Source organism: Betaproteobacteria bacterium (genome assembly GCA_016720065.1).
In the GTDB taxonomy this organism is placed as follows: Bacteria; Pseudomonadota; Gammaproteobacteria; order Burkholderiales; family Rhodocyclaceae; genus SSSZ01.
In genome coordinates, this window is sequence record JADJXY010000002.1 from 357,579 (window position 1) to 584,951 (window position 227,373).

Here is a 227,373-nt window from a genome sequence, read left to right on the forward strand (position 1 = left end):
CCGGGATTGCGGAAGACCGAAAGCTTGTCGGTCTTGACCTTGATCCATTCCTTGCCCGCATTGACCTGCCGCTTCTGGGCGGCGAACTGCTCGAAATTCTGGCTGTTGGCCTGGAAGCGGCGCGAGTAGTGGCGCAGGTAGCGCTCGGTGTCGCGGCTTTCCCAGTCGCTGCGCCAGGCGTCGATGCTGCGATTGAGTTCGGTGCGCTCCTTGTTCCAGTCATCCAGGGAGAGCCACTCGACGGAGTTGCTGATGATGACCGGCGTGAGGCCCACCTGGAGATTTTTGGCCACGGCGTTGAGGTCGGTGTTGGCCAGGACGACGCAGCCGTCCGAAGCCCTGGGGGGGCGCGAGAAGGTGTCGGAGGGTGTGCCGTGCAGCCAGATGCCGCTGCCGCTGCGCCCCTGACGCTTGTCCCACTCATTGGGGTAGCTGATGGGGTAGGCCCCGGTGCCGTAGAGGTCGGCCAGCTTCTGGCGCGACAGGTTGGCGGTGACGTGATAGACGCCGATGGGGGTGCGCTTGTCCCCCTCGGCAACCTTGTCGGCGCCCTGTTTGCCCTGGGTGACGTAGTAGTCGGCCACGAAGCGCGGCCGGCCCGCCGTGGCATCGTTTTCGTAGACATAAAGACGCGATTTCTGGGTGTCGACCACGATGGCGTAGCGCTGGTCGGGGGGCATCTCGAGGAGATAGCGCGGAACGAAATTGGCCGCCGGCTTTTCCTTGTAACCCTTCAGGCGGGCGATGGCTTCGGCGCGCAGGTCGGCGACCTTGTCGCCCGGGGCGCCGTTGAGGGCGCCGAAGCCGTTGAGGGGCTGCGCCCGGGCCAGCAGCAGGTCGCCCCGGATCAGGTGGCCGAGGCGGAAATTGGGGTATTGGCCCACCAGGATTTCGGAGAGGCGCAGGGCCTCGTCGAGGCGATTGCCCTCGATTTCGGCGAAGACGCGGGCCAGCAGGGGTTCCGGGCCGGAGTCGGAGACGGTGGCAGGACGTGTGAGGGCGGGAGCGGCCAGGAGCGCCGCGGGGGCAGCACGGTAGGCAGCCTGGCGCAGCGGCTTGACGCTCCTGGTCGTCTCGGCGCGAGCCTTGCCGGTCGAAGCCTTGCTGGCCTGAACCTTGGCGGAGACAGGCTGCTTGGCCGATTTGCGTGGCTTGGCTTCGGCAGGACCGCCGGCTGCCAGGGCCGCGATGACCAGCGCCAGGGCGGCGACGGATTTCAGCGCGAGCTTTCGTCCCGGATGAGCCATTTGCCACCGGCCCGAACGAATACGAGCACCTTGGAAGTCGAAGTTTTCAGGCCGGTGGCCTTGTAATGCTGGCGGAACTTGACCGTGGCCCGGTCTCCGTCGAGGGTGATGTCAGGGGTGTCGTAGCTGACGGAAATCTTGCCCGATTTGCCGGCGATGCGTTCTTCGCGCTCTTCCTCCCAAGCCTTGCGGGACATGCCCTTGGGCGGGACGAAGTCGGAGGAATAGTGGGCCAGATAGGCCGGGACGTCCTTCCTGGACCAGGCGGATGCCCAGCCGGCGAGGGCCTTGGCGACCTCGTCGGAGCGGTCTTCGCCGCGGGCGGCGGGCCGGGGTTCGGGGGCCTTGGCGGGGGCCGGGACGGGCGCCGGAGCGGCAGCAGGAGCGGGTGCGGGGGCAGCAGCGGCCGGTGTCGTGGCGACGACGGTGGCGGTCGGGGCCGGTGGGGCCGCGGGCTTGGCCGCGGGTGGCGGCGCCGTGCTGGCGGAAACGGCAGCGGGAACGGGGGCGGGGGCGGCTACGGGGGCCGGAGCCGGGGCGGGCTTCGCGGCCGGGGCTGCCGGCGCCGCTGGCGCTGCGGCGGCCTGGGGCTTCACGTTGGGCCGTGCCGAAGTGCTGATGAGGTCACGGATCAACGCCATTTTGTTCTGGGCCGTGGCATTGGCGGAATCGATCTGCAAGGCCTTGTCGTAGGCCTGGCTGGCCAGCTTGGCGTAGACGTCGCCCAGATTTTCGTAGGCGATGGCGTAGGAGGGATGAGTGCGAATCGCCATTTCCAGCGCCGTGCGGGCTTTGTCGTACTGCTTCTGCTGGGCGTAGAGCACTGCGAGGTTGTTGTAGGGCTCGGGCAGTTCGGGGTAATCCTCGGTCAGCTTGGTGAAGACGGCGATGGCATCCGCCGGCTTGTTCATTTCGGTGAGAATGAGCCCCTTGAGGAAGCGGCCTTGAGCGTCCCGGGGCTTGCCGGCGAGATAGGCGTCGACTTTTTCCAGGGCCTGGGGGTACTGGCCCTGCTTGATGAGTTTCTGCACATCGGGGAGGTTGTCCGCCGCTGCCGGAAGAGCGGCCCCCAGGGCGAGGCCGAGGACTGCGGCGCGAAGGAAGGCCCGGGCTTGGCAGCGGGTCTGGAGCAGGAAGGGCGCGATCATCGCTATGCTATACTCGGACGGGTTCGACAATCCGCTGATTCTACCAATAAGACCGGCCATTCCAAAGTCTTGGCCCGCGCCGGACCCTCTGCCCAGCCGCTCATGCTCAAGATCCACAATTCCCTGACCCGGGAAAAGCAGCCCTTTACCCCCATCGAACCCGGCAAGGTCCGCATGTATGTTTGCGGCATGACCGTCTACGATTTCTGCCACCTCGGCCACGCCCGGGTGATGGTGGTCTTCGACATGGTCTATCGCTGGCTGAAGGCCAGTGGCTACGACGTCACCTACGTGCGCAACATCACCGATATCGACGACAAGATCATCAAGCGCGCCAACGAGAACGGCGAGACCATTCTCAAACTGACCAAGCGCTTCATCGCCGCCATGCACGAGGATGCCGACGCCCTGGGCGTGCTGCGCCCCGACCACGAGCCCCGGGCGACGGACTTCGTGCCCCAGATGCTCGATCTCATCGGCAAGCTGGAAGGGCGCGGGCTGGCTTACCGGGCGAGCGACGGCGACGTGAATTACGCGGTGCGCAAGTTCGCAGGCTACGGCAAGCTTTCCGGCAAGTCGCTCGATGACCTGCGGGCCGGCGAGCGGGTCGAGGTCGATTCCGCCAAGCAGGATCCGCTGGATTTCGTGCTGTGGAAGCATGCCAAGCCGGGTGAACCGGCCTGGCAATCCCCCTGGGGCGAGGGCCGGCCAGGCTGGCACATCGAGTGCTCGGCCATGAGTTCCCATTTGCTGGGCAAGCATTTCGACATCCATGGTGGGGGGCAGGATCTGCAATTCCCCCACCACGAAAACGAAATCGCGCAATCCGAAGGCGCCCACGACTGCCGCTTCGTCAATTACTGGATGCACAACGGCTTCGTGCGGGTGGATAACGAGAAGATGTCCAAGTCCCTGGGCAATTTCTTCACCATCCGCGAAGTCTTGAAGGCCTACGATGCCGAAGTGGTGCGCTTCTTCATCCTGCGTGCCCACTACCGCAGCCCGCTGAATTACTCCGATGCCCATCTCGACGACGCCAAGCGCAGCCTGGACGGCCTCTACTTCACCCTGCGGGACGTGCCGCCGGTTGCCGCGGCCATTGACTGGTCCAATGCCTTCGCCGCCCGCTTCCACGAAGCCCTGGACGAGGACTTCGACTCCCACGGCGCCATTGCCGTCCTCTTCGACCTGGCTGGAGAAGTCAACCGCAGCCGAGATTCGTCCCTGGCCGGATTGCTCAAGGCCCTGGCCGGCATCATCGGCCTGCTGCAGCGCGACCCCGTGTCCTACCTGCGCGGCGGTGCGGCCGCCGGCGGTCTGGACGAGGCGGCCATCGAGCAATTGATCTCCGACCGGGTGGCCGCCAAGAAAGCCCGCAACTTCGCCGAGTCGGACCGTATCCGCGAAGCCTTGAGAACCGCCGGAGTGATCCTGGAAGACACCCCCCAAGGCACCACCTGGCGCCGGGCCTGACGCAAAACGGGGTCAAAAAAACGGGGTCAGGTCTTGCAATGCAATATCGGCGAGTCTCCGTTCTGCCTGCTGTTATCCACCGGCACCCAACGGCCTGATTGTCCGCACCTCACTCTCCGCCGCTTTCCCCGCGCTTCACGATGCGGCTGACTGTGGCGTAGTGGACGCCGAAACACCGGCCAATCTGCTGTTGCGTGTAGTCGCCACTGGCGAAGGCCGCCCGGATTCCGGTGTCGCGGTCAGGGGCATCGTCCCGGTAGCGCTCGAGGGGCTTTGCGGGTGCGCGCCGCTGGGCTCGCGGAATTTCAGGGCGATCAAGGGCGCCCGCGGTGGCGGCAAGGGCTTCGCGGATGAAATCATCGCTGCCGAGATAGATTTGGCCGCTGAGGGCTTGCCATGGGCCGGGGCGTCCAATGCCGGCATTGACGAAGTCAATGTAAGCCTGGCGTGCATGTTCCGGGGTGCCGGAGAATTGGTCGAGGAGCCAGTGGGTGTCGAGCCAGGCAGGGGCTGTATGGCTACCGACCATGGCGTGCCAGGAACTCCAGGGCCAGTCGCCGGGCGTAGCCGTCATGCCGGCCCTTACGGGATTGAGGACCACGTAGCGGGAGACTTCGAGGAGGTGTGCGTCGCGCTCGACGAGAATGGCCTTGTAGCGGCCTTGGAAGACGTGGCCGACGCGCTGGTGCTGGCGGTTTACGTATTGCGTGTAGACGCCGTTGATCTGACGCATCCCCTGCGCGAGGTTGGCTTCCGGGGTTTCGACGACCAGATGGTAGTGATTGGTCATTTGGCACCAGGCGTGGCAGCGCCAGTTGAATCGTCGGCAGACCGAGCCCAGGAGCGTGATCCAGTGGAGTCGGTCGGAATCGTCGAGGAAGATGTCCTCACTCCGGTCACCCCGGGCGGTGATGTGATAGAGGCCACCGGCGAGTTCGATGCGCAGGGGTCGGGCCATGATGGGCGCTTGGGAGAGCGGGGTGGGCAAGGGGATGGGGATGTTGCAATGCAAGACCTGACCCCGGTATTGCGGTATTGGGTTTTGGCCTCGACTTTCGTTATTTCATGACTTTGCCGCCAGAGCCGACGACGGTCAGTTCCACGTAGCGTGAACCCAGGCGGTCGTCGGTGCCGAAACTGATGCGATAGCCGCCCAGGTCTACCTGGTGCATGGCTTCCAGAGCGGCGATCAGGCGCTCCCGGGTGACGTCCCGCCCCAGGCGGCGCAGGGCGTCGGCCATCACTCGGGCGTTGATGTAGCCTTCCAGGCCGTAGTAGGAGTACTTGTCGGCCTGCTTGCCGATGGCCCGCTGGTAGTCGCGGACGACGGCGACAGTGTCGTTCCAGGGGTAGGGCATGACCTGGGAGATGCCGATGCCGCGGGCGTCGTTGCCCAGTTCCTGGGCCAGGACTTCGGCGCCCACCGGCGACAGGGTCATGAACATGGGGAACTGATTGGCCTTCTTCATGGCCTTGACGAAGGCAGCGGTGGGTTTGTAGAGGGTGACCATGATCACGGCCTGGGGGCTGACCTTGGCTATGGCCTCGACGGCCTTGCCGACGTCGAGGGAATTGCGTTCCACGGTGCCCACGGCCACCGGCGTGAGCTGGTGTTTCTTGAGGGCGGTGGTGACGCCTTCCAGGCCGCTCTTGCCGAATCCGTCGTTCTGGTAGAAGACGGCGATGTTCTTTAGGCCCAGGGAGGTGATCTGGTTGACGATGGCCTCCGCCTCGTCGGCATAGCTCGCCCGCAGGTTGAACATGTAGCGGTTGTTGGGGTTGGCCGAAGGCGCCTGGCGCAGGCTGCCGGCGCCGGAAATGGTTCCGATCAGGGGCACCTTTGCCGGGCCGAAGGCGTTGTTCATCGCTTCGGTGGTGGGGGATGAACCGTAGTAGCCGAGGAGGGCGAAGACCTGCTTCTCCTGGATGAGGGCCTTGGTGTTGGCCAGGGTGCGCTCGGTTTCGTAGCCGTCGTCTATGGCCACCAGTTCGATCTTGCGGCCGTTGATCCCGCCGGATTTGTTGATCTGGTCGAAGTAGGCGCTGATGGATTCGCGCATCGCCAGGCCATAGACGCCATTCGGCCCCGTGAAGGGAGAAGACATGCCGAGGATGATGCTGGTATCGGTCACACCGGGATCGGCCCGCACCAGACCGCAGGCCAGGGTGAGACAAAGAGAGGCAAGGGCAGCAAGCGTCCGTCTCATGGCGACTCCTCCGGAGTGTGGATTTTGTCGCTATTGGACAACAGGCCGATGCCGCCTGCAACCAGGTTTTCCGCCCGGGCCGGCACCCGTGGCCGGCTTTGCGTTAACTGCTGAAAAAGTCCTTCACCTTGTCCATCCAGGATTTGGCCCGGGGGTTGTGCTTGCCGGCGTGTTCGTTGCTGATGTCTTCAAGCTCCCGCAGCAGTTCCTTCTGGCGCTCGGTGAGGTTGACCGGGGTTTCGACCACGACGTGGCAGAGCAGATCGCCGTGGGTGTGGCTGCGCACCCCCTTGATACCCTTGCCGCGCAGGCGGAAAACCCGCCCGGACTGGGTTTCGGCGGGAATGCGGATGTTCGCGGCCCCATCCAGGGTGGGAATCTCGATTTCGCCGCCCAGGGCTGCCGTGGTGAAGGAAACGGGCATTTCGCAATGGAGGTCGTTGTGGTCCCGCTGGAAGACGGTGTGCTGCTTGAGGTGGATCTGGACGTAGAGGTCGCCCGGGGGGCCTCCGTTGACGCCGTGCTCCCCCTCGCCGGCGAGGCGGATGCGATCGCCCTCGTCGACTCCGGCGGGAATCTTGACCGCCAGGGTCTTGTGCTGCTTGATGCGCCCGGCGCCCCCGCAGGCCCCGCAGGGGTCCGGAATGTAGCGCCCGGTACCGTGGCATTTGGGGCAGGTCTGCTGGATGGAGAAAAACCCCTGCTGCAGGCGGACCTGGCCGCTGCCCTGGCAGGTGGGGCAGGTCTTGGGCTGGGTTCCCGGTTTGGCGCCACTGCCATGGCAGACCTCGCAGGCCTCCATGGTGGGAATACGAATCTTGGTTTCGGTGCCGTGGGCCGCCTGTTCGAGGGAGACCTCCAGGTTGTAGCGTAGGTCGGCGCCACGGTAGATGTTGCTGCGCCCATGCCCGCTGCCACCGCCGCGACCGCCGAAGATTTCGTCGAAGATGCCGCCGAAGGCGTCGGCAAAGCCGCCCATGCCGGCACCGCCGCCAAAACCCCCGCCCATGCCGGCCTGGGGGTCTACCCCGGCGTGGCCGAACTGGTCGTAGGCCGCCCGCTTCTGGCCATCGGAGAGAATTTCGTAGGCCTCCTTGGCCTCCTTGAACTTCTCCTCCGCCGCCGGATTGTCCGGATTGCGGTCGGGATGGTGCTTCATGGCCAACTTGCGGTAGGCCTTCTTGATTTCGTCGTCCGAGGCGTCGCGGTTGACGCCGAGGATTTCGTAAAAATCGCGCTTTGACATGTGCGTTGTCCGGCTGAGCTGGTGCGAAGGCCGGATCGAGCGGCGAGGGCTCGTCCGCTTGAATCCGGCCAGTTAGAACGGCGCGTCAGCGTCCGCTTTAACCCTTCTTGTCCTTGTTCACTTCCGTGAACTCGGCGTCGACCACGTCGCCCTCGACCGTCTTTTCGCCTTGCTGCTGGGCGCCGGCCCCCGCCGCACCGGCGGCGGCACCTTCGGCCTGCTGCTGGGCGTACATCTTTTCGCCCAGCTTCTGGGCGGCGGCGGAGAGGGCTTCGGTCTTGGCGGCGATGCTGTCCTTGTCGCCGGAGCGCAGCTCTTCCTCGACGTCCTTGATGGCCTTCTCGATCGCTTCCTTCTCGCCGGCATCCAGCTTGTCGCCGTACTCGGTGAGGGATTTCTTGACCATGTGCACCATGCCGTCGGCGGAATTGCGGGCGTCGGCCAGTTCGTGGGCCTTCTTGTCCTCTTCCGCGTGCAGCTCGGCGTCCTTCACCATGCGCTGGATTTCTTCTTCGGAGAGGCCGGAGTTGGCCTTGATGGTGATCTTGTTTTCCTTGCCGGTGGCCTTGTCCTTGGCGGTGACGTGCATGATGCCGTTGGCGTCGATGTCGAAGATGACCTCGATCTGCGGCATGCCGCGGGGGGCCGGGGGGATGCCTTCCAGGTTGAACTGGCCGAGGCTCTTGTTGCCGGCGGACATTTCGCGCTCACCCTGCAGGACATGGATGGTGACGGCGGACTGGTTGTCGTCGGCGGTGGAGAAGACCTGGCTGGCCTTGGTGGGGATGGTGGTGTTCTTCTGGATCAGCTTGGTCATGACGCCGCCCAGGGTTTCGATACCGAGAGAGAGCGGAGTGACGTCGAGCAGCAGCACGTCCTTGACCTCGCCCTGCAGCACGCCGCCCTGGATGGCAGCGCCGACGGCGACGGCCTCATCGGGGTTCACATCCTTGCGCGGCTCCTTGCCGAAGAATTCCTTCACCTTGTCCTGCACCTTGGGCATGCGCGTCTGGCCGCCGACCAGGATCACGTCGTCGATGTCGCCGACCTTGACGCCGGCATCCTTGAGCGCCGTGGCGCAGGGGGCGATGGTGCGCTCGACCAGCTCTTCCACCAGGGACTCGAACTTGGCGCGGGTGATCTTCAGGGCCAGGTGCTTGGGGCCCGTGGCGTCGGCGGTGATGTAGGGCAGGTTGATTTCGGTCTGCTGCAGGGAGGAGAGCTCGATCTTGGCCTTTTCTGCGGCTTCCTTGAGGCGTTGCAGGGCCAGCACGTCCTTCTTCAGGTCGACGCCGGATTCCTTCTGGAATTCGCCGATGATGTAGTCGATGAGGCGCTGGTCGAAGTCTTCGCCGCCGAGGAAGGTGTCACCGTTGGTGGCCAGCACTTCGAACTGCTTCTCGCCATCCACGTCGGCGATTTCGATGATGGAAATGTCGAAGGTGCCGCCGCCCAGGTCGAAGACGGCGATCTTGCGATCCTTGGTGGAAGACTTGTCCATGCCGAAGGCCAGGGCCGCGGCAGTGGGCTCGTTGATGATGCGCTTGACTTCCAGGCCCGCGATGCGGCCGGCGTCCTTGGTGGCCTGGCGCTGGCTGTCGTTGAAGTAGGCGGGCACGGTGATGACGGCCTCGGTGACTTCCTCGCCCAGATAGTCCTCGGCGGTCTTCTTCATCTTGCGCAGTACTTCGGCGGAAACCTGGGGCGGGGCGATTTTCTTGTCGCGCACTTCCACCCAGGCGTCGCCGTTGTCGGCCTTGGAAATCTTGTAGGGCATCAGGGCAATGTCCTTCTGCACTTCCTTCTCTTCGAAGCGGCGGCCGATGAGGCGCTTGACCGCGTACAGGGTGTTCTTGGGGTTGGTGACGGCCTGACGCTTGGCCGGGGCGCCGCACAGGATCTCGCCGTCTTCGGAGTAGCCGACGATGGAGGGCGTGGTGCGCGCGCCTTCGGAGTTCTCGATGACCTTGGGAGAGCCGCCTTCCATGATGGCGACGCAGGAGTTGGTGGTGCCGAGGTCGATGCCGATGATCTTGCCCATGTTGGTTCCTTTGATTGAATGCGATGTGATGTTCTGGAGTTGGGGCCGGCGCCCCGAAATTTCAAGACTTCGGCTTGGCCACCATGACCAGGGCCGGGCGGAGCGTCCGCTCGGCGATCAGGTAACCCTTTTGCAGCACGGTGACGACCGTGTTGGCTTCCTGTTCCGAATCCACCATGCCGATGGCCTGGTGTTTGTGGGGATCGAATTTTTCGCCCACCGGGTTGATTTCGACCAGGGCGTTCTTATCGAAGGCAGAGACCAGTTGCTTCAGAGTGATCTCGACGCCGGACCGGAAGTTCTCGACGGTTTGCTCGGGGACGGCGAGGGCGGCTTCCAGGCTGTCCTTTACCGCCAGCAGTTCGCCGGCGAATTTCTCCACGGCAAACTTGTGGGCCTTGGTGATGTCATCCTGGGCGCGGCGGCGGATGTTTTCGCCCTCAGCCTTGGCTCGCAGCCAGGCGTCGTGGTGTTCGGCCACCTTGAGTTCCAGCTGGCGCAGCTGTTCTTCGGGGCTGGGGAGGGTGTCCACGATCGCTTCGGCGGGCACGGACTCCGTGGCACCGGCCGGTGCCGGCGGTGCGGAGGGGGAGGGCTCGGCAGCGATGGGCTCCGGGCCGGGCAGGGGTTCCTGGGGGATTTCTGGGTTGGACATGGGCTTCTCCGGAAAAACTCTCCCCCATCTTGGGGCGGGGGTTATCATTTCAAGCCCTGTAAGCAACTTTTTCTCCGTGCTACGATGGACGGAGTCAAGCGGCGTCCTCCCCATGGAAAACATCGGCAAATACAAGGTCATCAAGGAACTGGGCAAGGGCGCAACGGCGGTTGTCTACCTTTGCGACGATCCGGACACCCAGAGACAAGTGGCGGTCAAGCTGGTGCGCTTCGGCAAGGACAACGCGGCCATGTCGCGCCGCCTGCGCAAGCTCTTCCAGACCGAGGGCATCACGGCAAGGCGCCTCGATCATCCCAATATCGTGCGCATCTTCGACGCAGTGGTCGAGGACGACTACGCCTATCTCGCCATGGAGTATGTCGCGGGCGATTCCCTGGAGAAGTATTGCCGCATCGACAAGATGCTCCCCATGCACCGGGTGGTGGGCATCATCTTCAAATGTTGCCTGGCGCTGGACCACGCCTATCGCCAGGGGGTGATCCATCGCGATATCAAGCCGGCCAACATCATGCTCACCAGCGACGACGAGCCCAAGATCGCTGATTTCGGTCTGGCCCTCAATCTTCAGAAGGACATGGACAGGGACTCGACCTTCATCATGGGGGTTGGCTCACCGGCCTACATGTCTCCGGAACAGATCAAGGGTTATGCCCTCAATCAGAAGACCGATCTCTACTCCCTGGGGGTGGTGCTCTTCCAGATGCTGACCGGGCGTCTGCCTTTCCGGGCCAATAACCAGGCGACCCTGGTCTACAAGATCATCAATACCGATTCGCCCGCAGTGACGGCCCTCAATCCGAGTCTGCCGGAAGCCCTCAATCCCATCATCAAGAAATCCCTGGAAAAGGATCTCTACACCCGCTACAAAAACGGTGCCGAAATGGCCAAGGATCTCTCCACGGTGCGCTTCCAGATATGGGAGGAGGATGATACCGAGCAGGATACCCGGCACTTCGAGGCGCTGCGCAAACTGGAATTCTTTACCGAGTTCGAGAACGTCGAATTGTGGGAAGTTCTGCGGGTTGCGGTTTGGAGGGAGTTGGCACCCGGCGTGACTATCGTGCGCGAGGGCGAGTCCAACGCTTTCTTCGGCATCATCGTTCAGGGTTTTGTCGAGGTTTCCGTCCAGGGGCGCGCTCTTTGCCGCCTGGGGGCCAGCGAACCCATCGGCGAGGTGGCTTATCTCCACCCGGTCAACAAGAAGCGCCACGCCACGGTGGTCACTCTTGAGCCTACCTTGTTCCTCGAGATCAGTGCCTCAGCGCTCGCGTTGTCGTCGGAGGAACTGCTGGAGCGTATGCGCAATGTCTTGATAGCCCGCATGATCGACCGCATGCGCAAAGTCACCGAGATTGCGGCGGCCCACGGAGCCCCTGCGGTAGATGCAGGGACCGGATCGCTTTCCGGAGGCACCCGTTCTCGCCCGGGTTCCGGGCTCGACATGGAACTTTCGCCGATGTGAATGGAGCCCCCGGCCCCGGGGGCTCAAACCTTGAAGCGGCCGACGAGGTTCTGCAAGCCGTCGGCAAGGCGCCGCAGGTCGTGGGCTGCCCCGGCGGTTTTCTCGACGGCTCCGCTGTTGTCCCGAGCCATGCCGGCGATGGAATCAATGCCGCTCACGACTTCACCGGAAACCCGCCGCTGGTGATCGGTGGCGCCGGCGATGGCGTCCAGCCCGCGTCCGACCTCGGTGACTGATCCGTTGGTGGCTTCCAGGACGTTGGCCACCGAATCGACTGCCGACTGGCTCGATTCCAGGTGTTCCAGCCCCTCTTCGATGGTACGGCGTACGGCCACCGACTGCTGGCCGATGGTGGCCGTGATGGCATCGATTTCCCCGGCCGCCCGGGACGACTTCTCGGCCAGCTTGCGGACTTCGTCGGCCACCACCGCGAAACCGCGCCCCTGTTCGCCCGCGCGGGCGGCCTCGATGGCGGCGTTGAGGGCCAGGAGATTGGTCTGCTCGGCGATGTCTTTCACTTCGCGCGTCATATGGGTGATCGCTTCGGTATTGCGCACGAATTCGCCGACTGAGTCGGCCATCTGCCGCACCGCCTTTTCGACCACGTCCATTTCGCCCAGGAGCACCTTGAGGTTGCGGCCGCCTTCCTGGGCCCGGGCCAGGCTTTCCTGGGACTGCTGCTGGACGTGCCCCGCGTTGCCGGCAATGGCCGAGATGCTCTCGACCAGTTGCTCCACCGCCGCAGCCGCCGCCCCCGATTTCTGATCCTGCAAGTGCGAGCTCTGGGCCACACGGTCTGCATTTTCCGACAGCGAGGCAACCCGGGCCGACACCTGCTGGGCGGCGTCGCGCACCTGGCGCACGAGACCGCTGAAATTTTCCATCATCTCGTTGAATACGGCGGCTGCCTGACCGACCTCATCCTGGCCCCGCACGGGCAGGCGGCGGGTGAGATCCCCCTCGCCGCGGGCGATGTCCTCCAGGCCACGCCGGAGGCTCTCCAGCGGTGTGGTCACGAAGTGCCGCGTGAGCAGAAAGATGATGACCAGAAGCACACCGATGACGATGAGGGCCGCGCCGGCAATCTTCAGTCGGAAGTCGCTTACCGCAGCTTCCACCGAGTCGAGGGAAACCTTCATGCTCACGATGCCGAGGACGGTCCCTTCGGTGACCTGGTGGCAGGCGACACAGTCCTTGCCCAGGTAGTTCTTGGAGGCCCGGGTGGGGTTGACGACCCGCAGGTAGGCATTGGCCCCCTCGCGCTGCAGCGAGACATGGGGCGTACCAGTGGCCATCACCTGGTTCTCGACGGCGTCGAGTTCCCGGCCGGCCTTGCTGTCCGGCCCGAAGGCCTTGATGACCGCCTCACCCCGGGCGACGTGCAATTCGCGAATGATCGAAAGCTGCTTGATCTGGTCGAGGAAGACCTCGCGTTGCCCCACCGTGCCGGTGATCATCATGCCGGTGAGTCCGGCCATGGTCATTTCGTGGATGGAGTGCGCAAAATCCTGGGCCTGCCTTATGGCCGTGTCGCGATTGACTTGGGTGGCCCAAAGAATGACCACGGTCCATACCACCACCAGGACAAACCAAATGGCGGCGGAGAGCCGCAGCCATATCTTCCAGTCCGCAATGCGCATTTCCCCCGCCCCTCGTAGAGTGCCGCCGGATTCTTTGTCAGGCGGTCAGATCAATGTGGCTGATTGTGCCAGCCTCGCCGGTTTCGCGCAAAGCGATTCCCGTGGCGCGCAGCGTTCCCAACTGGGCCGCGTCGCTTCCGTACAGATCGAAGGGGGTGGTGACCCTGCTGAGCGATAGCGCACCCACGCCAGCCTCGGCCAAGGACAGGCCCTGGCGCCCGGGGTCGGCGAGGGGGTTCCAGGTGCGCAGCGTGGCGAACTGGGCGTCGTTTTCGTCGATCCATCCGTTGCCATCTCCGTCGAGGGTGGCGAGTTCCGAGAATCCGTCGCCGCTCGCGGGGCCAAAGAGTTCGCTGCCATCGTCAACGATTCCGTTACCGTTGCGGTCGATGGCGAGGAACCCGCTGCCGGCCATGGGCGCGGCCAGGTTTTCCGCCGTGCCGTCCCCGTCGAGGTCGAAGGAAAAACGAGTCGACGCCAGTTGCGGGGCCTTGCCGGAAAAATTGATCACCAACGGGTCTTTTTGCCGTGCCGCTTCGCCGAGCCGCAGACTGAGGCGGGTTTCGGAAAGACTTTCCCGATGCAGGGCAAAGCTGAGCTGGAAGTCGAAGGAGCGGCCATCGGCCGTGGTGACCGACCCGGCAGCATGGAAGCTGACGTCTTCGCTCTGGTAGCGGGTTTCCCGCAGCTCGTATGTGAGTCCGAACCCGGGGCCCTGTCCGGTCCCGGACTGAGGGGGAGGCGCCGAGACGTTCGGGGCATCGCCCGGGGAAGCGAGCTGGCCCGCATCGAAAACCTGGACAGCGCGGCCGGTAAGGGCCTCGAGGATGAGGCGGATGATCTGGAAGCGGGGTTCGCAGTCCGAACAGGATTCCTCCGTCTGGGCGGTACGTCCGGCTGCGGAAATGTCGCTTGCGGGACGCTCCCGGGGTGGTGCTTCGGGTAGGGTGGGACGCCGGTTCCAGGCGTTGAGGCGTTCTTCGCGGGACTGGAACTCCAGCCGGGAATGGGCCGAGGCAAGCTCGATCGAGGCAGCGGCGATACGCATGGTGGTCTCCCGAGTGGCGAGGGATACCTCCTTCTACGGCCGGGCGGCGGGGGGCTTTAGCGCAACGGAAGCCTCAACCCGGCGCGCCCAGATCGCGCGCCCGCCGCGCTGAATCGGCGAGGGCGGCCGGGTCTGCGCTGCGCCGGGTCGGCCAGCCGGTGAGGTGGCGCTCGACGAGGTCCGCCAGGGCCGCGATCCAGGCCGGCTGTTCGTTGAGGGCGGGAATGTAATGGAAGGTCTTGCCGCCGCTTGCCAGGAAGGTGGCCCGGGCTTCCAGGGCGATTTCCTCCAGGGTTTCCAGGCAGTCGCCGACGAATCCGGGACAGATGACGTCGACCCGGTCGATTCCTGAGCGGGCCAGTTGCTCCAGGGTGGGCGCGGTATAGGGCTGGAGCCACTCCGCCCGGCCGAAGCGCGACTGGAAGGTCACCAGGGCCCGGTCTGGCGCAAGACCGAGGCGTTCGGCGAGGAGGCGCCCGGTCTTCCTGCACTCGCAGTGGTAGGGGTCGCCCAGGTCGAGGCTGCGGCGGGGCAGGCCGTGAAAACTCATGACCAGGCGGTAGCGTTCGTCCGGCAGGCCGCTGTCTTGCCAATGGCGGCGGACCGAGGCCTCCAGGGCGGCGAGGTAGCCCTCGTCGTCCGCAAAACTGCGCAGGGTACGGATTTCGGGCTGGTTGCGGGTGACGGCGAGCCAGCCGGCCAGCCGGTCGACCACGGTGCCGGTGGTGCTGGCGGCGTATTGGGGATAAAGGGGGACGCCCAGAATGCGGTCGGCCCCCTCGGCCTTGAGACGATCGAGAACCGCGGGCAGGGCCGGTTCGCCGTAACGCATTCCCCACGCGACGGTGACGTGGTGGCCCCGTGCGCCGAGAAGGCCGGCGAGGAGCTTGGCCTGGCGTTCGGTATGGACCCGAAGAGGGGAGCCCTCGGGGGTCCATACGGCGGCGTACTTGGCCGCCGACCGGGCGGGGCGGACGTTGAGGATCACGCCGTTGAGGATGGGCCACCAGAGGAGGCGGGGAATCTCGACCACGCGGGGGTCGGAGAGAAATTCCTTGAGGTAGCGGCGCAGTGCCTTGGCGGTGGGGGCTTCCGGCGTCCCCAGGTTGACCAGGACGACGGCGGGACGGGTCGGCGTGCCATGGCGGTACGCCGGTTCGGGACGGAAACGGGACATCAGGTGCCTTGCTGGGTGGTGAGGGCGCTGGACAGGAGTCGTGCGGTGATGTCCACGATGGGGATGACTCGCTCGTAGGCCATGCGGGTGGGGCCGATGACGCCCACGGAGCCGACGATGCGCCCACCGACTTCGTAGGGGGCCGTCACGACGCTGCATTCGTCCAGGGGGGCGATGCCCGATTCCCCGCCGATGAAGATCTGGACGCCCTCGGCCCGCTGGGAAATATCCAGGAGCCGCATCAGGCTGGAGCGTTGCTCGAAGAGATCGAACAGTTCCCGTAGGCGCCGCATGTTGGACGACAACTCCTCCACGTCCAGCAGATTGCGTTCGCCAGAGATCACGCAGGGCATGGCCGTTTCCGCCAGGGCGTCGCCGCCCGCCTCCAGGACGGCGGTCATCAGGGGCTTGATATCGCTGCGCAACTGCTCGATTTCGGCATTCAGGCGCAGGCGGATTTGCTCGAAATCCATGCCGGCGAACTGCTGGCTGAGAAAATTGGCCGCGCTGACGAGTTCGGCGGGGGAATAGGATTTTTCCGAGACGAGAACCCGATTCTGCACGTCACCGTCGGTGGTGACGATGATGAGCAGGATGCGCTTTTCCGACAACGCGAGAAATTCGATCTGGCGGATACGGGGCGGACTGCGGCGCGGTGCCACGACGATGCCCGCGAAATGGGTGAGGCCAGAAAGCAGTTGTGAGGCGCTGGCGATGAGCTGCTGAGGCTGGGCAATTTGCAGGGCACCTTCCATTTCCCCCACCCGGGCAGGGTCCAGGGGCTCGACCGTGAGCAGACTGTCGACAAAGAGGCGGTATCCACGCGGCGTCGGAATCCGGCCGGCCGAAGTGTGCGGGCTGGCGACGAATCCGGCCTCCTCCAGATCGGCCATCACGTTGCGGATGGTGGCGGGTGAAAGGTCGAGGCCCGAGAAACGCGACAGGGCGCGGGATCCCACGGGTTGGCCGTCGGCGATGTAGTGTTCTACGAGCGCCTTGAGGAGGGTTCTGGAGCGTTGGTCGAGCATGGGGCGATTCTGGCAAAAAAATTCCTCTTGCGGGAGAAGATCGTGGTTTGTCACGCAAGAAGCGGGACCGGAGGGGCCGGGATGCCAGTCGACTGAAGGGAATTGTGCCAAAATTCGCCCCATGAGTTCTCCCTTCGGCTCCTACCGCTCGCCTCGCACCATCGCCCTGGTGGGGAAGTATCACAGCCCGGAGATTGCGGAGTCCCTGCGTCGCCTGGCCGAGTACCTGCACGAGCGGGGCATCAGCGTCTTCATCGAAAGAGAGACTTCCGAGCGCATCGGCAAGCTGGTCGACCTGTCGCGCTGGGTCACCTGCGGCTTCAACGATATCGGCGCCCACGCGGACCTGGCCATCGTTCTGGGCGGCGATGGGACCATGCTCAATGCGGCGCGCCGGCTGGCACGCTACGGTGTGCCCCTCGTCGGGGTCAACCAGGGGCGCCTCGGCTTCATGACCGATATCGCGCGCAGCGACATGCTGTCCTGCATGGACGACCTTCTCGATGGGCGCTTCACGGCTGAGAAGCGGATGTTGCTGGACGCCGAAGTGCTGCGCGACGGTCGGGAGGTGGCGGCCAACCTGGCTCTGAATGACCTGGTGGTGGATAAGGGCGCCATCGGGCGCATGATCGAGCTGGAGCTTTTCATCGACGGCGAGTTCATCTACAACCTCCGCTCGGACGGGCTCATCGTGTCGACGCCGACCGGGTCCACCGCCTATGCCCTTTCCGCGGGGGGGCCGATTCTGCACCCGACCCTGACCGGCATCGCCCTGGTTCCCCTGTGTCCCCACGCCCTCACCAACCGGCCGGTGCTGGTCAATGACACGGCGGAAATCGAGCTTCGCATCACCTACGCCGACGATCCGCGAGTGCACTTCGACGGTCAGGTCACCCTCGACCTGCGGGCCCAGGATTGCGTCCGCCTGCGGCGCTCCGAGTATTCGATCTGTTTTCTCCATCCGCCGGGCTACCGCTATTTCGCCATGCTGCGTCAGAAGCTCCAATGGAGCGAACGCCCCCGGGGGCACTGATGCTGCGTCGCCTCGATTTACGCAATTACGTCATCGTTGACCGGCTGGAACTGGAGTTTGCGGGGGGCTTCGGTGCTTTGACCGGAGAGACGGGGGCAGGAAAATCCATTCTGGTCGACGCCCTGGCTCTGGCCCTCGGAGAACGCGCCGAAGGGGGAGTCGTTCGGGCGGGCTGCGACAAGGCGGAACTCGCTGCGGTGTTCGACGTCGCCGGCCGGCCAGCGGTGCGCGACTGGCTGGCTGCCAACGACTTCGACGCCGACGAGGAGTTGCTGCTGCGGCGGGTCATCGACAGCGGTGGGCGTTCCCGGGCCTATATCAACGGTGCTCCCGCCACGGCCCAGCAGTTGCGCGAGGTGGCGGAAGACCTGGTCGATATCCACGGCCAGCACGCCCATCAGTCCCTGCTGCGGGCCGACGCCCAGCGGACCCTGCTCGACGCCCATGCCGGACAGGCTGCCCTGGCCGCGGAAACCGCCGCCGCGTTCCGCGCCTGGCGCGAGGCCGAACTGGCCTTAGCAACCGCCGCGGCCAGCGGTGAAGGCCTGGCGCGGGAGCGGGAGCAACTGGAGTGGCAGGTCGCCGAACTCGATGGCCTGGGGCTGGGGCCGGACGAGTGGGAGGCGCTGGAAGCGGAACACCGGAGGCTGGCCCACGCCGCCAGTCTGCTCGAAGGCGCCCAGTTCGCCCTGGCCGCCCTGTGCGAAGGTGAGGGCGCCTGCGAAGGACAACTGGATGCGGTACACCGGCGCCTCGACGACCTCGCCACCTACGATGCCGGTCTGGGCGACATTGCCGGCCTGCTCCAGTCGGCCCAGGCCGAGTTGGTCGAAGCCGTTTCCCTCCTGCGGCGCTACGCCGATCGGGTTGACCTCGATCCCCGCCGCCTGGCGCAGGTCGAGGGACGCATCGAGGCGATCCACGGGGCGGCACGCAAGTTTCGTGTCCGTCCTGAAGAACTCGGAGAACTGCTCGTCCAGGCGCGGGGACGTCTCGGAGAAATCGGGGCCGCTTTCAATACCGAGGCCTTGCGCTCCCGCGTCGAGGCCTGCCGCGGCGCCTATCTCGCCCTGGCGCAGCGCCTTTCCGCCGGCCGTCGGCAGGCCGCGGACGATCTGGCCACGGCCGTGACGGCGCTCATGGCCGATCTGGCCCTCGCTTCAGGGCGCTTCGAGGTGGCGCTGCTTTCCGGCGAGCCCGCCGCCTACGGGCTCGAACAGGTGGAATTTCGCATCGCCGGGCTCGCCGGCAGCGACGCGCGGCCCCTCGCCCGGGTGGCGTCGGGGGGCGAATTGTCGCGCATCAGCCTAGCCATCCAGGTGGTCGCGTCCCGCTCCTCCCGTGTGCCGACCCTGATCTTCGACGAAGTGGACGTGGGGATCGGCGGCGGCGTCGCGGAAATCATCGGTCGTCTCCTGCGGCAACTGGGCGAGGAACGGCAGATTCTCTGTGTGACCCATTTGCCCCAGGTCGCCGCACGCGCCCAGTGGCAGTGGCAGGTCAGGAAGGATGTCCGGGAAGGCGTCGTGCGCAGCGCCATCGCGCCCCTGGACGGTGAAGGCCGGGTGGGCGAGATCGCTCGCATGCTGGGCGGGGTGAATATTACCGATATCACCCGGCGTCACGCCCGGGAGCTTCTGGGAATCTGATTCTCGGAGCCTGTGTGTCTCTCGGCTGACGAGCGCGGCTGGCCTGGGTTTCCGGCCAGTATTCAGATCAGCCGGCTTGCGGCGAAGAGCGCCAGCAGTAGAAAGAACACGCCGCTGACGCGGTGAATCCACACCAGGGGAAGTCGCTGAAGCAGCCGCCGACCGGCGATCACACCCAGGATGGAGGTCGCCGCCAGGGCGAGGGTGGCTCCCGACCACACCGCACTGGACGGGGCGGTGCTCCCCAGGCCGGCAACGGCAATCTGGGTCTTGTCGCCGAATTCGGCCAGAAAGATCAGGGCGAAGGTGGTGACCAGAACGCCCCGGCCGGTTTTTTCCTCCCGCACTTCGTCTTCCTCCTCCTCGCGGTAGCGCAGGGCCTGTATCCCGAAGGCGGCGAAGAGCAGCGCCACGGCGGCCGTGACCAAGCCCTCGGGCAGCCAGGCGGCGACGGCGGAGCCGAACAGGACGGCCAGGCCATTGAGGAGAGCAAAGGCGGCGATGGCGCCGGCCGCAACCGGTAGGCCCCGATGGCGGGCCGCCAGTGACATGCAGACCAACTGGCTCTTGTCGCCTACCTCGGCCAGAGCGATGAGGGCGAAGGCGGTGCCGGCAGAAGTGAGCCAGGTGCCCCAGGCACCGGTTTCGGCGATCACGGCCGCTTAATTCTTGATCTTGGGCGTTCCCGCAGCGCGACTGGGGCAGTCTGCCTTGCTGCAATGGGCGTAGAGGTAGAGCGCGTGCTCCTGGATGGAAAAGCCTCTTTCGGTCGCGATCTGGTGCTGGCGTTGCTCGATTTCCGCATCGTAGAACTCTTCGACCTTGCCACAATCGATGCAGACCAGGTGGTCGTGATGCGTGCCGGCGTTGATTTCAAAAACGGCCTTGCCGGATTCGAAAAAGTGGCGCTCCAGGAGACCCGCCTGCTCGAACTGCGTCAACACCCGGTAAACCGTGGCGAGGCCGATGTCCATGCCTTCCGCGAGGAGGGCCCGATAGACGTCTTCCGCCGTCATGTGGCGGACGCTGCTCTTTTCGAACAATTCCAGAATTTTCAGCCGGGGGAAGGTGGCCTTCAGTCCCATGTTCTTGAGGCTTTGCGGGTCGCTCATCGTCGTTCTACCAGTGGGGGCAAGGCCTGGGGCCGGGTGGATTTCGGGTATGATAGTACGCTTTGGTCCCGTTGAAGAACTCCCTCCGCACGCCGCCATGACCTTTCAGCGCATCCTGATCGCCGCCCTCCTCGTCGGGCTCGCAGCCTGCTCGAACGTTCCGCGGATCGTCACCGAGTACCGCATCGACGTGCAGCAGGGCAATGTGCTTACCCAGGAAATGGTGTCCCAGCTCAAGCCTGGCCAGACCCGGGATCAGGTGCGCTTCCTGCTCGGGACGCCTCTCCTGGCCGATATTTTCCATGCCGAGCGCTGGGACTACGTCTATCGCCTCGAGAACGGCCGGACGAACGCTGTCGAGATGCGCAAATTTTCTGTATTCTTCAATGCAGATGGCCGCCTGGAGAAGGTTTCGGGGGATGTCGAAGTCGCTCAGGTGGCCGATCTGACCGCGCCGGTAGCCAGTACCCAGGTGATCGACCTGGGGTCGCTGCCGACAGACGCCGAAGGCAAGCCCTTGCCGCCGGCTGACGAAAAAGGCTTTTTCGGGCGCCTGCTGGAAAAAGTCGGCTTATAACAAGAGGGGCAGAAGATGAAGGGTTTGCGGATCGGCATCGTCGGTGCCGGGGGGCGCATGGGCCGTACGCTGATCGAGGCGGTCCTCAAGGATGGCGAAGCGGTCCTCGCGGCAGCGATCGACATCCCGGGCAGCCCCCACCTGGGGCGCCCCGCCGGAGAACTTGCCGGTTTTCCGGGCGGTGTCCCGGTGACGGCGGATTTGGTTGCCGCGCTGGAAGGCTGTGATTGCCTCATCGATTTCACCCGTCCGGAAGGCACGTTGCACCACTTGGCGCTGTGTGCCGATCGGGGGGTGGCCATGGTCATCGGCACGACGGGTTTCGATGCGGCGGGCAAGGCAGCCATCGCGGCGGCGGCAGAGCGCGTCCCGGTTGTTTTCGCGCCCAATATGGCGGTGGGGGTCAATGTGGTGTTTCGCCTGCTCGATCTCGCTGCCCGCATCCTGAATACGGGTTACGACGTCGAAATTGTCGAGGCCCACCATCGCATGAAGGTTGATGCCCCCTCAGGAACCGCCCTGCGCATGGGGGAGGTCGTCGCCGCGGCACTGGGGCGCGATTTGAAGGATTGCGCGGTATATGGCCGCGAGGGCGTGACCGGCGAGCGGGATCCTTCCACCATCGGCTTTGCAACGGTGCGGGGGGGCGATATCGTCGGTGACCACACGGTGATGTTCTGCGGCATCGGCGAGCGCGTCGAGGTCAGCCACAAGGCCGGGGGGCGGATGCCCTATGCCCTGGGAAGCCTGCGCGCCGCAAGGTACATGCTGGGCAAGGAACGGGGCCTCTTCGACATGCAGGACGTCCTGGGGCTGCGCTGATTCGAAGCGAAGGGTGCCACGTGAAATGTGAAGGGTGAGGGCATGTCAGCAAGGATGGGTGTTCCGCATTTCACCTTTCGTTTTTCACTTCTGACCGGGTTCCGGCCGTGAAATCCCAATTCCTCAACCGTCAACTCCAGGAGATTTTCCCCGGGGGCGGTGAGGAGCGTCTGCGGGCCTTGCTGTCAGCCATCGAGGGGGGGCACGGCGAGCTTGTCCGGGGGCTGGCGCGCTTTCTGGAGGCGGCCGATAGCACCTACAGCATGTACGCCAATCTCCAGCATTGGCAGAACGAGCTTTCGGGGGACGCGCTGTCCGACTGGAATCTCCGCTCCGGCAATATCGAATCCGGCCGCAAATGGAAGACCCTGCTGGGCTACGATGGGGCGGACGGCGACGATAGCGTGGCTGGATGGCAAAGACTGGTCAATCCGGACGATCTGCGCACCCTGCAGGCGCGCATCGCTGCCCATGCCCAGGACAGGACCCCGCTGTTTACCGCCGATGTCCGCATGCGGACCAAGGCTGGCGATTGGCGGTGGTTCCAGGTACGCGGGCTGATCACCGCGAGGGATCCGGGTGGGGAGCCCCTGCGCATGTTGGTCCTGCATCGGGACGTGAGCGCAGATCGGGAGTCGGAAGCGCGTCTGGTGGCAGCCAAGGAAGCGGCGGAGACGGCGAACCGCGCGCGGGGTGCCTTCCTGGCCAATATGAGCCACGAGATCCGGACGCCCATGAACGGCATCATCGGCATGACCGAGCTTGCCCTCGATACGAATCTTGACGCCGAGCAGCGCCATTACCTCAAGACGGTCAAGTCTTCGGCCGAGGCTTTGCTGACCATCGTGAATGACATCCTAGATTTTTCCAAGATCGAGGCCGGCAAGATGCAGGTCGAGGCCATCAGCTTCAACCTTACCGATCTGGTCCTGGAAGCCGCCCGCGTCATGGCGGTGAGCGCCCACAAGAAGGGCCTGGAACTGCTGGTCACCCTGGCTGCCGAGGTGCCCGGCCGGGTGATCGGCGATCCGATCCGTATTCGCCAGCTGTTGACCAACCTGCTGGGCAACGCCATCAAATTTACCGAGAAGGGTGAGGTTCAGGTCGAGGTTGCCGTGGAACGCATGTCGCCCCACTCCCTCTGGCTGCGTTTCCAGGTCCGCGATTCCGGAATCGGCATCCCGCCGGACAAGCAGGGGGCGATATTCGACGCTTTTTCCCAGGCCGACATTTCGACGACCCGCCGTTTCGGCGGCACGGGGCTGGGGCTCGCCATCTGTTCCCGGCTGGTTCAACTCCTCGATGGCCGCATCTGGCTGGAAAGCGCCGAGGGCAAGGGGGCGACCTTTTACTTCACGGCGCGCTTTGGCATCGATCGCGACGCGGCCGATGTGGCTCCACGCAAGTTTACGGGCCGTCGCGCGCTGGTGATCGATGACAATCCGCAGACTGCCCGCCACCTGGTGGCTTTGCTCGAACGACTGGGGATTCAGGCTTCCGGCGCGACGGAAGCGGGCCCGGCACTGGAGGCGGTGGAACGGTCCCGGTCGGTGGATTTTCCCTACGACCTCATTCTCGCCGACGCGACCATGGACGCGCCCGGGGGATTTGCCCTCGCCGAGCATTGGAGCAGCGGGCGTCAGCGCGAAAAGCTGGTCATGTTGTTGAGCACCGAAAATCAGCGGCACGATCTGGCGCGTTTGCGCGAGCTTCGGGTTTCCGCCCATTTGGTCAAGCCGGTGGGCCTGGCCGACTTGGGAGACGCCCTGGCTCTCGCCCTGGGAGAATCCGGCGGGACGGCCGAGGGCGGCGCCCTGCTCGACGCCTTCGAGGTCGATGCCGCACTTGCCGCGGGTGACGAGCCGATTCTGGATATCCTCCTGGTGGAAGACAACCCGGTGAATCAGGAACTCGCGGTTCGGCTGCTCCAGCGCCGCTCGCACCGGGTGGTGGTGGCCAACAACGGAGCGGAAGCGCTGGAGTGGTTCGAGAAACAGCGTTTCGATGTGATTCTGATGGACATGCAGATGCCCGTCATGGGGGGCGTCGAGGCGGCCGAGGCCATCCGCGCGCGGGAAATGCGCCGCAGTTGGGTTGTTTCCGACGCGTTCAAGCCCGTCTGGATCGTGGCCATGACAGCCAACGTCATGGAGAGCGATCGGGAGCGATGTCTGCAGGCCGGCATGAACGACTATCTCGCCAAGCCCTTGCGCCCGGAACTGCTCTACGAGGCGCTGGACCGGGCTGTGGATGAGGATTCGGTGGGCAGCACCAGCCTGTGGGAAACGGGCGCCAATGCCGAACCCCTGCGTCTGGATATGGAGTCGGCCCTGAAGGAAATCGGCGATGCCGACCTGCTGGCCAATATGGCAGGCATGATGCTCGCGGAGTGGGACAGCCACGTGGAGCATCTGCGGCAGTCGCTGGCTGCCCGTAGCGCTTCCGAGCTGCGCATGCATGCCCATACGCTGAAAAGTCTCCTGGCCATGTTCCACGCCGATACCGCGCGGCAGCTTGCGCTGGACCTGGAGCAGGCAGCCATCGTCCCCGGGGGAATTTCCTGGGACGACTGTGGGCGCCGTTTTTCTCTCCTCGAAGAGGAAATGGCAGGACTCAAACCGGAACTCAAGCGCTTCGTGGACCATCGCGGCCGCGGCTGATTCACGCGGCAAGCTTGTCCGGAAAGGCGCATTTCGGCTATAATTTCAAGGTTTTGGACTTGCGAGCGGGGAGGCGTTTGCCTTCCCGCTCGGCACATCATAAGCAGAAATTAGGAGAGCCGGTCGTGCCGTTGCTGCCCACATCATCCCCCGCCATTCTCGCCCTCGCCGACGGAACGGTTTTCAAAGGGCAATCCATCGGCGCCGATGGCGTCACCAGTGGCGAAGTGGTTTTCAACACCGCCATGTCGGGCTACCAGGAAATCCTCACCGATCCCTCCTATTGCCGCCAGATCGTTACCCTGACCTATCCCCACATCGGCAACACCGGCTGCAATGCTGAGGATTTCGAGTCCGCCGCCAACTACGCCGCCGGCCTGGTCATCCGTGACCTGCCCCTGCGCGCATCCAGTTGGCGGTCGGAGGACGATCTCTCGTCCTACCTCAAGAAGCACGGTATCGTCGCCATCGCCGGCATCGACACCCGCAAGCTCACCCGCATCCTGCGCGAAAAGGGCGCCCAGTCCGGCTGCATCCTGGCCGGTGAGGTCGAAGAGTCCAAGGCCCTGGCCTTGGCCCGCGCTTTCCCCGGCCTGGCCGGCATGGACCTGGCCAAGGTGGTGTCGGTCAAGGAGGGCTACCCCTGGAGCGAGGGGGAATGGAACCTGCAGGGCTATCAGCCCGGCGCCGCCACGCGCTTCAAGGTCGTCGCCTATGATTTCGGTGTCAAGCGCAACATCCTGCGCATGCTCGCCGCCCGCGGCTGTGAACTGACCGTGGTGCCGGCCCAGACGCCGGCTGCCGAGGTGCTGGCCATGAAGCCGGACGGCGTTTTCCTCTCCAACGGCCCTGGCGACCCGGAGCCTTGCGATTACGCCATCGCCGCCATCCGCGAGTTTCTCGACCGCGGCGTGCCGACCTTCGGCATCTGCCTCGGCCACCAGTTGCTGGCCCTGGCGTCCGGCGCCAAGACCCTGAAGATGAAGTTCGGCCACCACGGCGCCAACCATCCGGTGAAGGACATGGATACCGGCCAGGTGCTTATCACCAGCCAGAACCATGGTTTCGCGGTGGATGGCGATACCCTGCCGGCCAACCTGCGGGCCACCCACGTTTCCCTATTCGACGGCTCCCTGCAGGGTATCGCCCGCACCGACGTGCCGGCCTTCTCCTTCCAGGGCCACCCGGAAGCGAGCCCCGGTCCCCATGATGTGGCCTACCTGTTCGACCGCTTCCTCGACCTCATGACCCGCGGCGTGGCCGCGCTGCAGCCGGCCCAGTAAGGCAAGGCAGGATTCACTATGCCCAAGCGTACAGACATTCAAAGCATCCTCATCATCGGCGCCGGCCCGATCATCATCGGCCAGGCCTGCGAATTCGACTACTCCGGCGCCCAGGCCTGCAAGGCCCTGCGCGAAGAGGGTTACAAGGTCATCCTGGTGAATTCCAACCCGGCCACCATCATGACCGACCCGGAGATGGCCGACATCACCTACATCGAGCCCATTACCTGGCAGGTGGTCGCCAAGATCATCGAGAAGGAGCGGCCTGACGCCCTGCTGCCTACCATGGGTGGCCAGACGGCTCTCAACTGCGCCCTCGACCTCGACCGCGAGGGCGTGCTGGCCAAGTTCGGCGTCGAACTGATCGGCGCTTCCAAGGAAGCCATCGACAAAGCCGAGGACCGCGAGAAATTCAAGGACGCCATGACCAAGATCGGTCTCGGCTCCGCCCGTTCCGCCGTGGCTCACAGCATGGAAGAGGCCTATCAGGTGCAGGCCATGGTCGGTTTTCCGACCATCATCCGCCCGTCCTTCACTCTCGGCGGTAGCGGTGGCGGCATCGCCTACAACACCGAGGAATTCGAAACCATCTGCAAGCGCGGTCTGGAAGCCTCGCCTACCCATGAGCTGCTGATCGAGGAGAGCCTCCTCGGCTGGAAGGAATACGAGATGGAAGTGGTCCGCGACAAGGCGGACAACTGCATCATCGTCTGCTCCATCGAAAACCTGGACCCCATGGGCGTGCATACCGGCGACTCAATCACCGTCGCCCCGGCCCAGACCCTGACCGACAAGGAATACCAGATCCTGCGCAACGCCTCCATCGCGGTGCTGCGCGAGATCGGCGTCGATACCGGCGGCTCCAATGTGCAGTTCTCGATCAATCCCAAGGACGGTCGCATGATCGTCATCGAGATGAACCCGCGGGTGTCGCGCTCGTCCGCTCTGGCCTCCAAGGCCACCGGTTTCCCCATCGCCAAGATCGCCGCCAAGCTGGCCGTCGGCTACACCCTGGACGAGCTGGCCAACGACATCACCGGCGGCAAGACCCCGGCCTCCTTCGAGCCTTCCATCGACTACGTGGTCACCAAGGTGCCCCGTTTCGCCTTCGAGAAATTCCCTCAGGCCGATTCCACCCTGACCACCCAGATGAAGTCCGTGGGCGAGGTGATGGCCATCGGCCGTACCTTCCAGGAGTCCCTGCAGAAGGCCCTGCGCGGCCTCGAAGTGGGCGTGGATGGCTTCAACCTGAAGTCCGTCGATCCGGAAGCCATCGACGAGCAGCTGGCGCGCCCGTCGCCGGACCGCCTGTGGTACGTGGCGGATGCCTTCGGCGTCGGCATGTCCGTCGAAAAGGTCTTCGACCTGACCAAGATCGACCCCTGGTTCCTGGTCCAGATCAAGGAGATCGTCGATCTGGAGCTGGCCATCGAGAAGCGCGCCCTGGATTCCATCACCGCCGAGGAGCTGCGTTACCTGAAGCGCAAGGGTTTCGCCGACCGCCGTCTGGCCTATCTCACCAAGACCAGCGAGTCCGTCGTCCGCGAACGCCGTCACGCCCTCGGCGTACGCCCGGTTTACAAGCGGGTCGATACCTGCGCCGCCGAATTCGCCACCGGCACCGCCTACCTGTACTCCACCTACGAGGACGAGTGCGAGGCCAAGCCCACCGACAAGAGGAAGATCATGGTGCTGGGCGGCGGCCCCAACCGCATCGGCCAGGGCATCGAGTTCGACTACTGCTGCGTCCATGCCGCCATGGCCATGCGCGAAGACGGTTACGAGACCATCATGGTCAACTGCAACCCGGAGACCGTATCCACCGACTACGACACCTCCGACCGCCTGTACTTCGAGCCCCTGACCCTGGAAGACGTGCTGGAGATCGTCGCCATCGAAAAGCCGGTGGGCGTCATCGTTCAGTATGGCGGCCAGACGCCCCTCAAGCTGGCCCTGGCCCTGGAAGCCAACGGCGTGCCCATCATCGGCACGACGCCTGAATCCATCGACATCGCCGAGGACCGCGAGCGCTTCCAGAAGCTCCTGCACGAATTGGGGCTGAAGCAGCCCCCCAACCGCACCGCCCGCACCGAGGAGGACGCCTTGCGCCTGGCGACCGAAATCGGTTATCCGCTGGTGGTCCGCCCCTCCTACGTGCTGGGCGGCCGGGCCATGGAAATCGTCCATGAGCAGAAGGACCTCGAGCGCTACATGCGGGAAGCGGTCAAGGTATCCAACGACTCGCCGGTGCTCCTCGACCGCTTCCTCAACGACGCCTGCGAAGTGGACGTGGACGCCCTCTCCGATGGCGGCGAAGTGATCATCGGCGGCGTCATGGAGCACATCGAACAGGCCGGCGTGCATTCCGGCGATTCGGCCTGCTCGCTGCCCCCGTATTCCCTCTCCAAGGCCCTCCAGGACGAGCTGCGCCGCCAGACCAAGCTGATGGCCAAGGCCCTGAACGTCTGCGGCCTGATGAACGTCCAGTTCGCCATCAAGGACGAGGACGTCTATGTGCTGGAGGTGAATCCGCGGGCTTCCCGCACCGTGCCCTTCGTCTCCAAGGCCACCGGCCTGCAACTGGCCAAGATTGCCGCCCGCTGCATGGCGGGCAAGAGCCTCAAGGCCCAGGGCGTCACCGCCGAGGTCATCCCGCCTTACTTCTCGGTCAAGGAAGCCGTCTTCCCCTTCGTCAAGTTCCCCGGTGTGGACACCATCCTCGGCCCCGAGATGAAGTCCACCGGCGAGGTCATGGGCGTCGGCACCAGCTTCGCCGAAGCCTTCGTCAAGTCGCAACTGGCAGCGGGCGTGCGCCTGCCCCACAGCGGCAAGGCCTTCCTCTCGGTCAAGGACAGCGACAAGGCCAAGGCCGTGGAAGTGGCCCGCCATCTGGCTGAAGCCGGTTTCCACCTGGTGGCCACCCGCGGCACGGCCCATGCCATCGAGGCCGCCGGCCTTCCGGTGCAGCCGGTGAACAAGGTGACCGAGGGTCGTCCCCACATCGTGGACATGATCAAGAATAACGAGATCGCCCTCATCATCAACACCGTCGAAGAAAAGCGCGGCGCCATCAACGATTCCCGTTCCATCCGCACCTCCGGTCTGCAGGCTCGGGTGACGATGTATACGACGATCTGGGGGGCCGAGGCGGCGGCGGAGGGCATACGCAACCGGAGCGATCTGGTGGTGTATCCTATCCAGACGCTGCACGCGCAGCTTCACTGAACAACCCACCGGACCGCCGGGGACGCCATTGAGGCGCCGGCGGTCTTGCTTTTGCTGGAAGAACCATGAGCAAGATTCCGCTGACTGTTAACGGCGCCGAGAAACTGCGTGCCGAATTGCATCGCCTCAAGACTGTGGACCGCCCCAACGTGGTGGCTGCGATTGCCGAAGCCCGCTCCCACGGCGACCTCTCGGAAAACGCCGAATACGATGCCGCCAAGGAGCGCCAGGGCTTTATCGAGGGGCGCATCCAGGAGGTGGAGGGCAAGCTCTCCAACGCCCAGATCATCGATCCCAAGCTGCTGGATGCCGACGGCCGTTGCGTCTTTGGCGCCACCGTGGAAATGGAAGATCAGGATTCCGGCGATGCGGTCACTTACCAGATCGTTGGTGAGGACGAGGCTGACATCAAGATCGGCAAGATTTCAGTCAATTCGCCGGTGGCCCGCGCCCTCATCGGCAAGTACGCCGGCGACATCGCCCAGGTGCAGGCGCCGGGTGGCATGCGCGAATACGAAATCATCGACGTCCGCTACGTGTAAGCGTTTCCCGATCTGATGCGCACCCTTTCCGAAGTCCTCTACCGCTGGGTGCTGGCGCTTTGGGTTGGCGGGCTGTGCGCCATCGGTTACCTGGCAGCGCCTACGCTGTTCTCCAGCGTAGGGGATCCGCAATTGGCCGGAATGGTCGCCGGGAAGCTCTTCGCCCTGGTGGGCTGGATAGGACTCGGTGGAGGTGCCTATCTTCTTGTATTTCTGATTGGCCGCTGGGGTGTTGCGGTGATCAAACGCTGCGTCTTCTGGCTGGTGATTCTGCTGCTTCTACTGACCGCCGCGGGCCTGTTTGGCATTCAACCTATCATGGCGCAGTTGAAGGCCGAGGCACTTCCCGGGTATGTCATGGATAGCGCCTTCCGGGACCGTTTTGCGGCCTGGCATGGCATTTCCAGTGTCGTCTATCTCGTGGAAACCTTGCTGGGTCTCTGGTTGGTGGCCTGGGGCGAACGGGGGCTGCGCTGAAGCGCCGTGGGAGTCCGTTTCACCCTTGCTCATCGTGCCCGGTTGCGCCCGCTTGGACTTGAAGATGTCCAGTTCGGTCGGAATTCAGAATGTGCCGCATGCCTTGCCGATCCCCCGAGCACGACGCTCGGCTGCACCGGCTAAGTCCATGGGTTTCCAGGGCTTAGTTCTGGTACGAGCGCTTGGTTCTGGAGGCGGGCTTGCGACCGCGCCGGACGGGCGTCGCATCGGCCGGTGTGGGGCGCCAGAGCACCAGGAGTTTGCCGATATGCTGTACCGGCGCGGCACCAAGGCGCTCGCAGAGGGTGGTCAGATACGCCTCCCGCACGCTGCGATCGTCGCCATAGACGCGCACTTTGATGAGCTCGTGCGCCTTGAGGCACACGTCGACCTCCTTGAGTACGGCATCGGAAAGGCCGTTTTCGGCAATGGAGACGACGGGATCGAGGCCGTGAGCCCGGGCGCGCAGACTGCGGCGTTCTTCGGCGGATAATTGCAGCATGAAAAACCTTTCAAAACCGGCATTTTAGCCAATGGCCAGAACCAGAACCAGCAAAGCGTGGATGCGTGAGCATGTTAACGACCCCTTCGTTCAGCGGGCCAGGAAGGAAGGTTGGCGTTCCCGCGCCGCGTTCAAGCTGATGGAAATCGACGATAAGGACAAATTGCTGAAACGAGGCGAAGTGGTCGTTGACCTGGGAGCCGCTCCGGGCGGCTGGTCCCAGGTGGCCGCCAAGCGTGTCGGCGACGAAGGCCGGGTGTTGGCCCTCGATCTCCTGGAAATGGATCCCATTCACGGCGTTTGCTTCCTGCAGGGCGATTTTCGGGACGATCCGGTCCTTGAACAACTTGAGGAAGCGCTGGCCGGTCGTCCGGTCGGGCTTGTAATGTCGGACATGGCCCCCAATATGTCCGGTGTAAGCCTGGTCGATCAGGCACGGGTGATGCATTTGGCGGAACTGGGCCTGGAATTCGCACGAGAGCACCTGAAACCGCAGGGAGCCTTCCTGGTCAAAGTGTTTCAGGGCAGTGACTACGATACCTTCCTGAAGGCCATGCGCGCGACTTTTGCAACGGTGGCGGTGAGGAAGCCCGAGGCCTCCCGGGATCGCAGTGCCGAGCTTTATCTTCTGGGGCGCACATTGCGCTGAGGGTTTTGTTTAGAATGACGTTTTTACTGCTCTGTGCAGCCTAAAGGAGTGCAAGCTTGAACAACATGTTCAAAAACCTGGCGATCTGGCTCATCATCGGCCTCGTGCTGATGACGGTGTTCAATCAGATGAGCAATCGTCAGGTGGCCCAGGCCTCGATGGAATATTCGCAATTCATCGAGGAGGTGAAGCAGGGGCGCATCGCGAAGGTGGTCATGGAGGGGCGTACTCTCAAGGCCACCACCACCGAGGGCAAGAAGGTGGTGTCATACTCGCCGGGCGATATCTGGCTCGTTTCCGACCTGCTCAAGTATGGGGTCAAGGTCGAGGCCAAGCCCGAAGAAGAGCAATCTTTCCTGATGACCATCTTTGTCAGCTGGTTCCCCATGCTTCTGCTCATCGGCGTGTGGGTCTTCTTCATGCGCCAGATGCAGGGGGGCGGAAAAGGCGGCGCCTTCTCCTTTGGCAAGTCAAGGGCGCGGATGACGGACGAAGCTCAGAACACCATTACCTTTGCCGACGTAGCGGGCTGTGACGAGGCCAAGGAGGAGGTACAGGAACTGGTAGACTTCCTGCGCGATCCCTCCAAGTTTCAGAAGCTGGGGGGGCGTATTCCCAAGGGCGTGTTGATGGTCGGCAATCCCGGCACCGGCAAGACTCTTCTGGCCAAGGCCATCGCCGGGGAGGCCAAGGTGCCCTTCTTCAGCATCTCCGGTTCCGACTTCGTCGAAATGTTCGTCGGTGTTGGTGCCGCCCGTGTTCGCGACATGTTCGAGAATGCCAAGAAACATGCGCCGTGCATCATCTTCATCGATGAAATCGACGCCGTCGGTCGTCACCGTGGTGCCGGCCTCGGCGGTGGCAACGACGAGCGTGAACAGACTTTGAATCAGTTGCTGGTGGAGATGGATGGCTTCGAGGGCCACGCAGGTATCATCGTCATAGCTGCCACCAACCGCCCTGACATTCTTGATCCCGCCCTGTTGCGTCCAGGCCGCTTCGACCGCCAGGTCGTAGTGCCCCTCCCGGACATTCGCGGTCGGGAAGAGATCCTCAAGGTGCATATGCGCAAGGTTCCCATTGCCGGCGACGTCAAGGCGGACATCATAGCCCGTGGCACCCCAGGCTTCTCCGGCGCCGATCTGGCCAATCTGGTCAACGAGGCGGCCCTGTTTGCCGCCCGAGGCAACAAGCGCTTGGTGGATATGGAAGATTTCGAGAAGGCCAAAGACAAGATCATGATGGGCGCCGAGCGTCGCAGCATGGTTATGAGCGAGGAAGAAAAGCTCAACACGGCCTACCATGAGTCGGGCCACGCGGTGGTCGCCAAGTTGGTGCCCAAGTCCGATCCGGTGCACAAGGTCACCATCATTCCGCGCGGACGGGCTCTTGGATTGACCATGCAACTCCCCGAGCAGGACCGCTATGCCTACGACCGGACCTACCTGATGAGCCGTATTGCCGTGCTGTTTGGTGGACGCATTGCCGAGGAGTTGTTCATGAACCAGATGACCACCGGTGCATCCAACGACTTCGAGCGGGCGACCGCCATGGCCCGCGATATGGTCACGCGTTACGGCATGTCGGACCTTGGGGTCATGGTTTACGGTGAGAATGAAGGCGAAGTTTTTCTCGGGCGCTCCGTCACACAGCACAAGAACGTTTCCGAGGCCACCATGCAGAAGGTGGATTCCGAGATACGCCGCATCATCGACGAGCAATACGCGCTTGCCAAGCAACTGCTGGAAGAGAATCGCGATAAGGTCGAAGCCATGACCAAGGCTCTTCTGGAGTGGGAAACCATAGACGCCGAGCAGATCGACGACATCATGGCCGGCCAAGCGCCACGACCGCCAAAGCCAAGCCAGGGAAGTCCCAGGCCTTCGTCTTCAGGCGGCAGCCCTGGTGCTGAACCCAGCGCCCCTGCGACGGCCTGACCCTACGGCCAAATGACTCGACCGGGAGCCCGCTCCCGGTTTTTGTTTGCCCGCCATGAAAAGCTTCCGCTGCGGATCCTATCGATTTTCCCTGGATCGCCCCCTGATCGTCGGCGTCGTCAATCTCACACCGGATTCTTTTTCGGGCGATGGCTTGGCGGGCAAGCATGCGGCGGCGGTGGCCCACGCTCGGCGGCAGTGGGAAGAGGGCGCCGACATCCTCGATCTGGGGGCGGAGTCCTCGAGACCCGGAGCCATGCCTGCGACGGTTGGCGAGGAACTGGATCGCTTGCTCCCTGTCCTTGAGACCGTCTGCTCGTGGGGGGTTCCGGTTTCGGTCGATACCTGCAAGCCCGAAGTCATGGCCAGAGCCCTCTCTGCCGGAGCTTCGCTCATCAACGACATCACGGCCCTGGGTCATCCCGATGCCCTTGGGATCGTTTCCGATTCGGATTGCGCAATTTGCCTCATGCACATGCAGGGCGAACCGCGTACGATGCAGGCCCATCCGTGCTACGGCGACGTGCTTTCAGAGGTGTCTAGCTTTCTCGGCCGGCGGGTCGAGGCTTGCGTTGCGGCTGGTGTAGACGAGGATCGCCTGCTTGTCGATCCTGGGTTCGGGTTCGGGAAGACTCTGCAACACAATCTCGCCCTGCTGCGTTCGCTGGGGCGCGTAGCCCCGCGGGGATTGCCCATTCTCGCCGGACTTTCGCGCAAGTCCATGCTGGGCGCGCTGACCGGCGGACGCCCGGTAGCTGAGCGGCAGGCGGCCAGTGTTGCTGCGGCCCTGCTGGCGGTACAACGAGGAGCCCATCTGCTGCGCGTGCACGATGTGGCGGCGACCAAGGATGCTTTGGCCGTGCTTGCGGCCTTGAACGAGGGAGAAACACAATGAGCAGAAAATATTTCGGCACCGACGGCGTGCGCGGGCGGGTCGGTCAGTCCCCCATCACCCCGGATTTCGTCATGCGGCTCGGCTACGCAGCCGGCAAGGTTCTCGTGGCCCGCGAGCACCGCCCCCACGGGACCCGCCCGGCCGTGCTCATCGGCAAGGACACCCGAATCTCCGGTTACATGCTGGAAGCGTCGCTGGAAGCGGGATTTTCGGCCGCCGGGGTCGATGTTTCCCTGGTCGGGCCGCTGCCGACACCGGCCATTGCTTATTTGACACGGGCACTGCGGCTCCAGGCGGGGATCGTCATATCCGCCTCCCACAATCCGTACTACGATAACGGAATCAAGTTTTTCTCGTCCCAGGGAACCAAGCTGCCGGACGACGTCGAACTGGCCGTCGAGAACGCCCTGGATTCCGCCATGGAATGTGTTCCGAGCGGCGACCTCGGACGGGTGCGTCGTCTGGAGGATGCCCGCGGGCGGTACATCGAATTCTGCAAGAGCACCTTTCCCAACGACCTCGATCTGCGTGGCCTGCGCGTCGTCGTCGACTGCGCCCATGGCGCCGCCTACCATGTGGCGCCGGACGTGTTTCACGAACTGGGGGCCGAGGTCATTCCCATCGGCGTCGCACCCAATGGATTCAACATCAACGATGCCGTGGGTGCGACGGCACCGCGCGCCCTGTGCGAGGCGGTCCTGACGCATCGTGCCGACCTGGGCATTGCCCTGGACGGTGATGGCGACCGGGTGCAGATGGCAGACGCCGAGGGCAATCTCTATGATGGCGACCAACTCCTCTACGCCATGGTAAGGGGCCGCGCCCGCCACGGAAAAGTCGCCGGGGTGGTCGGAACGCTGATGACCAACCTCGCCCTCGAACATGCGCTTGCCAAGATGGACATTCCCTTTGCCCGGGCGGCGGTGGGGGATCGTTACGTCGTGGAAATGCTCCTGGAAAAAGGCTGGCTCTACGGAGGCGAGAATTCGGGCCATCTGCTGGCCCTCGATCGTCACACGACCGGGGACGGCATCATTGCAGCACTGCAGGTCTTGGCGGCTCTGCGCGAAAGTGGCGGCGACCTGCGGCAACTGCTTTCCGGCCTTGCGCTCTACCCGCAAAAACTGATCAACGTCCAGACTACGCGTGGTTTTCCTTGGAAGGACGACCCCGGAATCCGGGCCGCCCAGAGCGCGGTTGAGGCCGAATTGGCCGGGCGCGGCCGGGTTCTCCTGCGGGCGTCGGGAACCGAGCCTCTGCTGCGCGTCATGGTCGAGGGCGAAGATTCCCTCCACGTTGCTCAGCTTGCCGAAAGGCTCGCCCAAGCGGTGCGGGACGCCGTCCAATAGGGGCTTTCTCCTTGACCGAGAGGGCCGTCCCGGGCTAGAATTCGAAAGTTTTGCAACCCCGGAATCCCTCAGTAATGCGCAAAAAATTCGTCGCCGGTAACTGGAAAATGCACGGCAATCTTCAGGCCAACGCCGAGTTGTTGGGCGGCGTTCTGGCAGGGTTGTCCGGGGTGACTGCCGAGGTGGCTGTCTGCGTTCCGTTCCCCTATCTTGCCCAGTGTGGCGGCCTTCTGCGCGGGACTTCCGTCGCTCTTGGTGGTCAGACGCTCAGCGAGTTCGACAAGGGGGCCTATACCGGCGAAGTCTCGGGATCAATGCTTCACGAACTGGGCTGTCGTGTCGTGATCGTCGGTCACTCCGAGCGGCGCACCCTTTATGGCGAGACCGACGCGGTCGTCGCGGCCAAGTTTGTTGCGGCTCAGGCAGCCGGCCTGGTGCCTATCCTTTGCGTCGGTGAGACGCTTGCCGAGCGCGAGGCCGGAGAGACGGGGGCGGTCGTGTTGCGCCAACTCGATGCCGTTCTCGCCGCGGCCGGTGTGGCAGCCTTTTCTCGCGCGGTCGTGGCATACGAACCTGTTTGGGCCATTGGCACCGGTCGCACGGCTACGGCAGCGCAGGCTCAAGAGGTCCACGCGATGATCCGCGGGCGTGTCGGCCAGGCCGACCCTGCGGTTGCGTCCGGTCTTCGGGTTCTTTATGGCGGGAGCGTCAAGCCCCAGAACGCGGTCGAGTTGTTCGGGCAGTCCGACATCGACGGTGGGCTGATTGGTGGCGCGGCCCTGGTGGCGGAAGATTTTCTGGCAATCTGCCGGGCGGCGGGTTGAGGTTGAGATGATGAATTGGGTATTTTCCATAGTTCTGACGGTGCATATTCTGGCGGCGCTGGCCATTATCGGTCTGGTGCTGATGCAGCACGGCAAGGGTGCGGACATGGGGGCTGCTTTCGGGAGCGGAGCCTCCGGCAGTCTTTTTGGTGCGTCGGGTTCGGCGAACTTCCTGAGTCGTTCCACGGGCATCCTGGCGGCAGTTTTTTTTGCCACCAGTCTGACCCTGGCCTACGTCGCTTCGAGCAAGCCAAAAACGACTGGCAGCCTCATGCAGGAGTCGGTACAATCGCAGCCTTCTCCGGCGCCTGCTGCGGCTTCGCCAGAGGCTCCAGCGGTGCCGGCCGATCAGGGTTCTAAGGCCAAGGAAATACCGAAGTAATGCAAGGGGGTCGTGACGCGCACAAGTCCTCGTGCGTCGCGGCTTAAAACATGTGCCGACGTGGTGAAATTGGTAGACACGCTATCTTGAGGGGGTAGTGGCGCAAGCTGTGCGAGTTCGAGTCTCGCCGTCGGCACCAAGAATACGGGAGTCCCTTTCCGGTTTTTCCGGTCGGGATATCGCGACAACAAACTGAATATAGACGGCGGATCATGGATGCCTATTTCCCAATCCTGATGTTCGTCCTGGTGGGGGTCGCCATTGGCGTTCTGCCCGTCGCCATGGGTTTCATTCTGGCTCCCCACAGGCCGGACCCGGAAAAGCTCTCTCCCTACGAGTGCGGCTTTGAGGCCTTCGAGGACGCGCGCATGAAGTTCGATGTGCGCTATTACCTGATCGCCATCCTTTTCATTCTCTTCGATCTGGAAATCGCCTTCCTCTTCCCCTGGGCGACGATTTTCAAGGACATCGTTGCGGCCGAGAGCATCAAACTCTTTGGTTTCATCGAAATGCTGGTCTTCGTCACCATCCTGGTCATTGGCTATGTGTATGCCTGGGCCAAGGGTGCGCTGGAATGGGAATAGGGCTGAACCATGAGCATTGAGGGTATCCTCCAGGAAGGTTTTGTCACCACCACGGCCGACAAGCTGATCAACTACATGCGCACCGGTTCGCTTTGGCCGATGACCTTCGGTCTGGCCTGTTGTGCGGTGGAGATGATTCATGCGGGCTGTTCCCGCTACGATCTGGACCGCTTCGGCGTCGTGTTCCGGCCGAGCCCGCGGCAGTCCGACGTGATGATCGTCGCTGGCACTCTGACCAACAAGATGGCGCCAGCGTTGCGCAAAGTGTATGACCAGATGGCCGAGCCCCGTTGGGTGATATCCATGGGGTCCTGTGCCAACGGTGGCGGTTACTACCACTATTCCTATTCGGTCGTGCGCGGCTGTGACCGCATCGTGCCGGTGGATATCTACGTCCCCGGGTGTCCGCCCACGGCGGAAGCCTTGCTCTACGGCATCATCCAGTTGCAGAACAAGATACGCCGTACCAATACCATCGCCCGTTAATTGCCGAGGCCGATCAATCATGTCAGCCAAGCTGGAAACGCTTAGCCAGAATTTGCAAAATGCCTTCGGCAACAAGCTGAAGTCCCTGAAAGTCGCCTTGGGCGAAGTGACCATCGAAGTTGCGGCCACAGACTACCTTGACGTCATGAGGGCGCTGCGCAGCGATGCCACGCTCAAGTTCGAGGAGCTTATCGACCTGTGCGGTGTCGATTACTCCACCTACGGCGACAGCGTCTGGCAAGGCAAGCGCTTTGCCGCCGTGACTCATCTCCTGTCCATCGCCAACAACTGGCGACTGCGGGTTCGTGTCTTTGCCGAGGATGACCAGTTCCCCGCCGTGGATTCCGTGACCGGTGTGTGGACTTCCGCCAACTGGTTCGAGCGCGAGGCCTTCGACCTCTACGGCATCGCCTTCATCGGCCATGACGACCTGCGCCGCATCCTCACCGACTACGGCTTCATCGGCCATCCCTTCCGCAAGGACTTCCCGATCTCCGGCAACGTGGAAATGCGTTACGACCCGGATCAGGCACGCGTCATCTATCAACCGGTCACCATCGAGCCGCGTGAAAACACTCCGCGCATCGTGCGCGAAGACACCTACGGGGATGCCGCCCATGGCTGATATCCGCAATTTCACCCTGAACTTCGGCCCGCAGCACCCGGCGGCCCACGGCGTCTTGCGTCTCGTGCTCGAACTGGACGGCGAAGTCGTTCAACGGGCCGACCCGCACATCGGCCTCCTGCACCGCGCCACCGAAAAACTGGCCGAGACCCGCACCTGGGTCCAGTCCGTGCCCTACATGGATCGTCTCGACTACGTTTCCATGATGTGCAATGAGCACGCCTACTGTCTGGCCAGCGAGAGGCTCCTCGGTATCGAAGTACCCGAGCGCGGCAAGTACATCCGCACTATGTTCGACGAGGTGACCCGTATCCTCAATCACCTCCTGTGGATCGGTTGTCACGCGCTGGACGTGGGGGCCATGACCATGGCCCTCTATACCTTCCGCGAACGCGAGGACCTCATGGACGCCTACGAGGCCGTCTCCGGAGCCCGCCTGCATGCCGCCTACTATCGGCCGGGGGGCGTCTATCGCGACCTGCCGGACCGCATGCCGCAATACGAGCCTTCCACCTGGACCAGCGCCAAGAAGGCCAGGGAACTCAACGAGAACCGTAGCGGATCGCTCCTGGATTTTCTCGAAGATTTCACCAACCGCTTCCCGACCTATCACGGCGAGTACCACACACTGCTGACCGACAACCGGATCTGGAAGCAGCGCCTGGTGAATGTCGGTGTGGTGACGCCGGAGCGGGCCATGCAGATGGGCTTCACCGGCGCCATGCTGCGCGGCTCGGGCATCGCCTGGGATCTGCGCAAGAAGCAACCCTACGCCGCCTACGACAAGGTCGATTTCGACGTCCCGGTCGGCGTCAATGGCGACTGCTACGACCGCTATCTGGTGCGCATGGAAGAAATGCTCCAGTCCAACCGCATCATCAAGCAGTGTATCGATTGGTTGCGCAAGAACCCGGGCCCCGTCATCACCGAGAACCACAAGGTCGCTCCGCCTTCCCGCGAGGCCATGAAGTCCAACATGGAAGAGCTGATCCACCACTTCAAGCTGTTTACCGAAGGGATTCACGTGCCGCCGGGCGAAGCCTACGCGGCCATTGAGCACCCGAAGGGCGAGTTCGGCATCTACTTCATTTCCGATGGGGCCAACAAGCCTTACCGGATGAAGATCCGTGCTCCGGGCTATGCCCACCTGGCCGGCATGGACGAAATGTCCCGCGGCCATATGATTGCCGACGTCGTTACGATCATCGGCTCCCAGGATATCGTTTTTGGCGAGATCGACCGCTGATGTTTTCCGCTGAAACCCTCCAGAAATTCGCTCGCGAGATCGCCAAGTATCCGGCCGACCAGAAACAGTCGGCCTCCATGGCCTGCCTCGCCCACGCCCAGGAAGAAAAAGGCTGGCTGGCCCCCGAGACCATCGAGGCCGTCGCCAACTATCTCGGTATGCCGCCCATCGCGGCCTACGAGGTGGCTTCCTTCTACAACATGTACGACCTGAAGCCGGTCGGCAAGTACAAGATCACCGTCTGCACCAACCTGCCTTGCGCGCTGTCCGGCGGCTATCACGCCGGGGAGTATCTGCAGCAGAAGCTTGGCATCGGTTACGGCGAGACGACACCCGACGGCAAGTTCACCCTGAAGGAGGGCGAGTGCATGGGCTCCTGCGGCTACGCCCCGGTGATGATCGTCAATAACCGCTCCATGTGTAACCACATGCTGCCCGAGCAGATCGACAAGCTGCTGGAGGAGTGCAAGTAATGGCCATGCTCGGTGCGATCAATCCGGTCCTCATGGCCGGTCTCGACGGCGACAACACCTGGCGCCTCAAGGACTACGTGGCCCGCGGTGGCTACGCCCAGCTCAAGCGTATCCTCGAGTCCAAGATGACCCAGGAAGACGTCATCAGCGAGGTCAAGAAGTCCGTCCTGCGCGGCCGCGGTGGCGCCGGCTTCCCGACCGGCCTCAAATGGTCCTTCATGCCCCGTTCCTTCCCCGGCGACAAATACGTCGTCTGTAACACGGACGAGGGCGAGCCCGGCACCTTCAAGGACCGGGACATCATGCGCTTCAATCCCCATTCGGTGATCGAAGGCATGGCCATCGCCGCCTACGCCATGGGGGCCAACCGCGGTTACAACTATGTCCACGGTGAGGTCTGGGAAATCTACAAGCGCTTCGAAGAGGCCCTCGACGAAGCCCGCGCCGCCGGTTTCATCGGCCAGAACATCCTGGGGTCCGGCTTCAATTTCGAGCTTTTCGCCCATCATGGCTACGGTGCGTATATCTGCGGCGAAGAAACTGCCTTGCTCGAATCCATCGAGGGCAAGAAGGGCCAGCCGCGCTTCAAGCCACCCTTCCCGGCGTCCTTCGGTCTCTATGGCCGGCCGACCACCATCAACAATACCGAGACCTTCGCTTCCATTCCCTTCATCCTGAAGATGGGCGGCGAAGAGTTCCTCAACCTGGGCAAGCCCAACAACGGCGGCACCAAGTTGTTCTCCGTATCGGGCCACGTCAATCGTCCCGGCAATTACGAAATCCCCCTGGGTACGCCGTTTTCAACCCTGCTTGAAATGTGCGGCGGCATGCGTGGCGGGCGCAAGATCAAGGCAGTCATTCCAGGCGGCTCTTCCGCCCCGGTCGTTCCCGGCGACGTGATGATGCAATCCACCATGGACTACGACTCCATCGCCAAGGCCGGTTCCATGCTGGGTTCCGGAGCCGTCATCGTCATGGACGAGACAGTGTGCATGGTCAAGGCTCTGGAGCGCCTGTCCTTCTTCTATTACGAAGAGTCCTGCGGCCAATGCACGCCCTGCCGCGAAGGCACGTCCTGGATGTACAAGGTGGTCCATCGCATCGAGCACGGCCAGGGTAAGCCGGAAGACCTCGACCTGCTCGACAGCGTTCTGGGCAACATCATGGGCCGCACCATCTGCGCCCTGGGCGATGCCGCCGCGCTTCCCGTGCAGAGCTTTTTGAAGCACTTCCGCAGCGAGTTCGAGTACCACATCGAAAACAAGACCTGTCTGGTTCCCAAGGATGTCCAGTGGGCCGGCAGCGGCTTCCACAAGATTCCGGCCTGACGGCCCACACAAGACTGGCTACAAGGTAGCGACATGCTAGAAATCGAGATCGACGGCAAAAAGGCGCAAGTGCCCGACGGCAGCACGGTGATGGATGCCGCGCAGCAGGTGGGGGTCTACATTCCGCACTTCTGCTACCACAAGAAACTTTCCATCGCCGCCAACTGCCGCATGTGTCTGGTGCAGGTGGAGAAGGCGCCCAAGCCCCTGCCGGCCTGTGCGACGCCGGTGACCAACGGGATGAAGGTCTTTACCCATTCCGAACTGGCGGTGAAGGCCCAGAAGGGCGTGATGGAGTTCCTCCTCATCAACCACCCCCTGGATTGCCCCATCTGTGACCAGGGCGGCGAATGCCAGCTACAGGACATGTCCGTCGGCTACGGCCCCATGAAGAGCCGCTACACCGAGGAAAAGCGCGTCGTCTTCCATAAGGAAGTCGGTCCCCTGGTGGGCATGGAGGAGATGAGCCGCTGCATCCACTGCACCCGCTGCGTACGCTTCGGCCAGGAAATCGCCGGCATCATGGAACTCGGCATGGCCAACCGCAACATGCACTCCGAGATCCAGACCTTCCTCGGCCGCACCGTCGATTCCGAACTGTCGGGCAACATGATCGACCTCTGCCCGGTCGGCGCCCTGACCTCCAAGCCCTTCCGCTACACCGCCCGTTCCTGGGAACTGCAGCGCCGCAAGTCGGTGAGCCCCCACGATTCCGTCGGCGCCAACCTGGTGGTCCAGGTCAAGCACGATGCCGTGATGCGCGTTCTGCCCCGGGAGAACGAGGCGGTCAACGAGTGCTGGATCTGCGATAAGGAACGCTTCGCCTACCAGGCGCTCAATTCCGATGACCGTCTGACCAAGCCCATGGTCAAGCAGGGCGGTCAATGGCGTGAGGTGGATTGGAACGTGGCGCTGGACTACGTCGCTCACGGTCTGAAGGACATCGCCCGCGAGCATGGCGGTGACGCGCTGGCGGCGCTGGCTTCGCCCGCTTCCACCGTGGAAGAGCTGTTCCTGCTGGGCAAGGTCATGAAGGGCCTGGGTTCCGGCAACATCGACTTCCGTCCCCGCCAGTCCGACTTCGGCAGCGACTTCAAGCGCGCCGGGACCCCCTGGCTGGGCCTCAAGCTGGCCGAGATCAAGGATCTAGACGCTGCTCTGGTGGTGGGGTCCTTCCTGCGCAAGGATCACCCGCTCATCGCCCAGCGCCTGCGCCAGGCTGCCAAGAAATACACCAAGGTCAGCCTGCTTTCCGTGGCGGGCGACGATCAACTGATCAAGCTCCACGCCCGCCTGACCGTGGCGCCGTCCGCGCTGGTCAATAATCTGGCCGCCGTGGTCAAGGCTGCCGCCGACATCAAGGGTGTCGCGGCTCCGGATGGCCTCGAGGCCATCGCCCCCTGCGACACCTGCAAGGCCATCGCCCAGAGCTTGGTCGATGGTGACAAGCGCGCCATCTTCCTCGGCAACGTCGCCACCCAGTGTGCCGATGCGACCCAACTGCATGCCCTGGCTCTGGAACTGGGCAAGCTGACCAATGCTAGCGTCGGTTTCCTCGGCGAAGCGGCCAACACCGTCGGCGGCCATGCCGGTTGGGCCTTGCCCAGCGGCGCCAACGCCCGCACCATGTTCGAGCAGCCGCGCAAGGGCTATGTGCTGATGGGCCTCGAGCCGGAATTCGACTGTGCCAATCCGCAGCGGGTTCTCGGTGCCCTCAAGCAGGCCAGCCTGGTGGTCTTCATGTCCGCCTTCAAGCACGCGCCGGCCCTGGAATACGCCGACGTGATGCTGCCCATCGCACCCTTCACCGAGACCTCCGGCACCTTCGTCAATACTGAAGGCCGCGTGCAGAGTTTCAATGGCGTGGTCAAGGGCAAGGGCGACGCCCGTCCGGCCTGGAAGGTGCTGCGCGTTCTGGGCAACGTCCTCAATCTGGGCGGTTTCGCCTACGAAACCAGCGAGGCGGTACGCGACGAGGCCCTGGGCAAGGGTGTCGAGTTCGTCGCCGGCCTCGACAACGGACTCAATGGCGTCTCCATCGGCCTCAACGGTGCAGCCGCCAGCGGCCTGCAACGTATTGCCGACGTGCCCATCAATTTCACCGACGTCATGGTTCGCCGGGCGCCGGCCCTGCAGCAGACCGCCGATGCCAAGGCACCGACGGCCCGCATGAACGATGCCACCCTGGCCCAGCTGGGCCTCGCCGGCGGCGCGACCGTCAAGGTCACGCAAGGGCAGGGGAGTGCGAACCTGGTGGCAGTCGCCGACAACGGCGTCCCCGCTGGTTGCGTGCGGGTCGCCACTGGCCACGCCTGCACGGCTGCCCTGGGCGACATGTTCGGCGCCATTACCGTGGAGCGTGCATAAATGGACGCACTGATGAATTTCGGAACGGGCATGTTCGGTGGCGCCTGGCCCGCCGTATGGACCCTGATCAAGATCGTCATCATCGTCGCCCCGCTGATGCTGGGCGTTGCCTACCTGACCTGGGCCGAGCGCAAGGTGATCGGCTACATGCAGGTGCGTATCGGCCCCAACCGGGTCGGTCCCTGGGGTCTGATCCAGCCCATCGCCGACGGTCTCAAGCTGCTCCTCAAGGAAATCATCATCCCCACGGGGGCCAACAAGGCGATCTTCCTCATCGCCCCCATGCTGGCCATCGCGCCAGCCCTGGCCGCCTGGGCCGTGGTGCCCTTCACCGACAGCCTGGTCCTGGCCAACATCGACGCCAGCCTGCTGTACATCATGGCCATCACCTCCATGGGGGTGTACGGCATCATCCTCTCCGGCTGGGCGTCCAACTCCAAGTACGCCTTCCTCGGTGCCATGCGCGCCTCCGCGCAGATGGTGTCCTACGAAATCTCCATGGGCTTCTCGCTCATCTGCGTGCTGATGGTTTCCAACAGCCTGAATCTGGTGGAGATCGTCAATGCCCAGGACAAGGGGATGTTCGCCAGTCAAGGCCTTTCCTTCCTCTCCTGGAATTGGCTGCCCCTGCTGCCCATGTTCCTGGTGTACCTGATTTCCGGCGTGGCCGAGACCAACCGGGCACCCTTCGACGTGGCCGAAGGTGAGTCGGAAATCGTCGCCGGCTTCCACGTCGATTATTCCGGCATGGCCTTCGCCGTCTTCTTCCTGGCCGAATACGCCAACATGATCCTGGTGTCGGCCCTAACCTCCATCATGTTCCTGGGGGGTTGGCTGTCGCCGGTGGGCTTCCTGCCCGACGGCATCCTCTGGCTGTTCGCCAAGATGTCCTTCGTGCTGCTGCTCTTCCTCTGGTTCCGTGCCACTTTCCCCCGCTACCGCTATGACCAGTTGATGCGCCTGGGTTGGAAGGTGTTCGTGCCGCTTTGTCTGGTTTGGCTTGTGGTGGTCGGCGTGTGGATGATGTCCCCGCTCACCATCTGGAAGTGAGGAGAGCTTCATGGGTTCGATGAAGGAAGTCTTCAACAGCCTGCTCCTCAAGGAGCTGTTGAAGGGCATGTCGGTGACGGGCAAGTATTTCTTCGCCCGCAAGATCACCGTGCAGTATCCCGAGGAAAAAACGCCGATGAGCCCGCGCTTCCGCGGCCTGCACGCCCTGCGCCGCTACCCCAACGGGGAGGAGCGCTGCATCGCCTGCAAGCTGTGCGAGGCCATCTGTCCGGCCATGGCCATCACCATCGAGGCCGAGCCGCGGGATGACGGCTCGCGCCGTACGACGCGCTACGACATCGACCTGACCAAGTGCATCTTCTGTGGTTTCTGCGAGGAAGCCTGTCCGGTGGATGCCGTCGTCGAAACCCGCATTTTCGAGTACCACGGCGAAAAGCGCGGCGACCTCTACTACACCAAGCCCATGCTCCTGGCCAACGGCGACCGCTACGAAGCGCAGATCGCCGCCGACCGCGAGCAGGACGCCCAATACCGCTAACAGGCATCGCGATGGACTTCCAAACCTTCGTCTTCTTCTTCCTGTCGGCGATCCTGATTTTCGCCAGCCTCAGGGTCATCACCGCCCGCAACCCGGTTCACGCCGCGCTGCACCTGATCCTCGCCTTCTTCACCTGCGGGGGAATCTGGGCGCTGCTGCAGGCCGAGTTTCTGGCCATCGCCATCATCCTTGTATACGTCGGCGCGGTGATGGTGCTCTTCCTCTTCGTGGTGATGATGCTGGACATCAACATCGACCGCATCCGGCAGGGCTTCTGGCAGTACCTGCCCCTGGGGGCCCTGCTGGGAATTCTGATGGTTCTCGAAATGGGGCTGGTGCTGGGCAGCAAGTACTTCCAGGTCCCTGCTGCCGAGGCGATGACCCCGGCGGGAATTTCCAATACCAAGAGCATCGGTGCCCTGATGTTCACCGACTACGTCTACCCCTTCGAGCTGGCGTCCATCGTTCTGCTCGTCGGCATGATCGCGGCCATCGTCCTCACCTACCGTGGCCCCAAGAAGACCAAGTACACCAACCCGAACCAGCAGGTATTCGTGAAGGCAAAGGATCGCGTTCGCGTGCTGCAAATGCCGGTCGAGAAAGACTGAACCCGGGAAGACCATGCTCACACTCACTCTGTCCCACTTTCTGATTCTGGGCGCGATTCTGTTCGCCATCAGCGTCGTCGGCATTTTCCTTAACCGGAAGAACCTGATCGTGCTCCTCATGGCTATCGAACTGATGCTGCTGGCGGTGAATATGAACTTCGTCGCCTTCTCGCATTACCTGCAGGATCTCTCCGGTCAGGTCTTCGTCTTCTTCATCCTGACCGTCGCGGCGGCCGAGTCCGCCATCGGCCTGGCCATCCTGATCGTCCTGTTCCGCAACCTGAAGAGCATCCATGTGGATGACCTGGACAGCCTGAAGGGTTAATCATGGAAATGCAGAAACTCTACCTGCTCGTCCCCCTGGCGCCCCTGGTCGGCGCCATGATCGCCGGCCTCTTCTGCCGCGTCATCCCCCGCTGGGTGGCGCACACCGCCACCATTGCCGGGGTGGCCATCGCCTTCATCGCCTCCGTGATCATCTTCAAGGACGTGCTGGCCGGCCACACCTACAACGGCCCGGTCTATACCTGGCTCACCAGCGGCAATTACAAATTCGAAGTCGGTTTCCTGATCGACACCCTGACCACCACCATGATGCTGGTGGTGACCTTCGTCTCCCTGATGGTGCATATCTACACCATCGGCTACATGCATGAAGATCCGGGTTACAACCGCTTCTTCAGCTACATCTCGTTGTTCACCTTCTCCATGCTGATGCTGGTGATGAGCAACAACTTCATGCAGCTCTTCTTCGGCTGGGAAGCCGTGGGCTTGGTCTCCTACCTGCTGATCGGCTTCTGGTATACCCGCCCGACGGCCATCTTCGCCAACATGAAGGCCTTCCTGGTGAACCGCGTCGGCGACTTCGGCTTCATCCTCGGTATCGGCCTGATCCTGACCTACACCGGCACCCTCGACTACGCCACGGTCTTCCAGAAGGCGCCCAGCCTGGCCGATACCACCATCAACATCTGGGGCACCGCCCAGTGGTCCCTGATGACGGTCACCTGCATCTGCCTGTTCATCGGCGCCATGGGCAAGTCGGCCCAGGTGCCGCTGCACGTCTGGTTGCCGGACTCGATGGAGGGCCCGACCCCGATCTCCGCCCTGATCCACGCGGCGACCATGGTCACCGCCGGCATCTTCATGGTGTCCCGCATGTCGCCCCTGTTCGAGCTGTCCACCACGGCGCTCTCCGTGGTCCTGGTGATCGGCGCCATCACCGCCCTGTTCATGGGCTTCCTGGGCATCATCCAGAACGACATCAAGCGCGTGGTCGCCTACTCGACCCTGTCCCAGCTCGGCTACATGACCGTCGCCCTGGGGGCCTCCGCCTACTCGGTGGCCATCTTCCACCTGATGACTCACGCCTTCTTCAAGGCCCTGCTGTTCCTCGGCGCCGGCTCGGTCATCATCGGCATGCACCACGACCAGGACATCCGCAACATGGGCGGCCTGCGCAAGTACATGCCCATCACCTGGATCACCTCCCTGGTCGGTTCCCTGGCCCTGATCGGCACGCCCTTCCTGTCCGGCTTCTACTCCAAGGATTCCATCATAGAAGCGGTGGCGCTCTCGCACATCCCCGGTGCCAGCTTTGCCTACTTCGCGGTTCTGGCCGGCGTCTTCGTGACGGCCTTCTACTCCTTCCGCATGTATTTCCTGGTCTTCCACGGCGAGGAGCGCTTCGGCAAGGCCGATGACGCCCATCACCACGAGCACCACGGCGACCATGACGACGAGGAGGCTACCCACGACCATCACCATGGCCTGGCTCCCGGCCAGAAGCCCCACGAGACCCCCTGGGTGGTGTGGCTGCCCCTGGTGTTGCTGGCCATTCCCTCGGTCGCCATCGGCTATATCGCCATCGAGCCCATGCTCTTCGGTGACTACTTCAAGGGTGTGATCCACATTGACCACGAAGCCCATAGCGCCATGGAACACCTCAAGGAGCACTTCCACGGCGCCGCGGCCATGGGCGTCCACGCGCTCACCACCCTGCCGTTCTTCCTGGCCCTGGGCGGTGTCGTGCTCTCCTGGTTCTTCTACATGAAGCGACCCGACATCCCGGCTGCCATCCAGAAGAAGCTCATGCCCCTCTACACGCTGCTCGAAAACAAGTACTACTTCGACAAGTTCAACGAAGCCTTCTTTGCCGCTGGCGCGCGTCTCCTGGGCAAGGGTCTGTGGAAGGGCGGCGACGTCGCGGTCATCGACGGCGTCGTGGTCAACGGCTCGGCCAAGCTCGTGGGCCTCGTCTCCGCGGTCACCCGCCTCTTCCAGACCGGTTACGTCTATCACTACGCCTTCACCATGATCATCGGCCTCTTCGTGCTGATGACCCTGTGGATCAACCGCGCCTAAGGTAGAAAAGCTAGGAAAAACATGTCCAACACCCCGCTGCTTTCCCTCTCGATCTGGATTCCCATCCTCGCCGGCTTCCTGGTGCTGGCCACGGGCTCCGACCGCAATGCCCCGCTGGCGCGCGGGCTGGCCCTGGTGGGCGCCCTGGTCGGATTTTTGGTCACCCTGCCGCTGTGGTCCGGGTTCGACATGTCCACCAGCGCCATGCAGTTCGTCGAACTCAGCCCCTGGATTCCCCGTTTCAACATTAATTACCACCTGGGTGTCGATGGCATTTCCATGCTCTTCGTCATCCTCAACGCCTTCGTCACCGTCATCGTGGTTCTGGCGGGCTGGCAGGTCATCGAGCAGAAGGTCGCCCAGTACAACGCCGCCTTCCTCATCATGTCCGGCCTGATGAATGGCATCTTCGCCTCCCTCGACGGCATCCTGTTCTACGTCTTCTTCGAAGCCTCCCTCATCCCGATGTACCTCATCATCGGCGTGTGGGGCGGTCCGAACCGGGTGTATGCGGCCTTCAAGTTCTTCCTCTATACCCTCCTGGGCTCGCTGCTCTTCCTGGTCGCCCTGATGTACCTGTTCGTCCAGTCCAACGGCAGTTTCGAAATCCTGGAGTGGCACAAGCTGCCCATTCCTCTGGGCGCCCAGGTCTGGCTCTTCCTGGCCTTCCTCATCGCCTTCGCCGTCAAGGTGCCGATGTGGCCGGTCCACACCTGGTTGCCGGACGCCCACGTCGAGGCGCCCACCGGCGGCTCCATCGTCCTGGCAGCCATCGCGCTGAAGCTCGGTGCCTACGGTTTCCTGCGCTTCTCGCTACCCATCGCTCCGGATGCGTGCCACGAACTGGGATGGCTGGTGATCGCCATGTCCTTGATCGCCATCGTCTATATTGGCTTCGTCGCCCTCGTCCAGGCCGACATGAAGAAGCTGGTGGCCTATTCGTCCATCGCCCACATGGGCTTCGTCACCCTGGGCTTCTTCATGTTCAGCGCCATGGGGGTCGAGGGCGCTCTGGTGCAGATGATTTCCCACGGCTTCATTTCCGGCGCCATGTTCTTCTGCATCGGCGTCATGTACGACCGGGTGCACAGCCGGCAGATCGCCGATTACGGCGGTGTGGTGAATACCATGCCCAAGTTTGCCGCCTTCTTCATGCTTTTCGCCATGGCCAACTCGGGCCTCCCGGCCACCTCGGGTTTCGTGGGTGAGTTCATGGTCATCCTGGGTGCCGTCGAGTTCAATTTCTGGGTCGCGTTCGCCGCTGCCTCTTCCATGATCATGGGCGCCGCCTACAACCTCTGGATGTACAAGCGGGTGGTCTTCGGCGACATCGGCAATCACCATGTCGCCGAACTGAGCGATATCAACAAGCGGGAATTCCTCATTCTCGCCCTGCTGGCCGCCGGCACCCTCTGGATGGGGGTCTATCCGCAACCCTTCACCGAAGTCATGCATGCATCGGTCAACGACCTGCTGCAGCACGTCGCCATCAGCAAGATCCAATAAACGGTAGCCGACATGTTCGACAATTTCGTTGTCCCCGATCTCCTGCCCGCCGCGCCGGAACTCTTCCTGGCCGCGATGGCCTCGATCCTTCTCCTGGTGGACCTCCTGGTCAAGGATCGCCGCCGCACCCTCACCTTTGCGCTCACCCAGTTGACCCTGGTCGGCTGCTTCGTCATCCAGTACGGCGTTGCCAGCCCGCAGGTCATGTACACCTTCAGCAACATGTTCGTTGCTGACCTGATGGGTACCCTGCTCAAGCTCTTCCTCTATGTGACGGTGATCGTCGTCCTCTTCTACTCCCGTGGCTACATCCTGGAGCGGGAGTCGATGAACAAGGGTGAGTACTACGTGCTGGCCCTCTTCGCCACCCTCGGCATGATGGTGATGATTTCGGCCAATCACTTCGTCACCATCTACCTGGGCCTGGAACTTCTCTCGCTCTCGCTCTACGCCATGGTGGCCATGAACCGCGACTCGGTGGTGTCCAGCGAGGCGGCGATGAAGTACTTTGTTCTGGGCGCCCTGGCTTCCGGCATGCTGCTCTACGGCATGTCCATGATCTATGGTGCCACCGGCACGCTTGAAATCACCGGCATCGGCGAGCGTCTCGCCCATGGTGGAGCCAACAAGACCGTGCTCGTCTTCGGCCTCGTTTTCCTGGTCGCCGGTCTGGCCTTCAAGCTGGGTGTGGTTCCCTTCCACATGTGGATCCCGGACGTCTATCACGGTGCTCCCACCGCGGTTACCCTGTTCATCGGTTCCGCCCCCAAGCTGGCTGCCTTCGCCATCACCATCCGCCTTCTGGTCAATGGCCTTCTGGCCCTGGCGCTGGATTGGCAGGCCATGCTCATCATCCTGGCCGTGCTGTCCATGGCCATCGGCAATCTGGCGGCCATCGCCCAGACCAACCTGAAGCGCATGCTGGCCTACTCCGCCATTTCCCACATGGGCTTCATGCTCCTCGGCATCGTCAGCGGCGTGGTGGGGGGGCGTATCGACCCCAACCTGGTGCTCAACGCCTACAGTTCGTCCATGTTCTATGTCCTGGCCTACGTGCTCATGTCGGCCGGTTCCTTCGGCATGATTCTTCTGCTGGCCCGGTCTGGCTTCGAGGCGGATAACCTGGAAGACTTCAAGGGACTCAACAAGCGCAGCCCCTGGTTCGCCGGCATGATGCTCATGCTCATGTTCTCCATGGCGGGTATTCCCTTCTTCGTCGGCTTCTTCGCCAAGTTTGCCGTTCTGCAGGCGGTGGTCATTTCCGGCTACATCTGGCTGGCCATCGTTGCAGTGGCCTTCTCGCTCATCGGCGCCTTCTACTACCTGCGCGTCGTCAAGCTCATGTACTTCGACGCGCCCAAGGACGACAGCCCCCTGAGCGCGCCCCTGGACACCCGCATCCTGGTTTCCGTCAACGCCCTGGTTGTGGCCCTTCTGGGTCTCTTCCCGGGGGATCTCGTTCAGTTGTGCACGGTGGCGCTGGCCCAATCGCTCTGACCGCCGCAGCAGCCTCGCCTCAAACGCCCCGCCCGCCGGGGCGTTTTGCTTGGAGTAGACCGTGATTCCCGACCATCCCCATCTGACCGAAGAACCCCTTGCCAGCGAAGTCGCCTTCAAAGGCTGCCTGCTGGAAGTACGCTGCGACCGCGTACGTCTGCCCAATGGCGCGGAGTCGATCCGGGAATACGTCGTCCATCCGGGGGCGGTGGTCATCATCCCGGTGCTCGACAACGGAGCCCTGCTCTTCGAACGCCAGTTCCGCTATCCCTTGCGCAGGGCATTTCTGGAACTCCCGGCTGGCAAGATCGACACCGGCGAGGACATCCTGCTCGCTGGCCAGCGCGAACTCCTCGAAGAAACCGGCTACGAGGCTTCCTCCTGGGACTACCTGGGCGTGATGCACCCCTGCATCGGATACTCCGACGAACGCATCGAAATCTTTCTTGCCCGAGGCTTACGCCAAGTGGCGGGCCAGTCTCTGGACCACAACGAGTTCCTCGATCTTCTGGAACTCGCCCCCGAGGCGGCGCGGGAAGCGGTGTTCAGGGGCGAGATCACCGACGCCAAGACCATTACGGCGCTCTATTGGGCTGAAGCGCTGTTCAGCCGGAAGTGGTCGCCTTGCGGGAGCGAGGGGGCAGGGAATTCGGCCATCCTGCGTGCAGCAGCAGTCAAATCCCCAGCATCCCCCGCTCCCGCAGAAAAGCGATCACCGTCTCCAGGCCCTCGCCGGTCTTCAGGTTGGTGAACACGAAGGGGCGATCACCGCGCTGGGCTTTGGCGTCGCGGGCCATGACTTCCAGGGAGGCGCCCACCAGGGGTGCGAGGTCGATCTTGTTGATGACCAGGAGGTCGGACTTGGTGATACCCGGCCCGCCCTTGCGGGGGATCTTTTCGCCGGCGGCCACGTCGATGACGTAGAGGGTGAGGTCCGAGAGCTCCGGCGAGAAGGTTGCCGCCAGGTTGTCGCCGCCGGATTCGACCAGGATCAATTCGACGCCGGGGAAAGCCCGTTGCAGACGGTCCACCGCTTCGAGGTTGATGGAGGCGTCCTCGCGGATGGCGGTGTGGGGGCAGCCGCCGGTTTCGACGCCGATGATGCGTTCCGCCGCCAGGGCGGAATGGGCGACGAGGAACTTGGCGTCCTCGGCGGTGTAGATGTCGTTGGTGACGACGGCCATGTCGATGCGGTCCCGGAGGGCCTGGCAGAGGGCGAGGGTGAGGGCGGTCTTGCCGGAGCCGACGGGGCCGCCGATGCCGACGCGGAGAGCGGGTGTGGACATATTCAGGAGCGGAAGAGGCGGGAGTACTGGGTTTCGTGACGGCAACTGGCGATGGCGAGGGCCGGCGCGGTGTTGCACCAGGAGGCGGGCGGCAAGGCGAGGGCTGCCGCGACGGTCTGGGGAATGCGGGCCCCGAGACCGGCCAGGAGGCGCTGGCCGGCGGCCTGCCCCAGGGGGACAGCCTTGAGGGCGGCGATCACCTGATTTTCGGCCCAGGACCAGAGGTAGGCCGCCAGGGCGGCTCCCTCCTCGAGGGCCCAGGCCCTTGCAAACCCTGCCCACAGGAGGGGAAAGGACACTTCCGTCCGGGGCGCCGACCAGGCCAGAAGGGGTTCCAGGCAGGGGTCGCCGAGTTCGCGGGCCAGGCGGCGCAGGGAAAAGCCCATCTGCACGGTTTCCGCGCGCAGTTCCGCCGCTTCCCGGCTGGCGAGGAAGAGGGCGTCCAGGGCGTCGAGGCGGGTCGTATCCTGCGTTTGCCAGGCGGTCAGGGCGGCGGCCAGCAGAGGCAATTCGAAACGGCCCAGGCCCAGCTCCAGAAAATCGCCGATCCACTGGCCGGCGCTGGCCTCGTCGCTGACGGTGCCGCATTGCACCGCCCATTCGAGTCCCTGGGAGTAGGTATAGGCCCCCACCGGCAGGGCCGGGCTGGCCAGTTGCAGCAGGCGGGCGAGGGGGAGGAGGGAAGCGGCGCTCAAAGTGCGAGTCCCCGAATAGCGCCCGTGGAAGCCGTGCAGCGCCAATTGTGCGGGGGGACTGCCGGGTTACAGGCCGCGGCGCAGGGAGAGGGGTTTGCGGACGCGCCCTGGCTTTGCCATCGACCTCGCTCCCTTGTTGCGGGTGACAGGGGGCTGCGGCCCTGCCACGCCCTGCCCGGAAACGGCGCGGGGCCGGGGCGCGGGATTATTCCGCGTCCGCCTTGTTGTCGGACTTGCCCCGCTCGAGCATGACCTTCCTGGAGCCTCGCTCGCAGCGCCCGACTTCCTTGCCCGGGTGCTTCTCTTCCACCGGCACGGCCTTCAGCTGGTAGTCGGTGACGTGCTTGGATTCCAGACGGCGGGAAATCTTGTCGATCAATTCGTCGCAGTCCAGGCCGGCCGCCGGGGCGGGCAGCGCGAAGCCGGCCAGGGCCAGCAGGGTGAGCAGGTGTTTCATGAACGGCTTCCTCCATGATTATTCTGATCCGAAGGCTAGCCCCCACGGCGGTACTTGTCCATTGTCATTGGGGAGGAGGCGGCGCCGTTCAGCGAAATTGATGGATTTTGGGCACGGATCGGTGCGGGCCGTGGCCGGGGTGGTGTAAATCGGGCCCTTCTCCGCCGGCCCCGTGGGCATGTCCGCCGCCGTAGGCGCCCGATTCCGGCTGGAAGGGCGCTTCAGCCTCCCGCACGGTGCAGCCCAGGCCCTGCACCATCGCTGCCAGCACGTGGTCGGCCTGGAAGCGCAGGCGGCCGCCGCTGGCGGTGGCTTCGATCTGGACCGGAACATGGCGGTTGCCCAGGTGGTAGGCCGCCCGGGCGAAGAGCAGAGGGCTGTCGGCGCTGGCCTCGATGAGAGCCTCCGATGCGGCGGTGACTTCCACCACGGTGGCGTCGTCCTCGGCCATCAGACGGTCGCCGTTGTGCAGGGGGGCGCCCCTTTCGAGGAAGATGCCCGCCTCGCGGCCGGAAGCCAGAATCACCCTGAGGCGGGTGCGCTTCCTTTCGTCGTAGGGCAGGGCGACGGAATCGGTGGCCGGGGCGTCGGTACGGCGATTCAGAATGAGCATGGAAGGGTTCAGAAGAGGAAGTAGCGCTGGGCCAGGGGCAGCTCGCTGGCCGGTTCGCAGACCAGGTGTACATCGTCGGCCTTGACCACGTAGGTCTCGGGATCGACGGTGATGTCGGGCGTGGCGCCGTTGAGCACCATGTCCTTCTTGCGCAGCTTGCGCGTCCCGGACACTGCCACCAGAGGCTTTTCCAGGCCCAGGGCGGCGACGGCCGGGTTGTCCAGGGCGGCTTGGGAGACGAAGGTGACCGAGGTCTTGAGCGCCTTGCCGAAACTGCCGAACATGGGCCGGTAATGCACCGGCTGGGGGGTGGGGATGGAAGCGTTGGGATCGCCCATGGCGGCGGCGGCGATCATGCCCCCCTTGAGGATGAGGGAAGGCTTCACGCCGAAGAAGGCCGGCCGCCACAGGACCAGATCGGCCAGCTTGCCCACTTCGACGGAACCTACCGTATGGGCGATGCCGTGGGTCAGCGCCGGGTTGATGGTGTATTTGGCGATGTAGCGCCTGACGCGGAAGTTGTCCGCCCGCGCCGTATCCTCGCGCAGGGTGCCGCGCTGGAGCTTCATCTTGTGGGCCGTCTGCCAGGTGCGCAGGATGACTTCGCCCACCCGCCCCATGGCCTGGGAATCGGAGGACATCATGGAAAACACGCCCAGGTCGTGCAGGATGTCCTCGGCGGCGATGGTCTCCCGCCGGATGCGGGATTCGGCGAAGGCCACATCCTCGGCGATGGCCGGATCCAGGTGGTGACAGACCATGAGCATGTCCAGGTGCTCGTCGATGGTATTCACCGTGTAGGGCATGGTGGGGTTGGTCGAACTGGGCAGCACGTTCTCCAGCCCCGCCGCCCGGATGATGTCCGGCGCGTGACCGCCACCGGCGCCTTCCGTGTGGAAGGTGTGGATGGTGCGGCCCTTGAGGGCGGCGAGAGTTGCCTCGACGAAGCCGGATTCGTTCAGGGTGTCGCTGTGGATGGCGACCTGGACGTCCATGTCCTCGGCCACCGAGAGGCAGCAGTCGATGGCCGCCGGCGTGGTGCCCCAATCCTCGTGCAGCTTGAGGCCGATGGCGCCGGCCGCCACCTGCTCGCGCAGGGCCTCGGGCAGGCTGGCGTTGCCCTTGCCCAGGAAACCGAGGTTCATGGGGAAGGCCTCCGCCGCCTCCAGCATGCGGTGGATGTGCCAGGGCCCCGGCGTGCAGGTGGTGGCGAAGGTGCCGGTGGCCGGCCCGGTGCCGCCGCCGATCATGGTGGTGACGCCGGAATGGAGCGCCTCCTCGATCTGCTGCGGGCAGATGAAATGGATGTGGGTGTCGATGCCCCCGGCGGTGACGATCATGCCCTCGCCGGCGATGATCTCGGTGCCCGGGCCGATGACGATGGTCACCCCGGGCTGGATGTCCGGATTGCCGGCCTTGCCGATGGCGGCGATGCGGCCGTCCTTGAGGCCGATGTCGGCCTTGACGATGCCGGTCACCGCATCGACGATCAGGGCATTGGTGATGACCGTATCCGCAGTCTGCGACGAAACGCGCTGACCCTGGCCCATGCCGTCGCGGATGACCTTGCCGCCGCCGAATTTCACTTCCTCGCCGTAGATCGTGTAGTCCTTCTCCACCTCGACGATGAGTTCGGTGTCGGCCAGCCGCAGCCGGTCTCCGACCGTGGGGCCGAACATTTCGCCGTAGGCCTGGCGTGTGATCCTGGTGCTCATTGAACAACCCTCCAGCGATGTAAAAGACGCGAAGTGTCTCCGTTATCCCCCCTCGCCCGCATCGCGGGAGAGGGGCCGGGGGTGAGGGAAACGGGCGTTTCGGATCCATCCATGGCTTTGTATGTCCCCGCGGCAGCCCGTTCGCTGCGCGATGTCCTCCCCGCGGGAGGGAGAGCGCCCCCTTCGGGCGGCCGGGCGGGGGCGCTCACAGCGCCCCCTGGATCAAGCCGCGAAAGCCGTAGACCTTGCGGTCTCCGGCCAGGGCGACGAGTTGCACGGTGCGCGACTGGCCCGGCTCGAAGCGCACCGCGGTGCCGGCGGCGATATCGAGGCGGTAGCCCCGCGCCGCTTCCCGGTCGAAGGCCAGGGCGGCGTTGGTTTCGAAGAAATGGTAGTGGGAACCGACCTGGATCGGCCGGTCGCCGGTATTGGCCACCGACAGCGTGAGCGTCGGGCGGCCGGCGTTCAGTTCGATTTCGCCGGCTTGGGCGAGGAGTTCACCGGGGATCATGGCGGGCCTTCGGGGGAAAGGGAGAGGGGAGAAGGGCGGAATCAGGGGATCGGGTGGTGGACGGTGACCAGTTTGGTGCCGTCGGGGAAGGTCGCCTCCACCTGGATGTCGGGGATCATTTCCGGCACGCCATCCATCACCTGGGCGCGGGACAGGACGCGGGTGCCGGCGTGCATCAGTTCGGCCACCGGGCGGCCCTCCCGGGCCCCTTCCAGGATGGCGCAGGTGATGAGGGCCACCGCCTCCGGGTAGTTGAGCTTCATTCCCTTGGCCAGCCGGCGCTCGGCCAGGAGACCGGCGGTGAAGATGAGGAGCTTGTCCTTTTCGCGGGGGGTGAGTTCCATGGGGGAAATCCTTGTCAGGTGTTCCAGATACGGGGGACGACGGCCTGGCGGCCGCAGCAGGCGGGCCGCAGGACTTGCCACAGGGCGACGAACCACAGGCGGGCCGCTTCGCTCCCGTCGCCCAGATAACGCGCCGCCAGCACGCCGCCGCCGGCACCGGGCAGGACGGTCAGGCCATGGCGGGCGCCGTCGGCCGGCGCGACGGCACGGCAGGCTTGCAGCAGGCCCGCCGCGTGGGCGGGGAGTTCGGGAAAGGCGCACAACAAGGTGCCGGCCACGGTGGCCCCCGCCCAGCCGACGGGGCTGGAGAGCAGCCGGTCGCCGCCGTCGAAACCGCCCTGCTCATGCCACAGGGGCCGGCCGTCCCGGCTCAGGCTCAGGGCCAAATCGCATCGCCCTGTGGCGAAGCGCTCCCCGGAAGCCCGGCGTCCCAGGCAGAGGATGTCCCAGCCGAGGTAGCGGGCGTCGGCGGCCAGGGCCACGCTGGCGCTCATGCGCGCCCGGGCGCCGTCGAAGACGATGCTCTCCTGGGGCAGCCACTCCAGGGTGGCGCCCGCGGCGAGGGTGAAATCCAGGGTCTGGGAAGCTTCTGCCCCGGCGCTGCGATACCACTTGCCGGCCCCCGGCGTGGTGAGCTGGGCGTGGGCGCCCGGCCCCAGGTGGGCGGCCAGGCTCAAGCGATCCCCCCCGGCGATGCCGGAAGGCGGATGCAGCACGATGGCCTGGCAGACGTCCTCTCCCTCAGGGTACAGCGCCTTCTGCACCCGCAGGGGCCCGCGGTGGCGATTGCCCTCCAGCACCGTCCGGGCACCGCTGCGGGCGAAGTCCAGGCGCAGTTCGGCCTGCCAGCAGGAAGCGGGCTGCGCAGCGGAATCCGGAAGGCGGGAAGTCATCGCGGCATTATCCGCGATGGGGCGGGGCGCGGAAATACGCAGGAATGCGCAGGACTGGCCAATAGCGGGCAGGGACTGGCCGGCGGCAAAGCCCTACTGGCGCGGCTCCCGCAGATCCTGGGGGGCGGCGTACTCGCCGCTGCTGCGGAAGGGATTGATATCCAGGCCGCCGCGCCGCGTGTAGCGGGCATAGACCGCCAGGGCCTCGGGGGCGCAGCGGCGGCTCAGGTCGCAAAACATGCGCTCGACGCACTGTTCGTGGAATTCGTTATGGTTGCGAAAGGAGACGATGTAGCGCAGCAAGCCTTCCCGGTCCATGGGCCGCCCCCGGTAGCGGATCACCACCGTCGCCCAGTCCGGCTGGCCGGTCACCAGGCAGTTGGACTTCAGCAGGTGCGAGTAGAGGCATTCCTCGACGACGGGGCCGTCCGCGGCGCCGAGCAGGTCGGGGGCCGGCAGGTAGGCCTCGCAGGCCACGTCCAGGCCGTCGAGGCACTCCCCCGGCGGGTAGCCGAAAAAAACCGCCGGCCTGTCGCGCAGGTCGGCCAGATCCACCGCCACCGGAGCGCCCGCCGCCGCACCGAGATCCAGCGCGATGGTCTCCCGCACCGTGGCCAGATTGGCAAAGGCTGTCTGATTGAAGGAATTGAGATAGAGCTTCAAGGACTTCGATTCCACCAGGCAGGGACTCGCCGCCGGCACCCGAAAGCGCCCCAGGGCCACCACGGGCTTGCCCCGCAGGTCGAGCCAGGACAGCTCGTAGGCATTCCATAAATCTTCCCCTACGAAGGGCAGCGCTGCCGCGTCCAGGCCCAATTCATCCCGCTTGAGCTGGCGGGGAATGGGGTAGAGCAGTTCAGGCGCGTAGGAGGAACGGTACTCGGTGGGTTTGCCGAGGGGGGAGTCGTTGCGGGTGTCGGGAGGCATGGCGACATTTTAGCCCGGTGCTGCTGGACGCGGCGGGAGACCGACATCGTCCGCGCAGCTTGAGAAGCACTTCACGATCCCTGCGCATATTTTGCTTGTTGAAAGTGCATGCGGGATATGACAATGGATGGAACTTCGTGGGGGCAATGGCTATGGAACATGACGAAACCGAGTCTCGAACCTCGACGCGTTCATGCCCCGGTTCCGATCATCCGATCCTTGCCCTCGTTCCGCTCCCCGCGCTGAAGAAGCTTCGCCGCTTGGCCGTCGCTTCTGCCCGTGAAGCGCGCTTGAAGGAATTTTGTGGCCATCATCTCGGATTGATGGTGCTGGCCGTGCTCGCAATCACCGGCTGCAACGCGGCTAATGCCGGGCATTTCCTGTCCCTCGCGCAGGGTCTTGCGGGCAGCAACTGGGGCCCCGCGGGCAAGGCGATTGCGGCGGGCGCACTGCTCATCTTTCTCTGTGGCACCTATTTCTGCTTCAGCGCGTTCATGGCCTGGATCGAGTTGCGGGCCCAGGGAGAGGCGTCGGCGGGAACTGACGATGCCAGATTCCACGCCTGGGGAACCTGGATACCCCTCGTCCTCTTTGTGGTCGTCCCCGGCCTATTCAACGCCTGGTTCAGCCTTCCCTTCTTCCTGGGGGCCGCGGGACTGGCTATGGGGGCGATCCTGATCTACCTGCTGGCAACCGGAGCCTGAGCGCGACCCGCCTTTCCTCGATGGCGCGGAAGCGTGCCATGGCACGGGAACCTATACCGCCAGTGCCTCCCGCACCCCGTCTGAAGGCATGGTTTCCCCGCTGCCGCGCATGATGAATTCGCCGCGCTCCATCAGGAGGTACTGGTCGGCCAGGGATTCGGCGAAGTCGTAATACTGTTCCACCAGCAGGATGGCCATTTCGCCGCTCTGGGCCAGGGTGCGGATGGCGCGCTCGATGTCCTTGATGATCGACGGCTGGATGCCCTCGGTGGGCTCGTCGAGGATGAGGAGCTTGGGGCCCATGGCCAGGGCGCGGCCGATGGCAAGCTGCTGCTGCTGGCCCCCGGAAAGGTCCCCGCCGCGGCGGTGCAGCATCTGCCTCAACACCGGGAACATGTCGAAGATGCGCTCGGGAATCCGGGTGCCGCTCTTCTGGGTCGCCAGCCCCATGAGGAGATTTTCCTCCACCGTCAGACGGGGAAAGATTTCCCGCCCCTGGGGCACGTAGCCGATGCCGGCCCGGACCCGATCGTGGGGCGCAAGGGCGGTGATGTCGCGCCCGTCGAAGGTGATGCTTCCGGAACGGGTCGGGACCAGTCCCATGAGCGCCTTCAGCAGCGTCGTCTTGCCCACGCCGTTGCGGCCCAGGAGGGTGGTGACCTTGCCGGTCTCGACGGTAAAACTGAGCCCCCGGAGGATGTGGCTGCCGCCGTAGGCTTGGTGGAGGGAGTCGATTTGGAGCATGGGGGTCAGGGGCTGGTTTGGTTGATGGGGGTGGGGCGGCTTTCCGAACCCCTGGGGTTCAACGCGGTTCCCGGGGCGGCACGGTTTTCTGAACCCGTGATTTTCACTGTGACTCCTTGGTCTGGCCGCTTTTCTGAACCCCGGGGTTTCATCGCAACTCCCCGGCCTGACCGTTTTTCTGAACCCATGGTTTCCGCGCTGGAGGCGCGGGCATACTTTCTTTTTGGTGGCAAAAAGAAAGTAGCCAAAGAAAAAGCCACCCCTGGGTCGGAGCCCCGCGTTGCGGGGTCCCCTGCGCTACTCGGGGGCTTGGGCGGCTCGCTAAACTCGCCCCCGATGGGGGCTCAGACAACGCGAGCCGACTTCCCCCAAGCCCCCTGCGTTGCTCGGCTCCTCTCAAGGGGCCCAGAAGCGGCCGGGCTGAAAGGCCGTACCCCTTCAAGCCCATCGTCCGCACGGAGCCAACCAAGAACACCGACCCGGCCCTTGAGCCAGGACGCCTCTCCCCCCATGGAAGACGCTGAGCAACGCAGGGCTTCCGGGGGCCTTCGGGTCGCGTTGTCTGAGCCGCAGGCGAGTTTAGCGACCCGCCCGGGAGCCCGAGTAGCGCAAGGGACCGGGCAACGCCCGGCGTCGACCCTGGGGTCGCCTTCTCTTTGGTGACTTTCTCTTGGCGAAGCAAGAGAAAGTTACACGCCCTCAAGGCGGAACCCCAGGGTTCAGCAAACCCAACTGCCCCCAGTGAAAAAGGCCAAGTCGTTCTAGGGCCTTGCGGCCGCGCAGGTTCCCCGAACCCATGGTCCGCGGTCCACAACAAGCCCAACGAGCGAGTTTCACCTCCCAAGATAAACCTCGATCACCCGCTGATCATTCTGCACCGTCGCCAGATCCCCTTCCGCCAGCACCGACCCCTCGTGCAGCACGGTCACCTTGCCCCCCAGTTTTTCGACGAAGGCCATGTCGTGCTCGACCACCACCAGGGAATGCTTGCCGGCGAGGGAGACGAAGAGGTCCGCCGTGCGCATGGTTTCATCGTCGGTCATGCCGGCGACGGGTTCGTCCAGGAGCAGGAGCTTGGGGTCCTGCATGAGGAGCATGCCGATTTCCAGCCATTGCTTCTGGCCGTGGGAGAGAAGGCCCGCCGGGCGGTCGGCCTCGTGGTCCAGGCGGATGAGTTTGAGGGTGTCGGTGATGCGGTCGCGTTCATCGCCGGAAAGCCAGGCCAGCAGGCTTTTCCAGGCCCGTTTGTCGGTGGTCATGGCCAGTTCCAGGTTTTCGAACACCGTATGGTTTTCGAACACCGTGGGCTTCTGGAACTTGCGGCCGATGCCGGCGTGGGCGATCTGGGGTTCCGAAAGGCGAGTGAGGTCCAGGGTCTGGCCGAAGAAGGCCTTGCCGGAATCGGGCCGCGTCTTGCCGGTGATGACGTCCATCATGGTCGTCTTGCCGGCGCCGTTGGGGCCGATGATGCAGCGCAGTTCGCCGGCGTCGATGGACAGGGTGAGGGCGTTGAGGGCCTTGAAGCCGTCGAAGCTCACCGTGATGTCTTCCAGGTAGAGGGCGACGCCGTGGGAGAGGTCCAGGTCGCCGGTGACGGCGTGGCCCATCTGGTCGAGGCCGTCGCTGCCTTCCGGATGGGCGTCGTTGAGGGGATCGGCGGTGGGCTCGTCGACGAGGGGGGCGGCGGCGGGACTCATGGGCGGGCTCCGGAGCGGGCCTTCAGTTGCTTCCACAGGCCCACCAGGCCGCGCGGGAGCAGGAGGGTGACGACGATGAACAGCAGGCCCAGGAAGAACAGCCAGTATTCCGGGAAGCTTACGGTAAACCAGCTTTTGGCCAGATTGACGACAAAGGCGCCGATGACCGGACCGATGAGGGTGCCGCGTCCGCCCACCGCCACCCAGATGGCGATTTCGATGGAATTGGCGGGGCTCATTTCCGAGGGATTGATGATGCCCACCTGGGGCACATAGAGGGCGCCGGCGATGCCGCACAGCACGGCCGAGACGGTCCAGATGGCGAGCTTGTACCAGAGCGGGTTGTAGCCGATGAACATGACCCGGGATTCGGCGTCGCGGATGGCGGTGAGCACGCGGCCGAACTTGGATTGCACCAGCCAGGCGGCAAAGACCAGGGCTGCGGCCAGGGCCAGGGCGGAAAGGCCGAAGAGCACCAGGCGCATTTCGGAAGAGGTGATGCCGTAGCCCAGGATGCGCTTGAAGTCGGTGAAACCGTTGTTGCCGCCGAAGCCGGTCTCGTTTCTGAAGAAAAGCAGCATGGCGGCGTAGGTCAGCGCCTGGGTGATGATGGAGAAATACACCCCCTTGATGCGCGAGCGGAAGGCGAAGTAGCCGAAGACGAAGGCCACCAGGGCCGGCACCGCCACCACCAGGAGCATGGACCAGGCGAACTGGTCGCTGCCCAGCCAGAACCAGGGCAGTTCCTTCCAGTCCAGGAAGACCATGAAATCCGGCAGGTCGCTCTGGTAGCTGCCGTCGCGGCCGATCTGGCGCATGAGGTACATGCCGAAGCCGTAGCCGCCCAGGGCGAAGAAGAGGCCGTGCCCCAGGGAGAGGATGCCGCCGTAGCCCCAGATGAGGTCCATGGCCACCGCCACCAGGGCGTAGCAGAGAATCTTGCCCACCAGGGTGATGGCGTAGGTGGAGACGTGCAAGGCGCTGTCCTCGGGCACCGCCAGGTGCAGGACAGGAACGACCACCAGGGCGATGGCCAGAAAGGCGCCCAGGGCTGTCCAGGCCTTGGCGTCCAGGGCGGAGAGGATGCGGATGACGAGGGGCTGGCGCATGGCGTGCGAGGCTTATTCGACGAAGCGGCCCTTGAGGGCGAAGATGCCCTGGGGACGCTTCTGGATGAAGACGATGATGGCGACGAGGACCAGAATCTTGGCGATCACTGCCCCGGCCCAGCCCTCCAGCACCTTGGAGAAAATCCCCAGGCCCAGGGCGGCCCAGACGGCGCCGGCCAGTTGCCCTACGCCGCCCACTACCACCACCATGAAGGAATCGACGATATAGCCCTGGCCCATGTCCGGCCCCACGTTGGAAATCTGCGAGAGCGCCACCCCCCCCAGGCCGGCGATGCCCGCGCCGAGGGCGAAAGCCAGGGTATCGATGCGCGCCGTGGGCACCCCGACACAGGCGGCCATGGGCCGGTTCTGGGTCACCGCCCGCACGAACATGCCCAGCCGGGTGCGGTTCATCAGCACCCACACCAGGAAGAGCACGAAGAGGGCGAAGCCGACGATGATGATGCGGTTCCAGGGCAGCAGCAGGTTGGGCAGGAGGGCGATGCCGCCCGACATCCAGCTCGGGTTGGCCACTTCCACGTTCTGGGCACCGAACAGGACGCGGGCCGCCTGGATCAGGATCAGCGACAGGCCCCAGGTGGCCAGGAGGGTCTCCAGGGTGCGCCCGTACAACCAGCGGATCACCGTACGCTCCATCACCACCCCCACCGCGGCCGCGGCAAAGAAGGCCACCGGAACGGCGGCCGGAAGATACCAATCGACGTACTCCGGCGCGTAGGCCCGGAACAGGCTCTGCATGCCGTAGGCCGAGTAGGCGCCGATCATGAGCAGCTCGCCATGGGCCATGTTGATGACCCCCATCACCCCGTAGGTGATGGCCAGCCCCAGGGCGGCGAGAAGCAGGATGCTGCCCAGGGACAGCCCCGAGAAGATGCTGGCCAGGGTGTCGCCCCAGGCCAGGCGGCGTTCGATGGCCTTGACTGCCTCGATGGCGGCGTAGCGCACGGAGTCTTCCGCCTCGCTGGCCTTGTCGGTGAGGGGCAGGAGCAGACTTTTTACTGCCGGCGAAGAAGATCCGGCCAGGGTTTGCACCGCCATGAGGCGTACTTGCGGGTTGGTGTCCTTCAGGCTGGCCTGGGCGTGGGCGTCGGCCAGGAGCGCCTTGATCTCCGGGTCGCTTTCCTGCTCCAGGGCCCGGGCCAGCAGCGGGGCCATGGCGACGTCGGGACTGCTCTGCAGTTTGCGGGCCGATGCACTGCGCACGGCGGGGTCGGCGTCGAAGAGCTTCAGGGCTGCCAGGGCATTGGCCAGTTCGCCGCGCAGGCGGTTATTGACCGTGATTGCCTCCGGGTTCTCGGGCAGGCTCACTTCCTTTCCGGTGGTTGCGTCGAGGGCTTTCTCGCCCTCGATGACCACGACGGACTCGCCCGCGAGAAAAAGACTGTCCTCGGCCATGGCTTTCAGGATGCGGGCTGCATCCGCATCGGCGGCCTGGGCGATCGCGCGAATGGCGGCGACTTTCTCCGTGGAGTCCTCCGCCGCCAGGCGGCGCACCAGAGCCGGATCCACGGCACCCTGGGCGGAAAGCGCGGTGGCGCAGAGGAATGCAGTGACAAGAGTTCTGAACATGGGGCTCCATCCGCTTTTGTGCGGTGCAGCGCCAGATTACGGGCCCGGGGGGGAATCAGGAATACGGCGAATTGCGTAGGGGTAGGGTCGTGCCCCCAAACCCCTGCAACCCGGGGTTTCGCCCGCCAGGAAACGGGTACCCCGGGCTGCGCAAACATCCTTGAAACCTCGGTTGGCCGCTTGTCGATCCCCGGAATGCCTTGTGCCCTGGACCTCCGCGCCCTACGAATCACTCACCCGTCGGGTGGGCATCGCCAGGAGCTTGTTGGCACATCCAGCTGAGGTTTCTATGACCATGGACCTCGGGTTTCGCGCGGCCGAACTGGCCGCGGGATCGCGTACAACCGGATCAGTATTTCGCCACCACGTTGAGGAACCACCCCCGGCTGCGGAAGGACAGGTCGGTGAGGTCGTCGGAGAAGTGGGTGAAGTTGTAGCCGCCGCCCAGCTTGAGGTTTTCGCCGATTTGTCGATAAACGCCGACCAGCGCTCCGGCACGGGCATCCCTTGCCTCCCGGGCGCGCAGATTGCGCATTTCGGCGACCGCATCCCATTCCCGGACAAAGTGCCAGTCCGCCCTCACCACGACCAGGTCGGCACGGCTGGAGTACCAGTTCCCGCCCACCCGGTTGTCGCGCAGTTCCCCGATGCGCAGTCCGTACTTGAAGCCCAGGGACAGCCAGGGGAGCAGGTCGTAAATGGTGTCGACGGCGAAGACCTGGCTTTTCTGGGCGTAGTCCGCCACCGTACCGGCTGGGCTCAGCTGTCCCGGCGAAGGCAGGTTGTAGAGATGGGTGTACTTGAACAAGGTGTTCCAGCGGTCGTTCTGCACCGGGCGGTAGGCTGCCCCAAGTACGAATTCGTGGAAATCGCCGTCGTAGAACGCCCCCCTGCTGTTGTTGCTGCGCGAGAGATTGAATTTCCCCAGAAGACGCCAGGCGGGGTCGAGCTGATACCCCAAGGTGTTCCGCGTGAGCCAGGTCTGGCGGTCGCCGCTGAGGGTACTGTCCTCTTTGCGGAATTCCAGACTGCCGGTGTACTTTGTCCGTCCCTCCTTGTAGCCGACAGAGATGCCCACGGCCCGCCGGTCGAGGTCGCCGGCCAGGGGGTCGCTGAGGGTTCCGACTTCGAGTTTGGCGCCGTAATGCCAGCGATCATTCGGGGCCAGATCGACGCCGAAGGCCTGGGTCAGGCTCTCCGGTCCGGCGCCATGGCTGATCCGGTTTTCGCCGAAGAGGCGCAGCCCTTCGCTGACCCGGTACTCGCTGCCGCTAACCCAGGTTCCCGTCCGGCCGCGGTAGGCGTAATTGGGATTTTCCGTTTCCAGCACGTAGTTCAGGTAGGCGTTGCTGCGGTCCGAAATCCGATAGTCGGCGCCGAGGCGGCCACCGAGTCCAAGATTGCCGTCGGAGGCCTCGGCGCTGAGCCGCAAACGGTCATGGACCTGCCAGCTCCCCCCCAGGCCTCCGCGGTTGTTGGGATCGCGCTCGCCGCTGCGTTCGACCGTGCCCTGGACGAACCCGTAGGCCGACCAATCTTCCCGCTCTCCGGGCTTGCCGTCGGGGCGCAGGGGTTGATAGTCGGTCCGGGCGATGGCATCCGTACGGGTTCCACTCTGGGAGAGGAGGGGGCTGCGATTGACAATACGGGTGTCCCGATCATCGTGGCGAATGCCCACGGACACCGCCCAGACATCGTCCACACGGTGCTTCCAGGCCAGTTCCGCGTTGCCCCCGTGCTGAGATTCCCCATGGCGCACGTCCGCCTTGACGTTGATCTCGTCTTGCGCTGAGAGGGGCAGATTCGCACGCACGCCGCCCTGGCTCGTGGCTTCGCCATTGAGCGCGATCTGGCCCGGGGCCGAGTAGCCGCGCTCCCGATCCTGCCAGTAGGCACTGAGGGTTCCGCGGCCCCCGTCGACCACGTCGGCCAGGTCCAGGGTTGCATCGATGCGCTTGGCCATGGCCTCGCCGCCCGCGCCACTCTGCGCGTTGAAACCGAACCCGCCATCCAGGGAATTCGACGCACCGCTCCCGGGGCCGGAGGAATGGGCAAGCTCCACCTTGATGCCGGTTCCCGGACCCAGGCGCAAGGTCACGTCGGCTTCGCGCAGGGTCTGGGAAGCGCCGGCTTCACCCTGGTGGAAGGTGCTGACCCCCAGCTTGAGGGCATCGCTTATCCAGTGGGAGGCCCGCAGGCCGGTGGCCAGACTGTCGGGGGCGGTCAGGCCGGGAGCGTATTCGTAGGTGGTGACCAGGAAAAGCGGCTGGCCGCCCAGGGCCGAAGTCAGGACCAGCCCGCCGCCGCTTGCGGTAGAGGAAAGGGGCTCACGCAGGAGGATCCGCCCCTGGAGTACATTGATTTCATAATCCTGGGAGGGCACCAGCTCGCGCCGTTCGAGCACCAGGCCGGAATCCTTGTCGCGCACCTCGACCCACACCCGCTCGGAACCCTGGGTGATGTCCTGGTGCCGCAGATAGTAGAGGGATCCTCCGGTGCCGCGGAACTCGTCCCGGGCACCGAGGGTGCCAGGGTCGGCGGCAAAGGCGTCGAGGGCAGTGCGTCGCTCGCCGAAGGCGGTCATGGCTTCCGAGCGGAAGCGCAGCTTCGCCCCATAGAGGCCGCGGGAATACTGAGCCAGCTCGCTGCCGCTCCACTGGGTCTGGAAATTGCCCCACATCACATGGGAATCGCCTCGCTCCAGCCGTACGTAGAACTTGCCCTGGGTGGGGGCATCGTCCAGGGTGGTGCTGTCGTCCCCATAAACCGGATAGTAGGCATTGGGGTCGATGCTGCGCAGCAGGTAGCGGGGGTCCTTGCGCGAGAAATTGCTGAAAAGATCCTCGAGCGGCTGCTCCCGCGTGTCGGCCGCAGCGGTCAACAGCCATTCGCCCTTGATCTTGCCTTTCAGGTAGAAGGCGCCGCGTCCGTCGACATAGGTCTCGTTGCGGTAGTGCTGCTCGTCGCCGCTCACCAGCTCCGCCGGGCCCCGGACATGGTTGCGTCCCAGGGTGAGATCGCCGAGGGCGACGTAGAACCAGTCGTCATCCGGGATGTTGACATTGCGGCGGAAGGAAGCCGTGACCCCGTTGGGATCCGTCACGGAAAGCTCGACCGACTGGGGGCCCGGGGGCAGGATCTGGCGCAGGGCAAAGCGGCCAGCAGAATCCACCGGGACGGCGAAGCCCAGGGCGCTTACCCGGTGGCCGGCCGGCAGGTCGCGGCCATGGACCGTCACGGTGCCGCCCCGCACCGGAATGTTGCGCAGGGCCAGGGCGTTTTCACCCCAACCGGTCAAGGCCTCCCGCTCGGGGCGGTCGAGGTCCGTGGCCGGGCGGCGCCGGGCGACGACGTTGAGGTCCTTCAGCGAGGATTCGTCGAAACGCTCGTCCCGGTCATAGACCCGGAGCAGGTAGGCGTAGTCCTCGCCCTCGGTGGCCGGAACCCCCCACGGGACGTTCTCATCCCAGCGCAAGGGCAGGATGGCCAGGGGCCGCGCGTCGGGTTTTTGTCCCCGGCGGAAAATGCGGACCTCGGCGCGCGCAATCCAGGCCGCGTAATTCGAATGGGCGGCGAACACTGCCGCTTCCCCCCGCACCGTGGCGTCCGCGAGGGTCCAGATGTTTAGCGTGGGACGGGTGGCGAGATCGTCATAGCGGACCTGGATGTCGGCCTGCGCCAGGGCGACGTCGGTGCAGCGCTGGCGGTCCGCCTCGTTGGCAGCTTCCCCCAGGTTCATGGCTTCGCCGTCCACCGTGACCCGGAAGGGCAGGTCGGCGTCGCCGACCCCGGGGACACAGGGAGGGGGCGTGAGAGGTGCCACCTGGGCGGGTGCCTCCTCATGCCAGGCTGAGACTTCGACTCGCCGATTGCGGGCCATGCCTTCAGGGAGGCGATTGCTGGCCACGGGCTGTGATTCACCGTGGCCGGCGATGGCGATGTGGGCGCTTTCCAGCGCCAGGGAATGCCGCAGATAGACGGCCACCGCCAGGGCGCGCGCTTGCGACAGGCCCTGATTGTCCCGGAAATGGCGGCGGGCATTGGCCGACAGGCGCTGGTCGTCGGTATGGCCGACGATCGAAAGCCGCAGCCCGGGCTTGCCGCGCAGGGCGTTGGCCATGGTGTCCAGGCGCCGGCGGGCCGCTTCGCTCAAATTCGCCCGGCCGGAGGCGAACAGGGCCCCGAGGCCTTCGTCGTCCAGGGTGGCACGGACCTCGGGGGAGCGGGCAGGCAGGGCGGCCTGGGCCGAATGCATGGCGGCAAGGTCGCTGCGGCTGACTCCGGACGGGAGGGGAAAGTCACGGAAGGGCGCGACTTCAGCCTGGGCCCCGATGGGATGGAGGTCCACGCGGCCATTGTCGATGCGCCGTCCCGGGTCGCTATCTCCGGCCGGGGCCAATGCCGGGAAGGCCGCGAGGGCGGCCAGGGTCGCGAGGGAGAGGCTTTTCATTCTGTACCGGGCGGTTTTCACTGGGTGCTCTCCCGGTAGGCCATGCTTTCCGCCTCGATCACCAAGGGTGGCGGGCCAGACCGGGATCCGTCCGCACCGTGGCCGTGGCGGTCCCGGACATGCTGGATGAGGGCGCGGGTTCTACGCTGGGCGTCTTCCGCGGCTTCGCCAGGGGACAGTCGGTAGGCGATGCGCAGAATCGTCGGGCGCTGCATGAATTGCGGCAGCAGGGCCTCGAGGCGGCTGTTCCATTGCGGCAGCAGTGCGTCTCCGCCGGTGCCGAAGGCCCTGCGGTCGATTTCCATACGCACCACCTTGTGCACGGTGGCTCCGAAATTGAGCCTGACCATCTTGCCCCGCGTGGTGCGCACGACGCGGGGGTTCTCGGTGGTCAGGCGGTAGCCGGTGGGCAGGGTGCGTTCGTCCAGCTTCATGATGAAATTGCTGCCCCGCTCTGCCTGGGGAATGTCGGCGCAGGCCACATGGAAGCGGCCCTCCGCGTCGCTGGTCACCAGAAGGCCACGCACCGTGGCCACACGGACGTTGGCGATCCCCGGTTCCCCGTCGTCCTGGTAGCCATTGGCATTGCGGTCATCGAAGACCTTGCCGATCAGGTCCGAACAGTCGAAGGTGGGATCGGGGACGACCCGGACCGTCGCCGAGGCCACGTTGGACACCGTGGTGCCCACGGTGCCATTCACTGCCCAGGCCCGATTGACGTACTCGCCTTCGGAAACGCCGCTGCCGACTACCAGAACCATTTTGTAGGTCTTGCGTTCACCGGCCGCAAAGTTCTGGTTGGCCCAGGTCAGAATACGCCCGGCCACCGCGGGCTCGACGGCAAGGCCGTTCAGGCGGGCGCTCCCGGTCCGGTACTTGAAACCGGGGGGAATCTGGTCGCGTACCTCGATTCCCGCCAGAGCGCTTGAAAGGGTATTGGTGGCCGTGACCGTATAGGGCACCAGGTCACCCTTGCTTACATTGACCAGCGGCGTGGTCTTGGTCACCACGATGGCCCCGCGCAGGACCGGGTCCAGGGGGATGTGGTTATTGACTACGTTGGCCGAAGGCAGGGCGGGGTCGATGACGAAGGTGAAGTAGTACTGGGTGCTCGCCGCGCTTCCGGCCAGCGCGCCCGAGTTTGCAGGGCAAGTCCCGGGGGCATGGAGTGGCGCGGCGGTCGACGGGGCGACATTGGCATTCTGCACCAGGGCCGGGTCCGGGGCCGCCAGGACGTTCAAGGTTGCGTTACAGGCGGGAATGGTGGTCGAAGGGGCAGGAAGATATCCCCCCGGAGCGGTCACGGTCAGGGTGTAGGTGCCGGCCGGGGCGGTGGCGAGGAGAAGGAATTGATAGAAGCCGTTGGCCCCCGTGGTCTGGCTCAGGCTGCCGCCCAGGACGTCGGCACCGGTCAGGCCGGCGGGTCCGCTGAGGGTGACCAGCGCACCGGCGACAGGATTGCGGGTGACCGAGTCGTAGATCACGCCGTTGGGGTCCAGGGGAAGACTCTGCTCGATCGTGGTCGTTCCGGCCAGCAGGGTGAGCCCGTCCAGTATGCCGGCAGAGTTGTCGGCGCCCGCCGGATTGCCTGCACTCGCCACACCATTGCTGTAGGCGGTCCCGTCTTCGTTGGGAACGGGCCGGCCATAGAGGGTGCCGGTGGTGGGTTCGCGGAAGCGGACCTGGTAGCCCGAACCGGGCGCCACGCCAGTGAAGGCGTAGGCTCCCGCGGCGTCGGTGGTGGCCGTGGAGACCACGTTTCCGCCTTGCAGCAGTTCGACCAGCCAACCGGCAACCTTGGCTTCGCCGGCGTCCAGGATGCGGTCGTGGTCCAGGTCGCGCCATATGGTTCCCTGGACCGCGGCCGCCTGGGCGATGGGCGTGGGATCCTGCGCTGTGTTGTTGCCGCTGAAGCCGGAGGGTTCTCCCCCGCCGGAAATGTTTACGGTATTGGTCAGAATCTGTCCGGCCAGGCCGCCGGCCACCGTCACTCGCACCAGAACACTGTTGCCGCTCGCACCGGCGGCGATGCTCGCGGCACTGGTACAGGTGACTGTCTGACCGGCTATGCCGCAGGTCCAGCCGCTTCCGCTGGCGGCCGTTGCGGTCATCCCGGCGGGAATGGTGTCGACCAGGGTCAGGGTGCCCGTGGTGGCCACCGTGCCTATGTTGCTGGGACTGAGGGTGTAATACCCGGTACTGCCGCCTTCGGCGAAGCTGGTTGGCGTATGGGCCTTGGCGACGGCAAGATCCGGGGCGGCGCCGGGAACCTCGGCAAAATTGTTTGCCGCGGCGACGGTATTGGCGCCGCTCAGGTTGATGCCGGAAATCACGCTGCTCACCGCGGTGGGATTGCTGGCGCTTCCTCCGGCGCTGCCCACGCTGGGGATGCCGTTGGTCGTTCCCGTGGGCTGGCTGGCCTGGGTCACGGTGTAGGCGCTGCCTTCCGGTACGCCGGTGAAGGTGTAACTCCCATCGGCGGCCGTGGTCGTGGTCATGCTCACCGGATTGCCGTTGACGTCGTTGCCGGTGAGGGTGAGGGTCTGGCCTGCAATGCCGTGGTCGGCGGGGGTGTTGATCGTCCCGTTGTTGTTGTAATCCAGGAACACCACGCCAGACACCGTGCGGCCATTGGGAATTTCGGCGAAATTGTTGGCGCTCGCCGCCGTGTTGGGGGGTAGGACGATAGAGACGATCTGACTGGGCAGGGAGGTGACCGCGGTAGCCGTGCCGCTGGTGCCGCCGTTGGCGACGGCGCCGGCGGAGGTGATGCCGTTCGAGGTGTTGGCCGGCTGGGTCGGCTCCCGGACCGAATAGGTTCCCGGGGCGAGGCCGGTGAAGCTGTACTGGCCGTTGGCGTCGCTCACGGTAGTGGCAACCAGGGCATTGAGGCTGTCCAGGAGCTGGATGGTGACCCCGGCGATGCCTGTGTCGGCGCCGCCCTGGACGCCGTTGTTGTTGTGGTCGAGGAAGACGGTTCCGCTGATGCTGGAGAGCACCACCTCGGCGAAGTCATTGCCGGTCGAACCGCTCACTTCGCCGGTGCCACCGTCGCCATTCAGAACGATGCCGGCGATGCGGCTCGAGGTTGCACTGGGATTGGACGCCGTTCCCGCCACACCCGTGCTGCCGTTGGCCGAAACGATGGACCCTGCGGTGGTGATCCCGTTGGAGGTACCGGTCGGCTGGACCGGTTCGCACACCGAGTAGGTTCCGGCGGGCAATCCGGCAAAGAGGTAATTGCCGAGGGCGTCGCTGGTGGTTGGGTTGGTGAGGCCGGAGGCCGTGACCAGGGCGCCAGCGCAGGTGCTCCCGCTGCGCAGTTCCAGGCTCGTCCCGGAAATGGGGGTATCGGTGCCCGACTGGTAGATTCCGTCCGGAACCAGCGAATTGTCCCGGAAAACCCGGCCGGAGATGTAGCCCAGAGCGCTGACCACCAGGGTGGCATTGGCAGCCTGGGGATTGTTGCCCAGATCCGTCTGGAGCGCACCAGCGGCAATGACGTTGCTATGGCTTCCGGTGGTCGCTGCGGTGACGTCGACGCTGATGGTGCAGCCGCCGGCCGGAATCTGTGCGCCGCTGGCGTAGGTGATGGTTCCGCTGCCCGGGGTGGCGGTCACGGTGCCGGGGCACGAGGTACTCATGCCGGGGTTCGTGGCGACCACCACATTGCCGGGGGCGGTAGGCAGGGTGTCCACCAGGGCGGCGCTCAGGGTGACGGCGCTGGCGTTGGTGTTCCCGAGCACCAGGGTGAGGGTGGAGGTCCCGCCCGCGGGAACGACTGCCGGCGAGAATTGTTTGGCCACGGTGGGCGGAGTGCTGACCACCACGACGGCCTGGGTGGCTTCGCCGTTGCTCACCCCCTCGTAGGTCGTGACGGACCCGGCGGCAAGGGTGTTGGTGTAGGTGCCGGAAATGTTGCTCAGGACATCGACGGTGACGGTACAGAATCCGGCGGCCGGAACGGTTGCACCGGCGAGGCGGATAGTGGTTCCCGAAGCTTGCGCCAGGACTGTACCGCTGGTGCACGTGGTGGCCGCGTTGGGCGTCGGGGCGACCACCAGGCCGCCGGGCAGGGTGTCGGTGAACGCGGCCCCGGTGAGCGCGGTGGTGTTGGGGTTCTCGATGCGCACGGTCAGGGTTGCCGCCACGCCAGGCTGGCGGAGGGCCGTGCCGGTGGTGAATCCGGAGGGGTTGCCGGTATCGAGCGTGGCACCGGCGAAGGCCTTGTGGATGACCAGCGGCGCCTTGGCCCGCAGGGTATCGCTGGTGGGCTGGGAGTTGGTCGCCGCTGTGCCGCCGGCGCTGGCGCTCACCGCACCGGCGGCGATGGTATTGACGTAGTCGCCCTCGGCGGAGACGAGAACGTCGATTTCGGCATGGCACGAGGCTGCGACTCCGCCCGAGGCCGCGGCGACGGTGCCGCCGCTGATGAGGACCTGGTTGGAAGCCGGCGAGGAGACGCTTGCTCCGGTACAGGTGGTGGTCGGGTTGGGACCAGCGGGAACGGTGACGCCAGCGGGCAGGGTATCGGTGACCGACACGCTGGCCAGGGGAGTCGCGGTGGGGTTGTAGAAAGTGACGCGCAGCCGGGACCGTTCGCCGGGTCTCACCACGCCGGGAATGAACTGCTTCACGACGCCGATATTGCTTTGGGTGGTGAGGCTGGTGGTGGCCTGGCCACTGTTGCTCAGTCCCTGGTCGGTGCTGATGGCGCCGGCGGGGATGAAATTGGTGATCCCGCCGACCGCGTTGGAGGTTACGTTGACCGAGAAGGTACAGGATGCGTTGGCCGCCAGGCTGGCTCCGGCCAGGCTGACGGACGTGCCCCCTGCGGTGGCGCTGACTTGGCCGCCGGGACAGGTCGTCGTGGCAGCGGGTACGGCGGCGATGGCCATCCCGTTGGCGGCGGTACCACCGGTGCCGTCCAGAGTGAAGCGGTCGGTGAGGGCGAGTCCCGTGACGGCAAGGGTGCCGTTGTTGAGGGTGATGGACAGCCGGCTGACCTGGCCGGGGAAGGTCAGGGTACTGGGGTTGGTGGCCTTGGCGACGGTGAGACTGGTGGGTGCATTGAAGTTCAGGGTGCCGCTGACCGCAACTGTGCTCTGGACACCGCCGCTGGCGGAAATGTTGCCCGCCGGAATGGTGTTGGTCCAGTTGGCGCTACCCGTCGCGATGACGTCGAACAGGAAGTCGCAGTTCCCGCCGCTGGCAATGTCGGCGCCGCTCAGCGCGGCGCTGGAGGCGCCGGGCGTGGCGGTAATGGCGGTGCTGCCCGAACAGGTAGTGTAGGCATTGGCGGGCGAGGCGATCACCATGCCCGAGGGCAAGGGGTCGGTCACGGCGGCCCCCGTGAGCACTGCGGTGCCGGTATTGCTCAGGCGCACGGTGACGGTCGCCCGTCCGCCGCTGGAGACGCTCGTCGGGCTGAAGGACTTGGTGGCGGCCAGGGCGGGCGTGTAGGTCAGGGTGGCGGTATTGCTGGCGACCGGGCCGACCAGGTGGCTACTGCCGTTGGCGTAGGTCTCGCTGCCGGCGACGGTGGCGGTGTTGTTGAAGACGCCCGCCGGTCCGACGACGTCCACGTTCACGAAGCAGGTGCCTGCCGCTCCGGTGCCGCCGGATGCCCGGGCCGGAATCGTGCCGCCGTTCATCGACAGCGAAGTGCTCCCCGGCGTCGCGGTCAGTGTCGGGCTCCCGCAGGTGCTGGCGGCATTGGCCGGGTCGGCGATGCGCAGTTGGCCTCCGCCTGCGAGGGGCAGCGTATCCGAGAGCGATACGGCGGTGAGCGGATTGGCCGAGAGGTTGCTGAGAGTAACGGTGAGTGTGGAGATGGTCCCTTCGGAAACCGGTCCGGCGGGGTTGAAGGCCTTGCTTGCCGAAAGCATGGTGGTATTGACCGTACCGCTGGTCGCGCCGCTTGCGCTTCCATTGCAGGTGGCGCCGGCGTTGTAGCAGACGTCGCCCGCGTTCAGGGTGTTGGCGGTAGACGAGCCGTTGGCGGCGCCGGTGGCGGTCATGGCCCAAAAGGTCACCACGCAGGCGCCCGGGGTGTTGGCGTCGGACCGGGCGGGCAGGGTGCCGATGGTCAATACCGGGGTGGCGCTGCCTACGGCGCCGCTCACCGCGAGGCCGCTGCAGCCGGTTCCGGAAAGGCTGGGGGTGTAGTCGTTGCTCCCGATGGTTCCGGTGAGGAAGGTCATCCCGTTGGCCAGGTGGTCGGTGACCACGGCGTTGGCGATGGCTGAGGCCGAATAATTCTGGACGGTGACCGTGTAGCGCACCGGATTGCCCGGTGCCGCCTGGCTGGGGGTGGCGGACTTGAGCACACGCAGGTCGTCAGCTACCAGAACGGCGGCGGAGGTGGATTGGCTGACGATGGCGGGATCGCCCACGTCCACGGCGCCAGCCGCCACTGTATTGGTATAAGTGACGGGAACGCCGGCGGTCTGGCTGATGCCGGTGAAGTTGACGGTGACGATGCAGCTTCCCGCGGCCGGGATGGTTCCGCCGGTCAGGGTCACGCCCGTGTCGTTGGCCGTGGGGGCAACAACGCCGCCCGCGCAACTGGTCGATTGACCGGTGACCTTCAGGCCGAAGGCATTGCTGTTGCCTGCGGTTGTTCCGTCGATCGGATCGTCGGTGAACGAAGCCACGGTGAGCGGCGTGTTACCGTCGTTGGTCAAGGTGATGGTGAAACTGTCGGACTGGCCGCTCGCCAGGGCGCTGTGGGCGAAAGCCTTGCTCACGCGCAGGGGAGAGCGCACGGTCATGGCCGCGGTGGCGTTGGCGGCGGCGGTGATGCCCAGGCCGTTGCTGAACTGACTGGTGGCGTTGATGGTGTTGTTCTGGACCCCGGTCGAGAACAAGCCGTTGCTCTGAGCAGCTTCCACCGCCACAGTCAGGGTGCAGCGGCCGGGAGTGGCGCCGGATTGGGCGGGAATCGTTCCGCTTGCCGTGATGGTGGTGTCGCCCGCGTTGGGCGCGAAGCTGGGTGCGGCACCGCCCAGATTGCAGCTCGCACTTGCCCCGGTGGGGGAGGCGACGCGGATGATCGCCGATCCACCCAGGAGGGGGAAGGCGTCACTGATGGTGAAGTCGGGGATGGGGACGGGATTGGTGTTGCTCAGCGTTACCGTCAGGGTGGTGGAGTTGCCCCCGAGCACCAGGGTCGATGCCGCGAAGTTCTTGGCCAGCGTCGGCCTGGCGATCGCGCTTACATTGATGCTCTGATTGACTTCACCGGCGTTGGCGACCGGAGAGCCGTCGCTGCCCGTGACGGCGCCATCGTCGATGGTGTAGGTGTAGGTCGTGTTCGTGCCGGTGGACGTTCCGGCGCTAACCGGGATGCGCACCGTGCAGATGCCATCGGTATTGTTGGCGCGGGCCGGAATCACCCCGCCGCTCAGCGCAATCGCCTGGGTTCCGGGGATCGCCGTCAGGCTCCCCGAACCGCCGCTGGTGATGGCGGTGGCCGGGTCGGTACAGGTGTAGGTCGCGGCACCGGCGATCTGCAAGCCATTGGGCAGGGTTCCCGGGAGGCTGTTGGCGAACGCGGCTGCCGTGATCGCCGCGGCGGTATTACTGTTGGAAAGGGTGATTTCGAGCCGGGTCGTTTCGCCTGGGTAGATGTCGGTGGGATCGCCGGAAAAGAGGGTGACCGAAGTGCCCAGGCCGGCCCATGCCGATCCGCCGCACAGCACGAAGGCAATGCCCAGGAGCGCGGAAGAGCCTAAGCGGCGGAGCCGGAAAACAGTGCGGAGAAAGGCAGATGCAGCAGTGCCGAGGGGGCGGGTCCGGGTGGGCCAGGGGTCATGGAAGTTACTCGCTGCTGTCTCCCGGAACATACTTGCCGGCGAGATGCGGATTTCTCATTGTTCCGGGGGCATAGGGTCAGGTGGCACGAGTGACCCATGCCGTACAGCGGCCGGAGTATAGCCACAGAATATCGAGCGCGCACCGGGTTTTTGGCAGGCGTGCGCTGGACGGGCGGCCCGAATCCGATTTGCGCGCCGGATTCGCCGGCGTCGAGCGATATCCGATCGTGGTCGTGGCCCATCCGCGGGCGGCATTCAGGCCCAGGACTGCGCCGCCGCCTGGGTTGAAGTCCGGTTCGGCGGCGGGAGAAGTTGGCGGCGGTCATGCCGCCGCCACGGGTCGGCGATGGCCTCAGTACGTCTTGTAGGGCAGGAACTTGCCGCTCATGGTGATCCGCACGGTCGCCGGCCCACTGGCTGCAGGTGTTCCGGGACTACTACGGGCCGACTCACAAGGCATTCGCGGCCCTCGACGGTGAAGCGCAGGCCGGGCTGGCGGCCGACATCATGGCCTTGTTACAGGAACTGAACGTCGCGGGGGAAGACTCCCTCGTCGTTCCGGGTGAGTACCTGGAAGTCGTCATCGAGACGGCCTGAACCCCATCCGCCTGGAGAATGCGATGAACCTCCCTCTTGCATGCAAGCTTGCCGTACTGGCCGTCCCGCTCCTGCTCGCTGCCGGACCGGCGGCCGCCAAGGCCGAAGTGCCGGCCACCCTGGCGCCCGATCCCGGCGAGGTGCTGGCCCTGACCCTGACGGCATCCGGGGTTCAGATTTATGAGTGCCGCAGGAGCGGCGAGAACGGCGAAGCGCAATGGGCCTTCGTCGCGCCCGAGGCCCGCCTGTTCGCTGCCGCCGGTCGCGAGGCCGGGCAGCACGGGGTGGGTCCCTTCTGGCAGGCCGCCGACGGCAGTCGCGTCGAAGGCAAGGTGCGCGCCAAGGCGGAAGCCCCGCTTGCCGGTGCCATTCCCTGGCTGCTCCTGTCGGCCCGTGCCGGCGACGCCCCCGGGACTCTGGCCCGGGTCAGGAGCATTCAGCGCGTCAATACGACCGGGGGGACTGCGCCGGAAGGCCGCTGCGACGGCAGTCGAGTCGGGCAACTCCTGCGGGTGCCCTATACCGCCGATTACAACTTCTACGCCCGGCCCTGCGGTGCGGCCTGGACACATCGTGAGCGTGCGAAGCCTGGCCTGCCGGTTGGCAGGCCGGACCGGCAACCTCGGCGCCGGAGACTACTCTTTCGCCCCCGCGTCCACCAGCACCTTCTCGATGTCCTTGTGACCCCGCGTCCGGGCGTATTGCAGGGCGTTGGCGGTGGGCTTGGCGCCCTTGGAGAGCAGGTGCTTGACCATGTCCAGGCGACCCCGGCCGGCGGCCAGTCCCAGGGCGGCGCCGCCGCCTTCGTTGACGTCCATGCCGGCGGCCAGGAAGAGGTTCACGGCGGTCAAGTCGCCATTGCCGGCGGCCTTGGCGAATTCCTGGCCGTTGTAGTCGACGCCCATGGCTTTCAGATCCTTGCGCGCCTGGGCGGGGTCCGGGGCCGCGGCCAGGGTGTGGGTCGGCGCCAGGGCGGCGAGCACGGTGGCGGAAAAGGCGAGTGCGGTGAGTGCCTTGCGGGCGGCGGATCGGGCCATGCTTGCTCCTCGGAAATCGATGGGCGGCGCGGGGCGCTGCGGGGGTCAGTCGGGGAAGTGGGGCCTGGGGCCGGAGCCCCCGGGGTGTGGCCGATTGTAGCAGCGCCGGGGCGGGCAGGATCAGCGGGATCGCGGCGTCTGCGGGCGGGCCGCCCCGCCGCTACACCGCCGCTTCCCGCGAGCGCCGGGCTTCCTCCAGCAGGTAACGCTGGTAATCCTCCAGGTCGCCGTCGAAGGGGGCGATGCCGCCCTTGGAGACCAGCCAGAACTCGTCGCAGACGGCCCGCAGCAGGGCGCGGTCGTGGCTGACCAGCATCACCGTGCCTTCGAATTCGTTGAGGGCGACGCCGAGGGCTTCGCGGGTGGCGAGGTCGAGGTGGTTGGTGGGCTCGTCGAGGAGCAGCAGGTTGGGGCGCTGCCAGACCAGCATGCACAGCACCAGGCGGGCTTTTTCGCCGCCGCTCATGGTGCCGACCGCCTGCTTGACCATGTCGCCGCTGAAATTGAAGGTGCCGAGGAAGGTGCGCAGATCCTGCTCGCGGCCCGCCACCTTGCCGCTGCGGCCGGCGGCGATGGTGTCCTTGGCCAGGCGGATCATGTGTTCCAGCGGCGTGTCCTGGGGGCGCAGCACGTCGAGTTCCTGCTGGGCGAAGTAGCCGATGTTGAGGCCCTTGCCTTCGGTGACTTCGCCGCTGATCGGCGCCAGGGCCCGGGCGATGGTCTTGACCAGGGTGGATTTGCCCTGGCCGTTGGCGCCCAGGATGCCGATGCGCTGGCCGGCCATCACCGAGCGGTTGATGCCGCGCACGATGACCGTCGGCGGCGTGCCAGGGGCGGCCTCCTCCGGCGGCGGGTAGCCGATGGCGGTATCGACCATGGAGAGCATGGGGTTGGGCAGGTTGAGGGGCTCCTGGAATTCGAAGCCGAACTCGGCGTCGGCCAGCACCGGGGCGATCTTTTCCATGCGCTCCAGGGCCTTGACCCGGCTCTGGGCCTGCTTGGCCTTGCTGGCCTTGGCCTTGAAGCGGTTGATGAAGGATTGCAGGTGGGCGATCTTGTCGGCCTGGCGGGCCATGGCGGCCTGCTGCAGCGCCATCTGCTCGGCGCGCATGTCCTCGAACTTGCTGTAGTTGCCGCCGTAGCGCAGCAGCTTGGTGTTGTCGATGTGCAGGGTGACCTGGGTGATGGCGTCGAGGAATTCCCGGTCGTGGCTGATGACGATGAGGGTGCCGGCGTAGCGCTTGAGCCAGGCTTCCAGCCAGACCAGGGCGTCGAGGTCGAGGTGGTTGGTGGGTTCGTCGAGGAGCAGCAGATCGGAGGGGCACATCAGGGCCCGGGCCAGCTGCAGGCGCATGCGCCAGCCGCCGGAAAAGCTATCCACCGGCCGGTAAAGCTCGTCGACCCGGAAGCCGAGGCCCTGGATGAGGGCCTGGGCGCGGGCCTCGGCGTCGTGGGCGCCTGCGTCGTGCAGCGCAATGTAGGCCTCGGCCATGCGCATGCCGTCCTCGCTGGCCTCGGCGGCATCGACCTCCTGCTGCGCCGCCACCAGGGCGGTGTCGCCCTCGATGACGAAATCGGTGGCGCTCTGCTCGGTCTCCGGCATGTCCTGGGCTACCTGGGCCCGCCGCCAGTGGGCCGGAATGGCGTAGTCGCCGCCGTCTTCGTGCAGCGAGCCATTGAAGAGGGCGAAGAGGGTCGATTTGCCGGCGCCGTTGCGGCCCACCAGGCCGACCTTTTCGCCGGGATTGAGGGTAACGCAGGCCTTGTCGAGGAGGACCTTGGCGCCGCGGCGCAGGGTGACGTTCTTGAGGGTGATCATGGGGAAGCGATTTGGCGATGCCTACCACGGGTAGGGGTCATGCCCATTTGCTTTCAAGTCGGGACGCGAAGACGAGCCGACGACAGTGCTGTGGCACGCCAAGGCGAAGTCGACAAAGGTTCGGCCTGAAAGCGAATGGGCTTCAGTCCTTGCGGCGGCGGGCCGGCAAAGGTTTGCGCCGACGTTGGCCGGGGCGCTTCTGCTCGCCTTCCGGTTTGGGTTTGGGCACCAGCAGATTCTTGGCGCCGCTTTGGGCCGCAGCGCGGTGGGCGGCGATGCTGGCTTCGATCTGCGTGGCCGCAATCAGGACGGGGGCCTCTTCGCCCTTGGAGGGATGGGCTGCCAGTTGCTGGCGGATGCCGAACAGGCGTTCCGCCACTTCGGCCTTGCGGGGTTGGTCGGCAACCATCTGCTGGGCGGCCGGGGTCAGCGCGAGGCCACCGTCGCGCTCGACCAGCAAGCCGTGGCGTGCGAGGCGCTCGACGGCCTCGGCGAACTTGGTCGCGGCTGGAATGGTGCTCTGGAGGAGATCGGCGGCGGCGACGATGTCGGCCAATTCGGCCGGTCGCCGCTTGGAGCCGAGGGCAGTGGCCAGCAGGAGGAGGGCGTCGAGATCGGTAACGGGGTGCATCGGGGGCCTTTTGGTGGCGGTGGAGGGGCGCCCGATGAGGGTTGCAGCGTGCGCGAAGGCGGGAGTGTACCGGTTTGCGGTGGGGGTGGCCGCGAGTTTCGCTGGGGGAGGACGGCTAACGCACGAGGCTCCTCCCCCTTCAAGGGGGGCGTAGCGGGGGTTTCGTGGAGCACCGCTCCGCGCCCGCGCAGCCGGCCGGGCGTGCAGGCCCGGCCGTGGGCGGCAGGGAGGGGGATGGGGGTGAGAAAGCGTGCCAATGGGGCTTGATCCATGGCTTGCGGATACTCCATCCCGGCCCTCCCCCCTTCGTCCGCGCTCAGGACGGGCTTGAAGGGGAGGGGGAGGCTCCCGTCCGGTGTTTACCGTGTCAGGCTTTCCACCCTGGCTCTCCCCTCGATGGGGAGTGGGCGTTCCCCCTGACCCGGGCTTCAAGCCTTCACGTGCAGCCCGCACTCCTTGGATTCCGGTGCTTCCCACCACCAGCGGCCGGAACGGATGTCTTCACCCGGCGTCACCGCCCGGGTGCAGGGCGCGCAACCGATACTGGGGTAGAACTTGTCGTGCAGCGCGTTGTAGGGCACGTCGTTGTGCTTGATGTAGGCCCAGACTTCCTTCTCGCTCCAGTCGGAGAGGGGGTTGAATTTTTCCAGCTTGTTGCCGTCGTCGTATTCCTGCACCGGCAGGCCGACGCGGGTGGCGGCCTGCTGGGCACGCAGGCCGGTGATCCAGGCCTTCTTGCCGGCCAGGGCCCGGCGCAGGGGCTCCACCTTGCGCACGAAACAGCAGCCCTTGCGCAGTTCGACGGAGTCGTAGAAGGCGTTGATGCCCTTGGCGCGCACGAAATTCTCGACGCCTTCGCTCTGGGGAAAGTAAACCTTGAGCTTCAGGTCGTAGTGGGCCTGCACCGCGGCCATGAGGTCGTAGGTTTCCAGCGGCAGGCGCCCGGTGTCCAGGCTGAAGATCTCGATGGGCTGGGCCGGCGCGTTTGCGTTGAACTTCACGATGAGGTCGGTGAGGACCATGTCTTCGGCGCCCAGGCTGTTGGCGAAGGCGGCGGGGGACCAGTCGGCGGCGATGGTGGCGAGCAGGGCCTGGGCCTTCTCGGCCTTGGCGGCGACGGCGTGGGCGAGTTCCGCCGTCAGGTTGAGCATGTTGGGCGTCATGGGCGGGTCAGGCGGCGCGGCGGCGGAAAGCGGGCAGGGGTTGGTCGGTGGAGCCCTGGTAGCGTTCGCTGAAGGTGTTGAAGCCGGCGGCCAGGGCGTGCTCGGCGCTCTTGTCGTCGCGCAGCGCGAAGGCGTCGAAGCCCACGCGGGACATGTAATAGAGCTGGTCGTGCAGCACTTCGCCGACGGCCCGCACCTCGCCGGGGTAGGCGTAGCGCTGGCGCAGCAGGGCGGCGGTGGAATAGCCGCGGCCATTGACGAACTTGGGGAAATTGACGGCGATCACGGCAAAGCGGGCGAGATCGGCGGCGATGTCTTCCACCTTGTCGTCGTCCTGCAGGAAGAGGCCGACCGGTTCGCTGCGGGCCAGGATTTCGTCCCTGCGGGCAAGCCAGACCGGCAGCGGAAAAAGCACCGGGCCGGCGGGCAAAGCGACGGCTTCCGGGGTTTCGCCTTCGGCCAGGGTGAGGGGGGTCCAGCCGTCGTCGAGGACGGCACCGTTCTTGATCAGGCGGGCCATTTACGCCACCTTCCTTTCGCCGGATTTGGCCTTGCCGTGGGCGCGGCCTTCATAGACGCGATTCTTGAAGGGATCGACGCCGATACGGTCGAAGGTGTCGAGGAAGCACTCGTCCGCGTGGCGGTTTTCCACATAGACCTGAATGATCTTCGAAACCACATCGGGCATTTCCTCGGCCGAGAAGGAGGGGCCGATGACCTTGCCCAGCTTGGCGTCGTTGCCCTGGCGGCCGCCCAGGGTCACCTGGTAGAACTCCGCTTCGTTCTTGTCCACGCCCAGGATGCCGATGTGGCCCACGTGATGGTGGCCGCAGGCGTTCATGCAACCGGAGATGTTGAGGGAGAGCTCGCCCAGGTCGAAAACGTAGTCCAGGTCGTCGAAGCGGGCCTGGATGGCCTTGGCGATGGGGGTGGACTTGGCGTTGGCCAGGTCACAGAGATCACCGCCGGGGCAGCAGATGATGTCGGTGAGCAGCCCGATGTTGGGCGTCACCAGGCCCTGCTCGCGGGCCGCCTGCCACACCGCGTAGAGGTCGGCCTTCTTGACGTCGCCCAGCACCACGTTCTGCTCGTGGGAGACGCGGGCCTCGCCGAAGCTGTAGCGATCGGCCAGGTCGGCCACGGCATCCATCTGCTCGGCGGTGATGTCGCCGGGGTTCTGGCCGTGCTTCTTGAGCGACAGGGTGACGGCGGCGTAGCCGGATACCTTGTGGAGATGGACGCAGCGCTCGAACCAGCGGGCGAAGGCGGTGTTGTCGTGCTTGTGCTGCTCCAGGCCGAGGTCGTCGGCGGGCAGGGTTTCGTAGGCCGGCGCCGAGAAATGGGCGGCAATACGGTCGAATTCGGCCTGGGTGAGGGTATCCGGGCCATCCTTCCGGTAGGCCCATTCCTCATCCACCTGACGGCGGAATTCCTCTAGCCCCAAGGCCTGCACCAGAATCTTGATGCGCGCCTTGAAGGGGTTGTCGCGGCGGCCGAAGCGGTTATAGACCCGCAGGATGCACTCGCAGTAGCCGAGGATGTGCTGCCAGGGCAGGAATTCCCGCACCACTTCGCCGCGGATGGGGGTGCGGCCCAGGCCGCCGCCGGCCAGCACGCGGAAGCCGACCTCACCGTCCTTCTGCAGGAGATGGAGCCCGATATCGTGGAACCAGGTCAGGGCCCGATCCTGCTGGCTGCCGGAAATGGCGATCTTGAACTTGCGCGGCAGATAGGCGAATTCCGGGTGGAAGGTGCTCCACTGACGGATGATTTCGGCGTAGGGGCGCGGGTCGACGATCTCGTCGGCGGCCACCCCGGCAAACTGGTCCGTGGTGATGTTGCGGATGTCGTTGCCGGAGGTCTGAATGGCGTGCATGTCCACGTCGGCCAGGTGAGCGAGGATGTCCGGGCAATCCTCGATCTTCGGCCAGTTGAACTGCATGTTGTGGCGGGTGGTGAAGTGGCCGAAGCCCTTGTCGTAGGTGCGGGCGACGAAGGCCAGCTTGCGCAGTTGGGCGCTGGACAGCATGCCGTAGGGCACGGCGATGCGGAACATGGGCGCGTGGCGCTGGACATAGAGCCCGTTCTGCAAGCGCAGGGGGCGGAATTCGTCGTTGGTGAGTTCACCGGATTGCCAGCGGCGCACCTGGTCGCGGAACTGGGCGACGCGCTCCTGCAGGAACTGGCGGTCGATATTGTCGTAGTGGTACATGAAGACTCCGTTGGGGAACGGTCAGGCAAAAACCAGCTTGCCGCCGATGAGGATCAGCATCGAGGCCAGCAGTTTACGCAAAATATGTTCGGGCACCTTGGCGGAAACGTGGGTGCCGATCCAGATGCCGGGCAGGGAACCGATGAGCAGGCTGCCCAGCAGGGACCAATCGACGCCCCCCAGCATCCAGTGACCAAGGCCGGCCACCAGGGTCAGGGGCACCGCGTGGGCCACATCCGATCCGACAATGCGCACCGGGGAAAGTTTGGGGTAGAGGAAGAAGAGGGCGGCGACGCCCAGAGCACCGGCGCCGACGGAGGAGATGGTGACCAGTACGCCCAGGATGATGCCCACCAGGACGGTGACCCCCGGGAGGCAGCACTGGCGGAATTTCGATTCCTCGTGGGTGGCGGCGTACTCGCGCAGGCGCTTGCCGAAGAGAATGGCGCAGGCGGTGAGCAGCAGGGCGAAGCCAAGACCGTGGGACACCACGGCGCCAATGGCGTTGGTGCCTTCCGGCAGCTGCGACAGCACCAGGATGGTGAGGGCGGCGGCGGGAATGCTGCCCAAAGCCAGGCGCCCGGTGATCTTCCACTCGACGTGCCCCTTGCGCCCGTGGGCCACGGTGCCGCCGGCCTTGGTGATGGCGGCGTAGAGCAGGTCGGTGCCCACGGCGGTGGCCGGATGGACGCCGAACAACAGCACCAGCAGCGGCGTCATGAGGGAGCCACCGCCGACGCCGGTGAGCCCGACGATGACACCAACCGCGAAGCCGGAGAGGGAGTAGAGGATGTCCATGGCGCGCCGCAATATTGAACGTCTCGCATCCTAGCAGTGCGGTCCTTGGCTGAAAAAGAATATTGCGTTAGATTGTTATAGCGTTTGGTTATTAATGGCTGAGTCGAAACAGACCCCCGTCCCTTCGGGCCGAGGTCTTCGCAGATTCGTCGAAGCCCTTGGCGCAACGCCCTTCGACAGGCTCGGGGTGAACGGGGCGTGAGGTTTCGAGCTACCGGGCTCACTACAGGGTGACCATGAAACTCCAGCAACTGCGTTACATCGTCGAGATCGAGCGGCGCGGCCTCAATGTTTCCGAGGCGGCGGAAGCGCTCTTTACCTCGCAGCCCGGCATTTCCAAGCAGGTCCGGCTGCTGGAGGATGAACTGGGCGTGGTCATCTTCGAGCGCAGCGGCAAGCGCTTCACCGGCGTCACCGAGCCGGGGCGGATCGTTCTCGATATCGCCGGCCGCATCCTCAAAGAGGCGGAAAACCTGCGGCGGGCGGGGGAGGAATTCGCCGGCGGCGGCAGCGGCCGCCTGGTCCTGGCCGCCACCCACACCCAGGCTCGCTATGCCCTGCCGGTGGTGGTGCGGGATTTCGTCGCCCAGCACCCCACGGTAAAACTGGAAATGCACCAGGGCAGCCCGACCCAGATCGCCGAATGGGTGGTGTCCGGCGAGGCGGACCTGGGCATCGCCACCGAGGCCCTGGGCCAGTACGAACAACTGGTCAGCCTGCCGGTGCGCCAGTGGAGCCATTGCGTCGTCGTGCCCGAAGGGCATGCCCTGATCGGCCGGCCCCTCACGCTGCCCGACCTGGCCAGGTGGCCGCTCATCACCTACGACACCGCCTTCACCGGGCGCTCCCGCATCAACCGGGCCTTCGAGCGGGTGGGGCTGACCCCCAACATCGCCCTCACCGCGCTGGATGCCGACGTGATCAAGACCTACGTCAGTCTGGGCTTGGGCCTGGGCATCGTCTCCGCCCTGGCCTACGATCCCCAGCGGGACGCCGGCCTGGTGGCCCTGGACGGCAGCCATCTCTTCGAATCCAACACCACCCGCCTGGCGCTCCGGCGCGGGACCTACCTGCGCGGCTACGACTACGACTTCATCGGCCTCTTCGCGCCCCATCTGACGCGCAAGGTGGTCGAGATGGCCATGTTGGGGGGCGGGGCGGAGTATCAGTTGTGAGGACCGCGCCCGGGCGCTGTTTCGCCTTGTCGGCGTACATTCCGGCGTCCGCGATGCGGACGAGTTCGTCGCCGCTCAGCGCGTCGTCGGGGTAGTAGGCGATGCCGATGCTCGTGCCGATGAGGATTTCCTGCGGGACGTTGGCGAGCTTGAACGGGTAGCCCAGGGCCTCGCGGACCTCGGCGGCGATCCAGCCGGCGTTTTCCCGCAGGCCGACGCCCTGGAGCAGGATGACGAACTCGTCGCCGCCCACCCGGGCGACGGTATCCGATGTGCGCACGATGGCCAGGACGCGCCGTGCGACTTCCTGCAGCAGGAGATCGCCGGCCTCGTGGCCCCAGCGGTCATTGACCGGCTTGAAGAGGTCCAGGTCGAAAAAAAGCAGGGCCAGGCTGGTGCCTTCCCTGTGGGCAAGCTCGATGGCCTGCCCGAGGCGGTCGTGGAACAGCTTGCGATTGGGCAGGGCGGTCAGGCCGTCGTATTGGGCCATGTGGCGCATCGTCGCCTGGATGCGGTGGCGTTCCGTGACGTCCTTTCCCGTTCCGCGGTAGCCCAAGAATTTCCCTTGGCGATCGAAAAAGGGTTCGCCGCTGACGCTGACGTGACTGATCTCGCCGCCGGCATTGACGATGGGGTAGTCGAAATCCTTGAAGGGCAGGCGGTTGTCCAGAATGATCTGGTGCGCGGCAAACAGCGCGGCAGTCTCCTCGGATATGCCGGTGGCCAGCATCTCCTGGCGGGTGTGGCCGTAGAAGCGCTCGGGACTGATGCCCGCCTTGTCGAAAACGCCCCCGGAAAGCCAGGTGAAGCGGAGCTGCGCGTCCTGTTCCCAGTACCAGTCGGAGGACATCCGCGCATAGGCCCGCGACCGCTCTTCCTGCTCCGTCAGGTGGCGGACCTGCCGCTTCCAGCGCCAGGCCAGGGACCATCCCAGGATGGTCAACAGCGTCAGCACAGCAATGACCAGTTCCATGCCGCTTCCCGTGGGGACCGCAATCGTTGTTGGTTTGTGGGGCTACTGGTTTATTTGTAGCCCTTGGGTTCGAACCTGTCGAAACTCTTGGCGGCCGGCCGGGGGGCTCTGGAAGAGCCTGCTGCACTCGCCGCCCCGGCGCCATACGTGGCAGGGTATCACGCAGGATGAGGCTGGGAGAGGAAAAGGGGGCTAGGGCGGTCGTCCTGGCGTCAGTTCGGAAGCTTCAGTCCGAATACCGCGCCAATGAAGCGCACGGCTTCGGGGCTGTCCCAGGCCCTCGAGCCGCCCACCTTGCGCAGGACTCGGCCGTCGGGGGCGATGAGGAGGGTGAGGGGGATGCGGTCCGCACCGAGCATGTTTTCCAGGAGCTGCCGATCGTCCAGGTAGTTGGAGAAGCTGACGCCCGCTTGGCGCAGGAAGGCGGAGGCTGCCCGGCCGTCGTCGTCGGTGGAGATGCCGATGACGTTGAATTCCCGGCCGCCGAAGCGCCGGGCGAGGCGTTCCAGGGCGCCCATCTCCGCGCGGCAGGGGCCGCACCAGCTTGCCCAGACGTTGATGATCAAGGGCTTGCCGCGGTAGGCGGCGAGCCGATTGTTTTCCCCGGAGAGGCCGCGCAGGGGGGCATCCCGCAAGGGCTCACCGATGGCCACCTCGCCTGGTGTGCGTGCCTGAGCCGTTAGGGCGGCGGCGAACAGTAAAGCGGCGGCCAGGAGCCGCGCCGCCATGGGCGGATGCCGCTCAGGTGCCATAGTGGGCGTCCACCTGGATGCCGAGCCTTTTCAACATGGGCGTCGGAAGTTCTCCCCCGGCGCAGACGATGATCGCATCGTTCTGCAGCTCGAGGTTTCCTTCAACGGTCTTGAGCGCCACACCGCCCAGGCTGATTTCACGCACTGTGGATTCGAGGATCAGGCGGATGCGCCCGGTCCCTTGCCGCGGCTGGCCAGCAATGGCGGCGATCGTTCCTTCGAGTCCCTGGTGGCAAGCGTCAGCCGCGACATCCGCCCCCGTTCGGTCCTCGACGAATGGATTCGCCTGGGCGTGGTCCGCATCAACGAAGCCGATCAGGTTGAATTGCAGGAGCAGGCCTTCATTCCGCGGCACGGCGAAGCCGAAAAGCTCGCCTACTATGGCCTCAACCTGGGGGACCACATCACTGCCGCCACCGACAACGTCCTGGAAGTCGGCAGGCCCTGGTTCGAACGCAGCGTGCACCACCAGGGGCTGAGCGAGGGCGAGGTGGAAGCCCTCCGCGAGAAGGCTGCGGCGCTGGGCATGACGCTCCTGCAGGACCTGCACCAGCAGGCTTCCAGCCCGCATTGCGACGAGCAGGTCAAAGATCGCCGCTTCACGTGCGGGGTGTATTTCTACAGCGCGCCGGAAGACGGCGAAGCATCGCAATGAACCGCTTGTTTTGCTTCCTGGCCCTGGCGGCCTGCTGGGCGTCGGGTGCGGTGGCAACGCCCGTTTGCGTGGATCCGGAACGGCCCGGCGTCGAAGTCCCCATTGCCAACGGCATCGGCGGCACCGGTGCCACCGCGGCCCGGGGTGACGACAAGGGGGGCGGCGGCATTGGTGGCACCGGCGCACCTGCGGGCCAGGGCGACGACAAGAGCGGCGGCGGCATCGGCGGCACGGGTGCAACTGCCGGTGGCACGGGCGGCACCGGGAGCCCCCTGGCGGACGGAAGCACCATTGGCATCGTCGGGACGGTGACCGGCTTCGCCTCGGTCTGCGTCAATGGCCTGGAAGTGCACTACGACAACCGTGTGCCTGTCAGCGAAAATGGCGAGGGGGCATCGGTGGCGCAACTGGCCGTCGGAAAGACCGTTTCCATCGAAGCGGTGGCTACCCCAAAAGGCCTGCGTGCGCGGGATATTGCCATCATTGACGTGCTCGTCGGGCCGGTGACCCAGGTCCATGGCCATGGCAAGGCGGTGCAGGTCATGGGGCAGACGGTGCTCATCGGTGCCGAGACTCGGGGGCCCGGCAGTGGCAAGTCGCTTGCACCCGGTCAAATGGTACGGGTGAGCGGCATGCTGGATGCTCAGGGCCAATTGGTGGCCACTCGCCTGCAACCGGTTGCCGCGGGCAAGGAAGCGAGTGTGGCCGGTCTGGCGGTGGCAGGGGGTGGGCGCTCGGGCAAGGTTGCCGGCGTTGACGTAACGGGTTTGGCAGGCGGGGGCAACGTAATCGTCAAAGGCCGTTGGGATGGCCAGGCCCTGGCTGTGAGATCGGTCGGTGTTGACCCGACTTTCCGCTTTGCAGGCAAGGCTGAGCGTGTGGTGGTCGAAGGGCTGGTCCAGGATGGCCTGCGGGACGGGAGGATGACCGTGGCCGGTGTCCGGACGGTCGTTTCGCTGGAAACCCGCCTCACGCCCAATGCCGGCGTTACCGGTGGCAGGGTGGTGGTGGAGGGCCGCATGGGCGCAGACCGGGTGCTCCATGCTGCGCGGATCGAGACGCTGGAGACGGTTAGAACGGGACCTGCGCGACCGGCCATGGTGCCGGCGCCCGGAAAACCCGGGGACGACCCAGCCGCGCGGGCCGGTGCAGGGCCTCGGGCCGAAGGCAGAGGGCAGACGAGGAATGACGAGGTTGCTGGTCGCTCCGAGGCAGTTGGACTGGGGGACAAGTTCGAAAAAGCAGAATCCGTGGAAAAGTCGGAGAAGGTAGAGAAGGCGGAGAAGACGGAGAAAGCTGAGAAGGTGGAGAAGGTAGAGAAGGCTGAGAAGGTAGAGAAGGCTGAGAAGGTCGAGAAGGTCGAGAAGGTCGAGAAGGTCGAGAAGCCGGAAAAGGTCGAGAAGCCGGAAAAGGTCGAGAAGCCCGAGAGGGTCGAGAAGCCCGAGAAGGTCGAGAAGCCCGAGAAGGTCGAGAAGCCCGAGAAGGTCGAGAAGCCCGAGAAGGTCGAGAAGCCCGAGAGGGTAGAGAGACCGGAGAGGGTAGAGAGACCGGAGAGGGCGGAGCACCATTAGCCCAAGCCCGCATTTCAGATCAGTGCCATACCCAAGCATGAATGCTCATCCCCGCGGCCTGCTGGCCTTCGCCTGCCTGATCCTGGTCACCTCCGTCCATGCGGACGGTGCGTGGACTTTCAGCGCCGGCATGGATCATTCCTCAGGCAAATACGGAGGGGCCGGCCATAGCGAGACACTGGCGCTTCCTATAAGCATCAGGTACGAGGCGCACCCATGGACGCTGCGGCTCAGTATTCCCTATGTGACCATGCGTGGGGCGGCCAACGTGGTTTCCAGCGGGGGCGACCGCATCGCTCTCCAGGGTCGCAACAGCGCACGCCGTCAGGTCGAGGGACTGGGAGACGTCGTGGCGGGGGTAGCCGGGACCGCGTGGCAGGAATCGGGCTGGCTCATCGACCTCGGTGCCAAGGTGAAATTTGCCACCGGCGATGCTGACCGAGGCCTGAGCACTGGCGAGAATGACTATTCTCTGTACGTGGATGTCTACCGCAAGCTCGGTAGCGGCACGGCATTTTGCACACTGGGCAAGCGCTGGATGGGCGACCCGGCAGGCAGTGAGCTTGCAAATCCGCTCTACGGTACCCTGGGCTGGTCCCAGCGCTTCACGCCGGCCACCAGTGCGGGGGCAACCTACGATTTCCGCGAGAGGCTGACGCAGTCCGGGGCGCCGGCGCGCGAGGCTACGCTATTTCTCACTCACCGCTTCAGCGATGCCTGGAAACTGCAGGCCTATGTCGTTACCGGTTTTTCCACTGCCAGCCCGGATTTGGGTGGTGGCATGCTGCTCTTTTACTCACCCTGAGCGCAAGGGCGGGCGGCGGCTGCCCCCGGTCAGATCGGCGGGGCGGAAGGGCCATCGCCTGTACAGGCCTCCGGCGTGACCGGCATGATGCCCTTGGGTGCCGGTGGACGCCGGGACTGAATCTGGAACCCTCGGTTGGACGCGCCAGGGGCCCGTCGCGCTACCACCCGCGGGTCAAGGTGTTTGCCCCATCCGCGGCGCAGAGTCACGCAGGATGAGGCTGGGAGAGGAAAAGGGGGCCAGGCGTTCGAGGAAGTCGATCAGTTCCAGCACCGGCGCGTTGCGGAAGAACTTGGCAGCGGGGAATTCGAGCCAGATGCGGTCGGCCCAGGCGTAGAGGTCGTGGGGCGTGTCGCCGTAGCCGTCGCCGTCGCGGTCGAAGCCCTGGTAGTCGTCCCAGTGGTTGCCGTACCAGACGTCGTTCATGGGGTCGCCGTCGCCGATCACCGTGACGGGCCAGAGGTTGTTGCGGAAGGTGTTGCCCAGGGCAATGTGGCCCCCCTTCATGCCGTAGATGTAAATCCCGGTGACGTTGTGGGCGATGAAATTGTCCACCAGGACGATGCGATTGAGCGGGTTGGACGGTGAATCGGCCATGACGCCGTGGGCGCAGTGGACGATTTCGTTGCCCTGCACCAGGGCGGCCGCGGTTTCCTTGAGGGCGACCCCGGCGCCCGATGCATCCATGGCATGAACGACGCGGTTGTTGCGGATGAGCAGGCCGTCGGAATTGAGGGCGACGATTCCGGTGGAGTTGTGCTCGAAGACGTTTCCCTCCACCAGGGTACGGTGGGAGAAGAGCAGGTTCAGGCCGCGGCGGCTGTTGCGCACGGTGTTGCCGACGAAGCGGTTGCGCGGGGCATTGCTCACCGTGAGGTCGCGAATCTGAGCGATGTCGTTGGCCTCGATGCGGTTGCCGGTGCTGTACCAGAGGCGGATGCCGTCGCCCCGGTCGGCGGAGTCCACCGGCCGGGAGCGGATGCGGTTGCGCCTGACCAGGTTGTCGTCGGCGCGATGGAGGGTGATGCCGAAGAGCACGTCCTCCAGCCGGTTGTCCTCAATGAGATGATGGCGTCCCTCGACCATCAGGCCGCCGTCCAGGGCATCGTGGGAGCCGCCGCTGCCGCGCAGGGTCAGACCCCGCAGGGTGACGCCCAAACCCTTCACCGTCAGGACCGTCCCGCGGCCGCCGCCGTCGATGGTCACCTGGCCAGCTCCTTCCAGGGTGAGGGGCTTGGCGATGGTGGCGGGGCCGCTGTACACCCCGGCGGGGAGCCGCAGGACGCTTCCCGGAGCGGCCGCGTCGATCCAGGCCTGGAGGGGCTGGGCGGCTACGGCACCGTGGGCCAGGAAGAGGGAGAGCAGGACGACGAACAGCAGGCGCATGGTCACCGATTGGGCCATGGATTCGCCGCAAGGGCGTGAACCTAAATCAAACGGAGCAAGCCGGAAACTTCAAGCCTCCCACTCCGAGGTCACGTCGTTGGCCCAGGCGGTGGCAGCGATGAGGGCGTGATTGACGCTATCGGCAGCGAGGCCGGCCGCGGAGGCCATTGCTTCCACCGCCGATGGGCCGGACGCCTCCGCCGCTTCGACCACGGCCAGCAGGGGCGCGTAGGCGCCGTTGCGCTCCAGCAGGGCGTTGCGTACGTGGGCCGGCAGGGTGATCTGCTCCAGGGCCGCGGGCAGGGGAATGCGCAGCAGTTTGTCCAGGCGCGAGAAAACGCCGGTGAGAAAGAGATGGTCGGCCTCGGCGGCGGGAAAGCGCTCGGCGCCCAGAAGCTCCATCATGCGGCCGCGGGCGAGGGCGCTCTCGACCAGGAGCCAGTCGGCGAAATCCGGGTCGCGCACGGAAAAGAGCAGGACGGAAATCCAGCGCGCCAACCGCTGCCGCCCGAGCAGGACCAGGGCCTGATCGATGGAGCTGACCGGCCGGGAAAGGGCCACGGCGGCCGAATTGAGGTAGCGCAGGATGCGGAAGGTGAGATTGGGATCCTGCTTGAGGACGCTGGCCAACTGGGCGGTTTCGGCGTCGCCCTGGGTGAGGTTGTAGAGGTGGATCAGGTGCAGACGATTGGGATCGCTGCGCGGCTGGGTGGCGGGTGCTTCACGGGCGAAAAAGCGGCCCTGGAAAAGGCCGAAGCGGCACTGCACGCAAAGGCGGACGTCGTCGGGGCTTTCGATGCCGATGGCCAGAAGCTCCACCGGGCGCCGCATCTCGTCGCTGCGCATGGCAATGGAAAAGTCCCGGATCTCACCGCCCTGGGCGCGGGAGGCATCGACCACGGCCAGATCGGCATGGCCGAGAACGAGCGGGAATGCTGGATGACGGGGTTGGCGAAAGACGCCAAAGCGCAGCCCGCGGGCGGCCAGGGCCGAGAGTCGGGCGGCCAGGTTGGGCAGATCGACACTTTCCGGGGCGAGGCTGAGCAGAAGGACGGCGTTGTTTGCCGGCAGGCGGTCGAGGCCCGGATTGGCGAGAGATTCGCTCGACAGCGGCAGAAAGGCCGGGAGTTGGCCCCAGGCCTCGGTGCTGGCGCACAGGGCCCTGAGGAGCGTGTCGTCCAGCCGGGTCTGGCGCTCGGTGGGGACGTCTCCCGGGCCGGCATCGGCAATCTGGAGGCAAAACAGATGTCCGGCGAGCTTGCGTCCCTTGTCAAAGATCGCTTCGCGGCGGACGAAGGCATTGACCGGATGATCGGGGGCGTACTCCGGTGCCGCTTCTGGCGTCGCGGCGCTTTCCGCCGGAATTTCCTTTTTCCCGAACAGCTTGCCCAGACCGAAGACCATAGCGTCCCCCACAAAGAAAAATCCCCGCCGATGGGCGGGGATTGTCGCACAGGACGAACCCGGACTTAATTGACCTTGGCCTTGGCGCGCAGATCCTTGACCAGTTCCTCGACCATCTGGGCGTTGGCCCGCTGCAGGAGCTGGGGCTTCACTTGCTCGAAGGCCGGCGGATTGAGGGGGCGGGAATCGTCCAGCTGAATGACGTGATAGCCAAAATCGGTCTTCACCGGCGCCTTGGTGTACTCGCCTTTCTTCAATTTGGTCATGGCTTCGGCGAAGGGCTTCACATAGCCCGTGGGCGCGCTCCAGTTGAGCTCGCCCCCATTGTCCTTGGACCCCGGATCCTTGGACTGCTTGGCCAGGTCGGCGAATTTCTCGCCCTTGTCGAGCTTGGCGATGATGGCCTTGGCGTCGTCTTCCTTTTCCACCAGGACGTGGCGGGCCTTGTACTCGGTGCTGCCCAGATTGGCCTTGATGGTTTCGTAGTCCTTCTTCAACTTGTCCTCGGACACCGGGTGGGACTTGATGTAGTCGGCGAGGAAGGCGCGGATGAGGACCGTCTGGCGGGTCAGTTCGATCTGGCCGGAGACTTCCGGCTTTTTGTCGAGGCCCTTCTTGCGGGCTTCCTGGGCGAGGATTTCCCGCCGCACCAGCTCTTCCTTGATGGCTTTCTGCAATTCCGGGCTGTCCTGGGCGCCCTGGGCCTTCTGCTCGGCGGCGAAGGCATCGAACACGGCTTGCGGAATGGTCTGCCCATTCACGGTCACTTTCTCGGCCAGGGCCGGGGCGGAAATCACGGAGCCAGCCAGGAGCAGGGCGGCCAGGGCGGAGAGCTTGAACATGGATCGAATCCTTGGTGGGTGGAAAAAAACCGGATGATTATACTTCTTCCGGCGCCCTTGCGCGGATGCTGAGCGCATGGATGCCGTTGGGCCGCAATTCGCCCACGGCGGCATGGACAAGGCGATGGCGCGCTGCCGTGCCCAAGCCGGTGAAGGCGGCGGATACGAGACTCACGCGGTAGTGGCCCCCCTCCCGGGCACCGGCATGGCCGGCGTGGAGATGGGAGTCGTCGGCCACTTCGATCTCCAGGGGCGTCAGCGTGGCAAGGCGGTCCCGCAGCCAGGCGGCGGTGGCGGCGCTCACGCCGGCAGGACTTTACGGAAGGGCTTCACGGCGACCGCGCCGTAGACGCCGGCCGCTACGTAGGGATCGGCGTCGGCCCAGGCCTGGGCTTCCGCGAGGGAGGCGAATTCCGCCACGATCAGGCTGCCGCTGAACCCGGCCGGGCCGGGGTCGGGGGAATCGATGGCCGGGAAGGGGCCGGCCAGCAGGAGGCGGCCCTCGTCCTGCAGTGCCGTGAGGCGGGCGACATGGGCGGGCCGGGCGGCCAGGCGTGCCTCCAGGGTTGCGGGGCGATCTTCGCCGACGATGGCGTAATACATCAGGGCTTGTCCTCCAGGTAGCGCGAGAGAAAGACCCCCTGGAGCAGCACGAAGACGAGCATGAGCCCCATGCCGCCGAAGAGCTTGAAATTGACCCAGGTGTCGGTGGAAAAATTGAAGGCAACCACGAGATTCAGCCCCCCCATGAGGGTGAAGAAGGCGATCCAGGCCAGATTGAGGCGGCCCCAGATCGGCTCGGGCAGGCTGATCTGCTCGCCGATCATGGCGCGGATGGCGTTCTTGCCCAGGACCAGGGACGCGAAAGCCAGGCTGCCGGCGAAGATCCAGTAAAGCAGGGTGGGCTTCCACTTGATGAAGGTTTCGTCCTGGAAAAAGAGCGTGAGGCCCCCGAAGACCACCACCAGCACCAGGCTGATCCACAGCATGCGGTCCACCCGTCCGTGGCGGAACCAGACCCAGCCGATCTGCGCGGCGGTGGCCAGCATGACGACCAGGGTGGCGATCAGGATGGGCGCCTGGGCGGGCGCCACGGACGCGCTTCCCAACACCTGGGCGAGAAATTCGGCGGCGGCGCCGGGATCCTTCTCGGAATATTTGAAGGCGACAAAAAACAGGATGACCGGAAAGAGGTCGAACAGGAGCTTCATGGGCAGGACCGGCGAAGGGATGCGCGATTATCCCAGAAAGCTCAAGGGGCCGCTTGTCCCCCCCGGACGGCCCGCTGCTATACTGCCGCCGTCGCCTCACGGCCCCGGCCTGCAATGCACACCGTCCTCATCATCGACGACAACGATATCAACCTCACCCTGGCCAAGGCCCTGGTCCAGCGTCTGGGAGACTGCCAGCCCCTCACCTTCGACCGCCCGCGCGAAGCCCTGGAATGGTGCCGCGCCAACGAGGCCGATCTGGTCGTCGTCGATTACATGATGCCGGACATGGACGGGCTCCAGTTCATCGCCGCCTTTCGCGCCCTGCCAGGGCGGGAGGACATTCCCATCCTCATGGTGACGGCCAACGACCAGCGCGACATCCGTTACGAGGCCCTGGAGGGCGGTGCCAACGACTTCCTCAACAAACCCATCGACCGGGTGGAATTTTCGGCCCGGGCGCGCAACATGCTCGCCCTGCGCAGCAGCCGCAAGTTCCTCGCCGACCGGGCCCACCACCTGGAGGTTCTGGTCGAAGAGCGCACCGCAGCCATCCGGGAGCGGGAAAAGGAGTTGATCGTGCGCATCTCCCGGGCTGCCGAATTCCGCGACCCGGAGACCGGCGCCCACATCCAGCGCATGGCCCACTACTCGCACCTCATTGCGCAGACCCTGGGCCTGCCCGAGCGCGACTGCCGCCTGATCCTGGAGGCGGCACCCATGCACGACGTGGGCAAGATCGGCATCCCGGACTACATCCTCCTCAAGCCCGGCCGGCTCACGCCGGAGGAGTTCGAGATCATGAAGGGCCACGCCCGCCTGGGGTACGAGCTGCTGACGGGCAGCGGGTCTGCGGTGCTCCAGGCTGGCGCGCAGATCGCCTGCTCCCACCATGAGAAATTCGACGGTTCGGGCTACCCCGGCGGCCTGGTCGGCCCGGCGATCCCCCTCTTCGGCCGCATCGTCGCGGTGGCCGACGTCTTCGACGCCCTTACGTCCGAGCGGCCCTACAAGAAAGCCTGGTCCCTCGACGACGCCGCCAAATTCCTGCGCGACGGGGCCGGCAAGCATTTCGATCCTGACTGCGTCGAGGCCTTCCTGCGTTCCTGGGAGCAGGCGCTGGCCATCCACCAGCGGTTCCGCGATGCGGAAGAGCCCGTATTCTGATAGCCGGGAGCAGGGAGAAAACCATGAGCGAACGACTCGTCCTCGACAAGGCCACCATCCTCGACCGCCTGGGAGGCGACGAAGAGATTTTCACCGTCATGGCCGACATGTACCTGCAGGATTGCGACAATTACTGCCGCGAACTGGACAGCGCCCTGGGAGACGACGACGCCCCCCGCCTTTACCGTGAGGCGCACACCGTCAAGGGCCTGCTGGCAACCTTTGCCGACGATGCCGGGACTGCCCTGGCCAGTGACCTGGAGCAAAGGGCCAAGGTCGCCGCAAGCACGGCTGGCTTTGTCGCGGAAGTGGCAGCCTTGAAAGCGCGCATGAGCCTCCTGGCCGACGCGCTGCGCCAAGACGGGGGCGGCTGACCCGCGTTCCTTCCCTGTGGCGCGGAGCTCCAGGGCACAGGGCTTTCCGGGCATGACACGCGGTCAGGCGAGGATTCCGGGAAGACTGCGCAGTGCGGCGGCGGCGGCGGCCGGGCCCCCCGGTGGCGCGTGAGGGATGATGCCCAGACAGGGTGCGGTGATCGATTGCCGCAGGCATTGCAGATTTTCTTCCTGCCGGGCCATGGCGGGGTCCAGGGTGTTGCCTATCCAGCCGGCGAACTGTAGGCCCCGGGCGGCGATGGCCTCGACGGTCAGCAGGGCATGGTTGAGGCAGCCCAGACGCAGGCCCACCACCAGGATCACCGGCAGGCCGAGGGCAGCCGCCAGGTCGGCGGAGTCGCCCGCTTCGCCCAGGGGCACGCGAAAGCCGCCCACGCCCTCCACCACCACCACATCGGCTGTTCGGGCAATGTTTTCGAAGGCCTCGCGAATGGGGGCGAAGAGGATGGGGCGTCCTTCCTCCCGGGCCGCGATGTGCGGCGCCACGGCGGCGCGCAGGGCGAAGGGATTCACCAGATTCCTTGGCAGGGCCACGCTGCTGGCCGCCCGCAGTTGCTCCACGTCCGCGTTGCGTCCCTGGGCGTCGAGGCCCGCCGCCACCGGCTTCATGCCTGCCGCGGAACGGCCAGCCTGCCGGGCGGCGTGGAGCAGGGCGCAGCAGACGTAGGTCTTGCCGACTTCGGTATCGGTACCGGTGACGAACCAGGCGGTTTTCATTTTTGGGCGTGCAGGGTGATGACGTCGTAGGTCAGGGGGAGGCCAGTCGGCAGGCGCTGGGCTTCGTAGGCCGTCTCGAGTCGCTGCCAGGCGCCGCGGCTCATGAGGCCGTTGCGCCGCTGCTCGCCCACCTGGTTGGCGCCGATGGCCTTGATGGCGCGCAGCAGGGATTTGAGATCGGGGTAACACACCGTTTCTCTCTGGCGCTCCAGGCGTGGATTCCGGAAGCCGGCCGCTGCGGCGGCCACGGCGTCGGGACTCAGGAAGTCGAGGGTATGGCGATGGCTGTCGGCGGCGGCGAAGGCGGTGCGCAATTCGTGGAAGGTTTGCGGGCCCAGGGTGGCGACGGCGAGGTGGCCACCGCGCCAGAGCACGCGCCGGGCCTCGACCAGGGCGCGCGGCAGGTTACACCACTGCAGCGTGAGGCTGGACCAGTACAGGCCGATGCACTCGTCCGCCAGGGGCAGGTGCTCCACATCGCCGGCCAGGCGGTGGATTGCCGGGACCTCGATGTGGGCCACCATGGCCGGGGAGATGTCGAGTCCGACCAGATCGGCTGGGGGAAAGCGCTCGCGCAGCAAGTGCAGGGCGAAACCGGTACCGCAACCGGCATCGAGAATGACGCCGGGCGTCATCATGGCCGGCAGGCCGAGGGCAAGCTGCCCGCACACCCGGCGCTGCACCCGGGCGGCGCTGTCGTAGCTGGGGGCGGCCTTCTCGAAGGCGCGGCGGACCTGGGCCTTAGGCGGGTGAGTCATGGCAGAAGGCGTGAAGGGCGGCGCGAAAACCCTCAGGTTCGGAAAGGAAGGGCGCGTGGGCGCGGCCCGCGAAAGGGAGCAGCCGGGCTCCGGGGATCAGTTGGGCCAGAGTCCGGGCAGCGGCCAGGGGCATGAGCGGGTCGGCGGCGCCGTGCAGGAGCAGGGTGGGCGCCACGACCCGGGGGGCCAGGGGACGCAGGTCGACGTCGCGCAGCCAGGCGAGGCCGGTGGCCAGGGTGGCGGCGGCGGGGCGGGGGTCGGCCAGGGCCAGGAGTTCCCGAGTCAGGGCCTTGCCGGCGGCGTCGCCCCGGTTGAAGTTGCCGACGAAGCGGGGGAGCAGGGCGTCCACGTCGGCAGCCACGCCGGCGGTGAACTCGGCCAGGGCGTCCGTCGCCAGGGCGTCCGGCCAGCCGGGGCGCTGGACGAAGGAGGCGGTACCGGCGGCCAGGAGCAGACGGCCGACTTTCTCCGGATGCCGGGCGGCGACTGTCAGGGCCAGCATGGCGCCCAGGGACCAGCCGCACAGGGGGGTGCCGGGTGCCAGTTGCGCGGCCAGGGCGTCGGCGGCGCCAAAGAAATCTTCGACCAGCGGCTGCTTGCCATAGCCGGGCAAATCCAGGATACGGCCACCCATGGCCTCCGCCGTGGCCTGCCAGGGGCCACGCCCCAGGCACCAGCCGGGGAGGAAGACGAGTCCTGCGCTCATGCCAGTTCTTTGAGGGCGACGACCAGGCGGTCGATGTCGTCGGCGCCGTGGGCGGCGGAAACCGAGATGCGCAGCCGCGCCGTGCCCCTGGGGACCGTCGGCGGACGGATGGCCGGCACCCACAGGCCGCGCTCCCACAGGGTCTGGGCGAGGTCGAGGGCCGCCTGATTTTCGCCCACCACCAGGGGCTGGATGGCGGTCATGGACGGCAACAGGTGCCAGGGCAGACCGGCCAGGCCGTCCCGCAGGCGGCCGATGAGCGAGAGCAGGCGCTGGCGCCGGGTCGGGTCGCTGGCGATGAGGTCGACGCTCTTGTAGAGGGCGAAGGCGACGGCCGGCGGGGCGGCGGTGGTGAAGATGTAGCTGCGGGCCTTCTGCAGTAGGTACTGAATCACGGTTTCCGAAGCGGCGACGAAGGCGCCGGCCACGCCGGCCGCCTTGCCCAGGGTACCCATGAGGATCAGCCGGGGATGGAAGCCAATGCCGAAGTGGCCGAGGCTGCCTTCCCCCCGGGGGCCGAGGACGCCGAAGCCGTGGGCGTCATCCACGATCAGCCAGGCGTCGAAGCGTTCGGCCAGGTCGAGGAGCAGGGGGAGGGGGGCGAGGTCGCCGTCCATGCTGAACACGGCGTCGGTGACGATGATCTTGGTCGTCGCGTCACTGGCCGCCAGGAGCCGCTCCAGGGCCGCCACGTCCTTGTGCGGGTAGCGTAGGGTATCGGCGCCCTGGGCCTTGGCCAGTTGTGCCGCGTCGATGAGGGAGGCGTGGTTGAGCTTGTCCGCGAAGACCGCGGCGCCACGGCCGGCCAGGGTCGGCACGACGGCCAGGTTGGCCAGGTAGCCGGTGGAGAAGGTCAGCGCCTTGGGGAACCCAAGGAATTCGGCCAGTTTGGCCTCCAGCGCCTCATGGGGGACCGTGTGGCCGCTGACCAGATGGGAAGCGCCGCTGCCGGCGCCCCATTGGCGCACGCCCTCGGCGAAGGCGGCGGCGACGGCCGGATCGTTGGCCAGCCCGAGGTAGTCGTTGCTGGCGAAGGCAAGCATCTCGCGGCCGTCGACGCGAACGTGCGGACTGCAGGGGGAGGTCACCAGCCGGCGGCGGCGGCTGAGGCCGGTGGCGACGATATCCTCCAGTTCGTCCTCTAGGCGGGAAATCAGCGCGGAGCGGGTCAAGGGTTGTCGTCCTCATGTAGCCAGGAGGGAATGTGGCGTTTGCCATGGAGCACACGCCACACGTCGATGGAGTCGGTGTTCTCGACGTAGAACACGACGTAAGGGTAGCGGGCCAGCGGCCATGAACGGAGCCCGGGAAGGCTCAATTCATGGGCGTACCGGGGCGATCCCGCGGCCGGATGTAGGCGGATGTGAGCAAAGGCTTGTTCCAGGGCATCGATGAAGCCCAGGGCGGCCTGTGCGGCGCCTTCGCTCAAGAAATGGTCCAGCGCTTCGTCGATATCCCGATTGGCCAGTTCGCGCGGGATGACGGGTTTGGCGTTCACTTCCCGGCGCGCTGCCTGACGCGGCCGCGCAAGCCGGAAAAATAGGCGGTGGTGACCGGCGCTGCGGGAGCTGACACGGCACCGGCGAGGAGCAGGTTGCGCAGGTCAAGACGCTCCTGATCCTTGCGAATCAGCTCGCGCACGTACTCGCTGCAGGTGCCGTAGCCGCGCTGGGCAACCTGGTCGTCCACGAAGGACTTCAGGGAGTCAGGCAGGGAAATGTTCATGGTACTCATGGCCCTATCCTAGAAGGCTTGGCAAAATTTGGCAAGATCGCCCACGGCAAGTATCTGGCCTGCCCTAGTAGTCAGTCAGATAGGTTTGCGTCGATGCCGAGGCGCGCATCCGCGCCCCGATCGCGCGAAGCGAACCGCAGCCATAGCCGAAGCTATGGCGAGGATGAGCGACAAAGCGAGCGGGGATGCGGGGCGTGCCGAACATAGCTGAACCTGTCTGACTGACTACTAGGCGGCCAGCGCGGCGCTCAGCGCACCGGCCACGGCGCCGGCCAGATGGGCGATTTCGGTCTCGCCCACGACATACGGCGGCATGACGTAGATCGTGTTGCCGATGGGCCGTACCAGGGCTTCGCGGTCCAGGGCGGCGCGGTAGAAGCGGCGGGAGAACCAGGGGTCCGGGGTATCCACGTCGAAGGCCAGGATCATGCCGCGCTGGCGCAGGTGGCGAACATTCTCGTGATTGGCCAGGGGGGCGAAGGCCGTGCCCAGTTGCGCGGCGCGGTGGCGGTTGGCGGCGAGCACGTCGTCTGCGGCAAAGATGTCCAGGGTGGCCAGCGCCGCGCGGCAGGCCAGGGGGTTGCCGGTGTAGGAATGGGAATGGAGGAAGCCCCGGGCCACCGAACCGTCGAGGAAGGCGCCGTAAATGGCGTCGCTGGACAGCACCACCGAAAGCGGCAGGGTGCCGCCGGAAATGCCCTTGGACAGGCACAGCAGGTCGGGGCGGACGTCAGCCTGTTCATGGGCGAAGAAGCTGCCGGTACGGCCGCAGCCGACGGCGATTTCGTCGCAGATGAGATGGACCTCGTAGCGGTCGCAGAGGGCACGGGCCAGACGCAGATATTCCGGGTCGTACATGGCCATGCCGGCGGCGCCCTGGACCAGGGGTTCGACGATGAGGGCGGCGATGCGCTCGCCGTGGGTCTCCAGATGGGCCTCCAGGGCGGCGGCGGCGCGGCGGGCGACGGCGGCGGGGGATTCGCCGGGTTCGGTCTGGCGGAAATCGGGCGACGGGACGACGGTGGCAGCCCGCACCAGCGGCGCGTAAGCGTCCCTGAACAGGGCGACGTCGGTGACCGCCAGGGCGCCGACGGTCTCGCCGTGGTAGCTGCCGGCGAGACAGAGGAATTCCCGCTTTTCGGGCTGGCCGACGTTCTGCCAGTAATGAAAGCTCATCTTGAGGGCGATCTCGGTGGCCGAGGCGCCGTCGGAGGCGTAGAAGGCGTGGCCCAGATGGCCTCCGGTCAGGGCGGCCAGGCGCTCCGAGAGTTCCACCACCGGCTGGTGGGTGAAGCCGGCGAGCATGACGTGGTCCAGTGTTTCGAGCTGCGCCCTCAATGCCGCGTTGATGCGCGGGTTGGCGTGGCCGAAGAGATTGGTCCACCAGGAACTGATGCCGTCCAGGTAGCGCCGTCCCTCGAAGTCATGGAGCCAGGGGCCGTCACCCCGGGCGATGGGGATCAGGGGCAGGTAGCCCGGCGCCAGTGGCCGGGCATGGTGCTGCATCTGGGTGCACGGGTGCCAGACGGCGGCCTGGCTGCGGGCCAGCCAGTCGGCGTTGGCGCCGGGGCTTGGGGGCACTCAGTGCAGAACCTGGGAAGGGGTGGCGGGTTGGTCCGGCATTTCCGCATGCACCAGATCCCCCTCGGGATTGGGGTACATGGGGGCGCCGCAGTCGTCGCAGAATTCCATGGGGAAGCGATGATCGTGGATCACCACGTCCTTGACGCCGCATTCGCGCAGCACGGTCTCGATCTCGCTCTGGGCCTCGCTGGCTTCGTCCTCGGCGCCCAGCAGGGGCCACACGACGCCGTGCCAGATGTCGTCCTTGTCCCGCGGGCCGAAGCCGATGCGGAATTCCTCCAGGCGGCGGTCGTAGCAGGGGCCTACGACGGCCCGCAGGTCGGCGGGTGTGATGCTCTGCACGGTTTGCAGGAAGGCCACCGAGGCCTTGACCGAATAGGGCCGGGACGCCCGGTCGGCCTGGCGGCAGGCGGAGTGATAGGCGTCGGCCAGGAGCGGCTGCCAGGCGCAGCCGGTGAGCAGGGGTTCCAGGCTGGGGCTGCCCTGGCGGATCCATTCCTTGAGGGCGGCTTCCTTGTTGCCGTCCTTCTCGTTCCAGCGGAACACCGGGCGGCCGGCGGGGAGCACCACCGCGCCCACCAGGTAGCGCACGTCGGACAGGAAGCGGTTGGTTTCCGCCAGATTGGCGGTGTCGATGGTCAGCGCCTTGCCGGCCAGGGCGGCGAGGCCCAGTTCCCGGGTGAGTTGCCAGGTATCGCAGAAGCTGCGGGGGAGCTGGTCGGGGCTGAAGAGGTAATCGGCCAGGGCGACGCGGGTGTCACTGGCGAAGACGTGGGCGCCGAGTTGCACGGCCACCGTTTCGACCGTGCTGCGGGGCAGGGTGCCGGAGGGAATGGAAAAGCGCGACCAGGCCAGGATGGGGGCGGCGAAGAGCTGTACTTCGAAATCCTGTCCGCCCGAATCGAGGCGCGTCGTTTCGGCGCGGGACTCGACCATGTCGGCCAGTTCGTCGTGGGCCCGGGGGTTCAACTCGAAAAGGCGGTCCAGGGCGCCATTCAGGTCATCTTCTGAACCATGCTTGAGGAGGCTGTCCACCAGGTCCGCCAACTGGCGCTCCCAGAAGGCATCCTCCAGTTTGCCGCCCGAATCGGAAAGGCCGGTGGCCAGGCGTTGTAACTCGGCTGCATCGCGGGAGATGCGGTCGCGGGAACCGAAGCGGGTGCGTTTCATGGGGGGACTCGGGGAGGATAACGCCGCGATTTTACCAAGCCGCTACAATCGGCGGGCCGCGATTCGACCGGAAGACCATGCGCATCGTCCTATCCCCCGCAAAATCCCTGGATTTCACCACCCCGCCCACCGTTTCGGACCACAGCCAGCCTGCCTTCCTCAACGAAGCCCGGCAGCTGGTGGCCGAGCTGCGCCGGCGCTCCCCGGCCGAAATCGCAGCCCTGATGGGCATTTCGGACAAACTCGCCCTGCTCAATTACAACCGTTTCGCCGAGTGGAGCCCGCCTTTTGCACCTCACAACGCCAAACAGGCGGTTCTCGCCTTCGACGGCGACGTCTACGACGGCCTTGCCGCGCCGACGCTTTCCGCCGCCGACCTGGCCTTCGCCCAGGAACACCTGCGTATCCTGTCCGGCCTCTACGGCTGGTTGCGCCCCCTGGACCTGATCCAGCCCTACCGGCTGGAAATGGGCACCCGGCTGCCCAACCGGCGCGGCCGCGACCTCTATGCCTTCTGGGGCGACCGCCTGGCCAAGGCGGCCCGGCGGGAAGGGGCAGGGGGCGTTCTGGTGAATCTCGCCTCGGAAGAGTATTTCAAGGCCCTGGCCGGCGGAATCAAGGGGCGGGTGGTGCAGCCGGTCTTCGAGGACTGGAACGGGGGCCGCTACCGCATCGTCAGTTTCTTCGCCAAGCGCGCCCGGGGCCTCATGGCCCGCTACGCCATCCTGAATCGCCTGACGGCGCCGGAAGGCCTGCAGGACTTCGACCTCGACGGCTACGCCTACGTCCCCGCCGTCTCCGACCGCGACCGCTGGGTCTTCCGCCGGTGATTTGTCGGCAGCTTCCGTCTATGATGCGTTTATAGAGCAGTCGCGACGGCGGCCGGCCTGGTGGAGGAACTTCAGGCCGGGGGGGCGCCGGCCGGCCTGCTTCAGTTCTCGATCTTCCAGGAGTCCATCATGCGCCGCTCTTCCCTCGTCCTTGCCCTTGCCGCCGCGCTTTGCGCCGGAGGCGCCAGCGCCCAGTACCAGGCCCAGCAGACCCCGCCCGGGCTCTACCCCTACCAGAAGAACCAGCTTCCCCCGGGGGGCTACTACGACAATGCCCCGGGAATCCCCACCAGCGGCATCGAGCAGGGTAGACAACTGGAATCGAATCAGCCCCAGAACCAGCGCAGCGGCCCCACCGTCTATCACCGCAACTACGACCGCAAGGGCAGTACCACGGTCATCACTGGTCCCAACGGCACGACCGTGTGCACGGATTCCTACGGCAAGCGGAGCACTACGGGCGTCTGCTTCTGAGGTTGGAAAGCCGCCGTATGGCCCGGCTTCTCCGGATGCAGTTGGGTTTGCTGAACCGCTGCTTTCCGCCTTGAGGGCGTGTGACTTTCTCTTGTCTCGCCAAGAGAAAGTCACCAAAGAGAAGGCGACCCCAGGGTCGACGCCGGGCTGCGCCCGGTCCCTTGCGCTACTCGGGCTCCCGGGCGGGTCGCTAAACTCGCCTGCGGCTCAGACAACGCGACCCGAAGGCCCCCGGAAGCCCTGCGTTGCTCAGCGTCTTCCATGGGGGGAGGGGCGTCCGGAACCGGACAGGTGTGCGGCTGCTCCAGTCCGGAGTGTGCGAGAGAACCGAATAGACCATTCAGCCCGTCCGCTTCTGGGCCCCTTGAGAGGAGCCGAGCAACGCAGGGGGCTTGGGGGAAGTCGGCTCGCGTTGTCTGAGCCCCCGCAGGGGGCGAGTTTAGCGAGACGCCCAAGGCCCCGAGTAGCGCAGGGAAGCCCCCAACGGGGGCTTCCGACCCAGGGGTGGCTTCTTCTTTGGCTACTTTCTTCTTGCCACCAAGAAGAAAGTACGCCCGCGCCTCCAGCGCGGAAACCATGGGTTCGGAAAAGCGGAAAGACCGGGGAGCGCCGATGAACGGCAAGGGCTCAAAAAATGGCCTTTACCTAAATTCCGTTTCCGCTTCTCGCATGCCTTTTGTATATTTATCGCCGCTGCGCTCCGCCTGCCTCATACTCGTACAGCCCGCTACGATTGCTTCACAGCTTCTAAGCCGCTCCACCGCCCCCACCGGGGTGACGATGGCAAAAGCAAGGCCCTGCCGGCCCTTGAGGCCGAGCAGGGCCTTGTCCTTGCTGACCAGCAAGTCGGCGCCGCCCCGGGCGGCCAGTTCCAGGAAGATCTGATCGTCGGCGTCCCGGCAGCGCGGCAGACGCGGCGCTTCTCCCGGGGCCAGGTGCTCGGTGGCGGCCCGATAGCTTGCCAGCAGGGCGTCTTGGGCGGTGGAAGCCAGGGCGAATTCCGGGTAGGCGATGACCCGCTCCAGTTCCCCCAGGGTGCGGGCGTCGGCCAGAAAGACGGCTTCGCCCCGGGCCTGCGCCCTGCCCAGGGGAAGGGCGGCGGGGTCGTGGAAGTGGAGCAGGTCGAGGACCACGTTGGTATCGAGGACGAGGCGCACGGCTTCGGACTCCCGGGGCGGGGCGGTAGAATCGCCCATTTTCCCGAGAGCCCCGTCCCGTGTCACGACTTCTTCTCGCCCCCATGGAAGGCCTGGCCGATGACATCCTGCGTGATGTCCTCACCGCCGTGGGTGGCTACGACTGGGCCGTGTGCGAATTCGTGCGAGTGTCCGGGAACCGCCTGCCGGCGCGCACCTTTACCCGGGTCTGTCCCGAACTCCTGAACGCCAGCCGTACCCGGGCGGGCACCCCGGTGCGGGTGCAGCTTCTCGGCTCCGATCCGGCATGCATGGCCGACAACGCCGCCCGCCTGGTGGAGCTGGCGCCCGCCGGGGTCGACCTCAATTTCGGCTGCCCCGCCCCCACCGTCAATCGCCATCGCGGCGGGGCGGCGCTCCTGGGCGAACCGGACCTGCTCTTCGCCATCGCCCGGGCCGTGCGGGCCGTGGTGCCGACGGGGATTCCCTTCACCGCAAAGATGCGTCTGGGCATCGACGACCCCGGCCTCGCCGTGGCCTGCGCCCAGGCTCTCGCCGCCGGGGGCGCCGAGGAGCTGGTGGTGCACGGGCGCACCAAGGCCGACGCTTACCGCCCGCCGGCCCGCTGGCCCTGCATCGACCGCGTGCGGGCGGCCATCGCCATTCCCGTCATCGCCAATGGCGAAATCTGGAATTTTCAGGATTACGAAGCCTGCCTCCAGGCCTCCGGATGCGCCGATGTCATGCTGGGGCGGGGGGCCGTCGCCGACCCCTTTTTGGCCCGGCGCCTGCGCGGCGAGCCGGTGGGCGGCTGGGAGGATTTGAAGCCTGTCCTGGGCCGCTTCTGGGCCGGCGTGCGGGGCAAGGTGGCGCCCCAGCACGCCCCGGGGCGCCTCAAACAGTGGCTGGGCCTTTTGCGGCGTGCCTACCCGGAGGCGGCGCTGCTCCTCGCCACCCTGCGACCGGTGACCTGTGCCCGGGAAATCGACCGTCTTCTCGCCGCTGCCGGCATCGTCGCCGCATTGGGGCCCCCGCGGCCCCTGCCCCTGGCCGCATGAGCGCCCCCGGCAACTCCCGCCGGGTCGGCAGCCCCCAGGAAGGCCCCCACCGGGATCTCGACGCCCTGCTCACGCGCCATGCTGCGCAGCCCTTCAGGAAGCCCTACGCCGACTACAACCGCAGTGCCTACGCCGAAGCCCGGGCCGCCTGGGGGGGCAGCGCCCCCCTCATCCTGGACGCCGGCTGCGGCGTGGGCTGGAGCACTCTGGAACTGGCCCGCCGTTACCCGGAGCATTTCGTCCTGGGAGTCGACCAGTCTCGGCACCGGCTGGAGCGGGGCAAGCCGCAGGAGTGCCCCGCCAACGCGGCCTTCGTGCGGGCCGACCTGGTCGATTTCTGGCGCCTCCTGGCCGAGGATGGCGTGACCCTCGCCCGGCACACCCTGCTTTATCCCAATCCCTGGCCCAAGATCGGCCATGTGGCGCGGCGCTGGCCCGGCCATGCCGTCTTTCCCAGCGTCGTGGCCCTGGGGGGCGTGCTCGAATGCCGCAGCAACTGGCGCGTGTACGTCGAGGAAATGGCCTATGCCATCAAACGTCTGGCCGGCGTCGCCGCCCCGCTGGAGGCTTGGCAGCCGGAGCTTCCCCTCACCCCCTTCGAACGCAAGTATCAGGAATCCGGCCACGCCCTGTGGCGCTGCGTTGCCGACCTGGGGCAGCGTTTGACCCCGGCGGGATAAGCCCCGATACTGCTGCCCAGCGTGGCTTGGCGGGGGAATCCAGGGATGATGATCGAGCGGGCATTCGCCCTGACCGGGCGGGCGGACGGCGTTGTGCGGTGCTGAACGCCAACTCCACCGTCTCCCGTCTGGGGCGCTACCAGCTTTCCCGGGTGCTTGGCCAGGGCGCCATGGGCGTGGTGTACGAGGGCCTCGACCCGCTCCTCAATCGGCCGGTGGCGGTCAAGACCATCCTGCGCAGCGCCCTGGGTGACCCGGAAACCCTCTCCGATACCTCGACCCGCTTCGTGCGCGAGGCCCAGGCCATCGCCCGGCTCAACCACCCGCACATCGTCAATGTGTTCGACTTCGGCGAAGAAGGCGACATCGCCTATTTCGTCATGGAATTCGTGCGGGGCCGGGAACTCAAGGGTTTCCTGGACAACGGCGAAATCTTCTCCCGCGACGAGGCCGTGCGCATCGTGTGCGAACTGCTGGCCGCCCTCGACTTTGCACATCGCCAGGGCGTCGTCCACCGCGACGTGAAGCCGGCCAACGTCATGCTCGACGCCGAGCGCCGGGTCAAACTCACCGACTTCGGCGTGGCCCGCATGACCGACGGCGGCAGCGACCGTACCCAGGCCGGCACCATGGTCGGCACCCCCAGTTACATGTCGCCGGAGCAGATTCAGGGCTTCAAGGTGGGGTCGCGCACCGACCTATTTGCCGTCGGCATCATCCTTTACCAGTTTCTTACCGGAACAAAACCCTTCCCCGGTCCCGGCGTCTGGGCCGTGCAGAAGCAGATCGTCCATGACGACCCCGTGCCGCCTTCGGTGGCCTGCGCGGAAATCGATCCCCGCTTCGACGCCGTGGTGGCCCGGGCCCTGGCCAAGGAGCCCGACGCCCGATATGGCAGCGCCGCCGAGTTTGCCGAGGATCTGCTGGCGGTGCATCGGGCGGTGGGGGAGGGGGACGGGGACAGCGCGCCGGGAGGCGCCGCTGCGGCGAGCGCCGCACTGACCCTGCCCCCGGTCGCGCGCCCTGCGCCGGAAGAGGTCACGGAGATCCCCCTTGCCCTGCCGCCGCAGGCGTCCCGGGGAGCGGCGGAACCCGAAGCCACCCTGGTGCCGCCCCCGGCGCAGGGTGCCCCCGCTACGCCCCCGCCTGCCCCGGCGCGGCGCGGGCTGTGGGGAGGGCTGGCGGCGCTGGGGGGCCTCGCGGCGCTGGGCGCCTACCTCGCCCGGACGCCTCCGCCGGCCTCGGAAGCCCCGGCTCCCTCGCCAATGCCCGCCCAACCGGCCCAACCGGCCCAACCGGCCCAACCGACCCAACCGACCCAACCGACCCAACCGACCCAACCGACCCAACCGACCCAACCGACCCCGACCCCGACCCCGACCCCGACCCCGACCCCGACCCCGAGCAAGCCGGCTCCCGATTCCCCGGAGGGCCAGGGGGCGCAGCGCATGCCTGCCGCCAAGGCGGTGCCCGGGGAATCTAATCCTGCTCCGGGGGAGACTCTTCCGGCCGCCCCCAAGCCGCGCAAACCCGTCCGGTCCGAAGCGACAGCTGTCCCTGCAACCCCCGGGGTTCCCTCGGCCAAAAGTCCCCCCTCATCCTCTTCAGCCCGCCGGGATTCCAGCCGTTGCCAGGAGCTCCTGCAACGTTTCCAGTTGGGGGAAGGTCTATCTCCCGACGACCTCGTCTTCCTGCAAAAGGAGTGCAAAAAATGAAATTGGTCCACGCTTTCAAGGATGCGTCCCCTCCGTTCCGGCGGTTCAGCCAGGCCTGGCTGCCCCTGATGGTCGCCGTTGTCGTCGCCGCCTGCGCCCAGGCCCCGCGCAGCGATGCCCCGGCGGCGGGGGCCACCCCCGCCCCGGCTGCTGCGACTCCAGGCGCCGCCGCGCCTGCGGCGCCTGCGACGCCCCCGCCCGTCGTGCCCTACGATCAGGCGGTACTCAGCGCCGCCAACACGCTGCTCGGTAAGGCCCAGTTGCCCACGGCCGAGGCCGGGGCGCGCTTCCCGGTGGTCATCGACCCCCTCATCGACGGCATGAGCGGCGCGCAGTCGGCGGCCACCCAGGCCATGGGGGCGCGCATCGAGGCGCTCATCCGGGAGAAGTACCCGCAATTCGAGGTGCTGCCCTTCACGGCGGCCAACGTGGCCAAATCGCCCCTCGTGCTGGTGGGCACCTTCACCGGGGTCAACAAGGAGCGCAAGACCGAGGGGGTGCGGGAGGCCTTCCGCATCTGCCTGGCCCTGGCCGACCTGAAATCCGGCAAGCTGGTGGGCAAGGGCCTGGCCTTCGCGCAACCGGGTAACGTGGACATCACCCCTACCACCTTCTTCCGCGACAACCCGGCCTGGACCGAGGATCCCGCCACCCTGGGCTATATCCGCACCTGCCAGGGCACCAAGGCGGGCGATCCGATCAACCCGCTCTACGTCGACCGCATCCTGGCGGCCTCCATGGTGGCCCAGGCCATCGATGCCTATAACGCCGGCAAGTACGCCGACGCCCTGGCCCATTACGAGAGCGCCCTGCGGGTGCCCTTCGGCAATCAGTTCCGGGTGTTTTCCGGCCTGTATCTGAGCAACTGGCGCCTGGGGCGCAAGGAATCGGCCACCGACGCCTTCGGCCAGATGATCGATTTCGGTCTGGAGAACAAGCGGGTCGGGGTCAAGTTTCTCTTCCGGCCCGGGACCACGGCCTTCATCGCCGACCGCAAGCTGAGCGAACCCTACCCGGTCTGGCTGGCCCAGATCGCCAGCCGGGCGGCGCGCCGCAATTCCTGTCTGGAGATTGCCGGCCACACCAGCCCCAGCGGCCCGGAACCCATGAACGAGCGGCTCTCGCTCCTGCGGGCGGAATACGTCAAATCGCGCCTGGACCAGTTCTCGCCGGGCCTGGGCAAGCGCACCATCGCCAACGGTCTGGGTTCCCGCGAAGCCCTGATCGGCAACGGCAAGGACGATGGCAGCGATGCCCTGGACCGGCGGGTGGAATTCAAGGTCATCGGCTGTTGAGCGCCGGCGGCAATCCCTGCCAGAGCTGCGGCGCCTGCTGCGCCGCCTTTCGCGTCGATTTCGACCGGGCCGAATTGCAAGGCGGCGCCTTCCCCTGGGGAGAAGGCGTCCCCCCCGCCCTGACCCTGCCGCTGACCGGCCGCCTGGTGCGCATGGCCGGCACCGACGCCTCACCCCCCCGCTGCCAGGCCCTCGGCGGCACCCTGGGGGTGTCAGTCAATTGCTCGATCTACCCCACCCGCCCCTCGCCCTGCCGGGAATTCGAGCCCGAGCACGCCGCCTGCCGGGAGGCGCGGAGGAGGGTGTTGGGCGGGTGTGCGGCGAGAGGGGAGGCGTGAGAGGTAAGGGGCGGGTTTCCATCGTTCACCTTTCACCTTTCACCCAGATTCACCCCTTCTCCGGCAGCTCGATCTTCACTTCCAGTACCTCGTAGCGGTCCTGTTTTTCCAGGGAGACCCGGATGTCGTCCGGGTTCACCTTGACGTACTTGGAGATGACCTGGATCAGTTCCCGCTGCAGGTCGGGCAGGAAGTTGGCGCTGCCGCCGCCGTCGCGCTCGTGGGCGATGATGAGTTGCAGGCGCTCCTTGGCCACCTGGGCGGTTTTCGGCTTGTTGCCGAAGAGCATGGAAAGCAGCGACATCTCACTTGCCTCCGAACAGGCGTTTCAGGAGGCCCGGCCTGACGTAATCGACGAAGCGCAGGGGCTTGTCCTCGCCCAGGAAGCGGGCGATGGCATCCTGGTAGGCGAGGGAGGCGTCCGATTCCTTCTGATGGATCACCGGAGCGCCCTGGTTGGAAGCCTGGAGCACGTCTTCCGATTCCGGAATCACCCCCAGGATCGGTACCCGCAGGATTTCCTGGATGTCCTTGTAGGACAGCATCTCCCCCGCCTCGACCCGGCCCGGGTTGTAGCGGGTGATGAGCAGGTGTTCCTTGACCGGCTCCCGCCCTTCGATGGCGCGGCGGGACTTGGCCTGCAGGATGCCCAGGATGCGGTCCGAATCACGCACCGAGGAAACCTCCGGATTGGTCACCACCACAGCCTCGTCGGCGAAGGTGAGCGCCATCACCGCGCCGTGCTCGATGCCGGCGGGCGAGTCGCAGACGATGAAGTCGAAGCCCTGGTGGGTGAGTTCGCCGAGCACCCGTTCGACGCCTTCTTCCTTGAGGGCGTCCTTGTCCCGGGTCTGGGAGGCGGGCAGCACCCACAGGTTGTCGCAGTGCTTGTCCTTGATGAGGCCCTGGGTGAGGGTGGCCTCGCCGTTGATGACGTTGATGAGGTCATAGACCACACGGCGCTCGCAGCCCATGATGAGGTCCAGGTTGCGCAGGCCCACGTCGAAGTCGATGACGACGGTTTTGTAGCCGCGCTGGGCGAGGCCGGTGGCGAAGCTGGCGCTGGTGGTGGTCTTGCCGACCCCGCCTTTGCCGGAAGTTACAGTCACGATACGGGTCACGGAAATGCTTTCGAGAAGAGAGGGGTTGGGGGATCAGCGCAGGGCCAGGGGGGCGATGCGCAGGGTGTCTTCCTCCAGACGGATATGGGCGGGTCGGCCGGCCAGATCGGCAGGCAGCCCGTCTTCGAAAGTGCGATAGGTGCCGGCGATGGAAACCAGTTCCGCCTCCAGGCTGGTGGTGAAGATGCGCGCCCCGGCGTCGCCGCTGGCCCCCGCCAGGGCCCGCCCGCGCAGGGGGGCGTACACGTGGATGTGCCCGTCGGCGATGACCTCGGCCCCCGCGCTGACCATGGCCAGCACCACCAGGTCACTGCCCCGGGCGTAGAAGCGCTGCCCCGAGCGTAGTGGCCGGTCGAGGACCACCGTCGGTAGGGTCCCGGTGGCCGGGGAGGGCGGTGACGCGGCGGGTGCCGCTTCATCGGCCACCGCGGTGGCAACGGGCGCTGACGGGGGCGCAGCGTTCGCCGGAGGGTGAGCCGGTGAAGCTGCCGCAGCCTCGGCCTGGGCCGGAGTCTGCCCCTGGATGTGCACCTGGGCGGGAGTCTGCACCTGGGGCTGCAGCGGAGTTTGGGCCTGGGCCTGGGCCGAAGCCGCCCGCGGCCCCCGGCCCAGGGCGTCGTCGCCCACCAGGGCCAGGCCGCTGCCGAGAACAAGTTCCGCTGGGATGCCCCGCAGCGCCACCGGGTTCAGCCCGGAGGCCCGCAGGAGTGCCAGCAGGGCGGGCCAGTCGAGGGCTGCGGCCGGCATTGCCGCGGCGGAAAAATCGAGTACCGCCAGGTCACCCTCAAAAAAATCGGGGGCATTGCCGGTCAAATCGGCCAGGGAGTCGTGGAGAACCTGGGGATCGGTACTGCCCAGGAGGGTATGGATGATCTTGAGGGTGGTGCCCTTGAACTGGATGGGAGTTGCCTTGGCCATGCGGACTGCGGGGGTGATGCGAAGGGCCGCGATTATCCCACAGGCCTGCCTCGGCCGGGTCAGGAAGTGGCGGGCGGGCCCGTCCGAATTTCCCGTCAGCGGCGACCCTGGGCGCGTTGATGGGGCGCAGATCTCGGCGCCAATCATCTCCCCGTTCAGGCACTGATGCGGGCTCCATCTATGCGGAATGTCATATTGACAGACGGATGTATGCCGAAGAAACTCCAATAAAAATCATCAACATGTCACAGGCCCCGGCGCGTGCGCCGGGCCTTGTCTTTCTTGGGGAATCGCATGTCGGGGGACAGTGGCGAGCTCGGTCGGGAGGAACTCGCGTGGCTTTTTGCCAGCCTGTGCGGCCTGTATCGCGTGCCTTTCGACGCAGCCCTGCTGCAGAGCGCCCATCCGCCGCCCCTGACCCGCGCCACGCTGCACGAAGCGGCCCGGGCCCTGGGTTTCCGCACGGGGCTCGTCCCCAGCGCCGGCCTGGACTGGCAGCGCCTGCCCTTGCCGGCCCTGGCCTTCCTGGCGCCGGGCGCCGACGCTGCGGCACCCCCGCCGGCGGGGGCCGCGGGTGAAGGCGACCAGGAGGCGCCGACGGCGAGGCCCGTGCCCATCCTCATCCTCAAGACCGACGGCGCCAAGCTCCTTTTTCTGCGCTTCGGCCAGGGCAGCCCGGAAACCCTGCCGGTGGCGGATCTGCTCCACCGGGGCGAGGCGGAACTCGTCGTCTTTGCGCGGGAAGCGCCGGCCGACGGCCCCGTGCCGGGCTTCGCCGCCCAGCGGCCGGGTTTCGGCTTCGCCTGGTTCGTCCCGCAACTCCTGAAGCACAAGACCCTGTGGCGCGACGTGCTGCTGGCCAGCCTGGCCCTCCAGCTCGTGGGCCTGGCCACGCCCCTGTTTACCCAGGTCATCATCGACAAGGTGGTGGTGCACCAGACGCGCAGCACCCTCGTGGTGCTGGGCGTCGCCCTCGTCATGTTCATGCTCTTCACCGCCGGCATGACCTGGCTGCGCCAATACCTGGTGCTGCACACCGGCAACCGCATCGACGCCGTGCTGGGCAGCCAGGTCTTCGGCCACCTGCTGCGCCTGCCCCTGCCTTATTTCGAACAGCGCCCCACCGGCACCCTGGTGGCGCGCCTGCACGGCGTCGAAACCCTGCGCGAATTCGTCTCCGGCGCCGCCGTCACCCTCATCCTCGACCTGCCCTTCCTCATCGTCTTCCTGGCGGTGATGTTCGCCTATTCCTGGCAACTCAGCCTCATCGCCGTCGGCCTCCTGGGCACCGTCGCCCTCATCAGCTTTCTGGTGGCCCCCCTCTTCCGCCAGCGCCTCGATCGCCAGTTCATGCTCGGCGCCCGCAACCAGGCCTATCTCACCGAATACGTCTGCGGCATCGCCACCGTCAAGGCCCTGCAAATGGAGCCGGATGTGGATAAGAAATACGGCGACTTCCTCGCCCAGTACCTGGCCGCCGGGTTCTCCACCAAGCAGGTGGGCAATACCTACAACGTCGTCGCCAACGGGCTGGAACAGATGATGACCCTCGCCATCCTCATCGTCGGCGCCCTGCTGGTCATGGAGAACACGGGCTTCACCGTCGGCATGCTGGTGGCCTTTCAGATGTTCGCCGGACGCATGAGCCAGCCGCTGCTGCGCCTGGTGGGCCTGTGGCAGGAATTCCAGCAGGCCAATATCGCCGTGCAGCGCCTGGGGGACATTCTCGACATGCCCCAGGAACCCCACGCCCTGGCGCCCAGCCGGGAAGGCACGGGCGAGGGCCGTCTCACCCTGCACGACCTGGCTTTCCGCTATTCCGATCACCACCCCTGGCTGTACACCCGCCTGGGTATCGCCTTCAAGCCCGGCCACCTGACCGTGCTCATGGGCCCCAGCGGCTGCGGCAAGAGCACCCTGGCCAAGCTCATCCTGGGCTTCTACCAGCCCCAGGAGGGGCATATCGCCCTGGATGGCAAGGACATCCGCCACCTGGCCGCCAACGAACTGCGCCAGACCTTCGGCGTGGTCCCCCAGGAAACCGTGCTCTTTTCCGGCACCCTCTACGACAACCTGGTCATGGCCCATCCCTACGCCAGCTTCGAGGACGTCATCCGCGCCTGCAAGGCGGCCGAGATCCACGAGGTGATCGAGAAGCTGCCCCAGGGCTACCAGACCGAAATCGGCGAGCGGGGCACCGGCCTCTCCGGCGGCCAGAGGCAGCGCATCGCCATCGCCCGGGCCCTCCTGAAGCGGCCCAGAATCCTGATCTTCGACGAAGCCGTCTCGAACCTGGATCAACAGACGGCGGAGCACTTCGCCCGCACGGTGAACAAGCTCAAGGGCCAGGTGACCATGATTTTCATCACCCACCAGATTCCGCGGGGTCTGCTGGTGGATGAGGTGGTGGATCTGGGGGAGGAAACGGGGCGGCCGGTGGGGGTATTGGAGGAGGGCGGCGGGAAATGAGGGGATTGCGAAATCTGATCCGACACGGCGTGGCGATGGGTCTTCTGGCCATGACGCTGCACGCTCTGGGCGCCCAGGGCTTGCTCGAGCAAATGCCCGACCCCCCGGACATTCCTGGTCAGGCGGAAGTCGATGCCTGGGAAGAACGGGCCCGAGCCGGAGACTGGACGATCAAGCAGCACTTCGCTGCGGCGTATCTCTACCAAGCCCTGGCGTCGGAATACTGGGACCGCGGATGCAGGCACCTGAAGCACGGGCACTTCTGCCGTGCCCTGGCCGAGCGTCGCGAGACGGGCCGCTCCTCCCTGTATGAAATCGTCGAATTGCCGGGTGACGGCCCCGTCATCCGCAAGGTCCTGGCACGCCTTCAGGCCGATCTGGCCCGGCGCCGCGTTCTTGACGCCAGGACAGCGTTCGACCCGGAGCATCCGGCCTGCCGGGAGGCCGTGCGCTATTACGAGCGGGCAATCGAGAATGAAGTGGTGATGGGGAATGGGCAGAGTTGTACGGCTACCAGGATGTTTGAAATGGCGTGGCATGGCCAATGCCTATCTGAGAGTAGAGAACAAGCCTCCAGATACGCAAAACTCTCCCGTGGGTGTCCGCAGTATTGAGTAGCGCCCTACACGCGCTCTGATACTAACTTTTCAGAAAGCATTGTCACAAACATGATAAAATATGCTAATGAAATGCAAAAGAACTACCGACGGTCGTAAGCACGGCCGAGCCGCCCTGCCGGTGATGCGGCAACAGGCGATCAAGGCCATCCGTGAGGGGCAGGACGTGAACAGCGTTGCCGCCGCCTACGGCGTCAATGTGCGCAGTGTCTTTCGCTGGCTGGCCGATTTTGCCAACGGTGGGCAGAACGCGCTGTTGTCCAAGCCGATTCCGGGGCGCCCGCCGAAGGTAAGCGCGGATGAAATGCGCTGGCTGGCCCAGGCGGTGAAAGACCATACCCCGCTGCAATTCAAGTTTGCCTTTGGTCTGTGGACGCTGTCGCTGATCGCCGCGCTGATCGAACGCGAATTCGGCAAGAAGCTCTCGCTGGCCTCGGTCAGCCGCATCATGAAGCTGTTGGGCTTCTCGGCCCAGAAGCCGCTCTACCAAGCATGGCAGCAGGATGCGACCCTGGTGCGGGCCTGGGAAGCGGAAATCTACCCGGCGATCCGTGCCGAAGCCAAGGCCGCCGGAGCGACGATCTACTTTGCCGATGAATCGGGCATCCGTTCCGACTACCACACGGGGACGACCTGGGCGCCGGTAGGCGAGACCCCGGTGGTGGAAGTGACCGGGCGCCGCTTCTCCCTGAACATGATCTCGGCCGTCAGTCCGCAAGGCGAATTCCGCTTCATGCTGCACGACGGCACGGTCAATGCCGAAGTCTTCCGGGAATTCCTCAAGCGCCTGCTGATCGGGGCTGAAAAGCCGGTGTTCCTGATCGTAGATGGTCATCCGATCCACAAGGCGAAACTGATCAAGACCTTCGTCGAGGCCCAGAACGGCAGGCTCAAGCTGTTCTACCTGCCGCCGTACTCGCCCCAGATCAATCCTGACGAGCAGGTCTGGGCACACGTGAAACGCCAGGTCGCCCGGCAACTGGTGCAGTCCAAAGACGAGATGAAGCGGTTGGCCCTCGGGGCCCTGCGCCGAATCCAGAAGTTGCCCGGGTTGGTGAAATCCTTCTTTCGCCAGCCCGAGTGCCAATATGCCGCTGAATGACATTGTTTATGCAAAGGTTAGTAATGATTCGGAGGTCGCGTGCAAATTTCAAACTGCTATTTTTTGGAGCAGTGATGACAATTTTTGGCATATCTTTATTTGTTATTTATCGTCCAAATAATATTGATATATCTAGGCAAGTAAGAATTTCTGGTCGAATTGAATTTGTAACAATTGGTAGAGGCCAAGCGTTGATTATTGTGGATGAGAATGGAAATACAATTGCTAGCTGTCATCTATTGAACTGCGGTTACCCTGGAGATGTGAGCGATAGAGGACGGATTGCAGATGTTCTGTTGGTTGATGGGAGGATCATCGGAATTGAGGTTGATGGAAATGTTAGACGAAATCCAGGCCAAGTGGCTGAAACAGAATTCAGAAAGCGTTTGACTTCATACGCCATGATTGCATTTGGAATTGCAGTAATGATCGGAAGCTTAATTTTAAATTGAAAGGAATTTAAATGTCTGGTTCTTTGGCATCTCCGTATTCGTCGCTGCAAGGGGCTCTTCAGACGCTAGTAAACCTTAATCTAATGCCAGCTGATGCTGCGGCAGTCATTGCAAACTGGTATAATCCATCAACCTATGATCCAAATCTCCCTCCTCCTTCAGGCTATGACATATTAGGCGGAGGGGCCAATTTCTTGAAAATTGGGGTTACGGTTATAGAATCCTTGGGCCGAGAACTACCAGGTATTGGAAACGACATTTCTCTTGCCAGCCTAGTTAATAATGCAGCAAAGCTGACTGATGAGTACGAAACCAGAGGTATCGTTACCCTTGGGACTTTTTCAGGGCTCGCGTCTGATGCTGTCGCCCTTGCCGGGGGGTTGGGAGCAGTTGCATTGGCTACAACTTCGGTGCCTGTCGCCATCAGCTTGGGAGTAGGGGCGGCACTTGTGTCTGCGGGCCTTACGCTCATCTCGATTGACAGTAGGTATAAGGACAATCCGTTAATTACCGATCAAGAGATAAGTGATCTAGCGAATACTATTAGCAATGCCTGGATAAATGCATCGCTTGATCTTGGGAATTTTCTTCAGACTTGGCCAAGTTTGTTAAGTGGTGCAATCAACGACCTCTGGACCCGAGCCCGCTCTTGGTACCGCCGCGACCCCCTGGCCCTCGACCTCGACGGCGACGGCATCGAAACGGTGGGTGCCACCGGAACCGGCGTCGTCCTCTTCGACCACGACGGCGATGGCCTCAAAACCGGCACCGGCTGGGTCAAGGCCGACGACGGCCTGCTTGTCCTCGATCGCAACGCCAACGGCACCATCGACACCGGTGCCGAACTCTTCGGCGTCGACACCCTCCTCGCCAACGGCCAGAAAGCCGCCAACGGCTTCGCCGCCCTGGCCGACCTCGACCTCAACCACGACGGCGTCTTCAACAGCAGTGACGCCGCCTACACCCAGGTCCACCTCTGGCAGGACGCCAACCAGGACGGCATCAGCCAGACCGCCGAACTGAAAACCCTGGCGGCGCTGGGCATCACCGCCATCAACCTGAACCCCACCGCCGCCAACCAGGCCCTGGCCGGCGGCAACGTCCTCGACCTCCAGGCCACCTATACCAAGGCCGACGGCAGCACCGGCACCGCCGGCGCCTTGAACCTCGTCGACAACCCCTTCTACCGGCAATACCCCGACGGCACCGTCAGCATCGAAGACAACCCCTTCAGCCAGCCCACCAGCGGCGGCATCGTCCTCACCCCCGCCGCCCAGACCCTGCCCGACATGCACGGCAGCGGCGCCGTGCGCGACCTGCGGGAAGCCGCCAGCCTGGACGGCGGGCTGGCCGCCAGCGTCCAGGGCCTCATGGCCGCCGGGGTGCAGACCCGGGCCAGCCTGATGGGCAGCCTGGACGGCCTCATCGACCAATGGGCGGGCACCAGCGGCTTCACCCTTTCCCAGGACCAGGCCAGCGGTAAAGGCTACCGGCTCATCTACCTGCCCCAGGACATGAGCTGGCAGGAAGGGCTGGGCTACATCCCCGACACGTCCAATGTTCCGGGGGGCATGGCCAGCCCGGAGCAGATCGCCCACCTGGCGGCGATGCAGGCCAAGCAAGGCCATCTCATGCATCTGCTGGGCGTGCTGGAACGGTTTAATGGCAATGGCTTTGTCACTGTTGGCGAAGACCGGGTGACCAGCGGCACAGGCCAGCAGATCATCGTCACCGACGCGCAACAACCCGACCCCGACAACCCCGGGGGCTACCTGAGCAGCCGCACCGTGTTCGTCACCATCGGCGACGCGCAAGTCGATCTGCTGGAACAGAGCTACGCCGAACTGAAGCAGTCCCTGTACGAGGGGCTGGTGCTGCAGACGCGGTTGAAGCCTTATGTGGACGACGTGAGTTTGGTGATTGACGAGGGCGCTATCCAAGCTGCAAATGACTGTATTTGGAGGAGAGCAGGATGAGTGAAAAAAGTGCTCTGTCCAGTAGTAATGCTTCACCAACGACAAGGAAATTAACCACGATTGAGATAGTTATTTTTTGGATTTGTGGATTTTTGTCTCTGGCATTTTATGGGCTATTCCTCATTTTCCCAGATGGCAGATCTTCCAGTGAATCGCAGGCACTAATTATTAAATCAATTCAAATATTGGTCTTTGCAGTAATATCTCCGCTCGCGGTAGTGTTTCACTATCTAGCTCGTCGATATTTTGAAAAAAATGTTATAGATTCCAAAGGGGGATACGTCTTGGTTTATTCAGGTAGCGCGAGCTGTATTGGGAAGGTGGTCCCCATTATTGGTGGTTTGATTATTGGGGGTGCAGCATGGTCGTTTGTTGGCTTGATGTTTTATTTAACATATTTGTATTGGTGACAGTAATAGATATTAATATTGCTAATATCATTTAATTCTTTTGGAGCCGAAAATGCCGACGCCGAAGCCTCAAGATGTAGTAACTGCAATTAATGTACTAACGAAAGTCGAATCTAGCGCAATAAAGCTGAATAACGACCCGACACCGGTCGAGGTAATGGCCACTGCCCTAAGCCTATCTAGTGCTATTACCAACGCGTTAGCTCTAACTGGCTTGGGGCTTGGAAATCCAAACGCACTGTTAAATGGTTTGAACGTCCCGATGCAGCTGGCGCAATTGAATAACGCTATTGAATCCGGCAATACAAGTGCAATCGCTACATCAACCTTGAGTCTTGGCGCAGCAGTTGCAGGAGCTATTGGTGCAGTTCCATCGCCCATAGCGGCTCAAGCAAAAGCGATTTCAGTAGGTCTAAATCTGGCAGCACTTGCAGTCGGAAACCAAGAAAGTCTTGGAAATGCCTTACGAGATGTCGCTAGCGCTTTTGATGATCTTTGGAATGATTTTTCCAACGACTGGGAGAACTCGGCTCTAAATTTCACCCGTAACTTAAGCAATCTCATCAACGACCTCTGGACCCGAGCCCGCAGCTGGATCCGCCGCGACCCCCTGGCCCTAGACCTCGACGGTGACGGCATTGAGACGGTGGGTGCCACCGGCGCCAACGTCGTCCTCTTCGACCACGACGGCGATGGCCTCAAAACCGGCACCGGCTGGGTCAAGGCCGACGACGGCCTGCTTGTCCTCGATCGCAACGCCAACGGCACCATCGACACCGGTGCCGAACTCTTCGGCGTCGACACCCTCCTCGCCAACGGCCAGAAAGCCGCCAACGGCTTCGCCGCCCTGGCCGACCTCGACCTCAACCACGACGGCGTCTTCAACAGCAGTGACGCCGCCTACACCCAGGTCCGCGTCTGGCAGGATGCGAATCAGGACGGCCTCAGCCAGGCCGGGGAACTCAAGACCCTCGCCGCCCTGGGCGTGACCGGGATCAATCTCGCTCCAACAACCGTCAATCAGGCCCTGGCCGGCGGCAACGTCCTCGACCTCCAGGCCACCTATACCAAGGCGGGGGGCGGCACCGGCACCGCCGGCGCCTTGAACCTCGTCGACAACCCCTTCTACCGGCAATACCCCGACGGCACCGTCGAAACCCTCGACAATCCCTTCAACCAACCCACCAGCGGCGGCATCGTCCTTACCCCCGCTGCCCAGACCCTGCCCGACATGCACGGCAGCGGCGCCGTGCGCGACCTGCGGGAAGCCGCCAGCCTGGATGGCGGGCTGGCCGCCAGCGTCCAGGGCCTCATGGCCGCCGGGGTGCAGACCCGGGCCAGCCTGATGGGCAACCTGGACGGCCTCATCGACCAATGGGCCGGCACCAGCGACTTCACCCTCTCCCAGGAACAGGCAGATGCCCAGGGCTACCGCCTCATCTACCTGCCCCAGGGCATGAGCTGGCAGGAAGGCCTGGGCTACATCCCCGGCAATCCCGGCGCCCTGGCCAGCCCTGACCAGATCACCCATCTGGAGGCCATGCAGACCAAGCAGGAAAGGCTCGAATACCTGTTGAGCGTGCTGGAGCGGTTCAACGGCATGGGCTTCGTTACTGTGGGCGAGCATAGAGTGACCCTCGGCACCGGCCAGCAGTCTTACGTCGTCGATGCGGCCCACCCGGACCCCGACAACCCGGAAGGCTATCGCCACAGCCCCACGGTGTTCGTGAACGTCAACGACGCGCAGATCGCCCTGCTGGAGCAGAGCTACGCCGAATTGCAGCACTCCCTTTACGACGGGCTCGTGCTCCAGACCCGCTTGAAGCCGTATCTGGACGATGTGAGTCTGGTCATCGACGAAAACGGAATCCATGCGGATTTCGCTGCCCTGGAAGCCAGGTTCGCTGCCCTGTACGGTGCCGACAAGATCAACGCGTTCATCGATCTGGCCGAGTTGAACTACTACCTTGGATCAAGTCTGGCTGTCATGGATTGGCGGGGCGAGGCTCTCATGGAGCAGTGGATTGCCCAGGCGGAAGCGACCGGGGAGTGGAATGCGATTGCGACGGCGCTCAACAGTGCGTTCGCTTCGGCCAACACGGAGAGCGACAACGTCCGCTTCGGAACCACGACGGCCGAATGGCTTTACGGAAACGGTGGAAACGACGTTCTTTTTGGCGCTGGAGGCAACGACACCCTGCAAGGCGGGGATGGAACGGATGTCCTGTACGGTGGTTCTGGCAACGACTACCTGGAAGGCAACGCCGGCAACGACACCCTGGAAGGGGGAGCCGGGGACGACACCCTGGAAGGGAATGCCGGCAGCGACACCTTTGTCTTCAGGCGGGGCGGCGGCCACGACCGGGTGACGATCAACGAAACCCTGGGCACGCGCACCGAGACGATCCGGCTGGAAGGGATCAACCCGTCGGACATCACGCTGGTCAAAGGTGCCGCCGACTACCATCTGACCCTCGTGGTGAAAGACACCGGCGAGTGGATCCGGATCAACGATTTCTATACGGGAAGCAGCCGGCAGAACGACCGGCTGGAATTCGGTGACGGCACCGTCTGGGATCGGGCGACGCTTCTGGCCCAGGTGGTGAACGTCACGGGCGGCACGGGCAACGACTACCTCGCGGGCCGCAACGGTGGGCCGAACGCCCTCTCTGGCCTGGAAGGCAACGACACCCTGCAAGGCGGGGATGGAACGGATGTCCTGTACGGCGGGGTGGGCACCGATACGCTTTACGGCAACGCCGGCAACGACACCCTGGACGGGGGAGCCGGGGACGACACCCTGGAAGGGAATGCCGGCAGCGACACCTTTGTCTTCAGGCGGGGCGGCGGCCACGACCGGGTGACGATCAACGAAACCCTGGGCACGCGCACCGAGACGATCCGGCTGGAAGGGATCAACCCGTCGGACATCACGCTGGTCAAAGGTGCCGCCGACTACCATCTGACCCTCGTGGTGAAAGACACCGGCGAGTGGATCCGGATCAACGATTTCTATACGGGAAGCAGCCGGCAGAACGACCGGCTGGAATTCGGTGACGGCACCGTCTGGGATCGGGCGACGCTTCTGGCCCAGGTGGTGAACGTCACGGGCGGCACGGGCAACGACTACCTCGCGGGCCGCAACGGTGGGCCGAACGCCCTCTCTGGCCTGGAAGGCAACGACACCCTGCAAGGCGGGGATGGAACGGATGTCCTGTACGGCGGGGTGGGCACCGATACGCTTTACGGCAACGCCGGCAACGACACCCTGGACGGGGGAGCCGGGGACGACACCCTGTATGGCGGGGAAGGCAGGGACGTTTATCTCTTCAATAGGGGGTTTTCCCATGACTGGATCAGGACAAACAGCACAACCTCCGGAGTCGACGATGCCATCCGGCTAGGTGCTGGCATCACGCCGGCGGAAATTGAATTGCGCCGCTACGGCTACAACCTGGACGTGATTCTCAATCGGGCGGATGGCACTACGGAGCGCCAGGTGGTGGTGGACTACTTTCGGGGCTACCCGATCAACCGAATCGAGTTTGCGGACGGGACGGTGTGGACCCAAACAGATATACACAGCCGGTTTGTACACTACGGCGGGGAGGCTGCCGAAACCCTCACGGTAGCAAACGGCTACGCCAACCGAGTCAAGGCCTTAGGGGGCAACGACATCAGGAACGGCGGTACCGGAAACGACCTCATCGAAGGGGGTACCGGAAATGACGTCCTCTACGGGAATGGTGGGAACGACACACTCGACGGAGGCGATGGAACCGATACCCTGTACGGTGGTGCTGGCAGCGACACCCTCAACGGCGCGTTCGGTGCAGATAGCATGAGCGGTGGCATGGGCGACGACATCTATTTCGTCGATGTCGCCACCGACATCGTCACGGAACTTTCCGGCGAAGGGTTCGATTCGGTGAATGCTGCCGTTTCGCTAACCCTCGCGGTCCATACCGAAGCCCTCTTCCTGAGTGGCACGGCAGCCCCTCAACGGCACCGGCAACACCCTGGCCAACCTCCTGCGCGGCAACACGGGAATCAACACCCTGAACGGTGGGGCCGGCACCGACATCCTGGAAGGGGGGGACGGCAACGACCTCCTGACCGACACCGTGGGCAGCGCCCTGTTCAACGGCGGTGCCGGGGCCGATACCCTGACCGGCGGTGCTGCCGCCGAGGTCTTCCTGGGCGGCAGCGGCAACGATACCCTGGTGACCGCCGGGGGTAACGATGTGCTGCTGTTCAACAAGGGGGACGGTCAGGATGTCGTCGCGGCGGGAGGGAGCGGCAGCGATACGCTCTCCGTGGGCGGCGCGGGGCTGGCCTACGGCGATCTGGCCTTTGCCCGCGCGGCCAACGACCTGGTACTCAAGCTGGGGGCCACCGACCAGGTCACCTTCCGGGATTGGTATGCGGCCACTCCATCCCGGCCGGTCGTCAATCTGCAGGTGATTGCCGAAGCCATGGCGGGTTTCTCCCAGGGCGGCCCCGATGCCCTTCTGGACCAGCGCGTGGAACGCTTCAATTTTGGCGGACTGGTGGGCGCCTTCGACGCCGCTCGTGTGGCGAATCCCACCTTGACGACCTGGGCGCTGAGCAATGCACTGGCAGTCAATGCCCTGGGGGATCGGACAGCGCGGCCCTGGGAGGCGATCTGGCCTATCAGTATGGCCGCAACGGCACCCTGGCCGGCATCGGGGCGACGCCCGCCCTGGCGGCCCTGGCGGATGCCAACCTGGGAACCGGAGCCCAGGCCCTCAACCCCCTGGCCGCTTTGCAGACCGGCTCGGTACGGCTGGGCTGATGCTCATGGAGCAGGCGACCCCGGTCGAAGCAGGGCGCGGCCCCCCGCCTTCCGCTGCGGCCTGGCAAAGCTTTGCTGCAGCCTTACGCGGCCAGGGGGCTGATGCGATCCAGGGCGTCGCCGGCCAGCCGGCGGGCTTCTTCGGTGTCGTAGTCGGCTTGCAGGCCGAGCCAGAAACCGGGCGTCGTGCCCAGGGCACGGCCCAGGCGCAGGGCGGTGTCGGCGCTAACGGCCCGCTTGCCGGAGCAGATTTCGCTGATGCGCATGGCGGGGACGCCGATGGTCTTGGCGAGGCGGTACTGGCTGACGCCCAGGGGAAGGAGGAATTCCTCCTTCAGCACTTCCCCGGGGTGAATATTGCGAATGGTGTCCATGGCTTTGGTCTTTCAGTGATAGTCGCAAATCTCGACGGCCTCGGCGTTGCCGTCACGCCATACAAAACAGAGGCGCCACTGTTCGTTGATGCGAATGCTCCACTGCCCGACCCGGTCGCCGACCAGGGCCTCCAGCCGGTTGTTGGGGGGTGCGCGCAAATCGGCAAGGCAGCGGGCATTGTTGAGCATGCGCAGTTTCCGGCGGGCGACGGCTTGAATCTGATTGGGCAGGCGGCGGGAGAAGACGCCATTCCAGATTCGTTCTGTCTCGGCGTCGCGGAAGGAAACGATCATGGAATTGAGTTTATTGGCGGGCGATATTATCGTCAAGCGATACGGATCGGGCGCTCGGCTGGTGCGATGGGTCAGGCTTCTCGCCTAGCGCGCATTTGCCGGGGTTTGAGGAGTACGGCATGAGCCAGGCGGTTTCCCCCCCGCCTTCCGCTGCGCAGCCGCGCCACCGCCCCGGTCGCGGTGCCCCCGGCGCCGGGCCGGGCTGGGTCGATCCCCGGGATTTCTCGCCGCCCCTGCTGCGTTTGCAGGCGGCGGCGCCCAATCCCCTGGGGCGCAAGGTGCTGTGGGCGCTGCTGGCGCTGCTCGCCGCCCTGTTGGTCTGGGCGGCGGTGGGGCGACTGGATATCGTGGCGGTGGCCGAGGGCCGCCTCATTCCCCACAGTTACGTCAAGATCGTGCAGCCGGCGGAAGCGGGCATCGTCAAGGAAATCGCGGTGCGGGAGGGGGGAGGCGGTGCGGGCGGGCCAGGTGCTGATGCGCATGGACGCCCTGGTGGTGGAGGCCGACGCCCGTTCCCTGGACGCCGAGGTGTGGCGCAAGCGTCTGGGCCTGCGGCGCATCGATGCGGAACTGGAAGGGCTGCCCTTCCGGGTGGAAAAGGACGATCCCCCCGCCCTGGCGCGGGAGGTGGAGGCCCAGTACCGCGCCAACCGGGCGGCCCTGGCCGCCGCCCTGGCCGAGGAGCGCAGCCGCCTGGCCAAGGCGGGCCAGGAGCTTTCCGCCGCCCGTCAGGTGAAAGAGAAACTGGAGCAGACCCTGCCCCACTTCCGGCAGCAGGATCAGGCCTTCGAGAAGCTCTCGCGGGAGGGCTTCGCCGGGCCGATGATGGCCAGCGACAAGCGGCGCGAGCGCATCGAGCGCGAACAGGAGGTCGAGACCCAGGGGCATCTGATCGAGGCGGCCCGGGCGAGCCTGACCCAGTCGGAGAAGAAGCTGGCCCAGATCGATTCCGACACCCGCCGCCAGTTGCACGCCGAACGGAGCGAACTGCAGGCCCAACTGGAGCGGCTGGCCCAGGAGGTCGCCAAACAGGCCCACAAACGCGCCCTGCAGGAACTGAAGGCGCCGCAGGATGCGGTGGTCAAGGATCTGGCCACCCATACCGCGGGGACCGTCGTCCAGCCGGGTACCGTGTTGCTCACCCTGGTGCCGCGGGAGGAGAGGCTGCGGGCGGAGGTCTGGGTGTCCAACGAGGACATCGGCTTCGTGCGCGAGGGGCAGCCGGTGAAGCTGAAATTCGCGGCCTTTCCCTTCCAGAAGTACGGCCTGGCCCAAGGGGTGGTGGAGCACGTCGGGGCCGACGCCACGGAATCCCAGGGGGCGGGGGAGGCGAACGCCCGCCCGGGGGCCGGCCCGCCTCCGGCCTACAAGGCCCTGGTGGCCCTGGAGCGCATGGACCTTGCCCTGGACGGGCGGCGCTTCGCCCTGGCTGCCGGCATGCACACCAGCGCGGAGATCCACCTGGGGGACCGGACGGTGCTGGAATACCTGCTTTCGCCGGTGAGGAAGGCCTGGCACGAGGCCGGGCGGGAGAGGTGAAAGGCGCTCCCGCCCGGCCTGCGGAGGGGGCACGCCTGGGCAATCGGTCTGGCCCGTCGCCCCCAAATTGCACCAAACGCCGTTTGATTTATCCCCTTCCGGCCGGGGTAAGTCTGTGGATATCTTAGGGACAAGCCCGGCAAGTGGCTCTGCAGGAAGGCTTTTTCGTCGCTGCCTAATTATTGTGCGACGAGGGGCGGTCCGGGGAGCCCAGCGGGGTGAAGGGACGCGCGAAGGCGTCGCGTGTGCTGGCGTGGCCCAGCGACGATAGCGGGAATTCGCACAGGGGAATACGCAGCTCCGCAGCGCTCGATCCGCCGTGCAAGCCCAGTAGGGGTGGATGATGGTCGCCGGGGCGGGTATCGACGAGGCTCCAGTCTTCCTTGAGAAGCAGGACGAAATCGCCGATGCGCGAGGCAAAGCGCGGGTGGGGTTCACAGCGGCCGAACCAGCCGGCTTTTACAAGGGTCTCGCTCGGCACCACCCACAGGGCGTGGCCGAGGCGGGCTTCCAGGGTGGCAGCGAAGAATTCGCGCCGCTCGGGGACGACATGGGCGTAGGCGGTGCGGCGCTCGCCAGTGAGGGGACGCAGGAGGCAGGCGGCGAGGTCGGGGTGGTCGGCCAGATCGATCCGACGCTGCGGCGAAGTGGCGATGAAGCCGTGGTCGGCGGTGACCAGCAGGGTGGCTTGGCTGGCCCTGCGGCGCCGTACGAAGGCCTCCAGGGCGGCTTCCAGTTGCTTCAGCTGGGCCACCGCGCCTTCGCCGTCGGGGCCGTGGTCGTGGGCCGCGCTGTCGTAATCGGGCCAGTAGGCGTAGACGAAGCGGCGCCCTTTGGCGGCGTCCAGGGCGCGCTCGATGGCGGGGAAAAGGTCGGCGGTGCCGTGGTAGGGCACCTGGGCGACCTTGCCGGCCAGGCGTCGGTTGAAGGGCGAATGAGCGATCCAGGCCGGCATGACGTGGGTGACAGGGACCGGCAGGCGGTCGGCAAAGGTCGGCAGGTCAAGGATTCTATCGGCCCAGCGTTCGGCCTCGGGCGCAGGGCGCCCCTCGCCGCGCCGGCTCAGGGGGAGAATGGACAGGGTTTCGCCCACTTCCTCGCACCATTGGGTCCAGCCGGTGAGGGCGTGGCCCAGGGGCGGCAGGCCGGTCAGGAAGGTGCCCACGGCGGCGGCAGTGGTGGGCGGATAGACGGAATCGATGATGTCGAAGCAGGCCCGGTGGAGACAACCGCCCGCCAGGTGGCGGCACAATTGCGCTACGCCCAGGCCGTCCGCGACCAGCAGGACGATGGCTTCTGCCTCCCCCAGGCGCTGGGCGAGGCCGGGCAGGGGAGCGGCGGGCTGCGGGCCGCCGCCGAAGGCCTGGCCGATGGCCGCCATGAGGTTGGGCAGCCCGCGGTCTAGGCTGGGGGGATTTGGCAGGATGTGGCTGGCGGGCAGGGATGGCGTGCTCCCGCATTGACGCCCTGCGCGCCCGGGCCCAGGGGCTTCTCCGCTGACCAGCGGGGGAGGGGGGGCAGCGGTGATGTCCCGGGTCTTGTGGTTGAACATAATTAAGAATGATTTCATCGATCGGCCCGTGAGGCAAGCTTGGAAAGCGCTCAGGATGGGCGTTCTAGGGGTTTTGGCGCTGAAGGGGGAGCGTTGCGGGACTTTCCTTGCCAAGCTCTAACATATAACATATATAAGACTTACGGCCCGGTGGGTGGCGAGGCCCCTTCCGGGTTCCTGTGTCGTAGAATGTCCGTCCCCCTGTGTCACCCCTCCACGAAAGGAAGTCGCCGTGCTTGAAGCCTATCGCGCCCACGTCGCCGAACGTGCTGCCCTCGGTATCCCGCCCCTGCCGCTCTCCAAGCAACAGACCAGCGAGCTGGTCGCCCTCTTGAAGAATCCGCCGGCTGGCGAGGAGGCCGCCCTGGTCGAGCTGATCACCTACCGCGTTCCGGCCGGTGTGGATGATGCTGCCAAGGTCAAGGCCGAGTTCCTGGCCAAGGTGGCCAAGGGTGAAGACTCCTGCGACCTGATTTCCAAGGAAAAAGCTGCCGAACTGCTCGGCACCATGCTGGGCGGCTACAACGTCAAGCCCCTGATCGACCTGCTGGCCTGTGGCACCTGTGGCGCCGTCGCTGCCGAGGGCCTCAAGAAGACCCTGCTGGTCTTCGACTTCTTCCACGACGTCGCCGAACTGGCCAAGGGGGGCAACGCCAACGCCAAGGCTGTCATGCAATCCTGGGCCGACGCGGAGTGGTTCACTTCCCGTCCGGCCGTCCCGGCTGCGCAGAAGCTGACCGTTTTCAAGGTCACCGGCGAGACCAACACCGACGACCTGTCGCCGGCACCGGATGCCTGGTCGCGTCCGGACATCCCGCTGCACGCCCTGGCCATGCTGAAGAACCCGCGTCCGGGCATCGAAGCCGACGAGCCGGGCTCGCGCGGCCCGATCAAGCAACTGGAAAAGCTGGCCGCCAAGGGCAATCTGATCGCCTACGTCGGCGATGTGGTCGGTACCGGTTCTTCCCGCAAGTCCGCGACCAACTCGGTGCTGTGGTTCACCGGCGAAGACATCCCCTTCGTGCCGAACAAGCGTTTTGGCGGCGTCTGCCTCGGCTCCAAGATCGCCCCGATCTTCTTCAACACGATGGAAGATGCCGGCGCGCTGCCGATCGAAATCGACGCCGGTCAGATGGACATGGGCGACGAGATCGAACTGAAGGTCGACGACGCCACCGGCAAGGTCACCGCCACCAAGAATGGCGCCACCATCGCCGAGTCGCAGCTGAAGACCCTCGTCATCCTCGACGAAGTCCGCGCTGGCGGCCGTATCCCCCTGATCATCGGTCGCGGCCTGACCACCAAGGCCCGTGAATTCCTCGGCCTGCCGCAATCCACCCTGTTCCGCCTGCCGCAAAACCCGGCCGACGACGGCAAGGGCTACTCGCTGGCCCAGAAGATGGTCGGCAAGGCCTGTGGCGTGACCGGCATCCTGCCCGGCACCTACTGCGAGCCGAAGATGACCACCGTCGGTTCCCAAGACACCACCGGCCCGATGACGCGCGACGAACTGAAAGACCTGGCCTGCCTCGGCTTCTCCGCCGATCTGGTCATGCAGTCCTTCTGCCACACCGCCGCCTATCCGAAGCTGGTCGACGTCAAGATGCACCGCGAACTGCCGTCCTTCATCTCGACCCGCGGCGGCGTTGCGCTGCGTCCGGGCGACGGCGTCATCCACTCCTGGCTGAACCGCCTGCTGTTGCCGGATACCGTCGGTACCGGTGGCGACTCGCACACCCGTTTCCCGATCGGCATCTCCTTCCCGGCCGGTTCCGGTCTGGTCGCCTTTGCCGCTGCCACCGGCGTCATGCCGCTGGACATGCCGGAATCGGTGCTGGTCCGCTTCAAGGGCAAAATGCAGGAAGGCATCACCCTGCGCGACCTGGTCAACGCCATTCCGCTGTACGCCATCAAGGCCGGCCTGCTGACCGTTGAGAAGAAGGGCAAGAAGAACGTCTTCTCCGGCCGCATCCTGGAAATCGAAGGTCTGCCGGATCTCAAGGTCGAACAGGCTTTCGAACTGTCCGACGCTGCCGCCGAGCGTTCCGCCGCTGCCTGTGCCGTCGCCCTGAACAAGGAACCGATGGTCGAGTACATGCGTTCGAACATCACCCTGATGAAGTGGATGATCGCCGAAGGCTATGCCGATGCCCGCACCCTGAAGCGCCGCATCAACGCCATGGAAGACTGGATCAAGAACGGTACGCTGTTGAAGGCCGATGCCAACGCGCAGTACGCCGCGGTCATCGAAATCGACCTGGCCGAAGTCACCGAGCCGATCCTCGCCTGCCCGAACGATCCGGACGACGTCAAGATCCTGTCCGAAGTCGCCGGCGCCAAGATTGACGAAGTCTTCATCGGCTCCTGCATGACCAACATCGGCCACTTCCGTGCCGCCGGCAAGGTCCTCGAAGGCAAGTCCGACATCCCGACCCGTCTGTGGATCGCTCCGCCGACCAAGATGGATGCGCTGATCCTGACCGAAGAAGGCTACTACGGCGTCCTCGGCAAGTCCGGCGCCCGCATGGAAATGCCGGGCTGCTCGCTGTGCATGGGCAACCAGGCGCAGATCCGCAAGGGTTCCACCGCGATCTCCACCTCGACCCGCAACTTCCCGAACCGCCTCGGCATCGACACTCAGGTTTATCTCGGTTCCGCCGAACTGGCCGCCATGTGCGCCCTGGCCGGCCGTATCGTGACCGTTCCGGAATACATGGAGCAGATCAAGCTGGTGAACGCCAAGGCTGCCGATGTCTATCGCTACATGAATTTCGACCAGATCCCGGCTTTCGTCGAGGTCGCTGAAACGGTCGAGATGTAAGTTGCGAATTTGGCCGGAATTTCCGGTCGACCGTAGCATTCTGAAAAAGCCCCCGTCGGGAAACCGACGGGGGCTTTGTAATGTTGGGCTCAATTGTTGAGTGGCGCGGATTTTTCATGGCTCACGCCTTCCTTGTGCCGCCATCCGGTGAGCGCTTGAATCCGCTTACAGTTTGATGTGCAGTGCCAAGGTCATGGGATTGGCCTTGGGCAGTTGTTACGTCGGGAACATACGCTTCGTATGCACCACGTTGAGGACGACAATGGCGTCCTCGCGGAGCTGAACGAACACCACGTATGGGAGTTTGTTCACGACCAGTTCTCGGGTGCCGGGAATCCGGACGCTTGCGCGGATACGTTCTGGGTAGGAGGGGAGCGCTTCGACCTCGCCGACGATCCTCTTCTCCACCGCTTCGGCCACCCTCTGGCTGGCTTCCAAATAGTAATAGGCGAGGATTTCCTCGAGGTCGATCAGGGCCTCGTCAGTCCAAAGGATCCGCATGATTACGCGGATTTACGGAGGCGGGCCTCCAAGCGGCCCTTAATGAGGGCAAGCGCGTCGCCGTGCTCGTGCAGGGCGGTCGCGCCGGAGGCTACACGGTCCAGGGTATTCGTGACTTTTCCGAATAACCACTCCTCGTGTCCAGATTCCTTGTCGATGAAGAAATCGGCGAAGAGGGTGTCCTTGGCGTCCTCGAGGGAGAGCATGATGCCGACCGGCCGGTCGTTCTTGGTCACGACCACGGGCTCGCGCCGGGCCGAGTCGAGGAATTCGCCGAAGTGGTTCTTGGCGTCCCGTGCGGTCATGACTTTCATTGCCGTATCCTTGTAACTGGATTCAATGTGTCCATTGTAGCCACTATGTACATTTTGGCAAGCGGGACAACTGCGGATCGGTATCCCACGAGGTCGTGGCTTTGGCTCTCAAATTTTGTTACGGACGGAAATTGAGCTTCCCTGGGGGGCAATCGAGAAGGCCAGTGATCGTTCGCGCGGGTGAAATAAGTCGCCCCATACAGGTCCTGCTGGCTGCGACCGTCGAGATGTAATTTCGACTCTGGTCGAAATTTCCGGCCGACCCGTAGCATTCTGAAAAACCCCCTCCGGCTCGTTGGTCACTGAGCGGCGGGGGTTCTTACATGGCTCACGCCGTTCTTCCGCCGCCAGGCGGTGAGCGCTTGAGTTGGTTTACGCGTTGATGCACAGCGCGAAGGTCATGGGATGGGTGGGGGAGGCGCTGAAACCGTAGTGCTCGTAGAACTGGCGAGCACGATCATTCAGCGCGTGAACGAGCAGCGCGCGCACGCCCGTGTTTTGCGATACCTGGATGCAGCGACGCAGGGCATCTTGAAGCAAAGCCCCGCACAACTTGATTCCCCTGAACCCTGACATCCACAGCCAGACGCCCGAGAACCATGACCGGCAAAGGATCGGGCATGTTCTGGCGAATCGAGCGCGTCGTCTCTCGATGCGCGACTGCACCGGCTGCCAGCGCGTAGTAAGCCATGACTCGACGCTCCTCGTCGGCAACGACAAAAGTCCGGCTGGCGCCATTGACCTGATTTGGAAGTGCTCTTCGCCTTAGCGTGAAAGAGAGACGATTCGCCACAGAAAAATGCCTGGATCTGATGCTTGGGCGCCAGTGGCGCGGGGGCATGCAGATTCATGCACCCGCGTTCCACGGCGCCTTGACGGCCAACAGGCGTTCAAGTCCGGGATTGGGCTGCGGAGGGGCTTCCAGCGGGGCCGTAAATTGCTTGAACCTGGCTTCATCCAAGTTGAAAAAAACTTGATCGAGCAAGACGGCCTGTGCCCTCTCGCAAGCGGCCTCAAGCATGAAGTCGGAGCGATTCTTGCCAAGCAACTGAGCAGCCTGGTCAATCAGATCGCGTTGCTGGGGCCTGGCTCTCAGATTAATTGCGGCGTCTCGCATGGCTTGCTTCCGATTGAATACACAACAGATATACATGGCCTAACCAATGGCTTGGCCCAAGTCAATGAGCGGGCAGATCAGGCGGACCGTAACAAGACAAAACCCCCGTCGGGAAACTGACGGGGGTCTTTTCTCGGTGCCGCGGCACAAAACGCAGCCACGGGCCGGCTGCTGCTCCGGTCATGGAGCCGAAGGCACAGCGCGGTGATTCAAGCCGTTGCGAGGGTGGGGGCTGTGGCGTCGCGTGCCGGGCCGCTGCGGGCATCCTTGAGGCATTGGCGGGCGCAGCCGGTGCAGCGGCCGCAGTCGGAACCCAGGCCCAGATCGCGGCGCAGATCCTTGACCGTCTTCGCACCGGCGCTGGCGGCCTGGTGAATCTGGCGTTCGGTGACGGCGAGGCAGACGCAGACGTACATGGCGGCGGAGGACTGAGTGATATTGGGAATTATTCTCAATCCTGGTGCTGAGCCTGTCAAGCGCTTTTTGGGCGCACTGTGGGCGGAATCCCCGGGGGTGTGAAATGCTTCACGACCGGGCAAGGCGGGATGTCGGGCGCGGAACGATTGGGCATGCGGAGGCTCGAACCTTCAGGAACCTTCCCAAGGCGTGGTCATGACCCTCGCGGAACTCGTTGCCCAACTGGTCCTGGTGGCGGCCGGATTTTCCGGCCTCGAACCGCTTCCTGCCGAGCGTCTGCCGCCGCTGGAAGCCCTGGAGCCTGCCGCCCTGGCAGCCCAGGCCTGTCCCATGCAGCCCCGCCAGTGCCAGGGCATCGTGGCCTATTTCGATACCGACCGGGGCCGCATCCTGCTCAGTTCACGCCTCGATCTCGACGATGCGGGAGACAATTCCTTCGTGGTCCACGAATTGGTCCATGTGCTGGAATGGCACCACAATGGCGGGCGAGCCTTGCAGGGCTGCGAAGCCAGTCTGCGTTCCGAGCGGCGCGCGTATCGGGTGCAGAACGCATACCTGCGGCAGCAGGGTCGCCGGGAACGGCACGGGCAAATGCTCTCGGGCATGGCCTGCGCTCCGGTGCAGCCCAGCGACCAGAGCATGGTGCTGATCCCCGCGGCCTCGGCCTATCGGGAGCGTATGGTACTGGAAGATTTCATCGCCGACGTGGAAGCCGGCGAGGCCGTTCGCCGGTCGCCTTGAGCGGCGGGGGTGGGGCGACGGGAAGCGGTGAATTTGTCGGGCGCACCCGAAAATTCACGGATTCTCAGTCTCCGCCCGGCGCCATTTGGGACTGGAGATAATTGGCCAGCCCCACGTCCTTGACCAAGGTATGCTGGGTCTCCAGCCAGTCGATGGCTTCCTCGCAGTGTTCCAGGAGGTCTTCCAGCAACTCGCGGCTGACGTAGTCCTGTAGGGTTTCGCATTGGGCGATGGCGTCTACCAGCACCGGGCGCTGGATTTCGCGCTCGTAACGCAGGTCGCCTCCCAGGCATTCGAGGGGATTTTCGCCGATGAGCAGCTTGCCCAGACTTTGCAGATTGGGCAGTCCTTCCAGGAAAAGAATGCGCTCGATGAGGGCGTCGGCTTCCTTCATGACCCGGATCGACTGGCGGTACTGGTAGTCGTTGAGCTTTTCCAGGCCCCAGTTGCGCAACATGCGGGCGTGGAGGAGATACTGGTTGATGGCGGTCAGTTCGTTCTTGAGCACCAGATTGAGCAGGGTGATGACCTTCTTGTCGCCTTTCATTGCCGGGGCTCCTTATGCGGCTTCGCCAGGTTTCATCTGGCTCTGCTGGTAGTTTTGCAGGCCCACCCGTTCGATGAGGCCGATCTGGCGTTCGAGCCAGTAGGCGTGGTCCATTTCGGTGTCGTCGAGCTGGGCGACGAGCATGTCGCGGCTGACATAGTCCTGGGCCTTTTCGCAGGCGGCGATGGCCTTTTTCAGCTCGCCCACCACATGGTATTCGACCTCCAGGTCCGCCTTGAGCATGGCGGGAACGGTCTTGCCGATCTTGAGGGCGTCGCGCTTGCCCAGATTGGGGGTGCCTTCCAGGAAGAGGATGCGCTGGATCAGCGCCCTGGCGTGGCCGCGTTCTTCGTCCGATTCGTGCAGGGCCTTGGCCGCCAGGTGGGCAAAACCCATGTCGGCGTACATCTCGCCGTGGATGAGGTACTGGTCGATGGCGGTAAGCTCGCCCGCCAGGAGGCCGTTGAGAATGTCGAGAATTTTCTTGTCGCCCTTCATGACGATCTCCGCTAGGGGTTGGGATTCACAAGGATGGCACGGGAAAACCCGCAAATCAAGGCGGGGTGGCCGGTTTGGGGCGTCAGGGCGTAAACCAGCCGGGATCGACGATGTCGAGCAATTCGCCGCTGAGCATCTTCTGCAGGGTGTGAATGCTTTGCGGGCGGGCCATGATGGGCAGGCGCAGGCACCAGTCGATGACTTCCAGGAGTTGCGGCGAGTACTGGCGTGCCCAGCGCTTTTCGGCGGGTTCCAGGATTTCCCCCTTGAGGCGGCGGTCGGCCGGCATGGGCGTGGCGCCGCCCGACAGGCAGGAGTAAAGCGTGGCGCCGATGGCGTAGATGTCCGTCCAGGGGCCGAGTTCGCCGTCGACCTGCTGCTGCTCCGGGGCAGCGAAACCCAGGGTGTAGATATTGCCCAGATTGACCTTGGCTTCCCCCAGGCCCCAGCGGGCGGCGCCGAAATCGAGCAGGACCGGGTTGCCGTCCCGCCGCAGGAAGATGTTGGCGGGCTTGAGATCCAGATGCAGAAGCTTCTGCTTGTGCACTTCGCGCAGGCCGCCGAGGAGGCGCACGAACACGCTGCGCAGGAACTCCTCCCGCAGGGCTTCCCCGGCGCGGAATTTCCTGTAGATGTGCTCATGCAGGCTACAACCCTCCTCGTGCTTCATCACCAGGTAGGCGGTGGCGTTGGCCTTGGTGAAATTGAGCACGCTGACCACGTTGGGGTGTCGGATGCGGGCCAGCAGTTTGGCTTCCTCCAGGAAGGAACGCATGCCCGTGTTGAACTTGCCCTGGCATTCGGCGCTCACCACGGGTTCCAGGCTCGCGCCGGAGCGCGTGGCCAGGGCGGCCGGCAGGTATTCCTTGATGACCACCGGGGTCTCGTCCGTTCCCCGCGCCAGGTAGACCAGGGAATAGCCCCCGCGGGAAATCAGCTTCTCGATGCGGTAGGTGTCGACGACGGTGCCGGGGGGCAGGGGCTGGCAATCGGGGGGCGGCATGGCCGGGAATCCGGGGGCGGGTACCCCCGGATTCTACCCTGCGCCGCCGTGGTTTTCAGGCCGCCAGGGTCCAGTGGTTGTCGACAGCCATGGGTTCGGGCCAGGCGAGAAAAACGGGCTCGCCCCCCGGCAGCCAGCGGACCAGGCCGTAGGCGGTGGACACCAGCAGACCGCCCGGGTCGCCGCCGTCAGCCCAGGGCGCGAGGGCGTAGGTTTCCTTGAACTTGACCACGGGCGTCAGGCGGTCCGGAGCCTGGGGTTGCCAGGCCAGGGCCAGACCGGCCTGATTGCTGGAAAGGGCGAAGCCGCCATGGGCAGCCGGGGCAATGTCTCCGGCGTAGCCTATCCCGTCGTTTTGCTGGGAGGGGACGGTCAGCGCATCGTTGTGCAGGAGGGCCAGCAGGGGGGCGGCGGCCCGGGCCGCCGGATCGTCGTGTTCGGCCTGGAGGGCGATGCCGAGCAGAGTGTCGCCGCTGCGGGGATCCTGATTCCAGGCCAGGTGGCGCAGGCTGAGGCGGCGATCGTCCAGGCGCCACTGGTCGAGGAGCCGGCCATCGGCGCCGTCGAGGCGGACCAGGCAAGAGTCCATGCGCTCGAGATCGTGCTTGCGGTCGCCGGGGATGCTGCGCGGAATGCCGCCATTGGCCACCAGGATGCGCCCCTGCGCGTCGCTGACCAGTTGATGCGGGTCGATGCCGTGGCTGTCCCATTCGTCCAATTTGGCCAGGGTGTTCGCGTCCCTTACGCCGATGCGACCGCGGCCCGACGCGACATCGGTTTCCGTGGTGAAAATCTTGTCACCCTGCCCGATGGCGTGGCCTCCCAGACGGGTGCGGGCGGAGTCCAGGCGCTCCTCGCGCAGTACCTGGCCAGTGCCGTCGCAGCGCAGAAGCCAGGTGCCCGGGCGCACGCCGATGACCAGCAGGCCGCCATCCGGCTTCGCGCTGATGCCATGGGGTCGGGTGGGCAAGGGCACCGCGTAGGCGATGGACAGCCGGCGGGTTTCCCAGTCGGCCGCCAGAACGCCGGCGAAGTAGGGGTCTGTGTTGCGGGGGCCGCGCCAGGCGGCGCCGATGCGGGTGGTGCTGCCGGCCGGCGCCGCCCCGGCCAGGCGGGGCAGGGTCGCGGCGGCGCCAAGGGCGAGGAGAAATTGGCGTCGTTGCATGGAGCAGGCCTCAGAACTTGTATTCGACCGAAAGCTGGGCGGAACGCTCGGTGCCCGCGACGACGTGGCCGCCGTTTTCGTATACGGACTCGTAGTACAGCTTGTCGAAGAGATTGAAGATGTTGAGCTTGACCACGTACTTGGGCTGCTCGTAGGACACCATGGCGTCCCAGCGGCGATAGCCGGGAGCCAGGTTCGGGTTGGGTACGGTCGTTCCGTTCGGGATGCCGTAGGCGAGCCGCGACCCCTTGCCCTCGACCCCGGCGCCGATCCTCCAGCCGGCAGGCAGGCGGTAGGTGCTCCACAGGCTGTAGGTGAAGGGGGGCGTATTGCGGGGCCGCATGCCTTCCACCGCGGTGCTGCCGCCGGGCTTGGCCTCGTCGATGCGGGCGTGCAGCAGGGCCCAGCCGAGGAATACCTCCCACTGGGGCGTGATGCGGCCGGCAGCCTCGATTTCGAAGCCGTCGGTGTGGCGCTTCTTGGTGAGCAGATTGGGGAAGGGGTTGGTCAGGGTGGGGACGCCGGAGGCAGACTCGATGTCCGTATTGCGCTCCCATTCCTTTTCCGCCCGGTAGAGCGAAGTGCGCAGGGAAAGATCACCCTCGAAGAGTTCCCACTTGGCCCCGATTTCCAGGGTGCGGCTGCGTTCCGCCGGTGCGGTCGAGGACGCGGTGGTGAATTGGTAGAGGTCCGCGGTGGGGTTGAAGGAATCGCTGAAGGCCAGGTAGTAGTGCTGCATTTCGCTCGGCTGCCACGACAGGCCGCTGCGGTAGCTCCATTCGCTGAAACTCACGTCGGCGGTCGTGGCGAGGCTGGTGGCGGTGGTGGTGTTGCGGTAATCCGCCTTCAGGCTGTCGTGGCGCAGGCCCAGGAGGATCTTCCAACCCGGCAGGAACTCGATGGTGTCCTGGGCGTAGGTGCCGACGGTATTGCCGTCGTACTGGCTGGGATTGATGCGGGTGCGGCTGCCATAGCCCACCGGCAGCGTCGGACTGGCGTCCGGATCGCCCACCGTGGTGTTGGCCAGGTTGGGGATGGCGGCATTGTTGTAGGACCAGCGGCCAGCCTGCTCGTGCAGCAATTCGAGACCGGCCAGGATTTCGTGCTTGAGGGGCCCGGTGGCGAACTTGCTGGTGAAGTCGGTCTGGCTGGTCCAGGTGCGCTCGTGGCCGCCCCGGGCCTGGCGGGCGCGGCGGAGGGCGGTACTGTCGGTAATGGCCGTGGTGCCGGCCAGGAGGCGCGGGGCCACACCCCACAGGTCGCGGTCGTAATCCGCGTGGCGCAGGACCGTGCGGATTTCAGTGTCGTTGGAAAAGCGGTGGATATAGCTCGCCGTGCTGATGTGGGTGGTGTTGTTCTCGTAATCCGAGGTGGTGCCATAGAAGCGGCTGGCGGGAACGTCCAGGGGGCGCTTGTTGAAGAAGGGCACGCCGTAGTCGAGGGTGTTGTGGGTTCTGAGATAGTAATGGCCGAGGGAGAACTCGTCCGCGGTGCCGATGCCCCAGCGCAGGGTGGGGGCGAAGCCGTCGCGTTCGCTCTCCACGTGGTCGCGGGAGCTGCCGGCATCGGTCTTCATGGCATTGACACGCAGGGCGGCGTTCTCGCCCACCACCTGATTCACGTCCAGCGTGAGGCGCTTGTAGTCGAAGCTGCCCACGGTGCCGGTGACGCTGCCCTTGTTGAGCAGCCCGGGTTCCTTGCTCGCCTGGTTGATGACGCCGCCGGCCTGGCCGCGGCCGAAGAGCATGGCCGCCGAGCCGCGCAGCACCTCCACCTGACCGACGTTGAAGGTCTCCCGGTTGTACTGGGCCACGTCGCGGATGCCGTCCAGGTAGAGGTCGCCGAAGGAGGAAAATCCCCGCAGGGTCATGTTGTCGCCGATACGGCCGCCCTCGCCGGCGTTGAAGGAAAGGCCGGCCACGTTGCGCAGGGCTTCCTTCAGGGTGTCGGCGTTCTTGTCCTCGATCAGGGCCTCGCTGACGATGGTCAGGGCCTGGGGGACGTCCTTGGGCAATTGCGTCACCTTGCCGACCCGGGTGGCGCCGCCCTGGTAGCCTTTCTCTTCGCCGATTCGATCATCCTTGACGATGACGGTCCCCAGGGTCTGCTCCTCCGAAGCCCAGGCCTGGAGCGGCGCGATGGCCGCCGCGACGGCGGCGGCGAGAGGGAGAAGGGGCCCCGGGCGGGGCAGGCGGCGGGCCGCCGGACGGCTGTTGTGCAGGTTCTTCACCAGAAACTCCTGTTGGAAACGTTGGGGGCTGGCTGGCGAAGGGCTGGCTGGCGGGGGTGGGAAAAAGTGATCGACGGCGGTGGGGGCGACCTCACCAGACGAAAAATACGAGGCTCCAGACGCAGGCCAGAGTGGCAATGGGTGCCAGCAGGAGGGTCAGCGCGGCGTACCGGCGCGGCCAGGACACCGGGGCGGGCCACACCAGGCACCGGGCGAGCCAGGCGGCGGCCAGGCAGCCGGCCGCCAGCAGCGCGATGCGAAAGCCCGGGAGCCAACCCAGCCAGAAGTGTTCCGCCTTGAGGTGGCTGACGGTGAGCATCGACAGGCCGAGGATGACGCTGGCGGCGGCGAGGGGGGTGAGCGCCAGCGTCAGGCGCTGCCAGGAAAGACGGGGCGTGGCCAGGAGCCGCGCCGCCAGGGCCGGGCCGCAGCCCAGCAGGGCGCCCAGGAGGAAGCCGCCGCCGAGCAGGTAGGCGAGGATGAGGGCGCCGTCCAGCCAGATGAACAGGTCGCTGGCCTCCGGATAATGGGTGAGGAGCCACCAGGGGGCGTCAGTGTCGAGGAGGGCGAACTGGTCGTGGTCGACCAGCCATTCCGCCAGCCACAGCTTCATGTCCCGGAACCAGGGGCTGACCGTCCACTGGAAGGCGGCGGTGGCCACGCCGAGGACGCCGAAGAGCAGGGTGAGCGCCTCCCAGGTGTGGGCCGGGGCGGCGGTGTCCCGCACCTCGGCGAAGGGCGAGCGCAGGGCCAGGGCGACGGCTCCCCGCTGCCCGGCGCAGCGGCCGCAGGCGTGGCACTCCGAAGCGCTGGTCATGCGCCGGACATCGACCAGGGGGGCGCAATTGACCGGTTCGAAGTCAGCGTCGTGACGATCCCAGGCTGCCCGGTCCACTGTGTAGTGGAGCGGGGCGATCTTGGCCAGCACGGCGAAGACGCCGGAGGCCGGGCACAGGTAGCGGCACCAGATGCGCTTCTCGCGGCCGTAGAGGAGGCCGATGGCGACGGCGGCGACGGTGGAGCCGCCCAGGACCAGCAACGCCGCCTGGGGGTATTCGTAAACGCTCACGAGTTGGCCGTACACCGTGGTGCAGACGAAGGCCACGAAGGGCCAGCCGGACCACTTGAGCCACCGGGGCAGGGGCCTGCCGCGGCCGTACTGGCTGACCCATTCGCTAAGCGAGCCCTCGGGACAGAAGATGCCGCACCAGACGCGGCCCAGGGTGACGGTGGCGATCATCACCCCGGGCCACCAGACGCCCCAGAAGCAGAACTGGGCGAAGAGCCGCAGGTTGTCCCAGATATGGGCATCTTCCGGGGGCAGCGGCAGGAAGGCCGGGATGACCACCAGCGCGGCGTAGACCACCACCACCGCCCACTGGATGGAGAGGATCAGCCGGCGGTGCCGGCGCAGAAACAGGCCGACGGCCGCGAGACGGCCCGGGGGCAGGCCGGCGGGCCGGGTCGGATGGAAGGTCAGCGTCTGCTCAGTCACGGCCGCTCCGCCGCCAGGCGAACAGCACAACCGCCCAGTAGGTGCCGTAGATGAGGAGGGTGGACAGGGCGGGTCGCGCCCGGTAGCCGGAGAAGTCGGCGAGCAGCCGGCCACCGCCGCGGGTATCGTCGAGCAGGGTGGAACTGTCCCACACCGGATCGAGCAGGGTCGGCAGCCAGTCGGCACCGATCAGCCGATCGACGGCGGCGACCAGCAGCGATGAGGCGAGGATCAGCAGGAGGACGGAGGAAAGGCGCAGGAGCAGTCCGATATTGAGCCGGGCCAGGCTCCGGGCGGCCAGCCAGGCGGTGGCGGCGGCCCCGGCGAAGCCGGCCAGGGAGCCGATGGCGAGGGCGCGCAAGTCGCCGCCCTGGGCCAGACCGTAGAGAAAGATCACCGTTTCGGCGCCTTCGCGGGCGACGGCCAGCGCGGCGACGACAGCCACGCCGAGATATCCCGAACGCTCGGCGGCAAAGGTCAGGTCGGCGTGCAGCCGGGCCTTCATTTGCCGGCTGTGCCGCTTCATCCACAGCACCATCTGGGTGATCAGAGCGGCGGCGACGAGCAGGGTGGCGGTCTGGAAGATGTCCAGCGCCTGGCCGGTCAGTTCGTCCTGCACCGTCAACAGGGTCCAGCCGAGCAGGAAGGCGAGCAACACCCCGGCGGCAAGGCCGGCGAAGAGCGCCCGGCGCCCGCGCCCATCGTCGTCGTTGATCTTCAGCCAGGCGAACAGGATGCCGGCGATCAGGAAAGCTTCCAGACTCTCCCGCCAAACGACGAAAAAGGTGCTAGCCATGCTGCGCTCCGCGAGTGTGGATTACCTGGCGACGATCCGACCCTGAGCAGTCTCCGGGTGGAATTCGTCGAAAAACTTGTAGCTGCCGGGCTTCATGGGCGCGAAGACCAGCTTGCGGGTGACGCCGGGCGCCAGCACCGTTTCCTTCCTGAGTTCGAGGCTCTCGAATTCCGTGGCGCCCGGACCCTCGTTCCTGATTTCCAGGCGGAACTTGGTGTTGGCCGGCACTTCCAGGCTTGCCGGAAAGAGGCGGCCGTCTTTCATGACCAGCAGAAAGGTCGGCATGTCGTCGGCCAGGGCTGCGGTCGACACCACGAAGGCACCGAGCAGCACGGAAAGGAGAGCGTGTTTCACGGGATTGCCTCAATAGGCGATCGTGGCGCGCAGACCAAGCACCTTGACGCTCTTGGCGTCCGGGTTGGCGCCGGGGCGGCCGATCCACTGGAAGTCCGGGCTGATCTCGAACTGCGGCGAAATGCGGTAGCGGTAATAGACTTCCGCCACCTTTTCGGCGCCGGAGGGGGTGAAGGTGAAGTCGGCCACGCCGTCGCCATCGATATCGCCGCTGCCGCCGAGCTTCTGGTAGGCGCTGCTCGCCTTCAGCCAGCTGCCGCCGAAGCCGATGGCGTCGCCGCCGCGGCCCCAGTAGTTGCCGCTGACTTCGGCACCGAGCGCCAGGGCCTTCTTGAAGGGCAGTTCGCCATCGACCAGTTGACCGTAACGGCCGAACAGCTTGATTCCGTCACCCACCTGCTGGTCGATGGAAATTCCCACGCCGGAATGTTTGGCGGTATTGCCGTCGACATCGTCGGCCTTGCTGCGGGTCCAGGCGTAAGCGCGGTAGTTGCCGGCCAGGCCGCCGAAACTGCGCACCTTCTTTTCGGCCTGGGCGATGAGCAGTGGCCTGGCGAGGCTCTTCTGGTAACTGGCGCCTCGCTCGCCGGCGCCGAAGACGCCCAGCGACAGGCGCCAGGGCTCGGCTCCGTCGCGCACATTCACGTAGGAGGCGATGAAACCCGGCTGGAAGCCGTTGGCGTCGACGGCCACTTCGCCGCCGGCGTCGAGCAGCGGGTTATGGACGAAGGCGGAATTGAGGAACTGCACCGACTCGTCGCCGGCAGCCTCGTTCTGGTCGAAGAAGCCGAAGATGTCGATCTTGCCGAAGGTCAGCTCCAGGGTCTCCCGCGAGTAGGGGCGAAAGCCGCCGAAGGGCAGGGGAATCGCCGCCTGGTACCAGGCCTGGCCGAGGATGGCTACCGAGTCGTCGGGGTTGGCGCCGCTGGCCCGGAAAGCCACCGAGTTGGGGGCGCTGGCGAAGTGGCCGAGGTTGCCGAAGGCGACGTTCAGGCCCTGGCCCTGGCCGATGCGGACATGGGCGAAGACCTTCTGGTCGATGTCGCCGATGGGCTCCAGAGGCAACTCCACCGTCACGTCGGCCCGGTAGTTGAGCTGGCTGCCGCCGTCGGTGGTGCCTTTCGGCAGGCCGGAAGCATGCTGGGCAACGGTGGTAAGCGCGGCGCCGACCTGGATGCCGTCGAACTTCTCGGCGATTTTCGACGCCTTCTTCATGTCCAGAGCGTCCTTCTCGACGGCCTTCAGGCGGGCGGTGATCTCCGGTTCGTATTGCGAGATGCGGTCGCTGTCCAGGCCCTGGGCGACCTTCTCGTTCTCGGCCTTGAGGGACTTCACTTCCTTTTCCAGTTCCGCGTTCCTCGCTTCCAGCTTGTCCAGGCGGGCGACCAGTTTTTCCAGCAGGGCGGCGTCCGGGGCCGCCAGGGCGGGCGCGGCCAGCCCGGCCGCCACCAGGGCAGCCGTCAGGGTGACGAGACGCATGATCAATAGCCGCCTTTTTTGCCGATGCCGACGTAGGTGAATTCGTACTCGACTTCGAAGGGCTTGAACCAGGGGCGCACGCCGGTGGCGCGGTCGGTGTGGCGGCCGAAGTGGGCGTGCTTGTTCTCGGAGGGCGGCAGGATGGTGTATTTCACCTTGTACTTGCCGGGGCCGGCGAGCTTGATGTTCTCGCCGTAGTGGGGGCCGTCGTTGGCCACCATGGGCATGAAGTCGCCAGCCACCTTGTAGTCGCCGCCGATCTTGGAAACCTCGTACTTGACCAGCAGGTAAGGAATCCAGGCGCCTTCCTCGAAACCGTTGGGGTTGTTGGCCAGCGCGTGGATGTCGGCCTCGATGTGGATGTCGGATTCCGATACCTTCTTCATCATGCCCTCGGGCTCCATCTCGACGGGCTGCAGGTAGACGGCGGCGATTTCCATGCCCGCCTTTTGCTGGGGCACGCCGATGGGGTATTCGAGGGCGAGGGCCGGGGTGGCCAGGGTGGCGGAGAGCGCGAGGCCTGAGATGGTTTTCCTGAGGGACAGCATGAGATGAACTCCGGGGTTCCTCTGGCTGGCTTGCACGGCGGCTGGCTGGCTTGAGCGGGTTGATTGCGGGTCGAGTGGTGCGGGGGGCTATTTGCGGTCTTCGCCGGGCTGGGTGACGAAGCCGATCTTGCCCAGGCCGGCCCGGCGCGCGGCGCTCATGGTTTCGGCGACACGCTCGTAGCGGGTGGCCCGGTCGGCCTTGAGATGCAGTTCGGCGTTGGCGTCGCTGGCCACGGCGTCGCGGAAGCGGGCTTCCAGGTCCGCGGCATCCACGGCCTCGCTGCCTACGAAGACCCGGTTGTCGGCGTCGATGAAGACTTGCAGGGTCATCGGCTTTTCCGGCGTCGGGGTGCTGGAGGCCCGGGGCAGGTCCACCTTGACCGAATGGGTCATCAGGGGGGCGGTGATGATGAAGATGATGAGCAGCACCAGCATCACGTCTACCAGCGGCGTGGTGTTGATTTCTGTCATGGGGGCGGTGTTGGCCCCCGGGGTCAGGTGTCCCATGGCCATTTACGCGGCCTCCGCGGCGGCGCGGGCGCGCATGGGGTGGATCTGGGCGCTGTTGGCGGCGAAGGGCTTGCCGACGGTGAAGAAGGCGTGCAGGTCGTGGGCGAAGGCGTCGAGGTCGGTGAGCAGCACCCGGTTGGACCGGGTGAAGGCGTTGTAGGCGAAGACCGCAGGCAGCGCCACGCCGAGGCCGGCGGCGGTCATGATGAGGGCCTCGCCCACGGGGCCGGCCACCTTTTCCAGGGCCGCCTGGCCGGAGAGCCCGATGGCCACCAGGGCGTGGTAGATGCCCCAGACGGTGCCGAAGAGACCGACGAAGGGCGCCGTGGCCCCCGTGGTGGCCAGCAGCGTGAGGCCGTTTTCCATCTCCGCCTGGGTGCAGGAAAGCTGCTGGCGCAGCGCCCGTTCCATTTGCTCAGCGGGGTCGAAGCGGGAGGCCAGGCGGCCGACGGCGCTTTCGCAGTCGTTGTTGCAGCAATTGGCCTGCACGGCAAGCTGGGCGTAGGGACTGTCGGCGCCGCCCGCACGCAGGCGCTCGATGCCTTCGGCGACGCGGGTGGCGGACCAGAAGCCGGCCACATTGCGGGCGGACCGGCGCAGGCGCCACCAGTCCCAGGCCTTGGCCAGGATCAGATACCAGCTGGCCACCGACATCAGCACCAGAATGACGGCGACGGTGTGTGAAACGGCGTCGCCGCTGGCCCACAGGTGGGCCAGGCCGAAGGAGTTTTCCTGCATGTCAATGCTCCAGTTTGAAAAGGATGGGAACCAGAACCCAGCTCTGCACCGCGGTTTCGCCGCGGCGGGCGGGGACGAAGCGCCACTGGCGCACGGTGCCGGCCGCAGCTTCGTCGAGGCGGGGGCTGCCGGAGGAGGTCTTGATTTCGACCGTCTCGGCGGCGCCACCGGGCGATACGAGGACGCGCAGGACGACCTTGCCTTGTTCGCCCAGGCGGCGGGATAGCGGCGGGTAGGGCGGGGCCGGATTCCTCAGGTAGTCCGCGTCGAAACGGGGCTGGATGATGGCTTCCTGGAGCGGCGCCGGAGCTGGCGCGGGCAGGGCCGGCGGGGTCGGTGCCACCATCGGGGCTGTGGGGGCCGGCGCCTCGCTGGTGGTGGTTTCCAGGATCGGGGCGATCTTCTTCGGCTGGATCTTCAGGGGAACCGGCTTGGGGGCGACGACGGGTAATGGCTTGGGCTGTACCGGCTGCTCGACTGGCTGCAGGAGGTCGACCACCAGGGGCAGCTCCATGATCTGGGGGGCGATGGTGCGGGCGGCGGCGACGAGCAGCAGGAGCGCCACATGGGCGCCGACGACGGTGGCGAGCAGGCCGCTGCGGCGCAGGGGCGAGGGATGGGAGAGGGCGTAGGACATCGCGGCGGGCGGTGCGGCGGGCGTTTGGCGGGCAGGTTGGGGGGGCAGCTACTTGGTCAGAATCAGCTTGTTTTCCCGGGTGATGCGCAGCAGATAGCGCTGGCCGGCGTGCTCGATTTCGACCGCTTGATGATCGCCAAACAGGGCCCTGCTGGGGATGGGGTCCGGAGAACGGCCGCTATCGGGGACGGCTGTCGAGGCCCATGCGAGCGACGGCGGGGGGCGCTGAGAATTCATGGAATGCGAACGAAAATGAGAACGGTTCGCATTGTAATTATTATTGAGAGTGCGTGTCAATATGTCTGCGGCCCTTGCTTTGCCGTTCGGGGCAACCCCGACCTTGTTTGGCGCAGTGGCTCACCGCAGCGCTGGAGGGCAGCGCTATAATCGCCGCTTTCACAACAACCCGAAGAGATCGTCATGTCCCTCAACAACGTACCCTCCGGCAAGTCCCTCCCCAACGATTTCAACGTCGTCATCGAAATCTCCGCCCACGCTGATCCCATCAAATACGAAGTCGACAAGGAAAGCGGCGCCATCTTCGTCGATCGCTTCATGGGCACGGCCATGCACTATCCCTGCAACTACGGCTACATCCCCCATACCATTGCGGGCGACGGCGATCCGGTGGATGTGCTGGTGGTGACCCAGTTCCCGCTGCCCCCCGGTGTGGTGGTGCGTTGCCGCCCCATCGGCATGCTGGCCATGACCGACGAGGCCGGTGCCGATGCCAAGCTGCTCGCCGTGCCGGTGGACAAGCTCACCCCCATGTATCGCAGCGTGCAGACCCACGCCGACATCCCCACCATCGTCCTCGACCAGATCGCCCACTTCTTTGCCCACTACAAGGATCTGGAGCCGGGCAAGTTCGTCAAGGTCACGGGCTGGTGCGGCCCCGAGGAAGCCAAGAAGGAAATCATGGAAGGCGTCGCCCGCTACAACGACGCCAAGGAAAAGCCCGCCTATTGAGCGGTTCCTGATGTTGAAGATCGCCGTCGCCCAGTTCAATGCCGTCGTCGGCGATCTCGCGGGAAATGCAGCCCGGATTGCCGCCTGGGCGGTAGAGGCGCGGGCCGCGGGGGCTCAGGTTCTTCTGACCCCCGAACTGGCGCTCAGCGGCTATCCCCCCGAGGATTTGCTCCTGCGCCCCGATTTCTACCGGGCCGCAGCGGCGGCGCTCGAAGACCTGGCCCGGCAAGCCGTCGGAATCACCCTGGTGGTGGGCTTCCCCGAGGAGGCGGACGATGGTCGGCGCTTCAACGCCGCGGCCGTGCTGGCCGATGGCCGGCGTGTCGCCACCTACCGCAAGCAGCGCCTGCCCAATTACGAAGTCTTCGACGAGAAGCGCTATTTCGAGCCGGGGAGTGAAGCCTGCGTCGTCTCCATCGGCGGGGTCGCCTGCGGCATCAACATCTGTGCCGATATCTGGGAGCCGGGGTCGGCCGAGCTTGCCCGGCAGGCTGGGGCGGAACTGTTGCTGGTCCTCAACGCCTCGCCGCTGCACCTGGAAAAACAGGCTTTGCGGACGGAAATCCTCGCCCAGCGGGTGAGGGCGACAGGTCTCGCCGCAGTTTACGCCAATCTGGTGGGCGGCCAAGACGAACTGGTCTTCGACGGCGCTTCCTTTGCCCTGGACGCCGACGGTCGCCTGGCGATGAGCCTGCCGCAGTTCGAGGAAGTCCTGGGCCTGGTCGAATTTTCCGCCGGTCGCCTGAGCTCCGCCCAGCGGGCGTCTGCTCTTGCGGTGGAGGCGGAAGCCTACGGTGCCCTGGTTCTCGGGGTACGCGACTACATCGGCAAGAACGGCTTTCCGGGCGCGATCATCGGCCTCTCGGGGGGGATCGATTCGGCCCTGACCCTGTGCGTGGCCGTCGATGCCCTGGGGGCCGACCGGGTGCGGGCGGTGATGATGCCCTCGCCCTACACGGCGGACATGAGCCTGGACGACAGTCGGGCCATGGTGCGTACCCTGGGGGTGCGCTACGACGAGATTCCCATCGCGAGCGCCATGGCAACCTTCGACGCCCTGCTGGCGCCGGAATTTGCCGGCCTCCCCCCGGACACGACGGAGGAAAACCTCCAGGCTCGCATCCGGGGCATGATCCTCATGGCGCTTTCCAACAAGACCGGGGCGCTGGTCCTGACCACGGGCAACAAGTCGGAAATGGCCGTCGGCTACGCGACGCTGTACGGCGACATGGCCGGGGGGTTTGCGGTCATCAAGGATGTGTTCAAAACCATGGTGTATCGCATTTCCCGCTATCGCAACGGGATTTCGCCGGTGATCCCGGACAACATTCTGGTGCGTCCGCCCTCCGCCGAATTGCGGCCGAACCAGACCGACCAGGATTCCCTGCCTCCCTACGAAATCCTCGACGCCATCGTCGCCGCCTACATGGAAGAAGACCGTTCGCCGCGGGAGATCGTGGCGGCAGGCCTACCTAAAGAAGCCGTGCACCGCGTGGTGCGACTGCTGCGCATTGCCGAGTACAAGCGCCGACAGGCGCCGGTGGGAATTCGCATCACGCCCCGTGGCTTCGGCAAGGATTGGCGTTATCCTATTACCAATCGCTATCGCGATGAATTGTGAACCCTGTGAGACGAGACATCCATGAAGAAGATCGAAGCCATCATCAAACCGTTCAAGCTGGATGAGGTCCGCGAGGCCCTGTCCGAAGTCGGCGTCACCGGCCTGACCGTGACCGAGGTCAAGGGTTTCGGGCGCCAGAAGGGGCATACCGAACTCTATCGCGGTGCTGAATACGTCGTCGATTTCCTGCCCAAGATCAAGATCGAGATCGTGGTTGCAGGGGACCGTGCCGAGCAGGCCATCGAAGCGATCATCAAGGCCGCCCGCACCGGAAAGATCGGCGACGGGAAAATTTTCGTCATGCCGGTCGAACAAGTCGTGCGCATCCGTACCGGCGAGACTGACGAAGCGGCCATCTGACCTCAGGGAGGTGAATCATGGGTGGTATTGCTGATCCCGCCTTGCGGGCCAGACTCCTGGAATTCCTCGATGGCGACGAAGCCGCCTACCCCAGGCTTCTGGAACAACAGTTTCCACGCATCGCCGCCAAGGTGGTCGAGTTGTGGGGTACGGCCGAGCTCGATCATTACCTTGAGGGTCTGATGGTTTCCGATCGGCCTGACCGCCAGGGCTTTCCACCCGATGTGGCGATGGAAATCTTCCGCCTGTCCATGGTGCACGGCGCCCTGGGGCTGAGTTCAAAAATCAGCGGTACGGGCTGGGCCGGTATCGACGATGGCGAGCTCTACCGCAAGAGCATGAACCGCGGTTAGTCCGAGATTTGCGGCGCCCGCGGGGGCGGACGGCGAACTGGCGCTCAGCGCCGCGAATGCAACAGCACCAGCAAAGCGCCTTCACCCCCGTCCCGGGGTGCCGCCTGGCAGTAGGCGAGGACTTCAACCTTCTGCATCAGCCAGCCCCGGGTCAGGCGGCGCAGGATGGACTGCCGCCCCGGCGATCCGAACCCCTTGCCGTGAATGACCCGCAGGCAGCGCAGCCCCCTGCGACTTGCGTCGGCGATGGCGCTGGACAGAAAATGCCGCGCCTCGTCCCGGTTGAGGCCATGCAGGTCGATCTCGGCCTGAACGACCCAGCGCCCCCGGCGCAAATCACGCAGCGTCGAGGTCGCGATTCCCGGCCGCAGGTAGTGGGGTTCGTCGCCGCCTTCCAGCCTGTCCTGGAGGCCGATAGGGCCATGCAGTGTCTCGCACAGCGCAGCCCGCTCGTCGGCTTGCGATTGAACGGGGCGGGGCGGCGGCGGATTCAGGGTGCCCAGGCACACCCGGTTCGCTGGGGGAAGAGGGGTGGCGTCGGCCACGGCGGCGTGGAAGGCCGCGAGGTCGTCCGCGTCGGGCGGCGGCGAGACATAGGGCTTTCTCCCCATGGTCCTGGGACGATCGGAGCCGCGTCGCCCGTGGGATTTCCGTACGTCGCCGCTTCAGGCCAGGCCGAGCTGGTCCAGATAGCGCTCGGCGTCCAGGGCGGCCATGCACCCGGTTCCCGCCGAGGTGCAAGCCTGACGGTAAATGTGGTCTTGCACATCGCCGGCGGCAAACACGCCGCTTATGCTGGTCAGGGTGGCATTGCCCTCGCGGCCGCCGCGAGTGACGATGTAGCCGCCCTCCATTTCCAGCTGGCCTGTGAAGAGGTCGGTGTTGGGTTTGTGGCCGATGGCGATGAAGACACCATCCACCTTGATTTCCCTGGTGCTTGCGTCGGCGGTGGCCTTGACCCGCAGACCGGTGACGCCGGAGGCATCGCCCAGGACCTCGTCCAGGGTGCTGTTCCACAGGATGGTGACCTTGCCGGCCTTTTCCTTTTCGAACAGCTTGTCCTGGAGGATTTTCTCGGAGCGGAATTTGTCGCGGCGGTGGATGACCGTGACGTGGCTGGCGATATTGGCCAGATAGAGCGCTTCCTCGACTGCGGTGTTGCCACCCCCAACCACGGCGACGGGCTTGTTGCGGTAGAAGAAGCCATCGCAGGTGGCGCAGGCGGAGACCCCGCGCCCGGCGAACTTCTCCTCCGAAGGCAGGCCGAGGTACTGGGCTGAAGCGCCGGTGGCGATGATGAGGGCGTCGCAGGTATAGGTGCCGGAGTCCCCGACGAGCGTGAAGGGTTTTTCGCCGAGGCGGGCGGTGTGGATGTGGTCGAAGATGATTTCGGTGTCGAAGCGCCGCGCATGCTTTTCGAAGCGCGCCATGAGATCCGGGCCCATGACTCCGTCGGCGTCGGCGGGCCAATTATCGACCTCGGTGGTGGTCATCAGCTGACCGCCCTGGGCCAGGCCGGTGACCAGGACGGGTTTGAGGTTGGCGCGGGCGGCGTAGACTGCAGCGGTGTAGCCGGCGGGGCCGGAACCCAGGATCAGGAGCCGGCAGTGGCGGGGGGCATTGGACATGACAGGCCTTCGTGGTGTTGGATGGCCGGATTATAAGCGGGGGGGCCGGCAAAGTTTTTTCGCCTTACCCTAGTCCTTTTGGGAAAGAAGATTATAATTGCCCGATAACTCCATGACACAAAAGTGAAACTATGGTACAGGCCGCTCACGCCCTCAGCTTGGTTGTCCTTCGTAACGTGCCGCTCTTTGCGGGTCTGGACGAAAGCGAACTTGAACGTCTTTCCCGGGTCTGCGGACGCAAGCGGGCCGAGCGCGGCGAATTCGTCGTCCGCTCGGGGGACACCACCGATTGCCTATACATCATGCTTACCGGCCGGGCCAAGGTGACCAACAGTGACGAAGAGGGCCGGGAAATCATTCTCGCCATGCTGGGGCACGGGGAGTCCTTCGGAGAAATGGGTCTGATCGACGGCAGTCCCCGGTCGGCGGATGTGGTGGCCCTGGAGGCCAGCGAACTCCTGGTGCTGGGCAAGGAGGAGTTCCAGCGCTGCATGCGCGACAATTTCCAGGTGGCCCTGAAACTCATGCAGATCCTGGTCCGCCGCCTGCGGGAGGCCGACCGCAAGATCGAGAGTCTCGCCCTGCTCGATGTCTATGGCCGGGTGGCGCGCCTGCTGCTCGAAATGTCGGAACTCGACGAAGGCAAGCGGGTGGTGAAGCGCAAGATTTCCAAGCAGGACATGGCTCGCATGATCGGGGCCTCCCGGGAAATGGTCAGCAAGGTGGTCCGGGATCTCGAATTGAGCGGCTATATCACCTACGAGAGTGACCGTATCGTCATCACCGGAGAGTAGGGTGGCCGCCGGACGTCTGGCGGAGCGGGCGCCCAGTCCCCTGCCCGAAAAGATCGGCGGGCTGCTTCAGGAAACCCGCTGGCTGGCCCTGGGTGCCGTGGCCCTGTTTCTTTCGCTCGCCCTGTGGGGATTTGCCAAGGACGATCCGGGCTGGTCCCACGCCGTCGTTTCCGCTTCCCTGCACAATCCCACGGGTCGCTTCGGCGCTTGGGTGGCCGATCTCCTCCTCTACGTCTTCGGGCTTTCCGCGTGGTGGTGGGTGGCGCTGATGCTGATGTGCGTGCGCTGGGGGGTGCAGCGCCTGAGCGCCTCGGCCGGGGAGCCGGACCGCCGTCCGCTCTACCTCGCCCTGGCGGGTTTCCTCGCTCTGCTTGTCTCCAGTTCCAGCCTGGAAGCGATTCGCTTCCACTCCTTGCGGGCGGAACTTCCCCTTGCTCCCGGCGGGCTGCTGGGGCTGGAATTCGGCCAGTGGCTTGCAGCGGCTTTCGGCTACACGGGGGCGACCCTGCTCCTCCTGGTGGCTGCTGCCGCAGGGTGGGCCCTGTTTTCTGGCATGTCCTGGCTCGCGGCCTGCGAGGGTCTCGGTTTGGCCTTGGAGAAGATCACAGGGGGCGTCTATGGCTTGTTCGACCGCTGGCGTGATCGCCGTATTGGCCGCGAGACCGCCCAGCAGCGCGAGGAAAGTGTCGAGGTGGAGAAGCGACGGGTCGAACTGCACGAGCCCATCATCATTGAACCGTCGCCCCCCGAGGTGCCGATTTCCAGGAAGGCCGAGAAGCGTATCGAGCGGGAAAAGCAGGTCTCTCTCTTCCCCGAGGCGATGATTGGTGGCCGCCTGCCTCCTCTGCATCTCCTCGATCCGGCGCCGCCGGCCACCGAGACGGTCAGTGCCGAAACCCTGGAATTCACCTCCCGCCTGATCGAGCGCAAGCTGGCCGATTTCGGGGTACAGGTCAAGGTTTTGGCCGCCCTGCCGGGGCCGGTCATCACGCGCTACGAAATCGAGCCTGCCGTGGGCGTCAAGGGGGCCCAGATCGTCAATCTGGGCCGGGATCTGGCGCGGGCCCTGGCCCTGGTGTCGGTCCGGGTGGTCGAGACGGTGCCCGGCAAGTCCTGCATGGCACTGGAACTGCCCAATCCCCGGCGTCAGACGGTGCGCTTGTCGGAGATCATCGCCAGCCGACCCTACAACGACATGGTCAGCCCGCTTACGGTGAGCCTGGGCAAGGATATCGGCGGATTGCCCGTGGTGGCCGATCTGGCCAAGACCCCCCACCTGCTGGTCGCCGGCACCACGGGTTCCGGCAAGTCGGTGGGCATCAACGCCATGATTCTTTCCCTGGTTTACAAGGCCGAGCCGGAAAACGTCCGCCTGATTCTGGTGGATCCGAAGATGCTCGAGCTCTCGGTCTACGAGGGGATTCCTCACCTGCTCGCTCCGGTGGTCACCGACATGAAGCAGGCCGCCAACGCGCTGAACTGGTGCGTGGGGGAAATGGAACGCCGCTACAAGCTGATGTCCGCCCTGGGGGTGCGGAATCTTTCCGGTTACAACGCCAAGGTGCGCGACGCCGAGAAGCGTGGCGAACACCTGCCCAATCCCCTGACGCTCACTCCGGAAACGCCCGAACCCCTGACCCACATGCCGTATCTGGTGGTGGTGATCGACGAACTCGCCGATTTGATGATGGTGGTCGGAAAAAAGGTCGAGGAACTGATTGCGCGTCTGGCGCAGAAAGCCCGCGCTGCGGGGATTCATCTTGTCCTCGCAACCCAGCGCCCGAGCGTTGATGTCATCACCGGCCTCATCAAGGCTAATATTCCGACGCGTATGTCCTTCCAGGTTTCCAGCAAGATCGATTCCCGCACCATCCTCGACCAGATGGGCGCCGAATCCCTTCTCGGCCAGGGCGACATGCTCTACCTGGCGCCGGGGACAGGCTACCCGACCCGGGTCCACGGGGCGTTCGTTTCCGACGACGAAGTGCATCGGGTGGTCGAGCATCTCAAGTCCCTCGGTGCGCCGGAGTACGTGGCGGAGGTTCTTGTCGGCAGCGGCGAGGATGACGAAGCTGCGGGCGAGGGCGGTGACGGCACTGGGGACGCGGAGAACGACCCGCTCTACGATCAGGCCGTGGAGGTGGTGCTCAAGAACCGCCGCGCGTCGATTTCCCTGGTGCAGCGCCACTTGCGCATCGGCTACAACCGGTCGGCCAGGCTCATCGAGGCCATGGAGCGATCCGGCCTCGTGTCGGCCATGGACGGACGGGGCGGCCGCGAGGTTCTGGCACGGAAAGAATCCGAGTGAAGCGGGGTCTCGCGGCGCTGGCCCTCCTGCTGGCTTCCGCCGCCGCGGGTGCTGCGGCCCTGGATCAACTGGACCGCTTTCTTGAGACGACGCGCAGCTACCGGGCAGAGTTTTCGCAACGGGTGGTCGCCAAAGGGGGGCGCAAGCCCCAGATTTCGGCCGGTACCCTGGCCATTCTTCGGCCGGGAAAGTTGCGCTGGGAGGTTCTGCGGCCCTATCCGCAATTGGTGGTCGGCGACGGCGAGCGGTTCTGGATTTACGATCCCGAGTTGAGGCAAGTCACGGTGCGAAAGGCAGGTGAAGCCATCGGCAGTTCGCCTGCGGCCCTGCTCTCGGGCAGCGAGGACTTGCGCAAGAATTTTGCGCTTGCGGAAGCCGGAGAGGCCGACGGGTTGGAGTGGGCAGAAGCGCGGCCCCGGGCTGCCGATAGCGGCTTCGAGCGCCTGCGCCTAGGGTTTTCCGGCGGAGAATTGAAGGCCATGGAGTTGCACGACCAGTTTGGCCAGGTCACCACCGTCGAATTCACCCGTGTCGAGCGCAACCCCAAGCTTGCTCCTTCGCTTTTCCGCTTCGTTCCGCCTTCCGGGGCCGACGTGGTCGGCGAGTGAGGCGTTGCCCGAATGTACTGGCGGGTTCCCGGTGCGCCTGCCTGCTGGGCGATGGCGGGGCACCGTAGCGATGCAGGCTGGTGGGCGCTCGGGTACGAAGTGAGCGGGCTATCGGGGTTCCTGGGTTGAGGCGCTGGGCCGGGATCCGCCGCTTTCTCCCGGTGGTCGCATTCTTCGCCGGTGTGGTGGGCGATGCCCTGACACTCGGTGTTCGGGTCCGCAGTCTCGATTTCTGGCGCCTCGGGGCTTTGCTCGCCCTTGCCGCCTTCCTGATCGTGCTGCTTGCCCGCCGGGAACACCGGGGGGCACTGCCGCCTCCCGAGGGGGCAGGCTGGCGGGAACGTCTGCCCCGCTTGGCCTGGGATGCTCCCTATCTGGGCCTGCAGTTTTGTGTGGGAGGACTGTATTCAGCCCTCTTCATCCTCTATTCCAAGAGTTCCGGACATTTCGCCGCCTGGCTGGTGACCGGGTTGCTGGCGTTTCTTCTGGTGGCCAACGAATTTTGGGGTCGTGCCTATGGGGGGCGATTTACCCTGATCTGGGGACTGTTTGCCTTCTGCGCCATGCTGCTCATGAACTTCGCGCTGCCCTTTGCAGCCGGGAGCCTGGATCCCCGCTGGTTCTATCTCTCCACGGCTCTGGGGCTGGGTCTGGCCCATGGGCTGCGCCTCGCCTCCCCAGGCCGTCCCGGTCGCATCCTGCCGGCCTGGGTCGCGGCGGGGGCTCTGATCCTGGCCTGGAGCCTGGGCATGATTGCGCCGGTTCCGCTGGTCAAGCGTCACGTCATCGTGGGGCAGGACTTCGAGCGGCGGGGGGGCGAATATGTTCTGCGGGTCGAGCCAGCACCGGGTTGGCAGTTCTGGCGCGATTGGGCTTCCGTCGTCAACGTCCCTGAGCAGGGACGGCTTTACGGCGTTTCTGCCGTTTTCGCGCCGCGGGGCGTGTCGGCGGCACTGGAGCATCGCTGGGAGCGGCGCGACCAGACCGGACACTGGCGGCCGGCTGGCGCCGCGCGCTTCGAGGTAACCGGCGGCCGGGAGCAGGGCTTTCGGGCCTATTCCTACGTGGTCGCCCCGCAGGCCGGGGAGTGGCGCCTGATCGTCGCGACCCAGGATGGACGCACCATCAGCACGACCGAATTGCAGGTTAACCGTGGGGTGCCCGAGGGGACGGAAGTGCGCCGTCTCTGATCGCGGGGGGGGGCCTTGCCAGGCATTTTGGGCAAAGGCGGAGCCCTCGCGCGAGGCGGCCGAGCCGCTCGATCGAGTCCAACTCCCCTGCCTGAACGATGGGCGCCTACCCGGTGTAGTCTTCAGCGCGCAGGGTCGTCGCTCGGACGCCGCAGGATGACGTTCATCCCGGGGCGGAGTTCGGACTCGGGGACGTAACCGATGGCGCCAGGGGTGGTCTGGATTACCCCGGCCATTTCTCCTGGATTCAGTTCCCTGGGGGGGGCGCCCTTGCCGATGTAGCGGCGCACGGTCCAGTAGCCGATATATTTCTCGTCGTCCTGTTTGAGGTAATCCCGCAAGAAGCGGGTCCGGTCCGGGTGTCCCGGAGGGGCGTTCAGCGGAACGACCGCAATTCCGCCGATCTCGATCACCCGACCCGTGTACAGGCGCTGGACCGTGGCCGTGTCGGTACGGGGAACCGATGCATGTGCAATGACGACCATACCCTCCGCCAGGGCGTTCCCCAGTGGCAGCAGCCAGAGGCAGAGGAGGGCGAAAAGGCGGCTCATCCCTGTCGGTATCAGAAGGTGAAGTTGTAGGAGAAGGAGAAGACGTTGATGTTCTGATGCCGGATGTCACCACCGGCCGGGGCGTCGACGAAATGGGATACCCGACCGACACGGGTCAAGGCCCATTCGGCCTTGAGTTTTTGGGTGGGTGAAAGAACGTAGGCCGTGCCCAAAGCGAAGGTGGATTGGTCATATACCACCAGGCGATCCGCCGAGAAGCGCTGCAGGGCGTTGATGGTGGCGGCAAGGTTGGCGGGCAGGGGGGGTGAATTGACCCGATTGGCGTTGACGGCCAGGTAAAGGTCTAGGGAAGGATCGGCCGAGATGAGGCGGGATGCGGTGACATAGGGGCGCCAGGCGCCGACCTCGCCCCGCAGCGAAAGGTAGCCTCCGCGGGTATCCAGGCCTCCGCGGGGCGCGTTCAGATTGATGCGGCGGGCGAATTCGCCGGACAGACGCAGAGACCCAGGCAGGGCGATGTCGGCTCCCGCGGTGAGGATGCCGAAGTGCACGGCGCCGACCGAAGGAATGCTGACTCCCGGCGCCAGCGCGCTGGGCTCGGAGATGTAAAACCCTTCCCCGGCCAGCGAGACGAAGGGGGTGTCGCTGTGGAAATCCTCACCGTTGCGGCGGGAAACTTCGGCGTAGTGGTAGCCGGCGCGATAGACGTTTTCGGCGTGGTTCAGGGTGAGGGCGAGCCCGCGGGAGTCGATCTCCACCGGGACGAAGGTGGCGCCCCGGGGAGGGCCGCCGATACTCCGGATATCGTCCCGGAAAAAGAAGCGGGAATGGGAGTGGGCCCTGCCCCAGTAGGCGTCCAGGCCCAGATCGGCGCTGGGGAAGCTCCAGGTATGGCTGACGGAAATGCCGTTGGTCTCGTTGGTGGGCGAAATCGAGTACAACTCGGTGGGCAGTTGGGCGGCGTCGTAGGTGACGCCGACATCCAGGTTGGAACTGTTGAGGTAGTAGGGAACCCGTACCCGGCCGACGCGTATCAGGAGTTCGTTGCTGGGTCGCCAGGCCAGGAAGGCCCAGGTCAGGGTCGGGTCCCAACTGCTGTCGTCGCGGATCGAGGGGGCGATCTTCCCTTGGGCGACGAGGCTGAAGCTCTCGCTCAGGCGGATGTCGGCCTGGACCCCCAGAACGCTGTCGCGCATGAAGGTGCCATGCTCGTCGACGAAACGCTGATAGCGGTATTCCTGATCGGAGATCGCATAGCCCAGGGTGCCGAAACCTGAAAGCGACACTTGGGCGGCAAGGGGCCCGCTGAGCAGGGGGGCGGCGCACAGAACGGCCCGGAGCAGGGCGCTCGCTTGCCACGAAGGGGAAAGGAGATGGTGCGGTCGTGGCATGGTGAATCAGTCCGGCAATTGGCGGGCGATGTCCTGGAAGATGTCGGCGGTGGCCACCAGGGCGTCGACCAGCTCAGGGTCGAAATGCTTCTCGCGCCCCGTCAGGATGTGGCCGAGGGCGGCCTCATGCTCCATGGGGGCCTTGTAGGGGCGGCGGGTGCGCAGGGCGTCGTAGACGTCGGCCAGGGCCATCAGGCGGGCGGCCAATGGGATTGCCGTGGCGGCGAGTTTGTCCGGGTAGCCGCTGCCGTCCCATTTTTCGTGATGGTGGCGGGCGATCTGCTGGGCATAGAGTAGATAGTCGCTGTCTTCGCCCAGATGGCGGCGAATCTGGGCCAGGATGTCGTAGCCCCGCATCGCGTGGGTGCGCATGATGGCAAACTCGCCCTCGTCGAGCGGGCCGCGCTTCAAGAGGATGTGGTCGGGGATGCAGATTTTGCCGATGTCATGGAGAGGGGCCGATTTGACGATGCTGCGGATGGCGTCCGGCCGCAGGACGTGGCGATGCTGTTCCCGGGGCGCGATGTGCTCGGCCAGGACGCGCACGTATTCCTGTGTGCGGCGGATGTGATTGCCCGTACATTCGTCCCGGAACTCGGCCAACTCGATCATGGCCTGAAGCGACGCGTCCTGCAGGCGGCTGACCTGATTCATGCGGGATTCGACTTCGCGTTCCAGCCAGGTGTTCTTGTCTTCCAGAAAGTTGCGCCATTTCTGGTTTTCCAGGTGGGTATGCACCCGGGCAAGGACCACCGAGGGGCTGATGGGCTTATGGATGAAATCGACTGCGCCCACGGCGAAGCCCATTTCCTCGTCGACCGGGTCGACCTTGGCCGTGAGGAAAATCACCGGTGCCCGGGCGAGGGAAAGGGTGCTTTTCAGGCGGCGGCAGACCTCGTAGCCATCCATCTCGGGCATCATGATGTCGAGCAGGATGAGGTCGGGCGGTTGGGCCTGGGCGAGTTCCAGCGCCTTTTGGCCCGAATTGGCAACCTTGACGCGGTAGTGTTCCCGCAGGAGACCGTTGAGCAGGCTGAGGTTGGTCGGCGTATCGTCCACCACGAGCACGGTCTCGCGATCACGATCAAAGTGGCCGTCCATCATGGGTTCTCCGCCGAGGCATTGTTTTTGTCATCGCCATGGTCCAGCAAAATGAGCGCGAGGTCAAAATCGAAATTTTCCAGGGCGCGGGCGACCCGGTGGCGAACACTGGGGGAAAGGGATGACTTGCTTTCGGGAGCAAGGCGGTTCCAGCACTCGATGGCCTCCGCGTCGCCACCGCGCAGCAGGGTACGCAGTTCGTCGATTCCGGCGGCGGCCTTCGTCGGCGAGGGCCTTTCGGCGGGAGGAAGGCAAGCCTCGATGGCGGCGACCAGGGGCTGTATTCCCAGTTCCAGAGCGGGGATTTCCGTTTCGATGAGGGCCCGGTTCCGGGCGACCAGTGCGTTCTCGACGCTGCGCGCCCGGGCCTCGATCTCGAGCGCCCCGACCGTGCCGGCGATGCCCTTCAGCGTGTGGGCCAGGCGGGCTTGCTCCTCCCAGCGCCCATCGGCCATCCTGGCGCTCAGTCCGCCGACGAGGGAGCGGGCTTCCCGGCAGAAGCGCCGCAGGACCTTGAGATAGAGTTCCTGCCTTCCGGCGGAGCGTCGCAGACCGATGGAGGTGTCGAGACCACTGATGGCCGCGAGGCGCGGAAGTCCAGGGTGGGCCTCACTTTCCTCGCTTGCGGGGGGCGCCGCCTCGTCGGGCTTACGGCCGGTCATGCGTGCCAGCAAGGCAAACAGAGCCTCGGGTTCGAAGGGTTTGCCGATGTGATCGTTCATGCCGGCCGCCAGGCAGCGGTCGCCTTCTCCTGCCATGGTGTGGGCCGACATGGCGACGATGGGCAGGGAAGCAAATTCCGGCCGGGCGCGCAATCGCCGCGCTGTCTCGTATCCATCGAGCACGGGCATCTGCAAATCGAGGAGCACTAGATCGAAGCGATCGACAGGACTGGCGAGGAGGGTCACCAGGGCAGCCTCACCGTGGATTGCCGTCTCTACCTCGATGCCCCAGTCGCTCAGGACATCCGTGGCCAATTGCCGGTTGAGTTCGTTGTCTTCGACAACCAGGATGCGCAGCCCGGCAAGGGTTGCGCGATCGGTCTGCGTGGCTCTGCGGGTTCCGGCACTCCCGCTCTGGAAGAGGCGTCGGATATCCGCAGGCAGGACGGGTTTGGCGATGACCTGGCAACTCGGGGGAAGCCTGGTCGCGCTGCGCAGCAAATCGGAATCGAAGGCGGATACCACTGCAGTGACTCGGGGCAGCGGCAGGCCCAGATCGTCCAGGCGCTTGAGCACGTCGTCTCCCGAGAGACCGGGCATGACCCAGTCCAGGAGCAGGACATCGAAGGGGCGGCCCCTGGCCTGGGCCTCGTTCAGAAGATGAATGGCTTCCTCGCCCGAGGCGGCAAGGGTCGGGCAGCCTCCGCCGGAAACCCCGACGCCCATGGTCTCGAGCAGGCCGCCAAGAACCTCGCGGGAAAGGGGACTGTCGTCGGCAATGAGCGCGCGCAGGCTGCTCAATTCGGGCGAGGGCGCCCCCTGGGGCCGGCGTGCTGCCCGGGGCAGGCGGAGCGTGACGGCAAACTCGCTGCCGCGCCCCGGTTGGCTGCGAACCTCGATGCTGCCCCCCATCATGGTGCAGAGACGTTTGGTGATGGCCAGCCCCAGGCCGGTTCCACCGAACTTGCGTGTGATGGAGCCGTCGGCCTGGGTGAATTCCTGAAACAGCCGGCCGGTCTGCTCGGCATCCATGCCGATGCCGGTATCCGAAACCAGGAGCACCAGGGTAAGTTCCTCTTCGTCAGCGTGGGGGCAGGCGAGCGTGAGGCGCACGTGACCCCTGTCGGTGAACTTGACGGCATTGGAGAGCAGGTTGGTGAGAATCTGGCCCAGGCGCAGGGGATCGCCGACCAGTTCGCGGCCGTCTGTCAATACGCGACTGCCTGGATCGAAGAGCAATTCCAGGGACTTTTCCTCCGCCTTCTGGCGAACCAGATTCAATGAACCAGCGACGACATCGTCGAGCATGAAGGGGGTGCGCTCGATTTCCATCTTGCCCGCTTCGATCTTGGAGAAGTCGAGAATGTCGTTGATGATGCCAAGCAAGACCCGCGCCGACTGGTGCACCTTCTCGACATAATCCCGCTGGCGCGGCGAGAGCTCCGTGGTGAGCGCCAGATGGGACATGCCCAGGACCGCGTTCATGGGCGTGCGAATCTCATGGCTCATATTGGCCAGGAAAAGCGACTTCGCCTCGGTGGCCGCTTCTGCGCGTTTGCGCGCTTCCTCCAGGGCGTGCTGGGCCTCTTCCCGATGAAGAATGTCCGCCTGGATGGACTTGGCCATTTCATCCATGGTGGAGCCGAGCAGGTGCAGTTCCTCCACCGAGCCGTCGATGGCCGTGCGGGTATCGTAGCGTCCCTTGGCCAGTTGTCCGGCAGACCGGCGCAGGGACTGCACGGGACGGACCAGGCGACGATTGAACTCGAACAGGCCCACGATGACCAGGATCACCGACGCCAGGGCACCGACGGCAGACACGGTGATCCAGAGTTCCAGGCGCTGGTTGGCCGCTTCCGTCGCGCGTCCGGTGCGCTGGTCGGTGATCTGGACGAGGCGCTCCGCAGCGCGGGAGAGCCTTGCCTGTCCCTGGTTGTAACTGGGGCTGTGCACGAGTTGGGAGGCAAATTCCAGATGGGGCTTCCCTTCCGAGACGAAGCTGCGCGACACGGGGTCATAAAGGCCCTGGGTCGCGGCAAAGGCGATCTGCTCCACGTCCTTGATGCTCTCGGTGGCTTCGATGACGGCGGCCAGGGCGGCGAATTCGGTCTGGTCGAAACCCAGTTCGTCCATGCGGGCACGCAAGGACTTGCGCATGCCGTCCTTGGGGATGCTGTGGCGCAGATTGCCGGCCACGACTTCATCCCAGTAGGCGCTTGACCAATATCCGTCGGGCGCGGCCTTCTCTCCGTTGCGGATGGCCAGGATGTCGTAGTAATAGGAAAGGTAGCGAATCTGGCCCGTGGTGGTGAAGGCCCGCACCAGGCGGGCCAGATTTCCGACCTCCCGCTGCAGGTCGAGCACCAGTGCGATGGCCTGCTGCCGGTGGAGCTGTGCTGCCGCGGTGCCTTGCTGGGCCTGGACGACCTTGAAGGCGAACAAGCCATTGGCTCCCAGGGTGGCCAGCAACACGGCGGAATAGATCAACGACAGCCGTGTGAGTTTGAGCACCGCACCACCTCTCCGACCCGGTTCAAGGATTCATGGGCAACAGGGCACAACCTTGGCATAGCTTTCCCCTTGTGACAAGGGAATCGAGCCATGATCCCCGGGTTTCCCGCTCCACTGTGGGGAATCCGCGCCAGGCCGCAGGGAAGCATTGTCCTTAACCTGGAAAATGGTTAGAATTCAAAAGTTTTGTTCCGCCCGCCTTCTTGGCGGGGATATTTTCGGGGTGGGCGTTTCGCCCATTTTTTATTTGTAGTCATGAATTTGCACGAACTGCTGGAAAAGACCGTGGCCGGCCTGGGATTTGAACTCGTCGATGTCGAGTTGTCACCCCGGGGGCGGACCATCCGCGTATTCATCGATCAGGCTTCCAAGGAAGGTGGGATCGATGTCGACGACTGCGCCCGGGTTTCCCATCAGTTGTCGCGCCTGTTCGAAGTGGAGAACGTCGATTACGACCGGCTTGAGGTCTCCTCGCCGGGACTCGACCGGGTGGTCGGGAAGGCCGCCGATTTCGAGCGTTTTGCCGGACAGGACATCCAGATCAAGATTCGCGTTCCCCTCGAAGGCAGGAGGAATTTTCAGGGGTGCCTGCTTGGCCACAAGGATGGCAAGGTCGGTCTGAGGCTTGCCGCCGGGGACGTGGAACTGGATTTGAGCAATATCGAAAAGGCACGTCTAGTGCCGCGATTCGACTGAAGGACGAGGAGGTTGTAGCCCATGAGCCGTGAAATGTTGTTGTTGGTGGATGCGCTTGCCCGCGAGAAGAACGTCGCAAGGGACATCGTTTTCGGTGCCCTCGAATTGGCATTGGCCTCGGCGACCAAGAAGCGGATCCACGACGAGGCCGAGGTTCGGGTTTCCATTGACCGCGATACCGGGGCGTACGAGTCTTTCCGTCGCTGGCTCGTGGTGCCTGACGACGAATACGTCAATGAGTACCTGCAGGTTCCGCTCTCCGAAGCGTGTCAGGACGACCCCGAAGTCGAGTCCGGTGATTATCTCGAAGAGGCGCTGGAGCCCATCGACTTCGGTCGCATCGGCGCCCAGGCGGCCAAGCAGGTCATCCTGCAGAAGATCCGCGACGCGGAGCGCGAGCAGATCCTCAATGACTTTCTGGACAGGAAGGAACACGTCGTCTCCGGCACCATCAAGCGCATGGAGCGCGGCAACGCCGTCGTCGAGGCAGGCAAGATCGAGGCCCTGCTTCCCCGGGACCAGATGATTCCCAAGGAAAACCTGCGGATAGGCGACCGGGTCAAGGCCTATCTGCAGCGCATCGATCGGGGGGCCCGCGGCCCCCAGATCATTCTTTCCCGCACGGCACCGGAGTTTGTCATCAAGCTGTTCGAACTCGAAGTCCCCGAGATTTCGGACGGCCTCATGGAACTGAAGGCCTGCGCCCGGGATCCGGGGCTGCGCGCCAAGATTGCCGTGAAGTCCAACGACCCCCGCGTCGATCCCATCGGCACCTGCGTCGGCTTGCGCGGTTCGCGCGTCACCGCAGTGCGCAACGAGATCGGTGGCGAGAATATCGACATCGTCCTCTGGTCGGCCGATCCGGCCCAGTTCGTGATCGGAGCCCTTTCCCCCGCGGAAGTGTCTTCCATTGTGGTCGATGAGGACAAGCATGCCATGGACGTGGTCGTGGACGAGGATAACCTTGCCATCGCCATCGGCCGCAATGGCCAGAATGTCCGGCTGGCTTCGGAATTGACCGGCTGGAGCATCAACCTGATGACCCAGGAGGAATCGGCCAAGAAGTCCGAGGCCGAGTACGCGGTGACCCGGGTCATGTTCATGGAAAAGCTGGACATCGACGAGGAACTGGCTGATCTGCTCATCGAGGAAGGCTTTTCCACCCTCGAAGAGGTGGCCTACGTGCCCCTGGCCGAGATGTTGGAAATCGAGGGGCTGGACGAAGAAATCGTCAATGAATTGCGTACCCGTTCCCGCAATGTGTTGCTGACTGAAGCCATCGTGACAGAAGAGCAGTTGGAGGGCGTCAGCGACGACCTGCTCGGACTCGAAGGCATGACTCGCGATTTGGCGGCCAAGCTGGCCGGCAATGGCGTGAAGACCCGCGACGATCTTGCCGAGTTGGCGGTGGACGAAGTGACGGAAATGACCGGCATCGACGACGAGCGTGCCAAGGAACTCATCTTGAAGGCACGGGCTCACTGGTTCGAGTGAGCGGGAGGGGAGCAGCATGGCAGCAACCAGTGTTTCGCAATTCGCGACCGAACTTAAAATGCCCGTCGAGGCGCTCCTGGAGCAACTCGCCAAGGCTGGCGTCAATCTGAAGAGCAGTGCCGATTCCCTGGCTGACCAGGACAAGGCGCGCCTGCTCGAATACCTGCGCCGTTCCCACGGCGAGTCCGATACCAAGACCAAGATCACCCTGACCCGCAAGCAGACCAGCGAGATCAAGGCGACCGACGCCCAGGGGCGGGCCCGCACCGTCCAGGTCGAGGTGCGCAAGAAGCGTGTCCTGGTCAAGCGTGACCTCGCCGAGACGGTGGCAGAGGCTCCGGTGCAGGAGCCAGAGGTCATTGCGCCCTCAACCCAGACTTCCGTGATCGACGAAGGCGAGCTGCGTCAGCGTGAGAGCGAAGAAAAGCGCCAGCAGGAACTCCTGGAGCGCCAAGCCAGGGAGCTGAAGGAGAAGCAGGAACGCGAAGTCGAAATCGCGCGCCTGAAGCTGGAGGCCGAAGAGGCCGCAGCGGCGGCCAAGGCGGCGGAACTCGCCAAGCAGCAGGCCGCCACGCAGGCCAAGAACCAGGACCCGCCGGCCGACAAGGGAACGCTGCACAAGAAACCCGAAGCCGGCAAGAAGGGCCCCGGCGTCGGCCGGGCCGCCGATGATGGCAAGAAGAAACCCGGCCTCAAGACCCGTGGCGGCGATGCCGGCGGCGGCTGGCGCGAAGCCAAGCACGGCCACAAGAAGCATCAGAAGACCGACGATGGTCAGGGCGGTTTCCAGGCCCCCACCGAGCCGATGGTGCGCGAAGTGCACGTGCCGGAAACCATTTCCGTGGCCGACCTCGCCCACAAGATGGCGGTGAAGGCGACGGAAGTCATCAAGACCATGATGAAGATGGGCTCCATGGTCACCATCAACCAGGTGCTGGACCAGGAAACGGCCATGATCGTGGTCGAGGAAATGGGCCACAAGGCGGTCGCGGCCAAGCTGGACGATCCGGATGCCTTCCTGGTGGCCGACGTCGAGCACAAGGATGTCCCCCTGGAGGCGCGCGCACCCGTCGTGACGGTCATGGGCCACGTCGACCACGGCAAGACCTCGCTGCTGGACTACATCCGCCGCGCCAAGGTGGCGGCGGGCGAAGCCGGCGGCATCACGCAGCACATCGGTGCCTACCATGTGGAAACCGAGCGCGGCATGATCACCTTCCTCGACACCCCGGGCCACGAGGCCTTCACGGCCATGCGTGCCCGCGGCGCCAAGGCCACCGACCTGGTCATCCTGGTGGTGGCCGCCGACGACGGCGTCATGCCCCAGACCAAGGAGGCCATCCACCACGCCAAAGCGGCCAATGTGCCCGTGGTGGTAGCCATCAACAAGATGGACAAGCCCGATGCCAACCCGGACCGCGTCAAGCAGGAACTGGTGGCGGAAGGCGTCATTCCGGAAGAGTACGGCGGCGATTCGCCCTTCTGCCCGGTTTCCGCCAAGAAGGGCACTGGCATCGACGAACTCCTCGAGCAGGTTCTGCTGCAGGCTGAAGTTCTCGAACTGACCGCCCAGAAGGATGCGCCGGCCAAGGGCCTGATCATCGAAGCCCGTCTCGACAAGGGCCGCGGCGCCGTGGCTACCATGCTGGTGCAGTCCGGTACCCTCAAGCGGGGCGACGTGGTGCTGGCCGGCCAGGTCTTTGGCCGCGTCCGCGCCATGCTGGACGAGAACGGCAAGCAGATCAACGAGGCCGGGCCTTCCATTCCTGTCGAAATCCTCGGCCTGTCCGACGTTCCCGGCGCCGGCGAGGAAGCCATCGTGCTGGCGGACGAAAAGAAAGCCCGTGAAATCGCCCTGTTCCGTCAAGGCAAGTTCCGCGACGTCAAGCTGGCCAAGCAGCAGGCCGCCAAGCTGGAAAGCATGTTCCAGCAGATGGAAGAAGGCGAGGTCAAGAGCTTGCCCCTTATCATCAAGGCCGACGTGCAAGGTTCCCAGGAAGCCCTGGTGCATGCCCTCTCCAAGCTGTCCACCGCCGAAGTGCGGGTCAATGTCATCCATGGTGCCGTCGGCGGCATCAGCGAGTCCGACGTCAACCTGGCCCAGGCCTCCGGCGCCGTCATCATCGGCTTCAACACCCGGGCCGACGCCGGGGCGCGCAAGCTGGCCGAAAACTTCGGTGTCGATATCCGCTACTACAACGTGATCTACGACGCGGTGGACGAAGTCAAGGCTGCCCTGTCCGGCATGCTGTCTCCAGAGAAGCGCGAACAGGCCCTGGGCCTGGTCGAGATTCGCCAGGTCTTCCATATCTCCAAGGTCGGCGCCATCGCCGGTTGCTATGTGCTGGAAGGCATCGTCAAGCGCAATTCCCGCGTGCGTCTGCTGCGCAACAACGTTGTGCTGTGGGATGGCGAACTCGATTCCCTGAAGCGCTTCAAGGACGACGTGAAAGAAGTGAAGAGCAGCTTCGAGTGCGGTTTGTCGTTGAAGAACAACAACGATATTGCCGAAGGCGATCAGCTCGAGGTCTACGAGATTCAAGAAGTCGCCCGAACGCTGTAATTTTGGTTGGGTGCGGGCTTGCCCAGGCGTTGTTGCATCCCCCTTGCCGTACATGCGTACTGTCTGCGGGGGTTGCGCCTAGCCTGGGCTTTGCTTTTGGGTGGTCGCGTGCTGGACCGCCGGTTTTTTGAGTAGGTGGTTCGATCGTGAAAAAATCTTCTGCTTCCTTCGCCCGTTCCGACCGCGTCGCCGAACAGGTGCGGCGCGATCTGGCCGACCTCATCCAGACGGAACTGAAGGATCCCCGTGTCAAGCTGGTGAGTCTGACCGCCGTCGAGCTGACGCCGGATTACGCCCATGCCAAGGTTTTCTTCACCACCCTCGACAGCGAGCATCTGGCGGCGGTGCAGCAGGGACTCGACCGGGCTTCCGGTTTTCTGCGCCGCGAGCTGGGCAAGCGCATTCACATCCACACCCTGCCGCAACTGCACTTCATTCACGATACCTCGGTGGAGCGGGGCACCAGCCTGTCGCACTTGATCGATCAGGCCAATGCCTTGAGCGATCAGACTCCCGACGACTGAGTTTCCCATGCAGCCGCCCAAGGTGAAGAAGACCTGGCAGCAGGTCGACGGCGTGCTTCTGCTCGACAAAGCGGTGGGCATGAGTTCCAACGATGCGTTGCAGAAGGCGCGACGCCTGTTTTCCGCTGCCAAGGGCGGCCATACGGGTACCCTGGATCCCCTGGCTTCCGGGCTCTTGCCCCTGTGCTTTGGCGAAGCCACCAAGTTTTCGGCGGACCTCCTGGATGCCGACAAGACCTACGAGGCCACGCTGCAACTCGGCGTCACAACGGATTCAGGCGATGCCGAGGGGCAAGTGACCGCCACCCGGCCCGTGGCGGTGTCCCTGGCGGACATCGTGGCGGTGTTGCCGCGCTTTGGCGGTGACATTCTGCAGGTGCCGCCCATGCATTCTGCCCTGAAGCGTGACGGGCGACCCCTCTACGAACTGGCTCGCCAAGGGGTGGAGGTGGAGCGGGAGGCGCGCCCGGTGACCATCCACGGGCTGGAGTTGCTGGGCTTTGCCGGCGAGGCTTTGTCCCTGCGCGTTCGTTGCAGCAAGGGCACCTATATCCGGGTGCTGGCCGCCGACATCGGCGCAGCCCTGGGTTGTGGGGCCCATCTGACGGCCCTGCGGCGTACCGCAGTGGCCGACCTCGACCTTGGCCACGCGGTCACCCTGGCGGCCATCGAAAGTCTTGCCGAATCGGAGCGCGCAGCCGTCTTGCGCCCCGTGGATGCCCTGCTGCAGAGCCTGCCGCGTATCGACCTGGAAGGTCCGGCGACGGAGCGCTTCCGCCACGGCAATCCGGTGGCGGTGACCCCCGGGCAAGGGGGCAGGGCTCGCGTGTACGCGGAGGGGCGCCTGATCGGTGTCGGCGAAACCGGGTCCGGGAAACTGCTGTGGCCCAAAAGGTTGGTGCAATTGGCATCCTGAACGGGTATAATCCCGCGCTTCCCGTTGCCGACGGGAATATTTTTCAACTGGCGCTGGCTCTATCAAACCGGGGCGGCGTCGCTTCAACCAAAGAGGGTTTTGAAATGGCATTCACCACCGCTACCAAGGCGGCCATCGTGGCCGACTACGCCCAGTCCAAGGGCGACACCGGTTCCCCGGAAGTGCAGATCGCGTTGCTGTCCGCGCGCATCAACGAGCTCCAGCCCCACTTCAAGGAGCACACCAAGGACCACCACTCTCGCCGTGGTCTGCTGCGCCTGGTTTCCCAGCGCCGCAAGCTCCTCGACTACCTCAAGGGCAAGGACGTCGAGCGCTATCGCACCCTGATTACCCGCCTCGGCCTGCGTAAATAAGTTCTTCCGTTCGTTCTTCGCGCCGATACTTTGTCGACTGGGCCTTGCCGTGCCGCCCGCGCAACGTAGTGCCTCGGGACATGCGCAGTGAAGCGGGCGATTAAGGCCCCCGGGAGGGTGGCGCGGGCTGCTGCGTCCCCTCCGCTGCACAGCTCCGCAGGTCCTTCGCTACGGGGCCGCGCACTGTCTGCGGCTGGTCTTCGCGTCTCGGTGCGAAGCTCGAACGGAATAAAGGTCCGTGGCTACTGAAAAGAGCGGTCGGTTATCCGGCCGCTTTTTATTTTTTTGTCGTACCGTTGTCTGTTGTTTCTAACGTATTGATTGTTAATGTTGTGTTGAGAGTGTGAGAGGAAAAAAACTATGTTCAATGTCGTGAAAAAGACTTTCGCCTACGGTGCCCACCAGGTCACCCTGGAAACCGGCGAGATCGCTCGTCAGGCCGGTGGTGCCGTTGTGGTGACCATGGAAGACACCGTGGTGCTGGTGACGGTGGTTGGTGCCAAGACTGCCAAGCCCGGTCAGGATTTCTTCCCCCTGACCGTCGATTACCAGGAAAAGGTTTATGCCGCCGGCCGCATTCCCGGGGGTTTCTTCAAGCGCGAAGGTCGTCCTTCAGAGAAGGAGACGCTGACTTCCCGCCTCATCGACCGTCCCATCCGCCCGCTCTTTCCGGACGGTTTCTACAATGAGGTGCAGGTCGTCGCCACCGTGATGTCCCTCAACCCGGAAGTCGACTCCGACATCCCGGCCCTGCTCGGCGCCTCGGCTGCCCTGGCCATCTCCGGTGTGCCCTTCAACGGCCCCATCGGCGCTGCCCGTGTCGGTTACATCGATGGTCAGTATGTGCTGTGCCCGACCCTCAGCCAGCTCAAGGACAGCCAGCTCGACCTGGTGGTTGCCGGCACCGAGAGCGCCGTGCTGATGGTGGAATCCGAAGCCCAGGAACTGTCCGAGGAAGTCATGCTCGGCGCCGTGGTCTTCGGTCACACCGAGATGCAGAAAGCCATCGAGGCCATCAACCAATTGGTCGAGGAAGCCGGCAAGCCCGAGTGGGACTGGCAGGCTCCCGCCAAGGACGAGGCCCTCATCGCCCGCCTGAAGGATGTTTGCCAAGGCAAGCTGGAGGAAGCCTACAACCTGACCGTGAAGCAGGAGCGCAGCCAGCGCGTGAAGGAACTCCGGGCCGAGGCCGTCGCCGCGCTTTGCGAAGGCGAGGGGGCTCCCGACGAGAATACCGTCGGCAATCTTTTCTTTGAACTGGAAGCCGCCATCGTCCGCGGCCGCATCCTTTCCGGCGCTCCCCGCATCGACGGGCGCAACACCCGCACCGTGCGCCCGATCACCATGCGCTCCGGCGTCCTGCCCCGGACCCACGGCTCGGCCCTGTTCACCCGCGGTGAAACCCAGGCCTTGGCAGTGGCCACCCTGGGCACCAACCGCGACGAGCAGATCATCGACGCCCTGGCCGGCGAGTACCGCGACCGTTTCATGCTGCACTACAACATGCCTCCCTACGCCACTGGTGAATGCGGTCGGGTCGGGACGCCCAAGCGGCGCGAAATCGGCCATGGCCGCCTGGCCAAGCGCGCTCTCCTGGCCGTGCTGCCCAAGCCGGAGGATTTCAGCTACTCCATGCGTGTCGTCTCCGAGATCACCGAATCGAACGGCTCCTCGTCCATGGCTTCCGTCTGTGGCGGCTGCCTGGCCCTGCTGGACGCCGGCGTGCCGTTGAAGGCCCATGTGGCCGGTATCGCCATGGGGCTGATCAAGGAAGGCAACCGCTTCGCCGTGCTCACCGACATCCTGGGTGACGAAGATCACCTGGGCGACATGGACTTCAAGGTGGCCGGCACCACCGGCGGCATCACCGCCCTGCAGATGGACATCAAGATCCAGGGCATCACCAAGGAAATCATGCAGGTCGCTCTGGCCCAGGCCCAGGAAGCCCGTCTGCACATCCTCGGCCTCATGCAGCAAGCCGCTGCGGGCCCCCGCGAAGAGATGTCCGCCTACGCCCCGCGCCTGTACACCTTCAAGATCAATCCGGAGAAGATCCGCGACGTGATCGGCAAGGGCGGCGCCGTCATCCGGGCGCTGACGGAAGAAACCGGCACCACCATCGACATCCAGGACGACGGCACCATCACCATCGCCGCCACCAGCGGAGAAGCCGCTGCCCTGGCCCGTTCGCGCATCGACGCCATCACCGCGGAAGTGGAGATCGGCAAGATCTACGAAGGCACCGTGCTCAAGATTCTCGACTTCGGCGCCATCGTCCAGGTCCTGCCCGGCAAGGACGGCCTCCTGCACATTTCCCAGATCGCCAAGGAGCGCGTCAACAAGGTCGAGGACTACGTCAAGGAAGGCCAGGTCGTGCGCGTCAAGGTCCTGGAGACCGACGACCGCGGCCGGGTCAAGCTGTCCATGAAGGCTGCCATGGAAGAGGCTGCAGCGCCCGCCGCGGAGGGAGTCGCCCAGCAGCAACAGCAGCAGCAACAGCAGTAAGAAAGCAGTAAGAACAAAGGGCGCCAAGGGCGCCCTTTGTTCTTTGGCAGGGGGAGGGCAGGCGGACGAAGGGTTTATTCCCTTCCTCGTCTTCCTTCCCCCTTCCTGTTTATTTGGCCATCTGTTTTTCTTTGAGTTCTTCCAGAGTCTTGCAGTCGATGCACAGGGTCGCTGTGGGACGGGCTTCCAGGCGCTTGATGCCGATCTCGACGCCGCACTTGTCGCAGAAGCCGTAATCCTCGGCCTCGATGCGGCCCAGGGTTTCGTCGATCTTCTTGATGAGCTTGCGTTCCCGGTCCCGGTTGCGCAGCTCGATGGCGATGTCGGTCTCCTGACTGGCGCGGTCGTTGGGGTCGGCAAACACGGTCGCTTCGTCCTGCATGGTGTGCACCGTGCGGTCGATATCCTCGCTCAATTCCTTTTTGAGGGTTTCCAGGATCTTGCGGAAATGCCCGAGTTGCTTGGCGCTCATGTATTCCTCACCCTTCTTGGGTTCGTAGGGAGGGAAGTGTTTGTGCAGCAGGTCTTCAGCCATGTTGGAGGCGCGTCCGGTGAGGAAAAAGGCGATTAAATATCAGAAAGCCGAAAAGCCCGCAAGCAATTATGGGCATTGGCCAGCCGACCCGCCTGTGGCGCGGGTTTCGGGTGGATGGTAAACTGCGCCGCGTTCGGGGCGTAGCGCAGTCTGGTAGCGCATCTGCTTTGGGAGCAGAGGGTCGCGAGTTCGAATCCCGCCGCCCCGACCATCCTTTTTCGGCCTGTGCCGTTCCCATGTCGTCCGGAGTGCCCGTAGCTCAACTGGATAGAGCAGCTGCCTTCTAAGCAGCAGGTCGGGGGTTCGAGTCCCTCCGGGCACGCCAGCCCCCCAGCGCCGGGTTTGCGCTGGCAGCAACGGGAGTGGGCGGCGCGCACGGGGCGATCCGTTCAGGCCATGGCGGGGCAGACGCGATTGCGCCCCCCGTTTTTTGCCGCGTACAGATTCTGGTCTGAAGCGGTGATCAACTGCTCGGGCTGCGAATCCCGGTCGGGGACGCAGCAGGCGACGCCCAGGCTGAGGGTCACCCAGGGCGAAACCTCGCTCGTACCGTGAGGCAGGTGAAGCCCCTCCACCTGGGCCCGCAGGCGTTCTGCAACCACTTCGGCGCCTCCCAGTTCGGTTCCCGGCAGGATGACGGCGAATTCCTCGCCGCCATAGCGGGCGGGTAGGTCGGCCGCCCGGTAGATCTGGCGCTGAAAAATTCCCGCCACGGCCTTGAGGCAGGCGTCGCCGCCCTGGTGTCCGTAGTGATCGTTATAGCGCTTGAACTGGTCGACGTCGGCCAGGATCAGCGACAGCGGCTCGTTCTGGCGGCAGGCGCGGGCCCATTCGGCGTGCAGCTTCTCGTCGAAGCCACGGCGGTTGGCGATCCCCGTGAGCGCATCGCAGGTGGCCAATTGCTCGAGGGCCAACTGGGCGTTTTTCTGCTCGGTCATGTCGCGCAGGGTCTCGACCACGGCGATGAGTTCGCCGGCCTCGTCGTAGATGGGGCCGACGTCGATGGCCAGATAGAGGCGGGTGCTGGCGCGGGGCATGACGCACCAGTTTTCCGCCTTGACGCCATTGCCGAAGTCCGAGGGCGTCATGTGCTGGGTGTAATGCGCTTCCAGTTCGTGCATTCTTCCCTGGGCGAGCAAATCGGCCAGGCAGGGGCGGGGGCGGGCATAGAAGCCCTTCCAGTGGTCCGTGGTGCCGACCACTTCCGCGGCGGGAATACCGGTCAGGCGCTCGCAGGCGCGATTCCAGATGATGACGCGGCAGTCCCGGTCGATGACGAAGGTCGGGACGACCAGATGCTGCATGAGATTGATCGCGAACGCGTGTTCACGGGACAAGGCCCGCGCTTTGCGTGTGGGCATGGAATGACCTCCTCCTGCGGTGGACAGGTCTGGTGCCTGCTACGGTAGGCGGCATGATAATGAGGCCGATGGGTTTGAGGAAGCGATCGGTCAGTGGGGCGCCGGGCTAGAATGGCGAGTGCAGCCCTGCCAAGGCTCTCTGTGGGGCCTTGGCGCAATAGGATGGTGGAACCCGGGGGGCGGCATCGGTGCGGGAGCGCGGCTGCTTTGGGGGAGGGCCTACCGGCCAAGGATGGCTCGGGAGCCTGGTCAGAAGTTTCGAACTTTCAGGAGGTTGCCATGGTGAGACTCTGCGGTGTGGTACTGCTCACTTTTTTCATGCTGACCTGTGGCGTGCGCGCCCAGGATCAAGCCCTCGTGTTCGGCATCCTCAATCAACAGAGCCCGCAGTTGACCGCGGAGCGCTGGAATCCCATCTTTGCCTACCTGGGCGGCGTCACCGGCTACCGTTTCCAGTTGCGCATGGGGCCCAATGTCCAGGCCACCAACGCCATGATGGCCAAGGGTGAATTCGACCTGGTCTTCACCAACCATAATTTCCGTCCCGAATACGACGGGACTTACAAGGTGCTCGCTCGCTGGGGCAATGCACCGATCTTCGGCGTCATCGCCGTGCTGCAGGGCAGCCGCCTCGCGCGCTTGAAGGATCTGAGCGGCCAGCGCATCGCCTATCCTTCCCAGAATGCCTTCGTCGCTTACGCCGTGCCCAAGGCTGCCCTGCGCGGGGCGGGAATCGGGGACAAGGAAGTGTTGGCGGGCAATCAGGAGGGGGCGCTGGCCCAGCTTGCCTCGGGTCAGGTCGAGGCTGCGGCGGTCAATTCGCGTTTTCTGACCCAGTATGCCGCCCGCACCGGTTTGCGTTATCGCGAAATCTATACCTCGGCGCCCTATCCCGATCTCGCGGTTCTCGCCCATCCCCGCCTCACCCCGGAGCAACTCGACCGCATCCAGGCGGCGCTCGTCGGCATGAGCACGGACCCGAAGGCCGTGCCTCTTCTGGAGGCGAACCAGTTTCCCGGCTTCTTCCCGGCGACCGAGAAGGACTATGACAGCGTGCGCCGCGCCTATCGCGCCCTGGGAAATTGATCGATGCCTGAAAGGCCTAACCCCCCGGGGCTGGTTCGCCACATCCTGATCCTGGTGGCGGCCGGCTTCGCCCTGCTCACCTTGGTGGGGATGGCGGCGCAGATGGGGGCCCAGGCCGAGCGGGCCCGCCGCGCCGCCGACGACGCGGCGCGCTCGGTGGCGACGGCCTTGCGGCCCATCCTGGAGCAGACCCTGGTGGTCGGCGACCTGGAGACCGCCCGCCAAACCCTGGAGCAGGTGCTCGAGCACCGCGCCGTCGATCGCCTGGTCCTGACCCACCCGGAGACGGGGGCGGCAGTCCTGGATGTCCAGGATCGCGCCGCGAGCCCGCGGCAACCTTTCCTGGCCTTTCTCTTCCAGCCGCTAAAGCCGGAAGCAGCGGAAATCGTCGTGGGGGGCGTCGGCTACGGACGGCTCCTGGTCTATCCCTCAGTGGCGGCCGCTGCCGAGGATCTGGCTGGAATCGCGCTCCTGGCCCTGATCGGTGCCTTTGTCTCCCTGTTGGCTTTTCTGCCCCTGCTCACGGTGGTCCTGCGGCGCAACCTGCAACCTCTCGAGCGTCTCGCCGGGGTGGTGGAACAATTCGGGCGTGGTGCCATGTCCAACCGGGCACGGCTGGAAGGGGCTGCCGAAATCGCCGCCACCGCCAAGGCTTTCAACCAGATGGCCGACCGGATCGAATCCTTGATGTCCGACCTGGCGGCGGCCCGGGCGGCGGCGGAGAGCGCCAACGCCATCAAGGGGGAGTTCCTGGCCAACATGAGTCACGAAATCCGCACGCCCCTGAACGGCATCCTGGGCATGACCGAGCTGTTGCTGGAAACGAAGCTCGATGCCGAGCAGCAGGACCATCTGGTCACCGTCAAGCATTCGTCCCTGCACCTGCTCGACGTCATCAACGAACTCCTCGACTTTTCCAAGATCGACGCCGGGCGCATGAGCCTGCAACCGGAGACCTTCGCCCTCGAGCCCATGCTGCGCGAGACCTGTCGCATCATGGAGGGCCGCGCCCGGGAGCGGAAATTGAAGCTGGAGCTCGTTCTCGGGTCCGACCTGCCCCACAGCGTGGTGCTCGATCCCCTGCGCCTGCGTCAGGTGATCCTCAACCTTGTCGGCAATGCCCTCAAATTCACCGAGCGTGGAGGCATTACGGTGGCGGTGGATGTCCGTGGCAGTTACCCTTCCGGCGAGGGGGAACTGGTGTTCCGGGTGAAGGATACCGGCATCGGCATCCCCCGCGAGAAATGGGGAACCATCTTCGACGCCTTTTCCCAGGCCGACGGCAGTATCACCCGCCGCTTCGGGGGCACGGGGCTGGGGCTATCGATCTGTCGCCGTCTGGTGGAGATGTGGGGGGGCGAAATCTGGCTGAGCAGCGAGGCTGGCGTCGGCTCCGAGTTCTCCTTCACCGCGCGGACCCGCTTCTGCGCCCCCACCGGCCGTGCGGAGCCCGAGCGTACCGGGCCGGCCAATCTGCCCCGGGGCCTGCGCATCCTCCTGGTGGAAGACAACCTGGTCAATCAGAAGCTGGCGGTCAAGCTGCTCGAACCGCGGGGCTGTATCGTCACGGTCGCCAACAATGGGGAGGAAGGGCTGCAGTTGTGGCGGGCAGGCGAATTCGACCAGATTCTCATGGACATGATGATGCCGGTCCTCGATGGCCTGGAAGCCACCCGGCGCCTGCGCCAGGAGGAGGGCGGGGCGGCCCGTATCCCCATCATCGCCATGACCGCCAATGCCCTGGACGAGGATCGTCTGCGCTGTCTCGACGCCGGCATGGACGGCTACGTCGCCAAGCCCATCCGGGTGGCCGACCTGCTCGCCGAGATGGCGCGCTTCGTGCGTAGCGGCCCGCCGGGCGGCGCGGGCGGCTGATTCTGGTAAAATCTGCCGAATCAAAGGGAAAGGCCCGCGCCTTTCCCCTTTTGTTTTTTGCATGGAGCGCCCATGACGGCACACATCATCGACGGCAACGCCCTGGCCCAGGAACTGCGCCAGAGCTTCAAGGCGCGGGTGGAGGCGCTGGCGGCTAGGGGGCAGCGCCCCGGTCTGGTGGTCATCCTGGTGGGGGAAGACCCCGCTTCCCAGGTTTACGTGCGCAACAAGGTCAATGCCTGCCAGGCCATCGGCATGCATTCCGAGAAAATCACCTACGACGCCAGCGTCGATCAGCAGGTGGTCCTCGACAAGATCGCCGCCCTCAACGCCGACCCGGCCATCCACGGCATCCTGGTGCAACTGCCTCTGCCAGAACATTTCGATGAGGAAAAGGTGCTTGAAGCCATCGCCGTCGACAAGGACGTGGATGGTTTTCACGCCGAGAACGTCGGCGCCCTGGCCCAGGGTAACCCGCGATTCATCCCCTGCACGCCCTACGGCGTGATGCAAATGTTCGAGAAGGGCGGCGTCGATCTCAATGGCAAGGAAGCCGTGGTCATCGGCCGTTCCAACATTGTCGGCAAGCCCATGGCCCTGCTGCTCATCAATGCCGGCGCCACGGTCACCGTCTGCAACTCCCGCACCCGCGACTTGAAGTTTCACACCAGCCGCGCCGACATCGTCGTCGCGGCCGTGGGCAGGCCCCGCTTCGTTACGGCCGACATGATCAAACCCGGCGCCGTCGTCATCGACGTCGGCATCAACCGCCTGCACGAGGGTCCAGAAGCCGGCAAACTCTGCGGCGACGTCGATTTCGCCGGCTGTCGGGAAGTCGCCGGCCAGCTCACTCCGGTGCCCGGCGGCGTCGGCCCCATGACCATCACCATGCTGCTGGCCAATACCATCGAGGCAGCGGAACGGAAGGCAGGAATCTGAATGAACGCGACCAAGCACCCCCTCGTCGGCGTCGTCATGGGCTCCGACTCCGACTGGCCCACCATGCAGGCGGCGGCAGTCATCCTCAAGGACTTCGGCGTGCACTTCGAGACCCGGGTCGTTTCCGCCCACCGCACGCCCGACCTGCTCTTCGACTACGCCGCCATAGCCGGTGAGCGGGGCTTGAAGGCCATCATCGCCGGTGCCGGCGGCGCCGCCCACCTGCCGGGCATGTTGGCCGCCAAGACAACGGTCCCGGTGCTGGGCGTGCCGGTACAGTCCAAGGCCCTTTCCGGTCAGGATTCACTCCTTTCCATCGTGCAGATGCCCAAGGGTATCCCCGTCGCCACCTTTGCCATCGGCGAAGCCGGCGCCGCCAACGCGGCCCTCTTCGCCGTCGCCATGCTGGCCAATGAAGATGCCGCACTGGCCGCCAGGCTCGCCGCCTTCCGCCAGAACCAGACCGAGAAGGTCCTGGCCATGAAGCTCCCAGAAGTCTGATTCCGGTGCGCCTGCGAAGCCCTCGCTTCGTTGGCCGCGTCGTCAGCTCCTCGCCGTACTCCCGTACTGTCTCGTCGCCTCCTCCTTGCCGCCTCGCGATCATCTTCCCATGCGCACCGGAATCGTTCTCCCTCCCGCCACCCTCGGCATGCTCGGCGGCGGCCAGCTCGGCCGTTTTTTTGTCGCCGCCGCCCACGAGATGGGTTACAAGGTCTGGGTGTTCGACCCCGATCCCCACAGCCCGGCGGGGACGATTGCCGAGCGCCACCTGCAGGCCGGCTACACCGATTTTGCCGCCCTCGACACCCTGGCGGAGGGCTGTGCCGCCATCACCACCGAATTCGAGAACGTGCCGGCCGAAACCCTGGAATACCTGGCCAAGTTCGTCCCGGTGCACCCTCGGCGGCAGCCGTTGCCGTATGCCAGAACCGCATCCACGAAAAGACCTTCCTCCAGGTCAATGGCTTTCCCCATGGACCCTTCGCCGCCATCGCCGGCGAGGATGATCTGAAGGAGGCCGGCGCCCATCTCTTCCCCGGCATCCTCAAGGTCGCCCGCTTCGGCTACGACGGCAAGGGCCAGGCGGTAGTGAACAGCCGCGAGGAAGCGCTCGCCGCCTTCACCCACTTCAAGGGCGAGCATTGCGTCCTGGAACAGAAGCTGGCCCTCGACTACGAAGTATCGGTGGTCCTCGCCCGGGACGAGAGCGGCGCCGTGCGTTGCTTCCCCACCGGGGAGAACAGCCATATGCGCGGCATCCTCGACGTTTCCATCGTTCCCTCCCGGGCCTCCGGCTGCGTGCGCAGCGACGCCGAGGACATCGCCGCCCGCATCGCCGGGCAACTCGGCTACATCGGCACCATGGGCGTCGAATTCTTTGTCAGCCGTGGCCAGCTCTACGTGAACGAAATGGCGCCGCGTCCCCACAACAGCGGCCACTACACCCTGGACGCCTGCGTCACCGACCAGTTCGAGCAGCAGGTGCGGGCGCTGTGCGGCCTGCCCCTGGGCGAGGCCCGCGCCCACTCGGCGGCGGCGATGGTCAATCTGCTGGGCGATCTGTGGGTCGACGGCGAGCACTACCGGGAGCCGGACTGGGCCAGGCTTTACGCCGTGCCCAACCTGAAGCTCCACCTCTATGGCAAGCACCACGCCCGCCCGGGGCGCAAGATGGGCCACTTCACCGTCATCGGCGACGACCCCATCCAGGTGCAGGCCGCCGCCATGGCTGCCCGCGCGGCCATCGGTATCAGAGACGAATGACGCCGACGGCGGCGGACTACGCCCGTGCCGTGGAACTGCTGCGGGCGGGCGAACTGGTAGCCTTCCCCACCGAAACGGTCTACGGCCTGGGGGCCGACGCCAGCAACCCGGCGGCGGTCGCCAGGATCTTCGCCGCCAAGGGACGGCCTGCCGACCATCCCCTCATCGTCCATGTGGCCGGCCACGACTGGGTGGAGCGCTGGGCCGAGGCCGTGCCTGACGTCGCCTGGGAATTGATGGAAGCCTTCTGGCCCGGGCCGCTGACCCTCATCCTCAAGAAACAGGCCTGGGTGCCCGACGCCGTCACTGGCGGCCAGGATACCGTGGGCCTGCGGGTGCCCGGCCATCCGGTGGCCCTGCAACTCCTGCGCGCCTTCGCTGCCGCCGGCACGGCCGGGGGCATCGCGGCGCCCTCGGCCAACCGCTTCGGCCGCATCAGCCCCACCACCGCCGCCCACGTGGCGGAGGAGCTGGGGGAGCGGGTACCCCTGATTCTCGACGGCGGCCCGTGCACCGTGGGCATCGAATCCACCATCGTCGACTGCTCGCGGGCCGAGCCGGTGATCCTGCGTCCCGGCCACATCAATCCGACCCACGTCGAAGCGGTGCTGGGTTTCCTGCCCGCCATCGAAACCGCGTCCGGCGCTCCCCGGGTTTCCGGCTCTCTCGAAGCGCACTACGCCCCGGTGACCCCCCTGCGCCTGGTGGCGGGCGAACGCCTGCTGGATTTTCTCAACGCCCATCGCCACCGGGGCGGGTGCTGCGCCGCCCTTTGCCACAGCCAGCCGCCCCAGGCCGGCATGCCCCACGCCTGGCGCATGCTGCCCGCCGACCCGGTGGGCTACGCCCATGAGCTCTACGCTGCCCTGCGCGACATGGACCACGCCGGGGTCGACCTTATCGCCGTCGAAGCCATCCCTGCCGGCCGGGACTGGGCGGCGGTGGCCGACCGCCTGCGCCGGGCCGCTGCGGGCGCTGGCAAGGCTTGAGTTTGCCAAGGCTGCGGGGGCGAGGATAAAATCCGCCCCCTACGGGCCGATAGCTCAGCTGGGAGAGCGCTGCGTTCGCAATGCAGAGGTCGAGGGTTCGATCCCCTTTCGGTCCACCAGAACACCAAAGCCCGGACATGCTCCGGGCTTTTTCATGCCCGCGAAGGGCCAGCAGTGGCGGGGTTTCGCGGATGGTGCGAATTTCGATGATTGCCGGAGGGTGCCGATTTCGCCCTATCGGCCACCAGAATTCCTCTCTTTTCTCTGTTTTTGTCTAGCCCGGTCGAGGCTCCGCACCCCGTAACCATGCGGGTTTCCGGGCGGTGGTTTGCACCACATAACGCATGGCGGTGGGGTTTCGAACGCACTTTCACGGTCAACTGGCCAGCCCACCGATCACTGCTCGCTGCTCGTTCCAGTCATCCGGCAACGGATTCTCGACGAAGAACAGTAGCGCCAGCCCGGCGGGCTGCCGGCCACGGGCAATCTCCTCGACGATGTCTGGTGCCAGCCGTGCCAACTTGAGCATCTTCTGCATTCGGGCCAGACCGACTTTTTCTGCCTTCGCCAATTCGGTCATATTCTTCACTCGGCCCGAATCGATGAGTTCTTGCCAGAAGAACGCCTTGGCCAGCGCCGCCATCAAATTCGCGTCGACGGACATCGGTTGGCCAGGGTTCATGGGTGATGCCATTCGCCCCGGCGTCGTCGGCTCGACCACCATCTTGCGCGCCTTGTGCCTGACAAAACGCACCGGGATAAATGTCGTCAGTTTGATGCCCTCGTCGAGTTTGGCCGTGCTGCATTTCGCCCGGCCAATTTGCTCCAGTCCTCTCATGCCATTGCCTCCATTTCCAGTTCACGCAATTCCGCCCCGATGCTGTTCGGAGCCAGTTCCGCCATCAGCGCCGACCACCCGGCCGGTTGCCACTCGATATCGATACCATCTTCCCGCAGCTGGACCTTTGCAATCAGCAACCGCACCAGCCGGCACCGTTCCTCCGGGAACATCTCGTTCCAGACCGCCGACAGATTGCGCATCGCCAGCACCACAATCGGTTCCGGCACGGTGGCATCCAGCTTCTGGATCTCATCCCACACCGCCTGAATCATCTCCGGCGCCTGCAGTGCCGACTTGACCTGCTCCAGCACCAGTGCTTCGATCTGTTCGGCCGGCACGATCCCGAAGGGGTTGGTGCCGCGCCCGAGTTTCTTGTCCGAGTAAGGCAGGTAGTAACGGTAGCGCTTGCCTGACTTCTTCTTGGTGGCTGTCGGCAGCATCCGATCGCCATTGGGGGCGAACAGTAGGCCGCGCAGGATGGGTTCATGGTCGTGGCGAGTCATGGTCTGCGATGCGCGCAAGTGCGCATCCTCGGCCAGAATGACTTGCGCCTGATCCCACAATGCCTGATCCAGAATTTGTGCGTGCTCACCCGGGTGATCCTTATCCTTGTGTCGGATGACGCCGATGTACAAGGGATTACGCAGCATCTTGTAGAGATTTTGTTTCGTGATTGGCCGGCCCGGACGGAAGACGCCATCCTGCGTTGTCCATGCCTTGGTCGTCACCCCTGTGGCATTCAACTCGCGGGCGAGTTCAGTGGTTGACCGCAACTCCACGAACCGTCGCCAGATGCCGCGCACGATCTTGGCTTCGGGTTCGTTGATGACCAGTTGCCGGTTGCAGACGTCGTAACCCAACGGCGGGGTGCCGCCCATCCACATGCCCTTGGCCTTGCTGGCCGCGATCTTGTCCCGGATGCGTTCGCCAGTCACCTCGCGTTCGAACTGCGCAAACGACAGGAGGATGTTCAGCATCAACCTGCCCATCGACGTCGCGGAGTTGATCTGCTGCGTGACGGCGCTGAAACTGACTCCGTGCTGATCGAACAATTCCACCATCTTCGAGAAGTCGGTCAGGTTGCGCGTGAGGCGGTCAATCTTGTACACGACAACGATGTCGACCTTTCCGGCATCGATGTCGGCAAGCAATCGTTTCAGCGCCGGCCGATCCATATTGCCACCGGAGAAGCCGCCATCGTCGTAGTCATCGACGACCGGAATCCAGCCCTCGGTACGTTGGCTGACGATGAAGGCTTGACCAGCCTCGCGCTGGGCATCGATGGAATTGAACGACTGGTCGAGCCTCTCGTCGGTGGAGACACGGCAATAGACAGCACAGCGTTTGCGGGTGATGGGTGATTTCATTTCTTGCCTTCTTTGGGCTTGACGCCGAAGAATGCCGGCCCCGACCAATTGACGCCGGTGATGTGCCGCGCCACCGCCGACAGGCTCTTAAATATCTTCCCGTTGAGATCATAGAAGCCCTCCGGCGTAACCGTGACACGATACTCATTGGATTCGTACTCGCGCAGCAGAACGGTGCCGGGCATCAGATGCACTTCCGACCGGCGCTTGCCGAATACGGATTTCGATTCGCCGAGGCGCACCAGCCGCCGCCGGATGTCGGGATCGACACCACCGTGCGCGGCCTCTTGAATCTTGTAGGCGACGCGGGATGCCACGTAGTCGCGGTTCCAAGTGCCGGGCCGACGCGGGAAATGATCGTCCCACAGTGCCCACAATTCCTTCATCGGCATCGTGGGCAGGGCCGCCAACTTGGCGGCCACGGATGTTGATCGGGTCATTGCAAACTCCATGTCATAAGGGGTTTGTATGAACGCTTCTTCACGGGCAGAAGCCAAGTCATAACTCGCCCTGTTAGCCAGCATCTGTCGCAACGGCTGTACTCGTGGCTGCCGCCCCACCCAGGAAGGTCTGCTTCGTGCCGGTACGCTTGTCCTGCACGCCCAGGATGTAGATCTCGCCATTCCATATGCCGCAAGCCACGTCGGTATCGATGGCATCGGCAGGTCTCAGCCAACCGGTGATGCCATCGGGCAGTGCCAACAAGTCTTCTGGGCGGTGGATGGGCCAACGCATCGCTTCCTGATAACGATCGGCAAACTGCAACGCGTCTGGTGGGACGCCAGGGAAGTTCTCCTGACTGAGGATGGGAATCCACGCCAGCAACTGTCCGCTGGCGAGCCACTGCTGCACGCGTAGGTGAACTTCCGGGTCGTAGTGGCCCAGCCGCTCGATGGGCATGGGATCGGCGGTGCTGCTGTTGATCATCGTGGTGTTCATGTCATCTCCTTGAATACTGGTAACTCGGAAAGTGCCGGGTGGTAACCGGTAACCTGGGTGGTAACCTCATTTCGTCGTCTGTCGGTAGCGGATCAGCGGGCTCGCGCCCCCCGCATGGCATTGCGGCGAGGAAGGACCCGTCGAATCATCTGGCGCTGCAACTTGTTGAACTGCTTCATCTGCTGCTTGGCCGACTTGCGCACGATCCGGGTCAGGCGAATGCCGGCGACGATCCAGCGCCACTGCCAGGGTATGTAGCCGACGATTCGCCGTGGCCGGAGGACAGCGGTGGGGTAGCGTTGCTGCACCACCGCCCCGCCGTCCCAGTCCTCGACCTTGACCGTCACCATCGTCACGGCAGGCTCGATGGCTTGCGCAGGGCGGTGCATTGGCATCGGTGGCAGCATCTCAGCCAGTAGTTGCTCACGTTGTGCCGGCGGCATCTGCCGTAGCACGGCCTCGACCTGATTGACCCGCTGCTGCAGCGGTACAAATGGATTGGTCATATCGAATTGGGCACGCTTGATTTCCATAGTGGTCTCCTGATTGAAGGTGCCGGCTTTCTGCGATGCCTTTCGCAGTCAGCGCCGGCGGGCATTACGCGGCATGGCTACACGGAGCATCTGACGCACGTTGTTCCCTTGATGCGCCAGGGCGGACGGTGGCTATGCCGAGACTCGCCACCCTCCGCCTTGAATCAGGCAGCCGTCATTTCGGTGGCGAGGGTGGCTTGGGCTGCTTCAACCAGATCGCGAGGAATCTCGATCTCGAAACGATCCTCGTCGTGGCGGTAATCGCATTGCCGGCGAGCGGCCGATGCTCGGGCAAACTGATTCATGACTGGCATCAGCTGCTCGTAGAGTTCAATCTCGGCAACCACCGCCCGGCAGTGAATGAAAGTGCGTTCTGCCTCGCGCATGGCTACCGGTAGGTCGCCCAATTTGGCACTGGCCGTATCGCGCGTGCTCTGCAGATCAGCCAGTGTAGAGCGAACGATCCGCAGTTCCATTTCGAGTTTGGTCAGAGATTCCGGGACGACAAACTCACCATCACCATTGATCAGCGTCTGGGAAGCCGACTTCGTTTCGGTCGAAATTCGAATCTCAAGATCGGCAATCCGTTTGTCGAGCTTGGCGATCTGGCGGTCGGTCGTCTCGACTTCAGCCGAGTGCGCCTTGTTCTGGGCGACCAGATCATCCAGTTTCTTCTTGGCCTGTGCGAATGCATCGGGCGCATCCAGTACGCGCAACAGAGGACGGATTTGACTTTCAAGGCTGGATGCCTGCGACTTGAGTCGATCCAATTTCTCATGTGCAGCGCAGAGCACCGGCCAGTGCGCTTTCGCCGCTGGCGGTGTATTCATTGACATCTTGCCGGCGGCATCACGCAGCCGCGTTTGATGATCACGCTCCTTGGCGTGCTGCTGCTCGGCATCGATCAATTCCTTATTGACGGAGGCCAGTTGGCGGCGAAGCTGGTCGTACTCGGCTTTGATCTTGTCGCAGTACGCGGTGGACTTCTTGTTGAACGGATTCAGTTTCATGGGGTGATCTCCTTATCGGGTCGTGGGGTGGGCGGCAGCCAATGCCTGGACCGCGCGCATCAGGGCCTCGCCAGCATTCCGGGGCTTGGCCAGTTGCTTGGTCGGCTGGATGGTCTGGATACCGAAATGGCGCTGCCACCTCGGATGCAGGTTCTTGGAATTGGAAGAGGGCTTATTCACGGTGTGCTCCATAACGAATGCCACCCTCGACGCCGGGCGGCGTGGCGGTTGAAGAACGAAATTGGTGAGATGCGCCACAGGGCGCCTTCCCGGCTGTGGCCGAGATGGCTGATTTCGATGCCCTTGGCGCGATAGGCCGGGGCGATGCGGCGCAGTTGATCGGCCAGCCCCTTCGGCGATTTCGGCCAGGTGCTGCGATCAGGGATGATCTGGTTGTTGAGCAGGTCGTAGAGTTGGCCGGCGGTGCCCTGCCAGTTCCACGGCGAGATGCGCTCCTCGAAGTACTTGTCGAGTACTTGGGCGACAGCGTTGCTCTCCAGGGCGCGGTCGATGCCGGCGCGCACCAGTTCGGCGTATTGGCGCTGGAATTCGCCGGGCTCGAAACCGAGGGCGCGGGCGACGGCTTCGCCGAAACGCTCGTAGTCGGCCATGCGCTGCTTGTGGGTGAGCTTCACCGAAGGCAGGATGCGCAGTGCATCGGCGAAGAGGTCGAGTAGCGCGCCGAACACCAAGGGCCGGTCACGTTCCCAAGCCGCCGAGGTATCGGCATCGTCCTTCCGGGCTTCGGACGGGATCGTCGGCATATCGACGTGGATCACCCGGTCGATCAGGTCGGGGCGGGTGGCGACCACGGCGATGCCGTTCAGCACCACGGGCCGCTTGGTTTCCATGATGTGCTCCTCACCATTGGTGTAGAGCTGGCGCGAGGCGAAGCCACCACCGGTCGATAGCGTGCAGAAGGCATCCTGCTGTTCGGCGGTGAGGCCGGAGAGGTTTTCGTAGCTGACCAGCCAGTTGTTGGCAGCGGCCACGAAGATGTCCTCGACGGTCTTTGGCCGGCCGCGCAGCATCACCTTGTTCGGATCGACCAGACTGCGCAGCACGGCTTGGGTGGTGGACTTGGCTGAGCCCTGCTCACCAACCAGTTCCAGCACCGGGAATGGGGTATCGGGACGGAAGCTGTCGAGCAGCCACGTCAGCACCATCACGCGCCGATTGCCGGGAATATTGGTGTGTTGCCAGAGCAAACCGATGTCACCGCCACGTTCCGGTTCCAGCAAGGAGCGCATCGACTGGGTGCGGGTGAAATGAACTGGTGAGTGGTCGAGTACTTGCCAGCCATGGGGCGTGACGCGGACGGCGCGCCAGCGGTCATCGCACAGATCAATCAGGTAACCTGATTCATCCTGAGCGGTTCGTACATGGACTTCGATCTCGTCGCCATCATTGATACCGGCAGCGGCAATCGTCGCCAGCGCCGACTTCATCGTGGTCTCGGGAACGCCGGTTTCCTTGGCCCGCCAATAGGCGCTGCGCAGCCATTCCTCAAAGCCAGTGGAATAGACGCGCCAGACTTCCTGTCGGCCTGGTGACGGGATGACAGCAACGGCTTTGCGGTCGGCATCGTGGTGTAACTGGCACTGTGCCCGGGCAAGCGCAACCAGTTCGTCGAGGATGGACGGATCGTCGCCTCCCCCGGGCAGTTCATCCCGCACCAGTTTGTCAAGGACGGTAATCGAGCAATCCCGATTGGCCACCTTGGCAGCGTGGCGGAAGCGCAGGAATGCCGGCATGTCGGTGGCCTGCAGGATCGAGAAGGCGCGCACCACGTCTTCTTCCGCCAGCACGCCGACATCGTCCTTGAGGCGAATCAGTGCGGCCTCGATGACAGCAACCGGATCATCATCAGGTGTGATGGTCGCATCGCCCGGGATACCGTCTTCCGGCGACTGCAACAATAGAGAGGCATCGTCACCACCATCACTAACGTCACCAATGTGATGGTGGTGATGATCGTGATGCTCAGCGTCTACTGCCAAGGCCGGAGAGAGGATGGTGTCGGACATGCCCGTCCCCTCAGCGGCTGTGATTGATCAGTGCGCGGATGTCCTCAGCGCGCCAGACTGTAGTCTTGCTGCCGAGTTTGATGCCTTTGGGGAATTTCCCCTCGCGGATGCCAGCCCACCACGCCGACCGGCTGATGGGGATGATGGCGAGAACTTGAGGGAGTCGAACGAAGCCGGTTTCCGGCAGGGTTGGGCGGGTCAGTTTCATGGCGAGCATCCGTGGCTGTGTTTGGATGCTCAGTATTTAATGCCATAAAAACAAGTGCTTGTAGTGCTGCTACGCGCAGCGTTATTACTATGCGCGCAGCGTAACGGTTACCACCCGACCGTTATTCGCCGGTCAGGCCGCGAGCTTTCCGTGCTTCAAAAATCCAGCGTCGAATGGTGCTGGGGGCCCGATAGACCTGTTCGGAAATGATCTCGGCAGCGACTTCGATGCTCGAGTACTCACTGCCGAAGTAGAGTTCAATCGCCTTGGTCTTGGCTTGACGATTCTTGCCATGTCGGATGTTGGCGGCTTTTTGCGCGACCCGACTCAGCGCTACCTGACCATCTTCGGTATCTTCCGCATTGGGCCTGAGACCTGCGTGCCATGCCTCATCAATTTGGTTCTTCGAACCGGTATGTCCTGGGAGCAGGTCAACCAGCATCATGGCCTCCAGTGCTTCCATGAGAGCAGAAACAGCTTCCTCGGTGAGCGAGATCCGGGAGGTGTCAATTGCATAACCGACCTTGTGGATCGACAGGACCCGGAGGTAGTCACGGTCGGTGATGTCGGGAAGGCTGGCAGGGACAAGCAGGTGATCGTGGTTGATCGCCTCGATCAACCAGTCGAGGTCGCGTTGATCATTGCGTTCGCAACTTTCATCCTCGTTTCCGTCCTTCGATTCCTGAACGGCGGCTTCGATCATGCCATTCACGCAGCGCAAGACGTCGTGCAACTGGTCAGGGCTGTAGGCAGACAGTTCATCCTTGACTGATGTGACGATGCGAATGGCCTGCGGCAAACCCAGCAGATCTTCCAGCGAGGTGTCGAGCGCGAGGGTAAGCAACTGAGGTTTCATTGCTGGACAGTTTACCTGTGGCATCCATCGACGGCCAGGGTCGTCCAGCGATGTGTCAATGCGTCTGGCAGAAATGTCTATCCCCGTCGCATGCCGCCATTGGCAATCCAGCATCACTACTATCACGACCATCACGCCGCCGGTGATGATTGTGATGATGGTGACGGTCAGCCTCTATTGTTGTGGTCGGCGGGAAAGGGGATGCACCGGCAAGAGGGGTCCTTCCTGACGATATTCCTATGCGGGGGGCGCGAGCGCGGTGCTTCGATAGCGTCAGGGTGCAAACCGAGGTTTGCAGGGTTTGCGGTTTGCACCCCGGCAAGGGTGTGCGTTGAATTCACCCCCTTGAAACCGAAAAACGGTCACCCCTATTTCAGCCACTGCTGGCAAAGGTTTCCGGCGATTTCAGGGCCGAAAAGTGGCAAATCGGCCACCGTGGGATTTGGCCGAAGAAAAGGGCCTGCGGTGCGCGCAGACCCTTTGGTGGTTTGCAGTCAGGCGATGCGATAGGCCCGCTCCCCGTCCGCGCCCTTCTCGGTGACCACCTCGTAGCCGAGGCGCTTCCTGACCATGCCGGAGATTGCGCCCCGAACGGTGTGGGCCTGCCAGCCGGTGCTGGCCATCATCTGGGCAATGGTCGCGCCGCCGGGGTGACGCATCGCGTCGATGATCACGGCAAACTTGGTGCCGGGGCGAATCGTGCGCGACGTGGCCTCCAATTGCTGGAGGGCATGGGTGACCTCGCGTTTCGTGAGGGCATCGGGGGAGTCCATTTTCTGGACACCCTTTGGGACGTATCGACGTTTGCCGACGGCGGCGTAGCCGGCATCGGTGAGTAAGATATGGCCATCGGAATCAGCGGCGAGGCCTCGGGCGAGCAGGCTCTCGATGACCTTGGTGCGGGCGCCGCCGCGCAGGTTGGGTGGCAGATGTTCGATGTTGCCGTCGGTGCGGCTGGCGGCGACCTTGAGGATGGCGGTCTGAGTTTCGGTGAGTTTTGCTTGAGCAGTCATGTCGATCTCCGGTGGATAGTGGGCGTCGTCACTCACCGTTGCCGCCGAAGATCGCCAGCAATTCGTCCAGGCCGGCATCTGCCCGCCCGAGATCGCCGACGTGGCCCCAATGGATGGCATCGGGGTCGTGACCGAAGTGGTCGTCGGCGAGTTTTTGCAGCCGTTCCAACTTGGCGTGGATGGCGGCGGTGCGGGCGCGGTAGGTATCGAGGGCGGTTGGCCTGGCGTTCATCGTGGGCACCGTGATGTGATTGACGACACGGACATGAACGCGCTGTTCGATCAGGAAGCCAAGCTAATTAACTGAATTTAATAGAATAAATTTGTATACGGTCAAGCCGATCAAGGAATTCGCCACCACCAGGACAGGTTAATCTGCAAAAACACGATTACGACAAGTTGACAAATATAATCGCCGCTTCTATGATGCCAATCATCATGATCGTCGTAATAGAGTTTTTTCAAAATGAAGCTTGGTGACATTGCAGATGTTCGTATGGGGTACCCGTTCCGGTCGCGCCTTGAGCACGATCCGGCGGGGGATGTCGTGGTGATCCAGATGAAGGACATCGACGACACCAACCTCCTGCACATCGAGAACGCAATCAAGGTATCGCTGCCGGAGGGTAAGGGACATCACCTGATCCATGAGGGGGATTTGGTTTTCCGCTCTCGCGGACGCAGCAATTCAGTCGCGCTGGTTGCGGCAGATATTGGCGAGGCGGTACTGGCGGCGCCGATGCTGCTGCTCCGCCCGCGCAGCGTCCTGCCAGCCTATCTGCATTGGTTCATCAACTTCCCGGCGACGCAAGCAGGCCTGGCCGCACTCGCGGAAGGTACGTCCGTGCGGATGATCAGCATAGATGCGATCAAGGCTCTGGATGTGCCGGTGCCCAGCATGGCTCGGCAACGCAGGATTGTGGAGTTGGCATCCCTTGCGCAGCGAGAACAATTGCTGATGGCGGACATTGCCGCACAGCGGAAACGACTGACCGAAGGGGTTTTGATGCGGTACGCAAAGAATACCCGGTGAGAGCCGGGTGGGTTGGCGGCAGAGATGTTCGAGCACCTCTGCCGCCGGTTTCATAAGCAGTGGCACTACCTACGAAAGGAAGCTCATTATGGCAATTCAGATCGGCAAACACAACTTTGATGGGCCGCACGGTAACACCAGCGCTATCCATGCCAAGTCTGGCGTGTATGTGATTCTCGGCAAGACCGGCGGCACCCAGTGGTCCGTGGTTGATGTCGGCGAATCAGCAAGCGTGCGGGAACGCCTCGACAATCATGACCGCCAGCCCTGCTGGCAGCGGCGCGGGCATCGCGAGTTGGCGGCCGCCGTGCTCTACGCGCCGGAACAGCAGCGCATGTTGATCGAGCGCGAACTTCGCGCCAGTCTCAACCCGCCCTGCGGCGATCGGTAATACCCACCCGGGGCCTCGGCCCCGGGCATCAACAAGATCAAGGACAACATCATGACCGACCAGATCACACAACAAGACGTCAACAGCACCGCCTGGGCTGCCTGCGACACCTTCCGGGGTGTTGTCGATCCTGCCCAGTACAAGGACTACATCCTGGTGATGCTGTTCCTCAAGTACATCAGCGACCTCTGGACCGACCACTATGCCGAGTACCAGCGCGAGTACGGCGACAACGAGGAGCGTATCCGCCGCAAGCTGGAGCGAGAGCGCTTCCTGCTCCCCTATGTCGAATTCAAGGATGAGGCGGGCAATATCACCGCTCGCTTCCTCGCCGACTTCAATGCCATTTACGAGCGGCGCAAGGAAGCCAATCTCGGCGAACTGATCAACATTGTGCTCGACCACATCGAGGAGGCCAACAAGGCCAAGCTCGAAGGTGTGTTCCGCAACATCGACTTCAATTCAGAAGCCAATCTCGGCAAGACAAAGGATCGCAACCGTCGCTTGGAGAATCTACTCAACGACTTCGCCAAGCTCGATCTGCGCCCGTCCCGCGTCTCCGAGGACGTGATCGGCAACACCTACATCTACCTGATCGAGCGCTTTGCTTCCGATGCCGGCAAGAAGGCGGGCGAGTTCTACACGCCCAAGCAGGTCTCACGCCTGCTGGCGCAGTTGGCCGCGCCGAAATCTGGCGACCGCATCTGCGATCCGACCTGTGGTTCCGGCGGCTTGCTGATCGAGGCCGCCGCATTGGTGGAACAGGCCGGCAGCCGCGATTTCGCCCTCTTCGGCCAGGAGGTGAATGGCAGCACCTGGGCGCTAGCGCGCATGAACATGTTCCTGCATGGCAAGGACTCTGCCCGCATCGAATGGGGCGATACCCTCAACAGCCCGGCGCTGGTCGAGAACGACCGCCTGATGCGCTTCAACGTCGTTGTCGCCAATCCGCCCTTCAGTCTCGATAAATGGGGTGGCAAGGAAGTCGAGGCTGACCGCTACAGCCGCTTCTGGCGTGGCATGCCACCCAAGTCCAAGGGCGATTACGCCTTCATTTCCCACATGGTCGAGGTCGCCCTGCCGCAGGAAGGGCGCGTCGCCGTCGTCGTGCCCCATGGCGTGCTGTTCCGGGCTGGTGCCGAGGGCCGCATCCGTCGCACCATGATTGAGGAAAACCTTCTCGAAGCCGTCATCGGCCTGCCCGGCAACCTCTTCCCCACCACCTCGATTCCGGTCGCCATCTTGGTCTTCGACCGCGCCCGAGAAAAGGGAGGTGCCCGTGAAGCCTGCAAGGATGTGCTATTCATCGACGCCAGCCGCGAATACCAATCCGGCAAGAACCAGAACGCCCTGCTTGAAGATCATATGGCCAAAATTCTCGGCACCTTCCAGGCGCGCCAGGCCGTCGACAAGTATGCCTACGTCGCCACTCTTGCCGAAATCGCCGAGAACGACTTCAACCTCAACATCCCCCGCTATGTCGACACCTTCGAGGAAGAACAGGAAATCGACGTCGCCGTCGTCGAGCAGGAAATCGAGCGGCTGGAGGGCGAATTGGCCGAGGTTCGGACCAAGATGAAGCAGTACCTGAAGGAGTTGGGCGTATGACTTCCGGCGAACTCATCCTCTATACCGCCGAGGACGGCAGCGTCGCCGTCCAACTGCGCGCCGAGGGCGGCACCGTCTGGCTGACGCAGGCCGAGATTGCCAGCCTGTTCGACACCACGCCGCAGAACATCACCCAGCACACCAAGGCCATCTATGCCGAGGGGGAACTGACCGAGGGGGCAACTTGTAAGGAACTCTTACAAGTTCGCCAGGAGGGCGGACGGGCAGTCAATCGCACCCTCAAGCACTACAACCTCGACATGATCCTGGCCGTGGGCTACCGGGTGCGCTCGCTGCGGGGCACGCAATTCCGGCAATGGGCCACCACTCATCTGCGGGAGTATCTGGTCAAGGGTTTTGTCATGGACGATGCCCGCCTCAAGGAGCCCGGCGGGTGGGACTACTTCAACGAGTTGCTGGCCCGCATCCGGGACATCCGTGCCTCGGAAAAGCGCTTCTACCAGAAGATCCGCGACATCTATGCCACCGCCGCAGACTACGACAGCAAGTCCGAAGCAGCCCAACTGTTCTTCAAGAAAGTGCAGAACAAGATGCTCTGGGCGGTGACTGGCCACACTGCTGCCGAGATCGTGGTTGAGCGTTCCGACCCAGCCCTGCCCAACATGGGGCTGACCACCTGGCAAGGTGGCCGGGTGCGCAAACAGGACGTGACCATCGCCAAGAACTATCTGAACGGCGATGAAATCGAGGCCCTCGACCGCATCGTTGTCATGTATCTCGACTACGCCGAGGATCAGGCCGCGCGCCGCAAGACCGTGACCATGCAGGAATGGGCGGAAAAGCTGGATGCCTTCCTTTCCTTCAATGAGCGCGACGTACTCACCCATGCCGGCAAGCTGCGGGCCGATGTGGCCGAACGGCTCGCTCTGGAGCGCTATGAGTCCTTCGATGCGGCGCGGCGGGAGGCGGCCCGACTAGCGGCGGACGCCGAGGATGTCGCAGCACTGGAGCAAATGGAGCGCAAGCTTGAGGACAAAGGGCGAGGGAAGAAGAAATGAAGGCCCTCATACCCAAGGATTGGTCGCACTCAACCGTCGGAGATGCATGCAGTATTCGCAATGACCTTCGGCTTCCAATCTCTCGTGAAGAGCGCTCCGGCATGTCGGGGAATTTTCCCTATTACGGTCCAACGGGCGTTCTCGACAGAATTGATGGCTATCGCCTTGACGGCACATATGCGCTTATCGGAGAGGATGGCGATCACTTTCTAGACGTCGAGAAGAAGACCCAAACGATCCTCGTGTCAGGGAAGTTCAACGTCAATAACCATGCTCATGTAATCGAGACGACTGCGCAATGCAGTGCCGAGTGGTTTTATAACTATTTCCGGCACCGTAGTTTGAAACCCTATCTCACTCGACAGGGGGCAGGCCGCTACAAACTCAACAAAGCAGCACTACAGTCAATACCTATTGTTCTGCCATCCTTGAATGAGCAGGAGGCCATTAATCGCCTATTCCGTGAATGGTCGAAAGCAGTTGAAATTGCTGAAAAGCAGATCGAGGCGAAGGAGAAACGGCATGCAGCGTTGGTGCAATTCCTGATAACTAGCGTGACGGCGCGGCGTCATTGGGGAACAGTAGAGTTTGGCAACGTTGTTGCGGAGCGTAATGAGAAGACGGAACAGCACGATCAATATCCGGTGCTCACATCATCAAGGCGTGGCCTATTTCTCCAATCCGAGTATTTCTCAAAGCAGGTCACCAGCGAAGACAACACTGGCTATAAAGTGATGCGCTGCGGAGACTTCACATTTCGTTCGATGAGCGATGACGGACGATTTGTGTTTAACAGGCTTACTCACTATGACGCGGGAGTAATCAGTCCAGCGTATGGCGTCTTCCGTGCGACAGATTGCAGTCCGGCGTTCTTGACGCACTTCATGAACTCATCATATTTCGCCAATGTGCTGAACCGAGAGTCGCAGGGGGGGACGCGTAAGGCTTTGCGCTTTTCTGCTATTGCATCTACGGAAATCGATTTTCCGTCTAGGCAACAGCAGGAAAACATTGCCCGCATTCTCGATTCCTCACGTAATGAAATCGATGTGGAGAAAGAACGCCTAACGCAACTTCAGCTCCAGATTCGAGGCCTGATGCAGAAACTCCTCACCGGCCAGTGGCGGGTGAAGGTGCCGGAAGCGGAGGCCGCGTGATGAATGCCTTCCACTTCGACGAAACCTACCTGTCGCAGATTCCGGCACTGCAAGTGCTGGTCAACCTCGGCTTCGAGTACCTGACACCCAACGAGGCACTGGCCGCGCGCGGCGGCAAGGCGGGTAACGTGCTGCTGGAAGAAATCCTGCGCGGGCAGTTGAAGGTGCAGAACCGCATCCAGCACAAGGGCGCGACCTGGCTGTTTTCAGAAGAGAACATCCAGAGCGCCATCCAGCGGCTGAAGAACGTGAAGTACGACGGCCTGCTCAAGACCAACGAGGTCATCTACGACCTGCTGACCTTGGGCGTGGCGCTGGAGCAGTCCATCGAGGGCGATGTGAAGAGTTTCACCCTCAACTACGTGGACTGGCGCAATTCGGCCAACAACGTCTATCACGTCACCGCCGAATTCTCAGTTGAGCGCACGCGCAGCTACGACACGGCGCGGCCCGACATCGTGCTGTTCGTGAACGGCATCCCCTTCGCGGTGATCGAGTGCAAGTCGCCGAAGGTGGAAGTCGAGCAGGCCATCTCGCAGATGATCCGCAACCAGCGCGATGAGTACATTCCGCGCCTGTTCACCTATGCGCAGATGGTGTTGGGCGTGAACAAGAACGACGCCCGCTACGCCACCACCGGCACGCCGGCTAAGTTCTGGTCGAAGTGGAAGGAAGATGTTTCCGATGCGGTACTCCAGCCCTTGCTGGAAAAGCCGCTGCCGGAACGGGTTAAGGCTTCATTGTTCGACATCGCCTTCCAGGAACTGGGTGTGCGGGAGGACCCTGCGCCCTACGTGGTCGGCCGGCAGGTCACAGAACAGGATCGGGCGCTCTATGCACTGTGCCGTCCGGAACGGCTGCTCGATTTGGCCTGGCAATACACGGTGTTCGATGGCGGCGTGCGCAAGATCGCGCGCTACCAGCAGTATTTCGCCATCCGGGAGATCGTCGCCCGGGTGAAACAGATCGACGAAACCGGAAAACGGCGGGGCGGCATCGTCTGGCACACCCAGGGTTCCGGCAAGTCGCTGACGATGGTGATGTTGGCCCGTGCTCTGGCGCTGGACCCGGAGATCAAGAATCCGCGCATCGTTCTGGTGACCGACCGGGTGGATCTGGACAAGCAACTCGGCAATACCTTCGCCGCCTGCGGCCTCTCGCCCGACCGCGCCGAGAGCGGGCGGCACCTCGTGGAACTGGTGGCCGACCACAAGGCACATATCGTCACTACGCTGGTGCACAAGTTCGACAAGGCGCTCAATTTCAAGAAATTCACCGACGACTCGCCCGACATCTTCGTGCTGGTGGATGAAACCCAGCGCACCCAGTTGGGTGGCTATTCGGCGCGGATGCGGCAGATGTTTTCTCGCGCCTGCTATATCGGCTTCACCGGCACGCCGCTGCTCACCCGCGAGAAGAGCGACGTATCGAAGTTCGGCGGCATCATTCACACCTATGCCATCGACCAGGCCGTGGCCGACGGCGCCATCGTGCCCTTGCTCTACGAGGGACGGATGGTGGAACTGGAACAGAACCAGAGCGCGATCGATGTTTGGTTTGAACGGCACACCAAGGGACTGACCGACCAGCAGAAGGCCGACCTGAAGAAGAAGTATGCCCGCGCCGAGATGCTCAACAAGGCAGAGCAGGTTATTTACATGCGGGCCTTCGACATCAACGAGCACTACAAACAGAATTGGCAGGGCACCGGCTTCAAGGCGCAGCTGGTCGCGCCCAACAAGGCTTCGGCTCTGGGTTACAAGGCGTTTCTCGACGAACTGGGCGAGGTAAGCAGCGAGGTCATCATCTCGCCGCCGGATGAGCGCGAGGGCTTCGACGAGGTCGATGCCGAGGAATCGACCGATGAGGTCGTTGCCTTCTGGCAGCGCATGATGAAGCGTTACGGTTCCGAGGAGGAATACAACAAGCAGATCGTCAATGCCTTCAAGTTCGGCGATGAACCGGAAATCCTGATTGTGGTCGACAAGTTGCTCACCGGTTTTGATGCGCCGCGCAATACGGTGCTGTATCTGACCCGACGCCTCAAGGATCACACCCTGCTCCAGGCCATCGCCCGCGTGAATCGTCTGTACGAGGATGACACCGGTGCCAAGGCCAAGGAATTCGGCTTCATCATCGACTATGTCGGTGTGCTCGGCGAACTGGACGAGGCGCTGACCACCTATAGCGCACTGGATGGCTATGACGAGTCAGATCTGCACGGCGCGCTGAGTTCCATCCACGAGGAAATCAAGCAACTGCCGCAGCGGCATTCGGACCTGTGGGATATCTTCAAGACGGTCAAGAATCGACAGGACGAAGAAGCGTTCGAGGCGCTGCTTGCCGACGAAAAGTTACGGGGCGATTTCTACGACCGCTTGTCTGTATTCGCCAAGACCCTCGCCGTCGCCATGTCGAGCGAGCAGTTCATCGAGCTGACGTCGGCGCAGCGCATTCAGTCCTACAAGAACGATCTCAAGCGCTTCGTGAATCTCAAGGCGGCGGTGAAGCTGCGCTACTCGGAATCCATCGACTATCGCGACTTCGAACCCAAGATCAAGAAGCTGCTCGACACCCATATCACGGCCAACGAGGTGGTTCGCCTCAATGCCCCGGTGAACATCTTCGACGAGCAAGCCTTCCAGAAGGTTGTCGAGGAGCAAGGGGCTGGCAAGGGCGCGGGTGCCAAGGCGGACATGATCGCCCACGCGACGAAACGGGCAATTACCGAACGGCTGGCGCAAGACCCGGCGTTCTATGAGAAGTTTTCCAAGCTGATCCAGCAGGCCATCGACGATTACCGGGCCAAGCGCATTACCGACCTGGAGTACCTGCAGCGCGTCACCGACATCAAGGACTCGGTAGTGCAGCGGAAATCCGATGATCTGCCGGCGGCGATTGCCGGCGACGAGGACGCGACGGCGGTCTATGGCTTGCTTCAACCGTTTGTTGCGGCTCACGTTGCCGATGCGGCGCAGGCCAGGCAAATTGCCGCCGAGACAGCCAAATCCGTGTGGGGCGTATTCCTGAGCAACCGTAAGGTAGGCTACTGGGACGACTTGGATGCCCAGCGGCGCACGATGAACGAAATCGATGACTACCTCTATGACGAGGTGAAAGGGCGGCAAGGCATTGAACTGACCACGGCAGAAATGGACGAGATCATCGAAAAAACGATGCACTTGGCACGTCACCGGATGGCGGGATGAAAACCGTGGTCGGAATGATCGAATACGGTCGCGAGACCATACGCTACGAAGTGCGATTCCTGCCTACTCGTCAGACGCTGGGTATCGAGGTGCACCCCGATCAGCGCGTCGTGATCCGAGCGCCGATGGGTTGCACGGAAGAGGTGATCGCAGAGCGGGTGCGCAAGCGTGCTCCCTGGATCAGTCGACAGATTACCGACTTCCAGCGCTACAACCCACGCACGCCGCAAAGGCAATACGTCAGCGGTGAGACACATCTTTACCTGGGGCGGCAATATCGGTTGAAAGTCGGCGTTGGCGAGACGGCATCGGTTCGGATGACGCGCGGCCAACTGATGGTGACAGTACCAGGTGCTGCCGATCCTGATCGTGTTCGGATGCTGCTGCATCGCTGGTATCTCGATCACGCGAGGCAAGTATTCAGTCAGGTTATCGATCAGTGTCTCGCCAAGTTCAAGGGCAATCCATCGCCTCGTCTGATTGTCCGGGCAATGCAATCGCGCTGGGGCAGTCTCTCGCAGGCCGGCAGCATGACGCTGAATGCCAATCTCGTCCGGGCACCACGCGCCTGCATCGAATACGTGGTGACCCATGAGTTGTGCCATATTCGGCATCGTGACCACGACGCGAATTTCTACCGGTTACTTGAGCGAGTGATGCCGGATTGGGAAACCAGGAAGCAACGGCTGGAAGCGGCACTACTATGAGGAGCGTCCCTGATGGTAGCTGAGCAGTGTTATGGGTTCGTGTGCTTCATTCCGTTGGATACGAGTGGGCCAAAGTTTTTCGGGTTCTCAGAATTTCTTGCCGGCCTCGCCTTGATGGTGCTGGCCTGGACAATCGCGGACGTACGCTACCACTTCCGTGTCAGGACTGCGCCGATTCCGCTACAGGGCATAACGTTCTTGGTCGTTGCCGCTGTGGGAGTTCTCACCCTTCTGACGGATTTGTGGCGCGCGGAAGGATGGCTCGTACCACGGGGAAACCTGCTGACACCTGCGTCGTGGCAAGCTGTTCTGGGCGGGCTGTTTCTGGCAACGTTCTTGACCTGGGCGTGGTTTGCCTTCATTAGGCCGCCCGTTTACGGCAAGAGGAATGCCGTGCGCTTTGCGCAGACCCTGTACCGCTTTATCCTCAAGGGATCTCCGAGCGAGTTGGGTGTCGTCGCCGACGAACTGGTCTACTCAGCCAGGTCACTGGTGCGCCACGCAACCGATAGGGGCGAACTGAAGAACTATCATGGCGAGCACCACGGTCAGAGGCGAACTGAACCTCCTTTGGTGGAGGGATATGCGAACGACCTATTCCTGCTGATCGCAGACAAGAGGTTTTGCCGCGCGATAGTGGAGTCGTCGCCCGGCACCGCGCTGGCCATCTTCCAGGAGATGGGCGAGGCGAAGAAATATGGCATTCAGGTGGAGACGTTCGCGAAGAACATTGTGAACGAGGCCTTGATGAACAGGGACTCCTTCATCTTCCACGAGGCCGAAGGGTACGAGTCAGGCCTAATCGGCTATCACAAGCCTCTCAGTCAGGCGATGTTCTCGAACTACAAGATGGTCGAGACCGTCGGAACCATGCTTGATCCAGACATATGGTGCAAGTCGAAGTGGAGCGCTGACCAGTGGGAAGCCTACTGCCGGCTTGTGCTGATGACCCTCCAGGACTATGTGGAGAAAGGATACGGCGGCCACTCCTTCGTGCTCTACCGCGCAAAGGGTACATCGAGCATGCGGCATCCGACGTATATAAGCTGGATGGTGTCGCAAGCAGTTCCTGGGACAACGACGCGCTGGCCCGACTCCGGGTCATCGTCAAGTTCATCGAGGATGCGGTGGAAATTCTCGACAAGAAGGGAGTTCCCGACTATCTCCGGCTCCGCGTCCGGGAAAGGAGTGGCCGGTCGGCCGAAACCTTCTACGATCACTTGGCCGGCATGATATTCGAGGTGATTTTTGCTGCCTCTGCCGTGACATCGCCGAACGGTCAATGCTGGTGGATTCAGCACAATACCGTGTGGGGCGAGTTATTCAATTTCAATAAGCTGGGTAGCGCTGCTGGCAAGGTGGTAAAGTTCAAGACCCGAAGGCTCTTGTACGACGAAGTTGCCAGGATGAAGGATTTTCCGAACTTCAAGGGAGCCAGAATCCTCGGCTTCTGCCTGAACGTGATGGGGCTGGCCGCCAGGAAAGACGACTACGATAAGGACAGCCGGGCGCTGCACAAAGCAATCTTGGCATGGACGAGAAAGAACTACGCTTGGCTGCACGACTACAATCCGCGAGTCGCCGAGGCGTGCCTGGTGGACGGCATGACCTACGACGCCGAGAAACAGCGCCTGGTGAAGACCTTCCCGGCCGAGGGGTTGCGGCGAGAGCCACAGTTTGTTTACTTCGACGTGGATGCGCCGTCATCTGTCGACGGTGACGGACAGGCGTAAGGCGCAGATCGCCGCACCGTTACTCATTGGCCCCAATAGCGCGTAGTTCGGTAGTAAACTTCCCGCCACCAAATTGAAGGGCTCGGATAATCTCCGGGCCCTTTTTCTTGCCTGAAATCCCCGCGCCACGCGGGGTTCGGGCCACCTGTGCTGCGGGTGGCCACCAGCCGAAGCGCCCGGTTTTCAGCGTTTCTGGCTCCAGATCTGTCTCTATTCTCTGTTTGGCCTGCGGGTAGGCGCAGTTTTTGCTCTTGCAAAATCAACAACTTACGCACAGCGGTTCATCGTCAACCAAGGCGACCGGTCAGACATCAAACGCCGTGACCACCTCGCGCTGCGCTACCCAGTCGGTCGGGAGTGGATTGCGCTGGAACCACAGCAGGCTCATGCACCGGGGCTGCTGCCCGGCCAGGATGGTCCGGATGATGGCAGGCTCCAGCAGGGTCAGACGCAGCAGCTCGTTGACCGTCGAGTGGTGCAGGCCTTCGCGCTGGGCAATTTCGCTGCCGCTGCCAACCACGCCGTCGTCAAGCAGTTGCTGCCAGTAGAAGGCCCGCGTCAGGGCCACCAGCAAGGGCTGGTCAATCTGACTGGCGACTTTGCCCGGCGATTCGACCGCCCCATCCGGCCGCACCACCACCTTGCTGGCACCGCGCTTCCTGATCTTCAGCGGGATAAAGGTGGACAACTTCACCCGTCCGCCGTCCTGGCGTTCGCGGGCGATGGCTGCGCCCAAGGGCTGGACTTTCGGTTTCATGCCTCGACCTCCTGTTGCTCCCATTCCTGCAATTCCGCGCCAATGGTGCCGGGTATCAACTCCCCGGCCAGTTCCTGCCAGCCCTGATCGCGCCAGATGATTTCCAGCCCGCCGTTGGCAATCACCACGCGCTCGATCAGCAGTTGCGCCAGTCGGCACTGCTCGGCTGGAAACAACTCCCGCCTCAGGCTGGCAAGGTTGCGCATTGGCAGCACGACCTGCGGTTCGGTGAGCTCTGGGTGAATGTGCTGCATCCGGCCCCACACCGACTGCACGATGTGCGGGGCTGACAGCGCCGCCACGATCTGCTGCGTGACCAACTCTTCAATCGGCACGGCTGGCAACGGGCCGTGCTGACTGGCCCATGCGCCAAAGCGCCAGTGTTTGATCGGGCTGTAGTAACGGTAGGTCTTGCCCTTCTTGACCGTGTAGCTGGGTACCAGCCGTTCACCATCGGTCGTGAACAGCAGGCCGCGCAACAACACCGGTTCGCTCTGCCGATCGTTGGTGTCGCGCCGCCGCTCGATGCCATCGGTGGCGATCAGCGCGTGGACGGCGTCCCACTGGCCTTGAGTGACGATGGCTTGATGTTGGCCGGGAAAGCTCTGCCCCTTGTGGACAATCTCACCCAGGTACATCCTGTTGTGCAGCATCTTGTAGATGGTCTGCTTGGTGAAGGGCTTGCCGCCCTTGGTGGCCACACCTTCTGCGCCGTAGGCCTTGGCCATCAGCGTGGCCGAGCGCATGCTGATGAAGTCGTCGAAGATGCGGCGAACCAGCTTGGCCTCAACTTCGTTGATCACCAACAGTCGGTTATCAACGTCGTACCCGAGCGGCAGCGGCCCGCCCATCCACATGCCCCTTGGCCTTGCTGGCGGCGATCTTGTCGCGGATGCGCTCACCCGTCACCTCACGCTCAAACTGCGCGAAGGACAACAGGACGTTCAGCATCAGCCTGCCCATCGAGGTGGCCGAGTTGATCTGCTGCGTGACAGCGCTGAAGCTGACCCTGTGGCGATCAAACACATCGACCATTCGCGCAAAATCGGCCAGCGAGCGGGACAGCCGGTCGATCTTAGACCACCACGATGTCGACCTTGCCCAGTTGGATGTCGGCCATCAGGCGTTTCAAGGCTGGCCGTTCCATATTGCCGCCGGAGAAGCCACCGTCGTCGTAGTCGTCGGCCACGGCAATCCAACCCTCGTGGCTCTGGCTCTTGATGAAAGCGTGCCCGGCTTCCTTCTGCGCATCGATGGAATTGAAGGACTGATCCAGCCGTTCGTCACTGGAGACGCGGCAGTACACCGCGCAGCGCCTCTTTTGCACGAGCAGGGGCGCGTTCATTGCCCATCTCCCTTGCCGTCACGCAGCCCAAAGAACTTCGGCCCGTTCCAGCGCGTGCCGGTGATGTTGCGGGCCGCCGCCGACAGGCTTTTGAACACCTGGCCGTTGAGTTCGTACAGACCATCGGGCGTGACGGTCACACGATGTTGGTGCTCATCCCATTCGCGGATCAGCGTGGTGCCGGGCATCAACAAGGTCTGGGCATTGCGTCCGGCGGCGGATTTGATCTTGGAGTGCTTGGCTCCGGCCTCAACCAGCATTTTGCGAATATTGGTCGGCAGCGCGCCGTAGGCTTTCTCCTGGATGCGGTAGGCCAGACGCGATTCCACGTAATGGCGATTGCGATGACTGGGCCGCCGGGGAAAATGCTGATCCCACAGCGCCCAGAGTTCAGCCATCTGCAGGGATGGCAGCGCGGCCAACTGGGCCGTGATGCTGCTGTTAGGGGTGACCGTCATTTCAAATTTCTACTGTGGTTGAGACAGGTCCATGAACGCGCTGTGGCAGGCAGAAGCCAAGTCAAACCGCGCTCTATCGGCTATTACTAACTTTTCAGAAAGCATTGTCACAAACATGATAAAATATGCTAATGAAATGCAAAAGAACTACCGACGGTCGTAAGCACGGCCGAGCCGCCCTGCCGGTGATGCGGCAACAGGCGATCAAGGCCATCCGTGAGGGGCAGGACGTGAACAGCGTTGCCGCCGCCTACGGCGTCAATGTGCGCAGTGTCTTTCGCTGGCTGGCCGATTTTGCCAACGGTGGGCAGAACGCGCTGTTGTCCAAGCCGATTCCGGGGCGCCCGCCGAAGGTAAGCGCGGATGAAATGCGCTGGCTGGCCCAGGCGGTGAAAGACCATACCCCGCTGCAATTCAAGTTTGCCTTTGGTCTGTGGACGCTGTCGCTGATCGCCGCGCTGATCGAACGCGAATTCGGCAAGAAGCTCTCGCTGGCCTCGGTCAGCCGCATCATGAAGCTGTTGGGCTTCTCGGCCCAGAAGCCGCTCTACCAAGCATGGCAGCAGGATGCGACCCTGGTGCGGGCCTGGGAAGCGGAAATCTACCCGGCGATCCGTGCCGAAGCCAAGGCCGCCGGAGCGACGATCTACTTTGCCGATGAATCGGGCATCCGTTCCGACTACCACACGGGGACGACCTGGGCGCCGGTAGGCGAGACCCCGGTGGTGGAAGTGACCGGGCGCCGCTTCTCCCTGAACATGATCTCGGCCGTCAGTCCGCAAGGCGAATTCCGCTTCATGCTGCACGACGGCACGGTCAATGCCGAAGTCTTCCGGGAATTCCTCAAGCGCCTGCTGATCGGGGCTGAAAAGCCGGTGTTCCTGATCGTAGATGGTCATCCGATCCACAAGGCGAAACTGATCAAGACCTTCGTCGAGGCCCAGAACGGCAGGCTCAAGCTGTTCTACCTGCCGCCGTACTCGCCCCAGATCAATCCTGACGAGCAGGTCTGGGCACACGTGAAACGCCAGGTCGCCCGGCAACTGGTGCAGTCCAAAGACGAGATGAAGCGGTTGGCCCTCGGGGCCCTGCGCCGAATCCAGAAGTTGCCCGGGTTGGTGAAATCCTTCTTTCGCCAGCCCGAGTGCCAATATGCCGCTGAATGACATTGTTTATGCAAAGGTTAGTAATTACCAGCGGCGATGCCGACGCGGCTGACGTTGGACGTGGCGATGCCACCAACGATGGAGGCGACGCTCAATACGCGCCGCGGCACACAGCCAGCGCCACCACCACGGCAGCTTGATCCGCACGCCGCGCGGCCTGCGCACGATGGATGACGATGGCCTGCCCGGTACGCCGATCGATGTCTCTCCCCACGAGGCTTGCGACACAGAAGGCACTACACCGATGCTGTCATCGCGCGTGATGGCGGCGTGCGCCGCCGGTGGCAACAACTGCTGTCGGATGGGCTGGCGCTCCAGACCGCCCGGCCCGGGCGCGATACGCGGCGACAGCGGCCCGAAGCGATCTGGTTGGTGCTGGCGAGAAGGCTCGATTTCCATGACGGCAGCCCTCACACATCCACGCGTACCACGGTCGACAGCCCGGTGCCGTGACCGAGATGCTTCTTGGGTGGATTGGGATCGGGCGCGTAGATGCGGCGCTCATCATCTCTGACCTTCGGGTGGTAGACCTTCAGCCCCCAACCGTCGAAGCCTGACCTGCGCAGGGCGTTATCCAGTGCCGCGACCAGTTCGTTGTCGGTGCGGGTGAACTGGTCGTTCAGATCACGCAGCTCTTCATACGGGATGCCCGCGATCAAGGTTGGCAGCAGCTCTCCATCGCGCGTTTGACCAATCAGCTCGTGGTCGAAGCGGGTGCAGGTGTCGCCCGTCACGCGGGTGTGGGTCAGGCGCACGCGCTGCAGCAGCACCGCCTCCACGCTTTGCATCTCGCGCCAGGCCTGCACGAAGATTTTGGCGGCTTCCAGCATCCGCTGCGCGCTCGGCTGGAAGATGCGGCGGATTTCCTGATCGACCAATGATTCATCGACGCCGGCCACCATCTGTCCGGCCAGATCGTTGAGGTACTGCTCCAGCGCCTTGACGCGGGTGGGCGCTTCCAACACCTGCTGCGTGGCCTTCACACGCGCGGCTTGTTCCTGTGCCAATGCCTGCTGGTGTTCCTGATCGAACTTGGCCAGCGCAGCCGTATCGCCCAAGGCCAGCAGCACCTCGCGCTGGATGGTCAGCGTCATCTCCGGCTCGGCGGGCTTGTCCCAGCCGTTGCTGATGCGATTGGCCGCGATCAGTGCCGAAATAGCTTGGTCGTATTGCGTGTTCTGCTGGCGCAGTCGCTGGAACATGGCGGCCACGGCGCTGACGTCCCCGATTTTGTTCAATGGGGATTCGGCATCGGCAGTGACGTCGGTGGATTTTTTACTGCGGCGGATCAGATTCACGGTGGACTCCTGTCGATATGAGAGAACGGTACAGACAGGTGTAATGGTCCGCGCAGAGACAGTTCAGGTCGATCAGGGCGCAGCGGGTGGCTGAGGGTTTGCGGGCACGATTCATCCTCGGTCACCCTCAACATCCTGGGTGCTGTTGTAAAAAAGCCCTGAAGCGGATAGCAATTTAGAGTAATGGCTGGGGCTATTGATGGCCGTTTCGTACAAAAGCGAATTTTGGCCATTTGCCTTCATAAATCAGCAGGCGAAGAATCTCCTCATCGCGGGCGCACATCCCTCACAGCAGGACAGCGTCCCCCACCGAAGACAGGAGATTCCGATGCAAAACACGCTGCCCGAACTGATTACCCCACGCACGCTCGCTGCTCGCTGGGGCCTTTCTGAAAAAACCCTCGAGCGCTGGCGCATGACCGGCAATGGCCCCACCTTCCTCAAGCTGGGCAGCCGGGTGCTGTACCGCATGGATGATGTGTCGGCACACGAGGCACAGCGCACCCGCCGTTGCACCGCAGGCCAGTCCATCAGAGAAGGGATCTGGCAATGAACCGCGCCCAACGTCGCCAGCGTGAACAAATGACCCGGCAACTGCGTGCCCACATTGCCGAACACGGCATCGAGGCGATGCTCGACAAGATGTTCGGCCCGGGCAGTTGGCGTTACGACGCCCGCGAACAGTTATGGATCGTGCCTGATGCCAAAAGCACCGGCCCTGGTCGCGCCTACTACTGCGTGCGCGCTAATGGCGACTGGTTCAAGGCACGGCTGGATGCGGAGCACACGCAATGATGGCGACCGCAACGCAAACCACCACGGTGGCCAGCCATCCCTTCTTTGATTTCAACGATGCCGCCGACCTCATCCTGCCACGCCACGACAAGGATGAAATCCGCTTTCGATTACTGGACCAATTGGAGTCGGTGCTGATTTATCTGTTTCCACGCGGCAAACGGCGCGGCAGCCAGTTCTACATTGGCAATCTGCAAGGTGAGCCGGGCGACAGTTTGGTAGTCGAACTGGAGGGCCCCAAACGCGGCGTGTGGATCGACTTCGCCACTGGCGAATCGGGCGATGTGCTCGCGCTGTGGGCCAGCACACGGGGCTATTGCTTGCCCAACGATTTCAGCGAGCTGTTGGAGGACGCGGGCGATTGGCTGATGGTGCCGCGTATCGCCGCTGCGCCAGTGCTGCACACCAGCCGTGCTTATGACGAGCTTGGCCCCTACACCGGCAAATGGGATTACCTGGCGGCCGATGGCAGTCTGCTGGCCTGTGTGTATCGCCACGACACATCCAGCGGCAAGCAGTACCGCCCTTGGGATGTGCGGGCGCGCGCCATGCGAATGCCGGAACCGCGTCCGCTCTACAACCTGCCAGCCATCGCAGCAGCGGATGCCGTGGTGCTGGTCGAAGGTGAAAAATGTGCCGATGCCTTGATGCAATTGGGCATCGTCGCCACCACCGCTATGGGTGGCGCAGCCACGGCTCTCGACAAGACCGACTGGACGCCGCTGGCAGGCAAGACAGTCGCTGTCTGGCCCGATCACGATGAGGTGGGCACGCGCTATGCCGCTGCCGTCATCCAGAAACTGGCGAGCATCGGGGTCACGGTCCGCCGTGTTCATGTGCCGCAGGACAAGCCCGCCAAGTGGGATGCGGCCGACGCCGTGGCGGAAGGCTGCGATGTCGAAGCCCTGCTGCGTGCATCCCAGCCGGTCACCGACATTGCCGCTGCCCCCGCGTTGGACATCACCCGCTGGCGGGCGGCAGACCGTTTCATCGGGCAACCCCAGCAACGCCGCTGGCTGGTCGAAGGGGTGTTCCCGCAGGCGCAAGCCGCGCTGATCGCCGCTGCGGGCGGAGTCGGCAAATCTTTCCTGCTGCTGGCCCTGACGCGTGAAGTCGCAACCTTCGATGGCACCCGGGCCAATGCACCCACACTGTTTGGCGGTGCGCTGGCTGGTTATGGCGTGGCGATCTACATCACCGCCGAGGATGACGCCATTGAACTGCACAACCGGCTCAATGCCCTTGGGCCGATTCCGGATCGCCTGTACGTGCTGCCTCTGCCCGATGCCGGTGGAGCCGTGCCCCTGTTCGCACCCGACCCGGCCACCCGAGGCCCCGCGACCACGGTGGCGTGGATGGATCTGGAGCGGCAACTCAAGGCCATGCCCAGCCTGAGCCTGGTGGTGCTCGATCCGCTGCAGCCGCTGTGCGCGCTGGATTTGAACGTGCCGGAGAACGCCCAGTTCGTCTGCTCGCGTTTGGCGGCGCTGGCGGCCAGCACGGGTGCCTCGGTGATCGTGTCGCACCATTTTGCCAAGCGCGAAGCATCCACGCCTGAGCAGGCCCGCGAAGCGATCCGGGGTACTGGCGGCTTGGTCGATGGCGTGCGGGCGGTCTATGCCTTGTGGCACCCCAAGGAAGATCAGGCCAAGAAACTCTGTGAGGCGCTGGGCGAACCCTTTGAGCGCGGCCGCGTGGTGATGGGCGGCGTGGTCAAGGCCAATGGTCGCGCCAACCTGCGCGTGACCACCTTCTTACGCAGCACCAGCGGCTTGCTGGTCGATTACAGCGACCGTCTGCGCCAGACCCGACCGGAGCCAGATGACCTGTTGCCCGCGCTGAAATCCGCCATCACTCGTGCCGCGCGGGATGGCCAGCCCTACACCAAGACCGGCGGCAATGGTCTGTACGAGCGCCGCCACGAACTGCCCGAAGCCTTCCATGCCATCGGCAAGCATCGGCTCACCGGCTGGGTGGATGCCTTGCTGGCGCAGGGTGAACTGGTCACCGCCATGGCCGACGGCTCCAAGCTGGTGAAGTGGCTCGACGTGCCCGATGGCCCGGTCGCCCAGGGGCAAGCGGTGTTCGTTACCGGCCACCTGACCCGCTCCAGTGCCGGTCGGCCGGTTGCCGAGTAATGCTTCCCACCCCCAACAATCGTTCCCGGCTTCCCGCTTTCCCACCGGGAACGCTCAAGGGGTGGGAACGATTTACCGCCAGCAAACACAAGGGTTTAAATCGTTCCCGGGTCAAATCGTTCCCAGCCGAGCCGGGAAGGATTAAAACCCAATGAAATCAACGCATTCCCAGCTTCCCGGTGTTTCCTCTCTAAAGAGAGGGTGAGCATTGGGAATGCTCACCTCACGCGAGTGTTGATGCTGGCCGGACCGGGAAGCCGCGCCCCGCCCAAGCGAAAGGGGTCCTTCCTGGCCGAAAACCAATACGGGGGGCGACAGCGCAGCATTTCGCCACCGTCCGACCAGAAAACTAGGTTTGCAGGGTTTGCGGTTCGCATTCGGCGGCGTGGGCCAGCGGGCCAGATCCCACGTCAGCACTGGCGTTCGCAGGATGGCGGGGAATACGGAAGGTGCGAACCTCGGTGCGCACCCGGTTCGCAGGTTTGCACACCGGCCGCGCGGAAAACGGCCAGGGTCGAAAACTCAATGCTGGCGCAGGTTTGCTGGTGGTTTTACGTCGAACGCTGCGAAATCGGCCACCGAGGGTGTCCAGGATTTGGAGCCCCTTACGACAAGGGCGTGAGCTGAACTCACTCCCTGTCCGTGATGATCAGACCACCCGATACACCCGCTCGCCGCTGTCGTTGTGTGCCAGCACCACGTTCAGGCCAAGTTTCTTGCGCAGCATTCCGGAGATCGCGCCGCGCACGGTGTGCGGCTGCCAGCCGGTGGCCAGCATCAGTTGCAGACCGGTTGCCCCCTGCGGGCGGCGTAGCGCCATCACCAGCGCGGCGAGCTTGGTGCCCGGCCGAACCGGGATGCCCTCCAGAAGTTGGAGGTCGTCGGTGGTGTCCGTCGGTTGGACGTCTTCCTGCGGTACAGGCCGTTGTTGGCCGATGGCCGCGTAGCCCGCGTCGGTCAGCACGTGCCCGCTGTCGGCAGGCTCAATCCAGCTACATTGCAACAGCGCAGTGAGCACCTTGGCCCGTGCGCCGCCGCGCAGCGTGTCAGGCGGGATCACTCGCCCATCAGGACGACGGGCGCCGGAACGCAAAAGCAGGCTTTGGGCCGGGGAGAGTTTGGGCGGGGTTTCCATCGTAGCCGCCCTCACTTGGCCTGACCGTCGAAGATCGCCAGCAGGTCATCCAGCGTCTGATCCACCCGCCCTAGCTCACCGACGTGTCCCCAGTGGATGGCGTCAGGGCCGTGGCCGAAGTGGTCGTCGGCCAGTTGCTGCAGGGCTTCGATTTTGTCGAGGATTAGCGGCAGGCGCTGCAGGTAAGTGTCGAGGGCGGTGGGTTGGGTGGTCATGGCGGGCTGCGGGTTGATTGATGACACCACCATTCACGCGCTGAACGATCAGGAAGCCAAGCTATCGGGGCAACGACCATCAAGAATGGGGTAACGGAGCCAACAATTACCCCAATCGCCACATCGCCACATCGCCAATCTCGGCCATTTCAGTGTGGCCGCCAATGCGGCCGTCTGGTAGACTGATGACGATTTAAAACGACTTTGATGCCTCTGTGAGCGCCAATGCTATGAACTCCGAACCGTGGGTCACTGCCATCGATGTCGCCCGGCATCTGGGCGTGGTGAAAGACACCGTGTATCGATGGCGCGAACGCAAAGGACTGCCCGCACACAAGATCGGACGGCTGTGGAAATTTCAGCTCTCCGAGGTCGATGAATGGGTTCGCGCTGGCGGTGCCGATGACGACACGGAAAACGGGATCGAACAAAAATGAATGCCGCGGGGGAAGGTATCGCGTGAGCTTGGAAGGACAACTCCTCGACCAGAAGTCCTTGCGGGCGGTAACCGGCAAGACGGCAGACTGGAACGAAATCGCCAAGGATTGCATTGCGTTTGCCAATGCAACCGGCGGTCGTTTGCTGCTGGGCATAGAGGATAGGCAAAACGCCCCACCAGCCGACCAGCACATCCCGGCAGACCTGCCCGACACACTGCGGCGCAAATTGGCCGAGCGTACCGTCAACGTATCCGTGCTGCCCGACGTCGTCACCGCCCCCAATGGCGGTCAATACATCGAATTGCGCATTCCGCGCGCCATGGCCGTGGCGTCCACCACCGATGGCCGTTACTTCCTGCGCGTGGCAGATCAAAGCAAGCCCGTCACCGGCGATGACGTGATGCGTTTGGCCAGCGAACGTGCAGCACTGCCTTGGGAAACGCAGACCACCCTGCATATTCCGCGCAGAGAGGTGGATGCCGCCAAGCGTGACAAGCTGCTGATTGCCCTGCGTGCATCCGACCGCGTCAAGGCATCAGTCAAGGAAAAATCCGACGACGAACTGCTCGACCACTATCAGCTTGCGCAAGGGCAGGCTCTCACCAACTTGGGCGTGCTCTGCCTTGGTCGCCAGCATCACCGTGCCCAACTGACCACGGCACCGGTTATCCAGTTCATCAAGTACGACGAGCACGGACAGAAGGTCAACAAGCTGGTGTGGGACGACCACACCCAGAGCCCGATGGAACTGATCGAGGCAGTCTGGCTGGAGGTGCCTGACTTCCGCGAGCGCTATGAACTGCCCGATGGCCTGTATCGTCAGAACGTGCCAGCCTTCGATGAAATCGTAGTGCGCGAACTGCTGGTCAACGCGCTGGTTCATCGCCCCTACACCCAGCGTGGCGATATTTTCCTGAACCTGCATCCCGACCGGTTGGAAATGGTTAACCCCGGCCCATTGCCGCTGGGCGTCACACCGCAGAACGTGCTGCACACCACCGTGCGCCGCAACGAGCATCTGGCCCGCCTGTTCCACGACTTGAAGTTGATGGAACGCGAAGGCAGCGGCTTCGACAAGATTTTCGAGGTGCTCCTCTCGCAAGGCCGCCCGATGCCGGAGTTGATCGAAACCCACGACCGCGTGCAGGTCACGGTGCGTCGCCGCATCCTCAAGCCCGAAGTCATCGATTTCATCGCTAAAGCGGATCAGACCTATCAGCTCACGCAGCGCGAACGCATCGCACTGGGCCTGCTGGCCCAACACGACGCACTCACCGCCCGTGAACTTGCCGAAACGCTGGAGTTGCCCAGCGTCGAGGCCCTGCAGCCGTGGCTCAAGCGACTACTCGACTGGCACTTGGTGCAGAGTGCCGGGCGTACCCAGGCCACGCGCTATTTTGTTGATCCTAGCCTGCTACGCAGCCTGAAGTTCACTGGCGAGACCACACTCAAGCGCATTGAGCCGCACCGCTTGGCGGCACTGGTGCTGGAAGACTTGCAGCGCTATCCACAATCCGCCATCAGCGAAATCCACCAGCGCATTGGCGGCGAAATTCACCCGAAACAGGTGAAACGCGCGCTGGAGGAGTTGATTGAGCGCGGTGCAGTGCGCTTTGAGGGCAACAACCGCTGGCGGCGCTACTGGGCCATATCATGAAAAGGCTATCGGACAACGCACGCGATATCGGCGATAGCTGGGCGATAGGACGTGGGCGATACATCGTCACTGGCCCAATGAATCAAAGGGTTCTATCGACCACAGGCGCTAGAAAGTGGTCGATAGCAATGCCATGCGCTCAGGGCAGACAGTTGGGAGAAGGTACCGCATTGTTGCCGCCGACCGAAAACTGACCCACTAACGAGGCTGTAGAAAAACCCATTTTTCCAACCCCTGCCCCGCATTGGCAGGATTTTTTGCAGGCGGGTGGCGGCCGGTTGGAATCCGGGGTGAAGCGGTGGAAATGCTGATCGCGAGCCAGCGGCGGGGGCCGGAAGGCAGTGCTTGGGAGATTGGGGAGAAGTCACGCGGGCCGTTCATCGGCTGATCCTCATCCGGCGTACCCATGGTGGGCCAGCTTTTCGATGTTGTGGACCACGCAGTAGAGCTTCCACTGTCCATCCACCTTGGCGCGCGCCCCGCAGGGTAAAACGATCCATCCGCTTGTTGCCCCGCACGTTGCCGAACACCGGCTCCACGGTGGCGAAACGCCGGCCATAGCGGCGTCGGCCTTCCTCGCTGTCGATGGCCTGCTTCATCCGGTCGGTATGGCTCTCCGTGGCGCCGGGCGCCTTGCCCCGGAAGAAACAGACCTGTCGGACCAGGGTCTTCTCCGGGGTTCTCAGGCATCGCGCCCGCAGTTCGCAGGGCACGCAGTCCCGCTGGGCGCCGGTGAACTTGGTGGCCAGGTGGCCGTTGTGGATGCAGTTCGACCCGTTCTGGTAAAGGGCCTTGCCCGCCGGGCAGAGGCAGGTGCCCGCCTCGGGGTCGTAGTCGAAATCGGCCGGCCGGAAGCGCTTGGCTGCTTTCGGCGGCTTGCCCTTGTCGTAGAGTGGATCAGGCTTGGCCCGGTGGCGGCCCTGGTCCTGGAAGCGCTCGTCCCGCTGGCGCATGCCGGCATCGGCGATGAGGGCCGGGACGGCGGCCTCGGCCAAGGCCTTCAGATTGGCCTCGCTGTGATAGCCGGCATCGGCGGTGATGAGCGTCTCCGGCGTACGCAGTGATCGGGTCGCCTCCACCACCGGCAGCAGCAATTCCTGCGCGGAACCGGTGCCGTGGGCCTGAGCATCGACGATGACCTGGGCCTGCGCATCCACCGCCGCCACCCCGGTATAACCCTGGATGACCCCCTTGCCGGTGGCCATCTTGGCGGACTCGTTGTCGGTTTGGTTGGAGAGCCGCACGGCGCCCTTGGCGCCGGTGCGATCCTTGGGGTGGGCAGTGAGCCATTCCCGGTTCTTCTTGGCCTCCGCCTGCAGCCGGGCCAGTTGCCGAGCCTCCCGGTCGGAAGGTCCGCCGTCGCCGCCTGAATCGGCCTCGCGGTGGCGATCCAGCATCTTCTTCGCCGCGGCCTCCATCTTCTCTGCCCGGCGCAGGAAATCCGCCCGGGTGCCGCTCCTCGTCTTGCTCGCGTTGCTGGGGAGCTTCACCCCATCGATGGCGAACATCTCCCGACCGATGAGTCCCTGGCGATCGCAGATGGTCAGCACCTGGGCGAAGAGTTGGGCGGCCAGGTCGCCCAGATTGGCGACGAAGGCGGCCAGGGTGGTGAAATGGGGTTGAGAATCACCGGATAGCGCCATGAACACGACGTTCTCCCGGCAGGCCGCTTCGATCCGACGGGAGCCGACGATGCCCCGGCTGTAGGCGAGCAGCACGACCTTGAGGAGTACCGCTGGCGCATAGGCGCTGGCGCCGACTTCGTCGTTGCAATAGCGGGCTTCCAGGGCCGAGAGGTCAAGCTCGTGATCCACCAGGTAGTTCAGGGCATGCTCGAAGGTGCCGGGAACGAGTTGCTGGTCGAAATCGACCGGCAACAGTTTCAGCCCCCTATGCACCGGCTTGAATCGCGCCATTCCCGCCTCCACGAAATGCATTCGACATTGTGTGATTTTGCCAGGACTGGCAGCGGTTTGGGGGTTTTTCTACAGCCTCAACGAGGGTTCTGCCGATCCAAAACTGACCCGGGTATTCAACCTACCCTGCTGCTTTTCTGAGCAGGGGACGAGGAGTGATTACCATGGCCATGATTGGCAAGGTTCGGCGGATGCACTTCCGCCAGAACAAGTCGGTGCGCGAGATCGCGCGCATCACGAGTCTGTCCCGCAACACGATCCGCAAATGGCTCAAGGCGGCGCTGGACGGTGGTAACCGGTAACCCTACGGCGTTCTTCCGTTCGCGCGCGCGATGACGAGAATTGCTCCCTGGACAAATCACCGACGGGAGCAAGAGCGATGGCAAGACGAAAGCAGGGCAAAGGGTCACGGCGCCCCCCACACGAGTGGGGAACCTTGTTGGCGAAATTCGACGACAGCGGCCTGGGCGTTGCCGCCTTCTGCCGACGGGAAGCGATCAGTGCGGCGAGCCTGTACCGCTGGCGCCGCCTGCTCGGCGAGGGTGGCGAAGTCGTCGGCCGGGAGACGGCGCCGACATTCGTCGATCTCGGTACGCTGAATTCGGTGGCGACACCCCGGCCACGGATCGATCTCAAGCTCGACCTCGGCGACGGCCTGATCCTGCATCTGGTACGCCACTGATGTTCTTCCCCGAAGGCCAAGTCCGGGTACATGTCTATGGCTGCCCGGTCGACATGCGCAAATCCTACGATGGTCTCTACGCCCTGACGCGCCAGGAACTCGGCCAGGACCCCCTGAATGGCCGGCTGTTCGTCTTCATCAACCGCCGCGCGACCCAGATGAAGGTGCTCTACTGGGACCGCACCGGCTTCTGCGTGTGGGCGAAGCGGCTCGAACAAGGACGATTCCTCTCCGACTGGCGCCGCGTTACCACCCGGGAAATGGACTGGACCGGACTCAAGCTCCTGCTCGAAGGCATCGAGGCGAAAGTCGTCAAGAAGCGCTACCGGCGGCCTTCTGGCGCCGATGCCTGCGGTATAATCAGGGGATGAGTTCGACGCCCACAAGCCGTGTGCCCAGCCTCGCCGAGGCCGCCACCTTCAGCCCGCACCAGGTCGTCGATCTGGTTGGTTCGCTGAGCCGGGAAGTCGACACCCTCAAGCATCAACTCGATTGGTTCAAGCGCCAGGTCTTCGGCCAGAAGAGCGAACGCCGCCTCATCGACGGGGCCCACGGCCAGATGAGTCTGGGCGAGGCCCTCGACGCGGCGCCGACGCCTTCGCCCCCGCCGCCCGAGCGCCCCGTCGCCGCCCATACCCGGCGAATGGCGGCGAAGAAACCCGACACCGGCGACGACAGCGTGCCCTTCTTCGACGAGACCAGGGTGCCGGTCGAAGTCATCGAACTGGCCGCGCCGGAAGCCGCGGGACTCGCTCCGGAAGACTTCGAGGTCATCGGCCACAAGGAGAGCTTCCGGCTCGCCCAGCGTCCGGGCAGCTATGTGGTGCTCAAGTACCGGCGGCCGGTCATCAAGCTCAAGGCGAGCCAGGCCATCGTCTGCCCGGGCGCGCCGGCCGGCGTCCTCGACGGCAGCCGCGCCGATGTGAGTTTCCTCGCCGGCCTCCTGCTCGACAAGTTCGCCTATCACCTGCCGTTCTACCGCCAGCACCAGCGTCTTGGCGACGCCGGCATCACCGTCAGCCGGCCGTGGCTGACCCAGATCGGGCAGCAGGCCATCGCGCTGCTCGAACCGATCTACGATGCGCAATTCGCCTCGATCCGCGCCTCCCGTGTCAAGGCCATGGACGAGACGCCGATCAAGGCCGGCCGCGCCGGACCCGGCAAGCTCAAGCCCGCGTACTTCTGGCCGGTCTATGGCCAGCTCGACGAAGTGTGCTTCCCGTTCTATGAGAGTCGCCGCATCGAGCACGTCGAAGAGGCGCTCGGCCTGACGCCGGTCGAGCGCGGCGTCCTGCTCAGCGACGGCTATACCGCGTACGCGCACTACACCAACAAGACCGGGCTCACCCACGCCCAATGCTGGGCCCACACCCGGCGCAAGCTGTTCGAGGCGCAGGGCGCCGAACCGGAAGCGGCGGCGCGCGGACTGGACTTCATCAGCGGCCTCTACGCGGTGGAAGCCCACATCCGAGACCAGAAGCTCAATGCGGCGAAGAAGCTCGACTATCGCCTGATGCACGCCAAGCCGATTGTCGACCAGTTCTTCGCCTGGGTGAACCAGCAGTTCGAGGCCCAGGGCCTGTTGCCGAGCAACCCGCTGACCAAGGCCCTGGCCTATGCCCGGGAGCGACGATTCGGGCTGGAGGTCTATCTGACCGACCCGGACGTGCCGATCGACACCAACCACCTGGAGCGCGCCCTACGGGCCATTCCGATGGGTCGGAAAAATTGGATGTTCTGTTGGACCGAGCTCGGGGCCAGACACGTCGGCATCATGCAAAGTCTGATCGTGACCTGCCGCCTGCACCAGATCGATCCCTACGACTATCTGGTCGATGTGCTCCAGCGTGTCGGCCAGCATCCGGCCAGTCAGGTCCACGAACTCACGCCACGGCTGTGGAAGCAGCGCTTCGCCGAAAATCCCCTCCGTTCCCCTTTGCATAGCCTTCAGGCGTAGGAAAGAACGCCCGGTAGTTACCGGTTACGGACGGTGAGCCGAAGTACCGTCGGCAACCGCAACCGGGCAAGCTGACAGCATTCCACGACACGCTGAAGCAAGCGCTGAAGGCGGATGGTTACCGGCCGAAACGGGAGCGGCGTACCGCCCTGGCGCTTTACACTGAGATCAAGGCTCTCGGTTACGAAGGCGGTTACTCGCGGGTCACCGATTTCATTCGTGCCTGGCGCCAGGGCGAAGGCCAAGGCGCTGCGGTCAAGGCGTTCGTGCCCTTGAGCTTCGAACTGGGGGAGGCGTTCCAGTTCGACTGGAGCGAAGAGGGGCTGGTTGTCGGCGGGATCTATTACCGGCTGCAGGTCGCCCACATGAAGCTGTGCGCCAGCCGTGCCTTCTGGCTGGTGGCTTACCCCAGCCAGGGCCACGAGATGCTGTTCGATGCGCATACCCGGTCGTTCGCGGCGCTCGGCGGCATTCCGCGCCGGGGCATCTACGACAACATGAAGACCGCGGTGGACAAGGTCAAGAAGGGCAAGGGGCGTGTCGTCAATGCGCGCTTTGCGGTGATGTGCGCGCACTACCTGTTCGACGCCGACTTCTGCAACGTCGCATCGGGCTGGGAGAAAGGCGTCGTCGAGAAGAACGTGCAGGACAGCCGTCGCCGGATCTGGATCGATGCTGGTACGCAGCGCTTCAGTTCGTTCGCCGAATTGAACGCCTGGCTGGGCGTTCGTTGCCGGGCGCTGTGGGAGGAGATCCGACACCCCGATCATGATCAGTTCAGCGTTGCCGAAATGCTTGAGTACGAGCAGTCGCACCTGATGCCGATGCCCGAGCCTTTCGATGGCTATGTCGAGAAGCCGGCGCGAGTTACCAGCACCTGCTTGGTGTCCGTATCCCGCAATCGCTACTCGGTACCGTGCGAGCTTGTCGGCCAGATGGTCAGCTCACGGCTGTACCCGAGCCGGATGGTGGTGGTCGCTGGCGACGCCATGGTTGCCGATCATGAACGGATCAGCGAGCGCGGCCAGACGCGCTACGACTGGCAACACTACATCCCGCTGCTGCAGCGAAAGCCGGGAGCGCTGCGCAACGGCGCGCCGTTCGCCGACATGCCAGCGCCCTTGCAGAAGCTGCGCCGAGCGCTGTTGCGCGACCCCGGAGGCGACCGCGTCATGGCGCAGGTACTCGCAATCGTGCCGACCGCCGGGCTCGATGCCGTGCTGGTCGCCGTCGAACTGGCGCTGGAAAGCGGCCCGCCGTCGGGTCGTGTGAGCGTCGAACATGTGATCAACGTGCTGGGCCGTTTGAACGCCGCGCCGGTGCCGGAGAACGTGGCGACGATCCTGCAGGTGAGCACGCCGCCACTGGCCGACACGGCGCGTTACGACCGCTTGCGCGCTCAAGCCGATTCCGAGGAGATCGACCATGCGTGACCTCGGCGTTGAACTCAGACAACTGCGTCTGCACGGCATGGCCGGCGCCTGGGCCGATCTGATCGAGCAAGGCAGCCACCCGGGATTTGAGACCTCGCGCTGGCTGGTCGAGCACTTGCTACAGGCCGAGACCACTGACCGGGCGTTACGCTCGGTCAGTCACCAAATGCATGCCGCCCGATTTCCGGTGCATCGCGACCTCGCCGGTTTTGACTTCGAGGTCTCGCCGGTGGATCGGAAGCTGGTACTGCAATTGGCCGAGACGGACTTCACCGACGCCACACACAACGTAGTCTTCGTCGGCGGCCCCGGCACGGGGAAGACGCACCTGGCAACGAGCATTGGCGTTGCCGGCGTCATCCGCCACGGCAGGCGAGTGCGCTTCTATTCGACCGTCGATCTGGTCAACGCCTTGGAGCAGGAGAAGGTGCAAGGCAAGGCAGGCCGCATTGCGACGAGCCTGCTGCGCATGGATCTCGTCATCCTCGATGAGCTCGGCTATCTGCCGTTCAGTCCCGCCGGTGGCGCGCTGTTGTTCCACCTGCTGTCCAGGTTGTACGAGCACACAAGCGTGATGATCACGACCAACCTGGACTTCGCCGAGTGGTCGAGCGTCTTCACCGACGCGAAGATGACGACAGCGTTGCTCGACCGGCTGACGCATCACTGCCATATCGTCGAGACCGGCAACGAGAGCCACCGTTTCCTGCACAGCACGGCCGTCGCCAAGACGCGCATCAGGGCTCGTGAGCAGGCTCGCACCAGCCGACCCCACGACATCGCCTGAGCCGTCGCCGCGCGGGGAAATCCGCTACGGGCTACGCCCTCCGCGGCTTTCCCCGCGCAAACCCAAAAGCATGAGAGGGACAACGAATCGGAAAACCCCTACACTTATCCACAGTCGATCAGCATCTGATCGGCGTCCATCCCCGGGTCAATATTCGGTCGGCAGGGTGGGTCAATTTTGGATCGGCGCGGACATTCCAGCCCGCCGTCGGCAATCACCACGCGCTCGATCAGCAGTTGCGCCAGTCGGCACTGCTCGGCTGGAAACAACTCCCGCCTCAGGCTGGCAAGGTTGCGCATTGGCAGCACGACCTGCGGTTCGGTGAGCTCTGGGTGAATGTGCTGCATCCGGCCCCACACCGACTGCACGATGTGCGGGGCTGACAGCGCCGCCACGATCTGCTGCGTGACCAACTCTTCAATCGGCACGGCTGGCAACGGGCCGTGCTGACTGGCCCATGCGCCAAAGCGCCAGTGTTTGATCGGGCTGTAGTAACGGTAGGTCTTGCCCTTCTTGACCGTGTAGCTGGGTACCAGCCGTTCACCATCGGTCGTGGAACAGCAGGCCGCGCAACAACACCGGTTCGCTCTGCCGATCGTTGGTGTCGCGCCGCCGCTCGATGCCATCGGTGGCGATCAGCGCGTGGACGGCGTCCCACTGGCCTTGAGTGACGATGGCTTGATGTTGGCCGGGAAAGCTCTGCCCCTTGTGGACAATCTCACCCAGGTACATCCTGTTGTGCAGCATCTTGTAGATGGTCTGCTTGGTGAAGGGCTTGCCGCCCTTGGTGGCCACACCTTCTGCGCCGTAGGCCTTGGCCATCAGCGTGGCCGAGCGCATGCTGATGAAGTCGTCGAAGATGCGGCGAACCAGCTTGGCCTCAACTTCGTTGATCACCAACAGTCGGTTATCAACGTCGTACCCGAGCGGCAGCGGCCCGCCCATCCACATGCCCTTGGCCTTGCTGGCGGCGATCTTGTCGCGGATGCGCTCACCCGTCACCTCACGCTCAAACTGCGCGAAGGACAACAGGACGTTCAGCATCAGCCTGCCCATCGAGGTGGCCGAGTTGATCTGCTGCGTGACAGCGCTGAAGCTGACCCTGTGGCGATCAAACACATCGACCATTCGCGCAAAATCGGCCAGCGAGCGGGACAGCCGGTCGATCTTGTAGACCACCACGATGTCGACCTTGCCCAGTTGGATGTCGGCCATCAGGCGTTTCAAGGCTGGCCGTTCCATATTGCCGCCGGAGAAGCCACCGTCGTCGTAGTCGTCGGCCACGGCAATCCATCTACCGCCTGCCGCCCTTCGGCTACGGCAAGGACGTACTGCGTGCTCGCTTCAAGATTTATCTGGCCGATGCCGCCATCGCGCCGGCGGTCATGCTCAAGGGTAAAGCCATCCTCGGAGACCCAACCGCACTAGGCGTGGCGACAGAAACCACCGTGTTCAAGCACCTGTTCGCCCGCTACTACGCGCAGAATGTGCGCTTCACCTATTGGCGTGGCAAGAAGGATCGCGAGGTCGACCTTGTGGCAGAGGTCGGAGGGCAGATCATCCCCTTCGAGGTGAAATACCGCGCCCGGCACACCGGCCTGCGCGACCTCAAGGGCTTGCTCGAACTTTGCCGGCAGAAATCCATTGATCGTGGCTACGTGGTCACAAAGTCACTGGATGATTTCGGCGTAATTGCCGATCTGCCCGACACCACCACTCGAATCTTGCGCATCCCGGCAGCGCTGCTGTGTTACTGGATGGGAGAGTCGGAACTGACACCTGAACAACAATGAGACTGACCCAGCAACAACTCGAAGCGCACCTGTGGGGCGCCGCCAACATCCTTCGCGGCACACCATCACCGACCCGGCCTTCAAGGACGGCGAGGGCAAGGTATCGGGAGAAGTCCGTGGCGCATCCACTGTTTTGGTCCTGTTTTGTGTCTTGACGCTGTCCTCCAATATCGCAGGACCCGCGTTATACCTGGGGCAACCGGCTGGGTCGACGACCCGGATGCCGGGTCCAGAAACCCCGCAACCAACCCCTCGTTAATAGGATGAATACAGTGACTCACACCAATCCGCTGATCCGTTCCCTGATTGCCATCGTGGCCGTTTCCGCAGCGCTTGCCGCCTGCGGCAAGAAGGAAGAGCCGGCCGCGGCGGCCAACAAGGCCGCAGAAGAAGCCGTCAAGGCTGCCGGTGATGCCGCCAAGACCGCCGCGGAAAAGACCGGCGAAGCCGCCAAGGCCGTAGGCGAAGCGGCCAAGGCCGATGCCGAGAAGGCTGCTGGCGAAGCCAAGGCCGCCGCGGCGGAAACCGCCGACAAGGCCAAGGAGACGGCAGAGAAGGTGGCGGCCGATGCCAAGAATGCTGCCGAGAAGGTCGGTGCCGAAGTCAAGGCTGCCGCCGAAACCGGCGCCCAGAAGGCCAAGGACGCCGTCAGCAAGTAAATCACCACCTGTCCCGGTGTGGCCCGCCTGCGTGCGGGCCTTTTTGCTTCTTGGTGTTTGGGAGAAGAAGAAAGTACGCCCGCGCCCCGCGCCTCCAGCGCGGAAACCATGGGTTCAGAAAAACGGACAGACCGGACAGGTCGGGAATGACTTTGGCCTGTGTCCCGCCGAATGGTGCGAGAGCTGAAGGGGTCTGGTTTTCCAGAGAAAGGCACAAAAAAATCCCCGGCGGTCTTTCCCCGCCGGGGGTTTTCGCTTGCATGGCGATCAGCCGTTGCCGAAGGAAGCGCGGTAGGCGGCATGGCCGTCGGGGCCGGTGTCAGTACCGAAGGCGGCCTTGCCCATGATGTCGACCTTGGCCTGGGTGCTGCCGTTGTCGCTGCCCAGGCTGCGCTGGTAGGCCTCGTGGCCGCTCCAGGCGTTGCCGGTGGGGGTGCCGAAGGCGGCCTTGCCGACGACGGTGTTGGTCTGGGTTTCGTAGCCGAGGAAGGCGCGTTGGTAGCCGTCGTGGGCTCCGGCGACGGCGGAGCCGGCGGCGGACAGGGAGGCTATGGCGACGAGGGAAGCGATGAGAGTGGTTTTCATGATGGTTCTCCGTTGGATTGGGGTGTGCTGAGGACGATTAGCCGTTGCCGTTGAAAGCGGCGCGGTAGATGGCGTGGCCGTCGGGACCGGTGTCAGTGCCGAAGGCGGCCTTGCCCATGATGTCGATCTTGGCCGGAACGCTGCCGCTGTCGCTGCCCAGGGCACGCTGATAGGCCTCGTGGCCGCTCCAGGCATTGCCGGAGGGGGTGCCGAAGGCGGCCTTGCCGACGACGGTGTTGGCCTGGGTTTCGTAGCCGAGGAAGGCGCGCTGGTAGCCGTCGTGGGCTCCGGCGGCGGCGACGCCGGCGATGGAGGTGAGGGAAGCAAAGGCGATGATGGAAGCAAGAGTCTTGGTTTTCATGACGATTCTCCGTTGAAAGTTGGGTTGCGCTGCTGAAGCGGGGGGTTTTCCCTGGCGCCGGCAGTTCCCGCAGTCTGCCTTTGCCCAGATTCACGTTGGATCGGCGTTGATCCGATCGTTCATGTCTTACTGTCTTGGTCGGGGAACTTGCCGATTGCTTACAGCACTTTCTTGACCGTTCGTAACTGACTGTGACCTCTCGGATTTCCTCTCGGGGAGGAGATTGGCGATCAGGCAGCCTGTTGCTGAGGTCTACGGCGCGGGGGAAATTCCAGATGCAGGGAGTTTGATAATTTTTTCTTCCGCCCCGGAGAGGTCGATCAGGTGATCCTGCTCGACGAAATACACGGCCAGGCGCAGGGGGAGTCCGGCGGAAGGGAAGAGCGCCGCGTAGCGCTCGAGTTGCGGGCGGTGGGTGGCGGCACGGGCGAGGAGATCGGCGGGGTCGGCGGAAGTCAGGCGCAGGGTCTTGTAATCGACGATCCAGCGTTGGCCGTCCGCCGTGAAGCAGCGGTCGACCACATGGGCGTGCTGACCCTCGCCGGAGGAGGAAGAAAGCCCCCACTCGGCGTGGGCGTCCGGGTGGGGCGAGAGAATCCAGCGTCCGGTGGGGCTGGCGAGGACGCCTTGCAGGATGGCCACGCTACGGGCGGCGCCGGCTTCCGCTTCCCGCGGGGCCAGCCCCTTGCTGCGCAGCCAGGCGGAAAAGCTGGCGTGGCGCTCGCCGACGCGGGCCGCGGACCAGGCCTCGGGGCCTTCCCGGGCAATGAGTTCCAGGGCGCGATGCACCAGGGAGCCGACGGCGGCGTCGGGGCCGCTGCCGTCGCTGCCGCCTTCGCCTTCGCTGGAGCGGGCAGGCGTCGCCGCCGGCCGGGGCGGCAGGGCGGGGAGGTCGGCCAGGGAGAGGCGGCGGAGATCGGCGGCCGGTTCGACCGGGGCGATGGGGAGCGCCACCGGTGCCGACGCTGCCGCGCCGGCCAGAGCCGCGGCGAAGCGCGCCTGGGCGCCGTGCTCCCACAGGAGGCGCAGGAACGACCCGGCGGCCGGCGTGCGCAGCCCACCCTCGCGGACCGTGGCGACGCCGACCAGATGCAGACGGCGGCGGGCCCGGGTGGCGGCCACGTAAAGAAGGCGTTCGCTCTCGTGGCGGGCCCGTTCGGCTTCCAGGCGGGCGAGGGCAGCGTAGGGGGTGATGCGCGTGCGCGTGCTGCCCCGGGCGCGCAAGGGGGCGACGACGAGGTGCTCCCGGGTGCCCTCGGTGGGGATTTCGTCCCACAGCAGGAGGGGCGGATCGTCGCGGCCCGAGGCGCGGTGCAGGCCGGGGACGATCACCGTGTCGAACTCCAGACCCTTGGCCTTGTGCAGGGTCATCATGGGCAGCGCCAGGGCGGCCGGGGAGGGGTCCGGCGGGGCGAAGAGCCGGGCGGCTTCGGTCTCCAGGGCGTCGGCGGTCCAATCGCCCCGGCTTGCCAGGGTGTCGAGGCGCTGGAAGAGGGCCTGCACGTCCGGACGCTCGTCTTCCGCCAGGCAGCGGTCGCCGCCCAGGGCGCGCCAGGTGCCCTCCAGCCAGCGGCGCGGCGGGCAGCGGCCCTGCTGGGCGAGGGCCTCGCCCAGGACGGCGGTGGCATGGCGCAGGCGGGCCTGGCCGTCGGTTGAAAGGCGCCGCAGCCGCTCCTCGTCCTGGGCCAGTTGCCAGACGGTGGACCGATGGTCGTCCCCCGCCAGGGCATGCAGGTCCGCCAGGTTGAGGCCGCACCAGGGGGCACGCAGGATGGCCAGCCAATGCACCCGGTCGCCGCGATGGAGCAGCGCCCGGGCCAGGGAGAGCACATCCTGGATGGCCTGCCGGCTGGCCAGGGGCGCCATATCCACGGCCTGGAAGGGCAGTTGCGGGGCGCGCAGGCGCAGGCGGGCGAGGAGGGGGGCCAGGTGGCTGCGGGCGCGCACCAGGATGGCGACGCTTGCGCCGGGGTGCGCCTGCCGCTCGGCGAGGATCAGGTCGATGAGGACGTCGGCTTCCTGCTCGCTCCCGTTTTCCTCCGCGTCGGCCTCCAGCAGGACCGGGTGCAGGCAGACGCCGGAATCCTCTTCATCCGGCCGCGTGGCCAGACAGGGGGCGTAGCGCACCGCGCCGTGCAGGGGCTCGTCCTGGTCCGGGAAAACCCCCGGGAAGGCGGTGTTGATCCACTCCACCACCTTCGGCCGCGAGCGATTGTTGCGATAGAGGCGCAGCTTCTTGGGCAGGAGGTCGCCAATGCCCCCGTCGCGCACCTTGAGGAAAAGCCCCACGTCGGCCTTGCGGAAGCGGTAGATGGACTGCATGGGGTCGCCCACCAGAAAGAGGCTGCGCGCGTCGCCCCCGGGCCGGCCGGACTCCCAGCCGCGGATGAGGCTGGCGACGAGGCGTATCTGGGCGGGACTGGTGTCCTGGAATTCATCCACCAGCAGGTGGCGGATGCGGTAATCGAGGGCCAGGGCCAGGTCGGTGGGGGCCTCGTCGTCGCCCAGGGCGGCAAGGGCCCGCTGGGCGACCTCGGCGAAATCCACCTCGCCGGCCTCCTGGAAGGCCAGCCACAGCTGGGCGGTGGCCAGGTTGAGGAGCTGCGAGAAGGTCTCCACCGTGGCCCATTCCTCGTCCGCATAGACCGGCAGGGGCAAGTCGCGCACCGGAGCCAGCGCCGCGGCAGCGCCGGCCGGCAGGGTTTCGAGGAGGGTCTTCAGCGCCGCCTTGTGTTCCCGCCCGGCGGGGACGGGCAGTCCCTGGCGCTTGTCCAGGGACTTGCGCAGCTCGCCCTCGGCGGTGAGCAGCAAATCGGCCAGACCCTGCCACAGGGGCAGGGTGGCGGGGTCGTCGTCCAGAGAGCTGTCCCAGCTCTCCAGTCGGGCGATGGGCGACTCCGGGTTCTCGGCGGCCAGGGTGGCGCCGGCAAAGCGGGCGGCGGCCCGCAGGCAGTCCTGCAAGGGCGCGTCGAATGCGGCGGCGGCCGCGGCGAGATCGCGGCGCACCAGGGCGGCGAGGCCTGCCTCGGCCTCCGCCCGCAAGCCGGCGTCGGCGCCCCGGGCGGTGTGGCGCAGCCACTGGTCCCGCCGGGCCAGCAGCGCCACCAGCAGGCGTTCCAGGCGGCCCGCGTCGTTGTCCATGAAAGCCAGGGCGGCGGCCACCGTATCGGCCGGGGGGCCGGTCTCCTCCACCAGGGCCAGGGTACGGCGGGCGGCGGCTTCGTAATGGGGCGTGGCGTCTTCGGCGACCCCGGGCTGGGCGCCGAAGCGGGAGAGATAGGGCATCTGCCGCGCCAGGCTGGCACAGAGGGAATCCAGGGTGGTGACCGCCAGACGGCCGGGATGGGCCAGGAGATTCCAGCCCTGAGCCGCGTCCCGCGCCAGGGCCGCACGGCCCAGAGCGTAGGTGAGCTGCCGATGGGGCGCGTCGTCGCCGGGGCGCTCCCCGGCCGCGGCCAACTCCAGGCTGCCCAGGATGCGGTCGCGCATCTCGGCTGCCGCCTTGTTGGTGAAGGTCAGCGCCACCACCTCTTCCGGATGATCCACCCGGGCCAGCAGGCCCAGCACCCGCTGGGTCAGCAGCTCCGTCTTGCCCGCCCCTGCCGGTGCTTCGACGATGAAGGATTCCGGCTCCAGAGCCCGGAGCCGGGCGGCGCTATCGGCGGCGAGAAGCTCAGTCAATGGGAAACTCGACGATGGTCTTCAGTATCCAGGGGTCGGTGGCGGTGTTGAGGCCGCGGCCGATGCCGAGGTTGATCTGCCAGCCGCCGCGCTCGATGTCCAGGGTGAGGTAGGCGGTGTGCTCCTGTTGCGGGCGGGGGGCGGGGTGGGCCAACTTGCCCAGCTCGCTGTAGGTTTCGATGCCCAGGTGGATGCCGGGGGCGACGCTGCGGGCGATCTTGAAGGCGGGGCTCAGATCGAAGCCGCCGCGGTGCTCCTTGCGGGGCAGGCCGTAGCTGGCCAGCAGATTGGCGATCAGCAGCCAGTCCTCGTTGCGGTAGCCGACGATGGGGCGGATTTCCACGCTGTTGCGCCGCGCGTCGAAGCGCCCCGTGGCGGTGACCAGCTCGCCATTGATCCCGGCGAAGACCCCGCCGCTTTCCGGGGCGGGGGCGAAGATCCACTTCAGTTGCAACTGCTGCCCGCCCAGATGGGTGTCGCCGTGGCGGTCGATGACGCTGGGGAAAAGGAGGCTCAGTTCGGTGCGGGGCCCGAAGGCGTAGGAAATTTCCGGAGTCACCCGCAGGCCGAGGTCGGTGGGCAGTTCGCCGTTGGCCTCCCGTACCCGGCTGCGGCGCAGGGTCCGGCTGCTGTGGATTTCAAAGCCCCACTCCCCGGCTTCGCCGATGCCGTCGTCGTAGACGCGGATTTCCGCCGGAATTTCGGCCTGGGCAGCCAGGGCCAGGAAGAGGGAGCCCAGGGCAAGGGCGCGCAGGGAGCGGTTCATGGATGATCCGGTCGAATTGGGGCGGCGGGAGTCGTCAACGGTCCACCTCGGCGTCGGGAATCGCCGCCGTGCGCTCGGCCAGACGCAGCAGGGGCAGCACTTCGCAATATAGAAGGGCCTTGGGGTCGTCGAAGCGGACCGCGGCTTCCCCGGCCCCCACTTCGGCGGCCACGGCGCGCAGGCGTTCCTGCCAGTGGCGCAGCACCGCCGGCCAGTCCGGGAAGGTCGCCACGGGAAAGGACTTGCGCTTGGGGTCGTCCAGGCCGGTGATGCCGGGCAGCAAGTCCTTGCGCTCGCCCACCCCCGAGAAGCCCGCTTCGTCCAGGGTCACCCGGGCGAAGGCGACGGCCGCCACGGGCTCGCCGTCCGTCCGGGGCACCGCCAGGGCAGCGTAGAGCGGCAATTGGGGTTCGGTGATGCGGTCCTCGGCCCAGTTGCGGGTATCGATGCGGTGGCCGGTCTTGTAGTCGATCACCACCAGGCCGCCGTCGGCCAGGCGGTCGATGCGGTCGATCACCGTGCGCACCTGGATGCCTTCGATGTCGAGCAGCATGTCCTGTTCGCAGGCCAGCACGGCAAAGTCTTCCCGTCGGGCCTCCACGGCCAGCCAGGTGTGCAGGAGCTTGTGCAGACGTGCGGCTTCCAGTTGCCGGAAGCGGGGCGGCAACTCGCGATGGCTGGAATGCTCGAAATCCGTCAGGGCCGCGGCGACGGCGCTGGAGACGGCGGCGGCCAGGGCGTCGGTGCCCAGGGCCAGGAGCCCCGCCCGGTCGGCGACACCCCGCCAGAAGTGTTCCAGGGCGCCATGCACCAGGGTGCCCCGCTCCATGGCGTCCAGGCCTTCCACCGCGGGGCGCAGGGCCCGGGCGCCCAGGCGGTATTGGTAGAAACCCCAGGCCGGGCAGATGGCCTGGGCCTTGAGCAGCCCGGTGCCGCCGGGCACTTTTTCCCCTGCGGCCACGGCCGGCGCCCGGGCATCGGCCAGGGTTTCCAGACGAGCCGGATGGGGCCAGGGCGGCGCGGCGCGGGGGGCTTCGGTCGCGTCCGCGGGGATCCCCGCGAGCAGGGGGCTGGGGCGCAGCAGACGGGCGCCATCCTGGCGCCGCCAGGAGAAGGTGATGTCGGGCGCCGCGGTGACGAGCCGGCGGTGCACGGCGGTGGCGAAAGCCAGTTCCACCTCGGCGCTGGCGTGGGGGCTTCCAGCGTGGCGCTGGATTTCCGCCGGCAGCAGGGG

At 64.6% G+C, this 227,373-nt stretch carries 204 protein-coding genes, 4 tRNA genes and 11 pseudogenes (2 of these 219 running past the window's edge); 106 read left to right on the forward strand and 113 right to left on the reverse strand.

Features of this window, described 5'->3' with window-relative positions; all coding sequences use genetic code 11:
• Positions 1-1,247: the 5' portion of a L,D-transpeptidase family protein gene (locus IPM73_04855; GenBank protein ID MBK8917392.1), read on the reverse strand. 133 nt of this gene lie to the left of the window's left edge; 1,247 of the gene's 1,380 nt are visible here — the first part of the coding sequence; the start codon lies at positions 1,245-1,247; its stop codon lies off the left edge, out of view.
• Positions 1,217-2,395, reverse strand: coding sequence for a tetratricopeptide repeat protein (locus IPM73_04860; GenBank protein MBK8917393.1), 1,179 nt, complete (start codon positions 2,393-2,395; stop codon positions 1,217-1,219). Before IPM73_04860 ends, IPM73_04855 begins: the two co-directional genes overlap by 31 nt.
• A 102-nt stretch (positions 2,396-2,497) precedes the next feature.
• On the opposite strand from IPM73_04860, the gene IPM73_04865 reads away from it, so the two are divergent.
• Positions 2,498-3,868, forward strand: a complete 1,371-nt coding sequence (locus IPM73_04865; GenBank protein MBK8917394.1) for a cysteine--tRNA ligase — start codon at positions 2,498-2,500, stop codon at positions 3,866-3,868.
• A 109-nt stretch (positions 3,869-3,977) separates the two neighbouring features.
• Here the strand turns inward: IPM73_04865 and IPM73_04870 are convergent, their stop codons facing one another.
• The 5 genes from IPM73_04870 to grpE all read right to left on the reverse strand — a co-directional run bounded on the left by IPM73_04870 (position 3,978) and on the right by grpE (position 10,017).
• Complete coding sequence (locus IPM73_04870) at positions 3,978-4,826, reverse strand: transposase (protein MBK8917395.1); 849 nt, start codon at positions 4,824-4,826, stop codon at positions 3,978-3,980.
• A gap of 100 nt (positions 4,827-4,926) precedes the next feature.
• On the reverse strand, positions 4,927-6,075 hold the full coding sequence (locus IPM73_04875) for an ABC transporter substrate-binding protein (protein ID MBK8917396.1): 1,149 nt from the start codon (positions 6,073-6,075) through the stop codon (positions 4,927-4,929).
• Positions 6,076-6,178: 103 nt separating this feature from the next.
• Positions 6,179-7,321, reverse strand: a complete 1,143-nt coding sequence (gene dnaJ / locus IPM73_04880; GenBank protein ID MBK8917397.1) for a molecular chaperone DnaJ — start codon at positions 7,319-7,321, stop codon at positions 6,179-6,181.
• A 97-nt stretch (positions 7,322-7,418) separates the two neighbouring features.
• A complete protein-coding gene (gene dnaK / locus IPM73_04885) occupies positions 7,419-9,362 on the reverse strand; it encodes a molecular chaperone DnaK (GenBank protein ID MBK8917398.1) in 1,944 nt (647 codons plus the stop codon).
• A gap of 61 nt (positions 9,363-9,423) precedes the next feature.
• A complete protein-coding gene (gene grpE, locus IPM73_04890) occupies positions 9,424-10,017 on the reverse strand; it encodes a nucleotide exchange factor GrpE (GenBank protein ID MBK8917399.1) in 594 nt (197 codons plus the stop codon).
• Positions 10,018-10,129: 112 nt separating this feature from the next.
• Between grpE and IPM73_04895 the strand changes: the two genes are divergently transcribed.
• The gene (locus IPM73_04895; GenBank protein MBK8917400.1) at positions 10,130-11,500 is read left to right on the forward strand and encodes a protein kinase; all 1,371 of its coding nucleotides are present in this window, start codon (positions 10,130-10,132) and stop codon (positions 11,498-11,500) included.
• Between the two features lie 23 nt (positions 11,501-11,523).
• On the opposite strand, the gene IPM73_04900 is transcribed toward IPM73_04895, so the two are convergent.
• From IPM73_04900 to hrcA, 4 genes are all read right to left on the reverse strand, one after another.
• On the reverse strand, positions 11,524-13,140 hold the full coding sequence (locus IPM73_04900; GenBank protein ID MBK8917401.1) for a methyl-accepting chemotaxis protein: 1,617 nt from the start codon (positions 13,138-13,140) through the stop codon (positions 11,524-11,526).
• 37 nt (positions 13,141-13,177) lie between these two features.
• The gene (locus IPM73_04905; GenBank protein MBK8917402.1) at positions 13,178-14,188 is read right to left on the reverse strand and encodes a VCBS repeat-containing protein; all 1,011 of its coding nucleotides are present in this window, start codon (positions 14,186-14,188) and stop codon (positions 13,178-13,180) included.
• Between the two features lie 73 nt (positions 14,189-14,261).
• Positions 14,262-15,365, reverse strand: a complete 1,104-nt coding sequence (locus tag IPM73_04910; GenBank protein MBK8917403.1) for a ferrochelatase — start codon at positions 15,363-15,365, stop codon at positions 14,262-14,264.
• The gene (hrcA, locus tag IPM73_04915) at positions 15,365-16,393 is read right to left on the reverse strand and encodes a heat-inducible transcriptional repressor HrcA (GenBank protein ID MBK8917404.1); all 1,029 of its coding nucleotides are present in this window, start codon (positions 16,391-16,393) and stop codon (positions 15,365-15,367) included. The genes IPM73_04910 and hrcA overlap by 1 nt, the downstream gene beginning before the upstream one ends.
• A gap of 121 nt (positions 16,394-16,514) precedes the next feature.
• Here hrcA and IPM73_04920 point away from each other — a divergent pair, with 121 nt between their 5' ends.
• Both IPM73_04920 and recN read left to right on the forward strand, forming a co-directional pair.
• Positions 16,515-17,426, forward strand: a complete 912-nt coding sequence (locus IPM73_04920) for an NAD kinase (GenBank protein MBK8917405.1) — start codon at positions 16,515-16,517, stop codon at positions 17,424-17,426.
• Entirely contained in the window at positions 17,426-19,075 is a 1,650-nt protein-coding gene (gene recN / locus IPM73_04925) for a DNA repair protein RecN (GenBank protein ID MBK8917406.1), read from the forward strand. The genes IPM73_04920 and recN overlap by 1 nt, the downstream gene beginning before the upstream one ends.
• A 62-nt stretch (positions 19,076-19,137) precedes the next feature.
• Here recN and IPM73_04930 read toward each other — a convergent pair whose 3' ends face one another.
• Together IPM73_04930 and fur are read right to left on the reverse strand one after the other, a co-directional pair.
• Complete coding sequence (locus IPM73_04930) at positions 19,138-19,728, reverse strand: TMEM165/GDT1 family protein (GenBank protein ID MBK8917407.1); 591 nt, start codon at positions 19,726-19,728, stop codon at positions 19,138-19,140.
• 9 nt (positions 19,729-19,737) lie between these two features.
• Positions 19,738-20,187, reverse strand: coding sequence for a ferric iron uptake transcriptional regulator (gene fur / locus IPM73_04935; protein ID MBK8917408.1), 450 nt, complete (start codon positions 20,185-20,187; stop codon positions 19,738-19,740).
• 97 nt (positions 20,188-20,284) lie between these two features.
• On the opposite strand from fur, the gene IPM73_04940 reads away from it, so the two are divergent.
• The 7 genes from IPM73_04940 to IPM73_04970 all read left to right on the forward strand — a co-directional run bounded on the left by IPM73_04940 (position 20,285) and on the right by IPM73_04970 (position 29,773).
• Positions 20,285-20,764: an outer membrane protein assembly factor BamE gene (locus IPM73_04940; GenBank protein ID MBK8917409.1), complete on the forward strand. Its 480-nt coding sequence runs from the start codon at positions 20,285-20,287 to the stop codon at positions 20,762-20,764.
• A 15-nt stretch (positions 20,765-20,779) separates the two neighbouring features.
• The gene (gene dapB, locus IPM73_04945; GenBank protein ID MBK8917410.1) at positions 20,780-21,586 is read left to right on the forward strand and encodes a 4-hydroxy-tetrahydrodipicolinate reductase; all 807 of its coding nucleotides are present in this window, start codon (positions 20,780-20,782) and stop codon (positions 21,584-21,586) included.
• A gap of 107 nt (positions 21,587-21,693) precedes the next feature.
• The gene (locus tag IPM73_04950; protein ID MBK8917411.1) at positions 21,694-24,246 is read left to right on the forward strand and encodes a response regulator; all 2,553 of its coding nucleotides are present in this window, start codon (positions 21,694-21,696) and stop codon (positions 24,244-24,246) included.
• 131 nt (positions 24,247-24,377) lie between these two features.
• Positions 24,378-25,529, forward strand: a complete 1,152-nt coding sequence (gene carA, locus IPM73_04955) for a glutamine-hydrolyzing carbamoyl-phosphate synthase small subunit (GenBank protein MBK8917412.1) — start codon at positions 24,378-24,380, stop codon at positions 25,527-25,529.
• Positions 25,530-25,547: 18 nt separating this feature from the next.
• Positions 25,548-28,754, forward strand: a complete 3,207-nt coding sequence (gene carB, locus IPM73_04960; protein MBK8917413.1) for a carbamoyl-phosphate synthase large subunit — start codon at positions 25,548-25,550, stop codon at positions 28,752-28,754.
• 65 nt (positions 28,755-28,819) lie between these two features.
• Complete coding sequence (gene greA, locus IPM73_04965; protein ID MBK8917414.1) at positions 28,820-29,296, forward strand: transcription elongation factor GreA; 477 nt, start codon at positions 28,820-28,822, stop codon at positions 29,294-29,296.
• A 15-nt stretch (positions 29,297-29,311) separates the two neighbouring features.
• Positions 29,312-29,773, forward strand: a complete 462-nt coding sequence (locus tag IPM73_04970; protein MBK8917415.1) for a DUF4149 domain-containing protein — start codon at positions 29,312-29,314, stop codon at positions 29,771-29,773.
• Positions 29,774-29,936: 163 nt separating this feature from the next.
• Here the strand turns inward: IPM73_04970 and IPM73_04975 are convergent, their stop codons facing one another.
• Positions 29,937-30,275, reverse strand: a complete 339-nt coding sequence (locus IPM73_04975) for a YhbY family RNA-binding protein (protein ID MBK8917416.1) — start codon at positions 30,273-30,275, stop codon at positions 29,937-29,939.
• 31 nt (positions 30,276-30,306) lie between these two features.
• Here IPM73_04975 and rlmE point away from each other — a divergent pair, with 31 nt between their 5' ends.
• From rlmE to IPM73_05085, 22 genes are all read left to right on the forward strand, one after another.
• Positions 30,307-30,924 (forward strand): 23S rRNA (uridine(2552)-2'-O)-methyltransferase RlmE, encoded by a 618-nt coding sequence (gene rlmE / locus IPM73_04980; protein ID MBK8917417.1) that lies wholly within the window; start codon positions 30,307-30,309, stop codon positions 30,922-30,924.
• Positions 30,925-30,980: 56 nt separating this feature from the next.
• Positions 30,981-32,861: an ATP-dependent zinc metalloprotease FtsH gene (gene ftsH / locus IPM73_04985; protein MBK8917418.1), complete on the forward strand. Its 1,881-nt coding sequence runs from the start codon at positions 30,981-30,983 to the stop codon at positions 32,859-32,861.
• A gap of 55 nt (positions 32,862-32,916) precedes the next feature.
• Positions 32,917-33,756, forward strand: a complete 840-nt coding sequence (gene folP / locus IPM73_04990; GenBank protein MBK8917419.1) for a dihydropteroate synthase — start codon at positions 32,917-32,919, stop codon at positions 33,754-33,756.
• Entirely contained in the window at positions 33,753-35,105 is a 1,353-nt protein-coding gene (gene glmM / locus IPM73_04995; protein ID MBK8917420.1) for a phosphoglucosamine mutase, read from the forward strand. Before folP ends, glmM begins: the two co-directional genes overlap by 4 nt.
• A 74-nt stretch (positions 35,106-35,179) precedes the next feature.
• A complete protein-coding gene (locus IPM73_05000) occupies positions 35,180-35,929 on the forward strand; it encodes a triose-phosphate isomerase (protein ID MBK8917421.1) in 750 nt (249 codons plus the stop codon).
• 7 nt (positions 35,930-35,936) lie between these two features.
• A complete protein-coding gene (gene secG / locus IPM73_05005) occupies positions 35,937-36,311 on the forward strand; it encodes a preprotein translocase subunit SecG (GenBank protein MBK8917422.1) in 375 nt (124 codons plus the stop codon).
• 54 nt (positions 36,312-36,365) lie between these two features.
• Positions 36,366-36,450 (forward strand) — tRNA-Leu (locus IPM73_05010).
• Positions 36,451-36,520: 70 nt separating this feature from the next.
• A complete protein-coding gene (locus tag IPM73_05015) occupies positions 36,521-36,895 on the forward strand; it encodes an NADH-quinone oxidoreductase subunit A (protein ID MBK8917423.1) in 375 nt (124 codons plus the stop codon).
• Positions 36,896-36,904: 9 nt separating this feature from the next.
• Entirely contained in the window at positions 36,905-37,381 is a 477-nt protein-coding gene (locus tag IPM73_05020; protein ID MBK8917424.1) for an NADH-quinone oxidoreductase subunit B, read from the forward strand.
• 19 nt (positions 37,382-37,400) lie between these two features.
• Complete coding sequence (locus IPM73_05025) at positions 37,401-38,006, forward strand: NADH-quinone oxidoreductase subunit C (GenBank protein MBK8917425.1); 606 nt, start codon at positions 37,401-37,403, stop codon at positions 38,004-38,006.
• Entirely contained in the window at positions 37,999-39,252 is a 1,254-nt protein-coding gene (locus tag IPM73_05030) for an NADH-quinone oxidoreductase subunit D (protein MBK8917426.1), read from the forward strand. The genes IPM73_05025 and IPM73_05030 overlap by 8 nt, the downstream gene beginning before the upstream one ends.
• Positions 39,252-39,725: an NADH-quinone oxidoreductase subunit NuoE gene (gene nuoE / locus IPM73_05035; protein ID MBK8917427.1), complete on the forward strand. Its 474-nt coding sequence runs from the start codon at positions 39,252-39,254 to the stop codon at positions 39,723-39,725. Before IPM73_05030 ends, nuoE begins: the two co-directional genes overlap by 1 nt.
• A complete protein-coding gene (gene nuoF / locus IPM73_05040) occupies positions 39,725-41,053 on the forward strand; it encodes an NADH-quinone oxidoreductase subunit NuoF (protein MBK8917428.1) in 1,329 nt (442 codons plus the stop codon). The genes nuoE and nuoF overlap by 1 nt, the downstream gene beginning before the upstream one ends.
• A gap of 33 nt (positions 41,054-41,086) precedes the next feature.
• Positions 41,087-43,420, forward strand: a complete 2,334-nt coding sequence (locus IPM73_05045) for an NADH-quinone oxidoreductase subunit G (GenBank protein MBK8917429.1) — start codon at positions 41,087-41,089, stop codon at positions 43,418-43,420.
• A complete protein-coding gene (gene nuoH / locus IPM73_05050; protein MBK8917430.1) occupies positions 43,421-44,470 on the forward strand; it encodes an NADH-quinone oxidoreductase subunit NuoH in 1,050 nt (349 codons plus the stop codon).
• Positions 44,471-44,480: 10 nt separating this feature from the next.
• Positions 44,481-44,969: an NADH-quinone oxidoreductase subunit NuoI gene (nuoI, locus tag IPM73_05055; protein ID MBK8917431.1), complete on the forward strand. Its 489-nt coding sequence runs from the start codon at positions 44,481-44,483 to the stop codon at positions 44,967-44,969.
• Positions 44,970-44,980: 11 nt separating this feature from the next.
• Positions 44,981-45,577 carry an NADH-quinone oxidoreductase subunit J gene (locus IPM73_05060; protein ID MBK8917432.1) on the forward strand — a complete coding sequence of 199 codons (597 nt, stop codon included), beginning with the start codon at positions 44,981-44,983 and terminating at the stop codon, positions 45,575-45,577.
• A 13-nt stretch (positions 45,578-45,590) separates the two neighbouring features.
• Positions 45,591-45,902 carry an NADH-quinone oxidoreductase subunit NuoK gene (nuoK, locus tag IPM73_05065; protein ID MBK8917433.1) on the forward strand — a complete coding sequence of 104 codons (312 nt, stop codon included), beginning with the start codon at positions 45,591-45,593 and terminating at the stop codon, positions 45,900-45,902.
• Complete coding sequence (gene nuoL, locus IPM73_05070; GenBank protein MBK8917434.1) at positions 45,902-47,941, forward strand: NADH-quinone oxidoreductase subunit L; 2,040 nt, start codon at positions 45,902-45,904, stop codon at positions 47,939-47,941. Before nuoK ends, nuoL begins: the two co-directional genes overlap by 1 nt.
• 21 nt (positions 47,942-47,962) lie before the next feature.
• Positions 47,963-49,447, forward strand: a complete 1,485-nt coding sequence (locus IPM73_05075; GenBank protein MBK8917435.1) for an NADH-quinone oxidoreductase subunit M — start codon at positions 47,963-47,965, stop codon at positions 49,445-49,447.
• Between the two features lie 12 nt (positions 49,448-49,459).
• The gene (gene nuoN / locus IPM73_05080; GenBank protein ID MBK8917436.1) at positions 49,460-50,944 is read left to right on the forward strand and encodes an NADH-quinone oxidoreductase subunit NuoN; all 1,485 of its coding nucleotides are present in this window, start codon (positions 49,460-49,462) and stop codon (positions 50,942-50,944) included.
• Between the two features lie 61 nt (positions 50,945-51,005).
• On the forward strand, positions 51,006-51,695 hold the full coding sequence (locus IPM73_05085; GenBank protein MBK8917437.1) for an NUDIX hydrolase: 690 nt from the start codon (positions 51,006-51,008) through the stop codon (positions 51,693-51,695).
• Here IPM73_05085 and ureG read toward each other — a convergent pair.
• From ureG to queF, 9 genes are all read right to left on the reverse strand, one after another.
• On the reverse strand, positions 51,619-52,230 hold the full coding sequence (gene ureG, locus IPM73_05090) for an urease accessory protein UreG (GenBank protein ID MBK8917438.1): 612 nt from the start codon (positions 52,228-52,230) through the stop codon (positions 51,619-51,621). The genes IPM73_05085 and ureG overlap by 77 nt on opposite strands.
• Positions 52,231-52,232: 2 nt before the next feature.
• Entirely contained in the window at positions 52,233-52,925 is a 693-nt protein-coding gene (locus IPM73_05095; protein ID MBK8917439.1) for an urease accessory protein UreF, read from the reverse strand.
• A 205-nt stretch (positions 52,926-53,130) separates the two neighbouring features.
• Complete coding sequence (locus IPM73_05100) at positions 53,131-53,382, reverse strand: DUF1161 domain-containing protein (GenBank protein ID MBK8917440.1); 252 nt, start codon at positions 53,380-53,382, stop codon at positions 53,131-53,133.
• Between the two features lie 88 nt (positions 53,383-53,470).
• On the reverse strand, positions 53,471-53,995 hold the full coding sequence (gene ureE / locus IPM73_05105; GenBank protein MBK8917441.1) for an urease accessory protein UreE: 525 nt from the start codon (positions 53,993-53,995) through the stop codon (positions 53,471-53,473).
• A gap of 8 nt (positions 53,996-54,003) precedes the next feature.
• Entirely contained in the window at positions 54,004-55,710 is a 1,707-nt protein-coding gene (ureC, locus tag IPM73_05110) for an urease subunit alpha (GenBank protein MBK8917442.1), read from the reverse strand.
• Between the two features lie 205 nt (positions 55,711-55,915).
• Positions 55,916-56,221 carry an urease subunit beta gene (locus tag IPM73_05115; GenBank protein ID MBK8917443.1) on the reverse strand — a complete coding sequence of 102 codons (306 nt, stop codon included), beginning with the start codon at positions 56,219-56,221 and terminating at the stop codon, positions 55,916-55,918.
• Between the two features lie 41 nt (positions 56,222-56,262).
• A complete protein-coding gene (locus tag IPM73_05120) occupies positions 56,263-56,565 on the reverse strand; it encodes an urease subunit gamma (GenBank protein ID MBK8917444.1) in 303 nt (100 codons plus the stop codon).
• Positions 56,566-56,579: 14 nt separating this feature from the next.
• Positions 56,580-57,458 carry an urease accessory protein UreD gene (locus IPM73_05125; protein ID MBK8917445.1) on the reverse strand — a complete coding sequence of 293 codons (879 nt, stop codon included), beginning with the start codon at positions 57,456-57,458 and terminating at the stop codon, positions 56,580-56,582.
• A gap of 93 nt (positions 57,459-57,551) precedes the next feature.
• Positions 57,552-58,385, reverse strand: a complete 834-nt coding sequence (gene queF, locus IPM73_05130) for an NADPH-dependent 7-cyano-7-deazaguanine reductase QueF (protein MBK8917446.1) — start codon at positions 58,383-58,385, stop codon at positions 57,552-57,554.
• A 95-nt stretch (positions 58,386-58,480) separates the two neighbouring features.
• On the opposite strand from queF, the gene IPM73_05135 reads away from it, so the two are divergent.
• Entirely contained in the window at positions 58,481-59,089 is a 609-nt protein-coding gene (locus tag IPM73_05135) for a hypothetical protein (protein ID MBK8917447.1), read from the forward strand.
• Positions 59,090-59,140: 51 nt separating this feature from the next.
• Here the strand turns inward: IPM73_05135 and urtE are convergent, their stop codons facing one another.
• From urtE to IPM73_05165, 6 genes are all read right to left on the reverse strand, one after another.
• Positions 59,141-59,833: an urea ABC transporter ATP-binding subunit UrtE gene (urtE, locus tag IPM73_05140; protein ID MBK8917448.1), complete on the reverse strand. Its 693-nt coding sequence runs from the start codon at positions 59,831-59,833 to the stop codon at positions 59,141-59,143.
• An 833-nt stretch (positions 59,834-60,666) separates the two neighbouring features.
• On the reverse strand, positions 60,667-61,530 hold the full coding sequence (urtD, locus tag IPM73_05145) for an urea ABC transporter ATP-binding protein UrtD (GenBank protein MBK8917449.1): 864 nt from the start codon (positions 61,528-61,530) through the stop codon (positions 60,667-60,669).
• Positions 61,527-62,639, reverse strand: a complete 1,113-nt coding sequence (gene urtC / locus IPM73_05150) for an urea ABC transporter permease subunit UrtC (protein ID MBK8917450.1) — start codon at positions 62,637-62,639, stop codon at positions 61,527-61,529. Before urtC ends, urtD begins: the two co-directional genes overlap by 4 nt.
• 12 nt (positions 62,640-62,651) lie before the next feature.
• Positions 62,652-64,229 carry an urea ABC transporter permease subunit UrtB gene (urtB, locus tag IPM73_05155; protein MBK8917451.1) on the reverse strand — a complete coding sequence of 526 codons (1,578 nt, stop codon included), beginning with the start codon at positions 64,227-64,229 and terminating at the stop codon, positions 62,652-62,654.
• Between the two features lie 349 nt (positions 64,230-64,578).
• Complete coding sequence (locus IPM73_05160; protein MBK8917452.1) at positions 64,579-68,679, reverse strand: OmpA family protein; 4,101 nt, start codon at positions 68,677-68,679, stop codon at positions 64,579-64,581.
• Between the two features lie 17 nt (positions 68,680-68,696).
• Positions 68,697-76,526 (reverse strand): DUF11 domain-containing protein, encoded by a 7,830-nt coding sequence (locus IPM73_05165; GenBank protein ID MBK8917453.1) that lies wholly within the window; start codon positions 76,524-76,526, stop codon positions 68,697-68,699.
• A 393-nt stretch (positions 76,527-76,919) separates the two neighbouring features.
• On the opposite strand from IPM73_05165, the gene IPM73_05170 reads away from it, so the two are divergent.
• Both IPM73_05170 and IPM73_05175 read left to right on the forward strand, forming a co-directional pair.
• Complete coding sequence (locus tag IPM73_05170; protein MBK8917454.1) at positions 76,920-77,093, forward strand: hypothetical protein; 174 nt, start codon at positions 76,920-76,922, stop codon at positions 77,091-77,093.
• 23 nt (positions 77,094-77,116) lie between these two features.
• A pseudogene (locus IPM73_05175) lies at positions 77,117-77,638 on the forward strand (DUF3455 domain-containing protein).
• 90 nt (positions 77,639-77,728) lie between these two features.
• Here the strand turns inward: IPM73_05175 and IPM73_05180 are convergent.
• The 7 genes from IPM73_05180 to IPM73_05210 all read right to left on the reverse strand — a co-directional run bounded on the left by IPM73_05180 (position 77,729) and on the right by IPM73_05210 (position 84,753).
• The gene (locus IPM73_05180) at positions 77,729-78,130 is read right to left on the reverse strand and encodes an ankyrin repeat domain-containing protein (GenBank protein MBK8917455.1); all 402 of its coding nucleotides are present in this window, start codon (positions 78,128-78,130) and stop codon (positions 77,729-77,731) included.
• Between the two features lie 160 nt (positions 78,131-78,290).
• Positions 78,291-79,949: an ATP-binding cassette domain-containing protein gene (locus IPM73_05185; protein MBK8917456.1), complete on the reverse strand. Its 1,659-nt coding sequence runs from the start codon at positions 79,947-79,949 to the stop codon at positions 78,291-78,293.
• A 142-nt stretch (positions 79,950-80,091) separates the two neighbouring features.
• Positions 80,092-80,580 carry a hypothetical protein gene (locus tag IPM73_05190; GenBank protein ID MBK8917457.1) on the reverse strand — a complete coding sequence of 163 codons (489 nt, stop codon included), beginning with the start codon at positions 80,578-80,580 and terminating at the stop codon, positions 80,092-80,094.
• Between the two features lie 428 nt (positions 80,581-81,008).
• Positions 81,009-81,743 (reverse strand): phosphoadenylyl-sulfate reductase, encoded by a 735-nt coding sequence (locus tag IPM73_05195; protein ID MBK8917458.1) that lies wholly within the window; start codon positions 81,741-81,743, stop codon positions 81,009-81,011.
• Positions 81,744-81,750: 7 nt separating this feature from the next.
• Positions 81,751-82,263, reverse strand: a complete 513-nt coding sequence (locus tag IPM73_05200; GenBank protein ID MBK8917459.1) for a DUF934 domain-containing protein — start codon at positions 82,261-82,263, stop codon at positions 81,751-81,753.
• Complete coding sequence (locus IPM73_05205; GenBank protein MBK8917460.1) at positions 82,264-83,955, reverse strand: nitrite/sulfite reductase; 1,692 nt, start codon at positions 83,953-83,955, stop codon at positions 82,264-82,266.
• Between the two features lie 21 nt (positions 83,956-83,976).
• A complete protein-coding gene (locus IPM73_05210) occupies positions 83,977-84,753 on the reverse strand; it encodes a sulfite exporter TauE/SafE family protein (protein MBK8917461.1) in 777 nt (258 codons plus the stop codon).
• 236 nt (positions 84,754-84,989) lie between these two features.
• Here IPM73_05210 and IPM73_05215 point away from each other — a divergent pair, with 236 nt between their 5' ends.
• A complete protein-coding gene (locus tag IPM73_05215; protein MBK8917462.1) occupies positions 84,990-85,928 on the forward strand; it encodes a CysB family HTH-type transcriptional regulator in 939 nt (312 codons plus the stop codon).
• Here the strand turns inward: IPM73_05215 and IPM73_05220 are convergent.
• From IPM73_05220 to IPM73_05230, 3 genes are all read right to left on the reverse strand, one after another.
• A complete protein-coding gene (locus IPM73_05220) occupies positions 85,846-86,901 on the reverse strand; it encodes a diguanylate cyclase (GenBank protein ID MBK8917463.1) in 1,056 nt (351 codons plus the stop codon). The genes IPM73_05215 and IPM73_05220 overlap by 83 nt on opposite strands.
• A 212-nt stretch (positions 86,902-87,113) precedes the next feature.
• Positions 87,114-87,629 carry a TlpA family protein disulfide reductase gene (locus tag IPM73_05225; protein MBK8917464.1) on the reverse strand — a complete coding sequence of 172 codons (516 nt, stop codon included), beginning with the start codon at positions 87,627-87,629 and terminating at the stop codon, positions 87,114-87,116.
• Positions 87,630-87,642: 13 nt separating this feature from the next.
• The gene (locus IPM73_05230) at positions 87,643-87,798 is read right to left on the reverse strand and encodes a hypothetical protein (protein ID MBK8917465.1); all 156 of its coding nucleotides are present in this window, start codon (positions 87,796-87,798) and stop codon (positions 87,643-87,645) included.
• Between the two features lie 36 nt (positions 87,799-87,834).
• Between IPM73_05230 and IPM73_05235 the strand changes: the two genes are divergently transcribed.
• The 3 genes from IPM73_05235 to IPM73_05245 are packed head-to-tail and all read left to right on the forward strand — an operon-like array spanning position 87,835 to position 90,684.
• A complete protein-coding gene (locus IPM73_05235; protein MBK8917466.1) occupies positions 87,835-88,308 on the forward strand; it encodes a hypothetical protein in 474 nt (157 codons plus the stop codon).
• Positions 88,305-89,879 carry a hypothetical protein gene (locus tag IPM73_05240; protein ID MBK8917467.1) on the forward strand — a complete coding sequence of 525 codons (1,575 nt, stop codon included), beginning with the start codon at positions 88,305-88,307 and terminating at the stop codon, positions 89,877-89,879. The genes IPM73_05235 and IPM73_05240 overlap by 4 nt, the downstream gene beginning before the upstream one ends.
• Before the next feature lie 37 nt (positions 89,880-89,916).
• Positions 89,917-90,684 carry a hypothetical protein gene (locus tag IPM73_05245; protein ID MBK8917468.1) on the forward strand — a complete coding sequence of 256 codons (768 nt, stop codon included), beginning with the start codon at positions 89,917-89,919 and terminating at the stop codon, positions 90,682-90,684.
• A gap of 174 nt (positions 90,685-90,858) precedes the next feature.
• Here the strand turns inward: IPM73_05245 and nosD are convergent, their stop codons facing one another.
• The 6 genes from nosD to IPM73_05275 form a co-directional block, all read right to left on the reverse strand.
• The gene (gene nosD, locus IPM73_05250) at positions 90,859-92,088 is read right to left on the reverse strand and encodes a nitrous oxide reductase family maturation protein NosD (protein MBK8917469.1); all 1,230 of its coding nucleotides are present in this window, start codon (positions 92,086-92,088) and stop codon (positions 90,859-90,861) included.
• Between the two features lie 51 nt (positions 92,089-92,139).
• Entirely contained in the window at positions 92,140-93,474 is a 1,335-nt protein-coding gene (locus IPM73_05255; GenBank protein ID MBK8917470.1) for an HDOD domain-containing protein, read from the reverse strand.
• Between the two features lie 65 nt (positions 93,475-93,539).
• Complete coding sequence (locus tag IPM73_05260; GenBank protein MBK8917471.1) at positions 93,540-94,316, reverse strand: peptidylprolyl isomerase; 777 nt, start codon at positions 94,314-94,316, stop codon at positions 93,540-93,542.
• A 37-nt stretch (positions 94,317-94,353) separates the two neighbouring features.
• Positions 94,354-94,620: a BolA family transcriptional regulator gene (locus IPM73_05265; GenBank protein MBK8917472.1), complete on the reverse strand. Its 267-nt coding sequence runs from the start codon at positions 94,618-94,620 to the stop codon at positions 94,354-94,356.
• Positions 94,617-94,919, reverse strand: coding sequence for a YciI family protein (locus IPM73_05270; GenBank protein MBK8917473.1), 303 nt, complete (start codon positions 94,917-94,919; stop codon positions 94,617-94,619). The genes IPM73_05265 and IPM73_05270 overlap by 4 nt, the downstream gene beginning before the upstream one ends.
• The gene (locus tag IPM73_05275; protein ID MBK8917474.1) at positions 94,919-95,527 is read right to left on the reverse strand and encodes a septation protein A; all 609 of its coding nucleotides are present in this window, start codon (positions 95,525-95,527) and stop codon (positions 94,919-94,921) included. Before IPM73_05275 ends, IPM73_05270 begins: the two co-directional genes overlap by 1 nt.
• Positions 95,528-95,641: 114 nt before the next feature.
• On the opposite strand from IPM73_05275, the gene IPM73_05280 reads away from it, so the two are divergent.
• Positions 95,642-96,694: a response regulator gene (locus IPM73_05280; protein ID MBK8917475.1), complete on the forward strand. Its 1,053-nt coding sequence runs from the start codon at positions 95,642-95,644 to the stop codon at positions 96,692-96,694.
• Positions 96,695-96,717: 23 nt separating this feature from the next.
• The gene (locus IPM73_05285; protein MBK8917476.1) at positions 96,718-97,068 is read left to right on the forward strand and encodes an Hpt domain-containing protein; all 351 of its coding nucleotides are present in this window, start codon (positions 96,718-96,720) and stop codon (positions 97,066-97,068) included.
• Positions 97,069-97,131: 63 nt separating this feature from the next.
• Here IPM73_05285 and bioD read toward each other — a convergent pair whose 3' ends face one another.
• The 8 genes from bioD to IPM73_05325 all read right to left on the reverse strand — a co-directional run bounded on the left by bioD (position 97,132) and on the right by IPM73_05325 (position 103,758).
• Positions 97,132-97,806 carry a dethiobiotin synthase gene (gene bioD, locus IPM73_05290; GenBank protein ID MBK8917477.1) on the reverse strand — a complete coding sequence of 225 codons (675 nt, stop codon included), beginning with the start codon at positions 97,804-97,806 and terminating at the stop codon, positions 97,132-97,134.
• Positions 97,803-98,564 carry a malonyl-ACP O-methyltransferase BioC gene (gene bioC / locus IPM73_05295; GenBank protein ID MBK8917478.1) on the reverse strand — a complete coding sequence of 254 codons (762 nt, stop codon included), beginning with the start codon at positions 98,562-98,564 and terminating at the stop codon, positions 97,803-97,805. Before bioC ends, bioD begins: the two co-directional genes overlap by 4 nt.
• On the reverse strand, positions 98,548-99,270 hold the full coding sequence (locus tag IPM73_05300) for an alpha/beta fold hydrolase (GenBank protein ID MBK8917479.1): 723 nt from the start codon (positions 99,268-99,270) through the stop codon (positions 98,548-98,550). Before IPM73_05300 ends, bioC begins: the two co-directional genes overlap by 17 nt.
• Complete coding sequence (gene bioF / locus IPM73_05305; protein ID MBK8917480.1) at positions 99,267-100,427, reverse strand: 8-amino-7-oxononanoate synthase; 1,161 nt, start codon at positions 100,425-100,427, stop codon at positions 99,267-99,269. Before bioF ends, IPM73_05300 begins: the two co-directional genes overlap by 4 nt.
• A gap of 11 nt (positions 100,428-100,438) precedes the next feature.
• On the reverse strand, positions 100,439-100,768 hold the full coding sequence (locus IPM73_05310; GenBank protein MBK8917481.1) for a type II toxin-antitoxin system RelE/ParE family toxin: 330 nt from the start codon (positions 100,766-100,768) through the stop codon (positions 100,439-100,441).
• Positions 100,765-101,004 (reverse strand): type II toxin-antitoxin system ParD family antitoxin, encoded by a 240-nt coding sequence (locus IPM73_05315; protein MBK8917482.1) that lies wholly within the window; start codon positions 101,002-101,004, stop codon positions 100,765-100,767. The genes IPM73_05310 and IPM73_05315 overlap by 4 nt, the downstream gene beginning before the upstream one ends.
• Positions 101,005-101,232: 228 nt before the next feature.
• Entirely contained in the window at positions 101,233-102,585 is a 1,353-nt protein-coding gene (locus tag IPM73_05320; GenBank protein ID MBK8917483.1) for an adenosylmethionine--8-amino-7-oxononanoate transaminase, read from the reverse strand.
• Positions 102,586-103,758: a DUF2863 family protein gene (locus IPM73_05325; GenBank protein MBK8917484.1), complete on the reverse strand. Its 1,173-nt coding sequence runs from the start codon at positions 103,756-103,758 to the stop codon at positions 102,586-102,588.
• A gap of 77 nt (positions 103,759-103,835) precedes the next feature.
• Here IPM73_05325 and yaaA point away from each other — a divergent pair, with 77 nt between their 5' ends.
• A complete protein-coding gene (gene yaaA, locus IPM73_05330) occupies positions 103,836-104,588 on the forward strand; it encodes a peroxide stress protein YaaA (GenBank protein ID MBK8917485.1) in 753 nt (250 codons plus the stop codon).
• A gap of 129 nt (positions 104,589-104,717) precedes the next feature.
• Positions 104,718-105,062, forward strand: coding sequence for a hypothetical protein (locus IPM73_05335; GenBank protein MBK8917486.1), 345 nt, complete (start codon positions 104,718-104,720; stop codon positions 105,060-105,062).
• Positions 105,063-105,703: 641 nt separating this feature from the next.
• On the opposite strand, the gene IPM73_05340 is transcribed toward IPM73_05335, so the two are convergent.
• The gene (locus IPM73_05340; protein MBK8917487.1) at positions 105,704-106,258 is read right to left on the reverse strand and encodes a putative toxin-antitoxin system toxin component, PIN family; all 555 of its coding nucleotides are present in this window, start codon (positions 106,256-106,258) and stop codon (positions 105,704-105,706) included.
• Positions 106,259-106,302: 44 nt separating this feature from the next.
• Here IPM73_05340 and IPM73_05345 point away from each other — a divergent pair, with 44 nt between their 5' ends.
• From IPM73_05345 to IPM73_05365, 5 genes are all read left to right on the forward strand, one after another.
• On the forward strand, positions 106,303-107,256 hold the full coding sequence (locus tag IPM73_05345; protein MBK8917488.1) for a tRNA-dihydrouridine synthase: 954 nt from the start codon (positions 106,303-106,305) through the stop codon (positions 107,254-107,256).
• Entirely contained in the window at positions 107,253-107,936 is a 684-nt protein-coding gene (locus IPM73_05350) for a methyltransferase domain-containing protein (GenBank protein MBK8917489.1), read from the forward strand. Before IPM73_05345 ends, IPM73_05350 begins: the two co-directional genes overlap by 4 nt.
• Positions 107,937-108,034: 98 nt before the next feature.
• Positions 108,035-109,651, forward strand: a complete 1,617-nt coding sequence (locus tag IPM73_05355; GenBank protein MBK8917490.1) for a serine/threonine protein kinase — start codon at positions 108,035-108,037, stop codon at positions 109,649-109,651.
• Positions 109,648-110,946, forward strand: a complete 1,299-nt coding sequence (locus tag IPM73_05360) for an OmpA family protein (GenBank protein MBK8917491.1) — start codon at positions 109,648-109,650, stop codon at positions 110,944-110,946. The genes IPM73_05355 and IPM73_05360 overlap by 4 nt, the downstream gene beginning before the upstream one ends.
• Positions 110,943-111,284, forward strand: a complete 342-nt coding sequence (locus IPM73_05365) for a YkgJ family cysteine cluster protein (protein ID MBK8917492.1) — start codon at positions 110,943-110,945, stop codon at positions 111,282-111,284. The genes IPM73_05360 and IPM73_05365 overlap by 4 nt, the downstream gene beginning before the upstream one ends.
• 49 nt (positions 111,285-111,333) lie before the next feature.
• Here IPM73_05365 and minE read toward each other — a convergent pair whose 3' ends face one another.
• The 3 genes from minE to minC are packed head-to-tail and all read right to left on the reverse strand — an operon-like array spanning position 111,334 to position 113,323.
• Positions 111,334-111,588 (reverse strand): cell division topological specificity factor MinE, encoded by a 255-nt coding sequence (gene minE / locus IPM73_05370; GenBank protein MBK8917493.1) that lies wholly within the window; start codon positions 111,586-111,588, stop codon positions 111,334-111,336.
• A 1-nt stretch (position 111,589) separates the two neighbouring features.
• Positions 111,590-112,405, reverse strand: coding sequence for a septum site-determining protein MinD (gene minD / locus IPM73_05375; GenBank protein ID MBK8917494.1), 816 nt, complete (start codon positions 112,403-112,405; stop codon positions 111,590-111,592).
• A 33-nt stretch (positions 112,406-112,438) separates the two neighbouring features.
• Positions 112,439-113,323 carry a septum site-determining protein MinC gene (minC, locus tag IPM73_05380; protein ID MBK8917495.1) on the reverse strand — a complete coding sequence of 295 codons (885 nt, stop codon included), beginning with the start codon at positions 113,321-113,323 and terminating at the stop codon, positions 112,439-112,441.
• Positions 113,324-113,617: 294 nt separating this feature from the next.
• Between minC and IPM73_05385 the strand changes: the two genes are divergently transcribed.
• The 7 genes from IPM73_05385 to IPM73_05415 all read left to right on the forward strand — a co-directional run bounded on the left by IPM73_05385 (position 113,618) and on the right by IPM73_05415 (position 124,589).
• Positions 113,618-115,792: a peptidase domain-containing ABC transporter gene (locus IPM73_05385; GenBank protein ID MBK8917496.1), complete on the forward strand. Its 2,175-nt coding sequence runs from the start codon at positions 113,618-113,620 to the stop codon at positions 115,790-115,792.
• Positions 115,793-115,797: 5 nt separating this feature from the next.
• Positions 115,798-116,406, forward strand: a complete 609-nt coding sequence (locus IPM73_05390) for a hypothetical protein (GenBank protein ID MBK8917497.1) — start codon at positions 115,798-115,800, stop codon at positions 116,404-116,406.
• A gap of 70 nt (positions 116,407-116,476) precedes the next feature.
• Positions 116,477-117,511 (forward strand): IS630 family transposase, encoded by a 1,035-nt coding sequence (locus tag IPM73_05395; protein ID MBK8917498.1) that lies wholly within the window; start codon positions 116,477-116,479, stop codon positions 117,509-117,511.
• A 74-nt stretch (positions 117,512-117,585) separates the two neighbouring features.
• A complete protein-coding gene (locus IPM73_05400) occupies positions 117,586-117,963 on the forward strand; it encodes a hypothetical protein (GenBank protein MBK8917499.1) in 378 nt (125 codons plus the stop codon).
• Positions 117,964-118,568: 605 nt separating this feature from the next.
• Positions 118,569-119,939, forward strand: coding sequence for a hypothetical protein (locus IPM73_05405; protein MBK8917500.1), 1,371 nt, complete (start codon positions 118,569-118,571; stop codon positions 119,937-119,939).
• On the forward strand, positions 119,936-120,349 hold the full coding sequence (locus IPM73_05410; protein MBK8917501.1) for a hypothetical protein: 414 nt from the start codon (positions 119,936-119,938) through the stop codon (positions 120,347-120,349). The genes IPM73_05405 and IPM73_05410 overlap by 4 nt, the downstream gene beginning before the upstream one ends.
• A gap of 646 nt (positions 120,350-120,995) precedes the next feature.
• A complete protein-coding gene (locus IPM73_05415) occupies positions 120,996-124,589 on the forward strand; it encodes a hypothetical protein (protein ID MBK8917502.1) in 3,594 nt (1,197 codons plus the stop codon).
• Positions 124,590-125,248: 659 nt separating this feature from the next.
• Here IPM73_05415 and IPM73_05420 read toward each other — a convergent pair.
• Positions 125,249-125,539 (reverse strand): HigA family addiction module antidote protein, encoded by a 291-nt coding sequence (locus IPM73_05420; GenBank protein ID MBK8917503.1) that lies wholly within the window; start codon positions 125,537-125,539, stop codon positions 125,249-125,251.
• Positions 125,540-125,551: 12 nt separating this feature from the next.
• The gene (locus IPM73_05425) at positions 125,552-125,833 is read right to left on the reverse strand and encodes a type II toxin-antitoxin system RelE/ParE family toxin (GenBank protein MBK8917504.1); all 282 of its coding nucleotides are present in this window, start codon (positions 125,831-125,833) and stop codon (positions 125,552-125,554) included.
• Positions 125,834-125,952: 119 nt separating this feature from the next.
• On the opposite strand from IPM73_05425, the pseudogene IPM73_05430 reads away from it, so the two are divergent.
• Positions 125,953-127,372 (forward strand): annotated as a pseudogene (locus IPM73_05430) (HlyD family type I secretion periplasmic adaptor subunit).
• 175 nt (positions 127,373-127,547) lie between these two features.
• Here the strand turns inward: IPM73_05430 and IPM73_05435 are convergent.
• Complete coding sequence (locus tag IPM73_05435) at positions 127,548-128,753, reverse strand: alkaline phosphatase family protein (GenBank protein MBK8917505.1); 1,206 nt, start codon at positions 128,751-128,753, stop codon at positions 127,548-127,550.
• Between the two features lie 403 nt (positions 128,754-129,156).
• Between IPM73_05435 and acnB the strand changes: the two genes are divergently transcribed.
• A complete protein-coding gene (gene acnB / locus IPM73_05440) occupies positions 129,157-131,745 on the forward strand; it encodes a bifunctional aconitate hydratase 2/2-methylisocitrate dehydratase (GenBank protein ID MBK8917506.1) in 2,589 nt (862 codons plus the stop codon).
• A 216-nt stretch (positions 131,746-131,961) separates the two neighbouring features.
• Here acnB and IPM73_05445 read toward each other — a convergent pair whose 3' ends face one another.
• The 5 genes and pseudogenes from IPM73_05445 to IPM73_05465 all read right to left on the reverse strand — a co-directional run bounded on the left by IPM73_05445 (position 131,962) and on the right by IPM73_05465 (position 134,093).
• Positions 131,962-132,246: a type II toxin-antitoxin system RelE/ParE family toxin gene (locus tag IPM73_05445; protein ID MBK8917507.1), complete on the reverse strand. Its 285-nt coding sequence runs from the start codon at positions 132,244-132,246 to the stop codon at positions 131,962-131,964.
• Between the two features lie 2 nt (positions 132,247-132,248).
• Complete coding sequence (locus IPM73_05450; protein MBK8917508.1) at positions 132,249-132,560, reverse strand: type II toxin-antitoxin system Phd/YefM family antitoxin; 312 nt, start codon at positions 132,558-132,560, stop codon at positions 132,249-132,251.
• Positions 132,561-132,932: 372 nt separating this feature from the next.
• Positions 132,933-133,411: pseudogene (locus IPM73_05455) on the reverse strand (GNAT family N-acetyltransferase).
• Complete coding sequence (locus tag IPM73_05460) at positions 133,408-133,677, reverse strand: DUF1778 domain-containing protein (GenBank protein ID MBK8917509.1); 270 nt, start codon at positions 133,675-133,677, stop codon at positions 133,408-133,410. The pseudogene IPM73_05455 and the gene IPM73_05460 overlap by 4 nt, the downstream one beginning before the upstream one ends.
• Positions 133,678-133,886: 209 nt before the next feature.
• Complete coding sequence (locus tag IPM73_05465; GenBank protein MBK8917510.1) at positions 133,887-134,093, reverse strand: (2Fe-2S)-binding protein; 207 nt, start codon at positions 134,091-134,093, stop codon at positions 133,887-133,889.
• 196 nt (positions 134,094-134,289) lie between these two features.
• On the opposite strand from IPM73_05465, the gene IPM73_05470 reads away from it, so the two are divergent.
• On the forward strand, positions 134,290-134,835 hold the full coding sequence (locus IPM73_05470) for a hypothetical protein (GenBank protein MBK8917511.1): 546 nt from the start codon (positions 134,290-134,292) through the stop codon (positions 134,833-134,835).
• Between the two features lie 64 nt (positions 134,836-134,899).
• On the opposite strand, the gene bfr (IPM73_05475) is transcribed toward IPM73_05470, so the two are convergent.
• The 14 genes from bfr (IPM73_05475) to hemP form a co-directional block, all read right to left on the reverse strand.
• Positions 134,900-135,382: a bacterioferritin gene (gene bfr / locus IPM73_05475; GenBank protein ID MBK8917512.1), complete on the reverse strand. Its 483-nt coding sequence runs from the start codon at positions 135,380-135,382 to the stop codon at positions 134,900-134,902.
• A 12-nt stretch (positions 135,383-135,394) separates the two neighbouring features.
• On the reverse strand, positions 135,395-135,880 hold the full coding sequence (gene bfr / locus IPM73_05480) for a bacterioferritin (protein ID MBK8917513.1): 486 nt from the start codon (positions 135,878-135,880) through the stop codon (positions 135,395-135,397).
• Between the two features lie 82 nt (positions 135,881-135,962).
• Positions 135,963-136,883 carry a serine/threonine protein kinase gene (locus IPM73_05485; GenBank protein MBK8917514.1) on the reverse strand — a complete coding sequence of 307 codons (921 nt, stop codon included), beginning with the start codon at positions 136,881-136,883 and terminating at the stop codon, positions 135,963-135,965.
• Positions 136,884-136,938: 55 nt separating this feature from the next.
• A complete protein-coding gene (locus IPM73_05490; protein MBK8917515.1) occupies positions 136,939-138,048 on the reverse strand; it encodes a DUF1513 domain-containing protein in 1,110 nt (369 codons plus the stop codon).
• 10 nt (positions 138,049-138,058) lie between these two features.
• Entirely contained in the window at positions 138,059-140,239 is a 2,181-nt protein-coding gene (locus IPM73_05495; GenBank protein MBK8917516.1) for a TonB-dependent siderophore receptor, read from the reverse strand.
• A 130-nt stretch (positions 140,240-140,369) separates the two neighbouring features.
• On the reverse strand, positions 140,370-141,758 hold the full coding sequence (locus IPM73_05500; GenBank protein MBK8917517.1) for a 4Fe-4S binding protein: 1,389 nt from the start codon (positions 141,756-141,758) through the stop codon (positions 140,370-140,372).
• A gap of 7 nt (positions 141,759-141,765) precedes the next feature.
• The gene (locus IPM73_05505; GenBank protein MBK8917518.1) at positions 141,766-142,569 is read right to left on the reverse strand and encodes an FTR1 family protein; all 804 of its coding nucleotides are present in this window, start codon (positions 142,567-142,569) and stop codon (positions 141,766-141,768) included.
• A gap of 21 nt (positions 142,570-142,590) precedes the next feature.
• Positions 142,591-142,923, reverse strand: coding sequence for a cupredoxin domain-containing protein (locus IPM73_05510; GenBank protein MBK8917519.1), 333 nt, complete (start codon positions 142,921-142,923; stop codon positions 142,591-142,593).
• Positions 142,924-142,932: 9 nt separating this feature from the next.
• Positions 142,933-144,402, reverse strand: coding sequence for a carbohydrate porin (locus IPM73_05515; protein ID MBK8917520.1), 1,470 nt, complete (start codon positions 144,400-144,402; stop codon positions 142,933-142,935).
• Between the two features lie 2 nt (positions 144,403-144,404).
• Positions 144,405-144,950 (reverse strand): iron transporter, encoded by a 546-nt coding sequence (locus IPM73_05520; GenBank protein ID MBK8917521.1) that lies wholly within the window; start codon positions 144,948-144,950, stop codon positions 144,405-144,407.
• An 87-nt stretch (positions 144,951-145,037) separates the two neighbouring features.
• Positions 145,038-145,463: a biopolymer transporter ExbD gene (locus tag IPM73_05525; protein MBK8917522.1), complete on the reverse strand. Its 426-nt coding sequence runs from the start codon at positions 145,461-145,463 to the stop codon at positions 145,038-145,040.
• Complete coding sequence (locus tag IPM73_05530; protein MBK8917523.1) at positions 145,464-146,198, reverse strand: MotA/TolQ/ExbB proton channel family protein; 735 nt, start codon at positions 146,196-146,198, stop codon at positions 145,464-145,466.
• Position 146,199: 1 nt separating this feature from the next.
• The gene (locus tag IPM73_05535) at positions 146,200-146,835 is read right to left on the reverse strand and encodes a TonB family protein (protein MBK8917524.1); all 636 of its coding nucleotides are present in this window, start codon (positions 146,833-146,835) and stop codon (positions 146,200-146,202) included.
• Positions 146,836-146,883: 48 nt separating this feature from the next.
• Positions 146,884-147,072: a hemin uptake protein HemP gene (hemP, locus tag IPM73_05540; protein MBK8917525.1), complete on the reverse strand. Its 189-nt coding sequence runs from the start codon at positions 147,070-147,072 to the stop codon at positions 146,884-146,886.
• 183 nt (positions 147,073-147,255) lie between these two features.
• Here hemP and ppa point away from each other — a divergent pair, with 183 nt between their 5' ends.
• Genes ppa through IPM73_05560 form a run of 4 tightly spaced genes read left to right on the forward strand, consistent with a single transcriptional unit; the run spans position 147,256 to position 150,138 of the window.
• The gene (gene ppa, locus IPM73_05545) at positions 147,256-147,804 is read left to right on the forward strand and encodes an inorganic diphosphatase (protein ID MBK8917526.1); all 549 of its coding nucleotides are present in this window, start codon (positions 147,256-147,258) and stop codon (positions 147,802-147,804) included.
• A 10-nt stretch (positions 147,805-147,814) separates the two neighbouring features.
• Positions 147,815-149,425 (forward strand): NAD+ synthase, encoded by a 1,611-nt coding sequence (locus IPM73_05550; protein MBK8917527.1) that lies wholly within the window; start codon positions 147,815-147,817, stop codon positions 149,423-149,425.
• 21 nt (positions 149,426-149,446) lie between these two features.
• Positions 149,447-149,785, forward strand: a complete 339-nt coding sequence (locus tag IPM73_05555; protein MBK8917528.1) for a P-II family nitrogen regulator — start codon at positions 149,447-149,449, stop codon at positions 149,783-149,785.
• A 17-nt stretch (positions 149,786-149,802) separates the two neighbouring features.
• Positions 149,803-150,138 (forward strand): hypothetical protein, encoded by a 336-nt coding sequence (locus IPM73_05560; GenBank protein MBK8917529.1) that lies wholly within the window; start codon positions 149,803-149,805, stop codon positions 150,136-150,138.
• A gap of 44 nt (positions 150,139-150,182) precedes the next feature.
• Here the strand turns inward: IPM73_05560 and IPM73_05565 are convergent, their stop codons facing one another.
• Both IPM73_05565 and trxB read right to left on the reverse strand, forming a co-directional pair.
• Entirely contained in the window at positions 150,183-150,749 is a 567-nt protein-coding gene (locus IPM73_05565; GenBank protein ID MBK8917530.1) for a Smr/MutS family protein, read from the reverse strand.
• Positions 150,750-150,803: 54 nt separating this feature from the next.
• Positions 150,804-151,766: a thioredoxin-disulfide reductase gene (trxB, locus tag IPM73_05570; GenBank protein ID MBK8917531.1), complete on the reverse strand. Its 963-nt coding sequence runs from the start codon at positions 151,764-151,766 to the stop codon at positions 150,804-150,806.
• A gap of 131 nt (positions 151,767-151,897) precedes the next feature.
• Between trxB and IPM73_05575 the strand changes: the two genes are divergently transcribed.
• From IPM73_05575 to IPM73_05590, 4 genes are all read left to right on the forward strand, one after another.
• Positions 151,898-152,560 (forward strand): Crp/Fnr family transcriptional regulator, encoded by a 663-nt coding sequence (locus IPM73_05575; GenBank protein MBK8917532.1) that lies wholly within the window; start codon positions 151,898-151,900, stop codon positions 152,558-152,560.
• 61 nt (positions 152,561-152,621) lie between these two features.
• Entirely contained in the window at positions 152,622-154,868 is a 2,247-nt protein-coding gene (locus tag IPM73_05580) for a DNA translocase FtsK 4TM domain-containing protein (protein MBK8917533.1), read from the forward strand.
• Entirely contained in the window at positions 154,859-155,476 is a 618-nt protein-coding gene (gene lolA, locus IPM73_05585) for an outer membrane lipoprotein chaperone LolA (GenBank protein MBK8917534.1), read from the forward strand. The genes IPM73_05580 and lolA overlap by 10 nt, the downstream gene beginning before the upstream one ends.
• 125 nt (positions 155,477-155,601) lie before the next feature.
• Positions 155,602-156,666, forward strand: a complete 1,065-nt coding sequence (locus IPM73_05590; protein ID MBK8917535.1) for a DUF2914 domain-containing protein — start codon at positions 155,602-155,604, stop codon at positions 156,664-156,666.
• Between the two features lie 122 nt (positions 156,667-156,788).
• On the opposite strand, the gene IPM73_05595 is transcribed toward IPM73_05590, so the two are convergent.
• Genes IPM73_05595 through IPM73_05610 form a run of 4 tightly spaced genes read right to left on the reverse strand, consistent with a single transcriptional unit; the run spans position 156,789 to position 162,843 of the window.
• Complete coding sequence (locus IPM73_05595; protein ID MBK8917536.1) at positions 156,789-157,217, reverse strand: hypothetical protein; 429 nt, start codon at positions 157,215-157,217, stop codon at positions 156,789-156,791.
• A gap of 11 nt (positions 157,218-157,228) precedes the next feature.
• Positions 157,229-158,569, reverse strand: coding sequence for a hypothetical protein (locus IPM73_05600; protein MBK8917537.1), 1,341 nt, complete (start codon positions 158,567-158,569; stop codon positions 157,229-157,231).
• A gap of 6 nt (positions 158,570-158,575) precedes the next feature.
• On the reverse strand, positions 158,576-159,670 hold the full coding sequence (locus IPM73_05605; GenBank protein ID MBK8917538.1) for a two-component system response regulator: 1,095 nt from the start codon (positions 159,668-159,670) through the stop codon (positions 158,576-158,578).
• Entirely contained in the window at positions 159,670-162,843 is a 3,174-nt protein-coding gene (locus IPM73_05610) for a response regulator (protein ID MBK8917539.1), read from the reverse strand. The genes IPM73_05605 and IPM73_05610 overlap by 1 nt, the downstream gene beginning before the upstream one ends.
• Positions 162,844-163,098: 255 nt before the next feature.
• Here IPM73_05610 and rimP point away from each other — a divergent pair, with 255 nt between their 5' ends.
• From rimP to pnp, 7 genes are all read left to right on the forward strand, one after another.
• The gene (gene rimP, locus IPM73_05615) at positions 163,099-163,539 is read left to right on the forward strand and encodes a ribosome maturation factor RimP (protein MBK8917540.1); all 441 of its coding nucleotides are present in this window, start codon (positions 163,099-163,101) and stop codon (positions 163,537-163,539) included.
• A 21-nt stretch (positions 163,540-163,560) separates the two neighbouring features.
• A complete protein-coding gene (nusA, locus tag IPM73_05620) occupies positions 163,561-165,033 on the forward strand; it encodes a transcription termination/antitermination protein NusA (GenBank protein ID MBK8917541.1) in 1,473 nt (490 codons plus the stop codon).
• A gap of 16 nt (positions 165,034-165,049) precedes the next feature.
• Positions 165,050-167,596 carry a translation initiation factor IF-2 gene (gene infB, locus IPM73_05625; protein ID MBK8917542.1) on the forward strand — a complete coding sequence of 849 codons (2,547 nt, stop codon included), beginning with the start codon at positions 165,050-165,052 and terminating at the stop codon, positions 167,594-167,596.
• A gap of 146 nt (positions 167,597-167,742) precedes the next feature.
• Positions 167,743-168,120, forward strand: coding sequence for a 30S ribosome-binding factor RbfA (gene rbfA, locus IPM73_05630; protein ID MBK8917543.1), 378 nt, complete (start codon positions 167,743-167,745; stop codon positions 168,118-168,120).
• Positions 168,121-168,127: 7 nt separating this feature from the next.
• Positions 168,128-169,036 carry a tRNA pseudouridine(55) synthase TruB gene (gene truB / locus IPM73_05635; protein MBK8917544.1) on the forward strand — a complete coding sequence of 303 codons (909 nt, stop codon included), beginning with the start codon at positions 168,128-168,130 and terminating at the stop codon, positions 169,034-169,036.
• Positions 169,037-169,140: 104 nt separating this feature from the next.
• Positions 169,141-169,410, forward strand: coding sequence for a 30S ribosomal protein S15 (rpsO, locus tag IPM73_05640; protein MBK8917545.1), 270 nt, complete (start codon positions 169,141-169,143; stop codon positions 169,408-169,410).
• A 360-nt stretch (positions 169,411-169,770) separates the two neighbouring features.
• Complete coding sequence (gene pnp / locus IPM73_05645) at positions 169,771-171,915, forward strand: polyribonucleotide nucleotidyltransferase (GenBank protein MBK8917546.1); 2,145 nt, start codon at positions 169,771-169,773, stop codon at positions 171,913-171,915.
• A 109-nt stretch (positions 171,916-172,024) separates the two neighbouring features.
• Here the strand turns inward: pnp and dksA are convergent, their stop codons facing one another.
• Positions 172,025-172,450 carry an RNA polymerase-binding protein DksA gene (gene dksA, locus IPM73_05650; GenBank protein ID MBK8917547.1) on the reverse strand — a complete coding sequence of 142 codons (426 nt, stop codon included), beginning with the start codon at positions 172,448-172,450 and terminating at the stop codon, positions 172,025-172,027.
• 134 nt (positions 172,451-172,584) lie between these two features.
• Here dksA and IPM73_05655 point away from each other — a divergent pair.
• Together IPM73_05655 and IPM73_05660 are read left to right on the forward strand one after the other, a co-directional pair.
• Positions 172,585-172,661: transfer RNA gene (locus tag IPM73_05655), tRNA-Pro, on the forward strand.
• Between the two features lie 37 nt (positions 172,662-172,698).
• Positions 172,699-172,775 (forward strand) — tRNA-Arg (locus IPM73_05660).
• Between the two features lie 64 nt (positions 172,776-172,839).
• Here IPM73_05660 and IPM73_05665 read toward each other — a convergent pair.
• Positions 172,840-173,811 carry a sensor domain-containing diguanylate cyclase gene (locus IPM73_05665; GenBank protein MBK8917548.1) on the reverse strand — a complete coding sequence of 324 codons (972 nt, stop codon included), beginning with the start codon at positions 173,809-173,811 and terminating at the stop codon, positions 172,840-172,842.
• 279 nt (positions 173,812-174,090) lie between these two features.
• Here IPM73_05665 and IPM73_05670 point away from each other — a divergent pair, with 279 nt between their 5' ends.
• The 7 genes and pseudogenes from IPM73_05670 to IPM73_05700 all read left to right on the forward strand — a co-directional run bounded on the left by IPM73_05670 (position 174,091) and on the right by IPM73_05700 (position 180,583).
• Positions 174,091-174,897: a phosphate/phosphite/phosphonate ABC transporter substrate-binding protein gene (locus IPM73_05670; GenBank protein MBK8917549.1), complete on the forward strand. Its 807-nt coding sequence runs from the start codon at positions 174,091-174,093 to the stop codon at positions 174,895-174,897.
• Between the two features lie 3 nt (positions 174,898-174,900).
• Positions 174,901-176,772: a response regulator gene (locus IPM73_05675; protein ID MBK8917550.1), complete on the forward strand. Its 1,872-nt coding sequence runs from the start codon at positions 174,901-174,903 to the stop codon at positions 176,770-176,772.
• A gap of 72 nt (positions 176,773-176,844) precedes the next feature.
• Positions 176,845-177,711, forward strand: a complete 867-nt coding sequence (gene folD / locus IPM73_05680; GenBank protein ID MBK8917551.1) for a bifunctional methylenetetrahydrofolate dehydrogenase/methenyltetrahydrofolate cyclohydrolase FolD — start codon at positions 176,845-176,847, stop codon at positions 177,709-177,711.
• A complete protein-coding gene (gene purE / locus IPM73_05685; GenBank protein MBK8917552.1) occupies positions 177,712-178,212 on the forward strand; it encodes a 5-(carboxyamino)imidazole ribonucleotide mutase in 501 nt (166 codons plus the stop codon).
• 121 nt (positions 178,213-178,333) lie between these two features.
• Positions 178,334-179,475 (forward strand): annotated as a pseudogene (locus IPM73_05690) (5-(carboxyamino)imidazole ribonucleotide synthase).
• Positions 179,472-180,464, forward strand: coding sequence for a threonylcarbamoyl-AMP synthase (locus IPM73_05695; protein ID MBK8917553.1), 993 nt, complete (start codon positions 179,472-179,474; stop codon positions 180,462-180,464). Before IPM73_05690 ends, IPM73_05695 begins: the two are co-directional and overlap by 4 nt.
• A gap of 43 nt (positions 180,465-180,507) precedes the next feature.
• Positions 180,508-180,583 (forward strand) — tRNA-Ala (locus tag IPM73_05700).
• Between the two features lie 257 nt (positions 180,584-180,840).
• On the opposite strand, the gene IPM73_05705 is transcribed toward IPM73_05700, so the two are convergent.
• The 12 genes and pseudogenes from IPM73_05705 to IPM73_05760 form a co-directional block, all read right to left on the reverse strand.
• Complete coding sequence (locus IPM73_05705; protein ID MBK8917554.1) at positions 180,841-181,302, reverse strand: hypothetical protein; 462 nt, start codon at positions 181,300-181,302, stop codon at positions 180,841-180,843.
• On the reverse strand, positions 181,299-182,672 hold the full coding sequence (locus tag IPM73_05710; protein ID MBK8917555.1) for a recombinase family protein: 1,374 nt from the start codon (positions 182,670-182,672) through the stop codon (positions 181,299-181,301). The genes IPM73_05705 and IPM73_05710 overlap by 4 nt, the downstream gene beginning before the upstream one ends.
• Entirely contained in the window at positions 182,669-183,112 is a 444-nt protein-coding gene (locus tag IPM73_05715; protein MBK8917556.1) for a DUF2924 domain-containing protein, read from the reverse strand. Before IPM73_05715 ends, IPM73_05710 begins: the two co-directional genes overlap by 4 nt.
• A gap of 73 nt (positions 183,113-183,185) precedes the next feature.
• Complete coding sequence (locus IPM73_05720) at positions 183,186-183,611, reverse strand: hypothetical protein (GenBank protein MBK8917557.1); 426 nt, start codon at positions 183,609-183,611, stop codon at positions 183,186-183,188.
• A gap of 92 nt (positions 183,612-183,703) precedes the next feature.
• Positions 183,704-184,144 (reverse strand): hypothetical protein, encoded by a 441-nt coding sequence (locus IPM73_05725; GenBank protein MBK8917558.1) that lies wholly within the window; start codon positions 184,142-184,144, stop codon positions 183,704-183,706.
• Between the two features lie 164 nt (positions 184,145-184,308).
• Complete coding sequence (locus IPM73_05730) at positions 184,309-185,154, reverse strand: hypothetical protein (GenBank protein ID MBK8917559.1); 846 nt, start codon at positions 185,152-185,154, stop codon at positions 184,309-184,311.
• 12 nt (positions 185,155-185,166) lie between these two features.
• A complete protein-coding gene (locus IPM73_05735) occupies positions 185,167-185,334 on the reverse strand; it encodes a hypothetical protein (GenBank protein MBK8917560.1) in 168 nt (55 codons plus the stop codon).
• Positions 185,327-187,031: pseudogene (locus IPM73_05740) on the reverse strand (hypothetical protein). The gene IPM73_05735 and the pseudogene IPM73_05740 overlap by 8 nt, the downstream one beginning before the upstream one ends.
• 160 nt (positions 187,032-187,191) lie before the next feature.
• Entirely contained in the window at positions 187,192-187,389 is a 198-nt protein-coding gene (locus IPM73_05745) for an AlpA family phage regulatory protein (GenBank protein ID MBK8917561.1), read from the reverse strand.
• 121 nt (positions 187,390-187,510) lie between these two features.
• Positions 187,511-188,245: a hypothetical protein gene (locus IPM73_05750; GenBank protein MBK8917562.1), complete on the reverse strand. Its 735-nt coding sequence runs from the start codon at positions 188,243-188,245 to the stop codon at positions 187,511-187,513.
• Between the two features lie 494 nt (positions 188,246-188,739).
• Complete coding sequence (locus IPM73_05755; protein ID MBK8917563.1) at positions 188,740-189,258, reverse strand: DUF3489 domain-containing protein; 519 nt, start codon at positions 189,256-189,258, stop codon at positions 188,740-188,742.
• Between the two features lie 28 nt (positions 189,259-189,286).
• A complete protein-coding gene (locus IPM73_05760; GenBank protein ID MBK8917564.1) occupies positions 189,287-189,490 on the reverse strand; it encodes a hypothetical protein in 204 nt (67 codons plus the stop codon).
• 234 nt (positions 189,491-189,724) lie between these two features.
• Here IPM73_05760 and IPM73_05765 point away from each other — a divergent pair, with 234 nt between their 5' ends.
• The 9 genes from IPM73_05765 (at position 189,725) to IPM73_05805 (ending at position 200,115) form a co-directional block, all read left to right on the forward strand.
• Positions 189,725-190,291 carry a restriction endonuclease subunit S gene (locus IPM73_05765; GenBank protein MBK8917565.1) on the forward strand — a complete coding sequence of 189 codons (567 nt, stop codon included), beginning with the start codon at positions 189,725-189,727 and terminating at the stop codon, positions 190,289-190,291.
• 88 nt (positions 190,292-190,379) lie between these two features.
• Positions 190,380-190,682 carry a hypothetical protein gene (locus IPM73_05770; GenBank protein ID MBK8917566.1) on the forward strand — a complete coding sequence of 101 codons (303 nt, stop codon included), beginning with the start codon at positions 190,380-190,382 and terminating at the stop codon, positions 190,680-190,682.
• A 51-nt stretch (positions 190,683-190,733) separates the two neighbouring features.
• A complete protein-coding gene (locus IPM73_05775) occupies positions 190,734-192,290 on the forward strand; it encodes a type I restriction-modification system subunit M (GenBank protein MBK8917567.1) in 1,557 nt (518 codons plus the stop codon).
• Positions 192,287-193,309, forward strand: coding sequence for a virulence RhuM family protein (locus IPM73_05780; GenBank protein MBK8917568.1), 1,023 nt, complete (start codon positions 192,287-192,289; stop codon positions 193,307-193,309). Before IPM73_05775 ends, IPM73_05780 begins: the two co-directional genes overlap by 4 nt.
• The gene (locus IPM73_05785; protein ID MBK8917569.1) at positions 193,306-194,466 is read left to right on the forward strand and encodes a restriction endonuclease subunit S; all 1,161 of its coding nucleotides are present in this window, start codon (positions 193,306-193,308) and stop codon (positions 194,464-194,466) included. Before IPM73_05780 ends, IPM73_05785 begins: the two co-directional genes overlap by 4 nt.
• Complete coding sequence (locus IPM73_05790) at positions 194,466-197,675, forward strand: type I restriction endonuclease subunit R (protein ID MBK8917570.1); 3,210 nt, start codon at positions 194,466-194,468, stop codon at positions 197,673-197,675. The genes IPM73_05785 and IPM73_05790 overlap by 1 nt, the downstream gene beginning before the upstream one ends.
• The gene (locus IPM73_05795; GenBank protein MBK8917571.1) at positions 197,672-198,382 is read left to right on the forward strand and encodes a M48 family metallopeptidase; all 711 of its coding nucleotides are present in this window, start codon (positions 197,672-197,674) and stop codon (positions 198,380-198,382) included. Before IPM73_05790 ends, IPM73_05795 begins: the two co-directional genes overlap by 4 nt.
• 12 nt (positions 198,383-198,394) lie before the next feature.
• On the forward strand, positions 198,395-199,615 hold the full coding sequence (locus IPM73_05800) for a hypothetical protein (protein MBK8917572.1): 1,221 nt from the start codon (positions 198,395-198,397) through the stop codon (positions 199,613-199,615).
• A complete protein-coding gene (locus tag IPM73_05805; GenBank protein MBK8917573.1) occupies positions 199,612-200,115 on the forward strand; it encodes a hypothetical protein in 504 nt (167 codons plus the stop codon). Before IPM73_05800 ends, IPM73_05805 begins: the two co-directional genes overlap by 4 nt.
• Positions 200,116-200,419: 304 nt before the next feature.
• On the opposite strand, the gene IPM73_05810 is transcribed toward IPM73_05805, so the two are convergent.
• The 3 genes and pseudogenes from IPM73_05810 to IPM73_05820 form a co-directional block, all read right to left on the reverse strand.
• A complete protein-coding gene (locus tag IPM73_05810; protein ID MBK8917574.1) occupies positions 200,420-200,872 on the reverse strand; it encodes a hypothetical protein in 453 nt (150 codons plus the stop codon).
• A pseudogene (locus IPM73_05815) lies at positions 200,869-202,217 on the reverse strand (recombinase family protein). The gene IPM73_05810 and the pseudogene IPM73_05815 overlap by 4 nt, the downstream one beginning before the upstream one ends.
• A complete protein-coding gene (locus IPM73_05820; protein MBK8917575.1) occupies positions 202,214-202,675 on the reverse strand; it encodes a DUF2924 domain-containing protein in 462 nt (153 codons plus the stop codon). Before IPM73_05820 ends, IPM73_05815 begins: the two are co-directional and overlap by 4 nt.
• A gap of 131 nt (positions 202,676-202,806) precedes the next feature.
• Here IPM73_05820 and IPM73_05825 point away from each other — a divergent pair, with 131 nt between their 5' ends.
• Positions 202,807-203,841 (forward strand): IS630 family transposase, encoded by a 1,035-nt coding sequence (locus IPM73_05825; protein ID MBK8917576.1) that lies wholly within the window; start codon positions 202,807-202,809, stop codon positions 203,839-203,841.
• Positions 203,842-203,865: 24 nt separating this feature from the next.
• Here the strand turns inward: IPM73_05825 and IPM73_05830 are convergent, their stop codons facing one another.
• Both IPM73_05830 and IPM73_05835 read right to left on the reverse strand, forming a co-directional pair.
• On the reverse strand, positions 203,866-204,240 hold the full coding sequence (locus IPM73_05830) for a hypothetical protein (GenBank protein MBK8917577.1): 375 nt from the start codon (positions 204,238-204,240) through the stop codon (positions 203,866-203,868).
• Positions 204,241-204,251: 11 nt separating this feature from the next.
• Complete coding sequence (locus IPM73_05835) at positions 204,252-205,139, reverse strand: hypothetical protein (protein MBK8917578.1); 888 nt, start codon at positions 205,137-205,139, stop codon at positions 204,252-204,254.
• 328 nt (positions 205,140-205,467) lie between these two features.
• Between IPM73_05835 and IPM73_05840 the strand changes: the two genes are divergently transcribed.
• The 3 genes from IPM73_05840 to IPM73_05850 are packed head-to-tail and all read left to right on the forward strand — an operon-like array spanning position 205,468 to position 208,072.
• Positions 205,468-205,692, forward strand: coding sequence for a DNA-binding protein (locus IPM73_05840; protein ID MBK8917579.1), 225 nt, complete (start codon positions 205,468-205,470; stop codon positions 205,690-205,692).
• Positions 205,689-205,934, forward strand: coding sequence for a hypothetical protein (locus IPM73_05845; GenBank protein ID MBK8917580.1), 246 nt, complete (start codon positions 205,689-205,691; stop codon positions 205,932-205,934). The genes IPM73_05840 and IPM73_05845 overlap by 4 nt, the downstream gene beginning before the upstream one ends.
• Positions 205,931-208,072, forward strand: a complete 2,142-nt coding sequence (locus tag IPM73_05850) for an AAA family ATPase (protein ID MBK8917581.1) — start codon at positions 205,931-205,933, stop codon at positions 208,070-208,072. The genes IPM73_05845 and IPM73_05850 overlap by 4 nt, the downstream gene beginning before the upstream one ends.
• A 649-nt stretch (positions 208,073-208,721) precedes the next feature.
• Here IPM73_05850 and IPM73_05855 read toward each other — a convergent pair.
• Both IPM73_05855 and IPM73_05860 read right to left on the reverse strand, forming a co-directional pair.
• Entirely contained in the window at positions 208,722-209,207 is a 486-nt protein-coding gene (locus IPM73_05855) for a DUF3489 domain-containing protein (GenBank protein ID MBK8917582.1), read from the reverse strand.
• A gap of 11 nt (positions 209,208-209,218) precedes the next feature.
• Positions 209,219-209,422, reverse strand: coding sequence for a hypothetical protein (locus IPM73_05860; protein ID MBK8917583.1), 204 nt, complete (start codon positions 209,420-209,422; stop codon positions 209,219-209,221).
• Between the two features lie 230 nt (positions 209,423-209,652).
• Between IPM73_05860 and IPM73_05865 the strand changes: the two genes are divergently transcribed.
• Positions 209,653-209,859: a helix-turn-helix domain-containing protein gene (locus IPM73_05865; protein ID MBK8917584.1), complete on the forward strand. Its 207-nt coding sequence runs from the start codon at positions 209,653-209,655 to the stop codon at positions 209,857-209,859.
• A gap of 22 nt (positions 209,860-209,881) precedes the next feature.
• Positions 209,882-211,519: a putative DNA binding domain-containing protein gene (locus tag IPM73_05870; GenBank protein MBK8917585.1), complete on the forward strand. Its 1,638-nt coding sequence runs from the start codon at positions 209,882-209,884 to the stop codon at positions 211,517-211,519.
• Between the two features lie 391 nt (positions 211,520-211,910).
• On the opposite strand, the pseudogene IPM73_05875 reads toward IPM73_05870, so the two are convergent.
• A pseudogene (locus IPM73_05875) lies at positions 211,911-213,435 on the reverse strand (IS1182 family transposase).
• A 164-nt stretch (positions 213,436-213,599) separates the two neighbouring features.
• Between IPM73_05875 and IPM73_05880 the strand changes: the two are divergent.
• From IPM73_05880 to IPM73_05905, 6 genes and pseudogenes are all read left to right on the forward strand, one after another.
• Positions 213,600-213,707, forward strand: a pseudogene (locus tag IPM73_05880) (hypothetical protein).
• A gap of 164 nt (positions 213,708-213,871) precedes the next feature.
• Positions 213,872-214,117, forward strand: a complete 246-nt coding sequence (locus IPM73_05885; protein MBK8917586.1) for an IS66 family insertion sequence element accessory protein TnpB — start codon at positions 213,872-213,874, stop codon at positions 214,115-214,117.
• The gene (gene tnpB, locus IPM73_05890; GenBank protein ID MBK8917587.1) at positions 214,117-214,488 is read left to right on the forward strand and encodes an IS66 family insertion sequence element accessory protein TnpB; all 372 of its coding nucleotides are present in this window, start codon (positions 214,117-214,119) and stop codon (positions 214,486-214,488) included. The genes IPM73_05885 and tnpB overlap by 1 nt, the downstream gene beginning before the upstream one ends.
• Positions 214,485-216,074: an IS66 family transposase gene (locus tag IPM73_05895; protein MBK8917588.1), complete on the forward strand. Its 1,590-nt coding sequence runs from the start codon at positions 214,485-214,487 to the stop codon at positions 216,072-216,074. The genes tnpB and IPM73_05895 overlap by 4 nt, the downstream gene beginning before the upstream one ends.
• Positions 216,065-217,507 (forward strand): annotated as a pseudogene (locus IPM73_05900) (IS21 family transposase). Before IPM73_05895 ends, IPM73_05900 begins: the two are co-directional and overlap by 10 nt.
• On the forward strand, positions 217,500-218,294 hold the full coding sequence (locus IPM73_05905; protein ID MBK8917589.1) for an ATP-binding protein: 795 nt from the start codon (positions 217,500-217,502) through the stop codon (positions 218,292-218,294). The pseudogene IPM73_05900 and the gene IPM73_05905 overlap by 8 nt, the downstream one beginning before the upstream one ends.
• 194 nt (positions 218,295-218,488) lie before the next feature.
• Here the strand turns inward: IPM73_05905 and IPM73_05910 are convergent.
• Positions 218,489-219,587 (reverse strand): annotated as a pseudogene (locus IPM73_05910) (recombinase family protein).
• Between IPM73_05910 and IPM73_05915 the strand changes: the two are divergent.
• A pseudogene (locus IPM73_05915) lies at positions 219,587-220,087 on the forward strand (DUF4143 domain-containing protein). The pseudogenes IPM73_05910 and IPM73_05915 sit on opposite strands and share 1 nt — an antisense overlap.
• Before the next feature lie 263 nt (positions 220,088-220,350).
• Entirely contained in the window at positions 220,351-220,746 is a 396-nt protein-coding gene (locus IPM73_05920; protein ID MBK8917590.1) for a hypothetical protein, read from the forward strand.
• A 267-nt stretch (positions 220,747-221,013) separates the two neighbouring features.
• Here the strand turns inward: IPM73_05920 and IPM73_05925 are convergent, their stop codons facing one another.
• From IPM73_05925 to IPM73_05945, 5 genes are all read right to left on the reverse strand, one after another.
• Entirely contained in the window at positions 221,014-221,331 is a 318-nt protein-coding gene (locus IPM73_05925; protein MBK8917591.1) for a hypothetical protein, read from the reverse strand.
• 37 nt (positions 221,332-221,368) lie between these two features.
• Positions 221,369-221,692 carry a hypothetical protein gene (locus IPM73_05930; GenBank protein ID MBK8917592.1) on the reverse strand — a complete coding sequence of 108 codons (324 nt, stop codon included), beginning with the start codon at positions 221,690-221,692 and terminating at the stop codon, positions 221,369-221,371.
• Positions 221,693-221,944: 252 nt separating this feature from the next.
• Positions 221,945-225,373: a UvrD-helicase domain-containing protein gene (locus IPM73_05935; GenBank protein MBK8917593.1), complete on the reverse strand. Its 3,429-nt coding sequence runs from the start codon at positions 225,371-225,373 to the stop codon at positions 221,945-221,947.
• The gene (locus IPM73_05940) at positions 225,366-226,139 is read right to left on the reverse strand and encodes a hypothetical protein (protein MBK8917594.1); all 774 of its coding nucleotides are present in this window, start codon (positions 226,137-226,139) and stop codon (positions 225,366-225,368) included. Before IPM73_05940 ends, IPM73_05935 begins: the two co-directional genes overlap by 8 nt.
• Before the next feature lie 34 nt (positions 226,140-226,173).
• Positions 226,174-227,373 carry the 3' end of a PD-(D/E)XK nuclease family protein gene (locus tag IPM73_05945; protein ID MBK8917595.1) on the reverse strand. The gene runs 1,470 nt beyond the window's last position, so only the last 1,200 of its 2,670 coding nucleotides appear in the window; its start codon lies beyond the right edge, outside the window; its stop codon occupies positions 226,174-226,176.

What these genes read in the sequence shown, in the direction of transcription:
- IPM73_05275 (MBK8917474.1), bottom strand. Translation starts at nt 95,527, where the DNA reads ATGAAGCTCCTGTTCGACCTCTTTCCGGTCATCCTGTTTTTTGTCGCC.
- IPM73_05030 (MBK8917426.1), top strand. Translation starts at nt 37,999, where the DNA reads ATGGCTGATATCCGCAATTTCACCCTGAACTTCGGCCCGCAGCACCCG.
- IPM73_05400 (MBK8917499.1), top strand. Translation starts at nt 117,586, where the DNA reads ATGACAATTTTTGGCATATCTTTATTTGTTATTTATCGTCCAAATAAT.
- queF (MBK8917446.1), bottom strand. Translation starts at nt 58,385, where the DNA reads ATGCCTCCCGACACCCGCAACGACTCCCCCCTCGGCAAACCCACCGAG.
- IPM73_05075 (MBK8917435.1), top strand. Translation starts at nt 47,963, where the DNA reads ATGTCCAACACCCCGCTGCTTTCCCTCTCGATCTGGATTCCCATCCTC.
- IPM73_05555 (MBK8917528.1), top strand. Translation starts at nt 149,447, where the DNA reads ATGAAGAAGATCGAAGCCATCATCAAACCGTTCAAGCTGGATGAGGTC.
- IPM73_05490 (MBK8917515.1), bottom strand. Translation starts at nt 138,048, where the DNA reads ATGCAACGACGCCAATTTCTCCTCGCCCTTGGCGCCGCCGCGACCCTG.
- IPM73_05395 (MBK8917498.1), top strand. Translation starts at nt 116,477, where the DNA reads ATGAAATGCAAAAGAACTACCGACGGTCGTAAGCACGGCCGAGCCGCC.
- IPM73_05360 (MBK8917491.1), top strand. Translation starts at nt 109,648, where the DNA reads ATGAAATTGGTCCACGCTTTCAAGGATGCGTCCCCTCCGTTCCGGCGG.
- trxB (MBK8917531.1), bottom strand. Translation starts at nt 151,766, where the DNA reads ATGTCCAATGCCCCCCGCCACTGCCGGCTCCTGATCCTGGGTTCCGGC.
- IPM73_04875 (MBK8917396.1), bottom strand. Translation starts at nt 6,075, where the DNA reads ATGAGACGGACGCTTGCTGCCCTTGCCTCTCTTTGTCTCACCCTGGCC.
- IPM73_05470 (MBK8917511.1), top strand. Translation starts at nt 134,290, where the DNA reads ATGACCCTCGCGGAACTCGTTGCCCAACTGGTCCTGGTGGCGGCCGGA.
- IPM73_04900 (MBK8917401.1), bottom strand. Translation starts at nt 13,140, where the DNA reads ATGCGCATTGCGGACTGGAAGATATGGCTGCGGCTCTCCGCCGCCATT.
- IPM73_05865 (MBK8917584.1), top strand. Translation starts at nt 209,653, where the DNA reads ATGAACTCCGAACCGTGGGTCACTGCCATCGATGTCGCCCGGCATCTG.
- yaaA (MBK8917485.1), top strand. Translation starts at nt 103,836, where the DNA reads ATGCGCATCGTCCTATCCCCCGCAAAATCCCTGGATTTCACCACCCCG.
- IPM73_05920 (MBK8917590.1), top strand. Translation starts at nt 220,351, where the DNA reads ATGAATACAGTGACTCACACCAATCCGCTGATCCGTTCCCTGATTGCC.
- IPM73_04975 (MBK8917416.1), bottom strand. Translation starts at nt 30,275, where the DNA reads ATGCTGCAATTATCCGCCGAAGAACGCCGCAGTCTGCGCGCCCGGGCT.
- IPM73_05930 (MBK8917592.1), bottom strand. Translation starts at nt 221,692, where the DNA reads ATGAAAACCAAGACTCTTGCTTCCATCATCGCCTTTGCTTCCCTCACC.
- IPM73_05695 (MBK8917553.1), top strand. Translation starts at nt 179,472, where the DNA reads ATGACGCCGACGGCGGCGGACTACGCCCGTGCCGTGGAACTGCTGCGG.
- IPM73_05760 (MBK8917564.1), bottom strand. Translation starts at nt 189,490, where the DNA reads ATGAACGCCAGGCCAACCGCCCTCGATACCTACCGCGCCCGCACCGCC.
- IPM73_05795 (MBK8917571.1), top strand. Translation starts at nt 197,672, where the DNA reads ATGAAAACCGTGGTCGGAATGATCGAATACGGTCGCGAGACCATACGC.
- IPM73_05800 (MBK8917572.1), top strand. Translation starts at nt 198,395, where the DNA reads ATGGTAGCTGAGCAGTGTTATGGGTTCGTGTGCTTCATTCCGTTGGAT.
- IPM73_05215 (MBK8917462.1), top strand. Translation starts at nt 84,990, where the DNA reads ATGAAACTCCAGCAACTGCGTTACATCGTCGAGATCGAGCGGCGCGGC.
- IPM73_04970 (MBK8917415.1), top strand. Translation starts at nt 29,312, where the DNA reads ATGCGCACCCTTTCCGAAGTCCTCTACCGCTGGGTGCTGGCGCTTTGG.
- grpE (MBK8917399.1), bottom strand. Translation starts at nt 10,017, where the DNA reads ATGTCCAACCCAGAAATCCCCCAGGAACCCCTGCCCGGCCCGGAGCCC.
- IPM73_04905 (MBK8917402.1), bottom strand. Translation starts at nt 14,188, where the DNA reads ATGCGTATCGCCGCTGCCTCGATCGAGCTTGCCTCGGCCCATTCCCGG.
- IPM73_05315 (MBK8917482.1), bottom strand. Translation starts at nt 101,004, where the DNA reads ATGAGTACCATGAACATTTCCCTGCCTGACTCCCTGAAGTCCTTCGTG.
- IPM73_05335 (MBK8917486.1), top strand. Translation starts at nt 104,718, where the DNA reads ATGCGCCGCTCTTCCCTCGTCCTTGCCCTTGCCGCCGCGCTTTGCGCC.
- purE (MBK8917552.1), top strand. Translation starts at nt 177,712, where the DNA reads ATGAACGCGACCAAGCACCCCCTCGTCGGCGTCGTCATGGGCTCCGAC.
- IPM73_05755 (MBK8917563.1), bottom strand. Translation starts at nt 189,258, where the DNA reads ATGACTGCTCAAGCAAAACTCACCGAAACTCAGACCGCCATCCTCAAG.
- IPM73_05165 (MBK8917453.1), bottom strand. Translation starts at nt 76,526, where the DNA reads ATGTTCCGGGAGACAGCAGCGAGTAACTTCCATGACCCCTGGCCCACC.
- IPM73_05195 (MBK8917458.1), bottom strand. Translation starts at nt 81,743, where the DNA reads ATGACGCCCAACATGCTCAACCTGACGGCGGAACTCGCCCACGCCGTC.
- IPM73_05270 (MBK8917473.1), bottom strand. Translation starts at nt 94,919, where the DNA reads ATGTATTACGCCATCGTCGGCGAAGATCGCCCCGCAACCCTGGAGGCA.
- IPM73_05530 (MBK8917523.1), bottom strand. Translation starts at nt 146,198, where the DNA reads ATGCAGGAAAACTCCTTCGGCCTGGCCCACCTGTGGGCCAGCGGCGAC.
- IPM73_05705 (MBK8917554.1), bottom strand. Translation starts at nt 181,302, where the DNA reads ATGAGAGGACTGGAGCAAATTGGCCGGGCGAAATGCAGCACGGCCAAA.
- IPM73_05525 (MBK8917522.1), bottom strand. Translation starts at nt 145,463, where the DNA reads ATGGCCATGGGACACCTGACCCCGGGGGCCAACACCGCCCCCATGACA.
- urtE (MBK8917448.1), bottom strand. Translation starts at nt 59,833, where the DNA reads ATGCTCCAAATCGACTCCCTCCACCAAGCCTACGGCGGCAGCCACATC.
- IPM73_05255 (MBK8917470.1), bottom strand. Translation starts at nt 93,474, where the DNA reads ATGGTCTTCGGTCTGGGCAAGCTGTTCGGGAAAAAGGAAATTCCGGCG.
- pnp (MBK8917546.1), top strand. Translation starts at nt 169,771, where the DNA reads ATGTTCAATGTCGTGAAAAAGACTTTCGCCTACGGTGCCCACCAGGTC.
- IPM73_05020 (MBK8917424.1), top strand. Translation starts at nt 36,905, where the DNA reads ATGAGCATTGAGGGTATCCTCCAGGAAGGTTTTGTCACCACCACGGCC.
- IPM73_05345 (MBK8917488.1), top strand. Translation starts at nt 106,303, where the DNA reads ATGGAAGGCCTGGCCGATGACATCCTGCGTGATGTCCTCACCGCCGTG.
- IPM73_05190 (MBK8917457.1), bottom strand. Translation starts at nt 80,580, where the DNA reads ATGCACCCCGTTACCGATCTCGACGCCCTCCTCCTGCTGGCCACTGCC.
- IPM73_05730 (MBK8917559.1), bottom strand. Translation starts at nt 185,154, where the DNA reads ATGAAACTGAATCCGTTCAACAAGAAGTCCACCGCGTACTGCGACAAG.
- IPM73_05445 (MBK8917507.1), bottom strand. Translation starts at nt 132,246, where the DNA reads ATGCGGATCCTTTGGACTGACGAGGCCCTGATCGACCTCGAGGAAATC.
- IPM73_05820 (MBK8917575.1), bottom strand. Translation starts at nt 202,675, where the DNA reads ATGACGGTCACCCCTAACAGCAGCATCACGGCCCAGTTGGCCGCGCTG.
- IPM73_05810 (MBK8917574.1), bottom strand. Translation starts at nt 200,872, where the DNA reads ATGAAACCGAAAGTCCAGCCCTTGGGCGCAGCCATCGCCCGCGAACGC.
- IPM73_05790 (MBK8917570.1), top strand. Translation starts at nt 194,466, where the DNA reads ATGAATGCCTTCCACTTCGACGAAACCTACCTGTCGCAGATTCCGGCA.
- IPM73_05825 (MBK8917576.1), top strand. Translation starts at nt 202,807, where the DNA reads ATGAAATGCAAAAGAACTACCGACGGTCGTAAGCACGGCCGAGCCGCC.
- IPM73_04865 (MBK8917394.1), top strand. Translation starts at nt 2,498, where the DNA reads ATGCTCAAGATCCACAATTCCCTGACCCGGGAAAAGCAGCCCTTTACC.
- rlmE (MBK8917417.1), top strand. Translation starts at nt 30,307, where the DNA reads ATGGCCAGAACCAGAACCAGCAAAGCGTGGATGCGTGAGCATGTTAAC.
- hrcA (MBK8917404.1), bottom strand. Translation starts at nt 16,393, where the DNA reads ATGCTCGACCAACGCTCCAGAACCCTCCTCAAGGCGCTCGTAGAACAC.
- IPM73_05185 (MBK8917456.1), bottom strand. Translation starts at nt 79,949, where the DNA reads ATGATCACCCTCAAGAACGTCACCCTGCGCCGCGGCGCCAAGGTCCTC.
- IPM73_05785 (MBK8917569.1), top strand. Translation starts at nt 193,306, where the DNA reads ATGAAGGCCCTCATACCCAAGGATTGGTCGCACTCAACCGTCGGAGAT.
- IPM73_05600 (MBK8917537.1), bottom strand. Translation starts at nt 158,569, where the DNA reads ATGCCACGACCGCACCATCTCCTTTCCCCTTCGTGGCAAGCGAGCGCC.
- IPM73_05300 (MBK8917479.1), bottom strand. Translation starts at nt 99,270, where the DNA reads ATGAGCGCAGGACTCGTCTTCCTCCCCGGCTGGTGCCTGGGGCGTGGC.
- bfr (MBK8917513.1), bottom strand. Translation starts at nt 135,880, where the DNA reads ATGAAGGGCGACAAGAAAATTCTCGACATTCTCAACGGCCTCCTGGCG.
- infB (MBK8917542.1), top strand. Translation starts at nt 165,050, where the DNA reads ATGGCAGCAACCAGTGTTTCGCAATTCGCGACCGAACTTAAAATGCCC.
- IPM73_05245 (MBK8917468.1), top strand. Translation starts at nt 89,917, where the DNA reads ATGAATGCTCATCCCCGCGGCCTGCTGGCCTTCGCCTGCCTGATCCTG.
- IPM73_05205 (MBK8917460.1), bottom strand. Translation starts at nt 83,955, where the DNA reads ATGTACCACTACGACAATATCGACCGCCAGTTCCTGCAGGAGCGCGTC.
- IPM73_05435 (MBK8917505.1), bottom strand. Translation starts at nt 128,753, where the DNA reads ATGGCGGCCATCGGCCAGGCCTTCGGCGGCGGCCCGCAGCCCGCCGCT.
- IPM73_05750 (MBK8917562.1), bottom strand. Translation starts at nt 188,245, where the DNA reads ATGAAACCTCAGTTGCTTACCCTCGCGCTCGACACCTCGCTGGAAGAT.
- IPM73_05505 (MBK8917518.1), bottom strand. Translation starts at nt 142,569, where the DNA reads ATGGCTAGCACCTTTTTCGTCGTTTGGCGGGAGAGTCTGGAAGCTTTC.
- IPM73_05675 (MBK8917550.1), top strand. Translation starts at nt 174,901, where the DNA reads ATGCCTGAAAGGCCTAACCCCCCGGGGCTGGTTCGCCACATCCTGATC.
- IPM73_05850 (MBK8917581.1), top strand. Translation starts at nt 205,931, where the DNA reads ATGATGGCGACCGCAACGCAAACCACCACGGTGGCCAGCCATCCCTTC.
- IPM73_05285 (MBK8917476.1), top strand. Translation starts at nt 96,718, where the DNA reads ATGAGCGAACGACTCGTCCTCGACAAGGCCACCATCCTCGACCGCCTG.
- IPM73_05100 (MBK8917440.1), bottom strand. Translation starts at nt 53,382, where the DNA reads ATGAAACACCTGCTCACCCTGCTGGCCCTGGCCGGCTTCGCGCTGCCC.
- IPM73_05765 (MBK8917565.1), top strand. Translation starts at nt 189,725, where the DNA reads ATGAAGCTTGGTGACATTGCAGATGTTCGTATGGGGTACCCGTTCCGG.
- IPM73_05925 (MBK8917591.1), bottom strand. Translation starts at nt 221,331, where the DNA reads ATGAAAACCACTCTCATCGCTTCCCTCGTCGCCATAGCCTCCCTGTCC.
- IPM73_05260 (MBK8917471.1), bottom strand. Translation starts at nt 94,316, where the DNA reads ATGTTCAAGCTCTCCGCCCTGGCCGCCCTGCTCCTGGCTGGCTCCGTG.
- dapB (MBK8917410.1), top strand. Translation starts at nt 20,780, where the DNA reads ATGAAGGGTTTGCGGATCGGCATCGTCGGTGCCGGGGGGCGCATGGGC.
- folD (MBK8917551.1), top strand. Translation starts at nt 176,845, where the DNA reads ATGACGGCACACATCATCGACGGCAACGCCCTGGCCCAGGAACTGCGC.
- IPM73_05465 (MBK8917510.1), bottom strand. Translation starts at nt 134,093, where the DNA reads ATGTACGTCTGCGTCTGCCTCGCCGTCACCGAACGCCAGATTCACCAG.
- IPM73_05940 (MBK8917594.1), bottom strand. Translation starts at nt 226,139, where the DNA reads ATGAACCGCTCCCTGCGCGCCCTTGCCCTGGGCTCCCTCTTCCTGGCC.
- IPM73_05115 (MBK8917443.1), bottom strand. Translation starts at nt 56,221, where the DNA reads ATGATCCCCGGTGAACTCCTCGCCCAAGCCGGCGAAATCGAACTGAAC.
- IPM73_05410 (MBK8917501.1), top strand. Translation starts at nt 119,936, where the DNA reads ATGAGTGAAAAAAGTGCTCTGTCCAGTAGTAATGCTTCACCAACGACA.
- nuoH (MBK8917430.1), top strand. Translation starts at nt 43,421, where the DNA reads ATGGACGCACTGATGAATTTCGGAACGGGCATGTTCGGTGGCGCCTGG.
- hemP (MBK8917525.1), bottom strand. Translation starts at nt 147,072, where the DNA reads ATGAATTCTCAGCGCCCCCCGCCGTCGCTCGCATGGGCCTCGACAGCC.
- dksA (MBK8917547.1), bottom strand. Translation starts at nt 172,450, where the DNA reads ATGGCTGAAGACCTGCTGCACAAACACTTCCCTCCCTACGAACCCAAG.
- IPM73_04920 (MBK8917405.1), top strand. Translation starts at nt 16,515, where the DNA reads ATGAGTTCTCCCTTCGGCTCCTACCGCTCGCCTCGCACCATCGCCCTG.
- bioC (MBK8917478.1), bottom strand. Translation starts at nt 98,564, where the DNA reads ATGACTCACCCGCCTAAGGCCCAGGTCCGCCGCGCCTTCGAGAAGGCC.
- nuoE (MBK8917427.1), top strand. Translation starts at nt 39,252, where the DNA reads ATGTTTTCCGCTGAAACCCTCCAGAAATTCGCTCGCGAGATCGCCAAG.
- dnaK (MBK8917398.1), bottom strand. Translation starts at nt 9,362, where the DNA reads ATGGGCAAGATCATCGGCATCGACCTCGGCACCACCAACTCCTGCGTC.
- IPM73_05045 (MBK8917429.1), top strand. Translation starts at nt 41,087, where the DNA reads ATGCTAGAAATCGAGATCGACGGCAAAAAGGCGCAAGTGCCCGACGGC.
- IPM73_05775 (MBK8917567.1), top strand. Translation starts at nt 190,734, where the DNA reads ATGACCGACCAGATCACACAACAAGACGTCAACAGCACCGCCTGGGCT.
- IPM73_05520 (MBK8917521.1), bottom strand. Translation starts at nt 144,950, where the DNA reads ATGCTGTCCCTCAGGAAAACCATCTCAGGCCTCGCGCTCTCCGCCACC.
- carB (MBK8917413.1), top strand. Translation starts at nt 25,548, where the DNA reads ATGCCCAAGCGTACAGACATTCAAAGCATCCTCATCATCGGCGCCGGC.
- IPM73_05805 (MBK8917573.1), top strand. Translation starts at nt 199,612, where the DNA reads ATGATATTCGAGGTGATTTTTGCTGCCTCTGCCGTGACATCGCCGAAC.
- IPM73_05180 (MBK8917455.1), bottom strand. Translation starts at nt 78,130, where the DNA reads ATGGCCCGATCCGCCGCCCGCAAGGCACTCACCGCACTCGCCTTTTCC.
- ppa (MBK8917526.1), top strand. Translation starts at nt 147,256, where the DNA reads ATGTCCCTCAACAACGTACCCTCCGGCAAGTCCCTCCCCAACGATTTC.
- IPM73_05605 (MBK8917538.1), bottom strand. Translation starts at nt 159,670, where the DNA reads ATGGACGGCCACTTTGATCGTGATCGCGAGACCGTGCTCGTGGTGGAC.
- IPM73_05460 (MBK8917509.1), bottom strand. Translation starts at nt 133,677, where the DNA reads ATGCGAGACGCCGCAATTAATCTGAGAGCCAGGCCCCAGCAACGCGAT.
- IPM73_05000 (MBK8917421.1), top strand. Translation starts at nt 35,180, where the DNA reads ATGCGCAAAAAATTCGTCGCCGGTAACTGGAAAATGCACGGCAATCTT.
- nosD (MBK8917469.1), bottom strand. Translation starts at nt 92,088, where the DNA reads ATGGCCCAATCGGTGACCATGCGCCTGCTGTTCGTCGTCCTGCTCTCC.
- IPM73_05830 (MBK8917577.1), bottom strand. Translation starts at nt 204,240, where the DNA reads ATGGAAATCGAGCCTTCTCGCCAGCACCAACCAGATCGCTTCGGGCCG.
- IPM73_05385 (MBK8917496.1), top strand. Translation starts at nt 113,618, where the DNA reads ATGTCGGGGGACAGTGGCGAGCTCGGTCGGGAGGAACTCGCGTGGCTT.
- IPM73_05225 (MBK8917464.1), bottom strand. Translation starts at nt 87,629, where the DNA reads ATGGCGGCGCGGCTCCTGGCCGCCGCTTTACTGTTCGCCGCCGCCCTA.
- tnpB (MBK8917587.1), top strand. Translation starts at nt 214,117, where the DNA reads ATGTTCTTCCCCGAAGGCCAAGTCCGGGTACATGTCTATGGCTGCCCG.
- IPM73_05565 (MBK8917530.1), bottom strand. Translation starts at nt 150,749, where the DNA reads ATGGGGAGAAAGCCCTATGTCTCGCCGCCGCCCGACGCGGACGACCTC.
- IPM73_05840 (MBK8917579.1), top strand. Translation starts at nt 205,468, where the DNA reads ATGCAAAACACGCTGCCCGAACTGATTACCCCACGCACGCTCGCTGCT.
- IPM73_05535 (MBK8917524.1), bottom strand. Translation starts at nt 146,835, where the DNA reads ATGTCCTACGCCCTCTCCCATCCCTCGCCCCTGCGCCGCAGCGGCCTG.
- IPM73_05855 (MBK8917582.1), bottom strand. Translation starts at nt 209,207, where the DNA reads ATGGAAACCCCGCCCAAACTCTCCCCGGCCCAAAGCCTGCTTTTGCGT.
- IPM73_05210 (MBK8917461.1), bottom strand. Translation starts at nt 84,753, where the DNA reads ATGGACATCCTCTACTCCCTCTCCGGCTTCGCGGTTGGTGTCATCGTC.
- ureC (MBK8917442.1), bottom strand. Translation starts at nt 55,710, where the DNA reads ATGAGCACCAGGATCACACGCCAGGCCTACGGCGAAATGTTCGGCCCC.
- IPM73_05350 (MBK8917489.1), top strand. Translation starts at nt 107,253, where the DNA reads ATGAGCGCCCCCGGCAACTCCCGCCGGGTCGGCAGCCCCCAGGAAGGC.
- IPM73_05340 (MBK8917487.1), bottom strand. Translation starts at nt 106,258, where the DNA reads ATGGGCGATTCTACCGCCCCGCCCCGGGAGTCCGAAGCCGTGCGCCTC.
- IPM73_05770 (MBK8917566.1), top strand. Translation starts at nt 190,380, where the DNA reads ATGGCAATTCAGATCGGCAAACACAACTTTGATGGGCCGCACGGTAAC.
- fur (MBK8917408.1), bottom strand. Translation starts at nt 20,187, where the DNA reads ATGAGCGACCCGCAAAGCCTCAAGAACATGGGACTGAAGGCCACCTTC.
- urtB (MBK8917451.1), bottom strand. Translation starts at nt 64,229, where the DNA reads ATGTTCAGAACTCTTGTCACTGCATTCCTCTGCGCCACCGCGCTTTCC.
- truB (MBK8917544.1), top strand. Translation starts at nt 168,128, where the DNA reads ATGCAGCCGCCCAAGGTGAAGAAGACCTGGCAGCAGGTCGACGGCGTG.
- IPM73_05515 (MBK8917520.1), bottom strand. Translation starts at nt 144,402, where the DNA reads ATGCGTCTCGTCACCCTGACGGCTGCCCTGGTGGCGGCCGGGCTGGCC.
- bfr (MBK8917512.1), bottom strand. Translation starts at nt 135,382, where the DNA reads ATGAAAGGCGACAAGAAGGTCATCACCCTGCTCAATCTGGTGCTCAAG.
- minC (MBK8917495.1), bottom strand. Translation starts at nt 113,323, where the DNA reads ATGGCCAAGGCAACTCCCATCCAGTTCAAGGGCACCACCCTCAAGATC.
- IPM73_05670 (MBK8917549.1), top strand. Translation starts at nt 174,091, where the DNA reads ATGGTGAGACTCTGCGGTGTGGTACTGCTCACTTTTTTCATGCTGACC.
- nuoF (MBK8917428.1), top strand. Translation starts at nt 39,725, where the DNA reads ATGGCCATGCTCGGTGCGATCAATCCGGTCCTCATGGCCGGTCTCGAC.
- IPM73_05280 (MBK8917475.1), top strand. Translation starts at nt 95,642, where the DNA reads ATGCACACCGTCCTCATCATCGACGACAACGATATCAACCTCACCCTG.
- rpsO (MBK8917545.1), top strand. Translation starts at nt 169,141, where the DNA reads ATGGCATTCACCACCGCTACCAAGGCGGCCATCGTGGCCGACTACGCC.
- IPM73_04870 (MBK8917395.1), bottom strand. Translation starts at nt 4,826, where the DNA reads ATGGCCCGACCCCTGCGCATCGAACTCGCCGGTGGCCTCTATCACATC.
- IPM73_05560 (MBK8917529.1), top strand. Translation starts at nt 149,803, where the DNA reads ATGGGTGGTATTGCTGATCCCGCCTTGCGGGCCAGACTCCTGGAATTC.
- IPM73_05720 (MBK8917557.1), bottom strand. Translation starts at nt 183,611, where the DNA reads ATGAACACCACGATGATCAACAGCAGCACCGCCGATCCCATGCCCATC.
- minE (MBK8917493.1), bottom strand. Translation starts at nt 111,588, where the DNA reads ATGTCGCTGCTTTCCATGCTCTTCGGCAACAAGCCGAAAACCGCCCAG.
- IPM73_04860 (MBK8917393.1), bottom strand. Translation starts at nt 2,395, where the DNA reads ATGATCGCGCCCTTCCTGCTCCAGACCCGCTGCCAAGCCCGGGCCTTC.
- IPM73_05420 (MBK8917503.1), bottom strand. Translation starts at nt 125,539, where the DNA reads ATGGACACCATTCGCAATATTCACCCCGGGGAAGTGCTGAAGGAGGAA.
- IPM73_05200 (MBK8917459.1), bottom strand. Translation starts at nt 82,263, where the DNA reads ATGGCCCGCCTGATCAAGAACGGTGCCGTCCTCGACGACGGCTGGACC.
- nuoK (MBK8917433.1), top strand. Translation starts at nt 45,591, where the DNA reads ATGCTCACACTCACTCTGTCCCACTTTCTGATTCTGGGCGCGATTCTG.
- ureE (MBK8917441.1), bottom strand. Translation starts at nt 53,995, where the DNA reads ATGCTCATTCTGAATCGCCGTACCGACGCCCCGGCCACCGATTCCGTC.
- nuoN (MBK8917436.1), top strand. Translation starts at nt 49,460, where the DNA reads ATGTTCGACAATTTCGTTGTCCCCGATCTCCTGCCCGCCGCGCCGGAA.
- IPM73_05325 (MBK8917484.1), bottom strand. Translation starts at nt 103,758, where the DNA reads ATGAAACGCACCCGCTTCGGTTCCCGCGACCGCATCTCCCGCGATGCA.
- IPM73_05060 (MBK8917432.1), top strand. Translation starts at nt 44,981, where the DNA reads ATGGACTTCCAAACCTTCGTCTTCTTCTTCCTGTCGGCGATCCTGATT.
- IPM73_05710 (MBK8917555.1), bottom strand. Translation starts at nt 182,672, where the DNA reads ATGAAATCACCCATCACCCGCAAACGCTGTGCTGTCTATTGCCGTGTC.
- IPM73_05025 (MBK8917425.1), top strand. Translation starts at nt 37,401, where the DNA reads ATGTCAGCCAAGCTGGAAACGCTTAGCCAGAATTTGCAAAATGCCTTC.
- IPM73_05665 (MBK8917548.1), bottom strand. Translation starts at nt 173,811, where the DNA reads ATGCCCACACGCAAAGCGCGGGCCTTGTCCCGTGAACACGCGTTCGCG.
- dnaJ (MBK8917397.1), bottom strand. Translation starts at nt 7,321, where the DNA reads ATGTCAAAGCGCGATTTTTACGAAATCCTCGGCGTCAACCGCGACGCC.
- IPM73_05425 (MBK8917504.1), bottom strand. Translation starts at nt 125,833, where the DNA reads ATGATCGTTTCCTTCCGCGACGCCGAGACAGAACGAATCTGGAATGGC.
- secG (MBK8917422.1), top strand. Translation starts at nt 35,937, where the DNA reads ATGATGAATTGGGTATTTTCCATAGTTCTGACGGTGCATATTCTGGCG.
- nusA (MBK8917541.1), top strand. Translation starts at nt 163,561, where the DNA reads ATGAGCCGTGAAATGTTGTTGTTGGTGGATGCGCTTGCCCGCGAGAAG.
- greA (MBK8917414.1), top strand. Translation starts at nt 28,820, where the DNA reads ATGAGCAAGATTCCGCTGACTGTTAACGGCGCCGAGAAACTGCGTGCC.
- IPM73_05120 (MBK8917444.1), bottom strand. Translation starts at nt 56,565, where the DNA reads ATGGAACTCACCCCCCGCGAAAAGGACAAGCTCCTCATCTTCACCGCC.
- IPM73_05905 (MBK8917589.1), top strand. Translation starts at nt 217,500, where the DNA reads ATGCGTGACCTCGGCGTTGAACTCAGACAACTGCGTCTGCACGGCATG.
- IPM73_05845 (MBK8917580.1), top strand. Translation starts at nt 205,689, where the DNA reads ATGAACCGCGCCCAACGTCGCCAGCGTGAACAAATGACCCGGCAACTG.
- IPM73_05745 (MBK8917561.1), bottom strand. Translation starts at nt 187,389, where the DNA reads ATGAAACTGACCCGCCCAACCCTGCCGGAAACCGGCTTCGTTCGACTC.
- IPM73_05160 (MBK8917452.1), bottom strand. Translation starts at nt 68,679, where the DNA reads ATGAAAAGCCTCTCCCTCGCGACCCTGGCCGCCCTCGCGGCCTTCCCG.
- folP (MBK8917419.1), top strand. Translation starts at nt 32,917, where the DNA reads ATGAAAAGCTTCCGCTGCGGATCCTATCGATTTTCCCTGGATCGCCCC.
- IPM73_05780 (MBK8917568.1), top strand. Translation starts at nt 192,287, where the DNA reads ATGACTTCCGGCGAACTCATCCTCTATACCGCCGAGGACGGCAGCGTC.
- glmM (MBK8917420.1), top strand. Translation starts at nt 33,753, where the DNA reads ATGAGCAGAAAATATTTCGGCACCGACGGCGTGCGCGGGCGGGTCGGT.
- IPM73_05485 (MBK8917514.1), bottom strand. Translation starts at nt 136,883, where the DNA reads ATGCCGCCCCCCGATTGCCAGCCCCTGCCCCCCGGCACCGTCGTCGAC.
- IPM73_05450 (MBK8917508.1), bottom strand. Translation starts at nt 132,560, where the DNA reads ATGAAAGTCATGACCGCACGGGACGCCAAGAACCACTTCGGCGAATTC.
- IPM73_05860 (MBK8917583.1), bottom strand. Translation starts at nt 209,422, where the DNA reads ATGACCACCCAACCCACCGCCCTCGACACTTACCTGCAGCGCCTGCCG.
- ureG (MBK8917438.1), bottom strand. Translation starts at nt 52,230, where the DNA reads ATGTCCACACCCGCTCTCCGCGTCGGCATCGGCGGCCCCGTCGGCTCC.
- IPM73_04895 (MBK8917400.1), top strand. Translation starts at nt 10,130, where the DNA reads ATGGAAAACATCGGCAAATACAAGGTCATCAAGGAACTGGGCAAGGGC.
- IPM73_04940 (MBK8917409.1), top strand. Translation starts at nt 20,285, where the DNA reads ATGACCTTTCAGCGCATCCTGATCGCCGCCCTCCTCGTCGGGCTCGCA.
- IPM73_05715 (MBK8917556.1), bottom strand. Translation starts at nt 183,112, where the DNA reads ATGACCCGATCAACATCCGTGGCCGCCAAGTTGGCGGCCCTGCCCACG.
- recN (MBK8917406.1), top strand. Translation starts at nt 17,426, where the DNA reads ATGCTGCGTCGCCTCGATTTACGCAATTACGTCATCGTTGACCGGCTG.
- rimP (MBK8917540.1), top strand. Translation starts at nt 163,099, where the DNA reads ATGAATTTGCACGAACTGCTGGAAAAGACCGTGGCCGGCCTGGGATTT.
- nuoI (MBK8917431.1), top strand. Translation starts at nt 44,481, where the DNA reads ATGGGTTCGATGAAGGAAGTCTTCAACAGCCTGCTCCTCAAGGAGCTG.
- urtC (MBK8917450.1), bottom strand. Translation starts at nt 62,639, where the DNA reads ATGCGCCAGCCCCTCGTCATCCGCATCCTCTCCGCCCTGGACGCCAAG.
- bioD (MBK8917477.1), bottom strand. Translation starts at nt 97,806, where the DNA reads ATGAAAACCGCCTGGTTCGTCACCGGTACCGATACCGAAGTCGGCAAG.
- IPM73_05725 (MBK8917558.1), bottom strand. Translation starts at nt 184,144, where the DNA reads ATGGAAATCAAGCGTGCCCAATTCGATATGACCAATCCATTTGTACCG.
- IPM73_05125 (MBK8917445.1), bottom strand. Translation starts at nt 57,458, where the DNA reads ATGACTTCCCGCCTTCCGGATTCCGCTGCGCAGCCCGCTTCCTGCTGG.
- IPM73_05550 (MBK8917527.1), top strand. Translation starts at nt 147,815, where the DNA reads ATGTTGAAGATCGCCGTCGCCCAGTTCAATGCCGTCGTCGGCGATCTC.
- urtD (MBK8917449.1), bottom strand. Translation starts at nt 61,530, where the DNA reads ATGAGTCCCGCCGCCGCCCCCCTCGTCGACGAGCCCACCGCCGATCCC.
- IPM73_05220 (MBK8917463.1), bottom strand. Translation starts at nt 86,901, where the DNA reads ATGGAACTGGTCATTGCTGTGCTGACGCTGTTGACCATCCTGGGATGG.
- IPM73_05240 (MBK8917467.1), top strand. Translation starts at nt 88,305, where the DNA reads ATGAACCGCTTGTTTTGCTTCCTGGCCCTGGCGGCCTGCTGGGCGTCG.
- IPM73_05595 (MBK8917536.1), bottom strand. Translation starts at nt 157,217, where the DNA reads ATGAGCCGCCTTTTCGCCCTCCTCTGCCTCTGGCTGCTGCCACTGGGG.
- IPM73_05895 (MBK8917588.1), top strand. Translation starts at nt 214,485, where the DNA reads ATGAGTTCGACGCCCACAAGCCGTGTGCCCAGCCTCGCCGAGGCCGCC.
- IPM73_05575 (MBK8917532.1), top strand. Translation starts at nt 151,898, where the DNA reads ATGGTACAGGCCGCTCACGCCCTCAGCTTGGTTGTCCTTCGTAACGTG.
- IPM73_04910 (MBK8917403.1), bottom strand. Translation starts at nt 15,365, where the DNA reads ATGTCCCGTTTCCGTCCCGAACCGGCGTACCGCCATGGCACGCCGACC.